Annotated in this window: 222 protein-coding genes, 2 tRNA genes, 1 other RNA gene and 2 pseudogenes (2 of these 227 only partly in view); 117 read left to right on the forward strand and 110 right to left on the reverse strand. The window is 60.3% G+C overall.

Annotated elements, in window-relative coordinates; all coding sequences use genetic code 11:
- The 10 genes from lpdA to mdh all read right to left on the reverse strand — a co-directional run.
- Window positions 1-1,319, reverse strand: the 5' portion of a protein-coding gene (gene lpdA / locus IF204_RS00540) for a dihydrolipoyl dehydrogenase (protein WP_194093830.1). The gene continues 70 nt to the left of window position 1, outside the view; the window shows 1,319 of its 1,389 coding nt (coding positions 1-1,319); the start codon lies at window positions 1,317-1,319; its stop codon lies off the left edge, out of view.
- A gap of 51 nt (window positions 1,320-1,370) precedes the next feature.
- Window positions 1,371-1,784 (reverse strand): MAPEG family protein, encoded by a 414-nt coding sequence (locus tag IF204_RS00545; protein ID WP_194098100.1) that lies wholly within the window; start codon window positions 1,782-1,784, stop codon window positions 1,371-1,373.
- A gap of 113 nt (window positions 1,785-1,897) precedes the next feature.
- A complete protein-coding gene (odhB, locus tag IF204_RS00550; protein WP_194093832.1) occupies window positions 1,898-3,106 on the reverse strand; it encodes a 2-oxoglutarate dehydrogenase complex dihydrolipoyllysine-residue succinyltransferase in 1,209 nt (402 codons plus the stop codon).
- Between the two features lie 3 nt (window positions 3,107-3,109).
- On the reverse strand, window positions 3,110-6,067 hold the full coding sequence (locus IF204_RS00555; protein ID WP_194093834.1) for a 2-oxoglutarate dehydrogenase E1 component: 2,958 nt from the start codon (window positions 6,065-6,067) through the stop codon (window positions 3,110-3,112).
- A 33-nt stretch (window positions 6,068-6,100) separates the two neighbouring features.
- A complete protein-coding gene (locus IF204_RS00560) occupies window positions 6,101-6,811 on the reverse strand; it encodes a hypothetical protein (protein WP_194093836.1) in 711 nt (236 codons plus the stop codon).
- A 125-nt stretch (window positions 6,812-6,936) separates the two neighbouring features.
- A complete protein-coding gene (gene sucD / locus IF204_RS00565) occupies window positions 6,937-7,824 on the reverse strand; it encodes a succinate--CoA ligase subunit alpha (RefSeq protein ID WP_194093838.1) in 888 nt (295 codons plus the stop codon).
- Between the two features lie 5 nt (window positions 7,825-7,829).
- A complete protein-coding gene (gene sucC / locus IF204_RS00570; RefSeq protein WP_167637485.1) occupies window positions 7,830-9,023 on the reverse strand; it encodes an ADP-forming succinate--CoA ligase subunit beta in 1,194 nt (397 codons plus the stop codon).
- 170 nt (window positions 9,024-9,193) lie between these two features.
- Window positions 9,194-9,859, reverse strand: coding sequence for a class I SAM-dependent methyltransferase (locus IF204_RS00575; protein WP_194093839.1), 666 nt, complete (start codon window positions 9,857-9,859; stop codon window positions 9,194-9,196).
- Window positions 9,860-9,864: 5 nt separating this feature from the next.
- Complete coding sequence (gene pepT, locus IF204_RS00580) at window positions 9,865-11,100, reverse strand: peptidase T (protein ID WP_194093841.1); 1,236 nt, start codon at window positions 11,098-11,100, stop codon at window positions 9,865-9,867.
- A 130-nt stretch (window positions 11,101-11,230) separates the two neighbouring features.
- Window positions 11,231-12,193 (reverse strand): malate dehydrogenase, encoded by a 963-nt coding sequence (gene mdh / locus IF204_RS00585; RefSeq protein WP_167637488.1) that lies wholly within the window; start codon window positions 12,191-12,193, stop codon window positions 11,231-11,233.
- Between the two features lie 200 nt (window positions 12,194-12,393).
- Here mdh and IF204_RS00590 point away from each other — a divergent pair, with 200 nt between their 5' ends.
- On the forward strand, window positions 12,394-13,143 hold the full coding sequence (locus IF204_RS00590) for a sulfite exporter TauE/SafE family protein (protein ID WP_194093843.1): 750 nt from the start codon (window positions 12,394-12,396) through the stop codon (window positions 13,141-13,143).
- Between the two features lie 54 nt (window positions 13,144-13,197).
- Here IF204_RS00590 and IF204_RS00595 read toward each other — a convergent pair whose 3' ends face one another.
- On the reverse strand, window positions 13,198-13,926 hold the full coding sequence (locus IF204_RS00595) for a PRC-barrel domain-containing protein (protein ID WP_194093845.1): 729 nt from the start codon (window positions 13,924-13,926) through the stop codon (window positions 13,198-13,200).
- Window positions 13,927-14,173: 247 nt separating this feature from the next.
- On the opposite strand from IF204_RS00595, the gene IF204_RS00600 reads away from it, so the two are divergent.
- The 11 genes from IF204_RS00600 to IF204_RS00650 all read left to right on the forward strand — a co-directional run bounded on the left by IF204_RS00600 (window position 14,174) and on the right by IF204_RS00650 (window position 21,460).
- Window positions 14,174-15,022, forward strand: a complete 849-nt coding sequence (locus tag IF204_RS00600; RefSeq protein WP_194093847.1) for an HpcH/HpaI aldolase/citrate lyase family protein — start codon at window positions 14,174-14,176, stop codon at window positions 15,020-15,022.
- 33 nt (window positions 15,023-15,055) lie between these two features.
- Window positions 15,056-15,601 (forward strand): NnrU family protein, encoded by a 546-nt coding sequence (locus IF204_RS00605; protein WP_194093849.1) that lies wholly within the window; start codon window positions 15,056-15,058, stop codon window positions 15,599-15,601.
- A gap of 43 nt (window positions 15,602-15,644) precedes the next feature.
- Window positions 15,645-15,848 carry a DUF1737 domain-containing protein gene (locus IF204_RS00610; protein WP_167637493.1) on the forward strand — a complete coding sequence of 68 codons (204 nt, stop codon included), beginning with the start codon at window positions 15,645-15,647 and terminating at the stop codon, window positions 15,846-15,848.
- Entirely contained in the window at window positions 15,845-16,873 is a 1,029-nt protein-coding gene (locus IF204_RS00615; RefSeq protein ID WP_194093851.1) for a MaoC family dehydratase, read from the forward strand. The genes IF204_RS00610 and IF204_RS00615 overlap by 4 nt, the downstream gene beginning before the upstream one ends.
- Window positions 16,874-17,129: 256 nt before the next feature.
- Entirely contained in the window at window positions 17,130-17,516 is a 387-nt protein-coding gene (gene sdhC, locus IF204_RS00620) for a succinate dehydrogenase, cytochrome b556 subunit (RefSeq protein WP_167637495.1), read from the forward strand.
- A gap of 10 nt (window positions 17,517-17,526) precedes the next feature.
- Window positions 17,527-17,898 carry a succinate dehydrogenase, hydrophobic membrane anchor protein gene (gene sdhD, locus IF204_RS00625; RefSeq protein ID WP_194093853.1) on the forward strand — a complete coding sequence of 124 codons (372 nt, stop codon included), beginning with the start codon at window positions 17,527-17,529 and terminating at the stop codon, window positions 17,896-17,898.
- Between the two features lie 12 nt (window positions 17,899-17,910).
- Complete coding sequence (gene sdhA / locus IF204_RS00630; protein WP_167637497.1) at window positions 17,911-19,719, forward strand: succinate dehydrogenase flavoprotein subunit; 1,809 nt, start codon at window positions 17,911-17,913, stop codon at window positions 19,717-19,719.
- The gene (locus IF204_RS00635; RefSeq protein WP_194093855.1) at window positions 19,719-20,000 is read left to right on the forward strand and encodes a hypothetical protein; all 282 of its coding nucleotides are present in this window, start codon (window positions 19,719-19,721) and stop codon (window positions 19,998-20,000) included. Before sdhA ends, IF204_RS00635 begins: the two co-directional genes overlap by 1 nt.
- 12 nt (window positions 20,001-20,012) lie before the next feature.
- On the forward strand, window positions 20,013-20,354 hold the full coding sequence (locus IF204_RS00640; RefSeq protein ID WP_194093857.1) for a hypothetical protein: 342 nt from the start codon (window positions 20,013-20,015) through the stop codon (window positions 20,352-20,354).
- Between the two features lie 22 nt (window positions 20,355-20,376).
- Window positions 20,377-21,156: a succinate dehydrogenase iron-sulfur subunit gene (locus IF204_RS00645; RefSeq protein ID WP_194093858.1), complete on the forward strand. Its 780-nt coding sequence runs from the start codon at window positions 20,377-20,379 to the stop codon at window positions 21,154-21,156.
- A 151-nt stretch (window positions 21,157-21,307) separates the two neighbouring features.
- Entirely contained in the window at window positions 21,308-21,460 is a 153-nt protein-coding gene (locus tag IF204_RS00650) for a hypothetical protein (protein ID WP_167637501.1), read from the forward strand.
- A gap of 53 nt (window positions 21,461-21,513) precedes the next feature.
- Here IF204_RS00650 and deoD read toward each other — a convergent pair whose 3' ends face one another.
- The 3 genes from deoD to IF204_RS00665 form a co-directional block, all read right to left on the reverse strand.
- Window positions 21,514-22,218 (reverse strand): purine-nucleoside phosphorylase, encoded by a 705-nt coding sequence (gene deoD, locus IF204_RS00655; RefSeq protein WP_194098101.1) that lies wholly within the window; start codon window positions 22,216-22,218, stop codon window positions 21,514-21,516.
- 81 nt (window positions 22,219-22,299) lie between these two features.
- Window positions 22,300-22,611 (reverse strand): H-NS histone family protein, encoded by a 312-nt coding sequence (locus IF204_RS00660; RefSeq protein ID WP_194093860.1) that lies wholly within the window; start codon window positions 22,609-22,611, stop codon window positions 22,300-22,302.
- A gap of 92 nt (window positions 22,612-22,703) precedes the next feature.
- A complete protein-coding gene (locus IF204_RS00665; protein ID WP_194093863.1) occupies window positions 22,704-24,671 on the reverse strand; it encodes a protein meaA in 1,968 nt (655 codons plus the stop codon).
- A 144-nt stretch (window positions 24,672-24,815) separates the two neighbouring features.
- Here IF204_RS00665 and IF204_RS00670 point away from each other — a divergent pair, with 144 nt between their 5' ends.
- The 7 genes from IF204_RS00670 (at window position 24,816) to IF204_RS00700 (ending at window position 31,809) form a co-directional block, all read left to right on the forward strand.
- Window positions 24,816-26,168: a 1-acyl-sn-glycerol-3-phosphate acyltransferase gene (locus IF204_RS00670; protein WP_322743243.1), complete on the forward strand. Its 1,353-nt coding sequence runs from the start codon at window positions 24,816-24,818 to the stop codon at window positions 26,166-26,168.
- A gap of 244 nt (window positions 26,169-26,412) precedes the next feature.
- On the forward strand, window positions 26,413-27,687 hold the full coding sequence (ccrA, locus tag IF204_RS00675; protein WP_228068993.1) for a crotonyl-CoA carboxylase/reductase: 1,275 nt from the start codon (window positions 26,413-26,415) through the stop codon (window positions 27,685-27,687).
- A gap of 185 nt (window positions 27,688-27,872) precedes the next feature.
- A complete protein-coding gene (locus IF204_RS00680) occupies window positions 27,873-28,088 on the forward strand; it encodes a hypothetical protein (RefSeq protein ID WP_194093865.1) in 216 nt (71 codons plus the stop codon).
- Window positions 28,033-28,803, forward strand: coding sequence for a helix-turn-helix transcriptional regulator (locus IF204_RS00685; protein WP_194093866.1), 771 nt, complete (start codon window positions 28,033-28,035; stop codon window positions 28,801-28,803). The genes IF204_RS00680 and IF204_RS00685 overlap by 56 nt, the downstream gene beginning before the upstream one ends.
- A 74-nt stretch (window positions 28,804-28,877) precedes the next feature.
- A complete protein-coding gene (locus IF204_RS00690; protein ID WP_194093867.1) occupies window positions 28,878-29,510 on the forward strand; it encodes an acyl-homoserine-lactone synthase in 633 nt (210 codons plus the stop codon).
- A 41-nt stretch (window positions 29,511-29,551) separates the two neighbouring features.
- Window positions 29,552-31,084, forward strand: a complete 1,533-nt coding sequence (locus IF204_RS00695) for an ATP-dependent DNA helicase (RefSeq protein WP_194093868.1) — start codon at window positions 29,552-29,554, stop codon at window positions 31,082-31,084.
- On the forward strand, window positions 31,081-31,809 hold the full coding sequence (locus IF204_RS00700) for an SDR family oxidoreductase (protein WP_194093869.1): 729 nt from the start codon (window positions 31,081-31,083) through the stop codon (window positions 31,807-31,809). Before IF204_RS00695 ends, IF204_RS00700 begins: the two co-directional genes overlap by 4 nt.
- Here IF204_RS00700 and IF204_RS00705 read toward each other — a convergent pair.
- From IF204_RS00705 to IF204_RS00715, 3 genes are all read right to left on the reverse strand, one after another.
- Entirely contained in the window at window positions 31,806-32,564 is a 759-nt protein-coding gene (locus tag IF204_RS00705) for a TIGR02186 family protein (RefSeq protein ID WP_194093870.1), read from the reverse strand. The two genes, IF204_RS00700 and IF204_RS00705, sit on opposite strands and share 4 nt — an antisense overlap.
- Window positions 32,561-33,469 (reverse strand): sulfite exporter TauE/SafE family protein, encoded by a 909-nt coding sequence (locus IF204_RS00710; RefSeq protein ID WP_194093872.1) that lies wholly within the window; start codon window positions 33,467-33,469, stop codon window positions 32,561-32,563. The genes IF204_RS00705 and IF204_RS00710 overlap by 4 nt, the downstream gene beginning before the upstream one ends.
- 110 nt (window positions 33,470-33,579) lie before the next feature.
- Window positions 33,580-34,800, reverse strand: coding sequence for an aminotransferase-like domain-containing protein (locus IF204_RS00715; protein WP_194093874.1), 1,221 nt, complete (start codon window positions 34,798-34,800; stop codon window positions 33,580-33,582).
- Window positions 34,801-35,139: 339 nt separating this feature from the next.
- On the opposite strand from IF204_RS00715, the gene IF204_RS00720 reads away from it, so the two are divergent.
- Complete coding sequence (locus tag IF204_RS00720; RefSeq protein WP_194093876.1) at window positions 35,140-36,810, forward strand: cytochrome c oxidase subunit I; 1,671 nt, start codon at window positions 35,140-35,142, stop codon at window positions 36,808-36,810.
- 82 nt (window positions 36,811-36,892) lie between these two features.
- Entirely contained in the window at window positions 36,893-37,390 is a 498-nt protein-coding gene (locus tag IF204_RS00725) for a DUF2244 domain-containing protein (protein WP_194093878.1), read from the forward strand.
- Between the two features lie 4 nt (window positions 37,391-37,394).
- Here the strand turns inward: IF204_RS00725 and IF204_RS00730 are convergent, their stop codons facing one another.
- Together IF204_RS00730 and IF204_RS00735 are read right to left on the reverse strand one after the other, a co-directional pair.
- Window positions 37,395-37,577, reverse strand: coding sequence for a DUF3008 family protein (locus IF204_RS00730; protein WP_194093879.1), 183 nt, complete (start codon window positions 37,575-37,577; stop codon window positions 37,395-37,397).
- Window positions 37,578-37,761: 184 nt separating this feature from the next.
- The gene (locus tag IF204_RS00735; RefSeq protein ID WP_194093880.1) at window positions 37,762-38,220 is read right to left on the reverse strand and encodes a GatB/YqeY domain-containing protein; all 459 of its coding nucleotides are present in this window, start codon (window positions 38,218-38,220) and stop codon (window positions 37,762-37,764) included.
- A 151-nt stretch (window positions 38,221-38,371) separates the two neighbouring features.
- On the opposite strand from IF204_RS00735, the gene carA reads away from it, so the two are divergent.
- Window positions 38,372-39,529: a glutamine-hydrolyzing carbamoyl-phosphate synthase small subunit gene (gene carA, locus IF204_RS00740; protein WP_194093882.1), complete on the forward strand. Its 1,158-nt coding sequence runs from the start codon at window positions 38,372-38,374 to the stop codon at window positions 39,527-39,529.
- A 69-nt stretch (window positions 39,530-39,598) separates the two neighbouring features.
- Window positions 39,599-41,221, forward strand: a complete 1,623-nt coding sequence (locus tag IF204_RS00745; protein ID WP_194093884.1) for a glycosyltransferase — start codon at window positions 39,599-39,601, stop codon at window positions 41,219-41,221.
- On the opposite strand, the gene IF204_RS00750 is transcribed toward IF204_RS00745, so the two are convergent.
- Entirely contained in the window at window positions 41,218-41,874 is a 657-nt protein-coding gene (locus IF204_RS00750; protein ID WP_167637519.1) for a GntR family transcriptional regulator, read from the reverse strand. The genes IF204_RS00745 and IF204_RS00750 overlap by 4 nt on opposite strands.
- 100 nt (window positions 41,875-41,974) lie before the next feature.
- Between IF204_RS00750 and IF204_RS00755 the strand changes: the two genes are divergently transcribed.
- Window positions 41,975-42,619, forward strand: a complete 645-nt coding sequence (locus IF204_RS00755) for a pyrimidine 5'-nucleotidase (RefSeq protein WP_194093886.1) — start codon at window positions 41,975-41,977, stop codon at window positions 42,617-42,619.
- A 42-nt stretch (window positions 42,620-42,661) separates the two neighbouring features.
- Window positions 42,662-43,861, forward strand: a complete 1,200-nt coding sequence (locus tag IF204_RS00760) for a UbiH/UbiF family hydroxylase (RefSeq protein WP_194093888.1) — start codon at window positions 42,662-42,664, stop codon at window positions 43,859-43,861.
- Here IF204_RS00760 and lipB read toward each other — a convergent pair.
- Together lipB and IF204_RS20245 are read right to left on the reverse strand one after the other, a co-directional pair.
- On the reverse strand, window positions 43,858-44,517 hold the full coding sequence (lipB, locus tag IF204_RS00765) for a lipoyl(octanoyl) transferase LipB (RefSeq protein WP_194093890.1): 660 nt from the start codon (window positions 44,515-44,517) through the stop codon (window positions 43,858-43,860). The two genes, IF204_RS00760 and lipB, sit on opposite strands and share 4 nt — an antisense overlap.
- Window positions 44,518-44,520: 3 nt before the next feature.
- Entirely contained in the window at window positions 44,521-45,294 is a 774-nt protein-coding gene (locus IF204_RS20245) for a LytTR family DNA-binding domain-containing protein (RefSeq protein WP_194093892.1), read from the reverse strand.
- Between the two features lie 98 nt (window positions 45,295-45,392).
- Here IF204_RS20245 and IF204_RS00775 point away from each other — a divergent pair, with 98 nt between their 5' ends.
- The 7 genes from IF204_RS00775 to IF204_RS00805 all read left to right on the forward strand — a co-directional run bounded on the left by IF204_RS00775 (window position 45,393) and on the right by IF204_RS00805 (window position 53,812).
- Window positions 45,393-45,884, forward strand: a complete 492-nt coding sequence (locus IF204_RS00775) for a DUF2306 domain-containing protein (protein WP_194093894.1) — start codon at window positions 45,393-45,395, stop codon at window positions 45,882-45,884.
- Window positions 45,885-45,951: 67 nt separating this feature from the next.
- A tRNA-Leu gene (locus tag IF204_RS00780) sits at window positions 45,952-46,038 on the forward strand.
- Between the two features lie 114 nt (window positions 46,039-46,152).
- Window positions 46,153-48,771, forward strand: coding sequence for a Hint domain-containing protein (locus IF204_RS00785; RefSeq protein WP_194093896.1), 2,619 nt, complete (start codon window positions 46,153-46,155; stop codon window positions 48,769-48,771).
- A gap of 225 nt (window positions 48,772-48,996) precedes the next feature.
- On the forward strand, window positions 48,997-50,097 hold the full coding sequence (locus tag IF204_RS00790; RefSeq protein WP_194093897.1) for an ABC transporter ATP-binding protein: 1,101 nt from the start codon (window positions 48,997-48,999) through the stop codon (window positions 50,095-50,097).
- A gap of 82 nt (window positions 50,098-50,179) precedes the next feature.
- Window positions 50,180-51,286, forward strand: coding sequence for an extracellular solute-binding protein (locus IF204_RS00795; RefSeq protein WP_194093899.1), 1,107 nt, complete (start codon window positions 50,180-50,182; stop codon window positions 51,284-51,286).
- Between the two features lie 89 nt (window positions 51,287-51,375).
- The gene (locus IF204_RS00800; RefSeq protein WP_194093901.1) at window positions 51,376-52,914 is read left to right on the forward strand and encodes an ABC transporter permease; all 1,539 of its coding nucleotides are present in this window, start codon (window positions 51,376-51,378) and stop codon (window positions 52,912-52,914) included.
- 4 nt (window positions 52,915-52,918) lie between these two features.
- Window positions 52,919-53,812 carry an ABC transporter permease gene (locus IF204_RS00805; RefSeq protein ID WP_194093903.1) on the forward strand — a complete coding sequence of 298 codons (894 nt, stop codon included), beginning with the start codon at window positions 52,919-52,921 and terminating at the stop codon, window positions 53,810-53,812.
- Between the two features lie 36 nt (window positions 53,813-53,848).
- On the opposite strand, the gene IF204_RS00810 is transcribed toward IF204_RS00805, so the two are convergent.
- From IF204_RS00810 to IF204_RS00840, 7 genes are read right to left on the reverse strand one after another with little or no spacing between them, the layout of a single operon-like run.
- The gene (locus IF204_RS00810; protein ID WP_194093905.1) at window positions 53,849-54,778 is read right to left on the reverse strand and encodes an AEC family transporter; all 930 of its coding nucleotides are present in this window, start codon (window positions 54,776-54,778) and stop codon (window positions 53,849-53,851) included.
- A 32-nt stretch (window positions 54,779-54,810) separates the two neighbouring features.
- Window positions 54,811-55,611, reverse strand: a complete 801-nt coding sequence (locus IF204_RS00815; RefSeq protein WP_194093907.1) for an MBL fold metallo-hydrolase — start codon at window positions 55,609-55,611, stop codon at window positions 54,811-54,813.
- Window positions 55,608-56,396, reverse strand: a complete 789-nt coding sequence (locus tag IF204_RS00820; RefSeq protein ID WP_194093909.1) for a TatD family hydrolase — start codon at window positions 56,394-56,396, stop codon at window positions 55,608-55,610. Before IF204_RS00820 ends, IF204_RS00815 begins: the two co-directional genes overlap by 4 nt.
- A 6-nt stretch (window positions 56,397-56,402) precedes the next feature.
- Entirely contained in the window at window positions 56,403-57,512 is a 1,110-nt protein-coding gene (locus tag IF204_RS00825) for a DNA polymerase III subunit delta' (protein WP_194093910.1), read from the reverse strand.
- Entirely contained in the window at window positions 57,509-58,138 is a 630-nt protein-coding gene (tmk, locus tag IF204_RS00830; RefSeq protein WP_167637533.1) for a dTMP kinase, read from the reverse strand. Before tmk ends, IF204_RS00825 begins: the two co-directional genes overlap by 4 nt.
- Window positions 58,135-59,322, reverse strand: a complete 1,188-nt coding sequence (locus IF204_RS00835) for a D-alanyl-D-alanine carboxypeptidase family protein (protein ID WP_194093912.1) — start codon at window positions 59,320-59,322, stop codon at window positions 58,135-58,137. The genes tmk and IF204_RS00835 overlap by 4 nt, the downstream gene beginning before the upstream one ends.
- A gap of 11 nt (window positions 59,323-59,333) precedes the next feature.
- Window positions 59,334-60,224 (reverse strand): SPOR domain-containing protein, encoded by an 891-nt coding sequence (locus IF204_RS00840; protein ID WP_194093914.1) that lies wholly within the window; start codon window positions 60,222-60,224, stop codon window positions 59,334-59,336.
- 238 nt (window positions 60,225-60,462) lie between these two features.
- Between IF204_RS00840 and IF204_RS00845 the strand changes: the two genes are divergently transcribed.
- A tRNA-Ser gene (locus IF204_RS00845) sits at window positions 60,463-60,552 on the forward strand.
- A 248-nt stretch (window positions 60,553-60,800) separates the two neighbouring features.
- Window positions 60,801-61,513 (forward strand): annotated as a pseudogene (locus IF204_RS00850) (IS5 family transposase); the annotation flags it as partial.
- A gap of 381 nt (window positions 61,514-61,894) precedes the next feature.
- On the opposite strand, the gene IF204_RS20300 reads toward IF204_RS00850, so the two are convergent.
- The 4 genes from IF204_RS20300 to IF204_RS20315 all read right to left on the reverse strand — a co-directional run bounded on the left by IF204_RS20300 (window position 61,895) and on the right by IF204_RS20315 (window position 63,009).
- Complete coding sequence (locus IF204_RS20300) at window positions 61,895-62,053, reverse strand: integrase core domain-containing protein (RefSeq protein ID WP_407658869.1); 159 nt, start codon at window positions 62,051-62,053, stop codon at window positions 61,895-61,897.
- A gap of 65 nt (window positions 62,054-62,118) precedes the next feature.
- Window positions 62,119-62,439 (reverse strand): DDE-type integrase/transposase/recombinase, encoded by a 321-nt coding sequence (locus IF204_RS20305; RefSeq protein ID WP_407658870.1) that lies wholly within the window; start codon window positions 62,437-62,439, stop codon window positions 62,119-62,121.
- On the reverse strand, window positions 62,355-62,816 hold the full coding sequence (locus IF204_RS20310; protein WP_407658871.1) for a helix-turn-helix domain-containing protein: 462 nt from the start codon (window positions 62,814-62,816) through the stop codon (window positions 62,355-62,357). The genes IF204_RS20305 and IF204_RS20310 overlap by 85 nt, the downstream gene beginning before the upstream one ends.
- Window positions 62,797-63,009, reverse strand: a complete 213-nt coding sequence (locus IF204_RS20315) for a hypothetical protein (RefSeq protein WP_407658872.1) — start codon at window positions 63,007-63,009, stop codon at window positions 62,797-62,799. The genes IF204_RS20310 and IF204_RS20315 overlap by 20 nt, the downstream gene beginning before the upstream one ends.
- 628 nt (window positions 63,010-63,637) lie before the next feature.
- Between IF204_RS20315 and IF204_RS00860 the strand changes: the two genes are divergently transcribed.
- The gene (locus tag IF204_RS00860) at window positions 63,638-65,041 is read left to right on the forward strand and encodes a hypothetical protein (protein ID WP_194093916.1); all 1,404 of its coding nucleotides are present in this window, start codon (window positions 63,638-63,640) and stop codon (window positions 65,039-65,041) included.
- A gap of 5 nt (window positions 65,042-65,046) precedes the next feature.
- Here the strand turns inward: IF204_RS00860 and murJ are convergent, their stop codons facing one another.
- From murJ to IF204_RS00900, 8 genes and pseudogenes are all read right to left on the reverse strand, one after another.
- On the reverse strand, window positions 65,047-66,561 hold the full coding sequence (gene murJ / locus IF204_RS00865) for a murein biosynthesis integral membrane protein MurJ (protein ID WP_194093918.1): 1,515 nt from the start codon (window positions 66,559-66,561) through the stop codon (window positions 65,047-65,049).
- A 21-nt stretch (window positions 66,562-66,582) separates the two neighbouring features.
- A complete protein-coding gene (locus IF204_RS00870) occupies window positions 66,583-67,677 on the reverse strand; it encodes a hypothetical protein (protein ID WP_194093919.1) in 1,095 nt (364 codons plus the stop codon).
- Window positions 67,674-69,578: a glycosyltransferase gene (locus IF204_RS00875; RefSeq protein WP_194093921.1), complete on the reverse strand. Its 1,905-nt coding sequence runs from the start codon at window positions 69,576-69,578 to the stop codon at window positions 67,674-67,676. Before IF204_RS00875 ends, IF204_RS00870 begins: the two co-directional genes overlap by 4 nt.
- Complete coding sequence (locus tag IF204_RS00880) at window positions 69,575-70,549, reverse strand: glycosyltransferase family 4 protein (protein WP_194093923.1); 975 nt, start codon at window positions 70,547-70,549, stop codon at window positions 69,575-69,577. The genes IF204_RS00875 and IF204_RS00880 overlap by 4 nt, the downstream gene beginning before the upstream one ends.
- 7 nt (window positions 70,550-70,556) lie before the next feature.
- Window positions 70,557-71,498, reverse strand: a complete 942-nt coding sequence (locus IF204_RS00885; protein ID WP_194093925.1) for an HAD family hydrolase — start codon at window positions 71,496-71,498, stop codon at window positions 70,557-70,559.
- Complete coding sequence (locus IF204_RS00890) at window positions 71,495-72,109, reverse strand: phosphoribosyltransferase family protein (RefSeq protein WP_194093927.1); 615 nt, start codon at window positions 72,107-72,109, stop codon at window positions 71,495-71,497. The genes IF204_RS00885 and IF204_RS00890 overlap by 4 nt, the downstream gene beginning before the upstream one ends.
- Before the next feature lie 78 nt (window positions 72,110-72,187).
- A protein-coding gene (locus IF204_RS00895) for an IS3 family transposase (protein WP_194093722.1) occupies window positions 72,188-73,347 on the reverse strand; the annotation gives its coding sequence in 2 pieces (ribosomal slippage) (window positions 72,188-73,095 and window positions 73,095-73,347; 1,161 coding nt in all).
- Window positions 73,348-73,431: 84 nt separating this feature from the next.
- Window positions 73,432-73,712 (reverse strand): annotated as a pseudogene (locus IF204_RS00900) (sugar phosphate nucleotidyltransferase); the annotation flags it as partial.
- Window positions 73,713-74,076: 364 nt separating this feature from the next.
- Between IF204_RS00900 and IF204_RS00905 the strand changes: the two are divergent.
- On the forward strand, window positions 74,077-75,054 hold the full coding sequence (locus IF204_RS00905; RefSeq protein WP_194093929.1) for a hypothetical protein: 978 nt from the start codon (window positions 74,077-74,079) through the stop codon (window positions 75,052-75,054).
- Between the two features lie 3 nt (window positions 75,055-75,057).
- Entirely contained in the window at window positions 75,058-76,068 is a 1,011-nt protein-coding gene (locus tag IF204_RS00910) for a carbohydrate kinase family protein (RefSeq protein ID WP_194093930.1), read from the forward strand.
- A gap of 147 nt (window positions 76,069-76,215) precedes the next feature.
- Here the strand turns inward: IF204_RS00910 and IF204_RS00915 are convergent, their stop codons facing one another.
- The 15 genes from IF204_RS00915 to IF204_RS00985 form a co-directional block, all read right to left on the reverse strand.
- Window positions 76,216-76,962 carry a DeoR/GlpR family DNA-binding transcription regulator gene (locus tag IF204_RS00915; protein WP_194093932.1) on the reverse strand — a complete coding sequence of 249 codons (747 nt, stop codon included), beginning with the start codon at window positions 76,960-76,962 and terminating at the stop codon, window positions 76,216-76,218.
- Complete coding sequence (locus IF204_RS00920) at window positions 76,959-78,674, reverse strand: glycerol-3-phosphate dehydrogenase/oxidase (protein WP_194093934.1); 1,716 nt, start codon at window positions 78,672-78,674, stop codon at window positions 76,959-76,961. Before IF204_RS00920 ends, IF204_RS00915 begins: the two co-directional genes overlap by 4 nt.
- Window position 78,675: 1 nt before the next feature.
- The gene (locus IF204_RS00925; protein WP_194093936.1) at window positions 78,676-80,163 is read right to left on the reverse strand and encodes an FGGY-family carbohydrate kinase; all 1,488 of its coding nucleotides are present in this window, start codon (window positions 80,161-80,163) and stop codon (window positions 78,676-78,678) included.
- Between the two features lie 218 nt (window positions 80,164-80,381).
- Window positions 80,382-80,933, reverse strand: coding sequence for a 2OG-Fe(II) oxygenase (locus tag IF204_RS00930; protein WP_194093938.1), 552 nt, complete (start codon window positions 80,931-80,933; stop codon window positions 80,382-80,384).
- Window positions 80,934-81,061: 128 nt separating this feature from the next.
- Window positions 81,062-81,673: a LysE family translocator gene (locus IF204_RS00935; RefSeq protein ID WP_194093940.1), complete on the reverse strand. Its 612-nt coding sequence runs from the start codon at window positions 81,671-81,673 to the stop codon at window positions 81,062-81,064.
- 90 nt (window positions 81,674-81,763) lie between these two features.
- On the reverse strand, window positions 81,764-82,531 hold the full coding sequence (locus IF204_RS00940) for an SDR family NAD(P)-dependent oxidoreductase (protein WP_194093942.1): 768 nt from the start codon (window positions 82,529-82,531) through the stop codon (window positions 81,764-81,766).
- An 8-nt stretch (window positions 82,532-82,539) separates the two neighbouring features.
- On the reverse strand, window positions 82,540-83,526 hold the full coding sequence (locus tag IF204_RS00945) for an ABC transporter permease (RefSeq protein WP_194093944.1): 987 nt from the start codon (window positions 83,524-83,526) through the stop codon (window positions 82,540-82,542).
- A 14-nt stretch (window positions 83,527-83,540) separates the two neighbouring features.
- Window positions 83,541-85,034: a sugar ABC transporter ATP-binding protein gene (locus IF204_RS00950; protein WP_194093946.1), complete on the reverse strand. Its 1,494-nt coding sequence runs from the start codon at window positions 85,032-85,034 to the stop codon at window positions 83,541-83,543.
- Window positions 85,035-85,103: 69 nt separating this feature from the next.
- On the reverse strand, window positions 85,104-86,069 hold the full coding sequence (locus tag IF204_RS00955) for a substrate-binding domain-containing protein (RefSeq protein WP_322743244.1): 966 nt from the start codon (window positions 86,067-86,069) through the stop codon (window positions 85,104-85,106).
- A gap of 207 nt (window positions 86,070-86,276) precedes the next feature.
- Window positions 86,277-87,149, reverse strand: coding sequence for a MurR/RpiR family transcriptional regulator (locus IF204_RS00960; protein ID WP_194093948.1), 873 nt, complete (start codon window positions 87,147-87,149; stop codon window positions 86,277-86,279).
- Window positions 87,110-87,988: an MBL fold metallo-hydrolase gene (locus IF204_RS00965; RefSeq protein WP_194093950.1), complete on the reverse strand. Its 879-nt coding sequence runs from the start codon at window positions 87,986-87,988 to the stop codon at window positions 87,110-87,112. The genes IF204_RS00960 and IF204_RS00965 overlap by 40 nt, the downstream gene beginning before the upstream one ends.
- On the reverse strand, window positions 87,978-88,913 hold the full coding sequence (locus IF204_RS00970) for an NAD(P)-dependent oxidoreductase (protein WP_194093952.1): 936 nt from the start codon (window positions 88,911-88,913) through the stop codon (window positions 87,978-87,980). The genes IF204_RS00965 and IF204_RS00970 overlap by 11 nt, the downstream gene beginning before the upstream one ends.
- Window positions 88,913-89,866, reverse strand: coding sequence for a shikimate dehydrogenase family protein (locus IF204_RS00975; protein ID WP_228068995.1), 954 nt, complete (start codon window positions 89,864-89,866; stop codon window positions 88,913-88,915). Before IF204_RS00975 ends, IF204_RS00970 begins: the two co-directional genes overlap by 1 nt.
- A complete protein-coding gene (eda, locus tag IF204_RS00980) occupies window positions 89,866-90,510 on the reverse strand; it encodes a bifunctional 4-hydroxy-2-oxoglutarate aldolase/2-dehydro-3-deoxy-phosphogluconate aldolase (RefSeq protein ID WP_194093956.1) in 645 nt (214 codons plus the stop codon). The genes IF204_RS00975 and eda overlap by 1 nt, the downstream gene beginning before the upstream one ends.
- Window positions 90,511-90,522: 12 nt before the next feature.
- On the reverse strand, window positions 90,523-91,143 hold the full coding sequence (locus tag IF204_RS00985; protein ID WP_194093958.1) for a glucose-6-phosphate isomerase family protein: 621 nt from the start codon (window positions 91,141-91,143) through the stop codon (window positions 90,523-90,525).
- A gap of 338 nt (window positions 91,144-91,481) precedes the next feature.
- On the opposite strand from IF204_RS00985, the gene IF204_RS00990 reads away from it, so the two are divergent.
- Window positions 91,482-92,972: a xylulokinase gene (locus tag IF204_RS00990; RefSeq protein ID WP_194093959.1), complete on the forward strand. Its 1,491-nt coding sequence runs from the start codon at window positions 91,482-91,484 to the stop codon at window positions 92,970-92,972.
- On the opposite strand, the gene IF204_RS00995 is transcribed toward IF204_RS00990, so the two are convergent.
- Both IF204_RS00995 and IF204_RS01000 read right to left on the reverse strand, forming a co-directional pair.
- Window positions 92,969-94,303 (reverse strand): ATP-binding protein, encoded by a 1,335-nt coding sequence (locus IF204_RS00995; protein WP_194093961.1) that lies wholly within the window; start codon window positions 94,301-94,303, stop codon window positions 92,969-92,971. The genes IF204_RS00990 and IF204_RS00995 overlap by 4 nt on opposite strands.
- Complete coding sequence (locus tag IF204_RS01000) at window positions 94,300-94,959, reverse strand: response regulator (RefSeq protein ID WP_194093963.1); 660 nt, start codon at window positions 94,957-94,959, stop codon at window positions 94,300-94,302. Before IF204_RS01000 ends, IF204_RS00995 begins: the two co-directional genes overlap by 4 nt.
- 153 nt (window positions 94,960-95,112) lie before the next feature.
- On the opposite strand from IF204_RS01000, the gene IF204_RS01005 reads away from it, so the two are divergent.
- Genes IF204_RS01005 through IF204_RS01015 form a run of 3 tightly spaced genes read left to right on the forward strand, consistent with a single transcriptional unit; the run spans window position 95,113 to window position 98,671 of the window.
- Window positions 95,113-95,580 (forward strand): DUF2271 domain-containing protein, encoded by a 468-nt coding sequence (locus IF204_RS01005; RefSeq protein ID WP_194093965.1) that lies wholly within the window; start codon window positions 95,113-95,115, stop codon window positions 95,578-95,580.
- A 12-nt stretch (window positions 95,581-95,592) separates the two neighbouring features.
- Window positions 95,593-97,785 carry a PepSY domain-containing protein gene (locus IF204_RS01010; protein WP_194093967.1) on the forward strand — a complete coding sequence of 731 codons (2,193 nt, stop codon included), beginning with the start codon at window positions 95,593-95,595 and terminating at the stop codon, window positions 97,783-97,785.
- Entirely contained in the window at window positions 97,766-98,671 is a 906-nt protein-coding gene (locus IF204_RS01015) for an FAD:protein FMN transferase (protein WP_228068997.1), read from the forward strand. The genes IF204_RS01010 and IF204_RS01015 overlap by 20 nt, the downstream gene beginning before the upstream one ends.
- Here the strand turns inward: IF204_RS01015 and IF204_RS01020 are convergent.
- On the reverse strand, window positions 98,668-99,816 hold the full coding sequence (locus tag IF204_RS01020; RefSeq protein ID WP_194093969.1) for an amidohydrolase: 1,149 nt from the start codon (window positions 99,814-99,816) through the stop codon (window positions 98,668-98,670). The two genes, IF204_RS01015 and IF204_RS01020, sit on opposite strands and share 4 nt — an antisense overlap.
- A 57-nt stretch (window positions 99,817-99,873) precedes the next feature.
- Here IF204_RS01020 and IF204_RS01025 point away from each other — a divergent pair, with 57 nt between their 5' ends.
- Window positions 99,874-100,827: a LysR family transcriptional regulator gene (locus tag IF204_RS01025; RefSeq protein ID WP_194093970.1), complete on the forward strand. Its 954-nt coding sequence runs from the start codon at window positions 99,874-99,876 to the stop codon at window positions 100,825-100,827.
- Between the two features lie 106 nt (window positions 100,828-100,933).
- Window positions 100,934-101,998: an ornithine cyclodeaminase gene (locus tag IF204_RS01030; RefSeq protein ID WP_194093972.1), complete on the forward strand. Its 1,065-nt coding sequence runs from the start codon at window positions 100,934-100,936 to the stop codon at window positions 101,996-101,998.
- Here the strand turns inward: IF204_RS01030 and IF204_RS01035 are convergent.
- The 4 genes from IF204_RS01035 to IF204_RS01050 form a co-directional block, all read right to left on the reverse strand.
- The gene (locus IF204_RS01035; RefSeq protein WP_194093974.1) at window positions 101,995-103,173 is read right to left on the reverse strand and encodes a GAK system CofD-like protein; all 1,179 of its coding nucleotides are present in this window, start codon (window positions 103,171-103,173) and stop codon (window positions 101,995-101,997) included. The genes IF204_RS01030 and IF204_RS01035 overlap by 4 nt on opposite strands.
- Window positions 103,174-103,290: 117 nt before the next feature.
- Complete coding sequence (locus tag IF204_RS01040; protein ID WP_194093976.1) at window positions 103,291-104,394, reverse strand: M24 family metallopeptidase; 1,104 nt, start codon at window positions 104,392-104,394, stop codon at window positions 103,291-103,293.
- A gap of 50 nt (window positions 104,395-104,444) precedes the next feature.
- Window positions 104,445-106,034 (reverse strand): ABC transporter substrate-binding protein, encoded by a 1,590-nt coding sequence (locus tag IF204_RS01045; RefSeq protein WP_194093977.1) that lies wholly within the window; start codon window positions 106,032-106,034, stop codon window positions 104,445-104,447.
- A 65-nt stretch (window positions 106,035-106,099) separates the two neighbouring features.
- Window positions 106,100-106,684, reverse strand: coding sequence for a helix-turn-helix domain-containing protein (locus IF204_RS01050; RefSeq protein WP_194093979.1), 585 nt, complete (start codon window positions 106,682-106,684; stop codon window positions 106,100-106,102).
- A 235-nt stretch (window positions 106,685-106,919) separates the two neighbouring features.
- Between IF204_RS01050 and IF204_RS01055 the strand changes: the two genes are divergently transcribed.
- Genes IF204_RS01055 through IF204_RS01075 form a run of 5 tightly spaced genes read left to right on the forward strand, consistent with a single transcriptional unit; the run spans window position 106,920 to window position 110,885 of the window.
- On the forward strand, window positions 106,920-107,912 hold the full coding sequence (locus IF204_RS01055; RefSeq protein ID WP_194098105.1) for an ABC transporter permease: 993 nt from the start codon (window positions 106,920-106,922) through the stop codon (window positions 107,910-107,912).
- Window positions 107,913-107,924: 12 nt separating this feature from the next.
- Entirely contained in the window at window positions 107,925-108,827 is a 903-nt protein-coding gene (locus IF204_RS01060; protein WP_194093981.1) for an ABC transporter permease, read from the forward strand.
- A complete protein-coding gene (locus tag IF204_RS01065; protein ID WP_194093983.1) occupies window positions 108,824-109,654 on the forward strand; it encodes an ABC transporter ATP-binding protein in 831 nt (276 codons plus the stop codon). Before IF204_RS01060 ends, IF204_RS01065 begins: the two co-directional genes overlap by 4 nt.
- Complete coding sequence (locus tag IF204_RS01070) at window positions 109,651-110,406, forward strand: ABC transporter ATP-binding protein (protein ID WP_194093985.1); 756 nt, start codon at window positions 109,651-109,653, stop codon at window positions 110,404-110,406. Before IF204_RS01065 ends, IF204_RS01070 begins: the two co-directional genes overlap by 4 nt.
- A complete protein-coding gene (locus IF204_RS01075; protein ID WP_194093987.1) occupies window positions 110,403-110,885 on the forward strand; it encodes a GAF domain-containing protein in 483 nt (160 codons plus the stop codon). Before IF204_RS01070 ends, IF204_RS01075 begins: the two co-directional genes overlap by 4 nt.
- A gap of 278 nt (window positions 110,886-111,163) precedes the next feature.
- Here the strand turns inward: IF204_RS01075 and arsJ are convergent, their stop codons facing one another.
- The 3 genes from arsJ to IF204_RS01090 all read right to left on the reverse strand — a co-directional run bounded on the left by arsJ (window position 111,164) and on the right by IF204_RS01090 (window position 115,577).
- Window positions 111,164-112,411 (reverse strand): organoarsenical effux MFS transporter ArsJ, encoded by a 1,248-nt coding sequence (gene arsJ, locus IF204_RS01080; RefSeq protein WP_194093989.1) that lies wholly within the window; start codon window positions 112,409-112,411, stop codon window positions 111,164-111,166.
- The gene (locus IF204_RS01085) at window positions 112,411-113,421 is read right to left on the reverse strand and encodes an ArsJ-associated glyceraldehyde-3-phosphate dehydrogenase (protein WP_194093990.1); all 1,011 of its coding nucleotides are present in this window, start codon (window positions 113,419-113,421) and stop codon (window positions 112,411-112,413) included. The genes arsJ and IF204_RS01085 overlap by 1 nt, the downstream gene beginning before the upstream one ends.
- Before the next feature lie 77 nt (window positions 113,422-113,498).
- Complete coding sequence (locus tag IF204_RS01090) at window positions 113,499-115,577, reverse strand: heavy metal translocating P-type ATPase (protein ID WP_194093992.1); 2,079 nt, start codon at window positions 115,575-115,577, stop codon at window positions 113,499-113,501.
- A gap of 120 nt (window positions 115,578-115,697) precedes the next feature.
- Between IF204_RS01090 and IF204_RS01095 the strand changes: the two genes are divergently transcribed.
- Window positions 115,698-116,126 (forward strand): MerR family transcriptional regulator, encoded by a 429-nt coding sequence (locus IF204_RS01095; protein WP_194093994.1) that lies wholly within the window; start codon window positions 115,698-115,700, stop codon window positions 116,124-116,126.
- Here the strand turns inward: IF204_RS01095 and glgX are convergent.
- The 9 genes from glgX to IF204_RS01140 all read right to left on the reverse strand — a co-directional run bounded on the left by glgX (window position 116,123) and on the right by IF204_RS01140 (window position 129,149).
- On the reverse strand, window positions 116,123-118,198 hold the full coding sequence (gene glgX / locus IF204_RS01100; RefSeq protein WP_194093996.1) for a glycogen debranching protein GlgX: 2,076 nt from the start codon (window positions 118,196-118,198) through the stop codon (window positions 116,123-116,125). The genes IF204_RS01095 and glgX overlap by 4 nt on opposite strands.
- A 13-nt stretch (window positions 118,199-118,211) precedes the next feature.
- Window positions 118,212-119,390: a sugar phosphate nucleotidyltransferase gene (locus IF204_RS01105; protein ID WP_194093997.1), complete on the reverse strand. Its 1,179-nt coding sequence runs from the start codon at window positions 119,388-119,390 to the stop codon at window positions 118,212-118,214.
- A 137-nt stretch (window positions 119,391-119,527) separates the two neighbouring features.
- Complete coding sequence (gene treY, locus IF204_RS01110; RefSeq protein ID WP_194093998.1) at window positions 119,528-121,858, reverse strand: malto-oligosyltrehalose synthase; 2,331 nt, start codon at window positions 121,856-121,858, stop codon at window positions 119,528-119,530.
- Window positions 121,855-123,615 carry a malto-oligosyltrehalose trehalohydrolase gene (treZ, locus tag IF204_RS01115; RefSeq protein ID WP_194093999.1) on the reverse strand — a complete coding sequence of 587 codons (1,761 nt, stop codon included), beginning with the start codon at window positions 123,613-123,615 and terminating at the stop codon, window positions 121,855-121,857. Before treZ ends, treY begins: the two co-directional genes overlap by 4 nt.
- Window positions 123,616-123,703: 88 nt before the next feature.
- A complete protein-coding gene (locus tag IF204_RS01120) occupies window positions 123,704-124,249 on the reverse strand; it encodes a hypothetical protein (RefSeq protein ID WP_194094001.1) in 546 nt (181 codons plus the stop codon).
- 90 nt (window positions 124,250-124,339) lie between these two features.
- Window positions 124,340-126,895 carry an HWE histidine kinase domain-containing protein gene (locus IF204_RS01125; protein ID WP_194094002.1) on the reverse strand — a complete coding sequence of 852 codons (2,556 nt, stop codon included), beginning with the start codon at window positions 126,893-126,895 and terminating at the stop codon, window positions 124,340-124,342.
- Complete coding sequence (locus tag IF204_RS01130; RefSeq protein WP_194094003.1) at window positions 126,892-127,509, reverse strand: heme oxygenase-like domain-containing protein; 618 nt, start codon at window positions 127,507-127,509, stop codon at window positions 126,892-126,894. The genes IF204_RS01125 and IF204_RS01130 overlap by 4 nt, the downstream gene beginning before the upstream one ends.
- 151 nt (window positions 127,510-127,660) lie before the next feature.
- Complete coding sequence (locus tag IF204_RS01135; RefSeq protein ID WP_194094005.1) at window positions 127,661-128,047, reverse strand: response regulator; 387 nt, start codon at window positions 128,045-128,047, stop codon at window positions 127,661-127,663.
- Window positions 128,048-128,702: 655 nt separating this feature from the next.
- Complete coding sequence (locus tag IF204_RS01140; protein WP_194094007.1) at window positions 128,703-129,149, reverse strand: NUDIX domain-containing protein; 447 nt, start codon at window positions 129,147-129,149, stop codon at window positions 128,703-128,705.
- 79 nt (window positions 129,150-129,228) lie between these two features.
- Here IF204_RS01140 and IF204_RS01145 point away from each other — a divergent pair, with 79 nt between their 5' ends.
- Window positions 129,229-129,972: an esterase/lipase family protein gene (locus tag IF204_RS01145; protein WP_194094008.1), complete on the forward strand. Its 744-nt coding sequence runs from the start codon at window positions 129,229-129,231 to the stop codon at window positions 129,970-129,972.
- Here IF204_RS01145 and IF204_RS01150 read toward each other — a convergent pair.
- From IF204_RS01150 to IF204_RS01160, 3 genes are all read right to left on the reverse strand, one after another.
- Window positions 129,969-131,042: a 5-(carboxyamino)imidazole ribonucleotide synthase gene (locus IF204_RS01150; protein WP_194094010.1), complete on the reverse strand. Its 1,074-nt coding sequence runs from the start codon at window positions 131,040-131,042 to the stop codon at window positions 129,969-129,971. The two genes, IF204_RS01145 and IF204_RS01150, sit on opposite strands and share 4 nt — an antisense overlap.
- Window positions 131,035-131,523, reverse strand: coding sequence for a 5-(carboxyamino)imidazole ribonucleotide mutase (gene purE / locus IF204_RS01155; RefSeq protein ID WP_194094011.1), 489 nt, complete (start codon window positions 131,521-131,523; stop codon window positions 131,035-131,037). The genes IF204_RS01150 and purE overlap by 8 nt, the downstream gene beginning before the upstream one ends.
- Window positions 131,524-131,587: 64 nt before the next feature.
- On the reverse strand, window positions 131,588-131,806 hold the full coding sequence (locus IF204_RS01160; protein WP_167639294.1) for a YdcH family protein: 219 nt from the start codon (window positions 131,804-131,806) through the stop codon (window positions 131,588-131,590).
- 160 nt (window positions 131,807-131,966) lie between these two features.
- Between IF204_RS01160 and IF204_RS01165 the strand changes: the two genes are divergently transcribed.
- The 3 genes from IF204_RS01165 to IF204_RS01175 all read left to right on the forward strand — a co-directional run bounded on the left by IF204_RS01165 (window position 131,967) and on the right by IF204_RS01175 (window position 133,200).
- Window positions 131,967-132,389, forward strand: coding sequence for an Hsp20 family protein (locus IF204_RS01165; protein WP_194094013.1), 423 nt, complete (start codon window positions 131,967-131,969; stop codon window positions 132,387-132,389).
- Entirely contained in the window at window positions 132,386-132,610 is a 225-nt protein-coding gene (locus IF204_RS01170; protein ID WP_167639292.1) for a DUF1150 family protein, read from the forward strand. The genes IF204_RS01165 and IF204_RS01170 overlap by 4 nt, the downstream gene beginning before the upstream one ends.
- 116 nt (window positions 132,611-132,726) lie before the next feature.
- On the forward strand, window positions 132,727-133,200 hold the full coding sequence (locus IF204_RS01175; RefSeq protein ID WP_194094015.1) for a cytochrome b: 474 nt from the start codon (window positions 132,727-132,729) through the stop codon (window positions 133,198-133,200).
- A 71-nt stretch (window positions 133,201-133,271) separates the two neighbouring features.
- Here the strand turns inward: IF204_RS01175 and IF204_RS01180 are convergent, their stop codons facing one another.
- Window positions 133,272-134,978, reverse strand: a complete 1,707-nt coding sequence (locus IF204_RS01180) for a bifunctional sulfate adenylyltransferase/adenylylsulfate kinase (RefSeq protein WP_194094016.1) — start codon at window positions 134,976-134,978, stop codon at window positions 133,272-133,274.
- Window positions 134,979-135,268: 290 nt separating this feature from the next.
- On the reverse strand, window positions 135,269-136,234 hold the full coding sequence (trxB, locus tag IF204_RS01185; protein ID WP_194094018.1) for a thioredoxin-disulfide reductase: 966 nt from the start codon (window positions 136,232-136,234) through the stop codon (window positions 135,269-135,271).
- A gap of 193 nt (window positions 136,235-136,427) precedes the next feature.
- Between trxB and IF204_RS01190 the strand changes: the two genes are divergently transcribed.
- Window positions 136,428-136,928: an Lrp/AsnC family transcriptional regulator gene (locus IF204_RS01190; protein ID WP_167637552.1), complete on the forward strand. Its 501-nt coding sequence runs from the start codon at window positions 136,428-136,430 to the stop codon at window positions 136,926-136,928.
- 341 nt (window positions 136,929-137,269) lie between these two features.
- Here IF204_RS01190 and IF204_RS01195 read toward each other — a convergent pair whose 3' ends face one another.
- The 4 genes from IF204_RS01195 to lgt all read right to left on the reverse strand — a co-directional run bounded on the left by IF204_RS01195 (window position 137,270) and on the right by lgt (window position 140,348).
- A complete protein-coding gene (locus IF204_RS01195; RefSeq protein ID WP_194094020.1) occupies window positions 137,270-137,419 on the reverse strand; it encodes a hypothetical protein in 150 nt (49 codons plus the stop codon).
- 246 nt (window positions 137,420-137,665) lie between these two features.
- A complete protein-coding gene (pgeF, locus tag IF204_RS01200) occupies window positions 137,666-138,421 on the reverse strand; it encodes a peptidoglycan editing factor PgeF (protein ID WP_194094022.1) in 756 nt (251 codons plus the stop codon).
- Window positions 138,418-139,473 carry a class I SAM-dependent methyltransferase gene (locus tag IF204_RS01205; RefSeq protein WP_194094024.1) on the reverse strand — a complete coding sequence of 352 codons (1,056 nt, stop codon included), beginning with the start codon at window positions 139,471-139,473 and terminating at the stop codon, window positions 138,418-138,420. The genes pgeF and IF204_RS01205 overlap by 4 nt, the downstream gene beginning before the upstream one ends.
- Window positions 139,470-140,348, reverse strand: coding sequence for a prolipoprotein diacylglyceryl transferase (gene lgt / locus IF204_RS01210; protein ID WP_194098106.1), 879 nt, complete (start codon window positions 140,346-140,348; stop codon window positions 139,470-139,472). Before lgt ends, IF204_RS01205 begins: the two co-directional genes overlap by 4 nt.
- Window positions 140,349-140,450: 102 nt before the next feature.
- Between lgt and IF204_RS01215 the strand changes: the two genes are divergently transcribed.
- The 3 genes from IF204_RS01215 to IF204_RS01225 all read left to right on the forward strand — a co-directional run bounded on the left by IF204_RS01215 (window position 140,451) and on the right by IF204_RS01225 (window position 142,118).
- The gene (locus tag IF204_RS01215) at window positions 140,451-140,690 is read left to right on the forward strand and encodes an accessory factor UbiK family protein (protein WP_167637556.1); all 240 of its coding nucleotides are present in this window, start codon (window positions 140,451-140,453) and stop codon (window positions 140,688-140,690) included.
- Window positions 140,691-140,851: 161 nt separating this feature from the next.
- Window positions 140,852-141,901, forward strand: a complete 1,050-nt coding sequence (locus tag IF204_RS01220) for a DUF475 domain-containing protein (RefSeq protein ID WP_228069000.1) — start codon at window positions 140,852-140,854, stop codon at window positions 141,899-141,901.
- Window positions 141,891-142,118: a sulfurtransferase TusA family protein gene (locus IF204_RS01225; protein WP_194094028.1), complete on the forward strand. Its 228-nt coding sequence runs from the start codon at window positions 141,891-141,893 to the stop codon at window positions 142,116-142,118. Before IF204_RS01220 ends, IF204_RS01225 begins: the two co-directional genes overlap by 11 nt.
- On the opposite strand, the gene mobA is transcribed toward IF204_RS01225, so the two are convergent.
- The gene (mobA, locus tag IF204_RS01230; protein ID WP_194094029.1) at window positions 142,115-142,657 is read right to left on the reverse strand and encodes a molybdenum cofactor guanylyltransferase MobA; all 543 of its coding nucleotides are present in this window, start codon (window positions 142,655-142,657) and stop codon (window positions 142,115-142,117) included. The genes IF204_RS01225 and mobA overlap by 4 nt on opposite strands.
- Before the next feature lie 62 nt (window positions 142,658-142,719).
- Here mobA and IF204_RS01235 point away from each other — a divergent pair, with 62 nt between their 5' ends.
- The gene (locus tag IF204_RS01235; protein ID WP_194094031.1) at window positions 142,720-143,229 is read left to right on the forward strand and encodes a DUF2478 domain-containing protein; all 510 of its coding nucleotides are present in this window, start codon (window positions 142,720-142,722) and stop codon (window positions 143,227-143,229) included.
- 22 nt (window positions 143,230-143,251) lie between these two features.
- On the opposite strand, the gene IF204_RS01240 is transcribed toward IF204_RS01235, so the two are convergent.
- The 4 genes from IF204_RS01240 to IF204_RS01255 form a co-directional block, all read right to left on the reverse strand.
- The gene (locus IF204_RS01240) at window positions 143,252-144,061 is read right to left on the reverse strand and encodes an ABC transporter permease (RefSeq protein WP_194094033.1); all 810 of its coding nucleotides are present in this window, start codon (window positions 144,059-144,061) and stop codon (window positions 143,252-143,254) included.
- The gene (locus IF204_RS01245; protein WP_194094035.1) at window positions 144,058-145,122 is read right to left on the reverse strand and encodes an ABC transporter permease subunit; all 1,065 of its coding nucleotides are present in this window, start codon (window positions 145,120-145,122) and stop codon (window positions 144,058-144,060) included. Before IF204_RS01245 ends, IF204_RS01240 begins: the two co-directional genes overlap by 4 nt.
- 9 nt (window positions 145,123-145,131) lie before the next feature.
- Window positions 145,132-146,271, reverse strand: a complete 1,140-nt coding sequence (locus IF204_RS01250) for an ABC transporter ATP-binding protein (protein ID WP_194094037.1) — start codon at window positions 146,269-146,271, stop codon at window positions 145,132-145,134.
- A 71-nt stretch (window positions 146,272-146,342) separates the two neighbouring features.
- Complete coding sequence (locus IF204_RS01255; protein WP_228069001.1) at window positions 146,343-147,425, reverse strand: polyamine ABC transporter substrate-binding protein; 1,083 nt, start codon at window positions 147,423-147,425, stop codon at window positions 146,343-146,345.
- Between the two features lie 432 nt (window positions 147,426-147,857).
- On the opposite strand from IF204_RS01255, the gene IF204_RS01260 reads away from it, so the two are divergent.
- The 3 genes from IF204_RS01260 to IF204_RS01270 are packed head-to-tail and all read left to right on the forward strand — an operon-like array spanning window position 147,858 to window position 150,984.
- Window positions 147,858-149,255, forward strand: a complete 1,398-nt coding sequence (locus IF204_RS01260; protein ID WP_194094039.1) for an aspartate aminotransferase family protein — start codon at window positions 147,858-147,860, stop codon at window positions 149,253-149,255.
- Window positions 149,255-150,550 (forward strand): NAD(P)/FAD-dependent oxidoreductase, encoded by a 1,296-nt coding sequence (locus IF204_RS01265; protein WP_194094041.1) that lies wholly within the window; start codon window positions 149,255-149,257, stop codon window positions 150,548-150,550. Before IF204_RS01260 ends, IF204_RS01265 begins: the two co-directional genes overlap by 1 nt.
- Complete coding sequence (locus IF204_RS01270) at window positions 150,547-150,984, forward strand: GNAT family N-acetyltransferase (RefSeq protein ID WP_194094043.1); 438 nt, start codon at window positions 150,547-150,549, stop codon at window positions 150,982-150,984. Before IF204_RS01265 ends, IF204_RS01270 begins: the two co-directional genes overlap by 4 nt.
- Here the strand turns inward: IF204_RS01270 and IF204_RS01275 are convergent.
- The 4 genes from IF204_RS01275 to IF204_RS01290 all read right to left on the reverse strand — a co-directional run bounded on the left by IF204_RS01275 (window position 150,981) and on the right by IF204_RS01290 (window position 157,788).
- Window positions 150,981-151,631 (reverse strand): GntR family transcriptional regulator, encoded by a 651-nt coding sequence (locus tag IF204_RS01275; RefSeq protein ID WP_228069002.1) that lies wholly within the window; start codon window positions 151,629-151,631, stop codon window positions 150,981-150,983. The two genes, IF204_RS01270 and IF204_RS01275, sit on opposite strands and share 4 nt — an antisense overlap.
- 69 nt (window positions 151,632-151,700) lie before the next feature.
- Entirely contained in the window at window positions 151,701-152,264 is a 564-nt protein-coding gene (locus IF204_RS01280; RefSeq protein WP_194094045.1) for a hemerythrin domain-containing protein, read from the reverse strand.
- Window positions 152,264-156,013, reverse strand: coding sequence for a translocation/assembly module TamB domain-containing protein (locus IF204_RS01285; RefSeq protein ID WP_194094047.1), 3,750 nt, complete (start codon window positions 156,011-156,013; stop codon window positions 152,264-152,266). The genes IF204_RS01280 and IF204_RS01285 overlap by 1 nt, the downstream gene beginning before the upstream one ends.
- On the reverse strand, window positions 156,013-157,788 hold the full coding sequence (locus IF204_RS01290) for an autotransporter assembly complex protein TamA (RefSeq protein WP_322743246.1): 1,776 nt from the start codon (window positions 157,786-157,788) through the stop codon (window positions 156,013-156,015). The genes IF204_RS01285 and IF204_RS01290 overlap by 1 nt, the downstream gene beginning before the upstream one ends.
- 205 nt (window positions 157,789-157,993) lie before the next feature.
- Here IF204_RS01290 and IF204_RS01295 point away from each other — a divergent pair, with 205 nt between their 5' ends.
- Window positions 157,994-158,599, forward strand: coding sequence for a TetR/AcrR family transcriptional regulator (locus IF204_RS01295; RefSeq protein ID WP_194094050.1), 606 nt, complete (start codon window positions 157,994-157,996; stop codon window positions 158,597-158,599).
- Here IF204_RS01295 and truA read toward each other — a convergent pair.
- Window positions 158,575-159,342 (reverse strand): tRNA pseudouridine(38-40) synthase TruA, encoded by a 768-nt coding sequence (truA, locus tag IF204_RS01300; protein ID WP_194094052.1) that lies wholly within the window; start codon window positions 159,340-159,342, stop codon window positions 158,575-158,577. The genes IF204_RS01295 and truA overlap by 25 nt on opposite strands.
- Window positions 159,343-159,447: 105 nt before the next feature.
- Between truA and IF204_RS01305 the strand changes: the two genes are divergently transcribed.
- Both IF204_RS01305 and IF204_RS01310 read left to right on the forward strand, forming a co-directional pair.
- Window positions 159,448-160,860, forward strand: coding sequence for a YcjX family GTP-binding protein (locus tag IF204_RS01305; protein ID WP_194094054.1), 1,413 nt, complete (start codon window positions 159,448-159,450; stop codon window positions 160,858-160,860).
- The gene (locus IF204_RS01310; protein WP_194094056.1) at window positions 160,857-161,858 is read left to right on the forward strand and encodes a YcjF family protein; all 1,002 of its coding nucleotides are present in this window, start codon (window positions 160,857-160,859) and stop codon (window positions 161,856-161,858) included. The genes IF204_RS01305 and IF204_RS01310 overlap by 4 nt, the downstream gene beginning before the upstream one ends.
- A 41-nt stretch (window positions 161,859-161,899) precedes the next feature.
- On the opposite strand, the gene IF204_RS01315 is transcribed toward IF204_RS01310, so the two are convergent.
- On the reverse strand, window positions 161,900-164,086 hold the full coding sequence (locus IF204_RS01315; RefSeq protein WP_194094058.1) for a primosomal protein N': 2,187 nt from the start codon (window positions 164,084-164,086) through the stop codon (window positions 161,900-161,902).
- 79 nt (window positions 164,087-164,165) lie between these two features.
- Entirely contained in the window at window positions 164,166-164,639 is a 474-nt protein-coding gene (locus IF204_RS01320) for an MgtC/SapB family protein (protein WP_194094060.1), read from the reverse strand.
- A gap of 185 nt (window positions 164,640-164,824) precedes the next feature.
- On the opposite strand from IF204_RS01320, the gene IF204_RS01325 reads away from it, so the two are divergent.
- The 3 genes from IF204_RS01325 to IF204_RS01335 are packed head-to-tail and all read left to right on the forward strand — an operon-like array spanning window position 164,825 to window position 167,199.
- Entirely contained in the window at window positions 164,825-165,532 is a 708-nt protein-coding gene (locus IF204_RS01325; protein ID WP_194094062.1) for a DUF484 family protein, read from the forward strand.
- Complete coding sequence (locus tag IF204_RS01330) at window positions 165,529-166,461, forward strand: tyrosine recombinase XerC (protein ID WP_194094064.1); 933 nt, start codon at window positions 165,529-165,531, stop codon at window positions 166,459-166,461. The genes IF204_RS01325 and IF204_RS01330 overlap by 4 nt, the downstream gene beginning before the upstream one ends.
- A 39-nt stretch (window positions 166,462-166,500) precedes the next feature.
- Complete coding sequence (locus tag IF204_RS01335; RefSeq protein WP_194094066.1) at window positions 166,501-167,199, forward strand: CDP-alcohol phosphatidyltransferase family protein; 699 nt, start codon at window positions 166,501-166,503, stop codon at window positions 167,197-167,199.
- Here IF204_RS01335 and IF204_RS01340 read toward each other — a convergent pair.
- Window positions 167,196-167,615 (reverse strand): GNAT family N-acetyltransferase, encoded by a 420-nt coding sequence (locus tag IF204_RS01340; protein WP_167637579.1) that lies wholly within the window; start codon window positions 167,613-167,615, stop codon window positions 167,196-167,198. The two genes, IF204_RS01335 and IF204_RS01340, sit on opposite strands and share 4 nt — an antisense overlap.
- A 123-nt stretch (window positions 167,616-167,738) precedes the next feature.
- Window positions 167,739-170,642, reverse strand: a complete 2,904-nt coding sequence (ileS, locus tag IF204_RS01345) for an isoleucine--tRNA ligase (RefSeq protein ID WP_194094068.1) — start codon at window positions 170,640-170,642, stop codon at window positions 167,739-167,741.
- Window positions 170,643-170,985: 343 nt separating this feature from the next.
- On the opposite strand from ileS, the gene IF204_RS01350 reads away from it, so the two are divergent.
- Entirely contained in the window at window positions 170,986-172,218 is a 1,233-nt protein-coding gene (locus IF204_RS01350; RefSeq protein ID WP_194094070.1) for an MFS transporter, read from the forward strand.
- 10 nt (window positions 172,219-172,228) lie between these two features.
- Window positions 172,229-173,110: a 50S ribosomal protein L11 methyltransferase gene (locus tag IF204_RS01355; protein WP_228069004.1), complete on the forward strand. Its 882-nt coding sequence runs from the start codon at window positions 172,229-172,231 to the stop codon at window positions 173,108-173,110.
- A gap of 78 nt (window positions 173,111-173,188) precedes the next feature.
- Here IF204_RS01355 and IF204_RS01360 read toward each other — a convergent pair whose 3' ends face one another.
- Window positions 173,189-173,398 carry a DUF1127 domain-containing protein gene (locus IF204_RS01360; protein ID WP_167637582.1) on the reverse strand — a complete coding sequence of 70 codons (210 nt, stop codon included), beginning with the start codon at window positions 173,396-173,398 and terminating at the stop codon, window positions 173,189-173,191.
- A gap of 335 nt (window positions 173,399-173,733) precedes the next feature.
- Here IF204_RS01360 and ruvC point away from each other — a divergent pair, with 335 nt between their 5' ends.
- The 18 genes from ruvC to IF204_RS01450 all read left to right on the forward strand — a co-directional run bounded on the left by ruvC (window position 173,734) and on the right by IF204_RS01450 (window position 189,423).
- The gene (ruvC, locus tag IF204_RS01365; RefSeq protein ID WP_167637583.1) at window positions 173,734-174,243 is read left to right on the forward strand and encodes a crossover junction endodeoxyribonuclease RuvC; all 510 of its coding nucleotides are present in this window, start codon (window positions 173,734-173,736) and stop codon (window positions 174,241-174,243) included.
- Window positions 174,240-174,899 (forward strand): Holliday junction branch migration protein RuvA, encoded by a 660-nt coding sequence (ruvA, locus tag IF204_RS01370; protein WP_194094072.1) that lies wholly within the window; start codon window positions 174,240-174,242, stop codon window positions 174,897-174,899. Before ruvC ends, ruvA begins: the two co-directional genes overlap by 4 nt.
- 3 nt (window positions 174,900-174,902) lie before the next feature.
- The gene (gene ruvB / locus IF204_RS01375; RefSeq protein WP_194094074.1) at window positions 174,903-175,919 is read left to right on the forward strand and encodes a Holliday junction branch migration DNA helicase RuvB; all 1,017 of its coding nucleotides are present in this window, start codon (window positions 174,903-174,905) and stop codon (window positions 175,917-175,919) included.
- A gap of 109 nt (window positions 175,920-176,028) precedes the next feature.
- Window positions 176,029-176,646, forward strand: a complete 618-nt coding sequence (locus IF204_RS01380; protein ID WP_194094075.1) for a hypothetical protein — start codon at window positions 176,029-176,031, stop codon at window positions 176,644-176,646.
- A 54-nt stretch (window positions 176,647-176,700) separates the two neighbouring features.
- Entirely contained in the window at window positions 176,701-177,090 is a 390-nt protein-coding gene (gene ybgC / locus IF204_RS01385; RefSeq protein WP_194094077.1) for a tol-pal system-associated acyl-CoA thioesterase, read from the forward strand.
- 171 nt (window positions 177,091-177,261) lie between these two features.
- On the forward strand, window positions 177,262-177,936 hold the full coding sequence (gene tolQ, locus IF204_RS01390; RefSeq protein WP_175580992.1) for a protein TolQ: 675 nt from the start codon (window positions 177,262-177,264) through the stop codon (window positions 177,934-177,936).
- 2 nt (window positions 177,937-177,938) lie between these two features.
- The gene (locus tag IF204_RS01395; protein WP_167637588.1) at window positions 177,939-178,415 is read left to right on the forward strand and encodes an ExbD/TolR family protein; all 477 of its coding nucleotides are present in this window, start codon (window positions 177,939-177,941) and stop codon (window positions 178,413-178,415) included.
- Between the two features lie 3 nt (window positions 178,416-178,418).
- Window positions 178,419-179,558 carry a hypothetical protein gene (locus IF204_RS01400; RefSeq protein WP_194094078.1) on the forward strand — a complete coding sequence of 380 codons (1,140 nt, stop codon included), beginning with the start codon at window positions 178,419-178,421 and terminating at the stop codon, window positions 179,556-179,558.
- Window positions 179,558-179,809, forward strand: coding sequence for a hypothetical protein (locus IF204_RS01405; protein WP_194094080.1), 252 nt, complete (start codon window positions 179,558-179,560; stop codon window positions 179,807-179,809). The genes IF204_RS01400 and IF204_RS01405 overlap by 1 nt, the downstream gene beginning before the upstream one ends.
- A 114-nt stretch (window positions 179,810-179,923) precedes the next feature.
- Window positions 179,924-181,249 (forward strand): Tol-Pal system beta propeller repeat protein TolB, encoded by a 1,326-nt coding sequence (gene tolB, locus IF204_RS01410; RefSeq protein WP_194094082.1) that lies wholly within the window; start codon window positions 179,924-179,926, stop codon window positions 181,247-181,249.
- An 85-nt stretch (window positions 181,250-181,334) separates the two neighbouring features.
- Window positions 181,335-181,859: a peptidoglycan-associated lipoprotein Pal gene (gene pal, locus IF204_RS01415; RefSeq protein WP_194094084.1), complete on the forward strand. Its 525-nt coding sequence runs from the start codon at window positions 181,335-181,337 to the stop codon at window positions 181,857-181,859.
- A gap of 23 nt (window positions 181,860-181,882) precedes the next feature.
- Window positions 181,883-182,707 carry a tol-pal system protein YbgF gene (gene ybgF, locus IF204_RS01420; protein WP_194094085.1) on the forward strand — a complete coding sequence of 275 codons (825 nt, stop codon included), beginning with the start codon at window positions 181,883-181,885 and terminating at the stop codon, window positions 182,705-182,707.
- Between the two features lie 74 nt (window positions 182,708-182,781).
- Window positions 182,782-183,936 (forward strand): tRNA lysidine(34) synthetase TilS, encoded by a 1,155-nt coding sequence (tilS, locus tag IF204_RS01425; protein WP_322743301.1) that lies wholly within the window; start codon window positions 182,782-182,784, stop codon window positions 183,934-183,936.
- A 77-nt stretch (window positions 183,937-184,013) separates the two neighbouring features.
- A complete protein-coding gene (gene ftsH, locus IF204_RS01430; protein WP_194094089.1) occupies window positions 184,014-185,924 on the forward strand; it encodes an ATP-dependent zinc metalloprotease FtsH in 1,911 nt (636 codons plus the stop codon).
- On the forward strand, window positions 185,921-186,709 hold the full coding sequence (locus IF204_RS01435) for a methyltransferase domain-containing protein (RefSeq protein WP_228069006.1): 789 nt from the start codon (window positions 185,921-185,923) through the stop codon (window positions 186,707-186,709). Before ftsH ends, IF204_RS01435 begins: the two co-directional genes overlap by 4 nt.
- Window positions 186,709-187,293, forward strand: a complete 585-nt coding sequence (locus tag IF204_RS01440; protein WP_194094091.1) for an MOSC domain-containing protein — start codon at window positions 186,709-186,711, stop codon at window positions 187,291-187,293. Before IF204_RS01435 ends, IF204_RS01440 begins: the two co-directional genes overlap by 1 nt.
- 178 nt (window positions 187,294-187,471) lie before the next feature.
- Window positions 187,472-188,362, forward strand: a complete 891-nt coding sequence (gene folD, locus IF204_RS01445; protein ID WP_194094093.1) for a bifunctional methylenetetrahydrofolate dehydrogenase/methenyltetrahydrofolate cyclohydrolase FolD — start codon at window positions 187,472-187,474, stop codon at window positions 188,360-188,362.
- 230 nt (window positions 188,363-188,592) lie between these two features.
- A complete protein-coding gene (locus IF204_RS01450) occupies window positions 188,593-189,423 on the forward strand; it encodes a LytTR family DNA-binding domain-containing protein (RefSeq protein ID WP_194094095.1) in 831 nt (276 codons plus the stop codon).
- Here IF204_RS01450 and pdeM read toward each other — a convergent pair.
- Window positions 189,371-190,033 carry a ligase-associated DNA damage response endonuclease PdeM gene (gene pdeM / locus IF204_RS01455; RefSeq protein ID WP_194094097.1) on the reverse strand — a complete coding sequence of 221 codons (663 nt, stop codon included), beginning with the start codon at window positions 190,031-190,033 and terminating at the stop codon, window positions 189,371-189,373. The genes IF204_RS01450 and pdeM overlap by 53 nt on opposite strands.
- Window positions 190,034-190,081: 48 nt before the next feature.
- Window positions 190,082-191,128, reverse strand: a complete 1,047-nt coding sequence (locus IF204_RS01460) for a LacI family DNA-binding transcriptional regulator (RefSeq protein ID WP_194098111.1) — start codon at window positions 191,126-191,128, stop codon at window positions 190,082-190,084.
- Between the two features lie 220 nt (window positions 191,129-191,348).
- On the opposite strand from IF204_RS01460, the gene IF204_RS01465 reads away from it, so the two are divergent.
- The 6 genes from IF204_RS01465 (at window position 191,349) to IF204_RS01490 (ending at window position 197,406) form a co-directional block, all read left to right on the forward strand.
- On the forward strand, window positions 191,349-192,389 hold the full coding sequence (locus tag IF204_RS01465) for an ABC transporter substrate-binding protein (protein ID WP_194094098.1): 1,041 nt from the start codon (window positions 191,349-191,351) through the stop codon (window positions 192,387-192,389).
- A gap of 59 nt (window positions 192,390-192,448) precedes the next feature.
- Window positions 192,449-193,231, forward strand: coding sequence for an ATP-binding cassette domain-containing protein (locus IF204_RS01470; protein ID WP_194094100.1), 783 nt, complete (start codon window positions 192,449-192,451; stop codon window positions 193,229-193,231).
- A complete protein-coding gene (locus IF204_RS01475; protein WP_194094101.1) occupies window positions 193,228-194,466 on the forward strand; it encodes a sugar ABC transporter permease in 1,239 nt (412 codons plus the stop codon). Before IF204_RS01470 ends, IF204_RS01475 begins: the two co-directional genes overlap by 4 nt.
- A 15-nt stretch (window positions 194,467-194,481) precedes the next feature.
- Window positions 194,482-195,204: an SDR family oxidoreductase gene (locus tag IF204_RS01480; RefSeq protein ID WP_228069008.1), complete on the forward strand. Its 723-nt coding sequence runs from the start codon at window positions 194,482-194,484 to the stop codon at window positions 195,202-195,204.
- A gap of 20 nt (window positions 195,205-195,224) precedes the next feature.
- Window positions 195,225-196,844: an FGGY-family carbohydrate kinase gene (locus tag IF204_RS01485; protein ID WP_194094103.1), complete on the forward strand. Its 1,620-nt coding sequence runs from the start codon at window positions 195,225-195,227 to the stop codon at window positions 196,842-196,844.
- A 112-nt stretch (window positions 196,845-196,956) separates the two neighbouring features.
- A complete protein-coding gene (locus tag IF204_RS01490; RefSeq protein WP_194094104.1) occupies window positions 196,957-197,406 on the forward strand; it encodes a nucleoside deaminase in 450 nt (149 codons plus the stop codon).
- Here the strand turns inward: IF204_RS01490 and IF204_RS01495 are convergent.
- Window positions 197,403-198,095, reverse strand: a complete 693-nt coding sequence (locus tag IF204_RS01495) for a metal-dependent hydrolase (protein WP_194094106.1) — start codon at window positions 198,093-198,095, stop codon at window positions 197,403-197,405. The genes IF204_RS01490 and IF204_RS01495 overlap by 4 nt on opposite strands.
- 202 nt (window positions 198,096-198,297) lie before the next feature.
- Here IF204_RS01495 and IF204_RS01500 point away from each other — a divergent pair, with 202 nt between their 5' ends.
- From IF204_RS01500 to rpmG, 8 genes are all read left to right on the forward strand, one after another.
- On the forward strand, window positions 198,298-198,546 hold the full coding sequence (locus tag IF204_RS01500) for a peptidase (RefSeq protein WP_167637608.1): 249 nt from the start codon (window positions 198,298-198,300) through the stop codon (window positions 198,544-198,546).
- A 72-nt stretch (window positions 198,547-198,618) separates the two neighbouring features.
- The gene (gene gatC, locus IF204_RS01505; RefSeq protein WP_167637609.1) at window positions 198,619-198,906 is read left to right on the forward strand and encodes an Asp-tRNA(Asn)/Glu-tRNA(Gln) amidotransferase subunit GatC; all 288 of its coding nucleotides are present in this window, start codon (window positions 198,619-198,621) and stop codon (window positions 198,904-198,906) included.
- Window positions 198,906-200,384 (forward strand): Asp-tRNA(Asn)/Glu-tRNA(Gln) amidotransferase subunit GatA, encoded by a 1,479-nt coding sequence (gatA, locus tag IF204_RS01510; protein ID WP_194094107.1) that lies wholly within the window; start codon window positions 198,906-198,908, stop codon window positions 200,382-200,384. The genes gatC and gatA overlap by 1 nt, the downstream gene beginning before the upstream one ends.
- Before the next feature lie 33 nt (window positions 200,385-200,417).
- A complete protein-coding gene (locus IF204_RS01515; RefSeq protein ID WP_194094108.1) occupies window positions 200,418-201,155 on the forward strand; it encodes a hypothetical protein in 738 nt (245 codons plus the stop codon).
- 11 nt (window positions 201,156-201,166) lie between these two features.
- Window positions 201,167-201,823, forward strand: a complete 657-nt coding sequence (locus IF204_RS01520) for an N-acetylmuramoyl-L-alanine amidase (protein WP_322743247.1) — start codon at window positions 201,167-201,169, stop codon at window positions 201,821-201,823.
- A 48-nt stretch (window positions 201,824-201,871) separates the two neighbouring features.
- Window positions 201,872-202,256: RNase P RNA component class A (rnpB, locus tag IF204_RS01525), an RNA gene on the forward strand.
- A gap of 106 nt (window positions 202,257-202,362) precedes the next feature.
- Entirely contained in the window at window positions 202,363-203,451 is a 1,089-nt protein-coding gene (locus IF204_RS01530; RefSeq protein ID WP_194094110.1) for a sensor histidine kinase, read from the forward strand.
- Between the two features lie 116 nt (window positions 203,452-203,567).
- Window positions 203,568-203,735, forward strand: a complete 168-nt coding sequence (rpmG, locus tag IF204_RS01535; protein ID WP_007814563.1) for a 50S ribosomal protein L33 — start codon at window positions 203,568-203,570, stop codon at window positions 203,733-203,735.
- 66 nt (window positions 203,736-203,801) lie between these two features.
- Here the strand turns inward: rpmG and IF204_RS01540 are convergent, their stop codons facing one another.
- Together IF204_RS01540 and IF204_RS01545 are read right to left on the reverse strand one after the other, a co-directional pair.
- Window positions 203,802-204,617, reverse strand: a complete 816-nt coding sequence (locus IF204_RS01540) for an inositol monophosphatase family protein (RefSeq protein WP_407658874.1) — start codon at window positions 204,615-204,617, stop codon at window positions 203,802-203,804.
- 61 nt (window positions 204,618-204,678) lie between these two features.
- Window positions 204,679-205,047, reverse strand: a complete 369-nt coding sequence (locus IF204_RS01545; protein WP_194094113.1) for a helix-turn-helix domain-containing protein — start codon at window positions 205,045-205,047, stop codon at window positions 204,679-204,681.
- 247 nt (window positions 205,048-205,294) lie between these two features.
- Between IF204_RS01545 and IF204_RS01550 the strand changes: the two genes are divergently transcribed.
- Window positions 205,295-206,251, forward strand: a complete 957-nt coding sequence (locus IF204_RS01550) for an NADPH:quinone oxidoreductase family protein (protein WP_194094115.1) — start codon at window positions 205,295-205,297, stop codon at window positions 206,249-206,251.
- Here IF204_RS01550 and IF204_RS01555 read toward each other — a convergent pair.
- Window positions 206,241-207,098 (reverse strand): LysR family transcriptional regulator, encoded by an 858-nt coding sequence (locus IF204_RS01555; RefSeq protein WP_194098114.1) that lies wholly within the window; start codon window positions 207,096-207,098, stop codon window positions 206,241-206,243. The genes IF204_RS01550 and IF204_RS01555 overlap by 11 nt on opposite strands.
- 108 nt (window positions 207,099-207,206) lie before the next feature.
- On the opposite strand from IF204_RS01555, the gene IF204_RS01560 reads away from it, so the two are divergent.
- The 4 genes from IF204_RS01560 to IF204_RS01575 all read left to right on the forward strand — a co-directional run bounded on the left by IF204_RS01560 (window position 207,207) and on the right by IF204_RS01575 (window position 210,240).
- On the forward strand, window positions 207,207-207,428 hold the full coding sequence (locus IF204_RS01560) for a DUF1127 domain-containing protein (RefSeq protein WP_194094116.1): 222 nt from the start codon (window positions 207,207-207,209) through the stop codon (window positions 207,426-207,428).
- A 93-nt stretch (window positions 207,429-207,521) separates the two neighbouring features.
- Window positions 207,522-208,259 carry a Bax inhibitor-1/YccA family protein gene (locus IF204_RS01565; protein WP_194094117.1) on the forward strand — a complete coding sequence of 246 codons (738 nt, stop codon included), beginning with the start codon at window positions 207,522-207,524 and terminating at the stop codon, window positions 208,257-208,259.
- A 141-nt stretch (window positions 208,260-208,400) separates the two neighbouring features.
- Entirely contained in the window at window positions 208,401-209,735 is a 1,335-nt protein-coding gene (locus tag IF204_RS01570) for an 8-oxoguanine deaminase (protein ID WP_194094118.1), read from the forward strand.
- A 22-nt stretch (window positions 209,736-209,757) separates the two neighbouring features.
- Window positions 209,758-210,240: a CAP domain-containing protein gene (locus tag IF204_RS01575; protein ID WP_194094119.1), complete on the forward strand. Its 483-nt coding sequence runs from the start codon at window positions 209,758-209,760 to the stop codon at window positions 210,238-210,240.
- On the opposite strand, the gene guaD is transcribed toward IF204_RS01575, so the two are convergent.
- Window positions 210,237-211,523 carry a guanine deaminase gene (gene guaD, locus IF204_RS01580; RefSeq protein ID WP_194094120.1) on the reverse strand — a complete coding sequence of 429 codons (1,287 nt, stop codon included), beginning with the start codon at window positions 211,521-211,523 and terminating at the stop codon, window positions 210,237-210,239. The genes IF204_RS01575 and guaD overlap by 4 nt on opposite strands.
- A 111-nt stretch (window positions 211,524-211,634) precedes the next feature.
- Between guaD and mgtE the strand changes: the two genes are divergently transcribed.
- The 5 genes from mgtE to IF204_RS01605 all read left to right on the forward strand — a co-directional run bounded on the left by mgtE (window position 211,635) and on the right by IF204_RS01605 (window position 217,166).
- Window positions 211,635-213,008, forward strand: coding sequence for a magnesium transporter (gene mgtE / locus IF204_RS01585; RefSeq protein WP_194094121.1), 1,374 nt, complete (start codon window positions 211,635-211,637; stop codon window positions 213,006-213,008).
- The gene (locus IF204_RS01590; RefSeq protein ID WP_194094123.1) at window positions 213,005-213,562 is read left to right on the forward strand and encodes a 5-formyltetrahydrofolate cyclo-ligase; all 558 of its coding nucleotides are present in this window, start codon (window positions 213,005-213,007) and stop codon (window positions 213,560-213,562) included. Before mgtE ends, IF204_RS01590 begins: the two co-directional genes overlap by 4 nt.
- 110 nt (window positions 213,563-213,672) lie before the next feature.
- Window positions 213,673-214,494: a TIGR00282 family metallophosphoesterase gene (locus IF204_RS01595; RefSeq protein WP_194094125.1), complete on the forward strand. Its 822-nt coding sequence runs from the start codon at window positions 213,673-213,675 to the stop codon at window positions 214,492-214,494.
- 67 nt (window positions 214,495-214,561) lie between these two features.
- Window positions 214,562-216,346, forward strand: a complete 1,785-nt coding sequence (locus IF204_RS01600; protein WP_194094127.1) for an SLC13 family permease — start codon at window positions 214,562-214,564, stop codon at window positions 216,344-216,346.
- Between the two features lie 76 nt (window positions 216,347-216,422).
- Complete coding sequence (locus IF204_RS01605; protein WP_194094129.1) at window positions 216,423-217,166, forward strand: YebC/PmpR family DNA-binding transcriptional regulator; 744 nt, start codon at window positions 216,423-216,425, stop codon at window positions 217,164-217,166.
- Window positions 217,167-217,267: 101 nt separating this feature from the next.
- On the opposite strand, the gene IF204_RS01610 is transcribed toward IF204_RS01605, so the two are convergent.
- Window positions 217,268-218,143, reverse strand: coding sequence for a LysR family transcriptional regulator ArgP (locus IF204_RS01610; RefSeq protein WP_194094131.1), 876 nt, complete (start codon window positions 218,141-218,143; stop codon window positions 217,268-217,270).
- Between the two features lie 69 nt (window positions 218,144-218,212).
- On the opposite strand from IF204_RS01610, the gene IF204_RS01615 reads away from it, so the two are divergent.
- Window positions 218,213-218,812 carry a LysE/ArgO family amino acid transporter gene (locus IF204_RS01615; protein WP_194094133.1) on the forward strand — a complete coding sequence of 200 codons (600 nt, stop codon included), beginning with the start codon at window positions 218,213-218,215 and terminating at the stop codon, window positions 218,810-218,812.
- Window positions 218,813-218,850: 38 nt separating this feature from the next.
- The gene (locus tag IF204_RS01620) at window positions 218,851-219,753 is read left to right on the forward strand and encodes a DMT family transporter (protein ID WP_228069015.1); all 903 of its coding nucleotides are present in this window, start codon (window positions 218,851-218,853) and stop codon (window positions 219,751-219,753) included.
- A 74-nt stretch (window positions 219,754-219,827) separates the two neighbouring features.
- Here IF204_RS01620 and choV read toward each other — a convergent pair whose 3' ends face one another.
- From choV to choX, 3 genes are all read right to left on the reverse strand, one after another.
- A complete protein-coding gene (gene choV / locus IF204_RS01625; protein WP_194094135.1) occupies window positions 219,828-220,841 on the reverse strand; it encodes a choline ABC transporter ATP-binding protein in 1,014 nt (337 codons plus the stop codon).
- Window positions 220,841-221,701: a choline ABC transporter permease subunit gene (choW, locus tag IF204_RS01630; protein WP_322743248.1), complete on the reverse strand. Its 861-nt coding sequence runs from the start codon at window positions 221,699-221,701 to the stop codon at window positions 220,841-220,843. The genes choV and choW overlap by 1 nt, the downstream gene beginning before the upstream one ends.
- A 97-nt stretch (window positions 221,702-221,798) precedes the next feature.
- A complete protein-coding gene (choX, locus tag IF204_RS01635; protein WP_194094137.1) occupies window positions 221,799-222,713 on the reverse strand; it encodes a choline ABC transporter substrate-binding protein in 915 nt (304 codons plus the stop codon).
- 90 nt (window positions 222,714-222,803) lie between these two features.
- On the opposite strand from choX, the gene betI reads away from it, so the two are divergent.
- The 4 genes from betI to betA all read left to right on the forward strand — a co-directional run.
- Complete coding sequence (gene betI, locus IF204_RS01640) at window positions 222,804-223,385, forward strand: choline-binding transcriptional repressor BetI (protein WP_228069016.1); 582 nt, start codon at window positions 222,804-222,806, stop codon at window positions 223,383-223,385.
- Window positions 223,382-224,890, forward strand: a complete 1,509-nt coding sequence (betC, locus tag IF204_RS01645) for a choline-sulfatase (protein WP_194094138.1) — start codon at window positions 223,382-223,384, stop codon at window positions 224,888-224,890. The genes betI and betC overlap by 4 nt, the downstream gene beginning before the upstream one ends.
- Before the next feature lie 42 nt (window positions 224,891-224,932).
- A complete protein-coding gene (gene betB, locus IF204_RS01650) occupies window positions 224,933-226,393 on the forward strand; it encodes a betaine-aldehyde dehydrogenase (RefSeq protein ID WP_194094140.1) in 1,461 nt (486 codons plus the stop codon).
- An 80-nt stretch (window positions 226,394-226,473) separates the two neighbouring features.
- Window positions 226,474-226,538 carry the 5' portion of a choline dehydrogenase gene (betA, locus tag IF204_RS01655; protein WP_194094142.1) on the forward strand. Its footprint extends 1,594 nt past the window's final position, so the window shows 65 of its 1,659 coding nt (coding positions 1-65); its start codon is at window positions 226,474-226,476; its stop codon lies off the right edge, out of view.

The raw sequence follows: 226,538 nt of genomic DNA on the forward strand, positions 1-226,538 counted from the left end.
GCGTGGCAGGTGCGTGCGAGGTCTTCGGCAGCGGCGCCGAATTCCATGGCGACGCAAACCTCGTGGATCAGGTCGCCAGCTGCCGGGCCGATGATGTGGCAGCCGAGGATGCGGTCGGTTTCTTTGTCCGCGAGGATTTTGACGAAGCCGTCGCCCATGAAGACAGCCTTGGCGCGGCCGTTGCCCATAAAGGAGAATTTGCCGACCTTGTAGGCGCGGCCTTCTTCCTTGAGCTGCTCTTCGGTCTTGCCGACCGAGGCAACCTCGGGAGCGGTGTAGATGACGCCCGGGATGACTTCGTAGTTCACGTGACCGGCCTGACCGGCGATGATCTCGGCGACGGCCATGCCTTCGTCTTCGGCTTTGTGGGCCAGCATCGGGCCAGCGATCGCGTCACCGATGGCGTAGACGCCTTTGACGTTGGTGGCGTAGTGGCTGTCGGTCTTGATCTGGCCACGCTCGGTCAGTTCGACGCCGATGGTGTCGAGGCCGAGACCGGTGGTGTAGGGGCGGCGGCCGGTGGCGACCAGAACGACTTCGGCGTCGATCGAGGCTTCGCTGTCGTCCTTGCGCAGTTTGTAAGTGACGGTGTTTTTGCCGTCGCCTTTGGTCACGCCCTGAACGGCGGCGCCCATAACGAAGTCGAGGCCCTGCTTTTTCAGCATCTTCTGGAAGGTCTTCTGGACCTCTCCGTCCATGCCAGGGGTGATGACGTCGAGGAATTCGACGACGGTGACTTTGGTGCCGAGGCGTTTGTAGACCGAGCCGAGTTCAAGGCCGATGACGCCAGCGCCGATGACGACCATCGACTCCGGCACTTTGTTAAGGGCCAGAGCGCCGGTCGAGGTGACGACGGTTTCTTCGTCGATTTCGATGCCGGGCAGAGCGGAAGGCTCGGAGCCCGACGCGATGATGATGTTCTTGGCCTCGTGGACGTCGTCGCCGACCTTAACCTTGCCAGCTTCGGGGATGGAGGCCCAGCCTTTGATCCAGTCGATCTTGTTCTTCTTGAAGAGGAACTCAATGCCCTTGGTGTTGCCGTCGATGACGCCCTGTTTGTAGTCGAGCATCTTGGCCCAATCGACGTCGGGCTTGGCGACGTTGAGGCCCATTTTGGCGAAGTTTTCTTCGGCTTCGTGCAGCGAATGCGAGGCGTGGAGGAGGGCCTTGGACGGGATACAGCCGACGTTGAGGCAGGTGCCGCCGAGCGCGTCACGGCCTTCGACGACTGCGGTTTTGAGACCAAGCTGGGCGCAGCGGATGGCGCAGACATAGCCGCCGGGGCCGGCACCGATTACGATCACGTCATAGGACGACATATGTACACTCCTTTGTCAGGGTCGGAGGCGCGCGGCCCCCGTAGAATTTGATCAGGCGACGAAGCTCGACGCAATCATCACCATTGTCGCAAGAAAGCCGACCATCCAGATGTAGGAACGCCACGGGCGCCATCCGAAATAGTAGGCAGGAATATAGAGCACGCGGGCAGCAAGGTAGGTCCATGCGCAGGCCGCGGAGAGACCGGTGGATTTGTCGCCGAGCGTGACGACGACCACGGCGATCGTGAAGAGGATGAGCGCTTCGAAGTGGTTGTTCAGAGCGCGGAAGAGGCGGCCCGTCTTGACGCTGACCATCTGTTCGAGCGGCTGGCCGAGGCGCTGCGGGTCGCGCGGGCTTGTGGTGACCTTGGGGCCGAGCTCGATATTCGCGGGGACCGACATCAGGACGAACTGAATGCCCTGAAGAAGTCCGGCGAGTGCAAGGACGGTTAGTTCTGGCGTCATCATTTGACAGGGTCCGTCTGGGTGGAAAGAGGGCGGGGGGCTGTCTGCCCCCCGCACCCCCCGAAGGTATTTTCGTCAGAATGAAGAGTGCGGGGGCTCTTCACACCAATGGATTACAGATCCATCAGCAGGCGGCGCGGATCCTCGAGGGCTTCCTTGACGCGGACGAGGAAGGTCACGGCGCCTTTGCCGTCGACGATGCGGTGGTCATACGACAGGGCGAGGTACATCATCGGGCGGATGACAACCTGACCGTTGATGGCCATCGGACGGTCCTGAATCTTGTGCATGCCGAGGATACCCGACTGCGGAGGGTTCAGGATGGGCGAGGACATCAGCGAGCCGTAGACGCCGCCGTTCGAGATGGTGAACGAACCACCCTGCATTTCGGCCATCGAGAGCTTGCCGTCACGGGCGCGGGCGCCTTTTTCGGCGATCGCCTTTTCGATCTCGGCAAAGGACATCTGGTCGGCATCCATGATAACCGGAACAACGAGGCCGGTCGGGGTGCCTGCGGCGATGCCCATGTTGACATAGTTCTTGTAGACGATGTCGGTGCCGTCGATTTCGGCGTTTACTTCCGGCACTTCCTTGAGCGCGTGGATACATGCCTTGGTGAAGAAGGACATGAAGCCGAGCTTTACGCCGTGCTTTTTCAGGAAGAGGTCTTTGTATTCGTTACGCAGAGCCATCACTTCGGTCATGTCCACCTCGTTGTAGGTGGTGAGCATGGCGGCGGTGTTCTGGCTGTCCTTCAGACGCTTGGCGATGGTCTGGCGCAGGCGGGTCATCTTCACGCGCTCTTCGCGCGATGCCTGATCCGCAGCGACCGGTGCACGCGGGGCAGCAGCCGGAGCCGGCGCAGCGGCTTTGGGTGCGTTGATCGCGTTCAGCACGTCTTCTTTCATGATGCGGCCGTCTTTGCCGGAGCCCTTAACATCATCGGAAGAGATGTTGTTTTCGGCCATCAGCTTTTTGGCAGACGGTGCGTCTTCAGTATCTTTACCGCTCGACGACTGCGGAGCGGCGGCCGGAGCAGCCGGAGCCGGAGCGGCTTCGGACGCGGGAGCGGCAGCAGCGCCTTCGCCTTCGGTCAGGGTTGCCAGAAGGGCGTCGACACCAACGGTGTCGCCTTCGGCGGCGACGATTTCACCCAAAGTACCGGCGGCGGGCGACGGGACTTCGACGGTGACTTTGTCGGTTTCGAGTTCACACAGCATTTCGTCGACAGCGACTTTATCGCCCGGCTTCTTGAACCAGGTTGCGACGGTGGCCTCGGTGACGCTCTCACCCAGGGTGGGCACGCGGACTTCGATGCTCATGGTTTATTTCCCTTCGATGGTCAGGGCCTCGTTCACGAGGGCTTCCTGTTGAGCTTTGTGTTGCGAGGCCAGGCCCGTTGCGGGCGAAGCCGATGCGGCGCGGCCGACGTAGACCGGACGCTTGTGAGTGGCGTTGATGCGGGTCAGCACCCATTCGATGTTCGGTTCGATGAACGACCAAGCACCCTGGTTGCGCGGCTCTTCCTGACACCAGACCATTTCGGCGCCTTTGAAGCGCTCAAGCTCGGCGATCAGCGACTGGGCCGGGAACGGGTAGAACTGTTCCAGACGCATCAGGTAGACATCGGTGATGCCGCGGGCGTCACGCTCTTCGAGGAGATCGTAGTAGACCTTGCCCGAGCACATGACGACGCGCTTGATCTTGTCGTCGGCGACCAGCTTGGTGTCCGAGTGACCGCGTTCCGCGTCATCCCACAGGATACGGTGGAAGGACGAACCGGTGGTGAAGTCCTCGGCGTCCGAGATGCAGAGCTTGTGGCGGAGCAACGACTTCGGCGTCATCAGCACCAGCGGCTTGCGGTAGTTGCGGTGCATCTGGCGGCGCAGGATGTGGAAGTAGTTGGCCGGAGTCGAGCAGTTCGCAACGATCCAGTTGTCACCACCGCACATCTGCAGGAAGCGCTCGAGACGGGCGGAGGAGTGCTCCGGCCCCTGACCTTCGAAGCCGTGCGGCAGAAGGCAGACGAGGCCCGACATACGCAGCCACTTGCTTTCGCCCGACGAGATGAACTGGTCGAACATGATCTGGGCACCGTTGGCAAAGTCGCCGAACTGGGCTTCCCACATGACGAGCGCATTCGGTTCGGCCAGCGAGTAGCCGTATTCGAAGCCAAGTACCGCGTATTCCGACAGCATCGAGTCGATGACTTCGTAATGTGCCTGACCCTCGCGGATGTTGTTCAGCGGGTAGTAACGGTCTTCGGTCTTCTGGTCGATCAGGCCCGAGTGACGCTGCGAGAACGTACCGCGGGTGGCATCCTGACCCGAAAGACGGACGGGGTAGCCTTCGAGCTGGAGCGAACCGAAGGCCATCGCCTCGGCGGTTGCCCAGTCGTAGCCCTGACCGGTTTCGAACATCTTCGCTTTGTTTTCCAGCTGGCGGGCAACAGTGCGGTGGATGTTGAAGTCTTCGGGGTAGGAGGACAGCGCCTTACCGATTTCCTGAAGGGTCTTCTCTTCGATTGCAGTTTTGCCGCGCTGGTATTTGCCCTCTTTTTCGCGGTCCATATGGGACCAGCGACCGTCGAGCCAGTCAGCCTTGTTCGGCTTGTATTCCTTGGCCGCCTCGAACTCGTCGTTCAGGTTGGCTTGGAACTGGGCCTTCATGTCTTCGATCTCGCCCTCGGGGATGAGACCGTCGGCAACCAGACGTTCGGTGTACAGCTGGAGCGTCGTCTTGTGACGCTTGATGTTGTTGTACATCGCCGGGTTGGTGAACATCGGCTCGTCGCCTTCGTTGTGACCGAAGCGGCGGTAGCAGAAGATGTCGATGACAACGTCTTTGTGGAACTTCTGACGGAATTCGGTCGCGACCTTGGCGGCGTGGACAACAGCCTCCGGATCGTCACCGTTCACGTGGAAGATCGGTGCTTCGACCATCAGCGCGATGTCGGTCGGGTAGGGCGACGAACGCGAGAAGTGCGGCGCGGTGGTGAAGCCGATCTGGTTGTTGACGACGATGTGGATCGTGCCGCCGGTGCGGTGACCTTTGAGGCCCGACAGACCGAAGCATTCCGCAACAACGCCCTGACCTGCGAAGGCGGCGTCGCCGTGCAGCAGGATCGGCAGAACGGTTTCGCGGGTCATGTCGTTGCGCTGGTCGGTCTTGGCGCGGGCCTTGCCGAGCACAACGGGGTTCACTGCTTCGAGGTGCGAGGGGTTCGCGGTCAGCGACAGGTGAACCTTGTTGCCGTCGAATTCGCGGTCGGATGAGGCACCGAGGTGGTACTTCACGTCGCCCGAACCATCGACGTCCTCGGGCTTGAACGAGCCGCCCTGGAATTCGTTGAAGATCGCGCGGTAGGGCTTGTTCATCACGTTGGCCAGAACCGACAGGCGGCCGCGGTGCGGCATACCGATGACGATGTCCTGAACGCCCAGAGCGCCGCCGCGTTTGATGATCTGTTCCATCGCGGGGATGAGAGCCTCACCACCGTCCAGACCGAAACGCTTCGTACCCATGAACTTGACGTGGCAGAACTTCTCGAAGCCTTCGGCCTCGACCAGTTTGTTCAGGATCGCCTTACGGCCGTTCTGGGTGAAGGTGATTTCCTTGCCGAAACCTTCGATGCGTTCCTTCAGCCAGCCAGCTTCCTCGGGGTTCGAGATGTGCATGTACTGGAGCGCGAAGGTGCCGCAGTAGGTGCGGCGGACGATGGCCATGATCTCGTTCATCGTCGCGACTTCGAGGCCGAGTACGTTGTCGATGAAGATCGGGCGATCCATGTCGGCATCGGTGAAGCCGTAAGTCTTCGGGTCGAGCTCCGGATGCACGGTCTGGTCACGCATGTTCAGCGGATCGAGGTCGGCGATCAGGTGACCTCGAATACGGTAGGCGCGGATGATCATCAGCGCGCGCAGGGAGTCGGTCACAGCAGCGCGGACCTGCTCTTCCGAAATCTCGACGCCTTTGTCGGCGGCCTTTTTCTTGATCTTGTCGCCGGCGGCTTTGCCGTCGTCGGGCCACTGGCCGTCAAGAGCGGCAACGAGGTCTCCACCCGGAACGGGCGGCCAGTCGTTGCGGGCCCACGACGGACCGGCTGCTTCGGCTTTGGCGTCCGAAGCGCTGTCACCGAGAGCGGCGAAGAATTCGCGCCAGGTCTTGTCTACAGCGTTCGGGTTGTCGGAATATCGCGCGTAGAGCTGCTCGATATACTCGGCGTTATGCCCCTGCAGGAAGCTCGAAGCATGGAACTGGTCGTTAGGGCTTTGGTCGTTCATTTTGTGGCCTTTCCCTCAGGGCGGAATGGGCGGTTAGTTTGAAGGGTCACGGTGTTCCGTGAAGCGGATATCGATGCTCTGGGCCGGAAGGCCCAGGCCGAGGTCGGGCGTATAAGCGATGATCGTGGCGCCGAAGTCGGCGATCTGGGAGCCGTCGACGGGGCTGACCTGCGCCAGCGGCGCGTCACGTTCGCCGCGGAAACCGATGATCTGACCGAGGTCTTTCATCTTTGTTTCTGGCGTTTCGGTGATGGCCATCAGGCCGGTGTCGCCCGAATAGTCGTCCGGCCACATGATGAGGCACGAACGATGAACTATATCGATGGAACCTTTGACGAACGGGCCTGGTTCGCGTTCTTGCGTCACAGCAGCGCCGGTCGGGTGCGTCCAGTGGATCGTCTCGCGGGTATGGTCGGGGAAGGGCTCGAACGCCTCGGCATAATCACCGGCTTCGATGAATTCGATGATGTTGTCCGTGGACCACGTGTTGTTCACCACGCGGTGCGCTTCGGCCACTTTGGCCATCTCAGCCGTCGGCTCATTTACCTCCGAGAAACCTGCGGCTTCCATCGCGGCGATCTGGTCTTTGAAAGGCTGGGAGATGTCCGAGCAGATGTCGAACGCGGTCACGATCTGGGCGTGAGAGGTGAGGGGAAGAACCACCATAGCCGACGCGAAAAACGCAGCTACCGATTGACGGTATTGCGCAAGGTGCGGACCTGCCTGTTTTCGCGTGCTCTTCATCCGAGCGGACCTTTTTTAGCTCTGACAATCGGCCCCTGAACGGGCAATCCGATCTAACTATAGGGTTGCGGCCATCATTATCGACGCCCGCAACCTGATTTCTTACGACAATGGCGTGAAGCCTATTAGCCGTTCTGGATCGCTTTCATTACGGCTTCGCCGAGAGTAGCGGGGCTGTCTGCGACAACGATACCGGCCGACTTCATGGCTTCGATCTTGTCTTCAGCGCCGCCTTTGCCGCCTGCAACGATCGCACCGGCGTGGCCCATGCGGCGTCCCGGAGGAGCGGTGCGGCCAGCGATGAAGCCAGCGGTCGGCTTCCAACGGCCCTTTTTCTTCTGCTCGGCGAGAAACTCGGCTGCGTCTTCTTCAGCCGAACCACCGATTTCACCGATCATGATGATTGCTTCGGTTTCCGGATCGTCGAGGAACATGTCGAGGACGTCGATGTGCTCGGTGCCCTTGATCGGGTCGCCGCCGATGCCGACAGCAGTCGACTGGCCGAGGCCCATGTCGGTGGTCTGCTTCACAGCCTCATAGGTCAGGGTGCCCGAACGGGACACAACGCCGACCTTGCCGCGCTTGTGGATGTGACCCGGCATGATGCCGATCTTGCAAGCGTCAGGGGTGATGACGCCCGGGCAGTTCGGGCCGATCAGGCGCGACTTGGAGTCGATCAGAGCGCGCTTCACCTTCATCATGTCGAGCACCGGAATGCCCTCGGTGATGCAGATGATCAGTTCCATTTCCGCGTCGATGGCTTCGAGGATAGAGTCAGCCGCGAAGGGCGGCGGAACGTAGATCACCGATGCGTTGGCTTCGGTCTTTGCCTTGGCTTCGTGAACCGAGTTGAAGACCGGCAGGCCGAGGTGATCCTGACCGCCCTTGCCGGGGGTCACACCGCCAACCATCTTGGTGCCGTATGCGATTGCCTGTTCCGAGTGGAACGTACCCTGCGAGCCGGTGAAGCCCTGACAGATGACTTTGGTATTTTCGTCTACGAGGATTGCCATAATTCTTAGCCCTTCACCGCTTTAACGATTTTCTCTGCGCCGTCCGACAGGTTGTCGGCTGCGATGACGTTAAGGCCGGAGGTGTTGATGATCTCTTTGCCCTTCTCGACGTTGGTGCCTTCGAGGCGAACGACGAGCGGAACCTGGAGACCGACTTCCTTGACCGCAGCGACAACGCCTTCAGCGATGACGTCACAACGCATGATGCCGCCGAAGATGTTGACGAGGATGCCTTTGACGTTCGGGTCAGAGGTGATGATCTTGAACGCTTCGGTCACTTTCTCTTTGGTGGCGCCGCCACCTACGTCGAGGAAGTTTGCCGGCTCTGCGCCGTAGAGTTTGATGATGTCCATGGTGGCCATCGCGAGGCCAGCACCGTTCACCATGCAGCCGATTTCACCGTCGAGAGCGATGTAGTTCAGGTCGTACTTGGACGCCTGAAGTTCCTTCGGGTCTTCTTCGGTTTCGTCGCGGAGTTCCGCGATGTCGGGCTGGCGGTAGATCGCGTTGCCGTCGAAGCCGAGCTTGGCGTCGAGAACCTTGAGCGAACCGTTGGTCATGACGATCAGCGGGTTGATCTCCAGCATCTCCATGTCTTTTTCCATGAAGGCTTTGTAGAGAATGCCCATCAGCTTGACGCATTCCTTGACCTGCGAACCTTCGAGGCCGAGGGCAAATGCGATGCGGCGGCCGTGGTAGGCTTGGTAGCCGGTGGCCGGATCGACGGAGAACGAAAGGATCTTCTCGGGGGTCGACGCTGCGACTTCTTCGATGTCCATGCCGCCTTCAGTCGAGCAGACGAAGGAGACGCGCGACGATACGCGGTCGACCAGCAGGGCGAGGTACAGTTCGCGTTCGATGTCCGAACCGTCTTCGATGTAGATGCGGTTCACCTGCTTACCAGCCGGACCGGTCTGGTGGGTGACGAGGGTCTTGCCCAGCATCTTCTTGGCTTCTTCGGCGGCCTCTTCGACCGACTTTGCCAGGCGCACGCCGCCCTTTTCGCCAGCTTCGGCTTCCTTGAAGGAGCCCTTGCCGCGTCCACCTGCGTGGATCTGGGCTTTGACGACCCAGAGCGGACCGTCAAGTTCGCCTGCTGCCGCTTTGGCATTTTCGGCCTTCAGTACGGCACGGCCTTCCGAGACCGGAGCGCCGTAGCTGCGCAGGAGCGCCTTGGCCTGATATTCGTGAATGTTCATCGAGTAGTCCTCGCTGTGCTTCGCTTTGCACCCCACTAAGCACACTAAAACGGACCTTAGAACGACAAACTTAGCTGTTTGCGGTAAAACCCGACATTTGTGATCACAGTTTTTCGGGGTGTGATCACAAATTGCGAGCCCCTTAGTTCTTTAGGATATAAAGAATCAAATCAGCGGTTCGGGCGGGCGATGAAAAGCACCTGACCTCGGGGCAACATCACGGGCTGTTTGGCAATAGTCCAGTCGGTTACGGACGCCAGATGGTCGATATCGGATTCCAGAACGTGATACGGCGCACGGATGTCGTGCGTGACCACTCCGTCAGGTTGCCGATACGGGCGCGTCGATGCGACGGCGTCGGGTGCCAGAAAGACAGTGAAGAGGAACTGTTCGAGCGCGGGAAAGCGCGAAAGGTTCACGAGCGCGCGCCGGAGAAATGCGATCGGCAGGTGGGGGAAGACGGCAAAGGCGATGGCGTGGGTGATCTCTGCGGGAATGCGCGGGAAATCGAAGGTCGCGTCCTGGATCAGGTGGCTCTTGCGGAGTGCGCTCGGGTCTTCGAGTTCTTTCGCGTGACCTGCCAGCATGATGTCGCGGGAAAAGTCGGTCGCCCAGTAGTGACCGCTTTCCAGATAAGGGACCGCCTTACAGCCCAGCCGCAGCGATCCTGCGCCAATATCGAGGAGATGGTGGTGAGGCAGCAGACCCGCCTCACGCAGGATGCCCATCTGGGCACGTCCGGTTTCATCCCACCGCCCGCCGACGATGTCGCGGTGCTTTCCGTCGGCGATGGCCCGATCATAGAAACCGGGCGTCTCGTAGGGCGAAACCGGCATTTTCGTCAGCCTTTGACAGCGCGTTGCGCGATGGTGAGGCAAAGCTCGGTCGCGCGGGCCATGTCCTGAACCGAAACCCATTCGAGCGGGCCGTGGATGTTCTGCATTCCCGTGAACAGGTTGGGGCAGGGGACGCCCATCTCGGTCAGGCGCGAGCCATCGGTGCCGCCGCGGATCGGAACGGATTTGGGATTGAGGCCCAGTTCCTTCGCCGCTTCGGTCGCGAGGTTGACGGGCGTCATGTCCTTTTCCAGCCAGTAGCGCATGTTGCGGTACTGCGGGCTGATCTCGCAAGTAATCTTGGCGCGGGGTTCGGTCGCGGCGACGGCGTTACACACGTCGCGGATCATCTGGCCCTTGGCGTCCAGTCCGTCGAGTTCGAAGTCGCGGATGATGACGCGGACGGTCATTTCCGAGCTGCCGCCGTTCATATCGACCACATGGACGAAACCTTCGCGGCCCGAGGTTGTCTCGGGTGTCATCGCCCACTGAGGCAGGGTCTGCACGATCTTCGACGCGAAGTGCGTGGCGTTGACCAGCTTGTCCTTGGAGAAACCGGGATGGATGGAGACGCCCGTGACTTTGATCTCGGCACCGTCGGCAGAGAACGTCTCGAATTCGATCTCGCCGAGGCGGCCGCCGTCGAAGGTGTAGGCCCAATCGACGCCCAACTCGTCGGGCAGGCGGGGATCGACGCCGCGACCGACTTCTTCGTCAGGGGTGAAGGCCACGCGGATTTTGCCGTGCGGGATGTCCTTGTTTTCCAGCATGTGACGGGCAGCGGCCATGATGATCGCAACACCGGCCTTATCGTCAGCGCCGAGCAGCGTGAGGCCCGATGCGGTGATCAGATCGTCGCCGACTTTTTCGGCCAGATAGGGGAACTGGTCGGGCGACATCGACAGGTCGGGATTGTCGGGGAAAGTGATCGTGCCGCCGTTGTAGCCCTTGATCACGCGAGGCTTTACGTTGGTCGCGTTGAACTGCGGCGCGGTGTCGACGTGCGCGAGGAAACCAATGGTCGGGCCTTCGGCTGTGGCGGGGATGGTCGCCAGCACGACGCCGTATTCGGTGATCGTCACGTCTTCGGCGCCGATTTCAGTCAGCTCGTCGCGCAGCAGGTTCAGCATCCCGAATTGGATGTCGGTGGACGGCTGGGACATGCTGTCGATGTCAGACTGGCTGTCGATCGCAGCGTAGCGGCAAAGGCGGGTTTCGAGTTCGTCTGTAAAGTTCGTCATGGAAATCTCCTATTGCCCGAAGATCTGCGCCCGAGAGGCGCGTGTGTCAACGCGGGGCCTGCACATGCCCGTCTGCAAAAGCAAAAGGGCGACCCGTGGGCCGCCCTTCGTATTCGGTGCTGCGTGGCGATTAGGCCAGCGAGCTGTCGATCTGCTTACAAGCGTCGACGAGGCCCTTAACGGCGTCGACCGACTTGTCGAACATGACCTGCTCTTCTTTGTTGAGCTTGATGTCGATGACTTTCTCAACGCCGTTGGCGCCGATGACGGTCGGAACGCCGACGTACATGCCTTTGACGCCGATTTCGCCGTCACAGTAGGCCGCACACGGCAGAACGCGCTTCTGGTCGCGGAGGTAAGCTTCGGCCATTTCGATAGCCGAGGTCGCGGGAGCGTAGAAGGCCGAACCGGTCTTCAGCAGGCCAACGATTTCTGCGCCGCCGTCACGGGTGCGCTGAACGATGGCGTCCAGTTTTTCCTGCGAGGTCCAGCCCATGTCGACGAGGTCCGGGAGCGGGATGCCGCCAACGGTCGAGTAACGAACCGACGGTACCATGGTGTCGCCGTGGCCGCCCAGAACAAAGGCGGTGACGTCGCGCATCGACACGTTGAATTCGACCGAGAGGAAGTGACGGAAGCGAGCCGAGTCCAGAACGCCAGCCATGCCAACGACCTTGTTGGTCGGCAGACCCGAGAACTTCTGCAGAGCCCAGACCATCGCGTCGAGCGGGTTGGTGATGCAGATGACGAATGCGTCCGGAGCGTGGGCTTTGATGCCTTCGCCGACCGACTTCATGACTTTGAGGTTGATGCCCAGAAGGTCATCGCGCGACATGCCCGGCTTGCGCGGAACGCCAGCGGTTACGATGCAGACGTCAGCGCCAGCGATATCAGCGTAGTCCGCGGTGCCTTTGAAGGAACCATCAAAACCTTCGGAAGGGCCCGATTCTGCGAGGTCGAGGGCTTTGCCCTGAGCCATGCCGTCGTTGAGGTCGAAGAGAACAACGTCACCGAGTTCTTTGATTGCGGCGAGGTGGGCGAGGGTGCCACCGATCTGACCGGCGCCGATGAGGGCAATCTTGGGTCGAGCCATGAATTCCGTCCTTAATTAAGGTTGAGGTCGGGGCATGGCGTAGCCCTTTCGTTGCGTGCAATCAAGTACACGAAGGGGTAAGGCGACATTGTTCCTATATCGCTTGGGGTGTTTGCGCTAAACTTGTGCATACAATTGCACACAATGGCGTTCCGCATGAGGTGTATCAGCGGTTCGGTGATTCTTTTTAAAGGTATATTATGGACGGTACGGCATTTTGGATCGTCTCGGTCATCGCTGCGATCAGCGTCGGACTGAGCAAAGGGGGACTTGCCGCGCTGGGCACAATTGCCGTGCCTGTCATGGCTTTGGCGATCGATCCGATCGTCGCCGCGGGCCTGCTGCTCCCGGTGTTCGTGGTGTCGGATATCTTCGGCGTGTGGACCTACCGTAAGCATTTCGACAAGCAGTTGCTCATCATCTCTATCATCGGTGGAACGGTCGGTGTGGTGATCGGCGGGTTGCTGGCGTCCGTCGTGTCGGAGCATGTGGTTACGCTGTTCGTGGGCCTGATCGGGGTGCTCTTCACGCTGAACTTCATCCTTAAACGCGGGGCAGAGGTCGAGGCGGAGCCGCTGAACAAACCCAAGGGTTATTTCTGGACCGCGATTGCGGGCTTCACCAGCTTCGTCAGCCATTCGGGCGGACCGCCGTATCAGATGTTTGTGCTGCCGCTGAAATTGCCGAAAATGGTATTTGCGGGGACGATCACGCTGGCCTTTGCGTACATCAACGCGATCAAGCTGATCCCCTATGCGATGCTCGGGCAGATCAACCTGCACAGCCTTGGCGTCAGTGCGATCCTGATGGTGCCTGCGGTGATTTCTGTGTTTGTCGGGGTGCGTCTGGTGAAAATCCTGCCGGATAAGATCTTCTACAACTTCGTCATCATCGCGCTGGGGATCGTGTCGCTCAAGCTCGTCTTTGATGCCATCACAGCGATGATCTAAACGAAAAAGGGCCACCCCGAAGGGCGGCCCGAACTCTTTAAAAGAGCAAGAAGATTACATTGCGTCTTCTTCGTATTCCGGCATGGAATTCAGCGCGTCTTCAGTGGTGTTCATGTACACCTTGATGTCTTCGCCGTCTTCCTGCTTGAGGATGGTCAGTTCGTCGTACGAAACTTCAACCGACTTTTCGCCAATGCCGAGGAAGCCACCTACGTCCATGATAACAGCCTGGATCGAACCGTCTTCGTTCAGGATCAGGTCATCGATCGACGAAACAGTTTCGTTTTCAGCGTTTACAACGTCAGCGTCGATAAGCTCTTCAGCCGAGAAGTCGCCGCCAGCCATCGAGATTTCGACCCAGCCGTCCATGTAGGCGTCGCCGGTCATCTCGGTGTCAGCTGCCATACCTACGGTGGCATCTTCTTCCGACATTTCTTCAGCCATGCCGTCCGGCATTGCGTCTTCTTCGGTGTCAGCCGTCAGGTCGGTGCCTGCTTCAGCGTCCATTTCGGTGTCCGACGACATTTCTTCGTCAGCACCCATTTCTTCGCCCATGCCTTCTTCTTCGGTCGACATCTCGGTGTCGGTCTCAGCGTCGGCTTCCATGTCGGTCGAAGCGCCAGCTTCTGCGTCCATGTTTTCAGTATCGGCCGAAGTGTCCATGTCAGTCGACATTTCGGTCGATGCTGCGGTGTCGTTGGTCACGGCGGTGGTGTCGTCTTGTGCAATCGCCGGTACTGCGAGAACAAGTGCAGCGGCGGTGGTCATAAGAAGATTTTTCATAGTGACATTCCTTTAAACTCAAGGGGCGGCGCTGTGCCGCTTTGTACCGAGAAAAGCGATGGCGGAATGCTTTGGTTGCATATCAAATTTGTTTTTATGCACGGAACTTTCAACCTCAGATAGCGTTCACGCGCGCTTCCTTAGTATACGTCTTTCGCTCGCGGTGCTGCGCTGCAGCAAATTTTGCGTTGAAGTATTTGTGCGCATTTGTTCTTTTGCGAGCAACAAAGTTGCGAGGTAGAATCAAATGACCGATCGTCCGTTCCGTTCCGCCCTCTATATCCCCGGCTCGAAAGAACGTGCGCTGGAAAAAGCGCGCAACCTTCCCGTCGATGCGATCCTGTTCGACCTCGAAGATGCGGTTTCGCCGGATGAGAAAGTCGCCGCGCGCCATACGCTGAAGGAAGCACTCTATCAGGGTGGCTACGGCAATCGCTATTGCGTGGTGCGGATCAACGGCCTTGATACGGAGTGGGGCAAAGACGATGCGGCCGAAGTGGTGGAGATGGACTGTGATGCCGTCCTGCTGCCCAAGGTCAACAGCCCCGCCGACCTCGATGCGCTGGCGGCGATTACGGGCGATCTGCCGATTTGGGCGATGATCGAAACCCCGCTGGGCATCATCAACGCCGTCGCTATCGCAGCGCATCCGAAGCTCGAGGGCTTCGTGATGGGTACCAACGACCTCGCCAAGGATCTGAATACGCGCAAAGGCCAGAACCGCGAGCCGCTGCTTTATGCACTCGAAGCTGCACTTCTGGCTGCGCGTGCGTACGGCAAGGTGATCGTCGACGGCGTCTACAACGCGTTCAAGGACGACGAGGGGCTGAAGGCCGAGTGCGAGCAGGGCCGCGACATGGGGTTCGACGGCAAAACGCTGATCCATCCCGCGCAGGTCGAGATCGCGAATGCTGCGTTTGCACCCAGCGAAGCCGAGGTCGACCTTGCCAACCGTCAGATCGCTGCATTCGAGGAAGCGGCAGCAAACGGCCAAGGCGTTGCTGTTGTTGACGGAAAGATCGTTGAAAACTTGCATATCGTCACGGCTCGGGCAACACTGGCCAAGGTTGCTGCAATCGCAGCACTGGACCATTGATCGGGTCCGTGATTCCCAATTTCAGGGGGCGGCATGTTGTTACTCATTCTCGGGCTTCTTTTGTGGAGCCTGTCGCACATGCTGCGCCGTATTGCGCCAACCTATCACGCGGAACTGGGCAAGCGGGGATACCGCATGGTCGCGATCGCTTCGGGCGTCGGGATCGTACTGATGATCTTCGGCTACCGCGCGTGGGATTCCGGCCAGCTCTGGTATCCGCCTGCGGGGATGCGTCACGTCAACAACCTGCTAATGCTGATTGCGATCTATCTGTTTGCCGCTTCGGGCATGAAAACATGGGTCGCGCGCCGTTTCCGTCACCCGATGTTGACGGGCGTGATCGTCTGGGCGGTCGCGCACCTTCTGGTCAACGGGGACTGGGCGTCGGTCGTGCTGTTTGGCGGAATGCTGGTTTGGGCGCTGCTGGAAATGGCGCTGATCAACCGCGACGAACCGCAGTGGGTGCCTCCGTCGGGCGGTTCTGCTGGCAAGGAAATCGGTGCCCTCGTGGGGGCCGTGGTTGTCCTCGGCGTAATCGGCTATATCCACGGTATGCTGGGCTACTGGCCCTTCGGCTGATGCGTCCCGTGGTGGGGCGCGGCCCTACCAAGGATGTATCGCGATGAAAGCCTACCGCTTCCTTTCCGAGGACGACACTTCTCAATTCTGCCACAAGGTTTCCGAAGCTCTCGCGAAGGGCTGGGAGCTGTATGGCGAGCCTACCTACGCTTTCGATGCGAGCCGCGGCGTGATGCGCTGCGGGCAAGCCGTCGTGAAAGTGGTGGAGGGCGAGTATTCACCTGACATCAAACTGGGACAGCTATGACAAAAACCAATCCGGGACGTTTTTTCGAAGACTATCAGGTCGGGCAGGTCATCCGCCACGCGGTGCCGCGCACCATCGCAGAAGGGGAGCGGGCGCTGTACCACGCGCTCTATCCGGCGCGTCATGCGCTCTATTCCTCGGATGTGTTTGCGGGAGATTGTGGGCTTGAAGGATCGCCGGTCGATGATCTGCTGGCATTCCATGTCGTCTTTGGCAAAACCGTTCCGGATGTGTCGCTGAACGCGGTCGCGAACCTTGGCTATGCCGAGGGTCGCTGGCTGATGCCGGTCTATCCGGGCGACACGCTCCGTTCGGAGAGCGAGGTCATCGGCCTCAAGCAGAATTCCAACGGTAAAACCGGCGTCGTTTACGTCCGCACGCGCGGTTTCAACCAGACCGATGACGTGGTGATGGAATACGTGCGCTGGGTGATGGTGCGTAAACGGGACGCCGAAGCGCCCGCGCCCGAAACCGTGCTGCCAGATTTGAAAAGTGCTCTTTCGGTGGATGATCTGGTCATTCCAGAAGGCCTGACGTTCGAAAATTACGATTTCGATTTGGCGGGCGAGCCGCACCGTTGGGGCGACTACGCCGTCGGAGAGGTGATCGACCACGTCGATGGCGTCACGGTGGAGGAGGCGGAGCATATGCTCGCCACCCGTTTGTGGCAGAATACCGCGAAGGTTCACTTCGACCTGACCTTCCGCCCCGAAGGTCGCCTGATCTACGGTGGTCATGTCATCTCGATGGCGCGCGCGCTGTCGTTCAATGGCCTCGCCAATGCGCAAATGATCGTCGGCCTGAACGGCGGCGCTCACGCGAACCCGTGTTTCTCGGGAGATACCATCAAGGCGTGGTCGGAAGTGCTCGATAAAGCCGAAACCGACGTCCCCGGAGTGGGTGCGATCCGTCTGCGCCTCGTCGCGACCAAAGGCGGTTCGGCGGGCGAGTTGAAGGGCGAGGACGGCAAGTACCTTCCTCACGTCCTGCTCGACCTCGATTACTGGGCGCTCATGCCGATTTAAGGTCGGAAAAGCGACGACTTTGACGACAGATACGGCGCGAGTCGTTTTGTTATTTCGACTATTTTTGTCAGGAACTATTTTGTGATCACACATGCAAAACGTGTGATCACAAACGGAGGTGTTACCGCTAAAGGGCGCGTTTTTTGTCGCATATCACTGTTAGGATAGCGTGACAGTGCCGTTAAATGCGCTAGAAGAATACCGATGGCCCGCACCCGACTGCGGTGCAATGGCCGAACCGAAAAAGGGGATCGTCATGGCTGGAGAAACCAAGGGCGTCGAACGTCCGCTTTCGCCGCACCTGCAAATCTATCGCTGGCAAGTCCCGATGCTGACGTCGATCCTGACGCGCGTCACGGGTAACGCCCTGATCGTTACGTCCGTTCTCGTTATCTGGTGGCTCGGCGCCGCTGCGACTGGCGAAGAATACTTCAACACCGTCAACGGCATCATGACCTCGTTCATTGGTGACATCGTCATGACGCTGTCGGTACTGGGCGTCTGGTATCACTTCCTCGCTGGTCTGCGTCACCTTTACTATGACGCGGGCAAGGGCCTCGACATTCCGACCGCTGAAAAGCTGGGTTGGGCATGTCTGATCGGCTCGGTCGTTCTGACCATTCTTACCGTCATTATCGTCTGAGGGGCTGAACATGCGTTATATCACTGATCGCAAGCGCGCCGTCGGCAAAGGCGCTGCTGGTTCGGGCACCGCTCACCACTGGTACATGCAGGTCAGCGCCGCCGGCCTCGCGTTCATCGTGCCGACCTTCATCTATATCTTCGGCAATGCGCTGGGCAGCGACTATGCGACCGTCCTCGAGACGTTCTCGCATCCGATCCCCGCAATCGTGACCGGCCTGATGATCATCTTCGGTCTGCACCACTTCAACCGCGGCTTTGAGACCCTTATGCAGGACTACGCCCGCGGCCACACTCTGAAAATCTCCATCATCCTGATGACCGTATTTACCTACGGCCTGATGGCAACGGGCCTGTTCTCGCTCGCGAAACTGGCTCTGTAAGGAATAGGACCGATGGCAGCAGCTTACGAATACGAAGTTCACGAATACGACGTGGTCGTTGTCGGCGCCGGTGGCGCTGGCCTCCGCGCGACCCTCGGCATGGCCGAGCAGGGTCTGCGTACCGCGTGTATCTCCAAGGTTTTCCCGACCCGCTCGCACACCGTTGCGGCGCAGGGCGGCATTGCGGCATCGCTGGGCAATATGGGCCCCGATAGCTGGCAGTGGCACATGTACGACACCGTAAAAGGTTCGGACTGGCTCGGTGATACCGATGCGATGGAATACCTCGCTCGCGAGGCCCCCAAGGCCGTCTACGAACTGGAGCACTACGGCGTTCCGTTCTCGCGTACCGAGGAAGGCAAGATCTACCAGCGTCCGTTCGGTGGCCACACCACCGAGTTCGGTGAAGGCCCGCCCGTACAGCGTACCTGCGCAGCCGCCGACCGTACCGGCCACGCGATCCTGCACACGCTCTACGGCCAGTCGCTGAAGCAGCAGGCAGAATTCTACATCGAATACTTCGCGATCGACCTCATCATGAGCGACGATGGCGTCTGTACCGGTGTTGTCTGCTGGAAGCTCGACGACGGCACTATGCACGTCTTCAACGCCAAGATGGTCGTTCTGGCCACCGGCGGCTATGGCCGTGCGTACTTCTCGGCGACTTCGGCCCACACCTGCACCGGTGACGGTGGCGGTATGGTCGCTCGTGCCGGCCTCGCGCTTCAGGACATGGAATTCGTTCAGTTCCACCCGACCGGCATCTACGGTTCGGGCTGTCTGATCACCGAAGGCGCACGCGGCGAGGGTGGTTATCTGACCAACTCCGAAGGCGAGCGCTTCATGGAGCGTTATGCACCGCACTATAAAGACCTCGCGCCGCGCGACTACGTGTCCCGCTGTATGACGATGGAAATCCGCGAAGGTCGCGGCGTGGGCAAGGATGGCGATCACATCCACCTACACCTCAACCACCTTCCGGCGGAAGCTCTGGCAGAACGCCTGCCGGGCATTTCGGAATCGGCGAAGATCTTTGCTGGCGTCGACGTCACCAAAGAGCCGATCCCGGTTCTGCCGACCGTTCACTACAACATGGGCGGCATTCCGACCAACTACTGGGGCGAAGTGCTGAACCCGACCGCCGACAACCCGACCGCTACGGTTCCGGGCCTGATGGCAGTCGGCGAAGCTGGCTGTGCGTCGGTCCACGGTGCGAACCGTCTGGGTTCGAACTCGCTGATCGACCTCGTGGTCTTTGGCCGAGCCGCTGCAATCCGCGCCGGTCAGGTTGTCGATCCGACCAAAGCCAATCCGACGCTCAACAAGGCCGCTGTCCAGAAGGCGTTCGACCGTTTCGACGGCCTGCGCTACGCACAGGGCGGCACGCCGACCGCAGAACTGCGTCTCGAAATGCAGAAGACCATGCAGCGTGACGCTGCCGTCTTCCGTACCGCAGAGACCATGAAGGACGGCGTCGAGGCGATGACTGCCATCGCGGGCAAGCTGAACGATCTGCACGTCACCGATACCTCGCTGGTCTGGAACTCCGACCTGATGGAGACGCTGGAACTGACGAACCTCATGCCGAACGCTCTGGCCACCATCGTTGGTGCCGAAGCCCGTCACGAGTCGCGCGGTGCCCACGCTCACGAGGATCACCCGACCCGCGACGACGAAAACTGGCGCGTCCACTCGGTCATGCGTGTCGATGGCAACAACGTCGATCTGACTTATCGTCCGGTCATCGTTGATCCGCTCACCACCGAAGGTGAGGGCGGTATCAGCCTCGAAACCATCGCACCGAAGGCACGTACCTTCTGATGAAGTATGCGGCGCTTGCACTTCTGCTGGCGCTTGCCGCCTGCGGGCCTGTCTCTCCGGAGCGGGCCGCGCAGGTTTGCGAAGAAAAAGCCCGCCTTGCGCAGGGACCTACCGGCACGATCACCATCGGTAGCAACTCGCGCTCCGGCAGCTATGTCAGTGGAGAGGTCGGCATTTCGCTCGACTCCTTCTCCGGCAAGGATCCGATGGTTGTGTACGAACGCTGTGTCGTCGACATGACCGGTCAGGGGCCGATCCGGATGCCAGCATTGCGGAGCTAAAGGAACGTTATGATGAAGAAACTCGCAGCACTCAGCCTTGCCCTTCTGGCCGCCGCCGGATGCGATATGCGCCAGATCGAAAAGGCCGCCGGAAACGCCACCGTGCAGTCCGCCGAAGCTGTCGTTGTTCCGATCGTCATGCAGACCACCCTTCCGACGGGTCAGACGATCCCGTCCACCATTGCGACCGCTGTTGCCGGTTGCATCGTTACCTCCGCCAGCGACACCGAACTGGCCGCGCTTGCAGGCGCTGCTGTCACGGGGCCGACGGCCGACACGCGTTACATCGTGTCCAATATCCTTAACCGTCCAGAGACGACCGGATGCGCGGCTGCCGCGCTTTCCGGCAACTGAACAAGTGGCAGGAGCCTGAACCATGGTCCAATTCTCCCTTCCCAAGAACAGCCGCATGACGGTGGGCAAGACCTGGCCCAAGCCTGAAGGCGCGACCAACGTCCGCAAGTTCCAGATTTACCGCTGGAACCCCGATGACGGGAAGAACCCCGCGATCGACACCTACTTCGTCGACATGGACGATTGCGGTCCGATGGTTCTTGACGCTCTCATCTACATCAAGAACAAGGTCGACCCGACCCTGACGTTCCGCCGTTCCTGCCGTGAAGGCATCTGCGGTTCGTGCGCGATGAACATCGACGGCCGCAACACGCTGGCCTGTATCTACGGTCTCGACGAGATCAAGGGCGACGTGAAGATCTATCCGCTGCCGCACATGCCGGTGGTCAAAGACCTTATCCCCGACCTCACCCACTTCTACGCGCAGCACGCCTCGATCATGCCGTGGCTGGAGACCAAGACGAACCGTCCTGAAAAGGAATGGCGTCAGTCCATTGAAGACCGCAAGAAGCTCGACGGCCTGTATGAGTGCGTCATGTGCGCGTCGTGCTCGACCTCGTGCCCGAGCTACTGGTGGAACAGCGACAAGTACCTCGGCCCGGCCGCGCTGCTGCACGCCTACCGCTGGATCATCGACAGCCGCGACGAAGCCACCGGCGAGCGTCTGGACGAGCTGGAAGATCCGTTCAAGCTGTACCGCTGCCACACCATCATGAACTGCGCCAAGACCTGCCCGAAGGGTCTGAACCCCGCAGAGGCCATCGCAAACATCAAGAAGATGATGGTCGAGCGTCAGGTCTGATCCGGCACTGGAATTCAACGAAAAGCCCCGCGATTGCGGGGCTTTTTGTTTTGACGGGGGTGCATGGCGACTATGCCCGAATGGTCGTTTCACACTGCGGGGGAGGGGACTATCTGAACCGCCATGGGAGGGGACAATAGGAGACCCCGAAATGACCGCCGCTGTCGCAAAGAAAGAAGAAACCAAAGACGTCGCAAACGCTGCCGATCTGTTTGCCTATTACGAGCCGGAAACTCCGGTCCAAGCAAACACCAATGATCGCCCGCTCTCCGCTCTGGAGCAGATGTACGCGTATTACGACTGAATTCAGGTATCTGTCTGATGCAAGCCCCGCCGATTGAGCGGGGCTTTGTCGTTTCAGGCGAATGCGGCGTTTAGAGCCACTTCGACCATGTCGCCGAAGCTTTGTTCGCGTTGTTCGCTCGGGAGGGCTTCACCGGTTTTCAGGTGATCGCTGACGGTCAGCACAGAAAGAGCGCGTACACCATAGCGAGCGGCGAGGATATAGAGCTCTGCCGTTTCCATTTCGACGGCGAGAATGCCGTGACGCTCCATCTGTTCGTTCAGATCAGGGCGTTCGTCGTAGAACGTGTCCGACGAATAGATGCCGCCGATGTGGGTTTTCGCGTCCAGTTTTTCGGCTTCTTTGGCGGCAGCAGAAAGCAGCGACCAATCGGCCGTCGGCGCGAAATTCAGTTCACGAAAAATGGTGGAGGAGGGGGTTGCAACAGTGCTCGCCGTCATTGCGATAATTACGTCGCGAATGCCGACATGGTCCTGCATCCCGCCGCATGAGCCGATACGGATCAGAGTTTTGGCACCGAAATCGCGGATCAATTCATTCACATAAATTGAAAGCGAGGGCATCCCCATTCCGGAGCCTTGCATTGTGACGCGATTGCCGTTCCAGTTACCGGTGAAACCGAGCATTCCCCGTGTCCGGTTCACTTCCTTAACATCTGTAAGAAAATTTTCGGCAGCCCATTTAGCGCGGAGCGGGTCGCCCGGCAGCAAAACAGTTTCGGCGATATCACCGATTTCTGCACCAATATGTACAGTCATTTGTAGTCCTGTGCGATTTTGCAGAGAAAGTCCCTGCGTGCGTTTGAAATAAAAAAGGGCGGCACCGCCACCCTTTTTCAATCAGATCGCGAAAGTTGCGATGTCGACGCCTTTATCTTCTGCGTCTTTGACCCACTGGGGTTTGCGACCCCGGCCTGACCAGGTTTGGTCAGCATCATCGGGGTTGCGGTATTTCGCAGCTGCTTTGGCTTTCGTCTTCGGCGAAGCGTTAGCCAGTTCAATCAGCGAGAAACCATGTTCACGCGCGGCTTTCTCGGCAGCTTCCCTTGCTGCCTGAAATTCACGAGCGCCAACACGATCAAGTGCTTTTTCCACGTCGGCCTTCAGCTTGGTCAGCTCGGCACGCGACATGGAGTCCAGATCGATATCCATTTCCATCTCCTTTGGATTGGCCAAAATTGCCAATTGGATTTGAAAATGCACAGATTGAATTTGATTGGCAATGCCGAATTAGAACTTTTGTCTTATTCGGCTGCTATTTCCTTCGGCTCAACCAATAGAGCAATGTCTTTCATGATCCGGTTCAGTTCGAAATCCTTCGGCGTGTAAACTTGAGCCACACCCATTTCGCGCAGTTTCCGAGCATCGTCTTCGGGAATAATTCCGCCGGCAATAACCTGAATGTGGGTCAGATTTTCATCTTTGAGTTTTTGAAGAACTTCAGCAATCAACGGCAGGTGGGATCCGGAGAGAATTGAGAGGCCAATAACGTGTGCATTATCACGTTGTGCGGCCTCGACAATTTCGTCGGGCGTAAGACGAATGCCTTCGTAAGTGATATCCATTCCGCAATCGCGCGCGCGGGCCGCGATTTGTTCAGCGCCATTTGAATGGCCATCAAGACCGGGCTTGCCGACAATGAATTTCAGCGGGCGGCCGAGTTTGGCAGAAACATTTGCTACGAGGTCACGAATATCTTCCAAACCTTCCGTCTGGTTCGACGGGTTTTTCGAAACGCCGGTCGGCGCGCGGTATTGTCCGAAGGTCTGGCGGATCGCCTCGGCCCATTCGCCCGTCGTCACGCCAGCCTTTGCGGCAGCAATTGACGGGACCATAATGTTCGAGCCGTTACGCGCGGCGGCGGACAGATCGGCGAGTGCTTTGGTAACTGCCTCGGCGTCGCGGCCAGCTTTCCATTCGTTCAGACGGGCGATCTGTTCCTGCTCGACGGCGGGATCGACGGTCATGATGCTGTCTTCGCCGGAGGTCAGCGGCGAGGGCTCGCCCTGCTGCCATTTGTTCACGCCGACCACGGTGGTCTCGCCGCCTTCGATATTGCCGATGCGGCGGGCGTTGGATTCGACCAGTCGGCCCTTCATGTATTCGATGGCCTGAACCGCGCCGCCCATGCCATCGATGGTGGCGAGTTCTTCGCGGGCACCGGCCTTCAGTTCGGCAACCTTGCGGTCAACGGCGGGGTTATTGTCAAAGAGGTCGTCGTATTCTAGCAGGTCGGTCTCATAGGCCATGATCTGCTGCATCCGGAGCGACCACTGCTGGTCCCACGGGCGGGGCAGGCCGAGCGCTTCGTTCCACGCGGGCAGCTGCACGGCGCGGGCGCGGGCGTTCTTTGACAGAGTGACGGCCAGCATCTCGATCAGAATGCGGTAGACGTTGTTTTCGGGCTGTTGCTCGGTCAGGCCGAGGCTGTTGACCTGCACGCCGTAGCGGAACCGGCGCGTCTTGGGGTCTTCGACGCCATAGCGTTCCTGACAGATTTCGTCCCAAAGCTCCACGAACGCGCGCATCTTGCACATCTCGGTCACGAAGCGGATGCCGGCGTTCACGAAGAACGAAATGCGGCCGACCATGGCGGGGAAATGCTCTGCGGGGACTTTATTTTTGAGGTCGTCCAGTACGGCGGTTGCGGTGGCCAGTGCAAAGGCCAGTTCTTCCTCGGGCGTCGCGCCAGCCTCTTGCAGGTGGTACGAACAGACGTTCATCGGGTTCCACTTGGGAAGGTGCTCGCGCGTGTAGGCGGCGACATCCGTGATCATGCGCAGCGACGGCTTGGGCGGGCAGATGTAGGTGCCGCGCGACAGGTATTCCTTAATAATGTCGTTCTGCACGGTGCCTTGCAGTTGGGAAACGTCCGCGCCCTGTTCTTCGGCGACAGCGATGTAGAGCGAAAGCAGCCAAGGCGCGGTCGCGTTGATCGTCATCGAGGTGTTCATCTGCTCAAGCGGGATCTCGTCAAACAGCGCGCGCATGTCGCCGAGGTGGCAAACTGGCACGCCGACCTTACCGACCTCACCACGCGCAAGGCGATGATCCGAGTCGTAGCCCGTCTGAGTGGGCAGGTCGAAAGCCACGGAAAGGCCGGTCTGACCCTTGGCGAGGTTCGCACGGTAGAGTGCGTTCGATGCCTTGGCGGTGGAGTGGCCCGCATAGGTGCGGAACAGCCACGGGCGGTCTTTCTGCGATTGCGACATTATCGGCCTCCGGAGAATCTACTCGGTAATTTTATTGCGCTGATGATCTGATAGCGGAAATAAAGATGCCCTGTCAATTCGCTGCGGCGCGGCGTGACCATCTTGTCCTGCTTCGCGGTTCAGTCCAATGTCCCGCCCATGCAAATGCCTGTCACACTGCCGCTCTGGTTACTGGTTCTTATTCTGCTTTTCGCGGCGGTCACTTTCGCGTCGCACTTCCTGTTTCCGTCGGTGCGGTGGTTCTTCCGAAAACGAATGGAGCGGGCGGTTTCCAAGCTGAATACGCGCCTGCGTAAACCGATCGAGCCGTTCAAGCTCGCGCGGCGGCACGATACGATCCAGCGGTTGATCTACGATCCGAAGGTGAGCGAGGCCGTCGTCCGCACGGCCAACGTGGAAAAGGTGCCCGAGGCGGTAGCTTTCGAACGCGCCCGTAAATACGCCCGCGAGATCGTGCCGTCGTTTTCGGCCTCGGTCTATTTTGGCTTCGGAACGCGGGTGGCGCGGTGGCTGTCGAATGCGCTTTATGACATCCGGCTTGGCGAAGTAGACGACTCGGCGCTCAAGGTGATTGATGGCGAGGCGACGGTTGTGTTCGTTATCAATCACCGCTCCAACATGGACTACGTGCTGATTACCCATCTGGTCAGTCGCGCCAGCACCGTGGCCTATGCAGTGGGGGAGTGGGCGCGGGTTTGGCCGCTGTCGTGGCTGATCCGTGCGATGGGTGCGTACTTCATTCGGCGTGGGTCCAAGGGGCAGCTCTACCGCGCTGTGCTGTCGCGGTATGTGCAGATGGCTTCGCAGGCGGGTGTGACGCAGGCCTTTTTCCCCGAGGGTGGGCTGAGCCTTACCGGTAAGCCGCAAAAGCCGAAGCTGGGGATTATCAGCTACATCGTGCAGGGTTGGGAGCCTGGGAAGCGGGATGTCGTGTTCGTGCCTGTCGGTCTGAACTACGACCGTGTGCCCGAAGACAAAGTGCTCGTGCGGGCCGCCACGACAGGCGAGCGCAAGTTCCGTCCATCAGTCTGGTCGGTCATCACTTCAACGCCCGTGGTCATCTGGCGCGCGATCCGTCTGAAGTTCACGCCCTTCGGCACCGTGGCGGTTGGCTTCGGCGACCCGCTCGTGCTGTCGCGCTATCTGGATGAGGGCGGCGACGAGACGATTGACGGGATCGGCAACGAGCTCATGGGCCGCATCGCAGAGGTCATCCCGTTGGTGCCGGTGCCGCTGGTGTCCCGCGCGATCCTGTCGGGGGCGGAGACGCGGGCCGACATCTTGGCGTTCGTCAAAAATGACCTCGTGGTGGCCAAAAGCCGCAATGTCACCACGCCGCGCCGGTCGGCAGAGCAGGTGGTCGAGGATGGGCTGAAGCTGCTCGCCGCCCGAAAGCTGATCGCGAGCACGACGTCTCCTGTACCGTCGGACAGCACGCGTCCGGTCATCGAATATTACGCGGCGACTGTCGAACATCACTTCGCATCCGGCGCGTAATTTTCTTTCCAACTTTAGTCTTGGTCGGGGCAATATTTTGCGCCCGCAGCACGCTTTGCGCGTGGTTGAGTACCAATTTCCCTTTGGCTGTAAGCGTTTAGGGCCTGTATCCTCCGTTAAGCAATAAAGTTACAAATGCTGCGTTGCTATTGTTGAATTCTTGCGCGCAAGATTATATCAATTGGATAGGGCGTTGATTCTGCAACGCGGCGAAAACGAGTAACGCGAGCCGATGGAGAGACCGATGGCACTCGACTACGAGGCACCGAAAAAAGACCTGTATGAAGTTGGTGAAATCCCGCCGCTCGGCCATGTGCCCGAGCAGATGTACGCATGGGCGATCCGCCGCGAGCGTCATGGCGAGCCGGATAAATCGTTCCAGGTCGAAGTTGTCGAAACCCCGAAACTGGACAATCACGAAGTGCTCGTCCTCGTTATGGCGGCTGGCGTGAACTACAACGGCGTCTGGGCTGGTCTGGGCGTTCCGATCTCGCCTTTTGACGGCCACGGTGCCGACTACCACATCGCGGGTTCGGACGCGTCGGGCATCGTTTGGGCCGTCGGCGACAAGGTTAAGAACTGGAAAGTGGGCGATGAAGTCGTCATCCACTGCAACCAAGACGACGGCGACGACGAAGAATGCAACGGCGGCGACCCGATGTTTTCACCGTCGCAGCGCATCTGGGGCTATGAGACCCCCGATGGCTCTTTCGCGCAGTTCACCCGCGTTCAGGCCCAGCAGCTTCTGCCGCGTCCCAAGCACCTGACTTGGGAACAGTCGGCTTGCTACACGCTGACCCTTGCGACTGCCTACCGTATGCTGTTCGGCCACGCTCCGCATGACATCAAGCCGGGCCAGCACGTCTTGGTTTGGGGCGCGTCGGGCGGTCTTGGATCGTTCGCGGTTCAACTGGCCAAAGCCGCAGGTGCACACGCGATCGGCGTCATCTCGGACGAATCCAAGCGTGACTTCGTCATGTCGATGGGTGCGAAGGGCGTCATCAACCGCCGCGACTTTGATTGCTGGGGCCAGCTGCCGACGGTGAACACGCCTGAATATAACGCGTGGTTCAAGGAAGCCCGCCGCTTCGGCAAGGCGATCTGGGAATTCACCGGCAAGGGTAACAACGTCGACATCGTTTTCGAACACCCCGGCGAGTCCACGTTCCCCGTGTCGAACCTCGTCTGTAAAAAGGGCGGCATGGTCGTCATCTGCGCCGGCACCTCGGGCTTCAACTGCACGTTCGACGTTCGCTACACTTGGATGCACCAGAAGCGCCTTCAGGGTTCGCACTTCGCGCACCTCAAGCAGGCTGCCGCTGCCAACCGTCTGGTTTGCGAAGAAAAGATCGACCCGTGCATGTCCGAAGTGTTCTCGTGGGACAAAATCCCCGATGCGCACACCAAGATGCTGAAGAACCAGCACCTGCCGGGCAACATGGCCGTTCTGGTCCAAGCGCAGAAGCCGGGCCTGAAGACTTTCGACGAGGTTCTGGCGAATTCCGCTGCCAACCGTTGATTCGAGCGAACATCTCTAGCGAAGCGTCGTTCCATAAGGAGCGGCGCTTTGTTTTTGCGCCAAACACTTAGCTGGCGGCCTCATCGCTATTTCTGGGGAGGGTATAAAGGCGAATTAGTCGTGGATAACTCGCCTGATACTATGGTTGTTAATACTTCGTTAACCATTCGTGGATGAGTCTGACCATGGGAAATACATGGATTATTGGCGTTCTCGGCGACCTTCGGGCCTTTGCGGCCCTTAACGGGATGGAGCGGCTGTCGAGCGAACTGGAAAAGGTCGCGGATATCGCCCAAGCCGAAATCGCCGCAGCGGATGGGGCGGCACAGGCAGTGCCGGTATTGAATGGCAAAAGCGCTGGAACAGTTTCTTGGACGGCTGGAGCAAGCCAGCAACCTTGATGATTTGCAGGACCTGATCCTTGATCTGAGGGGCATGGTCGACGTCGATCACACTGTTTATCATTGGGTCAGTTCGGACGGCGAACAGTACGGCTGCGGCACGTATCCGCCCGAGTGGGTCCAGCACTACGTCGAAAACGACTATATCCGCATCGATCCGGTGGTGCAGGGATGTTACCAGCGCTTCCACCCCGTGGATTGGAAGCGGCTCGATTGGTCGAGCAAGAGCGCACGGGCTTTCCTTCAGAACGCATTAAAGCACGGTGTCGGCAATCAGGGGCTTTCGGTCCCGATCCGCGGCCCGAACGGTCAATTCGCGATGTTCACTGTTTCCCATCACTGTTCTGACGAAGAGTGGACGGCGTTTATCGAAGAATGGCAGCGCGACCTCATAGTAATTGCGCACTATTTTAATCAAAAGGCGCTGGAAATTGCCGGTGACCGCGCGCCCGAACGGACGAAGGCTCTGTCACCTCGCGAAACCGATGCGCTCACGTTCCTTGCGATGGGATACGGGCGGGGGCAAGTCTCTGAAATGCTGGCGATTTCCGAACACACACTGCGGGTCTACATCGAGAGCGCACGTTTCAAACTGGGCGCCGCGAACACCACTCACGCGGTCGCCAAAGCGCTCGCCGAGGGGCTCATTTTGATCGGCGGCGCGGCGCGTGGATCGGCCGGAGACTGGCCCGGACGCAAGCAAGCGGCCGAGTAACGCACGGTACATAAGAAGAACATTAAGACTTTTGAGGCACCATCGGGGCAGGGATCAGCCACCGAGGAACGAATATGCTACGTTATGTTTATGCCGACCAACTCGATCAATTTCCGCGCCTTCGCGACACCATGTTCCGTGACCGTGCCGACCAGTTTCGCACCCGCCTTGGATGGGAAGTGGAGGTCGACGAAAATGGTTTCGAGCGCGATCAATACGACGACCTGAACCCGCTCTATGTGATCTGGGAGCGTGCCGACGGCACCCACGGTGGCTCGATGCGGTTTCTGCCGACGACGGGCCGCACGATGGTCAACGAGCACTTTCTTGAATTGATGGACGGCGTGCACATCAACAGCCCGCTGATCTGGGAGTGCACGCGGTTCTGTCTGAATCGGAACAGCGAAAGCCGCGTAGCCGCCGCGCTGATGCTGGGCGGCGGCGAGTTGATGCGGGCTTTCGGGGTGAAGCACTTTGTCGGCGTGTTTGATGCGCGCATGGTCCGGATCTACCGCATGATCGGCTCTTCGCCGACTGTTCTAGGGGCGAGCGGTGAGGGCCGCACCCAGATTAGTGTCGGTCTTTGGGATTACACAGCGGATGACCGCGCCAAGGTGATCGAACGGGCAGGGGTGCTGTCGGCGCTCTCCGAAGCGTGGTTCGAAAGCAGCTTTGGCTACCTGCCAGAAATGCGCATGACCGCTTGACGGCTCTGGTCCCCGAAGTCGGCTGGGGGTAGTGTCGCGCTATGACATTGCCCACCCTTAAATTTTCCGAAGATCAGGCCGCCGCTTGGGATGCTATTTCCGATAATCTGGCCGAGGCCGGCGTCGATCTCGTCGACTCGCTGATGCAAAAGCCCCAAGGGCCGAGCAGCAGCGTCATGGCCGTCATCGGGAAGGCGGGCTCGGGTAAAACCCTGCTGCTGGCCGAGCTGACCAAGGCGCTGCGCGACGCGGGCGTGTCGATCATTTCGGGCGATTGGGAAGGGAAGAAGTCTCGCGACCGCAGGACGTTAGCCGTCCTCGCGCCGACGAACAAAGCCGCCGCTGTTCTGCGAAACCGCGGCGTGCCTGCAACGACGATCCACCGCATCCTTTATACGCCGGTTTACGATCCGCACTACGAACAGATCGCGGAATGGCTGGCGGGGGAGGCCGAGCGCCCGACCGTTGAGGGGCTGACCGACACCGCGCTGGACCGTGCCTACGCGTCCTACCAGATCAACGCCTCTATTCCTGCGGCCTTGGCTGCTGCGGGTCTGCGCGGCTCCGACTTCATCACCGGCTGGAAACGCCGCGAAGAGCCGCTGGATATCGGGTTCATCGACGAAAGTTCGATGCTGGACCAGAAGGCGCTCGATGACCTGAAGGAGATTTTCCCGACGTTGGTGCTGTTCGGCGATCCCGCGCAGCTGCCGCCAGTTCAGGGCACGGGCGGCATGGTGTTCGAGGCGCTGCCGGAAAAGCAGAAGCTGATCCTCAATCGCATTCACCGTCAGGAGGTGGGCAACCCGATCCTCGATCTCGCCCACGCGCTAGCCGATCCGTGGGTCGATTTCTATAAGTTCGAGCAGCTCGTCGAAGAGGCGTCGAAGAAAGACCCGCGTGTGGTCTGGGCCCAACGTGTCGAGTCCGACCTAATGGCGCGCTCGCCCGTGCTGGTCTGGCGCAACGCAACGCGCATTCGCTTGATCCACGCGTTCCGCAATGCATTCGACGCGCCTCAGGACATGCTGCTCCCGGGTGAGCCGCTGATCTGCGACGGCATCGAATTGCCTGCGAAACACCGTAAGAAACGCCTCGATCTGGAAGCGCGCGGCCTCATCAAGGGCGCGCAGGTGATCTACCGCGGTCCGGGCAGCAAGCCGGGCTTTTCGCGGCTCTGGGTGATGGGCGCCGAGGAGCCTCAGCTCTCAGCCGCCAGCATCGTAAAGATCGAGATGGAGGGCGAGGAAGAGCCGTTCATTCCGTATGCTGCCCGTATGGGGGCGACCTTCCTGCATGGCGCGGCGGTGACGATCCACAAAGCGCAGGGCTCGCAGTGGGATACCGTTCAGGTCTTCGGACCCGATATTTACGCAGCCGCCCAAATGGGGCGGTCGGAGGCGGGGCAGCCGCTGTGGAAGCGCCTCGCTTACGTCGCGATCACGCGGGCGGAGCGGGAGCTTCGCTGGGTGACGCGCCGCAGCCTCGCGCGCCCGACGTCACCGCTATCGATTGACGACCTGTCGGCTCCGGCGGCAGAGTTGCGCCTGACAACGCAGGAGGCTCCGGAATGAAAACTGCGATTATCACAGGCGCGAGCAGCGGCATCGGACGCGCGGTGGCGGAAAAGCTGGCCCATGCAGGCTGGTCGGTCGGGCTGATCGCGCGGCGCGCGGACGTTCTAGAGGAAATGGCCGCCAGCCTGCCTGACGCATTGGCGCTGCCCTGTGATGTCAGCGATGCGGCTGCGGTCGAGGAGGCCTTTGCGAGTTTCGTCGCAGAGTATGGCCACCTTGATCTGCTGTTCAACAATGCGGGCGTTTTCACGCCGCAGGCCGACATTGATGACACGCCGCTGGAGGACTGGGATCGCGCGCTGTCGGTGAACCTTACTGGCATGTTTCTTTGCGCCCGTCAGGCGTTCGGCCAGATGAAACGGCAGAAGCCTCGCGGCGGTAGGATCGTTAACAACGGTTCGGTTTCGGCGCATGTGCCGCGCCCGCAGGCGGTGACTTATACGGTGACCAAGCACGCGATCACGGGGCTGACCAAGCAGTTGGCGCTCGACGGTCGGGAGTTGGATATCTGCTGCGGTCAGATCGACATCGGTAACACCTACACCGAAATGTTGGCCGATATCAGTGACGCCGCGATCGCCAAGGGCGAGACGCCGCCGCCGTCGTTTGACGTTAGCCATGTGGCCGATAGCGTGCTGGCGATGGCCGAGCTGCCGCTCAACGCCAACGTGCTCTTCCAGACGATCATGGCGCGGGGCATGCCCTACGTGGGCCGCGGTTAACGGCGGAGCCTGCCGAAGATCGCCGAAGCGGCCCAGCCGGAAACGGCTGCGATGAACAGCGACAGCAGGCCGTAGATCGCGCCTTGCTCGGTCGCGAGGTTGTAGAGCCAGCGCTCGATGCCGACTTTGAACACCGGAATGATCACGCGGATCTGGTCGACGACCTGACCATTGCGCGTGATGAAGATGCGCGTGCGATAATTGCCCTCGACCAGTTTGGAGGGCAGGGCGATCGACGTGTGGAACAGCGTGTCCTCGTCGAGTGAAACCTCGCCTTCGAGGACTTGGAAAAGATCTTCGCGTTCTTTGAGGCGGGCATAGGCGTCGGTGTAATCGTTGGTGCTGAAGGCGTCCTGACCGACGGCGCGGATCACGCGATCGCCGGTGATCGCCTGTTGTAAATCTTCGAGCGGGTTCAGCACGTCGTCAATCGGACCGGAGGTGGCGACAGCGTAGAACGACGGCGCGATCTCGATCTCGACAGAGCGGGTGTTCACCCAGATACCGGCGATGCGTTCTTTCTTGCGAACGGTCGTCGGGACGTTCGGGCCAGCGACGGCGATGATGACGCCGAGGTCGGAAAACTCGGGCGGCGGCGACTCGCGGCGGATTGCGCCGAAGATCAGAATCTCGGAGCCGGTGAAGGTTGCGGAAATCGCGACCTCGTCCTGCGACAGGCCGAGCACGATTTCTTCCTGCGCGCGCGCTGACAGGGCCGTCAGGCAGAGGGTGAGTATCGCGAGGAGCCGGATCATTCGCCTGTCCCCAGCGAGTAGACATCAAGCGGCGTGATCACGAGGTCGAGGCCGAGCTTGATGCACACCAGCAGAACCAGCGCGGCGAGCAGGATGCGGAGCTGTTCGGCTTTCAGTTTGGCGCCGATGCGGGTGCCGAACTGTGCGCCGATCACGCCGCCGATCAGCAGCAGAAGCGCCAGCACGATATCGACGGTGTGGTTGGTGATCGCGTGCATCATCGTCGTGTAGGCGGACACGAAGATGATCTGGAACAGCGAGGTGCCGATCACAACCTTGGTCGGCATGCCCAGCAGGTAGATCATCGCGGGCACCATGATAAAGCCGCCACCAACGCCCATGATTGCGGAGAGGATACCGACGAAAACGCCGACCATCAGCGGCGGGATCACCGAAATATAGAGACCGGAGATGCGGAACTTCACCTTGAAGGGCAGGTTGTGGACCCAGTTGTGACGGCGGCGCTTTTTGGCTCCCTTGCGCCCACTTTTGCGCAAGGCGTTGAGGCTCTCGACGAACATCAGGCCGCCGACGATGCCGAGGAACACAACGTAGCAAAGGTTCACGAGCAGATCGACTTGGCCCGCTGCCTTGAGCAGGTTGAAGATCTGCACCCCGATCGTGGAGCCGATCAGGCCCCCGATCAGCAGGACCGTCCCCATCCAGTAATCGACGCCCTTGCGTTTGATATGCCCGAAGAGGGCGGAAACGGAGGACGCGACGATCTGGTTGGCAGAGGTGGCAACCGCAACAGCGGGCGGAATGCCGACAAAGAACAGCAGCGGAGTAATAAGGAAGCCGCCGCCCACGCCGAACATGCCGGAGAGCACACCAACAAGGCCACCAATCCCGAGCAGGAGGTAGATGTTGACTGAGATTTCGGCAATCGGGAGGTAGATTTGCATGTCCCGTCCGGTCTTTGAGCTTGTTTCGAACAAGACTCGTTATCCGGCGAGTGTCAAACCCATTGCCCCCGAAAAATGCAGAAATCTGTAATTGAAGATATAAGTGATCGTTATGTCTTGGTTGTAGCCTGACGGATCAGGCGTCCGAGCCGTCCGATGCCTTCGTCAATCTGGTCGGGCAGGGCGCAGGAGAAAGACAACCTTATTCCATTGCCGTTCGCGCTATCCGCGTAGAATGCCCGTCCCGGTACGAAAGCGAATTTTTCGGTCTTTAACGACTCGGCAAGAAGGTCCGCTCCGTCAATATCTTGGGGCAGGGTCACCCAGATGAACATTCCGCCTTCGGGGCGGGTCCACGATACATTATCGGGCATTTCCCGTTCGAGCGCCGCCAGCATGTGATCGCGGCGCGATTTGTATGTTTTCCGGATCAGTTCGACCTGTTTGCCGAACGTGGCGCGGGCCACGCGGTTGATGGCGATCTGGTTGAGCGAGGCGGAGTGCAGGTCGGCGGCCTGCTTGATAAGGACCAGACGCTGGATGACTTCCTTGGCGGCGACGACCCAGCCGACGCGCAAACCGGGGGCGAGGGTTTTGGAGAAGCTGCCGCAATATATAGTGCGGCAATCCTCGATCGTGCCGCGCTTTTCGATCTCCATCGCGAGGACGGACGGCTGCGGTTCGCCGTCATAACGGAGGCTCTGATAGGCGGCGTCCTCAATGAACGGGATGTCGAGCGCCTCGCTGAGGTCAAGCAACCCCTGACGCTCACGGCGGTTCATTGTCATGCCGGTCGGGTTCGCGAAATCGACGGAGGCGTAGGCGAATTTGACCGCGCCGCCGTTTGCCGCGGCTGTGTCGCGATAGTCATCCGCCGTGCGGTTCGACGCCGGATCGAGGCGGTCGTAGTGTGGCTCGTAGGCGTTGAAGGCACCAAGCGCGCCCATGTAGGTCGGCCACGTGACCAGCGCGGTGTCATTGGGCGACAGGAAGAGCTTGCCCAGATAGTCCAGAGCCTGCTGCGAGCCAGAGGTGATGAGGATGTTGTCGATATCGCAGGGAATCCCGATCTCGCCCATCTGCCCAGCCAGCCATTCGCGGAGCGGCTTAAAACCTTCGGACACACTATACTGTAGCGCCTGTTGTCCCTCGGCGGTGGAGAACACATCAGCGAAGGCATCCGAGAACGCTTCGGTGGGGAAAAGGGCAGGGTCGGGAATGCCGCCGGCAAAGGAAATGATGTTGGGCTGGTCGAGCAGTTTGAGCAGCTCCCTGATTTCCGACGCCTTCATTCGCGATTGCCTGCTGGCAAAGACCTGTGCCCAGTCCATTGATTCCTCCTGCGGATTGAGCGCAGAGGACACCTTGGAGAATTTTAAGTCAATAGTTATGACCTACCTGCCACGCCGAAATGTCGCACTCGCCTTGCACATCGACGCCCCGATGATTTGATCTAACTCAAAGTAGACGCGCAAAACATGTGGCTTATGGGTTTTACGGCGCCCCTGGATACAACCTCCCCTGTGTTCGGGGTGCGCCATTTTACCTCGGCTTAATAGCCCTTTCGAATATTGCCGTATTTGTCGGAAACGACTAGAACCGCTCCCAAAGTCGGTGGGCGGAGTGTGACTCGGCCTGCCTGTTGGAATTTACCAATTCGGGAGAGCCACATGGCAGATGCAGCCATTCATGGCCATGAACACCACGACGAGAGAGGCTTCTTCACTCGTTGGTTCATGTCCACCAACCACAAGGACATCGGGATCCTTTACCTGTTCGTAGCAGGTATCGTAGGTTTCATCTCGGTTCTGTTCACCGTTTATATGCGTCTCGAACTGATGCATCCGGGCGTTCAGTACATGTGCCTTGAGGGCGCACGTTTCATCGCCAGCGAGGCGACCTGTACGCCGAACGGCCACCTCTGGAACGTGATGATCACCTATCACGGCGTCCTGATGATGTTCTTCGTCGTCATTCCGGCTCTGTTCGGCGGCTTCGGCAACTACCTGATGCCGCTGCAGATCGGCGCTCCGGACATGGCTTTCCCGCGCATGAACAACCTGTCGTTCTGGATGTACGTTGCAGGTGTCGGACTCGGCGTTGCCTCGATGTTCGCACCGGGCGGCGACGGCCAGTCCGGTTCGGGTATCGGCTGGGTTCTCTACCCGCCGCTCTCGACCCAGGAAGCAGGCTACTCGACCGACCTCGCGATCTTCGCAGTCCACGTTTCGGGTGCTTCGTCGATCCTCGGCGCCATCAACATCATCACCACCTTCCTGAACATGCGCGCACCGGGCATGACCCTGCACAAGGTTCCGCTGTTCGCTTGGTCGGTCTTCGTGACCGCATGGCTGATCCTTCTGTCGCTGCCGGTTCTGGCTGGCGCGATCACCATGCTGCTGATGGACCGTAACTTCGGTACTTCGTTCTTCCAGCCTGCTGGCGGCGGTGACCCGATCCTCTACCAGCATATCCTGTGGTTCTTCGGCCACCCGGAAGTCTACATCATCATCATCCCGGGCTTCGGCATCATCAGCCACGTCATTGCCACCTTCTCGCGCAAGCCGATCTTCGGCTACCTGCCGATGGTTTACGCAATGGTCGCGATCGGTGTTCTTGGCTTCGTCGTGTGGGCGCACCACATGTACACCGTCGGTATGTCGCTGACCCAGCAGTCGTACTTCATGATGGCCACCATGGTTATCGCGGTTCCGACCGGCGTGAAGATCTTCTCGTGGATCGCCACCATGTGGGGCGGTTCGGTAGAGTTCCGCTCGCCGATGCTCTGGGCCTTCGGCTTCCTGTTCCTGTTCACCGTCGGCGGTGTAACCGGTATCGTTCTGTCGCAGGCTCCGATCGACCGCGCTTACCACGACACCTACTACGTGGTTGCTCACTTCCACTACGTGATGTCGCTGGGTGCTGTCTTCGCGATCTTCGCCGGTATCTACTTCTACCTGCCGAAGTTCTCGGGCCGCGCTGCGCCGGAATGGGCTGCCAAGCTGCACTTCTGGATGATGTTCATCGGTGCAAACCTGACCTTCTTCCCGCAGCACTTCCTTGGCCGTCAGGGTATGCCGCGTCGTTACATCGAGTATCCGGAAGCCTTCGCGACCTGGAACCTCGTGTCCTCGATCGGTGCATTCATCGCCTTCGCTTCGTTCTGCTTCTTCATCGGCGTTCTGGCCTACACCCTGCTGGCTGGCCGTCGTGAGACCCGTCCGAACCCGTACAACGAGTTCGCTGACACCCTCGAATGGACGCTGCCGTCGCCGCCGCCGGAGCACACTTTCGAGATCCTTCCGAAGCAGGAAGACTGGGACAAAGGCCACTCGCACTAATCAAGCGGCCTTCTGAAATCGGAAAACCCCGGCCGCTGCGCCGGGGTTTTTTGTTAGGCCATCTGCCTTGAGGACCCTCCCCATGCCCTACGAATGGATCGCCAAACCCGAAGGCGACAACGCGCCCGTCGCTGAACTCCACCTGTGGCCCTACCGCAGCCTGCCCAAGTCCGGCTTCGTCTGGTTTGTCGGCGGTACGATCGCGTTCCTGTCCGTCCCGCTGATCGCGATGATCGGAACGCAAGTGCTCTGGGGGCTGCTGCCGTTTATCGTGCTGGTGATGTGGGCGCTCTGGTCGGCGCTCCAGCGCAGTTACAAGGACGGCGAAATTCTCGAAGAGCTGAAAATCTGGCCCGACCGGATGACGCTGGATCGGCATAATCCGCGCAGTGACCAGCAATCGTGGGAAGCCAATCCGTACTGGGTGCAAATCAGCCGCCATGAAAAGAACGGACCAGTCGAAGAATACCTCACGATGAAAGGCAGCAATCGCGAGGTTGAAATCGGCTCGTTCCTGTCTGTCGAAGAGCGCCGCGCTCTCTATCCCGAACTCCTCGGCGCCCTGTCGAAAGTGCGCTAAACGCTCAGTGAGACTGCTTCGGCAGATCCTTGCGCGGCACCGACGCCATCTCTTCGAGCTCGGCCTCGGTCATATTCTCGTACATATTCTGCGATGCGCCTTGCAGGTCGTCAGGGTCACTATCACCCCGCTTCGCCGAAAGGGCGGCCCCTGCGGCCTTCTGCTGCTGTTGCGACTGGGCTCTCATGTCTCGTCTCCTATTGATGTCGGTCAGAAAACGAAAATTTAGGCGCACCGTTCCCGCAGGCAAAACGGCTCGGCCAAACCATGCCGAACGCAAAAGAAAAGGGCGACCGAAGCCGCCCTGCCTTTGTGCCGAAAATATCCCGGGGTGAATGCCCGCAGGGCAGAGGGGCAGAGCCCCTTTATCCTTAACCCAGACGCTCTTTCACTTTCGGGCCGACAGCGCCGAAATCCATCTGGCCGGTATACTTGGCCTTCAGCGCGCCCATGACCTTGCCCATATCACGAATCGACTCTGCGCCGACTTCGGTGACGGCAGCGTCGATGGCCGCTGCGACTTCGTCGTCGTCCAGCTGACGCGGCAGGAACTCTTCGATCACCTTGATTTCCGAGCGTTCCTTTTCGGCCAGCTCAAGACGGCCCGCCTCTTCGTACTGGCGCGCGCTTTCTTGGCGCTGCTTGACCATTTTGCCAAGGATCGCGAGGATTTCCTCGTTGCCGACGGTCTGCTCCTCGCCGTCAACACGGGACGCAATCTCGCGGTCCTTGATCGCGGCATTGATCAGACGCAGGGTCGACAGACGCTCTGCATCTTTGGCCTTCATGGCTTCTTTCAGAGCCGTGTTCAGTCTTTCGCGCATTTCCATCCCAATCTTTGGTAAGTGCGATAACGTCCGCCCCGTTTATTCCTTCCTCGCGAATGGTACAACCGTTCGTGCAACAAGGCCGATACGTCCTTGACCCTAGGTGCGACGCTGCTTAGTTACGCAGCAATTTGGCCTTAGGGGAGTCGCTGTCATGTCGCTTGGAACCACAGATAAACCGACCGCCTGCCTTGCGCTCGCGGATGGAACGCTTTTCTACGGTATCGGTTTCGGCGCGACTGGCGTCACCACCGCAGAGCTTTGCTTCAACACCGCGATGACGGGTTATCAGGAAATCATGACCGACCCGTCCTACGCAGGTCAGGTCGTCACCTTCACCTTCCCGCATATCGGTAACACCGGCGTCACCCCCGAAGACGACGAAACCGCCGATCCGGTCGCTGCCGGTATGGTCGTCAAGTGGGATCCGACCGAGCCGTCGAACTGGCGCTCGACCGAAGAGCTTGGCGTCTGGCTTGAAAAGAAGGGCCGCATCGGCATGGGCGGCGTCGACACCCGCCGTTTGACCCGCGCCATTCGCCAGCAGGGTGCGCCGCACGTCGCCATCGCGCACGATCCCGAAGGCAATTTCGATGTTGAGGCTCTGGTCGCTGCAGCTCGCGGCTTCAAAGGTCTTGTCGGTCTCGATCTAGCGAAGGACGTTACCTGTGCCCAATCGTACACTTGGAACGAAATGCGTTGGGCTTGGCCGGAAGGCTACCAGCCACAGAATGCGCCGGCGCACAAAGTTGTCGCCATCGACTACGGTGCGAAGCGCAACATCCTCCGCTGCCTCGCCTCGGCTGGTTGCGAAGTGATCGTTCTGCCCGCCACCGCGACTGCCGAAGAAGTGCTCGCCCACAACCCCGACGGCGTGTTCCTCTCGAACGGTCCGGGCGATCCGGCTGCAACCGGCGAATACGCTGTACCGATGATCAAGGACGTTCTGGCCAAGGACCTGCCGGTCTTCGGTATCTGCCTCGGTCACCAGATGCTGGCCCTCGCGCTCGGCGCCAAGACGGTCAAGATGAACCACGGCCACCACGGTGCGAACCACCCCGTGAAGGACAACACCACCGGCAAGGTCGAAATCACCTCGATGAATCACGGCTTCACCGTTGATAGCCAGACCCTTCCGGAAGGCGTCGTCGAAAGCCACGTTTCGCTCTTTGACGGCTCGAACTGCGGTATCGAGGTTTCGGGCAAGCCGATCTTCTCGGTCCAGCACCACCCCGAAGCCAGCCCCGGTCCGCAGGACAGCTTCTACCTGTTCGAGCGCTTTGCCGACGCAATGGCTGCGCGCAAGGCCTGAGCGTTTACTGCGAATTAACAGACCTATGATGAACTCCCGGCCAGAGGTCGGGAGTTTTCATTTATGCAGATGCCACGTCAGAATGACTGGCCGGTTGAGGAGTTGTGCGCAGGGCGGGATGAGGCGCTCGTAAGAGCGTTTGGCGAACGTGACTGCGTGCGCGATCAGGTTTTGCCTGTCAGGCGAGTCTGTGGCGAAACTCTTGTTCTGGCTGCAAACGATGTGGTTTTGCCGAAATTGGAGGCGCAGCTTGGGCGGGTGCGGTTGGCTATCGTCGATCCTGACGCACTGCGACGGGAAATCGAGCAGGCGACCTCGAGAGCGTTGGTAAAAGGCGCGGAAATGGCAGTGGCCGACGAGGAAAGCTGCCGTTCGTGGAATGCGCCGCTCTTCGCTGTTTTCTGCGCAGTAATGTGCGCCGCGTTGGTTTTTGTTGCGGTCCTGTCGCCTCGCACTTTGGGACTGACACTAGCCGGCTTTGCAGTGTTGGTATCCGTCCTGAACTCCAGCCTCAAAGCCATCGCGACAATCGCCGGCACTCGCTCTACGGTCGACATCCGCCCGCCAGTGCCGCTGCGTTTGCCTGTCGTGACCGTTTTCGTGCCGTTGTTCAAAGAGAGCAAGATCGCCAGCCACCTGATCCGCCGCCTGTCGGCCATCGACTATCCTGACGACAAGCTGGACGTTTGCCTGCTGCTGGAGGCCGATGACAAAGTGACCCGCGATGCGGTCGCGCAGACCGAGCTGCCGAGTTGGATGCGGGCGATCGTGGTGCCCGAAGGCAGTATCAAAACCAAACCGCGCGCGCTAAATTACGGGCTGAACCACGCGAAGGGCAGCATCATAGGGGTCTACGATGCTGAGGACTCGCCGTCCCCCGACCAGATCCACAAGGTCGTCGCGCGTTTTGCCATGTCAGGGCCGGAGGTCGTCTGCCTGCAAGGCGTGCTCGATTTTTACAACGCGCGGACCAATTGGCTGTCGCGGTGTTTCGCGCTGGAATATGCGACGTGGTTTCAGGTGATCTTGCCCGGTCTGGCACGGCTGGGGCTGGTGATTCCGCTCGGCGGTACGACGCTGTTCTTCAGGCGCCGTATACTTGAGGAGATCGGTGCTTGGGACGCCCATAACGTGACCGAGGATGCCGACCTTGGCATCCGCCTCGCACGGCGCGGCTATCGGACCGAGTTGTTCCACAGCATCACCGGCGAGGAGGCGAATTGCCGTTGGTGGCCGTGGATCAAACAGCGGTCGCGGTGGCTCAAAGGGTACGCCGTGACCTACGTCGTCCACATGCGCAGCCCCAGAAGGCTCTGGCGTGACCTCGGCGCGAAGCGGTTCTGCGCGCTGCAGATCCAGTTCCTCGGGACGCTACTGCAATTCGTGCTGGCGCCGGTGCTTTGGAGCCTCTGGCTCGCACCGCTTGGCCTCTGGCACTGGCCCGTAACTGATCTACCGATCTGGGCCATCGCCGCCGTCATCTCGGCGTTCTCGTTCGGAGAATTCGTCACGCTGACAGCAGGCTTCATCGCAGCGCACACATCAAAGCGTATGTGGCTCGCGAAATGGGTGCCGACGCTGCACTTCTATTTCCCGCTCGCGACATTTGCCGTCTACAAAGGGCTGTGGGAACTGCTCCACAATCCGTTCTACTGGGACAAGACCGAGCACGGCATTTACGACGGCGGTTAGCCGTTCTTTTCCACCTCGGCGGCGTCGAGCTTCAGGCGGGTCACGAACGCCTTGGAGATATGTTCGCGCAGTGCCTTGTCGGCAGCGTCACCATCGCTGTTCTCAATGGCGCGCACGATGGCTTCGTGTTCGGCCAGGGCGTCTTCTCCCCGCCCTTCGGCCGCGAGAGACGTTGTGGCCAGCAGCGCCATAGAGCGGTGAACGAGGTCCAGCTGCTGCACGAGGAAGCGGTTGTGCGACGCCAAGTGGATCTGCTTGTGGAACCGTTTGTTCGCACGGCTCATCGCACCAGGATCGCCGAGCAGATTGCGGTCGGCAGTCACCATATCGCGCAAAACGCGGATTTCTTCGGGCGTGGCGTGACGCGCCGCCAGGCGCGCGGCCAGACCTTCCAGTTCGCCGCGCACGACGTAAAGCTCGGCCATTTGCGTGTGGTCGAGCGACGCCACAATCAGCGAGCGGCCATCGCGGGTCAGCAGGCTCTGGGTTTCCAGACGCTGCAACGCTTCGCGGATGGGGGTGCGCGATACCCCGAAGCGTTCGGCAAGGTCGCTTTCCACAAGGCGGTCACCCGGCTTGTAGATATGGCTGTCGATGGCATCGAGGATCAGCTGGTAGGCGTCCTTGTTCTGCGAAGGCGAGGTATCTGACATGGTGCTTTCAGGGTTGTGACGCATCACGTTACCCGTCATCGCATCGGGCGATCAAGCCAAAGACGTTGCGACTCTTTCGGCGGGGGGCTAGCAAGCCACTATGGTAGCTGCATCTTTCGCTCACGTCGGTGTCTGGGTCTTCGATCTCGACAACACGCTGTACCCGCCCGAAGCCCGTCTTTTCGACCAGATCGAGGACAAGATGGAGGCCTATGTCCAGCGCGAACTGGGCGTGTCGCGGGAAGAGGCGGACCGTCTGCGGTCGGTCTATTGGAAGACCTACGGCACTACGATGTCGGGGCTGATGAACGAACACGGCATCGACCCCGATCCGTTTCTTGACGAAGTGCACGACATCGACTTTAGCGTGCTGGACGCCGATCCGGTGTTGGCGGAGCGCATCGGAAAGCTGCCGGGTCGCAAGATCGTCTACACCAACGGCGCACGGCCTTATGCATACAACGTCCTGAAGGCGCGGGGCCTCGATGGGGTGTTCGACGCGGTCTACGGGGTCGAACACGCGGGCTATATGCCCAAACCGGAGCAGGCGGCTTTCGAAGCGGTATTTGCCCTTGATGGTGTCGACCCGACCAAGGGTGCGATGTTCGAAGACGACGTCCGCAACCTTGCTGTCCCGCATATGCTGGGGATGCGGACGGTGCATGTGGGGCCGGAGCCTTTGCCTGCCGATCACATCCACCATCACACTGCGGACCTTTCGGCATTTCTGTCGCAGCTGGTATGACGCCTCTTTCCGAAGGCACGTGAGCGGCCTATGTCATAGAGCATGGAACGGATTTCGTGCGATATTCTCGTAGCGGGCGGCGGCGTTGCCGGACTGTCTTGTGCCGCAGCTTTTGCGACCGCCGGTTTTTCGGTGGTCTGTGTCGATCCCGCGCCGCCGGTGACCGATAACCAGAGCGTTGGCAGCGATCACCGCACGACCGCGTTTTTCCAAGGATCGCGCAATTTCCTCGCCGATGCGGGGATCTGGGAGCGCCTTGATCCGCAAGCTGCGCCACTTCAGGTGATGCGGATCGTGGACGCGGGTGGCGAGTTGCCCGAGCCGCGCGTCATCAAGGATTTCAACGCCGCTGACATTTCCGAGCTGCCGTTCGGCTGGAATCTCCCCAACTGGTTGCTGCGCCGCGAGATGGTTGCGCGGCTCGAGGCCCTGCCAAATTGCGATTTCCGTGCGGGGACTGGCTTCAAGTCGATGGTCACGCGCGAAACCGAGGCGTTGGTGAGCCTGACCGACGGCACTCAGGTGCGCTGCAAACTGGTGATCGGCGCGGACGGTCGTAATAGCGCGGTGCGTCAGGCCGCAGGCATCGGTGCGAAGACCACGCGTTATGGCCAAAAGGCCGTCGTGTTCGCTGTCACGCACCCCGAGCCGCATAATAACGTGTCGACCGAAGTTCACCGCAGCGGCGGCCCGTTCACTCTGGTGCCGCTGCCCGATTTGGACGGCAAACCGCGTTCGGCCGTTGTCTGGATGGAAAGCGGGTCAGAGGCGCTGCGTCTGCGCGATCTGCCGGAAGACGAATTCAACGCCGCTGCGACCGAGCGGTCGGCGGGTATCTACGGCCCGCTCACGTTGGTCGGTCAACGTCAGGCTTGGCCGATCATCGCGCAAGTCGCGAACCGGATGTCGGCGCAGCGCGTCGCTCTGGTCGCCGAGGCCGCGCACGTCGTGCCGCCGATCGGTGCGCAGGGGCTGAACATGAGCCTCGGCGATATGATCACGCTGCTCGCTCTGGCCAAGGCGCGTCCCGAAGGGCTGGGCGATGCCAAGATGCTCGATGCCTACGAACGCCGCCGTCACCCCGAGGTGCAGCTACGCGTGCGCGGTGTCGATGCGCTGAACCGTGCGTCGATTGCGGGCGGGCAGGGGCTGCGCGACATGCGGGCAAAGGGTATCGAGGCGCTCTACGCCGTGACGCCCGTTCGCAAGGCACTCATGGAACTCGGCCTCGGGGCGCGTTAATCGCAGCGGGGCGTGACCACGCGGTCGAAGGTCTTTTTCAGCGCGACGTCCACATCATCCATTGTCACAGGCAATCCTAGGTCCACGAGCGACGTGACGCCGTGGCCGGTGATGCCGCAGGGAACGATGCCGCCAAAATGGCTGAGGTCCGGTTCGACGTTGATCGACAGGCCGTGGAAGCTCACCCACTTGCGCAGACGGATGCCGAGCGCTGCGATCTTGTCCTCGCGCTGCGAGCCATCGGGCAACAGCGGTTTGTCGGGGCGCGGCACCCAGACACCCACGCGGCCATCGCGAATTTCGCCTTCGACGTTGAATTCCTTCAGCGCGGCGATGATCCATTGCTCCATATCGCGCACAAAGCAACGCACATCGCGGCCACGCTCACCGACATTCAGCATGACGTATGCCACGCGCTGACCCGGACCGTGGTAGGTGTACTGGCCGCCGCGCTTGGACGGGTAGACGGGGAAACGGTCAGGTTCGAGCAGGTCTTCGGATTTCGCGGAGGTGCCGGCGGTGTAGAGCGGCGGGTGCTCGACCAGCCAGATCAGCTCTTCGGCCTCACCCTTGGCAATCGCCTCGGCGCGGGCCTCCATGAAAGCGACGGCCTCGTCGTAATCGGTCAGGTCAGTCGAGGTGATCCATTCCACCATGCTCTACCCGGGTAGAAACCCGGCCTCTTTGATCGCGGGGACGTAGCGGCGGCTGACGGGGATATCTTCCCCATGGCTGACCGTCAGGATCGCCCTGTCGCCTTCGCGCCGAGCGGCGGTGACGGCATCGCGGGCAACCCAGTGTGATCTATGCACCTGAAGGCCATCCGTTTGGCCCACTTCGCGCATCGCGTCGGTCAGACGCATCAGAATCACCGCTTCCCCATTGTGTGTCCGAACACGGACATAGTGGTCCTCGACCGAAATCGCTACTAGCGGTGCGCGTTTGTCATACGGAAGGCGATCGAGGATAGGCGGAAGAGCTTCCTTGGTTTCGGGCTGAGGCGGGTGAGCCATGTGGTCGGACGCGACCTGAACCATCAGCGAAATGATGACCGCGATGCCGAAAACCGTGGGGATCAAAACCATCGCATCGGCCATGTCGGGCCAATAGCCGAGGAGCGCGAGGTTCACCAAAAGGACCGTGGCCGTGATGGCGAGCGCGCTGCTGACTGCGATCAGCGCATATCGGGCATAGAGGGTGACGCGTGCCAATCTCTCCACCGACACCGAAACGATCAGACCGACCGAGTAGGTCGCGAACACCATCACCAGCCAGTAGCCCAGACGGGGCAGGGGGCGCATCAAGCGGTCGGATTCGAATGGCGCGACCAAGGTGAGGACCACAGCGGTGCCGCAAAGCATGACCAGCGTAATCGGCTTGGAAATATAGCGTCGCCATTCGCGTATCGCGGAATGCGATGGGGTGTCAGTCACGTATCACTCCGGTCTTTCGTTCATCCTGAGTTGAGCCGTTTGTTCGGCCCATGCTTTTCCATCGGAAGTTTAGTCAAATCTGCTTTGAGGAGAAGAAAATGTCGCTTGAGCCGTTTCTCGACGCCCCGACCCATATCCAGATCCACGCTGCCTGCGCCACGCTGGCCATCGCGCTGGGCCCCCTCGCGATTTACCGCCGCCGCCGTGATATGATTCACAAAGTTTCGGGCTATGTATGGGTCGTCGCCATGCTGACGACCGCGATCACCTCCTTCTGGATCCACAGCTTTGCGGTGATTGGCCCGTTCAGCCCGATTCACTTGCTGGCGATCCTCGCGATCTGGTCGATCTTTCAGGGTATGCGCGCGATTTTCCGCGGCAATATCACTCTGCACCGCGCTGTTTTCCGGAAACTCTACTGGAACGGTCTCATGATCGCCGGACTTCTCAATTTCCTGCCCGGACGCACGACAGCCCGTAGTTTTCTTGGAGCGGATAGTGCGTTGAATTGGGCCGTTATTGCGGTCGGTGGAGCGTTTCTGGCCTACCGGATGCTGCGCGGGAAAATGAATTTGCAGGTCGCGGCATAATTTTTCATTTTTGCTCTTGTGGCCGTCTGAGGGAAAGTTTAGAGACCCCACACCAAGCCTAGACAGTGCGGTCGTGGCGGAATTGGTAGACGCGCAGCGTTGAGGTCGCTGTGGGGTAACTCCCGTGGAAGTTCGAGTCTTCTCGACCGCACCATCACTCTCCCTGACAGAGTTGATCGACAGAAAACCGACAGGTGGACTGCGTCTAAAATTCCCCCGTTTCAAGCCGTTAAACCGTTCGACTGATTTTGTGTGAACAGGTTTATCGATGGCGACCTACAATCTGACGGGTATCAATCCGGGGCACTTTGTTGGCTGGGACGGCAGCAGCCTTCTTGCGGCGGGATCCACGATCACGCTGAAGCCCGATTGGGACGTCACGGCCGAAGTTCTGCACTACCAAGTCACTGACGGCGATACGAATTTCAACGGTGACTTGTCACAAAATGAAATCGGCGACGACGGCGATCAGAACGTCACGATCTACGACGCAAACTGGAGTAACCTCGGCAGTGGTCGGGTCTACGTCGAGGACCACTTCGAACTGCGCGCACCCGATGGGTCGACCATCCACCTCTACACGATGGAAATTTCGGGTTACCCCATCGGTGTCGTCGCGACGGCTCCGTTGCAACCGGGTGTGCAGTACGAAGTCATCTCTTCCTACAACTCTGGCGCGGTGTCCTATTCCTCGATCGCCGACCAGAACTACGACATCAGCGCGGACAATACCCTCACGGGTATGAATACGCAGAGCGAAACACTGCGCGGGGAGGACGGCAACGATACGATCAGCGGGCAGGGTGGGGATGACCGCCTTTCCGGCGATAAGGGCATGGACACGGTCTATGGCGGCGCGGGCAACGATACCGTTGTCGGCGGCCTGAGCAATGACGTGCTCTACGGCGGCACCGGCGATGATATGGTGCTAGGCGACGGCGAGCTCTATTCGCTCGAAACCACGCCTTCGGGGCCTGATACGACGGCAACCACGCTGACGATCGTCAATAACTCTACCGGTCCGATCATCGTCAGCCATATCGACCAGTCCGGCACATCGACCGACTATGCGACGATTGGCGAAGGCCAGTCGCTAACGATCAACACGTTCGAGGAAACCAACTGGGTCATCCGCGACGAGAACCGCTACTTCATCGACTTTATCGAAGGTGCGGCGAACCAGACCTATACGCTCGACAACACGCAGCATGACACCGTCTACGGCGGCGACGGCAACGACATGGTCATGGGCCAGATCGGCCACGATACCGTCTATGGCGATGCGGGCGCGGATACCGTCTGGGGTGGCTCGGGCAACGACAGCGTTTATGGCGGTACTGGCAACGATACGCTCTACGGCGGCGATGACCGCGATACGATCTATATTGATGGCGACGACGTTGTTTACGGCGGCGAGGGCGGTGACGACTACGACTACGCCGTTCTTTCCAACATTGGCACAACCGTCACATTCACCGACAACGAGTCCGGTACGTTTACGACAAATGGCGGCGCGACGAGCGGTTCGTTCTCGGAAATCGAACTTGTTGCGGGCGGCACTGGCGACGACGTGATCGACGCGTCCGCCACCAGTTTCCAGACGATCTGGGGCGGTGAGGGTAACAACATTCTCTATGGCGGTTCCAGCACCGATACGCTGGCAGCGGGCAGCGGCTCTGACACGATGTACGGTAATGCAGGTGACGACACGATCCTGTTCGGTGCAGGTGGCGGTGTCGTTTATGGCGGCGCGGGCAACGACTACATCGACGACAATTATGGTACGCAGGACACCGGCACCGATACGATCTACGGCGGTGATGGCGACGACACGATCTTCGCTGGTCTGGACAATGACGTCATATATGGCGGCACTGGCAGCGATTGGATGAGCGGCGAGGGTGGCGATGACACCCTCTACGGCGGCGATGGCGGTGACGTCATGTCTGGCGGTGACGGCAACGACCGCCTCGACGGCGGGTCCGGCAATGACGCTATCTCGGGCGGTGCGGGCAACGACACCTTTGTCGTCAGCAGCGGAACCGGCACGGATACGATCACTGACTTCGACATTGGCGACGATGACCTCGACGGCTTCACCAACGACCAGATCGATGTATCGGGACTGGTCAACGGTGACGGTAATCCTGTCACGGGGTGGGATGTCACGGTCGTTGACGACGGCGCAGGCAATGCGAAGCTGATTTTCCCGTCGGGAGAGGCGATCATCCTGCAAGGCGTTGCGCCGGCCTCCATCGACAGCGCGCCCGAGATGTATAAATCGGGCATTCCGTGCTTCACTGTGGGTACGATGATCCTGACGCCGACGGGCGAAAAGCCTGTGGAAATGCTCCGCCCCGGTGATTTGGTGGTCACGCGGGACAATGGTCCGCAGCCGATCATCTGGGCAGGCGCAAAGCTTGTGACGCGCGAGGAACTGGCTGCCAAGCCGGATCTGCTGCCCGTCAAAATCGAAGCTGGCGGCTGGGCGGGCGATCGCGGTCTGCTGGTTTCCCCGCAGCACGCCATCAGCGTCTATTCCGGAGAGGCGGGCGGCACCCATTCACTGGTCCGCGCAAGGCACCTCGCGAAGCTGCGCGGAGGCAAGGTTCGCATTGCCAAAGGCGTGCGTTCGGTGACCTACGTACACCTTATGTTTGAAAAGCATCAGGTTGTTTATTCAAACGGAATCGCGAGCGAGAGCTTCTATCCGGGACCGTGGGGAATGTCGGCGCTGAACTTCGAATCAATCCGCGAAGTGGTCTCTCTGTTCCCCGATTTGGGCCGACTCAAAGTCGAAGATGCCTACGGCCCAAGTGTGCGACCGGTGGCGCGATTCAGCGACCTTCCTGATGTCATTCGCGACCTAGAGCTAGATCGCCGTTAAAGGAAAACAGCCGAACGTTGAAGCGCTAAACGGTGTCATTGATCCTTCATATTTCGCGGGACGCAGGACAAAAAACTGCTTAGCTTAAATTTTGCGGAGAATTTGCTGGAAATAGGGGTGGGTGCGAAAGTCATCTGCCTATTTTGTTGCAATATTCTCGTGCGGTTGTTTTAGTTGGGACAGAACAGGCAGAGCAAACTGCCGACCACGTCAGGGAGAGCCGTTTTGGCGCCAACAGCAGCCGATAATGCGTTCGTAGAATTCGATCGCGTGCAAAAAAGCTATGATGGCGAGACACTCGTCGTCAAAGACCTCAACCTCAGTATGCCGCGCGGCGAGTTTCTTACGATGCTCGGGCCGTCGGGTTCGGGGAAAACCACCTGCCTCATGATGCTCGCAGGTTTCGAGACCGCGACCCACGGTGATATCCGGATCGGCGGAACCTCGATCAACCACATCCCTCCGCACAAGCGCGGGATCGGGATGGTTTTCCAGAACTACGCATTGTTCCCCCACATGACAGTGGCCGAGAACCTCGCCTTCCCGCTGGAAGTCCGCAAACTGGGCAAGTCCGAGCGCGAAGCCAAAGTGCAGCGCGCACTCGACATGGTTCAGATGGGCAAGTTCGGCGGTCGCCGTCCGGCCCAGCTTTCGGGCGGTCAGCAGCAGCGTATCGCACTGGCCCGCGCGCTGGTGTTCGAGCCTGAACTGGTTCTCATGGACGAACCGCTCGGCGCGCTCGACAAGCAGTTGCGCGAACACATGCAGTTCGAGATTACCCGCATCGCGCATAACCTCGGCATTACGACGGTTTACGTGACGCACGACCAGACTGAAGCGCTGACCATGTCCGACCGCGTCGCAGTGTTCGACGATGGCCGCATCCAGCAGCTTGCCCCGCCGGATGAGCTGTACGAGGCTCCGCAAAACAGCTTCGTTGCGCAGTTCATCGGCGAGAACAACACTCTGACCGGCGTCGTCAAATCGATCGACGGCGGGCGCTGTGCGGTCCAGCTCGACAGCGGCGAGGTCATCGACGCGATGCCCGTCAACGTCAGCAAGCCGGGCGAGCGCACCAAGGTATCCATCCGCCCCGAACGTGTAGAGATCAACAAGTCCCGACTTTCGCCCGATGCGCACACGCTCAAGGCCGAAGTGCTTGAATTCATCTACATGGGCGACATCTTCCGTACTCGTCTGCGGGTTGCAGGCCGCGAGGACTTTATCGTCAAAACGCGAAATGCACCCGACCAGGTACGACTGCAGCCCGGCACGACCATCGAGATCGGCTGGCTGCCTGAGGATTGCCGCGCGCTCGACGCCTGAGCGCACGGCTAATGAATGCGACCGCTCCACCCGGAAAGCGGTCGCAATACTAAATCAACCGGGAAACACGGGAGTATAAAGTATGAAACTCACTAAAGTTCTTATGGCGACCTCGGCTCTGACCGTTGCTGCTGGTGCTGCGGTTGCCGACGATCACATGGCCTCTGACATGACCATTGTCAGCTGGGGCGGTGCTTACCAGAACAGCCAGCTGAAGGCCTACGTCGAGCCCTACCTCGAAGCCAACCCGGACGTGAACATCGTTTGGGACGAAAGCTCGGCCGAAGCCGTTGCCAAGCTCCGCGCTATGTCGGAAACCGGCAACATCACTTGGGACCTCGTCGACGTAGAAGCCGCTGACTCGATGCGTCTGTGCGACGAAGGTCTGGCCATGGAAGTCGACTACGACGAACTGGCCGAAGGCAACGACGGCTCGTCGGCTGAAGACGACTTCGGCGACTCGATCGTTTCGGACTGCTTCATCCCGCAGATCGTGTTCTCGACCACCGTTGGCTACCGCAACGACATGGTCGGCGACACCCCGCCGGAAAGCATCTGCGCGATCTTCGACACCGAAATGTACCCGGGCAAGCGCGCGCTCAACAAGCGTCCGCTGGCGAACATGGAATGGGCACTGCTCTGTGACGGCGTAGCCAAGGACGACATCTATGACGTTCTGGCGACCGAAGAAGGTCAGGAGCAGGCATTCGCCAAGCTCGACACCATCAAGGACGACGTGATCTGGTGGACTGCTGCTGCCGAAACTCCGCAGCTGCTGGCTGACGGCGAAATCGTCATGGGTTCGACCTACAACGGTCGTCTGTTCTCGGCTATCGCCGAGCAGGACCAGCCGATCGGTATGCTCTGGGACGCTCAGATGCTCGACTTCGACGGTTGGGTCATCCCCGAAGACCTGCCGGAAGACCGCCTCGCTCGCGTGATGGACTTCCTGTACTTCGCAACCGACACCCAGCGTCTGGCTGATCAGGCTGCTTACATCTCCTACGGTCCGGCTCGTGCATCGTCCGCTCCGCTCGTAGGTAAGCACGCTGAGCTCGGCATCGAAATGGCGCCGCACATGCCGACCGATCCGGCCAACTCCAAGAACGTCTTCGTCACCCAGTACGACTTCTGGGCTGACTACCGCGACGATCTGGACGCCAAGTTCCAAGCCTGGCTCGCCAACTAATCGGACTTAGGCCCGACGTTCTGTCGGGCCTGACCTGAAAAGCTGCGGTCCCGATCCTGGGGCCGCGGCGCATCGGGACTGGACAGACGATGACCGACACGACTTCGCAATCCGGGCCGATGCTGGCCGCGGATGGTACCCCCCTCAAAAAGAGCCTGCATCGCGCGCAGCGCCGCCAAAAAGTGCGGGCGCTCATGCTTATCGCGCCGCTGCTGTTCTTTATTCTTGTTACTTTTATCGCGCCTATCTTCGACATGCTGCTGCGCTCGGTCGAGAACGATATCGTTCCCGATACGCTGCCCCGCACAGTCGTTGCCCTTCAGGAATGGGACAACGCAAGCGGCGAAGCACCCGACGAAGAGACGTTCCGCGCGTTCTACACCGACTTTGCTCTGGCCGAAGAACAGAAGGCCCACACACGTCTGGGCTCGCGCCTGAACTTTGAAATGTCGGGCATTTCTTCGGTCTTCCGTTCGACCGGCCGCGATGTCGGCAAGTTCGACACCGATTACTACACCGACCAGTTCGTCGACGCTGACGAAGTGTATGAAGATCCGGTCCAGTGGTCCGAGTGGATGGCAGACGATGGCGTCGCATCTGCACTGCCGCAGACCGCCGATGCTTACGCTGGTTGGGTGAAGGTCCTGAACGAAGAGGGCGACGACCCGCTTGATGAGGACATCCCCGATTTCGTCTACACCGCGCTTTATCATGACCTCGCTGCTGGCGCGAATCCGCCCGTGCTGCCGTCCGTGGACGTGTCGGGTTGGGATGACATCTCGCTCAAGGAGCAGTTCATCGAGTCCAACGAAGACTGGGCCAATCCGGACATCTGGGCGACGATCAAAGCCTTCGCGGGTCCATACACCGCCGGTTACTTCGCGAACTCCATCGACCTTCAGTCCACGCCCGAGGGTTTTGCCCAGCGTGACGAGGACGAGCGCATCTACATCAAGCTCTTCATCCGCACGATGGTGATGTCGCTGGCGATTACCGGCATGTGTATCCTGTTGGGTTATCCGATCGCCTACCTGCTGTCGCACCTGCCGGCACGCAAGGCTAACCTGCTGATGATCCTCGTACTTCTACCGTTCTGGACCTCGCTTCTAGTCCGTACTTCGGCATGGAAAGTGCTGCTGCAGAACCAAGGCGTGATCAACGATATTCTCGTGTGGATCGGCATTGTCAGTGACGACAACCGCCTTGCGCTAATCAACAACGCGAACGGTACGATCATCGCGATGACGCACATTCTGCTGCCGTTCATGATCCTGCCGCTGTTTTCGGTGATGAAGACGATCAACCCGTCCTACGTCCGCGCCGCCAAATCGATGGGCGCGAATGACTGGACTGCCTTCTGGCGTGTCTATTTCCCGAACTCGGTTCCGGGTATCGGCGCGGGCTCGATCCTCGTGTTCATCCTGTCGATCGGCTACTACATCACCCCCGAACTCGTCGGCGGCGTGGATGGCGTGTTCATCTCGAACCGTATCGCCTACCACATCTCGTCCTCGCTGAACTGGGGTCTGGCGGCTGCGCTGGGTTCGATCCTTCTCGTCCTCGTGCTCGGTCTCTACTACGTCTACGACCGCGTCGTCGGCATCGATAACGTCAAACTCGGAGGTTGATGACATGGCACTTCCTATTTACGCCAGCACCACCCAACGGGTTTGGCACTACAGCTACCTCACGATTTGCGGCCTGATCTTCTTCTTCCTGATCGCGCCGATCCTCGTGATCATCCCGCTGTCGTTCAATGCGCAGAACTTCTTCACCTTCACGCCGGAGATGCTGCGCCTTGATCCCGAAGGGTATTCGCTGAAGCACTACACGGACTTCTTCACGAACTCCGACTGGCAGCTTGCCATGACGAACTCGCTGAAGATCGCTCCGGTGGCGACGCTGATTTCGGTGTCGCTGGGCACTCTGGCAGCCATCGGTCTGTCGCAGAGCCACGTTCCCGGACGCCGTGCGATCATGGCCACGCTCATCTCGCCGATGATCGTGCCGCTGATCATCTCGGCCACGGGCATGTATTTCTTCTACTCGAACCCGTACATTCCGGTGCCTTTCTACGGAAAGATCTACCTGCCGTTCACCCTCACGGGCGAATACTGGGGCGTTGTTCTGGCGCACGCTGCGTTGGGCATTCCGTTCGTCATCATCACCGTGACGGCCACGCTCGTCGGCTTTGACAAGTCGCTGACCCGCGCGTCGGCTATGATGGGCGCAGGTCCGGTTCGCACATTCTTCCGCGTGCAGATGCCGCTGATCATGCCGGGCGTGATCTCGGGTGCGCTGTTCGCGTTCATCACCTCGTTCGACGAAGTCGTTGTGGTGCTGTTCGTCGGCTCGGCCCAGAACAAGACGCTGCCGTGGCAGATGTTCATCGGTTTGCGCGAACAGATCAGTCCGACGATCCTCGCAGCCGCGACGATCCTGATCACGGTCTCGGTCATTCTGCTGCTGGTGGTCGAGCTCCTGCGGCGGAGGTCGGAACGACTTCGCGGTATGTCGCCAAGCTAAAACGAAGGGGCCGAGAGGCCCCTTTTTCTTTGGCTGTTAGGGCAGGATCATCAGCCAGAACGCTGCGGTCAGCACCGTCAGACCCGTGCCAATCAGCACTGCCGAGGCCGCGACCCGTTTCGCGTGGCCGTACATATTGGCAAAGAGGTAGGCGTTGATCCCAGGTGCCATAGCGGCAGTCACAACGGCGGAGCGGAAGCCCTCGGTCGACAGGTTCAGCGATGTGCCCAGCAGCCAAGTGACAGTGGGGTGCAGCACGAGCGACACCGACACGATAAAGCCGATGGTGCGCAGGTCGCCCTGCGGTTTGTAGCGCACCAGAACACCGCCCAGAGCGAACAGCGCGGCGGGTAGCGCGGCGCGGGCCATGAGGTCAATCGCGCTTTGCAGGGTATTGTGGAGCGGGATGCCCGTCAGGTTCACGATCAGACCCGCCGAAATACCGAGGATCAGTGCGTTGCGGAACATGGACCGCAGGACCTTAGCAGGGAGGGCACTGAGTTTACCGCCGCGGTTCTTCACGATCTCCATCGTGGTGATGCCGATGGCGTAGCAAATGGGCGAATGGATCGCGATGATCGCATAGTTGGACGCCAGCGCGTCCGATCCATAGGCGCGTTCGGTAATCGGCAGACCAAGCAGGAGCGAGTTCGAGAACAGCCCGATAAAGCCGATGGCGATGGAGTCTTCCCAGCTGCGCTTGAACAGCAGCCGCGCGCCGGTGATCCCGACGATGAAGCCCGAGATCGCACCGGCGTAGAAGCTGAACAGTAGACGGACGTCGAAATGCGCGCCGAGGTCGAGGGAGGAGATGCCTTTGAACAGCAGGCACGGCACAGCGAAGTTCTGCGCGAACTTCATCAACTCATCGACCGAGGTTTCCTTGAACCAGCCTTTCCAGACGGCGAAATAGCCGAAGCCAAGCACGAGGAAGACGGGAAGGATGATGTCGATCAGGGCGATCATAGGTGCCTCTAGGGGCCTCGCCCCGCGTTAGATCAAAGCGGGAAGCTCAGCGTCATGCCGTCGAAGGCAGGGACCACACCGTTGGGCACTTCTGCCGCAACCGTCTCGTAATCCAGATCGACGTGCATGTTGGTCAGGACGGCCTGTTTCGGCGCGACCCGAGCAATCCACTCTAATGTCTGTTCCAAATGGGAATGGGTCGGGTGAGGGGCGCGGCGCAGTGCGTCCACGATCCAGCAATCCAGCCCTTCGACCACCTGCCACGCGTTGTCATTCATATGGGCAACGTCGGGGAGGTAGGCGATATCGTTAAATCGGAACCCCAGCGCGTCAATCGAGCCGTGGTTTACTGAAAATGGCGTAAAGGTAATGTCGCCGCCCGCGCCGGTGATGGTCACATCGCCATCAATCCCGTTGAGCTCGCAGATGGGCGGGTAGGGGGACCCTTTGGGCTGCACAAACGCGTAGCCGAAACGGCCAAGCAGGCTTTCGGAGGTGTCTCCATCGGCCCAGACCTGAAGGCGCTCGCCGGTGTTGAACACGATCTGGCGCAGGTCATCGAGGCCGTGGGTGTGGTCGGCGTGTGCGTGGGTGTAGATCACCGCATCCAGCACTCCGACGCCCGCATCGACCAGTTGATCCTTCATGTCGGGGCTGGTGTCGATCAGAACGCGCGTGGTGCCTGCCTCGGTGATGCGCTGAACCAGCAGCGAACAGCGGCGGCGGCGGTTCTTCGGGTTGGCCGGATCACAGTCGCCCCAGATGCCACCGATGCGGGGCACCCCGCCGGACGAGCCGCAGCCCAGAATGGTGACGTCTAGGCGCGCGATCATAGCTTTGCCTTGGAGAACAGACGGTCGAAGTTCGCGGTCGTGGCAGCGGCGAAGTCGTCGTAGCTCATGCCGAAGACCTCTGCGCCGACGGCAGCGGTGTGGACGCTGTAGGCGGGCTCGTTGCGCTTGCCGCGATAGGGCTTGGGCGCGAGGTACGGGCTGTCGGTTTCCACCAGGATACGGTCGATCGGAGCGGCGGCGAAGATATCGCGCACGTCCTGCGATTTCGGGAAGGTCGCGATGCCGGACATCGACAGGTAAAAGCCCATCTCCAGCGCGGCTTTCGCCAGTTCCGGACCAGACGAGAAGCAGTGCATGACGCAGGAATAGGGCGCCTTGTCATAGCCTTCGCGCAGGATGGCGGCCATATCGTCGTCCGCATCGCGCGAATGGATGATGAGCGGCAGGCCGGTTTTCTGCGCGGCTTCGATGTGGATGCGCAGCGAGGATTTCTGCACCTCGGCGCTGTCGGGCGTGTAGTGGTAATCGAGGCCCGTTTCGCCGATGCCGACCATTTTCGGGTGCGCTGCCTCGGCGACCAGATCCTCGACCGTGACGGGCTCGTGGCTCGCCGCGCTCATCGGGTGGATGCCGTAGGCGTAGAACACCTCGGGGTAGGTGGCGGCGATGGCTTTGACGTTATCGAGGCCCGCCTTCTTCGTGCAGATCGACACCATACGTTCGACGCCCGCGTCCAGAGCGTTCTGGACGATGGTATCGAGCTGGCCTTCGAAATCGGGGAAGTCCAGATGGCAGTGGCTATCGACGATGGTGGGGCGGGACATGCGACCTCAGGCGTTGGTGACGGCGCGGGCCGTCTCTTCGATCCTGAAAAGCATATCTAGGATCAATGCGGTAGGGTCAAGGTTGACAGCCCTGCCTCTGCGCACACGAAGCGACAACTCCTGTTGAAGTTCTGCCCATTTGCGAGCGGCACGGGCGTCGGGGGACAGGCGGGCGAGCAGGAGGGCTTCACCGGATGCGCCTTGCGACGTGGGTTTGCCGGTCAGGCCAGCGCGCGCGGTGCGGGCAAGGAACAGGTCGATCAGGTCGAGCATCAGCGGATAGCGCTGCTCGCCCGCTTTGCCTGCGCAGCTTTCGGCAAGGCGGATCGCGGCGGGGCGGGACATGTTCGGCATCTCGGAAAAGAGCTTCACCAATTCCGCGTAGAGCGGCAGACCGTCGAGGTTTACGAGGCGGATCGCTTCACCGACAGAGCCAGCCGAGAGGGCGGCAAGTGCATCCGGCGCATCGGTTCGCACACCCGCCTGTTCGAGGGCGGAGGCCATGTCGGCTGTGCCAAGCGGCGAACAGCGTAGTTCGCGGCAACGGGAGCGGATGGTGGGCAATAGGCGCGAGGGCTGGTGCGACAGGAGCAGCAGCGTCGTGCGGGCAGGGGGCTCTTCGAGCTCCTTCAGGATCGAGTTTGCGGCGGTCACGTTCATCTCGTCGGCAGAGTCGACGATGACCACGCGGCGGCCGCCGTCTGTCGACGACATCTGGAAGAACCGTTTGAGGTCACGCACAGGCTCTGCAGTGATCTCTGCCCTCAGCTTGCCCGTGTCTTGATTAAGCGGACGGCGAATGACGGCGAGGCGCGGATGGCTGCTGGCTTGGATCAGCGCAAGTTCGGGGTGGTTCGGATCGACGGTGAGCGAGGTCGCAGGGCCGCCGAACATACCGCCGCCGTCATCGGTCAATAGGAACGCGGCGATCCGGTAGGCGAGGGTGGCTTTGCCGATCCCTTGCGGACCGGTGATCATCCAGCCTGAATGCAGACGGCCCGAATTGAAGGCCTCAAGGAATGTCTCCTCTGCCTTTTGCTGACCGAAAAGGCGCAGGGTTTCGCGGGGATGCGGTGCGCCTTCGATCCGGTCGGGTTCGGGGATGTCCGCGCTCATGCGCGCTCCTCGTAGATGGCGAGCACTTCAGCGCCGACCTGTTCGAGCGGGCGGTTGCCATCCACCACGATGCAGCGTTCGGGGTTTTGGTGCGCGATCGACAGAAAGCCGTGGCGCAGCGTTTCCTGAAAACCGAGGCCGAAGTCTTCGAAACGGTCCTCGCCGGAGTTGCGGGCGAGGCCACGTTCCAGTGCGACCTTCGGGTCCATGTCGATGATAAAGGTAAGGTCCGGTTCCTGACCGATCATGATCTGGTGCAGACTGTCGACGGTGCCCCGCAGGTCGCCCCGCGTGGCGCCCTGATAGACGCGGGTGCTGTCGGCGAAGCGGTCGCAGATCACGGTCTTACCTGCGGCCAGCGCAGGGCGGATCGTCTTTTCAAGGTGATCGCGGCGCGCAGCGGTAAAGAGCAGGATCTCGGTCTCTGCCGACCAGCGGTTCGTATCGCCAGTCAGCAAAAGGGCGCGGATTTCCTCCGCGCCTTCGCTGCCACCGGGTTCGCGGGTCAGAACGACCTCGTGCCCTTTGGCTTGCAGTCTCTCGGCCAGTCGCCGTGCTTGCGTCGATTTGCCGGAGCCGTCGATACCTTCGAACGTTACCAGCAGGCCGGTATCCTGTGTCGTCACGTGTTGCTTTCCGCCATGTCGTCAGTTGCCGGTTCTTCGGCAACCTTGTCGAGAAGCACGTTTACAGCAGTTTTCAGCCGAACGCCAAAGCCTCCGGTCGCGACATTTGCATCCGCGATCAACGGAACGCGCACGTCAGGCAGGTTCTCGTCGAGCTTGATGACCAGTTCGCCAAGCTGCTGGCCCTGCGTGACCGGCGCTTGGATCGGGGCGTCATAGACAACTTCGGCGTCCACGGTGCCTTGGTTCATGATGGGAACCAGCATGTTGAGGTCTTCTGCAACGGTCAGGCCGACCGAGCCAGCTTCGCCCATCCAGACGTCTGCGGAGGCAATACGGGTGCCCGCCTCTACGATCTGCTTTTCGGCAAAGTGGCGAAAGGCCCAGTTCAGAATGCGCTCGCCTTCTTCGGCACGCGCGGCGGCAGTATCGAGACCGGCGATAACGAACACAACGCGGCGGTCACCTTGGCGAGCCGAACCGACGAGGCCGTAACCAGCTTCTGCCGTGTGACCGGTTTTCAGACCGTCCGCGCCAAGGCCAAGGCCGAGGATCGGGTTACGGTTCTGGCTGTTCGACGGAACGCGGCCATCGAACTCGAAGCTCTCTTCGGCGAAGATCGGATAGAAGGTCGGGAAATCTTCGATGATGCGCGTCGCGAGGATGCCGAGATCATGCACCGACATACGCTGGATCGGGTCCGGCCAGCCGTTGGAGTTGGCGAAGGCCGAATTGTTCATGCCCAGCTGCTTGGCGCGCTCGGTCATCATGCGGGCAAAGCCTGCCTCGGTGCCATCGGGGGACAGCGCTTCGGCCAGAACGGCGCTCGCATCATTGCCGGACAGGACGATCACGCCGCGGATCAGGTCTTCGACCTTCACGCGCTCGCCCGACCGCAGGAACATCGAGGAGCCCTCGTAGTTCATGGCGTGCTGCGAGACGAGCAGTTCGTCCTCGGGCTGCAGGCGACCGTCGGCGATGGCCTCGAAGGTCATGTAGAGCGTCATCAGCTTCGACATGGACGCGGGCGGCAGCGGCACATCCGCGTTCTTTTCCAGCAGCGTCACGCCGGTGGTGATGTCATAGACGTAGGCCGCGCGGGCTTGCGTCTCGAAGCTCTGTGCGCCTGCGGTGGTCGCGACGGCGATGGTGAAAACTGCGATCAGTCGGGTGAGGAGTTTCATGGTGAGGTCCCTCAGTTTGTTACGAAGTAAGCATCAGTGAAGCCTTGCGCCTTGATGCGTGTCAGCAGGTCGGCACGTTCCGCCTCGGTCGCGGCAGGGCCAACGATGACACGCCAGAAGGTACGGCCTTGGCTCGATTGTTCCAGCACGGTCGGCACGATACCGGTCGTACGCAGGCGATCTGCGGTGCGTGTCGCGTTCTCCTCAATGGAGAAGATGCCGATCTGAATGAACGGCTTTGCAAGATCAGACGACGCTGGCGCGGCGGGCGCGGGCGTCTCGGGTGCTGGCGCAGCCTCCGGCATCGGGGTAGGGGCTGCTGCGGTGGCCTCGGCAGCTTCCGCCGCTGCGATGGCCGCTTCGGCACCAGCAATCGGATCGAGCGTCATAGTCTCGATCTCTTCGCCCTCGTCAAAGGTCGCCGTTGCTTCAGCCATTTGCGCAGGCGCTTCCTCGCGGCGAAGGGCGGTCACTTGCAGCTCAGCAGGCGCACCGGCGAGCATTCCCAGCGCAGCCGCTGCGTCCGAGGACGCTTGCAGGGCAGGGCCGGGGTTCTCACGCTCGCGGCGGAACAGGGCGCCGATCACGAACTTTCCGTTGTCGAGGTTGCGCACAATCACGCGCTCGGGGTCCTGCACGTCGGGATGAGCCACCCAGACACCGCCCAGCGACGGACGACCGTCCCAGAGACCGTTTTCGGTGACCTGAAACACCTGCGGCGCTTCGACATCGCGTTCGATCAGTTCAACCGAGCGGTTCTCTTCGACAACCACCGCCTCGTCCGAGCCGTTGTTTTTGCTGAAGAAAGACATGCCGCCGTCTTTGGAGCACCCCGCCACAAAAGCGAGAGCCGCAACCGACAGAACCGTCGTGCGGAAGTGTGCCATAACCTTGCCAGACATGAGTGCCCCTTTACCTGTTGCGGCGAACCGCGCGCCTTTTTCGGCGTTTTTTCTGCCCGTGACCCAGCAAAGCAAGGCCATTTGCAATCACCTTAGCGCTGCGCCTCATATATTTGAAGTCTCTTGCACATCATCCGGCCCGTTTCCGCCACCGCGAAACGGCACATCTGACGGGGTTGTGAAGGCTCAAGCAACCCGCTATCTACCGCTCACCAAGCGCACCAGCGGTGCGCCGAGCGGAAGTGTGGCCGAGTGGTTTAAGGCTCTGGTCTTGAAAACCAGCGTAGGGGAAACTCTACCGTGGGTTCGAATCCCACCGCTTCCGCCAAACTTCAGGGCTCCTATTTCGTGCCCGAATGTAAACATAACCGAGCTTTCCGCGGCCGTTTGCGTGTAGCGCTAGACTCGAGTTGCAGCTATCTAGCTGCGACAGTCGTTGTCATTTTGTCGGAGCCAGGATATGTCGATTTCTGTTGCGTCGCGTGATTTACGGCTCCGAAAAATGAGCGGCGGAGTAGGCGATCTTTTCTGGCCCGCCATCAGGTAGAAAGCCAAGGCTTCCCCTTTTGTTTATAGACGCATGGTAAGATACCAGTCCATGACAGGCGGATGCTAAGCTAAATTCGTATTTTTATCAAGCGCAATGGCTTGTTTTGGCGCGATATTCCTGTCGCCTATGGTCCAAATAAGATGCTCAACAGCGAGTGAAAACGCTGAAACGAGAAAGGCACCTTCACAGAAATAACGGTCGGTTAGCCTATCGAACACGGTGAGAAAAAAGGCTGTGATGATCAACGCGACCTACTTATAAGGCAAACCGCATCTCGAATAGCGTGGCCGCGAGGATGGGGGCGGCCGCTTGATCAATGAAACAAGAGCGGTATGAATACAGTCTTGCGTTTCGTTTGTGAAATCCGAAGGCGACGGCTCAGCCTGTTTGTCACTGCTGGGCAGTTCTGCGACTAGATCAGATCGGTGTGCGGTCGATACTAAGCGTTCGCCTAAGGTCGCGTGGCTGCTCGGGGACCGCGGCTATGACGCCAATTGGGTCCGAGAAGCGTTGTATGACAGGGGGATGCAGGCCTGATGCAACACAATACGTCCCTTAAATATGATAGAGCTGTTACAAATGCTGCAACCGGATCGAGCTAACGTTCGGCAGGCACAAAGACGATAGACGTGCTGCGACCCGCTATGGCCGATCTCCGAAAGTATGGCTCTCGGCCATCGCCTTGGCGGCTCTTATCATTTATTGGTCATATATTCTCCGAGTTAGACAAGAAAGGTGATCAGATATCTGAATATCTGGCGGAGCAATGCAGGGCGGTCGATCTTTCAATTTTTCTTTCGACAAGTGCCTTTGAAGTGCCTTTGCGCAGATTGGTGCCTCTATTATTAGGGTGACTGTCACTGTTTCGGTAGAGTTTGTTTTTCTATGACGGGTTGGGGGATCACTTTATTGTGGGTGATTGACCAAATTTCGGAGCAAGTGCAGTGGCGATGGGTAGTACTAAATTTCGCGATGTGTCCGTCGTCAGGATTTTGGGGACCAGGATCGGCCTAATCTGAGAGAGAGTTTGGCTCATCTGGTCGGCCTAATTATGTTGCGTGCTTTCTATGATGCAAGTGTCGCGTTTCGAGGGTCTTTCTTTTGATCCTTTCACCTTGTTTTAGAATGGCTTTTCCCAGCCGAAGTAGACGTCGGCCGGTGTGACGTTGTTGGTGCTCTCGTGATAGCGCTGGTGATTGTAGTGATCGACAAAGGCCGTGATCTGCGCTTGGAGATTGCTAGGCAGGAAGTAGTTTTCCAGCCGGATGCGGTTCTTCAAAGTTCAATGCCAGCGTTCGATCTTGCCTTGGGTTTGCGGATGATAAGGCGCACCACGAGAGTGCTTCATGCCTTTGTTTTGCAACCATTCTGCCAGATCGCACGAGACATAACTGGATCCGTTGTCGCTGAGCAGACGTGGCTTGTGAACATCAGAACTTGATCGCAGCCAGATGCCTGCAACGCCAAGTCCAGCGTGTTGGTCACGCCTTCAGCCCGCATGGTCGTGCAAAGTTTCCAAGAGACGATGTAGCGGCTGTATTCGCCAAGATCAGTGCTGAGGTAAAACCAGCCCCATCCCATCAGGTTGATATAGGTGAAGTCAGTTTGCCAAAGCTGATTGATGGCCGTCGTCCTGTGCTGGAACTCATTTGCCGCCTTGAGCACAATGATGCAGGACTGGTGATCAAATCATGGGCCCTCAGTACGCGATATACAATAGATTCCGAGACAAAATACCGTTCTTGATCCGTAAACGTCGTTGCCAATTCGCGCGGCGACAGCTCTGCCTCTTTCAAGGCGAGGTCGACAACCTTGCGCTTCATCTCGTCAGGAACACGGTTCCAGACGTGCTTCGGCTTGGGAGATTGATCCTGCAATCCAGCCTCACCGCGTTGCAAATAACGATCATACCAACGGTAGATGTCGTCTGTGGGGTTCCCAGTTTGGCCAAAGTCTGACGCGCTGGCAGTTGACTTTCTTCGACCAGCCGGATGACCTCCAACTTCTCTGATGCAGGGTATCTCATTCGTGGTCGCCCCCATCCCCGCGCATGTTTTCTTTGAGAAGACGCAGTTCAAGCGTCTGCTTCGCAATCACCTCTTTGAGATCCTTTGCCTCGCGGCGCAATTCCTTGACCTCATCAGTGTTTGCAGCGCGCGCCGTATCCCCAGCAAGCCGCTTCTCACCTGCTTCCATGAAGTCCTTTGACCACATGTAATAGATACCTTGGGACATCCCTTCGCGACGGCACAGTTTGGCAATGCTGCCAGCTCATCCAAAACAATCCGGATCTTCTCTTCAAATGAATAATGCTTGCGCGTTGCACGCTTGATGTCTTTGACGATCTTCTCGCCGAGGCTCTTAGCTGTCTTTCTCATCTCCCACTCCTCGGTGGCCACGATGAGTGACAAACCCTCTCTTAGAAAATGACTCTATTTGGAACCTTGGGGGCTGACGTCAGACAAGGAATGTGTCCGTATCGACATGACCGATCCGCTTCTCATGAGAGATCAGCAGACTGTATTCTATAGCTCATTCAAGTCTCTTAAATTCGGTGAGGGGTAGCTCAGTTTTTTTCCCAAGTCGATCGCCGTCGCTTCGAAAATAACCAACACGCGGCGCGCGCCAACCGCGACTGGATTAATTTCTATAGCCGTCGCCTTCATCAAGCGTATTATCCATTCCAACGCCTGCAGAATCACTCGGATTAGTGGCAAAACCTTAGCAAATTTGGCGTGTCATCACAGACCGCCGGTCTCATGGTCGATCTGCTTCGAGCGCTTGCCCCTTGACCATTTCACTGTCTTGAACATAGTCAAGAGGTCTAGCACTGCCATAGTGCAGTCATTTCAGGAACTAGCTTTTGTTATATCGATTTTCATTCACGACTTTGTTGGTTGCAGCGATCGCTTGTATCCTCGTTTTTCAGACTATGTTGCTTTTTGCGGCTCCTAGCCTCGAAAAAGACCAGCTTTCCCTGATCCTGTCGGCGCTGATCTGCGTTCTGGTCGTCATCATCCCGTCTTCCAACGGCGATCTGCTCGCACCGCCGCAATTGATGGCCTCATTGGCTTTGCTGTTCTTCCCGGTTTTTTCGCTATTTTACCTGCAGGTTTCTGAACTGGGAAAATGGTACCAGCAATTCTTTTCGGTCTCGGATTTCTCGCACAGCCTCGCGGTCACGACATATTTCTCGGTTTTACCGGTCCCCCTTTTCCAACTTGGCTTTCTGATGGGGCAGTTGCGTGAGGACACCGTACCGAGGGTCGCCCAGTCGCGCCAGTTTGTCCCCACGGGCGTTGGCATCATCATGCTAGTGGCGGCCATTTGCCTCGGCTTTCTCGGTATGTTGGCATATGCGCTTAGTATCGGTGGGATCGACGCGGTGCTGAACCAGATGTCGAGCATTGCTTCTCGGCGAGAGTGGCGCGAGAGCTCTAGCCCCTTCTACTATGTCGGCATGGCGCTAATGACCGCCCCAAGCGTGTTGGCATTGACGATGATTTATAACCGGAAAGGGATAACCAAGATCGCGTGTGCCATCGTCCTGATGCTACTAGCGGCGGCGTTTCTTATTGTTACGCAAGCTTCGCGCGAAAAGGCTGTGCTTCCGTTGATCCTCTTCATCCTGTCGCTTTGGCTGCAGGCACGCGGAGAGGAGATGAAACGCTTTGGCTTGCTCTTAAGGGTTGTCGTTGTGAGCGTTGTGGTGGCTCTCGTTCTTGGGTTCACGGTAATGGCGGTATTTCGCGCTGGCGGTTCGGGTTCGCTCGACTTTTGGCGTTTTTTGCGCGATTTTAACCGCATGGACGTTTCGATGGTAATGTTTACAGAGTATTTCGCGGATCAGTCTGGCAACGATCTGCTTTGGGGTATGCCGTTTTTGGCATATCCAAGCCGCATACTGGGTCGGTTCTTTGGCTTTTCGCCCATCCAGAATGCCTCCGAAATCCTGCAGGGTATAATTTTTTCTGGCAGCATGGATGCAGGGAACCCCGGTGCGCCACTTGCTGGCGAGCTTTATATCAACTTCGGATACCTGGGGTTTCTCGCTTTCATTCCTCTCGGGGCTTGGTTCGGGGTTGCCTACACCCGCATGATCCGGCGCGGATACCCTTTCTGGCAGACCTTGTTCTTCAGCGCCTTTCTTTATTTCTTCGTGTTCAAATTTTATATTTATACGGGATTCACCGAAAGCGAACTGGTCTTTGCTCTGGTTATAGTACCCCTAGCAATTTGGCGGCTCCTGCTGCGTGTTCGGATCTAGCTATATCAGCGGCCGAGGTTGCTCAGATAGCCCACCTCTTTCCGCAACAAGCCTAAGGCAGCAACCGCAAACAGGGCTGTCCCTGTCAAGCTGATCCCGAAAAAGACGACGATGTCGGGGATCTCGGACAGCCACTCACCTGTCATGTAGCGCAACCCTGACAGCAGTGCTCCGATGACGACACTCGCCGCCATGACCTTCGCCGCACTTGCCCAGAAATTGGCATTAAACGGCCGCGCGACCCGGTGATTAATGAACAGCATAAGTAGGACAGCATTGAAGTTGACCGATACCACCGTCGAAAGTGCGATGGCGTCGATCCCGAACCGACCCAGCAGTGCATAGGCCGAGACGACCTTGACCACGAAGGCGATCAAGACTGCGACAAGTGGTGTCATCCAGTCGCGCGCGGCATAAAGCACCCGCAGCAGGGTCACGTTGAGTGCTAATGCTGGCAATGCGAGGGCCAGAACCGCGAGGATATCTGAAGTCATTGCGGCGGCCTGAGGGGGAAAGGTCCCGTGACCGAATACGACGGAAACGATAAGATCAGATTGGACAAGTATGAGCACCGCCGCAACAGTTGAAAAGAGCACGATGATCACGGCCAGCTTGCGCGTCAGCACAGCCGCCGCACCTTGATTTCCGGCCTCGACCAGTCGCGCTACTAGGGGGTAGGCCGCTGTGGTCAGTCCCATAGCGAGAATGCCCTGCGGCAACTGGATAAGCTTCGAAGCAATGTTGACTCCGGTCACGGTGCCCTCGCCGATCCGCACGCCCACCGAAATGTCCACGAAGGCATAGGCATAAGAAACGAGCGCTACCGCGATCACCGGCCAGGCCGAAGCAAGGAATTCGCGCGTGGCGGACCCTCGCAGAGCTAGCCGCCAAATATGTCGATATCCGGTCCGGTAGAAGACTGGGGTTTGTACGGCGAGAAACAGAACTGCGCCAAGAAATGTACCGAATACCGCCGCCTCGAGACCGAATTGTCGCCCAAACAGCACCACGTTAAGCACAACGGAAAGGTTGAGCAGCACTGGGGCAAACGCTACTGGTAAGAATACCCGGTTGTAGTTCAGTAAACCCGAAAACATCCCCGCGGTGCCAAGCAGGGCAATCGTGGGCATCAGCACCGCGATATAGTCGGCGGTTTGCGCGATCATGGCTTCGCTAGCCTCCGAGGCAAGAATCCTGGCGATCCTGTCCGCATTGCTGACGCCAAGCGCCGCCAAGCCCGCCAGAACCAGAAAGACAAGGTTCACAAGCCCGCCGTAGAAATAGTTGTCCGCCTTCACGTCAGGGTCGGCACGGCGTGTCAGAAGCGGGATCGTGACGCTCGTAAGCGAGGCTGCGATCACCACATAGGCCGCGTTTGCGATGCTAGAAGCGATGTAGAACGCGTCGGTCTCGGCATTGGCGCCGAAGACCCACGCGACAGTCAGATCACGTCCCAAACCCAAGATCCGTGACAGGAGCGCAAGGAGCGTCAACGCAACGGAGGTGCGCAGGATGCTCACCGGTGTAACTCCACCATTCGGTTAGTTCTGTTCATAGACGCCGCCCTTGACTGTTCTTCGCCAGACGATCCGGACCACATCGGCGAAGAACACTGGGTTTAGCATGTGGACGAACTGGTTGAGCGTGGAAAGAAACGAGGTCCGGTCGCGTTGTTTTGAAGCAAAGGCTCGCCAGAAGACGGAGGCGGGGAACTCGTAGGGAAAAGCCCCTGTTGGGTCGAAGCCCTTGATCTTCAGGTCACTAAAGCCAAGCTGGTCAAGGATCCTGTTTATGCGCGGGTCGGTGATTGCGAATTGTGCCGCGTCAATGTCACGCGCGAGAGCAAGGTTCACCGCCGCGGCGTATTCGACCTTTTGTTCACGGCACACATCGACAAAGGAGTCGATGGTTCCCCGCTCCTCCATCAGGTCAAGGTACCGCTTGACGAGATAGTAGCTCTCGATGTTGAAGCTTTTTTCAGGAAAGACATTGTGGAAAAGGATCGATGTAAGTTCGGCGTGGGGTTGCAGGATCGGTACGGAATAGCCTGCAATTTCTAGAATCTCGGTGTAGCCACGCATCCGGCGCGGATCTAGATAAATGAAATAATCAGTCGACGGCGCGACATAGCAGTCGATGTAATATATTCCGCCCTTCTTGGTGGTATCTGTCACACCGTCGCCACCTTCTTCGATTAGGGTGGTCTGGCGCGGTGCGGTCTCCATCCATTTGAAACCCCCACCGGGCGCGCAGAGATGATCGATCAGCGCCTTGTGACGCTTGGCGTCGAAGGGAAACCAGTCGGTGTCGTTTGGGGTTGACGCGAAAGGCTTGATCGACTTGAACAAGGTCCATTCGCCCTTTGCAACCTCATCGAGGCGACGGGCAAGCTTGGCCACGACCCTGTCGGTTTCGCGCCGGCGGGCCATAAGCGAGCCATGAAGCTCCAGTGCCTTCGGTCCAAGGGCAACGCCGCGATTGACGCATTCGTCGAGGAATAATAGACCGACACGGCTCTTGAAGGCAAATTCGGTAATCTCTTCGAGCTCTTCAGGTTTCGGTGTGACCGTCCCAGTGCCGATCGGCCAGCCGATGGTTTGGTAGATCAATCTCGATTTCTCTGCTTTCGTGCTCATTCGTCATCCTTTTCTGATCTGGCAGGCAAGGCCTTGGCCAGCTTGGGCTGGGCAAGGCGGTCATAGACCTTTTCAATTGCGGCATCGACTACCCGTGCGTTGACCAGACCGAGGGCGCGGGCGCGGGCAGTGGCACCGAACCGCGCCCGTGGACGCGCATCGGCGGTCAAAAAGTCTTCGAGTGCGGCCGAAAGGGCGGCGGCATCGCCCGGCGGTGTCAGCCGCCCGTGAACACCGTCGTCGATCATCTCTACTGCACCCCCAGCGCCGGCAGCAATGGTCGCGGCTCCGGCAAGCAAGCTTTCGATCACTACGCCCGGGAAAGGGTCGGGCTTGGTCGATGCGTGGACCGACACATCCGCCGCACACATTAGCACGGGTACGTCATCCCTACTTCCCAGCATAATGATTTCTTCCTTGGCGGCGGAGCTTCTGATCTCGGCTAGATAGTTTTCCTTTGCCTCGACGCCTCCACCGGCAAGAGCAAAGACATTGCCTTCGCGCAAGGATGCCGGCAAACGCCGCACCGCCTCAATAAAGACATCCTGGCCCTTCCAAGGCTCGATCCGGCCGACCATCAGAACGAGTAGGCCGTGCTCGGGCAAACCTTCGGGGCGCGACGCTGTCACCGATGGGTTGTGATCGTTGGCAATCAACATCGCATTGCCAAGGTCATGTATCACCAGCGCTTCATGTCCAGCTACTGGGGTCGGGAAATAGTGATCGCGCACGGCGCGTGACACCGAGACCGAGACCGGTGCCAACTTGGCCACCACCCGCGCGAAAGCAGCGCGCATCCGGTCATGCGTGATGATCATTCGGATGTGCCAGACGACAGGAACCCCCCGCAGACGCGCGGCCAAGGCGGGGAGAAAGTCGTAAAGGTCATTGATGTGTACGATGTCGGGTCTTTCACGCCCAAACAGCCGCCAGAAAAAAACGAGTGTGAGGGGCGAGGCAAGCGCAAGCCGTATCAGCCCGCCGATTCCCCGCGACACCTGCGGGCGCTCGAAAGGATGATGAATCACTGGAATTCCGACCTCGGCATACCGGTCAACGATGGCGGTCTGGAGCCGGACGCAAACCGCAACCCGGTTGCCATTTTCGGGCCGGCCATGATCACGCATGTGTTCGGCCATTAGAGCCAATACCTTGTCGGCCCCGCCGATATCTGTGTTATTTGCATGGACATAGAGTACGTACGGCCGGGCCCGTTCGGCGGCCAGCTCGCCCAGCAACCAATCACGGTTGTCGGCAATCGGCAGAGTGCCGTCCAGCTCGACAAAGCCGAAAGCGCGCGCGATTGCCTCGTAATAGCTAAAACGCAAGTGTAGGTAGTCGATGTCGAAAATGTCGTCTTTGCGCTGGAGCGAGACCTCGGGGGAAACCCGCAAAAACACCCGCATCTCAGGAAGAGCGAGCCTGCCTAGGCGGGTGCGGACAAATGAGACCACTTCGTCTGGGGACCAGCCAACGGTGAGGCCGATGTTGATCGCGACATCGAAAAGATACCTATCGGCAACTATCGTATCCGCCGCGCGATGGCGCCAGCGTTTCAGCGCGAGCTGGAGCCGGTAGTCGGCCCAGACGAGAGCGATGTAGAACCTTGTAGCCCATCCGTATTTGCGTGCCAGCGCGTTTTTCCGTGCGATCTCGGCCGCATAGTCAGTACGCTGCGAGCCGTCGCCTTGCTTTGGTGCGGAGGCCGGTTTCTTGCCGCGCCGTTTACCCCAAGCAAGACGCAGCAGCCCTCGAACCGGCTTCATAAGGAAGCTCTCTGCTCCAAGCCAAACACGCTCAGCACTTTCGCCACGGGTCTGCAAGACTTCGACTACGGCATCGCTTAGCGTGGTTTTGCCACTACCGTCGGTGCCGATTATGCAAATTAGGTGTCGGGTCATAGGGCCTTCAGTATTTCAAGGACGCGTTCGGCGAGCCGATGGGCGTCAAGATGTTGGGGCAGGCCTGCAGGGATCTCCCTGGGCTCGGCGGAGAGGGTCTTGGCGACGGTGTCGGCAAAGTTCGTCGACTTTGTAAAATGCACCCCTGTGACGGCTTCGAGGGCGCGTGGCAGGGCACCAAAGGGGGTCGAAACTATAGGTAGACCGCAAGCAATTGCCTCGATCACGCTTAGTGGTAGCTCAATTGCGCCCTCTGCTTCGGGTGGGGCCGGGAATAGGTAAAGGTCGGCGGAACGATAGACATCCGCGATTGCCGGAATAAAGCCACGCTCGACCCAAACGCCTGCCCTTTCGAGGCGCTCCTGAACATCTGGGTCGGGCTCAAAATAGGGACTCGCGACGACCACTATTTCGATTTGGTTACCCAGCAATGCCTTGGTCTCGATCAGCCGATCAAGCCCTCGCGTGGCGCGCAGGTGCCCGACGTGAACCGCGATTGGGACATTGCGCGTGGCCAATTCTGGCCACATACGTACTCCAGTGCCTGTCAGTCGGTCCGGCGCGATGCCGATGGGCTGTACAATGACCTCGGCGTCCGGCGCGGCCTCGGCGAGGTCAGCGCGGGGCTGATTGCAAATCACCGCATGAGCCGTGCGCTTGCCCTTGAGTCTGCCAGGCAGGCGAGCGAGGTCGGGTCGGGTCGCAACCCAGACAAGACGGGTAGGAGACATGAGGCGAAGTAAACGGGTCGCCAGAACCGTGCGTGGTCCCGGACCATGGGTGAAGACCGTAAGTGCAGCACGATCTAAGATGAGCTGGGGCAGGCTGCGCAAGAGCCGCCAAGGTGAGACGACCGACACATCGTGACCGGCGGCTCGCAAGTCGTCAATTAGTGTCTTCGATACAACGTTGATCCCCTCTGCGGGGGCATCGTGGTATTCGGCAACGACGGTGATACGATCAGATTTCATGTGTCCCTCAATGATAGATGCCGAACGCGTCGCGCAATATTTTGCGCCTTATCGCTGTTGTGAGGCGAGCCCGAGACCCAGGCGGACGCGGGCAGTCGCGTCGCAAGGTTGTGGGGACTAGAGGCTTGCCCGGCCCGATCCGCCGCCATTGACCATTGCCGGCATAAAGCAGAGCGTGACGATGCTTGCTCAATACCGTCCGGACTTCCCAATCGTCGTGGGGGCCCCAGGGCCGGTCGTCGATCCAGAGCCAATGACCGCCGCCATCTTGGGGTTCCAAGGGGTCGATGTGGAATAGGAGGGGGCGTGCGCCGGTCGCGGTAAGCTCCGCCGCCATGGCTGCGAAGCTCTGCGTTGGCGCTTGGATCACAGCCTCGTCGGCAAGACGCAACAACGGTAAGTCATCAGAATGATCGGTCAGAACCACGACCCGCACCCCGGCAGGGTCTTCGTCGGCTTCAATCAGCCGAGCCGCAGCTTCGGCCTTGCGCGTGCCCAGCAGTTCGTGCCAGTCGGGACCGACGGAGGACCGGGTTGCAAGGCAACTCGCACCCAGACTTGCAGCAAGCGGTGCGGCGTAAAGGTCGGGGGCAGCGGTTGCGAGGATAATCTGCGCTCCGTCGTCGCGGAGCCTAGCAAGCCCAGTCAGCACTGGCGCTGAAGTTGTCCGCTCAAGCCGGCTGAGGGTCTCGTCGATGACTGCTCTACGTCGGGCATCGGGCCAAGCCGCGAACCAGCTAAGAGTCCGCCGCTTCATCGCTTCATGACCACCACCGAATTGGCCAAGAATACGTGGCGCGAGCAGCAACAGAAACCTGAAGCGTTCCCAAGCACCTGCATTCTTCCAAATAACTGACAAGAATTGATGGAAAGAATTGTCAAGTACAAGGGTTCCGTCCAGATCACAAAACACAATTGTCCGCACGTCAGGTCGCAAAACGTCGATCATACCTTTGATGTTCCGCGAAAATCATAGGACCAAGGAAACCGGCAAAGCGTCTCTCTGTAGAGTGCAATATCGGGTTCGTAGCATGAATTTGCACGTGTGTGTGTCACCACTGCCGTTATAATCTCGATGTTATGCGGCAGGTTGGCGCGGATTGACTCAACTACAAGTTTGAGGGTTCGTCCGCTGTCGACTGCATCGTCGATCACAAGAATTCTACTGCCACCTCGATTTTGGAGATGTGCGCTTACCACAGCTGCGTCATCAAGCAACTTTTGAGTTGCTTGATGATCAACTATATTTCTTTGCCTGCTGTCCTGGCGCTCAAGCAAGATGTCCTCAAGCTGGCGCAGCTTGTTGGACAGAACATAAGGCAGCTTGTTCAAGCTCCATTTCGAAACGCCACGGGATTTTGCTGAAGTGCTCGCCCTTCGCATCGCACAAGCGAGGATTGGCACATCAGCTACGTTTTCCAACAACCGCGCGCAAATCTCGCCTCCTGTCGCAACTCCTACTATGAGGTCAGGGGGGCCGAAGCGTTCAACTACAGAGGCCCACATTCGGTTCATTTCACTCGCGAGCGAGTCATGATTCAACGTAATAACCGGTTTCATAGCAAACTCCTAAAGCCATGACCTGCCCCTTTTCTCAGGGCCACTTGTGAGAAGAGCCTGTTCCCCTTTTGTGTGCCATCATTCGGCTGCGTGAGCAATGGGCGCAGGCGCGGAGCCATCAGGTAGCTCAAGCGTCGGTGCCCATTGCGTTTTGTCGAAGGGCCGCGCTGCGGCGAACTCCTCCGGCGTCTGATACTTCAAGCTGCTGTGCGGGCGTTCCGTATTGTAATCGGCCCTCCATTCTTCGATAATCTCTCGGGCTTCACCGATGCTCGTGAACCAGTGCTGGTTCAGGCATTCCTCGCGGAACCGCCCGTTGAAGCTCTCGATGTAAGCATTCTGCGTAGGTTTCCCCGGGTCGATGAAATACAGCTGCACGCCGTGATCATCGGCCCATCTGTCCATGGCCCGACCACGAAGTTCCGGGCCGTTATCAACGACCAGGATATCGGGGTATCCTCGCTCCCGGGCAACCCGCTCCAGCATTTCCACAACCCGCTCACCAGGCAGAGAAAAGTCCACCTCGATCACCGGGCATTCGCGGGTGCAATCGTCCTTGAGATTGGCGGTGCGGAACTTCCGGCCATTGGCCAACGCATCGCTGGTGAAGTCGAGCGACCAACGCTGGTTGGCAGCGATCGGGCACCAACTGCCCTCACGCGCCTCGCGCGGGATCTTCTTGCGCTTCGTCCGGCGCAGCCATAGGCGCTCCTCCCGATAGAGGCGCTCGACGACCTTCACGTTCACCTTGAAGTCCTCGCGGACAAGCTTGGCATGCAGCATGCGATAACCATACCTCCTGTGTTTGCCTGAAAGAGTGATCAGGCGTTCTCGAAGTCGCACATGGCGGTCTGGCCGTGCCCGATAGGCCAGGCTCGACCGCGAAATCCCGACCAGCCTGCACGCCCGCCGCTCCGTGAACTGATGATCCGCCATCAGCGTCTTCACGGCATCCCGGCGGTGTGCAGGCGTCAGGAGTTTTTTGCCAGCAGCCCTTTCAGACCCGAATTGTCGAGCATGGCATCCGCCAGAAGCCGCTTGAGTTCAGCGTTCTCGGCTTCCAGATCTTTCAGGCGGCGCAGTTCGGAAACCTGCATGCCCCCATACCGGCTCTTCCACTTGTAGAGCGTCGCATCCGACATGCCATGCTTGCGACACAGCTCCGCGACCTTCGCCCCGGCCGTATATTCCTGCAAAATCCGGACAATCTGTTCTTCCGTGAAACGTGATTTACGCATTCTTTGTTCTCCTCGTTGCTTCGAACGTTACGAGAACAAACTCTCCTTTTGAATGGCCCAGTTTCTTGGGGGCAGGTCACTGATCGCGGCAAGAACAGCAGGGGCCGTATTGCGCCTTCGGGCTCAATGAGGATAGCGCCCGGATCAATTCCGACTTCCTGCAGTTGCTCGGTCACGATGAAACGGAAGTCGCTGTTCGTAATGACAACGGGCTTCGCGAACGCGTCGCTGGCCATCCGCAATGCAGACCCTTGGAAAAGCGTCTTGTCTCCGACCAAGGGGACGAACTGCTTCGGATAGGATTTGCGAGAGAGGGGCCAGAGGCGAGTCCCGGAGCCGCCGCACAGGATGACGGGAGTAATCATGGGATATCCAAACGTAACTAAAATATACTGATCGGATAGTCGGCAAGCATGTCGAATACAAGACAATCAACTTTCGGTGTGCCTAGAAATTCGCCAGTTGTGCTGTTTTGCGCGTTTTCTGCGCATGATTGCCACCAAGAGTTGCTGCATGTGCAGCATTGCAACGCGTGCGTGGGTTGTCGGTTATACGTCTGAAGCGCGGATTTTGTTGCATGACTCTTAAGGGAATCGTTCGCACGACGGCGTGGCCATACCGTTTTGGATGGCTGCGCCGTGATGGCTACGCTTCCTACTTTCGTCGTAGGTCTTCCTCCTAGCATTCCCGTTTGACTGGTATAACCTCTCGCTAACGGAGGAGTTTTTCATGCGTAAGAGTCTTGATCGGAAATTGGCTGCCATTCGTGCGGGGAAATATACCCCGACGGACTTTATCATTGCGGATGCCAAGGATGGCGACATGGCGTTTGGCTGTGCCACGCCAGGCAAGGGGCCGGACGGCAAGATGAAGCCGCTGCGCGCTTATCGTGACGACATGATGAAGGTGACGAAGTCCGGTCTGGTCGACATCATGCTGATGTCGCTCTCCTCGGCCGAAGTGATGCAGTCGGAGGGGCTGTTCCATAAATCGGACGTTACGCCTGCGGTGCGCCTCAATGATACGACAGACATCTGGCATGTGCGCGGGGGCTCGTACCCCAAGCATCAGATGAAGAACTTCCGCTCTGCGCGGTTGGATCGTGTGAAGCCCGTCGCGCCGCTCGGCCTTTATTCAGTGACGTTCTACAACGATCTGGAGCGCGATCATCAGACGCTCGAAGAGTTTGTGAAATTCCGCAATGAGGCGTCGGCCGAGGGCGTGAATTACTTCCTTGAAGTGTTCAATCCGCAAATTCCTGTCGAGACCAATGGCGATTTCGCGACCTACAACAACGACATGATCGTGCGCTGCCTTGCCGGTGTGTCGCGTCATGAGCGTCCGGCGTTCCTCAAGGCGGTCTATAACGGTCCCGCCGCGACCGAAGAAATTGCGGGCTACGATCCCGAGAACCTGATCTTCGGTATCCTTGGCGGTGGAGCGGGCACGACCCGCGATTGCCTCGAACTGATCCGTCAGGCCGAGAAATACGGCGCGCGCGTCGCGCTGTTCGGGCGCAAGATCTACTATTCCGAGGACTCCGTGCTGATGGTCAAAGCCATGCGCCGTGTGCTCGAAGAGGGCATCACCAGCGAAGAAGGCGTGAAGGCGTTCCACGGCGATCTGCAAACGGCAGGCATCTCGCCGATGCGTTCGCTGGAGGACGATCTCGTGATTTCGGAAAGCATCCTCAAGCCAAACGTGTGACCCATGCGCAAAGGCTTTGTGACCGCCGGAACATGGTGCGTCGACCGCAATATCACGGTCGATAGCTGGCCCAAGGAAGACATGGCCGCAGTGGTGCGGAATGTCGAACTCGCGGGCGGCGGGTGCGGTTGTAATTTCGCGGTCGATATCCGCAAACTCGATCCCACGATGCCGGTTGCGACCCAAGGTCTGATCGGCGCGGGAGAGATGGGCGATTTCCTGATAGGTATTGCCGACGAGTATGGCATCGACAGAAAAGGGCTGCACCGGACGGCCGACGCGCAAACGCAAATGACCGACGCCTACGTTTCGACCCAGACGGGGCGGCGGACGCACATCCTGTTCTTCGCTGCGGCGGATCTGCTGACGCCGGACCATTTCGACTTCAGCGATTGCAGCGCGAAGGTCCTGCACCTCGGCCTGCCGGGCATCCATAAACGGATGGATGCGCCGTGGGGTGACGACGCCAACGGTTGGGTGGCTGTTCTGCGCAAGGCCAAGGCGGCGGGGCTCAAGACCAACTTCGAATTCGTCGCAAGCCCCGAGGAGAAAATCCGCGAGGTCGGTCTGCCGTGTCTGCAGTACCTCGACACGCTCGTCGTCAATGATTTCGAAATCGGAGCGCTCGCCAGGCGCCAGACCGTCGATGATGGCGTTACAGATGTGGCCGCGGTTTTCGAGGCTGCGCGCGATGTGCTGGCCAAAGGCGCGATGGACCTCGTCGCCGTCCATTTCACGAGTGGAGCCGTCCTCGTCACCCGCGACGGCACCGAGGTTTTCCAGCCTTCGGTCAAAGTCCGCGATGAAGACCGCAAAGGCGCGAACGGAGCGGGCGACGCGTTCGCCGCCGGTTTCCAGTATGGCATCCATGAAGGCTGGTCAGGGCAGGACGCCCTGAAGCTCGGCCACGCGACCGCTGCGGCGTGCCTGCGCTCGGTTGGCACCTACACAACGGTCGGTACGGTGGCTGAATGCCTCGATCTTGCGCAGCAGTGGGGGTGGCGGGAGGCATAGCGCGGTCCGCCATTGCCTCGCCCCTCTGCGGATGGTGTTACCGTTGAGATGCACAGGCCGGATAAGCTGATGACTTAACCTCGTGAGAGGCAACGCACTCACAACTCTCAAATTCCCCATCACGATGAGCGTTTTTGATCGGATGTGTTAGGCGACAATAATTTGCGTATCTCCGGTGGGCGCCTGATCGGACAGCGGAGCATCGGTAATCAGAGTATCGATCTCGTCCAAGCCGCAGAGTCGATGTAGCGCGCGGCCGTTTAGCTTACTGTGGCCCATCATCAGGACGCTCTTGTTGGCGGCCTTCAGCAAGCCGCGTTTCGCAGCAACGACCTGTTCGTCGGGGTGAAACACATCCGGCAGTGTCGCGGCGGCGGAGGACAGGATGCAGAGATCCAGCAAGAGCGTTTTGTAGGCATCTTCGGCAGATGGACCGAAGAGCCCCGCGAAGCGCCGGATCAGCGTTCCGCCGACGACCACGAGGTTGATCTGTGGGATCTGCGCGACGGCCTCAATGATGGGCAAAGAACCCGTCACCACCGTCACTCCGCTGCGCTGGGCGAGGTGCGGGACGACCGTCGCGACCGTCGATCCATAGCCGAGGCCAACCGTCATCCCGTCCTTCACCAGCGCTGCCGCTGCCTTTGCCATGCGGGCCTTTTCAGGCAGCGATTGCATGGCGCGGAAGCGGTAATCGCTTTCGAAAGACGGATCGCCCGACACCGTGATACCGCCGCGTACCCGTGCCGCCCAACCCTCGGCTACGAGCGCGTCGAGGTCGCGGTGAACCGTCATGCGGCTCACTTTGTGGCGGCGCTCGATATCCGCCGACTGGACGGTGCCATGCGCCAGCAATTGTTCGAGGATATCGCGGCGGCGGTCGTCAGAGCTCATGCGAATTCCGGCTGGCCGTTGTCTGCGAACACGATGCGATGGTGGCGGCGATAGCGTTCGACCAGCGCGGCTTCTTCCTTAGCGATGCGCACCGTGTCCCAACCGCAGATGGTGGCGAGGGTTTGCACAAGTTCAGTCAATGCGCCGCGCGGCTGCGGGCCTTCGAGGAACAGGGCGCTGCGCCCGAACAGAACGTCCTCGGCGGTAGCTGCGACCTCGTGATTGACGATGAACGCCAGCTCCTCGCGGGACACTTGCGGCAGGGTGGCGAGGAAGGTTTCCGGCCCGTCAAAGGTGGCGGCAATGTCTTTTGCGCGCGAGCCGTAGCAGGCGACCAGACGCGCAGCGCGGGCGTGGGTTGCGCCCATTGCGGCGACTTCGCTGATCAGTTCTTCGGTCGGGGCAGCTTTGCGCGACAGGCCGCGACCGCCGCCGATCGGCAGGTAATCGGTGTGGGTCTTGCGCGATTTGCCGAGCTTGCCAAGCACCGCGTCGGTCGCCTCTGCTGCGAAGGCGCGGAAAGTCGTCCACTTGCCGCCGACCAGCGCGATCACGGGGAACGGGCGGTCTGCGGTCGGCGCAACTTCGGGCATCGAGTGGTCGCGGCTGACCTTGCCGGGATCGGTCGCATCGCTGGCGGGTAGGGGGCGCACGCCGGCGTAGCTGAAGAAGATGTCGTCGCGGGTGGCCTTCACCTCGGGGAACACGGTGCGGAGCGCGCCGAGCAGGTAATCGGTTTCCTCGTCATCGCAAACTACGGAGTCAGGGTCGGTCACGGGAATGTCGGTGGAGCCGAGCAGAACGTGGCCCATGAAGTTCGAGATCAGGCAGAGTCGCCCTTCGGCAACCTCGAAGTAGACCATGCGGCCATGAAGGCGCTCGGCCAGCACAGGCAGATCAAGCAGCAAGTGGCTGCCCTTGTTGCCGCCGATCATCTTTTTCGCGCCGCCAGCGGCATCGTTCACGCCGTCGATCCACGCGCCAGCGGCGTTCACCATGATATCGCAGCCGATGCGGAAGACCTCACCGCTGAGGGCGTCACGCAGAACCGCTTTGCCGTCTTCGACACCATCGAACGACAGGTGGTTCAGGGCCACGCTGCCGTCGCACGCATCCATGCCGTCCAGCGCCAGTTCGACAGTCAGGCGCTCGGGCGAGGTGATCCACGCATCATAATAGGACGCGGCGGCGACGATCTTCGGGTCGAGGTCGGGGATTTCGTGCAGGGCATCCCCGCGCGAGATCATCCGGTGGCGGGGCATGACGCGATCATTCGCGCCGTAGATATCGTAGACCGTCAGGCCCGCTTTGATCACAGCCGCGCCGCGCTGGGTGACTTTCGCGGGCATTTTGAAAAAGCGCTTGATCGCGGGAATGATGCCGGCGGTCCACGAATGGATCGGCAGGACCATCTCCAATGGGTGCACGTAGTGCGCCGCGTTGGAGAGAAGGCGGTTCCGTTCGTGGGCGCTTTCCTTCACGAGGCGGAACTCGCCGTTCTCCAGATACTTAATGCCGCCGTGGATCATACGAGACGGGGCGCGGCTGGCGCCCGAGCAGAAGTCGCCGCGCTCGACCAGCAGGCTCGGAACGCCTTGTAGGGCGAGATCGCGGAAAGTACCCATGCCGTTGATGCCGCCGCCCACGATGAGGACGGGTGTGTGGGTCATGGTGCGGAGCTTCGCGAGCAAATCATCGCGTGTGCGGGTCATTTCAAATCCTTTCGTGGAGCGCCGCAATGGTCCGTGCGGCCTCCTGATATCTGGCCCACTGCGCAGAAAGGCGCTGGGCGTCGGGTTCGTAAGTGAGGGTGGTGCTGGACGTGCGCGCTGCCGCGTCCGCCCAGTCGGAATAGGTGCCGATTGCAAGTCCCGCGCAGATCGCAGCGCCAAGCGCGCCGGTCTCCATCGTTTCAGGGACTTCGATCTTGCGGTTCATCGCGTCCGCGAAAATCTGGGCGAAGTACGGATTGCGGCTGCTCCCGCCAGTGAGGCGCAGGTGTTCGGTGGTGCGTTCGGGGTCGAGGATGTCAACGTGGTGCCGATGATTGAACGCGATGCCTTCGCCCACCGCGCGGAGCAGGTGCCCGCGATTGTGCCATCCGCGCATTCCGATGAACGATCCAGGCACGTCGTTGCGATGGGGCGAGCCGTAGAGGTAGGGCAGGTAGATCACCTCGGACGGGTCGACAGCCACAGCGTCGAGTTCCGCTTGCAGCAGTCCGAACGGATCGTCAGTCGCCAGCGCGTCCTTGGCGGTCTGTCCAAGGAACCAGTCGAGCGTCGCGCTTGAGGCGGGCGAAATCGACATATTGTACCACTGACCTGGGTAAAGGCCGTTGCGGCAAAGCCAATCGGGGTGGGTTTCCGGTTTGTCGCGGAACTGTTCGTTGATCGAATAGGTGCCTGCGATGACCGCGAGCGTGCCCGAGCCCGTGACGCCCGCGCCAACCGCGCAAGCGATGACGTCATGAAGGCCGGTGGCGACCGGAATGCCTTCGTCGAGGCCGGTGAGTGCCGCGGCCTCGACCGTCACGTAGCCTGCGACTTCATTGGGCAGCAGTACCTCGGGCAGGGCGTGGCGCATCTCGGTCAGGTCGTAGAGCGCAAGCGCCTCGTCCGAATATTTCTGCGTTTTCACATCGACGAAGCTGACGCTGCTTTCGGTGAAATCCGTCGCGGCCTTTCCGGTCAACGCGAACCGCATCCAGTCTTTGCAAGACAGAATCGATCCGATCGCCGCATAACGCTCTGGCTCGTTACGTTTCCAGTAGGCGAGCAGCGAAGACGGCGCGGCGGGGAAGGGACGCTGCCCCGTCAACGAGAGCGCTTTGTCAGACGTGCCGTCGGCGTCCCATTCCTCGACAATCTTTTGCGCGCGGCTGTCGAGCGAGGTTGCCGCAAGGCCGAGCGGTTGGCCCTCACGGTCGATCAGGTAGACGCCGTCTCCGTGGCCCGACACCGACACAGCGGATGGCATGACGCGCTGTCCCTCGGCCTCGGCTGCGAGGGTCAGCGCCTCGCGGATGGCTTGGGCGACGGCGTGCCAATGGGCCTCCATATCGCGCTCGACGAAATGCGGGCGGTCCTTGATCTGCGGGACGCCGCATTTGCCGGTGGCCACGACCGATCCGTCCTCCCGAAAGATGACGGCTTTGGTGACTGTCAGCCCGCTATCGAGCCCCATCAGATACGTGGTCATGGCCTGTCCTCCTCAGCCTTTCGGGGTGGAAGATGGAGTATGTGACCAAATGTAACAAGAAAAATGTTACAAATTTATGTTGCAAAAATTACACGTTGGATGTTCTCAGGTGCTTTGTGTCGGCTAACGTTCTGTTTCGCTGGATACATTTCAGTTCCAAACAAAAAGGCCGCCGGCGATTTCTCGCGGCGGCCTGTCAGTTTTGTTTAGCCAAGCGCTCAGCGGAACGCCGGACCATGCACCCAAGTGGTTAGCGAGTAGCGAATCCCGTCGGTCACGTTGGTCACGCGGTGAGGGACGAAGCTGGGGAATAGAGTCGCGCCGCCACGTTCGGTCGCGGCGGTTTCGACCTGACCCGTGCCGTTCAGTTCCAACAGGCCGCCCTGATAGTCGGCCGCATCGCTGAGTTGCGCGACGAGCGTCAGTTTGCGTTTCTCCGCGAAGGTCCCCGCGCCGATGTCCGAATGCCAGTCGAAGTGGCTGTCGTTGTCGGCCTCGTAGATTGCGACCTGCGAGCGCTCTGCAAATTCGGTCAGATCAAAGCCGAAGTGCTCGCGGTTGGCGCTGGCAACGGTCGACATTACGCGATCGAAAACCCATGCTGCATCGCCTGTCTCGTCCAGCCACGAAATACGCGCTGTGCGGATGTTTTCGTTCTGGCGACCGCGTACGAGGCCTGCCTCGCGCGGACCTTCGGCCATGGCGAGACGGATGATCTCGTCGCATTCGGTGTCGGAAAACATGGCGCTGATGGTGAGCGGGCTAAGCATGGCGTTACTCGGCAATGGAAGAATCGTAGACGCGTTTGCTACTCACTCTGGCGTTGCAAATCTTCGTGGATTGCGACCACTTGAATGGTCGCAATTGAAGCGCCAGTTTGCGACATTGTATGACGCAATCAGGCGTTTGATGTGCTTTCAAGCGCGAGCTTGAGGCCGAGTGCGGCAAACGATGCCGCAAAGGCGCGGCGCAGCCAGTTCATCGCGCGCTCGCTTTGCAAAAGGCGCTGGCGGCCCGTTGCGGCGAGCAACGAATAGCCCATGAAAACCACAAAGGTCATAGTGGTGAATCCGAAGCCTAGCTCTACTAGCAGTCCGAACGAGCTGCCTGCCGGAACGAATTGCGGAATGAACGCAACGAAGAACAGCGGGATCTTGGGGTTCAAAATGTTCAGCAGAATGCCGCGCGAGACGAGGCGGGCGGCGGGTTCGGGCTCTGCTGGTTTCACCGACAGTCCGCCACGATCATTGATGACCGCCCACGCCATCCAGAGCAGGTAGGCCACGCCCGCAAACTTGATCGTCTGGAATAGAACCGCGCTGGTGTGAAGGATCGCTGCAAGGCCCGCGAGAGCAATGGCCAAATGGAACACCGTAGCCAGCGTGCAGCCGACCGACGCCCAGAACCCTGCGCGCAGACCGCTACCGAGCGTAGACGACAGGGTGTAGATCACGCCGATGCCCGGTGCGAGGCACATGATGAAGGCGGTCACGAGGTATTCGATGGTCATAAAAAATGCTCCCGCAAACTGGTTACGGGAGCACGCTAGGTGACGGTCTGCTTTTGGTAAACGCTTAAGTCGAGGGGAGGGGCTTTCGCGTTACCAGCAAGTGTAGCCGCCGTCGGCCTGTACGATAGAGCCTGTCATGAGGCTCGCCGCTTCGGAGGCGAGAAAGAGAACGACCGATGCGACCTCTTCGGGCTTGCCCATGCGGGCCATCGGAGTGCCGCCGATCCAGTGGCGGTACATCTCTTCGTTCTCATAGACGTACGTGTTCATCTCGGTCTCGATGTAGGTCGGCGCAACCGCGTTGACGCGGACCCCGCGCGACGCCCATTCCGCCGCAAGCGAGCGGGTCAGGTGGTGGACGGCGGCCTTGGACGAGTTGTAGTTCGCCTGTTCCTGCGGGCGGTTCACGATGTCTGCGGACATGGAGCCGATGTTGACGATCGAACCGCTTCCGCGCTTGAGCATCACGCGCCCGAAGGCGCGGCAGCACCAGAAAACACCGTTGAGGTTCACGTCGATGACCTTGTTCCAGACCTCGTCCGACATGTTCTCTGCCGGATGGTTGGAGATCGCGATGCCAGCGTTGTTCACGAGGATATCGAGCCCGCCTTCAGCTTCGACCTTGGCGGCCAGCGCATCCACCGCCTCACGGTTGGTGACGTCGAGCGTGGCGGCCTCGGCCGAATAGCCCTTGTCACGCAGAGCCTGCGCGGCGGTTTCGGCCGCGTCGCCCATGTCGGTTAAAATGACGTGGGCACCGCCTTCGGCGAGCGCTTCGGAGATGGCCGCGCCGATGCCGCGTGCTGCGCCGGTGACAAGTGCGCGTTTGCCGGTGATCGAGAATTTTTCGAGATACATGTCAGGTCTCAGCGTTTGAGGGCGGAGGTGCCGTATTGCAGAAGCATGGCGCCGATGATGATGACTCCCATGAATACCTGCTGGTGATATCCGGGAACGTTGGCGAGGTTCATAAGGTTGGCGATTACGCCCAGAATGACAACGCCGATAAACGTGTTAATCGCGCCGCCGCGTCCACCCAGAAGGCTCGCGCCGCCGATGACGACCGCCGCGATGGCGTCCAGCTCCGCGCCGACAGAGATCGTAGCCGAGCCGATGCCAGTGCGCGAGGTCGAGATCACACCAGCCAACGCCGCGAGGCCGCCGGATATGGCGTAGACCGACACTTCATACTTGCTAATGGAAATGCCCGAGAGGCGCACGGCTTCGGAGTTGGAGCCGACGGCTTTGACCATGCGACCAAAGCGGGTGAAGCGTAGGGTCAGGCCGGCGATGACGAAAACGGCGATCATCAGGATAACGGGGTAGGGTACGCCCGCGAAGCGGCCAACACCGAATTCGGTGATCAGTTCACCCGCGCTCCCCATGCGGATCGGCTGGCCGCTCGATGCGATCAGGGCGAAGCCGCGTGCGATGGTCATGACGGCGAGGGTGGTGACGAACGGCGGCAACTTGAGAAACGCGACGAGCGCGCCCGACAGCAGACCGCAAGCGATGCCGGTGCCGACAGCGGCGGCCAGTGCGATGCCGGTGCCGTATTCCTGGATCAGGACAGCCGCGATGACGGAGCCGAGCGCAGCAACAGAGCCGACCGAAAGGTCGATGCCGCGCGTCAGGATCACGAAAAGCATACCGACCGACATCAGGCCGATGCCTGCGACTTGGCGCAGCACGTTGAACAGGTTGCGTTGGGACAGGAATACATCCGACATCCACGTCGCGAAGATGAGCAGTGCCAGCAGAATAATCGCCGGACCGACCGAGTGGATCAGGTCGGGCAGGCGGGCGGACAGCTTGCGCTGCGATTTCTGCGGTTCGAGTTCGATAGTGGTCATGGTCGCTCCTCCTCTCAGGCTGCGTCGCCGACGCCGGGCATCGCGAGCTTGAGTAGATTTTCCTCGGAATATTGGTCTTTGGTCAGTTCGCCAGTCAGTTCGCCTTCGCGCATGACGATCACGCGGTCACACAGGCCGAACAGTTCGTGGTGCTCGGACGACACAACGAGAACGGCGCGTCCCTCTGCGGCAAACTGTTTAATCAGGGCGTAGATTTCCGACTTTGCGCCGACATCGACACCGCGTGTGGGCTCGTCGAAGATCAGCAGGTCGACGTCCGCGTGGAACCACTTGGCCAGAACGACTTTTTGCTGGTTGCCGCCCGACAGGGAGGACACCGGATCGTCGATGCTGCCAGCCTTGAGGCGCAGTGCCTTCGCCAGCTTTTCGGCGGTCTCGTGTTCTTTGCGGCCACGGATGATGCCGAGTGGGCCGGTCAGCGGTTTCAAGCGCGCCATTGTCGAGTTGATGCGGATCGCCGTTTCGAGGATCACGCCGTGTTCCTTGCGGCTCTCGGGCGCGAGGCCGATGCCTGCTTTCACCGCGTCCTTGGGCTGGCGGAGTTTCAGCTTCTTGCCGTGGAGGTAAACGCTGCCGGTGTCTGCTTTGTCAGCGCCGAAGATCAAACGCATCAGCTCAGTCCGTCCCGCGCCGACAAGTCCGCCGATGCCGACGATTTCGCCTGCATGGACGGTGAGCGATGCGTTGCGGACAGCCGTCCCGCGACCCAAGTTTTCCAGTCGCAGAACTTCCGCGCCAACGGGGCGGTCCACGTCTTCGCCGAATAGGTCAGACAGCGGACGCCCGACCATCAGGCGGATCATGTCATCAATTGACAGTCGCTCGCGGTCCAGCGTTTCAACCGAACTGCCGTCCTTGAGAACAGTCACGCGGTCGGAAATCTGCATGATCTCGTCGAGGCGGTGGGAAATATAGATGACCGCGACGCCCTTGGCGCGCAGTCCTTCGATGATCGCCAGCAGGCGCTGGGCGTCCTGAACCGACAAAACAGCGGTCGGTTCGTCAAAAACCATCACGCGGGCATTTTTCGAAAGCGCTTTCGCGATTTCGACAATCTGTTGGTGGGCAACGGAGAGGGAACCGGCAAGCGCATCAGGAGAAATGTCGAAGCCGAGGCTCTGGATCAGCGTACGTGCGCGGCGGCGCAGGTCGGGCCAGTTGATGAAACCCGGAAGCTCGCCGAGGAAAATGTTCTCGGCCACCGTCAGATCACCGGCCAAAGCCATCTCTTGGTGAATGACGACGATGCCTTCGTCGATCGCTGCCTGCGGGTTGGCGAAGCGGATCTCTTTCCCGTCGATCGAAACGGTTCCATGGGTGGGTGTGTGCTCCCCGCCCAGAACGCGCATCAGGGTCGACTTTCCGGCCCCGTTTTCGCCGACGAGAGCGTGAACTTCGCCCTCCCTCAAATCAAAATCGACGCCCTGAAGCGCCTTAACTCCACCGAAATATTTGTGGATGCCGCGTAGTCTTACGATCTCGGCCATAATGTCACCCTCCGTTTGGTTGTCGCGGATGGTCCGGGCGAAGTGCTGCCCGCCCGGACCGGAGTGCGATTAGAAAACGGCTTCGGGGTCGTAGTAATCGCCCACGTTGTCTTGGGTGATGACAGCCGGTTCGGTGTAGGTGATCGACGGCACGTCGGTCAGTTGGCCGTCGATGACGCCCTTCGCGATGTCTACTGCGGTCGCTGCAACAACTGCGGGGTTATTGAGGCCGGTCGCGCCGTATTCGCCGGTTTCGATCAACTCGAGAGCTTCTTTCTGTCCGTCAGCAGCGGCGACCAGCATGACCTGATCTTCCAGACCTTCGGCGCGCAGTGCGTTGCGGGCACCCAGAAGCATGGAGTCGTTCTCGCCGAGGACGATGTTCACGTCCGGATGTGCGGTGAGGATGTCTTCCATAGCGGTCAGGCCGCCTTCGTTGCCCCAGCCACCCCAGCCTTGAGCGACAACTTCGAAGCTCGCGTGGCCTTGGTTCTGAAGCTGACCTTCGAGGAGGCCCGCGAGAACGCCGAGGCGACGCTCACGGCCGACTTCGTTGCCCTGATCGCCCGAGAGAAGCGCGATTTTCAGGTCCTGACCTGCGGTCTCGTCTGCGAGCCACTGGCCGACGAGCATACCGTTCTGGGTGTTCGACGACTGGACGAGGGTGACGATGTTCGCCGACGCATCGACCGAGCTGTCGATGGCGATGACGGGGATGCCAGCAGCGGCGGCAGCGTTGATCGCGGGGACGAGGCCCTGGCTGTCACGTACGTTGATGATCAGCGCGTCGACGCCCTGAGCGACGAGGTCTTCAACGTCCGAAACCTGCTTGTTCAGGTCGTTGCCTGCGTCAGCCGAGATCGGGGTGCAGCCGATTTCTTCGGCGCGCTTGCGAGCGGCAACGTCCTGCGCTGCGAAATACGGAGCGTCGAGGGTCTTCATCGAAATACCGATGGTGCAATCATCCGCAGAAGCTGCGCCAGCCATCAGAATTGCAGCGACGGACGAAGCGGTAGTGAGTTTCAGAAATTTCACGGATTTCCTCCCAGTTTTTGCGGGGAAGCTCCTCTGCCTCCCTCTAATTTGGTAGTTTTAATACTAAACAGTATACCGGTCAACAAATATGACGGAATTTACTACACAAAAATATAGCAAAACTACATAAATCGTGTGAGGCACAGTTGTTTCGGGTAATTTTACTACCGAAATTACTGGTTAATGAACGCAAGAGGTGACGCGGTTTCAGGCGTTTCCACGCAGGCGGGTCAGGCCTTCTTTCATCTCGCCGATGCGGGCGTGATGATTTGTGCCGCGCTGGAGACTCACTGCCGTCGACAGGATGTCGATCACTACAAGATGCGACAGGCGCGAAACGGTCGGGGTGTAGAGGTCGGTGTTTTCCAGCGTCTCGACCACCAGATGCGTGTCGCAGTTGGCGAGCAGGGGGCTACCGTCTTCGCCGGTGATTCCGATGGTGTGCGCACCGCGCTCGCGGGCGACGCGCATGGTCTCGACAATGTCCTTGGTCTGGCCGGTGTTGGAGATCGCGACCGCAACGTCTCCCTCGCCAAGCATGTCCGCCGTCATGAACATCTGGTGCGAGTCCGACGGCGCGCCGCAAGGCACACCGAACAGCGGGAACTTCTGCTGGGCATCGCGGGCCACAATGCCCGATGCGCCGAAGCCGAAGAACTCGATCCGCTTTGCCTTCGACAGTGCCGCAACGGCCTTTTCGAGGTGGCTGTGGTTCAGCTTGCTCTGCGCCCAGTTCAGGTTCGACAGGTTGTAGTCGAACACCTTGGTGATGATCGTGTCGAGGCTGTCCTCGTCCGTGATCGCCGTGTGGGACGTCGTGCGTGCAAAGGCGAGCGAACGCGCGAGTTTGACCCGCATATCGCGGAAGCCGTCGCAGCCGATAGCCGTGCAGAAGCGGATCACGGTCGGTTCGCTGACGCCCGCCGTTTTGGCGAGCGTTGCGAGGGTCATGGCGACGACGCCTTCGGGATTGCTGAGAACCACTTCGGCCACGCGGCGATCGGACTTCCGCAGATCGTCCTGTAGGCGGACGATATCTTCTAGGAGGTTGTCGTCGGAGCTGCGGTTGATCTGGTCCATGTCTCTTCGCTCGCCTTCTCGGTCAGAATGGACAGGCATTCTCCCGGCGTTGGGCGGATCACTCGAAGAGAGGTCTGTTCCGCGGCGGCCTTGTCGATGACGTCCGGTTCAATCGTGTTGAACGCGAACATACCGAAGTGATGCGGAACGAGAAAGGGATAGTCGGCAGCTAGCGCGATAGCTTCGTGCAAGTGGAAGTTGCCGGGGATGCCCTCGGACGCGCGCCGTTCATCGCGGCCGTTGACGGGCAGCAGGCAGATATCGGGCGCAAACGCTTTGACGCGCTCGGACAGGCCGTCGAAGGGAATGCTGTCGCCCGAGTGATAGATGCGCAGGTCGCCGGTCGCGATCCCGTATCCGAGGAACAGGTGCTGGCCGGTGTCATTGCGAGCGAGCGTTTCGTGCGCGGCGGGGAGGGCGGTGATTTCCAGACCACTGAGCGGTTCGATGGTTTCGTCGGCGTCAATCAGGATCAGCTTGGCGTCCTCGCCAACCCGTTCTCTAGCGAGTGCCTCGCAAGCGGCAGGAACGACGAATGGCAGGTCAGGGAACCGTTCATGCAGCGGCCCGAGCGTCTCTGGGTCCAGATGGTCGGTGTGCCCGTGCGTGACGAGCACAAGATCGGGCCTTGGCAAATCCGCGACCGTGATCGGCGGTGCCATCATCCGCACGTGGTCGTTCTTTTTGCCCACGTATTTCTTGGCAAGGCTATCCGACAGGTAGGGGTCGATCAGGATGCGGTGCTTGCCTGTCTCGATCCAGAAACCGGCTTGGCCGAGCCAATAAAGGCTCGGCTTTCCGGCTTTCGGAAGCTCCGCTGCGCCGCGCTCAATGCGCATGGCTGACCAAAGCGTCGAGCAGATTGTCTACTGCTCGCTGGGTGGAGCGATCGACCGAAGCAGTTGTGAAGCCGCCGATGTGGGTCGTTGTCAGTACTCGGGGGTGTTGGAGCAGGGCGCTCGGCGCTGGCGGCTCCGAATGGAAGACGTCCGTGGCGTAAGCGCCGATCTGGCCGCTCTCGATGGCTGCCAGCATCGCGTCGTCGTCAACGAGGCCCGCGCGGGCAGTGTTCACGACGATGGCTCCTTTGGCCATGCGGTTTAGGGCCGAAGCGTCCATCAGGGCGCTGCCGTCTTTGGGCATCGGGGCGTGCAGACTCACCACTTCGGCTCCTTCCAGCGCGGCATCGAAATCGCAGCGCGTGAACGAAGGATGGACGATCTGATCCTGCGGCGCAAACGGGTCGAAGCCGCGTACTTTGGCTCCCAAAGCGAGGCACATATTGGCGTAGGTCGCGCCAATCGCGCCAAGGCCGATCACGGCGATCTTCGTATCAGAGATTTCCTTGCCGATCCGGCGGGGCCACTCGCCACTACGCATTCCTGTGTGTGTCGGGACGACGTCGCGCAGGCTAGACAGCGTGAGGGTCAGTGCCAGTTCGGCCACGCCCTTCGCATTTGTGCCCTCGGCGCGGCACACCTTGATCCCGCGCTTGGTCAGGAGGTCGATCGGCAGGTTGTCGATGCCGGTGCCGTTGCGCGAAATGACCCGCAGGTCGTTCGCGGCCTCGATTACCTTGTCAGTCACCGGTTCCACCCCTGCGAGCCAGCCGACGCAGCCGTCAATGGCTTCGATCAACTGGTCCTCGCGAGGAGTGGCGCCCGGAGAGGGCATGGAGAGCTCGAAGCCTGCTTCTTCGAGCTTGTGCAAAATCGGGTGGCCGCCTTTGGAGAGCGAGCGGGGCGTGATCAGGATCTTGGCCATCATGCGCGTCCCGTCGCTTCGGCAGCGATGTGCGAAATTTCGTCGAACACGGGGCCGCTGGTCGGAATTTCGACGTCGAACACCTCTGCGATGACCTGCGTCCAGCCATAGATGAAGTAGGTCCAGCCGTCCTCGACTTGCAGCGACTTTGCGTCTTTCTGCTCTTCGGCCTGCTCAAGGAAAACGAGGTCGCCGCGGTAGTTGAGTTCCCAGACGATGCCGTTTTGCGGGAAGGTGCCGTCAAAGGTCAGCGGCGAGCCGGGGGCGTCTTTGCCGAGGCCGGTCGCGTTGATCACGACAGAGCCGGGCTTGAGCGATGCCATGGCTGCGTCGTTGTCCGCTGCGGTCGCGGCAACCACGTAGTCGCACGGAATGCCGCTATCGAGCTGCTCGTGGATTTCGCGGATGTGGTCGAGTCGCGGGGCGCTGCGGTTGGTCACAACGATGCGGCTCGGACGGTTCGCGCCGCGCGACTTCTGCATTAGGTGCCACGTCAGCGCGATGGTCGATCCGCCAGCGCCCATCGAAAACACCTCTGCGCCGGTGTCGGCGAAGTGGTTGTCCGGCAGGAAGCCATCCAGCGCGAGGCCGGAGGAGATCGGGTCTTTCGCGTGGCAGATGAGCTTGCCGTCACGCTTGGACAGGCAGGACGTCTCTGTCATCAGTTCGGCGTGCGGATCGATCACATCGAACATATCGCGGCAGGCTTGGAACAGATCGAGCTTGTGGGTTGTCACCAATGCGCCAAGCGAAAGCGGGTCGTTCTTCAGGAACTCGACCGTCGCGCGGTAGTTTTCGGCAGTGTCGTGCGGGACAAGGTCGATGCCCTTGATCTCTACATCGCCGAGTACGAGGTATTCCGCCCATTTCGGGAACACCTTTATGATCGACGATTTTCCGGTGGTCACACCGATGAAGTAGAAGGTCGGTTTGGTGGCTGGCGTGAATTGCATCATGCGCTCCGGATGTCTTTGACGCGGGCCACGGCCTCGCGGGCGTTCTTGGTGATCTGGGCCCAGTTGCCAGCGGCGATGTCATCGCGCTTGGCGATCCATGTGCCGCCGACTGCGCGGACTTGCGGAGTGGCGAGCCAGTCGGACAGGTTATCGAGCGTCACGCCGCCGGTCGGGTTAAATCCGATGCCAGTGTGCGCATAGGGCGCGGCGATGTTCTTGAGCATGTTCGGGCCGCCAGCAGGCATCGCGGGGAAGAACTTGACCATGCCGCACTTGTGGCGCAGCGCGATTTGCAGGTCCGACGGAGTCATGATGCCGGGCGCGAAGGGTAGACCGATCTTGGCCGCGTGCTCCAGCACTGCTGCGTCGATTCCAGGGGCGAGGGCGAAGCAGGCGCCTGCGGCTTTGGCGGCGTCTGCCTGCGCTTCATCAAGGATCGTACCCGCGCCGACGATCAGCTCGGGGCGCTCGGCTGCGATCTTGGCAATTACGTCGGCGGCGGCTGCGGTGCGGAATGTGATCTCTGCGACAGGCAGGCCGCCTTCGAGCAGCGCGTCGGCGAGTGGAAGGGCGTCCTTTGCGTCGTCGATCGCGATGACCGGCACGACGCCGTAGGTTCCGAGTTCTTCAAATACAGTCATAGTGTCCTCCGCTCAGTCGACAGTCGCCATCACGGCGGCGATTTCTTCTTTGGTGCGCGGGCGGTAGTTCGCGTTGTCGACAGCCTTCCAGCCGTCGCCGTCCGCCATAATGCGCGTCGCCATGCCGCCGGAGCGGGCGATGATCTCGTAGTCCTGACCGCTGTCGCTGGGGTAGCAGAAGCTCATCACCAGAGGGGTGGAGCCGGTGTTGACCGAGCGGTGGATCCACATCGGCGGCACGTAGACCAGTTCCTTGGCACGGATTTCGAGAATGCGGGTCTCGCCCTCGGGGCTTTCCATCAGCATCAGGCCCTCGCCGCTTTCACCGTAATAGGTCTCGGGTCGATTGGCCTGCGCGTGAATATGGCCGCGCGTCATGTAGTATTCGTCGCCGATTTTGCCGGGCTCCATCCAAGTGGTGCCAAAAATCAGATCGCCCTTCGCCTGCTGGGGGCGGGTTTCGTGGACATAGTAGACAACGTGATCGGGGTCCTCGGAAGCCTTGGCGGCAAATGCGGCCTCATCGGCATAAACACCTGCGAGATCGCTGATGCGCTTTTCATATCGGCCCGTAGCGCCGGACATTTCGCCGGTATTCGGATTGATCAAATGGGCGGTCGGGGTCTGATACATAGCTTCCTCCCAGAAAATGTAGTTAAACTACCAAATGAGTTAGCGAGAACTACCGATTTAGGCAAGCCGGTAGTTGAGAAAAATTTGTCGGGTGAGGGTGTTTGAGGTGCGTTTGCGCGATGTGTTCCTGCCATTTTGCTAATAAATATTGCCTAAATGGCTTGGCGGGTCGACATTCGGGCGGTGCGCGCAAATCTAGTGACAAACTGCGAAATCAGTAGAAAAGCTACATTGCGTACTTGTACTGTTTTGTAGTTTCTGTAAACAAACTCGGAGGGGGAGGCTCGGGCGGCCATCGCTACGAGACTCAAGGGAACTACCAAAGTCTGGATGAGCACATGCGTGATCTGTTTCTGGCAATCGACGTCGGCACCGGCAGTCTTCGGTCTGCACTTGTGGACCGGAATGGGCGTATCCTCGCCTTTGCGCATAAGGAACACGAACAGATCGTGCCCCAGTTCGGCTGGTCCGAGCAGCGTCCCGCCGAATGGTGGGCCGGCACGGTGGAGACGATCCGCAAGGTGCTCGAAAAGGTCGACAACGCCGCTGCCCGAGTCGCGGCGATCTGTGCGTGTGGCCAGATGCACGGGACGGTACTAATCGATGATGACGGGCGACTGACCCGCGATGCCGCGCCGCTTTGGAACGACAAAAGGACTGCACCGCAGGTGGTTGCGTTCGGCGAGAGCCACGATCTGCGCGGCGGATTGGAGATCACCGCCAACGTTCCTGCGACCGCTTGGCCCGCGTTCAAGCTGCAATGGGTTGCGCAGAACGAACCCGAGGTGCTGGCGCGCGCCGCGACCGTCCTCATGCCGAAGGATTGGATCAATTTCTGTCTGACAGGTGAGCGTGCGCAGGACGTGACCGAGGCTTCGCTGAGCTATCTCATGGATTGGCAGCGTCGGGAATGGTCGGACGAGATGTGCGCTTTGACCGGCGTGCGTCGCAGCCTGCTACCGCCGCTGCGCCAGCCTGAGGAAATCCTTGGGACATTGCTGCCCGAGGTCGCGCAAATGCTTGGTCTGTCGCGGGATATTCCGGTGCTCGTTGGTGCTGGCGATTATCCGATGGCGCTGACCGGTTCGGGAGTGGTCGAGGCGGGGATGGGCTCGGACGTGACTGGCACGTCGACCATCATCACGCTGTTGCACGACAGCGCCGTAGTCGATCCGCAGATCTCCAACGTTCTGTCCGCCAACGGCGTCTGGGGCGCGATGACGTTGCTCGACGCGGGCGGGGACGCTGTGCGCTGGGCCCGCCGTGCGTTTCACGAAAACCAGCGCAGCTATGCCGAAGTGACGGAGGATGCCGAGAAGGCCGCTGTCGGTTCCAAGTCGCTGTTCTTCCTGCCGTATCTGTCGGGTGAGAGGTTCCAGCCCAAGAGCCGCGCGCAGTTTTTCGGCCTGAGCGCCGCGCACGGACTGCCCGAATTGCACCGCGCCGTTCTTGAAGGCGTCGCGTTCTCGGTCCGCCAGACGCTCGACCGCCTTCAGGGTAGCAACGGGCGTCCCGACCGGATCGTTGCGGCGAGTGGCGGGGCGAAGAATGCGCTCTGGCTGCGGATCAAGGCGAGCATGTACAACGTGCCCTACCTCGTGCCCGAGGAACTCGAATGCGGCGTCGTTGGCGCGGCCATGCTGATGTCCAGCGCAACGGGCGTGACCTCCAGCGTGAACGCAGCGGCCAAGCAAATGGTTCGCTTCACCGAAGAAATCCTGCCCGATCCGGAATGGGTCGAAAAATACGACCGCATGATGCCCGTCTACTCGCGCCTCTATGACGGCGCGAAAGCGTTCTACGACGATCTAGAAGCGCTCGAAGCCTAGAAACTGAACCAACCCACCGTGCCGCTCGCCCCATCGGGGCGGGGGGAGAGCAGTTCGAATGTGGCGTTGCTGCGCTCTGCGATGATGTGGATGATCGACAGGCCGAGGCCCGTGCCGTCGCCCGCTCCATCACCGCGCATGAAACGTTGACCGAGGCGTTCGAGCGTCGCTGCGGGGATGGTTTCACCGTCGTTCGACACCGTCAGCACGCAGTCGGCCGTCAGTTCGATCTGCACCGGTTTGCCTGCCTCACCGTGGGTCAGCGCGTTTTCCACCAAATTGCGCAGCACGATCCCGAGCGCATCTGGGTCGAGGTCGCTCATCACGGGGTCATCAGGCAGCTGCATTTCGAAGTGGTCGTTGCGTTGGCTGCGGATGAAATCCTCCAGCACGATGCGGACGACGGGGCGCAGATCGGTCTGCTCCTCCTGCCGCAAACGGGCACCTTCGGCACGGGCGAGCTGCATCAATTTTTCGCCGTAGCGGCTGAGGCGTTTGAGGGATGCTTCGATTTCTCCTGCGCGTTCCACCGCGATCGGGTCGCTGCTTTGCGCCTTCAGGCGTTGGGCTTGCGCGATGGCTCCGGCGAGCGGCGTGCGCATTTCGTGGGCAGCGTTGGAGGCAAAGCTCCGCTCGGCCTCGAACCCTTCGGCCACGCGCTCCAGAAGACGGTTGCCACTATCTACAACGGGCACCAGCTCGCGCGGCATGTCGGTCGCGCTGATCGGAGAGAGGTTACTCGGGCCGCGCTTGCCCATCTCGTCCTCAAGCGTTTTGATCGGGCGGAGTCCGCGACCGACGAGGATGAAAATGCCAAGCAAAGTCAGCGGGATAACAATCAGCAGCGGCATCGACAGTGCGCCCATAACAGCCAAGGCCAACTGCTCGCGCGCGTCGAGCGGGCGGGCGACGGCAATCGTCACATCACCGCGCTGGACGACATCTACAAAGTAGCGGTATTTGTCATCGGAGTGGTAACCCGGCTCGGTGGGAAAGGTGATCGCCGACGCCTCACGCGACTGCATCAGCAGGCCGTGGCGTTCGGAGGTCACCACGAACTCCACATCGTCGTCATCACGGCGACCGCCGTGTTCTTCCTCTTCGTGCTCATCGCGAGGCGGTCTGTAGACATCATCGCGGTGCTTTTGCAGGACGATTGGCAGGATGCGCTCGGCATTGGCGCGCAGGTCGCGGTCGAAATTCTCGCTGACTTCGGCAAACAGGTGCGAAACGGTGAGCGCCGCAGCGATCAGCCAGAACACCGTGACCATTAGCCCGACGAACAACGCAATCCGGATGCGGAGGGAATTCAAACGTCCGCCGAGGGTCATGGCTGGCCCAATCGGTAGCCGAGGCCGCGAGAGGTCACGATGATCTCTTTACCGAGCTTTTTGCGAAGGTGGCTGACGTGCACTTCGATCGTGTTCGAACCGATACTGTCGTCGAAGCTGTAAAGCGCTTCTTCCAACTGCGTTTTGGTGACGATCTGGTTGGGACGCTGGAGAAGAACCTCGAAAATCGCCCATTCACGAGAGGTCAGGACCACCGGTTTGCCCGCTTTGGTGATCTGCTTCGCCGCGATGTCGACCTCGATATCTCCAAGCGAAATCAGCGGATTGGGGTTGCCCGCATAACGCCGCGAGACCGAGCCGATGCGGGCCGACAGCTCATCAAGGTCGAAGGGCTTGGCAAGATAATCGTCAGCGCCTGCGGTCAGTCCGGCAATGCGGTCGGACACCTGATCGAGCGCCGTGAGGATGATGACAGGGGTCACATCGCCCTTGGCGCGGATGTCTTTGAGGAAAGGCACGCCGCGCCCGTCGGGTAGCATGAGATCGAGCAACATCAGATCGAACGGACTGGATTTCAGTGCAGTGCCCGCATCGTCAAGCCGCGTTACATGGTCGACGCTATGCCCATCGGAGCGGATCTGGTCGGCCACCGCCGCGCCAAGAATGGCGTCATCTTCGACGAGCAGAATGCGCATGGTCCGGTCCTCAATCCATTGTGTGGGATTACAATCGCTTATGAACCTGAAGGCAACCTGAAGAAAGAAAATGCACGGCTTCAGCTATGCTTCAGGTTCGCGCGCAAGAAGAGGTCATCACAAACGGAATCTCAATCCTCCGGAGACCTTGCTATGAAACTTCTCTTCCCTGCTCTTGCCGCAACGACCGCCCTGTCGCCCTTCGCCGCTAATGCGACCGAGATTACGCTCGATACCACGATGGCCAACTACGGCGGCGAGGATGCGTACCTTGCGTATTACGTCACCGACGCCGACGGCAACTATGTGCGCCACCTCTGGGTCGCGTCGGGCAAATCGCGTTGGTGGGACCACCTGCGCAACTGGTACTCGGCCACGGGTGGTTCGTCGTCGGAAATCGCTGGTCTGTCGGGTGCATCGGTCGGCTCGGGCCGCTCGCTCGAAGTCACCGTGGATGTCGAGGACGCCCTGATCAACGCGGGCTACCAGATCCGTGTCGATAGCTCGGTCGAGCATATGGCCGATCTGCCGGCCGAGATCGTCGTGCCGCTCGAAGATGCCAGTGCCGGCCAGGCGACCTCGGGCCGCGGTCTGATCGCTTCGTTCACCTTCGATATGTAAGGGAGCGCCGCCATGTTCCGTGTCTTGCACCGATGGGCAGGTGTGGTTGCTGCCATTCTGCTCGTGATCGTATCGCTGACGGGTTTTATCCTGTCGATTTTTCCGCTGATCACGGCAGACAGGACTGCCGACCGGCTTGATGCTGGAAGCCTGATCGTCGCGGTGCAAGACACGTTGCCGGGCGTCCAGCAGATCAACGTCAATGACAATGGCGTCGTCACGGCGACGGCCTTCGGAGCCGATGGCCTGCAGCAGATCGTTGTGGACGCGGCCACAGGCGCGAGCCTTGGGCCTGTCACGACCAGCGGTCTTGAGCTGTGGTTCGAAAACCTCCACCGCAATCTGTTCCTGTCGGATACGGGGCAGCTGGCGGTTCTGATCGCGTCCGTGGCGATGGTCGCGCTGACGATTTCCGGTCTTGCGCTGGCTGCGCGCCGTCTCGGTGGGTGGCGCAAGCTGCTGTCGCGCGATCACGGCAACGGGGCAGGCGGGCTGCACCTCAAGGTCGCCCGTATCGCCGCCGTTGGTCTGATCATTTCATCGCTCACGGGCGTCTGGATGGGGCTCGCCACGCTGGGCGTCGTGCCCGACCCGAGCCCGCTTGCCGATATGCCGACCGTCAGTGTCGAAGCCGCACTGCCTGCGAATGAACTCGCCGCGCTGACGTCTATCGACGGTGCGGAACTGCGCTCGATCACCCTGCCGGTCGAGGGTCTGTTGGGACAAGCTTACGAGGTCGAAACCGACGCGGGTGCAGGTTTTGTCGATCCGGCCACGGGCGAGATGCTGACGTGGGCTGACCGCTCCGGCTGGTCGCAGGTGATGGACGTTGTGCACCTGCTACACACGGGGCAGGGCGCGTCGCTGCTCGGCCTGATCCTTGGCCTGATGTCGTTGGCTGTGCCGGTGCTTTCGGGTTCCGGTTTGCTGGTCTGGCTTGCGGGGCGCGGCAAGACTATCAAAGTTGCGAACGCTGCGGCCGCATCGGCTGACGTGATCGTGCTGGTCGGTTCCGAAGGCGGCTCAACTTGGCGCTTCGCCAACGCATTTGCGCGGAGTGTGCAGAACGCCGGACTGACCGCGCGCCTCGCTCCGATGAACGATTTCGCGCCCACGACCTATCACGCCGCCAAGTCGATCGTGGTTTTCGCCGCGACATATGGTGACGGCGATGCACCTGAAAGCGCGAAGGATTTCATCGCGAAACTGGCGGCAGCGGAAGCGCTGAAAGTGCCGCTCAGTGTCCTTGGCTTCGGCGATAGCTCGTACCCAGAGTTCTGCGGTTTCGCCGACGAGGTCGCTCGCGAAGCGCAGGCCAAAGGGTGGTCGCTGCTGATCGAAACGGGCAAAATCGACCGCCAGTCCACTGGTGAGTTCTCCAACTGGGGCTTTGCTTACGCAGCGGCGTCGGGCATCGACCTCGGCGATGTGGCCACCGCACTCGAACGTCCCGAAATGGCCGAGCTGACGCTTGTCAGCAAATCGATCTACGGCGAGGGCGCGCAGGCACCAACGGCAGTGCTGCGGTTCGCGATGCCCAAAGTCAGCCTGATGGACCGTCTGCTGGGCCGCAACTTCGCGAAGTTTCAAGCGGGCGATTTGCTCAACATCATCCCCGATGGCAGCGACAGCCCTCGGTCCTATTCGCTGGCGTCCGGTACCAAGGATGGCTTTGTCGAGATTTGTGTCCGCAAGGTGCCCGGCGGTCTGGCCTCCGCCCAGCTTTGCAGCATGGAGCGGGGCGATAAGCTGCTCGCTTACGTCACCCCGAACGCGCACTTCCACGCGCCGAAGGACGCATCGTCCCTCGTTTTGATCGGCGCAGGCGCAGGCATCGGATCGCTCGCGGGGGTTGTCCGTGGCAACCGCCGCAAGCGCCCCGCGCATCTGTTTTTCGGGATGCGCAGCCGTTCCGGCGGGTTGCCCTATGAGGCCGAATTCGAGGAATGGCAGGGCGACGGACGTCTGTCCGAGTTGACCATCGCGCTCTCCCGCTCCGAAACGCCTCGCTATGTGCAGCAAGCGCTGATGGAGGAGGCCGCCAAGCTGCGGAAACTCGTCCAGCAAGGCGCGCACTTCATGATCTGCGGCGGCCGCGACATGGGCGACGGCGTGCGTGCGGCGCTCGAAGAAATCATCGCCCCGCTCGGCATGTCCGTGAACCAGCTCGAAAAGGAGGGTCGTTATGCTGTCGACGTTTTCTGACAATCGTGTCGATCTGAACGGCGAGACGATGGGCACCCGCTGGCACGCGCAATTTTGGGCAAATGCGGACACCGATGTCGAAGCGATTAAGGCCGCGATGCAAGCGGCGGTGGACCGCGTCGATGCGCAGATGTCGCTGTGGAAACCCGAAAGTGATCTGTGCCGCCTGAACCGCGCGCCGGTTGGTGAATGGGTCGATATCGGTCCGGAGATGATGCGCGTCCTGTGCGCGGCGGCAGAAGTTACCCGCATGTCAGATGGCGCCTTCGACATCTCGGTCGGCGACGCGGTTCGGGCTTGGGGCTTTGGTCCCGAAGATGCCGATACCACAAAGATTACCGCATTGCTGTCGAAGAGCAGTGGCAGAGCAAACCCGCTAGAGCTCCGCGATAGCCAAGCGCGCCGGCTGGCGGATGTGTCGTTTGACCTGAACGGGATCGCCAAGGGCTTTGGCACCGATCGCCTTGTCGAGGTTGCCGCAGAGCATGGCATCACTGCCCTCACGGCTGGTATCGACGGTGATCTGCGGACGGTCGGCACGCGTCCCGATGGTTCGTTTTGGCCCATCGCGATCGAGCGGCCAGACTACGGTCTGCGTGCGGTCCATTCGATGATGGAGCTCTCGGACTGCGCCATCGCCACCTCCGGCGACTATCGCCACTGGCTGACCGTCGGTGACCAACGCCTGTCCCACACGATGAACCCGCGTTTGCAAGCGCCACTCGTAAACTCGCCGGCGTCCGTCACGGTCCTCGCGCCGGATTGTATGACTGCCGATGCTTGGGCGACGGCGCTCATGGTGCTGGGCCGCGAAGCGGGCACCGCTGTCGCGCGGCGCTACGGCATTCAGGCGATGTTCCTCGAGCGCGAAGCGCTCGCAAGCTAATTGGTCCCGAGGATACGGTCGACAATCCCGCAGAACACGTCGATCACGGTAGGCAGCAAAGCATCGGGGAAATCGTAGTCGGCATTGTGGAGCTGCGGGCAGTTCTCGCCGGAACCGATGTAAAGCATCGCGGCCTTTGCGCCGTCGTCACCGAAGCGGCCGAAATCTTCGGACCACCGCATCGGAAGCTGCATTTCGTTCAGGACGTGGCCGCGTTCGTGAGCGACCTCTGCCGCAATCGCTGTGGCTTCCTCGTCATTGACGACTGCGCGGAAAATGTCGTGCCAATGGACCTCGGTTCGAAGTCCTGTGCAGTGCTGATCAACGAGCGCCAACGCGTCCGCAATCAGCTTCTCCATCCGCTCGTTGGTCATGCAGCGGAGCGTCACGCGCAGCTCGCCATCGGCGGGGGCGATGCCGAATGTCGGCTCGCCTAAATTGGCGTGCGTCAACGTGCTCAGCGCGAAATCCGTGTCGCCGATCACGCCGTGGCTCAGCGCGGGGAGAGCGTTCATCAATGCCGCCATTGCGGGACCGGGGGACAGCCCGTCCTCTGGCGCGGCGGCATGGGAGCTTTTGCCTTCGAGCAGGATCTGCATCCCCCGAGATGCGCAATTTCCTGATCCGGCGCGCACGCCGATTTCTCCCAGTGGACGGGCCGGAACGTTGTGGTAGGCGAAGGCGTAGTCGGGCTTGATCTCGGGCCAGCGCGGATCGTCGATCACGGCTTGCGCGCCCGCGCCGGTTTCCTCGGCGGGTTGGAACAGCAGAATGACGCGGCCCGTTGCGGGACGCTGGCCAAGATGCATCGCAACACCGAGCATCGACACCATGTGGCCGTCGTGACCGCAGAGGTGACCTTTGCCTTCGACCTCGGACTTGTAAAGCACTTCCGAAATCTCGCGGATCGGCAGACCGTCCAGTTCGCAGCGGAGCAGCACGGTCGGGCCGTCCGCTGCCCCCGCAAACTCGGCCGCGACGCCGTGCCCACCAAGGTCTGTCCAGATGCGGTCAGGCCCCAGCTTTTCCAGTTCCTCCAAGATGCTCGCGGCGGTTTTCTCTTCCTCGCCCGATATTTCAGGCTGACGATGCAGCGCCTGCCGCAGGTCGGTGAGGTAGGAAATCTGGTCGGGCAATAGGGTCATGTGCGGCTTCCGATTGAATGTCGCCAACAAACCCGTTTGTGGGCTAGAAGACAATCAATGAAGCGTATTCAAGACATCGACCTCAAGCTGCTCCGCACGTTCAAAGCGATTGTGGAGGCGGGCGGGGTTTCGGCGGCGCAAGTCGCGTTGAATACCTCGCAGTCCACGCTCTCGACGCAATTGGTCGAGTTGGAAGCGCGTCTCGGCTTCACGCTTTGCCGGCGTGGTCGGGGTGGGTTTGCTTTGACGCCCGAGGGTGAGAAACTACTGGATGCGCTGGACGATCTGATCGCTGCGACAGAGCGTTTCCAAAACGCGGTTGCGGATATCTCGGGCGAGATGCGAGGTATTCTGCGGATCGGCGTGATGGATGCCATGCTCAGCAACACCGCTTGGCCATTGCATGAAGTGATTGAAAAATTCTCCAATGCCGCGCGGGAGACGGTGGTGGACCTGACACTCGTCGCCCCCGCAACAATGGAGGCCGCTTTGGTCGAGGGGCGGCGTGATGTCGTCATCGGGCCGTTCAGCCAAAAGAACGCGAGCCTCGGGTACATCCCGCTTTATCAGGAGCGCCATTCGCTCTACGCCAGCCAGCATCACCCGCTGGCACAGTTGGCAGAGGTGACCTTCGACGACCTGCGCAAACATGGCCTCGTCGCAACGCCCAACGAGCTTCAGCGGTTGCCTTACATTCGCAAGCAATCGGGGCGCGGTGGTCGCCAATTGGCCGTTGCGGCGACCGTCGACCAGATGGAGAGCCACGCGATCCTCATCAAATCGGGGCGTTACGTGGGGTTCATGCCCGAACATGTTGTGCAGGCGTCGGACGGGTTTGTGAAGCTGCGGACGGGGGCGGAGTTGCAATACTATTCGCCCATCTACCTTGCCCACCGCAAAGACGCGGAGCTGAACCTCATGCTTCGGTCATTCCTTAATCGGGTGAGAGAGCAGAGACTGGTGGCAGGGCCGTTGACGGACATGGGCGCGGTGACGGAGCTCGCGGAATAGATTGCATCGGAAATTTCGATGTGACGGCTGTAAACCTCTAATGTTTCGGCGGGATAATCTGCGGCAGGGTTGTTGAATGCTCTCCTCCCAAGCCCAGATTATTCCCATGACCGATACACAGTTTGCTCCCGCTCCGTCCTCGCTGGCCTATGTGCCGTTCCTGTCCGTCGAGAACATGATGAAGATGGTCCACGCTATCGGTGTGGAGACCTTTCTGACTGAGCTCGCGGGCTACATTGAAGACGACTTCAAGCGCTGGCCCGAATTTGACAAGACGCCGCGCGTCGCCTCGCATTCGCGCGAAGGTGTGATCGAGCTGATGCCGACCGCCGACAGCGACAACTACGGCTTCAAATATGTAAACGGACATCCGAAGAACACGAAAGAGGGTTACCAGACCGTTACCGCGTTCGGCGTTCTGTCGTCGGTAGCTAACGGCTATCCGATCCTACTGACCGAGATGACCGTGCTGACCGCGCTGCGGACGGCAGCGACCTCTGCGCTGGTGGCGAAATACCTCGCGCCCGAAGGCTCGCAGACGATGGCGATGATCGGCAATGGTGCGCAGTGCGAATTCCAGGCGATGGCGTTCCGCGCACTACTCGGCATCGAAACGCTGCGTCTCTATGACATCGACGCTGGCGCGACCGATAAGGCAGTGCGCAACCTGACCGCTCAGGGCTTCAACGTGACCGCATGCAAAAGCGCTGAGGAAGCTGTCGAGGGTGCCGAGATCATCACCACCTGCACCGCTGACAAACAATACGCGACGATCCTGACCGATAACATGGTCGGGCCGGGTGTGCACATTAACGCCATCGGCGGCGATTGCCCCGGTAAGACGGAGCTGCACAAGGACATCCTGCTGCGTTCGTCGATCTTTGTCGAATATCCCGAGCAGACCCGTATCGAGGGCGAAATCCAGCAGCTGGACGAGGACTACCCCGTGACCGAGCTTTGGCAGGTGATGCTGGGACAGGCGCAGGGGCGCACCGATGCGCAGCAGATCACGCTGTTCGATAGCGTCGGTTTCGCGATCGAAGATTTCTCCGCTCTGCGCTACGTCCACGCCAAGGCGACCGATGGCGGGTTTGCGGAAAAGCTGGACCTGCTCGCGGACCCTGACGATCCGCGCGATCTGTTTGGAATGCTCCAGCGCGCGAACGCCTAACCGAACGACACCAGCATTTCGCAAATAGCCTTCGGATCATAGCGGTCGGGTTCTATGCCCGCCGCATCGAGGCTGATGCACTGGATACCGAAACGGCTGCGGAGAGTTTCGCAGTCGTTTTTGTTTGCGTCCGGCCCGCAGAGAACGTGGGTGATAAACGCGCTGGGCTTGGCCTCGGGTTCATCGGCCATCAGCGGGGCGAGGATCGCCTCGACCTGCTCGACCAGCGAATAGCCCTGCGCTTCGGGGTCGTGGCCCATGCTCGGGATGTAGATTTTCGGCACATGACGGGCGGCAACGGCTTGGCCAACGCCTGCGGGCAGAAGGTTGGCGATGACGCTGCTGTAGAGGCTCCCCGGCGGGTAGCAGATGACGTCGGCTTCTTCGATCAGGTTGCTGTTGCGCTTGGGCAGCGGGAAATCAGCGGGCACCAACTCGCGGTCTCCCTCGCACACGAACAGACGGCTGATTTTCTGCGCGAGAGGCGGAGCCTCTTTGCCGCTGATATTGCGCTGGCTGAAGACTTTCGTCCCATCCACCAGTTCAACGCCAAGGTCCAGATTGCGGTCGACAATTGCGCGGACGGTGCCTTGCACGTCAACCATCTTGGACATGAGAAACAAGACGGGCTCCAGCTCGCGGTGATTGCTGAGGTAGCCGCCCGCGATGATCAGGTTGCCGATGCTGGCGTTGCGGTAGTCGAAATCGCCGCTGACGTGGGCCGAGAAAGCGGCCAGCGAGTTTCTGATCAGGCTGCGCATCGGCTGCGAGATTGCCTTCACCAGCGGATGCGAGCCATCCACCATCTGCGCGACCTCTGCGGCCAGCGCGTCGTTTTCACCATCCTTCGGCAGGCGTTTGGAAAACAGCGCATAGACGTCTGGCTGACCAAGCACCGTTTCATCCGCCAGCGCCATCAGGCGGCTGCGCAGGTCTCCGATCGCGGGCATGTCAAACGCCTCGCGCAGCACCTGAGAGCTGCCGCCGCTATCGAAGGGCGTGATCAGGTGGACCGAGTTGAAGGTGTATTTCTTCAGCGTGCGCGAAATGTCGTTGAGTGCACTGCCGCCACTGAAAAACAGGATGCGCGGGCCAAGGTGCGGAACACTGAGCGCACGAGAGACACGCAAGGTGTCGGGCAGCGCCAGCTGTTTTTCGACGGTAACCTTGACCATATGGGCCCTTCATTGCGCTTGCGCGGTTCGTTCTGCTTACTTTGGCAAACGTAGCGCGGCCCGTGAAGGTTCAAATTTCTTGGGGTGATCGGTGCCGACAGGGCCGGCACCAATCTTTTACTTGCGGATCATAGTGCGCGGCATGTCCGAAAAGATCTCTGCGCCGTCTTCGCGAAGGATGACGATCTCTTCGAGGCGGATGCCGAATTCGCCTGCCAGATAGACGCCGGGTTCGATGGAGAACACGTTGCCCTTGGCCAGTTCGACGTCGGAGGTTGCGGTGATATAGGGCGGCTCGTGAATGTCGATGCCGAGGCCGTGGCCGGTGCGGTGCAGGAACTTGTCGCCGTAGCCAGCCTCGGTGATGACATCACGAGCAGCCTTGTCGACGTCACGCGACAGGGCACCCGGTTTCGCGGCGGCGAGGGCGGCCTGAACAGCGCAGTCAACAATGTCGAATACCTTGGTGTATTCCTCGCTTGGCTCGCCGAAGAAACCGCAGCGGGTCATGTCGGACGGATAACCGCCCAGACGGCAGCCGGTGTCGATCAGGACAGCGGTGTTCGGCTCCAGCTTCTTGTCGCTCGAATAATGGTGCGGGAACGCGCCGTTTTCGCCAAAGCAGATTGAACAGAACTCCAGCGACGCGCCGTTTGCTTTGTAGTGGTCGTTGATGATCGCTTGGATTTCGCGCTCGGTGATGCCCTCGCGCAGGCTGTCGAAGGCCTTGGTGACGGCTTCATCGTTCAGCTTGTGCGCGGCTTTGACTAGCGCGAATTCGGCCTCGTCCTTCATCGCGCGGAGGGCACCGACGGTGTCCTCGGTAAAACGGCGGACGGGTTGGTCGAGGGCGTCGATCACGCGCAGCGCAAAGTCGGCGCGCATGGTCTCGTCAAGCACAACGGAAACACCCGAACGGGTCGCGCCGGATTTTTCCAGCAGCTCGCTCAGCGCGGCTTCGGGGCCGGCATCGTCGGTCCATTTGTGCAGCGGAAGATCGGTGTCCTTCGACGCCGCGTTGGCGTTGAGGTTGGGCATCAAAAAACCCGCGTAATCCTGACTGACGACGAGCAGGACAGGGCGTTCGTCGCCATGCGGGTGGACGCCCGACAGCCAAGCCATATGGCTCGACGGGCCGAGGACGACCAGATCGGTGTTGGTGGCGGCCATGCGGTCGCGCAGGGCGGTAAGGCGGGCGGCGGTTTGCGGGAACGCGGTCATGATGGCTCCGGAATGGGGTGGGGGCCGCCAATGAAGCGGCCCCGTGTCTGTTATTGCTTGTCTACGAGGCGGTAGTAAACGAAGTCCGACGTCGCACCGTTCACATAACCTTCGACGTTATCGGCCATGGCGACCTGATACGCGGCTTGGAACATGATGACGATGGGCGAGCTTTCCTGAACCTTCTGCTGAAGGTCCTGATACATCTCGAGACGGGTGTCGGCATCAGCTTCGGCCAGCGCGGCCATCGTATCTTCGTTCATCTCGTCCGGCACGGCCCAAGCGTTGCGCCATGTGGTGGTCGCTGCATATGCGTCGTCCGAGTTGTCGGAGTTATATGCAAACGCCTTGGCGTTCGAGTGCGGGTCCATGAAGTCGGGGCCCCAGTACAGCAGCATGGCTTGGTGAGTACGCTCGCGGTACTTCGTAATGACCTGTGCACCGGTGCCGGGCAGGATTTCGAAGTTGATGCCCGCATCGGCAAAGCTTGCCTGAAGCGACTGCGCCATATCGGTGAACGGCGCCGCGTTGATCACGTCGAGCGAAACGGTGATCGGGGTTTCGATACCGGCCTCGTCGAGAATTTCCTTTGCCTTTTCAGGATCGTAGCTGAACGGCGTTTCGTCGTACGAACCGGGGAAGCCCTTGGGCCAGAACGCTTGGTGCACTTCCATCTGACCGTTGATGATAGTGTCGGTCATGCCAGTGTAGTCAACCAGATAGCGCGCGGCTTCCCAGACAGCCGGATCGGTCAGGCTCTCGGTTTTCTGGTTGAACGACAGGAAGTGGACGGCGGCCTGCGGGAAGGTCTCGACCTTGATCTCTTCGCTGTCGAGCGATGCGATCTGGTCGGGCGTCAGGTTGCGCGCAAGGTCGATGTCGCCCTGTTCGAGCAGAAGCTGCTGGGTCGCGGCCTCGGCAACGTGACGGATGATGACCGAACCGATTTCCGGCGCGCCGTTGAAGTAGCTCTCATTGGCGCTCATGCGGACCATCTGGGCGGGCGAATAGCTGTCGAGCTTGAACGGGCCGGAGCCTGCAGCGTTCTCGTTCAGCCACGCGTTGCCCATATCGCCGTCAACTTCGTGCTCCATGACGAGCTTGCTGTCGACGATGGATGCGGGGCGCGAGGCGAGGACGTTCAGTACGAAGTTCGACGAGAAATCGCCTTCGTATTTGACGGTCACGGTGTTGCCGTCAGCAGTCACCATGTCGTCCACGTTGTCCGCGGTCCAGCCAAGCTGGGCGAGGATGAAGGCGGGCGTCAGGTTCAGTTTGATGACGCGGCCGAAGGAATAGACGACGTCTTCTGCGGTGACCTCATTGCCCGACGCGAAGGTCGCGCCGTCACGAAGGGTGAAGGTGATGGTCTTCGCTTCGTCATCGGCAGTCCAGTCGGATGCAAGGCCGGCGGCGAGGGTCGTCGTGTCCTCTGCATCGTACTGCACAAGGCGGTCATAGAGATTGGTGACCAGCTCGCCCGAGGTGAACTCATAGGCCTGAGCGGGGTCGATGGCGACGATGTCGTCGATGTTCTGAGCGACGACCAAAACGTCGTCAGGGGTTTCGGCAAACGCTGCCGGTGCCGCGAGGGGCAGGATCAGCGTTGATGCCAGTAGAATGGAACGGAATTGCTTCACGTCGGTCTCCTTGTTGGAACGGTTTAACGAATGCGGGCGGTTTGGCGCCTCTTGGTTTTGTAATTTCAGGTTAGCTCGATGCCCTTGGGGTGCAGCACGCTGAGCGTGCCGGTCCACAGGACGCGGGCAGGGGTGTCGGTGGGGTTCTTCCAGCGGTGCGGAGTGCTGCCGTTGAAATGCAGGCTATCGCCGCTCGTCATCGCGATGACTTCACCGTCTAGCGTCTGCTCGATCCGGCCTTCGAGGATGAACAGGACCTCTTCGCCCTCATGACTGACGGTTTCGGAGGTGTAATGCGCGGGGATATTGAGGATGTAGCTCGACATCGCAGCGCCGGGATATTCGGCGGCGATGGTCTCGTAGGTGACGGGCGATCCGGCGACGGAGAACCGATCACGGCGGTCAGCGCGGGTCAAACCATCGGACGGTTTCGATGAAGTGATGAAATATTCGAGGCCGGTGTCCAGCGCGCTCGCGATCTGCGCCAAGGTGCCCAGAGAGGGAGTCGCATTATCGCGCTCGACCTGACTGAGATAGCCCACAGAAACGCCTGCTTTTTCACCAAGCGCCTGCAAAGTAAGGCCAAGCTGCTTGCGCCGCGACCTGATCGCGAAGCCGAGTTGCGGTTCGTTTTTGCGGAGCTTTGACATCGGACCTCATACTCGAATTGGCCGTTTTCGGGTGAAACGAGTCACCTTGCGGACAGCGGGAACAACCCAAGGGTTGCAAAAAAAAATTGATCTGGCAAAATTTTTTTACTGATACAAAAATTTTTTTGTGCATCATGAGGGCGAGCGCTGATTTGTCAGCACCCCGAAAAACGAAGGATGATCCGTGCCAGCAGACGCCCCAGTTTCCAAAAGGCTTCAACGAAGCGCAGGTTCCATCGGCGGATTCGTCGTTGTGACTTTGCTGACGTTTATCGGCCTCTTGGCGATCACGTTCTTCATCGGACGTGTGGTGCCGATCGACCCCGTGCTCTCCGTCGTGGGCGACCGCGCCACGCAGGAACAGTACGACGCGGCCAAGATCGCGTTGGGCCTCGACCGACCACTGATCATGCAGTTCTTCAGCTACGTGAGCGATGTTTTCCAAGGCGATCTGGGACGCTCGATTTCGACCAACCGCGAAGTGGCCTCCGATCTGGCGCGGGTGTTCCCCGCTACATTGGAGATGGCAACGCTCGGCATCATCATTGGCGTCGGCCTTGGTGTTCCGCTGGGCGTATACGCGGCTGCGCGTCAGGGCTCGTGGGTCGACCAGATCATCCGCGTCTTCGCGCTGCTGGGCTATTCGGTGCCTGCGTTCTGGCTCGGTCTTGTGGGGCTCGCGGTGTTTTATGCCGGTCTCGGCTGGGTCTCCGGACCGGGGCGGGTGGACATTTTCTATGAGGGCCTCGTTCCCGCTCGTACGGGTTTGATGCTGGTGGATGCCGCACTTGCCGGCGATTGGGACGTGTTCTGGAACGCCCTCGACCATCTTGTCCTGCCCGCCGCGATCCTCGGGTTCTTTTCGCTGGCTTATATCGCGCGGATGACCCGCAGCTTTATGCTCGACCAACTGGGGCAGGAGTATGTGACTACCGCCCGCGTCAAAGGCGTGCCGGAATGGAGAGTGATCTGGGGGCATGCGTTCCGCCCGATCCGCGTGCCGCTGATTACCGTGATCGGCCTGTCTTACGCGGCGCTGCTCGAAGGCTCGGTGATGATCGAGACCGTGTTCAGCTGGCCTGGCATCGGTAACTACCTGACGGTTGCGCTGCTGAACGCCGACATGAATGCGGTGCTCGGCGCGACGCTGGTGATTGGCGCTGTGTTCATTCTCATCAATAAGCTGTCGGACGTGCTCTACCGCGTTCTCGACCCGCGTAGCCGGTAAGGGAAGGCGATTATGACGACCAGACAATGGCTCCTCGCCGACTCGCCAAGTTCCAAACTGCAAGCCAACCTTGGCCGCGGTTACCGGATGATGCACGCCCTGCTGCGTAACCCGCTGGCCGTCGTCGGGATGGTGATCCTGCTGGTGCTGATCTTTGCGGCGGCCTTCGCACCGTGGATCGCGCCCTATAGCCCCATCGGCCAGAACCTTGGCGAACGTTTGCTTCCGCCCTCGTTGGAGCACTGGATGGGCACGGACGAACTGGGCCGCGATATCTTTTCCCGCGTGGTTTACGGCGCGCGGATCACGCTGATGATCGTGGCACTGGTCGCTGTGATCTCCGCCCCGATGGGGCTGCTGATCGGAGCCATTGCGGGCTATTTCGGCGGCTGGACCGACCGCATCCTGATGGGCGTAACGGACGTGTTCCTGTCGATGCCCAAGCTGATCCTCGCGCTGGCCTTCGTCGCCGCGCTTGGGCCGGGGATCGAAAACGCCATCATCGCCATCGCGATCACCGCTTGGCCCGCTTACGCCCGTATCGCGCGGGCGGAGACGATGACGTTCCGCAATTCCGAATTCATTTCGGCCATGCGTCTCCTTGGCGCGTCGCACGCGCGGATCATCACTGGCCATGTGCTGCCACTCTGTACCTCGTCGATGATCGTGCGGGTCACGCTCGACATGGCGGGGATCATTCTGACCGCTGCGGGCCTCGGTTTCCTTGGCCTCGGTGCGCAGCCGCCGCTGCCTGAATGGGGCGCGATGATTTCGCGGGGGCGGACGTTCATTCTCGACCAATGGTGGGTCGCGACGATGCCGGGCTTTGCGATTATCCTTGTCTCGTTGGGCTTCTGCTTCCTCGGTGACGGTCTGCGCGATGTGCTGGACCCCAAACAGGGAGGCAAATCATGACCCTTCTGAGCGTTGAAAACCTACGCGTGAGTTTCCCCACGCCCTCCGGCCCTGTCGAGGTCGTCAAAGGGCTGTCGTTCGACCTTGGTCGCGAGCGGCTGGGCATCGTGGGCGAAAGCGGGTCGGGCAAATCCATGACGGGCCGCGCGATCCTGCGTCTGATCCGCTCGCCCGGCCACCAGATCGCCGACAGGATGGAGTTCGACGGCATTGACCTGCAAAACCGCAGCGAACGGCAGATGCGGCAGCTTCGCGGTGCGCGGATTTCGATGGTGATGCAGGATCCGAAGTTCTCGCTGAACCCCGTGATGACCATCGGTGCCCAGATCGCCGAGGCGCTGCGTGTCCACGAAAAACTCCCTCGCCGCGCTGTGCGTGCCCGCGTGCTGGAGATGCTGGAGGCCGTGCGGATCAACGATCCCGAACGCGTCATCAAACTCTATCCGCATGAGGTTTCGGGTGGCATGGGGCAGCGGGTGATGATCGCTATGATGCTCATTCCGCAGCCCGATCTGCTGATTGCTGACGAGCCGACCTCGGCGCTTGATGTGTCCGTGCAGGCGCAGGTGCTTGACCTGATTGACGAGTTGGTGCGGGAAAAAGGCATGGGGCTGATCCTGATCTCTCACGACCTCAACCTTGTTGCGCGGTATTGCGACCGGATCATGGTGATGAACGCGGGCCGCGTGGTCGAAACCTGCGCTGCCGCCGATCTGCACAAGGCGCAGCATCCGTATACGCAAGGGCTTCTCGCAGCCGTGCCGCGCATGGAAGAAACCCGCGACGAACTGCCGGTTCTAGATCGTAGCCAATGGAGCGGCACATGACGGCCATCTCACTCCGCAACGTCGATATTTCCTATGGCGACACGAAAATCGTGCACGGCGCGACCTTTGACGTGGCCGAGGGCGAGAGTTTTGCGCTGGTGGGCGAAAGCGGCTCTGGCAAATCGACGATCCTCAAGGCGATCGCGGGCCTCGCGCCCGAGTGGACCGGAGAGATCGACGTGCTCGGCCAGTCGCGCGGGCACGGCGTGGACTACCGTTTTGCCAGCCGCTGCCAGATGGTGTTCCAAGATCCCTATGGCTCGCTGCATCCGCGCAAAACCGTGGACAGTGTCCTGACCGAGCCGCTGAAAATCCACGGCATCGGCAACCGCGATACCCGCGTGAGAGATATCTTGAACGCCGTCGGCCTCGACCAGCGGTTCCGGTTCCGCTTTCCGCACCAGCTATCTGGCGGCCAGCGTCAGCGCGTCGCGATTGCTCGCGCGCTGATCCTTGAGCCGCGCGTGATGCTGTTGGACGAGCCGACCTCGGCGCTCGACGTATCTGTGCAGGCAGAAATCCTGAACCTGCTGAAACGACTGAGGGCAGAGCAGGGGCTGACCTACCTCATGGTCACGCACAACCTGCCCGTCGTCGGTTTCATGTGTGAACGCATGGCGATCATGAACAAGGGGCGGATTGTGGAAATCGCGCCCTCGACCGCGCTCCACGATGGCAGCTTCGCCGATCGCTACAGCCAATCACTTTACGCCGCGTCTGGCGGCAGTCCCGATTTGAAGGAAACAGTATGACGCCGACCGAGACATTCACGCAGGCGCTGTCGAACGCGCAGACCGAAGACGCCGTGTACGAGGCGCTCTGCACGCTGGGCAAGGAACTGGTCGGGGCCAAGCTGTTCACTGTGATGACTGCCGATATGGATGCCATGCTCGCGCGCCGTGTCTTTACCGATGATCCGGCGAACTATCCGACTTCGGGTACAAAGCCGGTCGAGCTGAACAGCTGGTTCGATGTGGTGCATGGCCGCCGTGAAAGCTTTGTCGCCAATACGCTGGACGACATCTCCAAGGTTTTTGGCGATTGGGAACTGATCGGTCAGCTTGGCTGCGGGTCGGTCGTCAATCTGCCGGTCGTCATCGGCGGCAAGATGGTCGCGACCGTGAATATGCTCCACGAGGCCGGCTACTACACTCCGGAACGTGTCGCAGCGATTGAGGAGCATCTGACCCTCCCTGCGACCGCGGCGGTTTCGATCGCTTCCAACTTTTGACATCCCACTCTTCCCGGGATCTCTCCCTGGCCCCGCTTCGGCGGGGCTTTTTTTATGCAAAAAGCCGCGGCACAAAAGGCCGCGGCTATCCGTCTCGGGAATGCAATACGAGAGCGTCAAGGCCGAGGGAGGAGGTTAGCGTTCCGAGAAACGGCGCATCCTGCACGGGCGCAAAACTGTGCAGCAGCGAAGCTCGTTTTTCTCGTTCGGCTATCGGCCTTATGCGTTTGGTATACTGACGCGCACGTCAGCGAGCTAGGCCCGTGACTTCAACGCTGTCATGCCGCCAGCGCGGGATTTGCTGCCAGACGGCGAGCGGACAGCCAGCTTAGCAACGCAAGGGCTCCTGCCGTGGCGAGGCAGAGCGGCAAACCGCCTGCTTGATAGCTCAGACCTGACAGCAAAGTGCCGAGCAAACGGCCCGCCGCGTTGGCCATGTAGTAGAATCCGACGTCCAGCGTGACCCGTTCCGCATCCGCGAAAGCGAGGATCAGGTAGGAGTGGACGGAGGAGTTGATCGCGAAGATGAAGCCGAACAGCAGCAGGCCGATGACCAGCGTCGGCGTCAGAATTTCAGGCGGCAGAACCATCGCGGCGAGGGCCAGAACGAACGGCAGCGGGGTCAGGTAGCCGACCCAGTGCATCGCTTTCTGGGTGATCTCGCTTTGCGGGCGGCCCTTGGCTTTTAGGATTTGCGGGGCGAGGCCTTGCACGAACCCGTAGCCGATGATCCACGCTGCCATAAACCCGCCGACGAGGAAGAACGCCATGCGGTTTCCGTCCGGCGTGCCGTCCGACAGGATGGTTTTGAAATAGATCGGAACGCCGACCACGAACCACACGTCTCGCGCGCCGAACAGGAAGACACGGGCGAGGGACAGCTGGTTCACGCGGCTGTCCTTGGACATGACGGCAGAGAACTTTGTGCCCTTTTTGCCCTGCGGCAGACCTGGCGGCAGAAAGGCGATGATCGCGATTAGGATGACGCCGAGCACGACCGCCATCGTGATGACTGATGCCGTGAACCCCCAGATGCCGAGGATCGCAGCGCCGAGGAAGAAGCCGAGCCCCTTGATCGCGTTCTTCGATCCGGTGAGCCACGCGACCCACTTGAACAGGCCATCGTCGCCGGATGGGGCCAGCAGTTTGACGGCGGACTTGGAGGACATCTTGGACAGATCCTTGGCCACCCCGCTCGCGCCTTGGACGACCATCACATAGACGACCGAAAGCGCGATGCTCCACGACGGATCAAGGCCCGCCAGCGCGATCAGCGCCGCGATCTGGATCGATAGACCCGCATAGAGCGTCGACGCGAGACCGAACCGCGCGGCAATCCAGCCAGCGGCAAGGTTGGTCACGATGCCCGCGATTTCATAGAGCAGGAACAGGTATGCGAGCTGGATCGGCGTGAAGCCAAGTTCATTGAACCGCAGCAGAACCAGCATCCGCAGCGCGCCGTCGGACAGCATGAACGCCCAATAGGCAGCCGTGACGGCGGCGTAGGCCCGCAGACCGTTCTGCATCAGATGCTTCCGCCGACCATGCGGGCGATATCGGCGAGGCGGCACGCATAGCCCCACTCGTTATCGTACCACGCGTAGACCTTCAGCTGGGTGCCGTTGATGACCATGGTCGACGGCGCGTCGATGATGGACGAGCGCTTGTCGTTGACGTAGTCGCAGGACACCAGCGGGCGGGTTTCATAGCCGAGGATGCCGTTCAGTTCGCCTTCGGAGGCGGCCTTGAACATGGCGTTGACCTCTTCGGCAGTGGTTTCACGCTCCAGCTCGAACACGCAGTCGGTGATCGAAGCGTTCAGCAGCGGGACGCGTACGGCGTGACCATTCAGGCGGCCTTTGAGTTCGGGATAGATCAGCGTGATGGCGGTGGCGGAGCCCGTCGTGGTCGGGATCAGGTTCATCAGGGCCGACCGCGCGCGGCGCATGTCCTTGGCGGGTCGGTCGACGATGGTCTGCGTGTTGGTCACGTCGTGGATCGTGGTGATCGAGCCGTGCTTGATGCCGAAGTTTTCGTGCACGACCTTTACGACAGGGGCGAGGCAGTTGGTAGTGCAGCTCGCAGCGGTCACGAGGTTATGCGCCGCCGCGTCGTAGTCGCCGTGGTTGATGCCATATACGATGTTCAGCGCGCCGCCGTCCTTGACCGGAGCGGAGACGACCACCTTTTTGATGCCAGCCGCAAAATAGGGGGCGATCTTGGCTTCGGTTTTGAAGACGCCGGTGCAGTCGATCACCATGTCGATGCCCATTTCGGCGAGTGGCAGGTCCTCGATTTTCTTCTCGGCGGTGACGCGGACTTTTTGACCGTTCATCGTCAGGCTGTCGTCATCGAACGACACATCGGCATTCCAGCGACCGTGGACGCTGTCAAACTCCATCAGCAGCGCGTGCTGTTCAGGCGTGCCGACGGGGTCGTTGATCAGGACAAGCTCGCCGCCGCAGCCGTTGTCGATCAGATCGCGAAGCGCGAGTTTGCCGATGCGTCCAAGACCGTTGAGGGCGATGCGAGTCATATCCGTCTCCTTTGATGGGTACGCGCGGGATTACCGCACCTGTACCCTCGTTCAAATGAAACTTTTGTAACAGTTCACTAGGGCTTGGCGCGAAGAAGCCTCATCGCGTTGATCGTGACCAGCACCGTCGCGCCCGTATCGGCAAGAATAGCGATCCAGAGGCCGGTGATGCCGAGGATCGAGGTCACCAGAAAGACGGCCTTCAGACCGAGCGCGATGCCGATGTTCTGGCGGATATTGCCCATGGTCATGCGAGCGAGGCGGATCATGCGGGGCACGTCAGCAACGCGGCTCCGCAGGATGGCAGCGTCCGCCGTTTCCAGCGCGACATCAGTGCCCGAGCCCATCGCGACGCCGACGTCCGCCTGTTTGAGGGCAGGGGCGTCGTTGATTCCGTCGCCAATCATCATAACAGGACCGTCCATGCCGCGAATGGCGCTGAGCTTGTCTTCGGGCATAAGTTTGGCTTTGAAGTCGACGCCGAGTTCGCTCGCGATGGCAGCCGCGGTGCGTTCGTTGTCGCCTGTCAGAATAGTCGCGCCGATACCCATTTCGCGAAGCTCGGCCAGCGCGGCTTTCGCATCGTCTCGCGGTTCGTCGCGGAGGGCGATGTAGCCGATGGGGGTGTCATCGCGGCTGACGACCACAACGGTCTGACCTTCTGCCTCCAGACTGGCGATCCGATCGTCGGAGACATTCGCTGCCGAGGGGCTGAGGACGCTGATCGCCTGCCCGTCCAGCGTGGCGGTCACACCTTTGCCAGCGATGGCCCTCGCGTTTTCGGCCTTGGGCGGCGTGGCATCAAACCTTTCCAGAATAGCGACCGCGAGGGGGTGGCTGGACCCGTTCTCGACCGCAGCGGCGATGCGCAGCACCTCGGCCTCGTCGCCCTGCAGCGCGATGACTCTGGTCACCTGCGGCGTGCCGCGCGTCAGGGTGCCTGTTTTGTCAAAGGCGATCTGCTTGATCGCGGCGGTGGTCTCGATCACCGCGCCGCCCTTCATCAACAGACCTTGGCGCGCGCCCGTCGACAGGGCCGAGGCGATGGCGGCTGGGACCGAAATCACCAATGCGCATGGGCAGCCGATCAGCAACAGCGCGAGGCCACGATAGATCCACGTCTCCCACGGTTGCCCCATCAGGAGCGTCGGAACCAGCACCGTCAGCAGCGCGATCCCGACGACGGTGGGCATGTACCAACGGCTGAACCGGTCGATGAAACGCTCGGTCGGGGCGCGGGCGCTTTCGGCCTCCTCGACCAGTTCGACGATGCGGGCGATGGTGTTGTCGTGAGCTTCTTTGGTGACGCGGACGCGCAGGACGGCTTCGGTGTTGATCGCGCCAGCATAGACCGGATCGCCTTCGGATTTGGTCAGCGGAACGCTTTCACCGGTGATTGGGCTTTCGTCGATGCCGGAGGTGCCTTCGGTAATCACACCGTCTGCGGGAATACGGTCACCAGGGCGGACGACGACGATCTGGTCGATCCTGAGGTCGGCAGCGGGGACTTCGCGAGTCGCGCCGTTTTCCTCCAGCCAGGCGGATTTCGGGATGAGGTCGGAGAGGCCGCGAATGCTCGCGCGGGCCTTGGTGGCGGCAACGCCCTCAAGCACTTCACCGACAGCGAAGAGGAACACCACCAGTGCGGCTTCCTGCGCTTCGCCGATAATCAGCGCGCCGATGGCGGCAATGGTCATCAGGCTTTCGATGGTGAACGGCTGGCCGGTCAGGAGCAGGGCAAAGGCTTTGCGGGCGACAGGCAGCAGGCCGATGACCGTGGCTGCGACGAAAGCCCAAACACTGAGGGTGGGAGCAATCAGCGCCAGCACCCATGCGACGGCGAGGACAACGCCGGCCAATAGGACATGACGGCCCTTTGTCGTCTCGTACCAATGCTTGTCGGGGTCGATTTCATGGACGTGGGCATGATCGCCGTGGTCGTGATCGTCGATCTCGTAGCCGACGTTGCTCACGGCTTTCTTGATCGCCGCACGGTCGGTCTTTGACCCGTCGAGTTTCAGCGTGAGCTTTTCAGCGATGTGCGAGACCTCGACGTCCTCAACGCCGTCGATCCGCTCGACGGCCCCACGGACCTTGCCCGCACAGGACCCGCAGTCCATGCCTTTAACGGTAAATTCACATACTTCACTGGTCATCGCTCGCCTCACATATTGCTTGCGATACAAGAGATAGGACCTCCAGCGACTGTAGCTTCAAGTGAAATGTTGAAGAAATCCGAAATAAATCTACAGTGACTGGAGATTTTGGAGTGTAACATGCTGACAATTGGCGCATTGGCGAAGCGGACAGGGACAAAGGTCAACACCATCCGGTATTACGAAGAGATCGGCATGATGCCCGAGGCGGAGCGGACCGAGGGCGGGCAGCGGCGCTATAGCCATGACGACCTCGACCGATTGGCGTTCATCCGACATGCGCGGCAGTTGGGGTTTCCGCTTGATGACATCCGCGGGTTGCTTGATTTGTCGGAACATCCTGAAAAGCCCTGTGCCGAGGCCGACGTTATCGCGACCCGCCAGCTCAAACTGATTGAGCAGCGTATCGCGCGTCTTGAGGCGCTTCGGACCGAACTGTCGCGAATGGTTGAGCAATGTCATGGCGGTCCGGCGGGGGAGTGCCGTGTGATCGAGGTGCTCCGCGATCACAGCGAATGCCTGACCGACCATGACATGCCGGATGTTTAAGCGGACCTGAACAGGTTGGTCGTCTGGTAGCCGATGGTGATGGTGCCTTCACATTCCTGCTCGACCCGCACCGGATCAGCGCCACTATCAAGGATGCGGATCCATCTACCCTCGGGCAGGGTAAAGTCGGTATCGTCGCCCGCGTTATAAATCGTCAGCAGTGCCGGAGCCGCCGGATCGCCGCCTTTGGTGAGCTTCAGCGCGACGATTTCGGACTCGTTGTCATTCCAGTCCTCGTCAGTCATCACGCGGCCCTCGGCGTGACGCCATTCGGTGCCGACGCTCAGCGCTTCGGCATATTCGGGAGCGCGGCTGAATTTGACCGGAGCCAGCCAGTCGGCATATTCGCGGCGGATTTCGCTGAATGCGGCAAAGGCTTGCGCAATCTCGTGGTCGGGGTTCGACCAATCAATCCAGCTCAGTTCGCTGTCCTGACAGTAGGCATTGTTGTTGCCGTCCTGCGAATTGCCGAACTCGTCACCTGCCAGCACCATGGGCACGCCATGCGACATCATCAGCGAACCCAGCATAGCCTTCACGCGGCGGACGCGGTGATCCTCGATCGCTTTGTTGGCCGTATCACCTTCGGCACCCATGTTGTCCGAGATGTTGTGATCGTGGCCGTCCTGATTGCCTTCGCCATTCTCTTCGTTGTGCTTCTCGTTGTAGGAAACGGTGTCCCACAGCGTGAAACCGTCGTGAGCGGCAAGGAAGTTGATCGAACTGGTGGCAGGGCGCGACGAGTGATCGAACTGCACCGGCGAGCCAAGGACACGCTGCGAGAGCTTGGGGCTTTGCGAGGTGTCGCGGCGCCAGAAGGCACGTGTGTCATCGCGGAATTTGTCGTTCCATTCGCGGAAGGGCCACGGGAAGCCGCCAACCTGATAGCCGTTTTCGCCAACGTCCCAAGGCTCTGCGATCAGCTTGACGCGCGATAGCACGGGGTCCTGACGCATGGCGTTAAAGAATGCGCCCTCGCGTTCGAAACCGTCGGGCTCGCGGCCCAGCGTTGACGCCAGATCAAAACGGAAGCCGTCGACGTGCATCGCTTCGACCCAGTAGCGCAGCGAGTCCATGACCATGCGCAGCACCATCGGATGCGCCACGTTCAAGGTGTTACCGGTGCCCGTGACGTCGTAGCCGTAGCGCGGGTTTTCGGGGCTCAGCGCGTAATAGCTGGCGTTGTCGATGCCGCGGAAGCTGAAGGTCGGACCCATGTGATTGCCCTCGGCGGTGTGGTTATAAACCACGTCAAGGATGACCTCGATGCCTGCCTTGTGCAGCTTCTTGATGGTCTCTTTGACTTCGCTGACTTTCTCGCCCGACAGATACATGCGGTTGGGGGCAAAGAAGCCGATGGTGTTGTAACCCCAATAGTTCGACAGGCCCTTTTCAATAAGGTGGCGGTCCTGCACCATTGCGTGGAGCGGTAGCAGTTCCAGCGTGGTGATGCCCATTTTCAACAGGTGTTCGATCACCGGATCGGTGCCGAGGCCGGCAAAGGTGCCGCGCAGTTCTTCGGGCACGCCGGGGTGTTGCTGGGTCAGACCCTTTACGTGGGCCTCATAGATCACCGTGTCAGGCCAGTCGTGCTGGAGGATGCGGTCCGCGTCCCAGTCGAAATTCGGATCCGCCACGACGGCGCGGGGCATAAACGGCGCGCTGTCGCGGGTGTCCATTTCCAGATCAGAGCCGCCGATTGGGTAGGAAAACAGCGCGTCGTCCCAGTTCAGATAACCGCGCATCTCCATCGCGTAGGGGTCGAGCAGCAGTTTGTGCGGGTTGAAGCGGTGACCTTCCTCGGGCTTCCAAGGGCCGTGGACACGGTAGCCGTACGCCTGTCCGGGTTTGACGCCGGGCAGATAGCCGAACCAGATGCCGCCTTCCATGCGCGGAAGTTCAAGCTGCTGGACCTCATTGCCTTCGTCGTCAAAAAGGCAAAGGTCGACACGTTCGGCGTTGTCGGAGAACAGCGCAAAGTTAGTGCCTTCGCCGTCAAAACGCGCCCCGAGTACGTTGGGGCGCGAATTGGAAAGATCAAATGTTGTCGAAAAAGACGTATCTCTGGGCATCTATGTGTACCAATTATTGCGAAGCAAAGTGGCTGTGGGGGCGCTGGCTACTCATGGGGTGCATGAGCGTGCGTTGATCCGCGCGGCGGGCCAGCATTTCGGAAGTGACGAGGGTCGTGCCGCCATCGGTGCGGCGGAACCACCGAGCATCCTCGTCGTGGTCTTCACCGATCACGAGGCCCGAAGGAACTTCAGTTCCTGCGCCGACGATGGTTTTGGACAGGCGGCAGTTGCTACCGACCGAAGCGCCCGGAAGCACGACGCTTTCTTCGATAGTCGACGAAGCGGACGTCATGTCCGCAGGTTTGAAGTAGGCTTGGCCGGGTGCTTTGGGCAGACGGATCGGCGAGCCGTTTTCGAAGTCGAGCAGGGCAAGGCGGTAGGCATCCAGCGTGCCCACATCGCGCCAGTAACCTGGGTTGCCGTCGTCGCTATCGGGCAGGGCGTAAACGTTCAGTGTATCCTGTGCCAGTGCCATCGGCATGATATCGTGACCGAAGTCGTGGCTGGTGTCCTCGCGCTTGAAGGCCTCCATCATGGCATCGCGCAGCCATTCCCAGTCAAAGACGTAGATGCCCATCGACGCGAGCGCCATATCAGAACGGCCCGACATTGCGGCGGGATCTTTGGGCTTTTCGGCAAATTCGACGCAGCGGTTCGAGCCGTTGATGGCCAGCACGCCGAAACCGGTTGCTTCCATGCGGGGGACGGGCGTCGCTGCCAAGGTTGCCATCGCGCCCGATGCGCGGTGCGCCTCAAGCATGGCCGTGAAATCCATGTCGTAAACGTGGTCGGCGGCAAGGATCAGGACTTCCTTCGGGTTAATGCGGTCAACCTCGGCAAGGTTCGCCATGACTGCGTCCGCAGTGCCGCGATAACCTTGCTGGTTCGCGATCTTGGCACCATCACGCAGATGCAGGCCCTTGGCGAAACCACCAGCCCAAGCAGTCTTCATATGGCGGGTGAGGGTATTCGGCTTGTACTGGGTCGCCACGAGCATCTCGTCGAAGCCCGCGCGATGGACGCCCGACATCACGAAATCCACGATGCGTCCTGCGTCAGCAAAATGGACGGCCGGTTTGCATTCATGAGCAGTCAATTCGTGGAGCCGCGAACCCTGTCCTCCGGCGAGAAGGAAAGGCAGGCATCCTTTGGTCAGATTATCAGAGAGAGTGGCGGGGACGTCGAACATGGTTACCTCGGTTCGTGCGGCGCCGGCGCGTCTTCTCGCGCCGGAACCCTGTGGAAGGGACTGAACTGTTCGCTTGGCCTAGCAATGAGTAAACGTTGCAGTGCAGCGTAGGTTCCAAGGTCCCTTCACCTTCGGCCTCAAGCTGCCGACATATCGGCGGCAAGTTGCCTGACGAGGTAGATCGCGAAGGGCAAATCAGTGGTTTCGACCAAGTTTTCAGCACCTTGCGGAATGTCAGTATCGGCAGATTGTAGCGGGTTGAAATCAAAGCAGACTTCGATGCCGTCAATTGAGCGCTTCAGCTGCAATCCGGTGTCTGTCGCGGTCAGATCGACCGAAGCAGCGCTGAAAAATTCGGCGTGTTCGTGACGCAGGCGGGTAAGGGCGGTAATCAGCTGTGCTTTCTTACCTGCAAAGCCGTCGAGGGTGATGGAATGCTGCATTGCGGCAAAGTCCACGACCTCGCGGTTGTCAGGGTCGGTGAGGTGATAGTTGCCCTTTTCGCTGCCCTGATAGATGTCGGGAATGCCCGGCATCAGCATTTTGAGAGCTACCTGAATAAGCGAGAGCGTTTCTGCCTTCGCGATCAAGCGCTGGGCCTGCTCGGGCAGCTCGTCATGCCAGCGGGCGATGATGCCGCGTGCGGCGTCGAAGACAGGTTTTTCTGCCTCGTCATTGGGGTAGGGCCAGTTGGTGATGACCTTCGCCTCGCGCAGGGCCTTACGCATGTGCTCTTCAAGGCGGTCAGCGAGGTCTTCACGGTCGGTTTCCCAGATGGCGAGGGCATATTGCACCACATACCACGCGTCATTGGCCGAAACGCCATCGGGCATCTGGGCCATTTCGTGATCGACGAGCGCGAGGAATTCATCCGGAAGGTGGCTGCACGCCACGAGGCGCATCCGCGCATCCTCGGCGCGTTTGGTATCGTGGGTCGAGGTGAGCGTGATCGCTTTGGGCCAGTTCGTTTGGCGATCCATGAGCCAGTCGTTCAGCGTTTCGACGTCGATGGTGGTGTGATCCGGCTCCGACCCGACCTCGTTCGCGGCAAGGTAACGGTTGTAGCGGAAAAACGCGGTATCTTCCTGTGATTTGGCCAACAGCGCACCTGTCACCTGCTCGAAACGCTGGCTGAACGCGGTTTCATCCGCGGTGGATGGATTGGTGAGCATCTGGCCCATCTGGCGCGCGATATCGTCAGTGCGGAGGCCATCGGAGGCTTCCTCGATCACGGCCGTCCAAAGGCGCTTTTCTCCCGTCACTGAACCCGTTCCCGCACGGTAAGTGCGATAGCGCGGGAAGGCGGAGAGCAGGGCAAGGACGGCTTCGCGCAGGGTTTCATACCCCGGCTCGCTCGGCAGGGAACTACAGGCGGCGGCGGCCAGTTCAATCAGCTGGCCCAGCTCGGCAGCGAGGTCCTGCGTGATGACTTCCATTTTGCAGCCTGCCAGCATCGCATCGAAATCGTCGGTGATGCCGGTCGCCTCGCGCCAAGCGAAGTCGAGCTTCGCCAGACCTTCGGGAGGGGTCAGGAGGCGCACGATCTGGCGCGCGGCCTCATAGCCCGTGGTGCCCTGAACCGGCCAATCGGTCGGCAGGGGCTCGTCGCCGGTGAGGATCTTTTCAATCCAGATCGGGCAGGTATCGCCAGCTGCAGCGCGCAGGTCGTTCAGATAGCCGATCGGATCAGCGAGGCCGTCGATGTGGTCGACGCGCAGGCCGTGTACAATGCCATCTTTCACCAAGCGCAGCGGCAGCTCGTGCATCGCGTGAAACACCTCGGGGTCTTCGACGCGCATTCCGATCAGCGACGTCACGTTGAAGAAACGGCGGTGCGTGACCATGTCGCGCTCGCGTTCCCATAGACGGAGTTGCCACATCTGCTGGTCATGCACGGCGCGGATTTCATCTGGCGATAGGCCGAGATTATCAGGCGCGGTACCTTCGGCAATCGGTACGCACATCGGGTCGAGTCCTCCGACGTCGACTGCCATGACGACCTCATCGCCGTCTTTCTTCAGCGACACCTTGCCATCATCCACCATCGTGTCGAACGGGGCGGGCAGGAACGGGATCACCAGCCGCTGATCGCGGGCGATGTCAAAGTGCATGTAGTATTCGGATTGCTCACCACGCTTCAGCACGTCCCAGAGCCACTTGTTTTCCAGCGTGAACGCCGTGTGGTTCGGCACGATGTCGAGAATGATCGACATCCCATTTTCCTGAGCGGCTTTCGACAGCTCAACCAGACCCTCTTCGCCGCCAATTGTCGGGTCGATTTGTGCCGGATCGGTGACGTCATAGCCGTGGGTCGAGCCTCCATGCGCGGTGAAAACGGGCGATAGATAGAGGTGCGAGATGCCCAGATCCGCAAAGTAATCGAGCGACTGCCGGATCATATCAAACGTCACTCCGTTGCGAAGCTGGATGCGATAGGTCGCCGAAAGCGGGCGGAGAGGGGCGTTCATGAAATCACCTTTACTGCAATGGCATAGGGGTCGGTCGTCAGGTCGCCGACCGAGAAATCGGGGGAGTGGAGCATGTGGTCAGGGAAGGGGCCTGCCTTGCCGCGAAGCTCGGGGTTTTGGGGCTGGAGGCGAAGCGCGATGCAAATCTGCCCGCCCTTGAACGGCCACGCGACGTAGATGCCTTCCTCGCCGAGTAGGTCGGCATCAGTCAGGCCCTTTTCGCCAGACTTGAGGATGGGCACGATCTTCTCTTTGCGAAACGCCAGCAGGTCCTTAGTCAGCTGCTCCCAGTCTGCGCGATGCGGCGTGTCTTCTGGCCGGAACGGATAGGATGCGGCAGCGGTTTCAGGATCGGTCGGATCGCTCATCTTGCTGGCGTCGTGTCCGATGCTGGCCAGTTCGCGCGCGCGCCCTTCGCGGCAGCCTTTGGCAAGGTCACCTTCGAAATCGACGAAGAAGTTGAACGGCGCGGTTGAGCCGACTTCCTCGCCCATGAAAAGCATCGGCGTGAAGGGCGAGCAGAGCAGCAGCGTGTGTAGAACGCGCGCGGCGGTGTCGTTGCTCAGCGCAATCAGGCGTTCACCGCCCGCGCGGTTGCCGATCTGGTCGTGGGTCTGGTTGGAGTTGACGAAGGCGCTCCATGGCAGGTGACCGGCGGACGCGCCCATCGGTTCGCCAGCAGGGCGTTTTTGGCCCTCGTTGACCTGACCGCGTTCAAGCGCCAGTTTCAGATCACCGATAGGATCATGGGCGAATGGTTCATAATAGGCGAAATCCTCGCCCGTCAGCGTGCAGTGTACGGTGTGGTGGTAGTCGTCGTTCCACTCCGCATCATAGCCTGCATCGCGCAGATGCGGCAGGTTGCGCTCGTCCTCGGTGATCATGTGGATCGGGCGGCCCCAATCCTTGGCGCGGATCGCGTCGATCAGCGAGATCAGGAACGGGCGGTGGCCTTCCTCGCTGATCTGGTGGACGGCATCGAGGCGAAGGCCGTCGAAGCCGTAATCTTCCAGCCAGCGGATCGCGATGTCACCAAAATAGTGGCGCACTTCATCGCGGGAAAAGTCGATGCCAGCGCCCCAGGGCGTGTCGGTCTGGTGGAAGAACTCGGGGCAATATTCGCCGATGTAGTTTCCCGAGGGGCCGAAGTGGTTCATCACAAGGTCGAGGATGACAGAAATGCCAAGTTCATGCGCCTTGCTGACGAGCGCGACGAGGTCATCAGGCGTGCCATAGGCGTTGTGCGGCGCGCCGATAAGTACGCCGTCATAACCCCAGCCGCGATGACCTTCGAATTGCGACAGCGGCATGAGTTCGATTGCCGTGAAACCCAGTGCGGCGAGGCGTTCTAGTTCTGCGGTTGCGGCTTTGAACGTACCTTCCTTTGTGAAGGTGCCGACGTGAAGCTCGTAAATGACGAGGTCTTCCATCGACATGCCATCCCACGCAGGTGGCGGCGTTACTTCGGTCACAACCGACGAATCGTGCACATCACCGGACTGGAACCGTGCGGCGGGGTCGGGGCGGTCGTTGCCGTTGATGCGGAATGTGTAGGTGTCGCCGACTTCGGCAGGGATTTCGGCCCAGTACCAACCGTTCGAGGACGTGGTCGGGTGGGCGCTGCCGTTCAGAACCAATTCGACTGTTTGTGCAGCGGGCGCCCAGATGGCGAACCGCCAACGGCCGTCGCTGACCTTGGTCGCTCCCCATTGGAATTGAAGATCACTCGGCTCGAACGGGCGATCGATGCGCGTCATAGAAAGCTGCCCCATAAAGTATGTCCGTAAAGACAACCTTCTTGCAGGGCGCCAGTTCCCGGTTTTGTGAGATTCCGGTGCTTAAGTGTTAGCTGCGGTCGTAACGTGCCGCATATTCGAGCAACCGGTCGATGATCTTGCGACTTTGGACCGATGCGCCATCCAGACCGTCGGCGAGAGCATCTTTCAACGCTTCGACCTGCCCGCGCCGGATCAAACGCGCAGAGCTTTCGGCGACACTGGCGATATTGCCGAGCGAGTGGCGCAATTCCGAGATGCTTTGGCCCAGATCAGGATCGTAGGGCAGCATCTCGATGGCGGAGATGACGACGTAGGCGGCACCATCCTGCGGATAGCACTCAACTTCGTAATCCGTTCCGCCAAGTTGGACGTGCATGGAAGCGACATTGCCGCTTTGGGCATTTCGCACAGCTTCGGACACGCCAGAACTAGCTGCAAGAGCGGTCACCAGATCGGCGGGAGTGTCTGTAGAAGAGAGCGCCTTGAGGGACGCCAAGGACAAGTCGTCAGACGGCACAACCATACCGCCCAGCACGGGACGCCGGTCGCCCAGTACATAGGGCGCGACCTGGCCGTTAGGCAGGGTCAGATGTTGATGACGTGTCCCGTTCATGTCGTATCCCGAAGTTTAGGATCGGTATACGCAAGGATATTTTTCAGCGCTTGTCCACAGGTCAGCGCTGAAAAATGGGAAATTCGTTAATTATTTATTATGCGCCGCTTTGAAGGCCGCCATTAGCGAGTCACTGCTGAACGGTTTCTGCACGATTTTGCAGGGCGGATAGCTCGCCTGGATTTCCTCGGTTTCGCCGTAACCCGTTGCAACCACGAAAGGAGTTCCACGCTCGTAGAGCAGTTCGGCGACCGGAACGGACTGTTCGCTGCCGAGGTTCACGTCCAGTAGCGCGAAGTCGATCTGGTGACGCTCGATCTCTTCGAGCGCTTGCTGAACCGACGAAGCGATGACAACTTTGCTTGCACCGGCGCTTTCCAGAATGGCCGCAGCATCCATTGCGATGATCAGAGCGTCTTCGAGAACCAGAGCGGTGCCGCCGAGGTTGAAGCCGGACTTGTCGGCGCTTGCAACGTCTGTGGTGCTCACTTCGTTTTCGACCTCGATGATGCTGTTGATGTACGACGGCGGGACGCGGAAATTGGCGACGACGCCCGTGACGCGGTAGTGTATTTCGGCATCGCCACGCAGTTCGTGCGGGATGGATCGTTCGATGATAGTCGAACCGAAACCACGACGTGTCGGCGGGGCGACAGGCGGGCCGTTCTTTTCTTTCCAATCGATCAGAAGACCGCCGCTGCGGTCAATCGACAGGTCGATTTCGATGCGTCCGCTCTGGTCACACAGTGCGCCGTATTTCAGCGAATTGGTAGCCATTTCGTGCAGGACGAGCGCCATAGTGGTGTAGGCGGTCGGCGCCAGCATCACATCCGGGCCTTCGATCTTTACGCGGACGTTTTTGTCCATCGCGTAAGCTTCGAATTCCATACGGATCAAGGATTTGAGCGACGACGGCTCCCACTTTTCCTTGGTCAGCTGGTCGTGCGCGCGGGCGAGAGACTGGATGCGACCATCGAGGCTCGCAGTAAATTCGGTCAGCGTGTTCGCACCGTTCTTCGAGGTCGAAACAAGGCCGCGGATCAGGTTAAGGATGTTCCGGACGCGGTGGTTGAGTTCAGAGATCAGAAGCTGCTGGTGCTCTTGCGCGCGGCGCCGCTCTTCGTTGGCGGCGTCGGTCATCTTGAGGAAGATCTCGAGCAGCACAGTGCGCAGCAGTTCTGCCGCATGGAGCGAACCAAGGTCCCACGGCGCGCTTCGTCCGGCGACGTTTTCTTTCCAGACGTCGAAGCTCTTGCGCGGGGTGAGGCGCACGCCATTCGGGCCGGTCTCGACGGGCTTATTCGGGTCGCCCGCCCATTGGACGGTCTGTTCGATCGGACGACGGCAGAGGATGATGTAGTCGCGCGGACGCTTGGAAATCGGGATCGCGAGGATGCCGGCGCAGCGCTGAACGAAATCCTCGGCGTCGGGGTGCATCTTTACCAGATGATCGGTCGCGTAGACCGCAGTGCCGATACGGGTGTCGAGCATGCGTGCCAGACTGTAGAACTCTTCCTCGGTCGGGGTCGCTCCGGCGCGGAAGAATTTGCCGTCGGTATAGAGGATGATGCCGTCGTGCGGGATGACGCGCTCGATATCCTCGGACACGTTCAGCAAGCTGTCAGCGAGCGTACGACCGTCGGCCATATGCGCGATGAGCATGGTCTGCAGACGACCGGAATCAATTTCGACCTGAGCGCGGGCGTGCTCTTCCTGACGGCTGAGTTCGTAGGAGAACAGATGGGCGAACATCTCGATCGCGGTGCGGCGTTCGTAGTCGATATAAAGCGGCGAGTGGTTGTGGCAGGCAAAGAGGCCCCACAGCTCGCCATTTTTCATGATCGACACCGACATCGACGCCTCAACGCCCATGTTCTTGAGATATTCGATGTGGATCGGCGACACCGAGCGGGTCACAGCAAGTGACAGGTCCAGCGGCTGGCCAGCAAAGGTCTGCGGCGGCACGATGAGCGAGCCTTCGTCGTTCACGTCTGCGATCAGACGGAGCAGTGAACGTTTGTAGAGCGCGCGGGCCTGGACCGGAATGTCCGACGCGGGGAAGTTCAGACCGAGGTAGCGGCGCTCACCATCGGCGCGGTCTTCCGCCAGCACACGGCCAGAGGCATCGGGTTGGAATTGGTAGACCATCACGCTGTCAAAACCCGACAAGCGGCGCATACAGCGAGCCGCTTCACGGGCGAGGTCGGTCATATCCACCTTATGCTGAAGGCGGTTGATCAACGGATAAACCTCGGAGGTCACGTCCAGATCGCGCGGGCCGCTCTTGGGTTCGAATTCGATCACCATGTGCTTGCCGCTCTGGTGAAGCGAAATGTCATAAAGTCTATGTGCACCGCGTACGATCACGCCGAACATACGTACCACGCCAGACGGGTTGGCGAGGATGCTCAGGTTCTGGCGGATCCGGTCGAACGTGTCCGAAACGATAAGTTCGGTCAGCGGTTTGCCAAGCAGGTCGTTCGGCTCGATATCAAAGATGTCTTTGACGTTCGAGGACGTGTGCTGAACGATCCAATCCGACGACACAGCAACCAGCGCACCATAGGATTGAACGCGACCCAATTGGTGGATCGGCTCGCGGTCGCAGTTGGTGAGGTCGACTTGGAAGTCCGCGTTGTTGTTCATGCTTGGGCCTTTAGAAGTTCGGTCGCCTGTCCCGCAGCCGCCTGAAAGATGGCAAATCCGGCACCGACATCGTCGATGAGTTTGTCGGCCAATCTCGAGTTGCGGTCAACCATCTCTAGGCGAGCGCAGCAAGCAGCCCAGCCCCCTTGATCGGCCATTTCGAAATAGGCGGGCAGGGGGGTGATACCTGCCTCTGTCAGTTGGCGCGCTAGGACTTTGGTGCCGAGGCGCGAGCCGTAAAAAATGTAGTCAACGGCAAGCGGGTGCAGCTTGCGCGGCGCAATGGGGAGGGGGCGGTTCAGCGGCCGATCTTTGCAGTCCTGCATCAGGGCGTCGATCGCTTGGTCCATCGCTTCGCATGCCTCTCCGGCACGCTGCTCGCGAAGGGAACAAAAGCCAAGCAACTGGGCAGTCAGGAACCAATCGAGGTTTTCTGCCGGGGCATCACGAAATGGCTGGAACGTCGCTTCGGCCTGATCGTGGTGGGCACGCGAAGCGGTACGCAGGGTGAAGCGGAAGGACTGGTCCTTCGACGCGGAGTTAACCGGTGATGCAGGTGAGTTCACGCCACTGGCAAGCACTTGCTGCGCGGACTCGTGCAGCGGGGAGTTCATTGTCGTCTTCAATTGTCCCTCGGCCAGTTAAAGGCTTATTCAACCGTTAACGTGCGTACGGGCGTAAAGTTCCCGTGGATCACAAAAAAAATGCGCCGAACCGACGAAATTGTGGTCCGCGCATTTGAAGCGAGCAGAAAATGGATTGTAATCAGGCAGCTAGGACCGAAACGATCGAGTCCTCGATTTGATAGGGTACAGTCGGTTTCGGGCAGAAAATCATGCCCGGATAACGGCTGGAAAGTTCGTCCTCAGTGGCGTGAGCCGAGTGGAAGATGATCGGCACGTTCGCTTTTTGCAGTACATCGGCCAGCGCGAATACTTCGCCGCCGCGTACATTCACATCGAGGATCGCCAGCGTCGGCAGGCTTTCGGCCATGGCGCTGAGACCGCCGTCTACGCTCGGTGCAGGGCCCATCACGTCCAGGCCCATGTCTTCGACTATGAATTTCAGATCGAGAGCGATGATCGCCTCGTCTTCTACGATAAGAACCCGACCTGCATCGGACTCTAGTAAACCTGCTATTCTCGCATCCATGACTGCTCCTCGCTTTTATTCGTTCGGACGGTCTATGCGGATTCAAGGACTCTCGGACGGAGTTTGTTCCACGAATTATTCGTCGGCGATGCTCACGTATGCAGAAAGGTAACAAGACCTACCCGAATGCAACACTTTGATATGTGCAAATTTGCAATGAAGTGCGTCGCAGCTGTTGAAAAATCAGCAGAAAACGGTCCGGACCTCACCGGGGTTCAGTGCGGGTTTTGCAGTGCGGCGATCACGTGATGTGACCGCATTCGTGAGGGCTTCTGACAGTTTCTTGAAGACGTTTGATCGCTTGCGAGTGGACTGAAACACGTGTGGTCCGATCGCAGATTTGTCATTCTAAATATTTGATATAAGGACGCTTTCTGTCCCATAGGGCTGTAACACCTACCGAGACCGTGAATTTCCGGCGAACTTAGCCGAGCGACGCCCATGGCGCGATCTCACTGCAAAAAAAAAACACCAGATGAGGCGTCAAATTCCGCAGCTGCGAGTAGCCAAATCGGCCTCCTCAGCAAATTGCACAATAAATTCTACTTAACCCGCTAACCAAGGATGATTACACAATCAGAGGTGACAAAATGTGCAAAAATTTTTCTGCAGCAAATATTTTTTAACTGCGATTCGTAGCGCTTCGGGTGACCGTTCAGCGTAAAATAGGCTCCAGCGCGTCGTACGCCGGCGCATCGGGATCCCGCCATGCGACGGCTGCAAGGCTATCGGGCTTGAGCCGGTATTCCGAGAGTTCTGACCGCGACACCCAGCGCCGGTGGGACACCACGCCTTCGGGATCCGTCCACTCACCATAGAGGTCTCCGGACACGATTTCGCAGCGGAAATAGATGTCGACCTGATGGAAGTCGCCGTCCGGATCATGGAATTCGTTGACCAGACACGGCTCGCCAACCTTCACGGTGATCCCCGTTTCTTCGAATACCTCGCGGGAAAGGTTGGCAGGCAAGCTCTGGTGCGGCTCTGCACCGCCACCAGGAGCGCACCACAGATGCGTCCGCCCGCGCCATGCATTGACGATCAGGAGTTTGTTTTCGTTCATGATGATGGCGCGCGTGGCCAGCCGGATCGGTCGTTTCATAGGTTAACTGTGTACAATGACGTCCGGTCAGACAAGATACCCACTGCCGCACATCCTATTGCGCACTATAACCCAAGTCATGAAAAACATTCTCGCTTCACTGCTGCTATTGACGGGCACCATCGCCCAAGCTGACCACGAGGACGAATGCGTCGTTCTGCTGCACGGACTGGCGCGCACAGGGCTCTCGCTGATCGTCATGGAAACCGTGCTGGAGGCCGAGGGCTATCAGGTGGTGAACTCGGGCTATCCGTCGACCGAAGATCCGATCGAGGTGCTTGTGGCAGAAAATGTGGGGCAGGACGTGGCGCAGTGCGGGGACAAGACGACCCATTTTGTCACGCATTCCATGGGCGGCATTCTGGCGCGTGCATGGCTGTCGAACAACCGGCCCGAGAAGATGGGCCGCGTTGTGATGCTGTCACCACCCAACCAAGGCTCGGAACTCGTTGACGAATTTGGGGATTGGGCGCCGTTCGAGTGGATCAACGGACCTGCCGGCGAGCAGCTCGGCACCGATGACGGAAGCGTTCCGTTGGAACTCGGGCTGCCTGACTACGAACTGGGGATTATCGCGGGGAACCAATCGCTGAACCCGATCTACTCGGCGATTATCGACGGTGAGGACGACGGCAAGGTCTCTGTCGCCTCGACCCGTCTGGAGGGCATGACCGACCACATCGTGCTGCCCGTCACGCACACTTATATGATGAACAATATCGCAGTGATTTCAGAGGTCATGGCGTTTCTGGCGGATGGCCATTTTGACCACGACCTCGAAGTGCTTGGCGATGATCTGGTGCAGAGCGAGCCGGCGAATTAATTCGCCGGACCCGTGATGCGGTTGATGTGGCCCATTTTGCGGCCCGGCTTGGCTTCGGCCTTACCGTAGAGGTGGATCGCGACGCCCTCTTTTGCGTAGTCCGGAATGCGGTCCACGTCGTCGCCAATCAGGTTTTCCATCACGACGTTGGAATGGCGGGTGCCATCACCGAGCGGCCAGCCGACGACAGCGCGGATGTGCTGTTCGAACTGGTCGACGACGCAGCCGTTCTGGGTCCAGTGACCGGAGTTGTGAACGCGCGGAGCGATTTCGTTCACGATGAGACCTTCGCGAGTGACGAAGAGCTCAACGCCCATGACGCCAACATAATCCAGCTTGTTCAGGATCTTAGCGGCCAGCAGCACCGCATCGGTGCGCTGTGCGGGCGTCAGGCGGGCAGGGACGGTGGTCGTGTCGAGGATACCGTTCTTATGCACGTTCTCGCCCGGATCGAAGCAGGACACAGCACCATCCAGACCGCGAGCGCCGATGACGGACACTTCGTGGCTAAAGTCGACAAAACCTTCGAGGATCGACGGTGCGCCTGCCATGTCGGCCAGCGCCTGTGCGGCGTCTTCGGGAGCCTTCAGGCGGGCCTGACCCTTGCCGTCGTAGCCGAAGCGGCGGGTTTTCAGGATCGCGGGCAAGCCGATTTCGTCGATGGCTTCGGCCAGATCGACCTCATCGTCGACAGCGGCGAACGGAGCGGTCTTGAGGCCGAGGTCGTTCAGAAACGCCTTCTCGACAAGGCGGTCCTGCGACACGGCAAGCGCTTTGCGGTTCGGACGGATTGGACGCACGGACTCGAGCATGTCGAGCGCGGAGGTTGGCACGTTCTCGAATTCGTAGGTGATCACATCGACCGAAGCTGCGAAATCGGCGAGCGCGTCGACGTCCTCGTAAGGGGCAGTCGTCACACGGTCGGCGACATGACCAGCAGGCGGGTTGGCCGAAGGTTCGAAAATGTGGGTTTTGAAGCCGAGGCGAGAGGCCGCGACAGAGAGCATCCGGCCCAGCTGACCGCCGCCCAGAATGCCGATTGTCGCGCCGGGCTCTAGGATATCAGTCATCGGAAGGCTCGTCGGGAATGGATGCGGAAAGGGCGTCGCGCCATGCGTCCAGTTTTTCAGCGAGGGCAGGGTCCTGCAGCGCGAGGATGCCAGCGGCCATCAGGCCCGCGTTGGCAGCACCTGCGGCGCCGATTGCCATGGTGGCAACAGGGAACCCCTTGGGCATCTGCACGATGGAATAGAGCGAGTCGACACCCGACAGCGCCTTGGTCTGAACCGGAACGCCGACAACGGGAACGCGCGTTTTCGACGCCATCATACCGGGAAGGTGGGCCGCGCCGCCTGCGCCTGCGATGATGACCTGAAGGCCACGCTCGGCAGCGGTTTTGCCGTAGCTCCAAAGGCGGTCGGGGGTCCGGTGGGCCGAAACGATTTTGGCCTCGTAAGAGATGCCCAGTTCGTCGAGAATATCGGCGGCAAGTTTCATTGTCGGCCAGTCGGACTGGCTACCCATGATGATGCCGACTTGGGGTGTAGTCATCGCGTAAAATCCCCGCTGCTGTCAGGAAGCGGCACTATACAAAGCGTAGGGGAAGGTGCAATCGTCAGGCGATGATATCGGGGAGAATTCGGTCTTCGATCTGGCTGATCTTGTCCTTGAGGACAAGTTTCTGCTTTTTCAGGCGTCGGATCGTAAGCATGTCAGCCGAGCCTTGGTCTTCAAGTGCGCGGATCGCTTCGTCCAGATCGCGGTGTTCGGTTTTCAGGACACTGAGTTTGACCCGAAGGACCTCGACCTGTTCCATCCTTGCGGATTTGTTCATACTTCACCCGAGCAATGGTCTTGCATCATACTGACAACCTACGCCTTTTTTGGCGTTCCGCCTAGCCCTTGCGAAGTCGGTGGCATCATCCCATATTTGAAAGCAAGAGGTCGCCGCTTTTCGGGGCCTTTTGACGGTCGCTTGAGCAAGGACATGTCGAATGACAAAACTGACTTTGGGAACCCATCCCTTCTTACTGGGGTTCGAGCAGCTTGAACGGCTGGTCGAGCGCACTGCCAAAACGGGCAATGACGGGTATCCTCCGTACAATATCGAACAGACGTCGGAACGGTCCTACCGGATCACTCTCGCCGTTGCAGGCTTCCGCGAGGAAGACCTTGCCATCACGGTAGAGGACAGCAGTCTCGTGATACGCGGGCGCCAGGCCGATGACAGTGACGAACGCATCTTCCTGCATCGCGGCATCGCTGCCCGCCAGTTCCAGCGCACCTTCGTTCTGGCCGACGGAGTCGACGTAGGGGAAGCGGTCCTTGAAAACGGCCTGCTGCATGTCGATCTTAATAGGAAGGTCCCCGACAGCGTGGTGCAAACCATCAAGATCAAAAGGAGTGCGGAGGCATGAACCAGAATTTCGAGCTCGATAAGAACGACGATCGCATCGTGTATGTGAAAGAAGTTGCCGTGGCCGACCTCCCCGACGAGGTGCAGGAAAAGGCCGGTGATCTGGAAACGCTCTTCTCGGTCCACAAATCCAACGGCGAGCAACTAGCGCTTGTCGCGGGACGCGAGCTTGCGTTTTCGCTGGCCCGTGAACACGACATGGATCCCGTGACCGTTCACTGATCGGAACGCACATCGCAAAAGACAACGAAGCGCCCCGAGGGGCGCTTTTTTATTTTGCCAAGCGACAGAAACGGGCGCCTTCTACGTAGCAAGGAGAAGCAATTTCGGAGCCCGTTATGTCCACCCCATTGAAATACACCCGCACCCAGATCGCATTACACTGGTCGGTCTTTGTGTTGCTGTTCGTCAGCTTCGTCAGCCACGATGGTATCAAGGACGCCTACCGCAGCTTTATGCGCAACGGCGCGGCCGAGATGTCGGTCGGTGCCTATGTCCACATTATCGTCGGCATCGTCATTCTGGCGCTTGTCGTCTGGCGCATTGCGTTGCGCTTCACCAATACTGCTCCGCCCGAACCGAAGGGTGGGCTGCTGGGTCTCGCTGCCAAAGCGGTTCAGTTCATTCTTTATGCCGTGTTGGTCATCCTGCCCGTGTCTGGCCTGATTGCATGGTTCGGCGGCCTGCATGACGCGGGCGACGTTCATGAGACGATGTTCACGCTAGGTCTGGCGCTTGTTGCGCTGCACATCATCGCAGCGCTGGTTCACCAGTTCTATTGGAAGGACAACCTGCTGGCCCGCATGAAGTAACAGCGCCTCTTTAAAGCAAAAACGCCCCGCTTTTTTGAGCGGGGCGTTTTCGTTTGTCGCAGGTCTCTGGCTTACTTGCCGGAGATAAGGCCCATGCTTTCGAGCTTGAGCAGTACCTGGTGTGCGCAGTTGTCGACGTCGACGTTCTCGGTCTCGACGACGATCTCGGCGTTGACCGGAGTTTCGTACGGATCCGAGATGCCGGTGAACTCCTTGATCTTGCCTTCGCGCGCCAGCTTGTAGAGGCCCTTGCGGTCGCGGCGTTCGCATTCCTCGATCGAGGTTGCGACGTGCACTTCGATGAACGCGCCGTAGGCTTCGATCATCTCGCGGACGGCGCGGCGGGTCGCGGTGTAAGGCGCGATCGGCGCACAGATGGCGATACCGCCGTTCTTGGTGATCTCCGACGCGACGTAGCCAATGCGCTTGATGTTGATGTCGCGGTGCTCTTTCGAGAAGCCCAGCTCCGACGACAGGTGCTTACGCACGACATCGCCATCAAGAAGCGTGACCGGACGGCCGCCCATTTCCATCAGCTTGACCATGAGCGCGTTCGCGATGGTCGACTTGCCCGAGCCCGACAGGCCGGTGAAGAACACGGTGAAGCCCTGCTTCGAACGCGGCGGCGAGGTGCGGCGCAGTTCGGTGACGACCTCGGGGAACGAGAACCATTCCGGAATTTCCAGACCTTCGCGCAGACGGCGACGCAGTTCGGTGCCCGAGATGTTCAGGATGGTGACGTTGTCGCGATCCTCGATCTCGTCGTTCGGCTCGTACTGGGCACGTTCCTGCACGTAGACCATGTGCTTGAAGTCGACCATTTCGATGCCGATTTCTTCCTGGTGTTCGCGGAACAGATCCTGCGCATCGTACGGGCCGTAGAAGTCCTCGCCTGCCGAGTTCTTGCCCGGACCGGCGTGGTCGCGGCCGACGATGAAGTGGGTGCAGCCGTGGTTGCGGCGAATGAGACCGTGCCAGACGGCCTCACGCGGACCGGCCATACGCATCGCAAGGTTCAGCAGCGACATGGTGGTGGTCGACTGCGGGTACTTGTCGAGGACAGCCTCGTAGCAGCGCACGCGGGTGAAGTGGTCGACGTCGCCCGGTTTGGTCATGCCGACAACCGGATGGATCAGCAGGTTGGCCTGTGCTTCGCGCGCGGCGCGGAAGGTCAGTTCCTGGTGCGCACGGTGCAGCGGGTTACGGGTCTGGAAGGCCACGACCTTGCGCCAGCCGAGCTTGCGGAAGTAGGCGCGCAGCTCGTTCGGGGTGTCGCGGCGGGCTTTGAAGTCATAGTGCACAGGCTGCTGTATGCCGGTGACCGGACCGCCGAGGTAGACTTTGCCGGCGGTGTTGTGCAGATAGTTGACGGCAGGGTGGGCCAGATCGTCGGCACCAAAGACCTTCTCGGCTTCGCGCGACTTGTTCGGCACCCATTTGTCGGTGACGGTCATGGTGGCGAGGATGACGCCTTCCTGATCGCGCAGCGCGATGTCCTGACCGATCTCGACGGTCTCAGCGAAAGCTTCGCTGACATCGAGATTGATCGGCATCGGCCACAGCGCGCCGTCGGCCAGACGCATGTTTTCGACAACACCGTCATAATCGGCTTCGGTCAGGAAGCCCTTCAGCGGATTGAAACCGCCGTTCATCAGCAGCTCGAGATCGCAAATCTGACGCGGGGTCAGATCGTGCGACGTCAACGAAGCAGCTTCCAATTTCAGTTTCTGGGAAGACTCGTGCGAGACATAAAGCTCGGGGATAGGGGCCATATCCATGGACGTACTCTCAATTTGATTTCGGCAATGCCGGACTTGGACGCTGCCTAGACCCGCAAGGGGCAAGTATTCAAGCGTTTCGGCAGGATTGCGGCGAAAAAGGATGCATTCGGGGGAGTCTTGCGGTCGGGCAGACACAAACATGTCGGCTTGCGCCAGTTCTGGACCGTCATCCGCGCAAATTCCGGTTTGGTGGAACAGGCGTTTCGTTCGCAGCGCTACCGCGCCTGTGGATAAGAAAAAAACTCCGGCGTTTGTAGCGCCGGAGCATCGTAGTTGGTTCAGGTCGATCAGACCTTAACGATGTCGCCTTCGGGCTGGAGCTCGCCGAGGTAACGCTCTGCATCGAGCGCGGCCATACAGCCCATACCGGCCGAGGTGACGGCCTGACGGTAGGTGTGGTCGGTCAGGTCACCGGCAGCAAATACGCCCGGAATTGCGGTGCGGGTCGAGCCGGGCTCAACTTTAACGTAACCGCCGTTGTGCAGTTCCAGCTGGTCTTTGACCAGTTCGCTGGCAGGGGCGTGGCCGATAGCGATGAAGACACCTGCGGCTTCGATATCGGTGATCTCGCCGGTCTGGACGTTTTTCGCTTTGACGCCGGTCACACCCTTCGGCTCGTGATCGCCAACCACTTCGTGAATTTCGTGGTTCCAGAGAACCTCGACCTTCGGGTGTTTGAACAGGCGATCCTGCAGGATCTTTTCGGCGCGCAGGCTGTCGCGGCGGTGGATCAGGGTCACCTTGGTCGCGAAGTTGGTGAGGTAGAGCGCCTCTTCCACAGCAGTGTTGCCGCCGCCTACAACGACGATTTCCTTGCCGCGATAGAAGAAGCCGTCACAGGTCGCACATGCCGAAACGCCGAAGCCCTTGAACGCGTCTTCGGTTTCCATGCCGAGCCACTTGGCGCGGGCGCCCGTCGCGAGGATGACGGTGTCTGCAGTGTAGACAGTGCCGCTATCGCCCTTAGCGACGAACGGGCGCTGCTGGAGGTCGAGATCGACGATCAGGTCGGTGATGATTTCGGTGCCCATGGCGCGCGCGTGCTCTTCCATGTTCATCATCAGTTGCGGGCCTTGGATTTCTTTCTCGCCCGGCCAGTTTTCGACCTCGGTCGTGGTGGTCAGCTGACCGCCCGGTTCCATACCCTGCACGAGGATCGGGTTGAGCATCGCGCGGCTTGCATACACAGCGGCGGTGTAGCCGGCAGGGCCGGAGCCGATGATGAGCAGCTTGGTGTGGCGGGTGTCGGACATGTCAGCCTCTTTCCATTGCGGTTCCCACCCGATATAGACCCGCGGCCTGCGTTCGAAAAGGGCGTCTGGCAAGCAATACATCCTGAAAAACAAATATATACTCTTGCGTAAGGATGTTGCGCAAGTTTGAAATATTGTTGCGCATTGATGCTGTACTGAGTAATCTCTGCGCAATAACCGAATGAGGAATAAAATGCCGGGCAGCAAACTCGACGAAATCGATCGTATGATTCTGGCAGAACTGCAGGCGGACGGTCGTATGACCAACGTCGAACTGGCCAAACGCGTCGGTATTTCCGCCCCTCCGTGCCTGCGCCGTGTGCGCACTCTGGAAGAGCAGGGCTACATTCGTGGTTACCACGCAGACGTCGATAGCCGCGAGCTGGGCTTTGAAGTCCAAGTCTTCGCGATGGTCGGTCTTTATAAGCAGGCCGAAGCTGATCTGTCCGCGTTCGAAGCACTCTGCCGCGGCTGGCCGCTCGTACGTGAGTGCCACATGCTTAATGGTGAAGTAGACTTCATCCTCAAGTGCGTTGCGCCCGATCTGCGCACGTTCCAGAGCTTCCTGACCAATGACCTTCTGACTGCAGACAACGTCTCGCAGGTCAAAACCTCGCTCGTCATTCGCGGTGCCAAAGACGAGCCCGGTGTTCCGTTTGAAGTTCTCGAAGAACGTCTCGCACGCGAAGCCTGATTTTTCGGAAGATTTACAGAAAAGACGACCCCGATGTAGTTGCGCGAGAGGCTTGTGCGCTGCGGGGTCGTCTTTCTGTTGAGTGATCCGACCTCTGGCCGGACAAGCGGGCGCGCAATACGCCCTGAACTTGAGCCAGCGTTTGCCAGAATGTGGCAGAGGTTGTCAAACTTTTTGCATCATTGTGCTGCAATCGGGAACGCTCACCGACGGCAGTACCCTGATTGTTGACCGAGAACATTCAATCTCCGCTGCGGCCGGATTTCCGTAACCCCGAATCGAAAAATGGCGGCCCATCGGACCGCCAGTACTCTCGAGAATAACAGGGGAGGAGAGTAGTCTTACGCCGCTGTCTTTGCCTTGACCGGAGCCGAGGCAGCCTTGCGGCGGATAATCAGGTCATCGCGACGGGCGCCACGCTCCCACGGGAGCGAAACTTCTTCGGTTTCAGCAGCAGCAATGATGGTCTTGAGCCAGCGCAGTTTGGTCATGTCCGTTATCCCTTCTGTTCCATGCCCGTCGGGGCGTTGAAGTCAGTTATCAGGGTTAACAGGGGCAGCACTAAGGCAGGTCTGTGCCGCAATTTTGGAATTTGCGTAGGGCAGAAAATTGATCGTCTGCGCGTAGCTACGTCCTTGTTTTATTGGGGAAATCTCAGCGCTCAGAAACAATAGCGCACAACCTATTGGGATTGTTTCGCTGCAATTGTGGCGGGTTTCTGGCGGATGCGTTCTATTTCAGAGCCGGATAGCAGCGATCAGACGTCCGTAGTCCGCTTCTTTGCGATGCGTTGTCCGGCGGTAGCTATAGAAGCGGTTCACGTCGGAATAGGTGCAATGCCCTGTCCACTCCGCATCACCGATGCCGGCTTCGCGCAGCTTGTGGAGGCCGAACATCGGCAGGTTGAACAGGTAACGGTCGCCTTCGCCGTTCGCAAAGAAACGCGCGTATTCATCGTCTTCGACAAGAAACGCATCAAGGAATTCGGGTCCGACTTCGTAGACGCGCTGGCTTATGGTTGGCCCAATGATCGCGACGGTGTTCTTGCGATCCGCGCCGATGGCTTCCATTGCGGCGAGGGTGTTTTCCAGCACGCCCCCGAGCGCACCTTTCCACCCAGCATGGGCCGCACCGACGACGCCTGCGTTGTGGTCGGCGAAAAGCACGGGCTGGCAGTCGGCGGTCAGGATCGACAGCGCGAGGCCGGGTACGTTGGTGACCATCGCATCCGCAGCGGGGCGAGGCTCCGACGCGTCGGTGATTGTGAGAACATCGGCCGAGTGGACCTGATGCACACCGACCAGCGCGTTTTCATCGACATCCATCGCTTCGGCGACGCGATTGCGGTTCATTGTGACCGCTTCACGCATGTCGGACGAGCCGTACCCGCAGTTCAGCCCTTCGAAGATGCCCGAAGACGCACCACCTTTGCGGCCGAAAAAGCCATGCTTCAACGTGCCAAGCGAACGGTGAGTAATGATGTCCAGAGTCATGCTTCCAAGCCTGCAGGAGGTGTGCTGTTTGCGGGGTAAAGCCCGATTACTTTAAACAGGTCGCCCATTTCTGCGGGGTGGGTCAAGCGGCGATGGGCCGCGATGTGCGATTCCAGTGCGTTACCGCTCAGTCTGGAGGCAAGTGCCCGCGCGCGGTCCGTAATGCCGAGCCGTTCGAGGAACACGCCCTGCGGCGTGACGCGTGTGAACTTGGCGGGGGCTGCGTTCAACGCGATCGCTTCGAAATCAACGTGGCACGTCAGGTCGGCACTGCCGGGCTCGGCTAGCGGATCGGTGCGTTCGTGGCCTTTGAGCGCCTGAAGCGTATCGCCGAGCGAGCGCCAGTCACCGTAATCGATGAACAGCGCCAAGCCGCCGTGGTTGTCGATGCGCTCTCCGATCTGGGACGTGATGGCGGGCAGGGCGGAGCAGACCTCGACCAAATCGCCGTCGTTTGTGTCCTCCAGCCGGTGCTTCAGCATCTCGAGCGGCGCTGCGGTCGAAAGGCCGAAGGTCAGCGCGTCGTCCTCGACCCCTATCACCCGCTCGCGCCAAGCATCACCATCGCGAACAAACTGACGGACGGGGAGGGCGTCGAAAAACTCGTTCGCGGCGAGAAACAGCGGACCCTCGGGCAGGTCGGCAATCTGGTCGTGGAACGCTTTGACAGGGACCCGCTCGGCTTGCGCTTTGCGGAGCACAGGTGACGCTTCGACCAGATGGACATCCAGCGCTTCATGAAAACCGGGAACGCCCTTTGTCGCGCGCAGGATGTCCGCCATCAGCGTCCCGCGACCGGGGCCGAGTTCGGCAAGGATGCCCTTAGGCTGTCCCTGATCTATCCAAGCCTGCGCGATGCAGAGGCCGATGACCTCACCGAACATCTGCGAAATCTCGGGCGCGGTGATAAAGTCGCCCTGCTGTCCGAACGGATCGCGGGTGGCGTAGTAGCCGTGCTCGGGGTGCAACAGAGCTTCTCGCATGTAGTCGGCGAGCGTCAGCGGGCCCGTGCGAGCAATGCGGGCCTTCAGGATATCCGTCAGCGCCGTCATGCGCGCTTCCGTGCCCAGATGACGAGGCCGATGCCGATGATGATCATTGGCAGCGAAAGGAACTGTCCCATCGTCAGGCCGTAACCGCCGATATGGTAGGCAAGGCCCAGCGGGTTGCCTGGCGTCTGGAACTGCGCGTCCGGCTGGCGGAAGAATTCGACGATAAAACGGGAGATGCCGTAGCCCGCGAAGAACACGCCTGTGATGAGCCAAGGGGTCTTCAGCGCGCCGCGGCGGAACGCGAGGTAAAGCAGCACGCCGCCAAGGATCAGACCCTCCATCGCGGCTTCATAGAGCTGCGAGGGGTGGCGGGCGCAGACGGGCAGAAGGCACGACTGTGCCGCTTCGCCCGGGAAAATCACAGCCCACGGCACATCGGTGACGCGGCCCCAAAGCTCTGCGTTCACAAAATTCGCGATGCGGCCCAGCAACAGCCCGAATGGCGTACCGAGCGCCATGCTGTCTGCCACTGATCCGAGGCGCAAACCCTTCACCCGCGAATAGATTAACACTGCGAGGATCACGCCGAGGAAGCCGCCGTGGAACGACATGCCGCCCTGCCAGACCATCATGATCTCTGCGGGGTTGGAGAGGTAATAATCGAGCCGATAGAACAGGATGTACCCGAAACGACCACCCAAAATGACGCCGACGATGATCCACGTCATCAGGTCTTCGAGCGTCCGCTTGTCCATCGGCGGAGTGTCGTTATGCCAGAGCGCAGGCCTTGACAGCGCGCGGCGCACGGTCAGCCAGCCAAGGCCGATCCCGACAATATAGGCCAGAGCATACCAGCGCAGGGCAAACTCGTTGCCGAAGAGGTTGATCGAGAAAACCTCGGGTGAAAGATCGGGAAAGGGGATCGCTGCAATCATGACCGAGTGATGATGCGCCGCGCGCAAGGTGTCAACGGCTGACGGGGTTGTCACGCACGCCTTGGCAGCCCATATAAAGCTCGAGCAATGCCGGAGTGACACATGCAGACGCGTAACAAGATCCTTGATGATTTTTCCCAGCTGATGACCAATGCCATGGGCGTGGCCCAGGGTGCCAAGGACGAAGCGAACAACGCTATGAAGTCCATGCTGGACCGCTGGCTGGCCGAACGCGACTTCGTGACCCGCGAAGAGTTCGACGCTGTCCGCCTGATGGCCCAGAAGGCCCGCGAAGAGAACGAAGCGCTCAAGGCGCGGCTCGACGCACTGGAAAACAAGTAAGACATCGGGGCGCCATCGGGCGCCCTTTTGTTTTCCGCAAAGGGATGGTGCGGATGACACAAACAGGGCTGCGTCGCTTGACGTGGGGATGCCATTGAGCGTTACCGCCCTATAGTCCATCCAAGTTCGGCATGTTACGGACGAATTGATTGGGGATGGCAATGCCAGCGACTACAGCGCACAAATCTGTGCTGCGCTATTTTTATCTTGCTTTTATAGTCACTGCTATCGGTCTGGTGCTGAGCACCTTTGTCGGCTGGAGCATGCACGGCACCGTCAAGGGCCTCGTGAATGTTCTGTTCATCACGGCGGTCCTGTCCGTGCTGGAAATCTCGCTTTCCTTCGACAACGCCATCGTCAACGCCAATAAACTGCGGGAAATGACGCCTGTCTGGCAGCACCGTTTCCTGACGTGGGGTATCCTGATCGCGGTCTTTGGCATGCGGATCGTGTTCCCCGTTCTGGTCGTCGCGATTGCCGCCAAGGTAGGGCCGCTTCAGGCGGTCAATCTGGCTCTGTCGCATCCACACGAATATGCCGAGATCATGGAAGGCGCCCGCGTGCCGATCAGCGCATTCGGCGGCACATTCCTTTTGATGGTCGCGCTTTCCTATTTCTTCGACCCCGACAAAGAGGTCCACTGGCTCCCCGGTGTGGAGCGTCTGATGGCGAAGGTCGGCGGCGCGAAGTTCCTCGTCGTGACCATCGTTCTGGGCACGATTACCTTTGTCTCCAGCCTGTTCGATCCGCTGATGAGTTCGCTGTTCCTCCGCTCCGCGATCTGGGGACTGCTGACGTTCCTGCTGGTCGAGGTGCTGAGCGATTATCTTGATACGGGCAACACGGGCGTTGCCGCGTCGGGCGGTCTGGGCGCGTTCCTCTACCTCGAAGTACTGGACGCGTCGTTCAGTTTCGACGGCGTAATCGGCGCGTTTGCCTTGACGCAGAACCTTTTCATCATCGCGATCGGCCTCGGCATCGGTGCGATGTATGTGCGATCAATGACGGTGATGCTGGTCGAGAAGGGGACCTTGAACGAATATCGCTACCTCGAGAACGGAGCCTTCTGGTCGATCCTCGTGCTTGCGATTATCATGTTCGTGCAAGTCACCCACCACGTACCCGAAGCTCTCACCGGCCTCATCGGGGGCGTCTTGATCGGAGCCTCGTTCTTTGCATCCGTCCGGCACAACCGCATCCATGGAAGCTGATCGCGAAGTCGACGCGATCGGCCTGCTGTGCCCGCTGCCTGTGCTGAAGGCCCGCAAGGTGCTCGAAGCGATGGAGCCGGGGCAGGTGCTGCGCCTGCTGGCATCGGACAAGATGGCGGCGGTGGACCTGCCGCTTTTCTGCCGCGAGGCGGGACATGAGTTTCTGGGCGCAACGGATGTCGATGGCGGCACGGCCTATCTGATCCGCAGGAGCTAGCTTTCCAGATCTTTGGGCGTGTTGAAGTTGCGGAAGATGTCGCCGTCGAACCGGACTTCCTTCGCGCCGACCTGCTTGGCCCAGCCCATCACACGTCGCTCGCCACTTTCTAAATATGCGCGCAGATGTGGTGCAAGGCTGGTCTGCCAAAGACCCAACGTGGGATGCGCCCGCCATTCGCCGTCCACCAGCGAGGCGGCATAGGAGGGGGCCGTCAGCCGCTGTACCAGATCGTGCGGCAGGCAAACCGTATCACCGGCGACGACAAGCACTTCGTTGCCCTCGGCCCATTCCAGCGCAGTCAACAGTCCCGACAGCGGTCCGCAGTCGGGCAGGCCGTCCGCGACGACTTCGCCATATCCCGCATACCGCGCTGGATCGCCGCCCGCGTTGATCGCGATATCTCCCACCTGACCTGCTAGGCCTTCCAGCACATGCTCGATCAGCGGACGCCCGCGCCAGTGCATCAACGGTTTGTCGCCGCCGCCCATGCGCGTGGCCTTGCCGCCTGCGAGGATGACTGCCGGTGGTTTGTGCATAGCTCGCCTTTCCTTTTCCCGCGCATCCTGCAATCCTGCGCGTACCGTCACAAGAGGAAGCCATGCTCGGCTATATCATCGCGACCAAAACGCAGACCGCCAATACCACTCTGACCGAGGTGTCTCGCCGCTTGCTGGCGGAAGGCGTCACGCTGGTCGGTGCCTGCCAGATCAACGACGATCCGCAGGACGGCACGCCCTATCACATGGACCTGCACCTGATCCCCGATGGCGATATCATCCGCATCAGCCAGAACCTCGGCCCGCTGGCGTCGGGTTGCCGACTGGATGGGGCCGCGTTGGAGCAAGCTGCTGGCAAGGTTCAAACAAAGCTGTCAGGTGCGCCGCAGATGTTGCTCGCCAACAAATTCGGCAAGCAAGAGGCTGAGGGACGCGGGTTCCGTCCCGTGGTGGGCGAAGCGCTCGCCGCCGGAATTCCCTGTCTGCTCGCCGTGCGTGACGAAACCGTACCTGCGTTCATCGAATTCACCGATGGCATGGGGGAAGAGCTTCCCAACGATGTCGATGCGGTGATGGCGTGGGCCAAGCAGACGTTGCTGGAGACAGCATAAAGGGGCCCGAAGGCCCCTTTTTTCAGTTCGCTTTCTGCTCGTCCGCCATCCGCTTGAGGGTTCGGCGTTTCGACGAGAACGAGAAGATCAGCACACCCACCGTCACAATCGCGATCATGATCGTCGAAAGCGCGTTGATCTGCGGTTTCACACCGCGCCGCACTTCCGAGAAAATCTCGATCGGCAGGGTGGTGGCGCCGGGGCCTGTGGTGAAGGACGCAATCACGAGGTCATCGAGCGACAGCGTGAACGCGAGCAACCAGCCGGAGATGACCGCAGGCGCAATGTTCGGCAGCGTCACATTGATGAACGTGTCGAATGCCGACGCGCCAAGGTCCGACGCGGCTTCTTCCAGCGACTGGTCGAAGGTCAGCAGGCGGGACGATACGACCACCGACACGTAGCACATCGCGAAGGTCGTGTGTGCCAGCACGATGGTCAGCATGCCCATCTGGTTGAACATCGCCTTAAACAGCAACAGCAGCGACAGACCGAGGATCACGTCCGGCATCACGAGCGGCGCGTAGGTCATGCCCGAGAAAAGCGTGCGGCCGTAGAACTTGCCTCCGCGCACCAAGACATAGGCCGTGATGGTGCCGAGGATCGTGGACAGCGTTGCCGTGGCGAAGGCCACCCGCAATGTCACCCAAGCGGCGTCGAGGAACTTCTCGTCGTGGAACAGTTCGCCGTACCACTTGGTCGAAAAGCCGCCCCAGATCGCGACGTTGCGGCCACCGTTGAACGAGAAAATCACGAGGATGATCATCGGGATGTAGAGGAACGCGAAACCCAGCGTCAGCGACGTGAGGTTGAACCAGCTCATTTTCTTCATTGGTCAGCCTCCGCCTGTTTTTGCTGGTTGCGCTGGAACAGCACGATCGGGACCACGAGGATCAGCAGCAGGATCACCGCTACCGCAGAGGCCACCGGCCAGTCGCGGTTGGAGAAGAACTCTTCATACAGGATCTTACCGATCATCAGCGTGTCTGATCCGCCAAGCAGCGACGGGATTACGAATTCGCCGAGCACGGGGATGAACACGAGGAAACAGCCCGCGATGATACCCGGCATCGAAAGGGGCAGGGTGACGAGCCAGAAGCCTTGCGTACGGGTGCAGCCAAGGTCTTCGGCCGCTTCGAGCAGCGAGACGTCCAGCTTTTCCAGCGTCGCATAAATCGGCAGGATCATGAACGGCAGGTAGGTGTAGACGATGCCGACATAGACCGCGAAATTCGTGTTCAGCATGGTCAGCGGCTCGTCGATGATCCCGAGCCACAGCAGGAAGCTGTTCAGGAACCCTTCGCGACCCAGAATGCCCATCCATGCATAAACGCGGATCAGGAACGAGGTCCAGAACGGCAAAATAACAAGCATCATCAAGGTCGGGCGCCATTCCTCGGAGGCTTTCGCCATGCCGTATGCAATCGGGAAGGCGACAAGCAATGTGATCGCGGTCGAGATGATCGCGATTTTGGCCGAGGACAAATAGGCGGTGTAGTAAAGCGGGTCGCTGGCGAGGAATTCGAAATTCTCGAAGTCCAGATTGCCGAAGAACGACTTAAGGCCGGTCCATCCCTCCGACATCTCAAGCGTCGGGGTATAGGGCGGGATCGCGATGGCGGGGTCCGACAGTGAAATCTTCACCACGATGATGAAGGGCACGAGGAAGAACACCAGCAGCCACAGGTAGGGTACCGCGATCACGGCAAGACGGCGGTTGATACGGTAGGCCGCGACGAAAACCGCGAAGGCAATCAGCAAGCCGCCGGTAAAGTGGCTGCCATCCGCTTGGTTCAGCCAGATCAATGCGACGCCTGCCACTGCGAGCAGGGCGGCAAGGACCAGATCGGCCTTACTGGCGTATGCCGACTCCAGAGTTTGGGAAAAGCGCATACCGCCCCCTTACTCGGTCAGCACAACGCCGGCGGTGTCGGTCCACGACAGCCAGACATTGTCTTCCCAAGTGAAGTCGCGGCGCGACAGGCGGCGGCTGTTGGTCATCGAGGCCTCGACCTTCTGACCGTTGCCCAACGTGACGAAGTAGCTCGACAGGTGACCAAGGTAGCCGATGTCGAGAATGGTGCCGTGCGCGTGGTTTGCGCGGTCGGTCATCGGTTCAGAAGTCACAGCGATTTTCTCGGGGCGGATGGCGTAGGACACGCGCTGGCCGTCGGTGATGTGTTTGTCCGTCTTGGCATGGATCGGCGCGGCACCTTCGGCGTAGTGGATTTCGATCCCGCCTTCGACGACCTTTGCGTTGCCTTCGATGATGTTCACATCACCAATAAAGTCGGCCACATAGACGCTGTTGGGCTCTTCGTAGATGCCGGAGGGCGTGTCGACCTGAATGAGCTTGCCGTTGTCCATGACCGCGATGCGGCTGGCGACGGTCATCGCTTCTTCTTGGTCGTGGGTCACGATGACGAAGGTCGTGCCCGTCTTCTCCTGAATGTCCATCAGTTCGAACTGCGTGTCGTTGCGCAGCTTTTTATCAAGCGCGCCAAGCGGCTCGTCGAGCAGCAGGAGCTTGGGTGCCTTGGCGAGCGAGCGGGCGAGGGCGACGCGCTGGCGCTGGCCACCGGATATCTGGTGGGGTTTGCGCTTGGCAAACTTCTCAAGTCGCGTGAGACGGAGCATCTCTGCAACGCGGTCCTTGATCTGGTCTTTGGGCATGTCGGAGCGGCGCAGACCGAAAGCGATGTTGTCGAACACGCTCAGGTGCGGGAACAGCGCGTAGCTTTGGAACATCATGTTAACGGGGCGCTTGTTTGGGGGAACTTTCACGATGTCCTGTCCGCCAAGAAGGATCTGGCCTTCGCTCGGCATCTCGAAACCTGCGAGCATCCGCATTAGCGTGGTCTTGCCGCAGCCCGACGGGCCGAGGAGAGCAAAGAATTCCTTGGCGTAGATGTCGAGGGTCAGGTTGTCGATTGCGGTGAAATCACCAAACCGCTTGGTCACGTTCTTGAACTGGATCAGCGGCTTTTCGTTGGGGTCATTCCACGGGGCAAAGACTACCGGCGTTTTGGAAAGTTCGGCCATAATTCCGAAATGCTCCTTGTAAAATAGGACCCCGCGCCCGTGTTTCAGGGCGCGGGGCAACAGGCATCAAATTAGATGCCCGATTTGATCTTGGTCCACAGACGGGTCAGCGTACGCTGCGAACGCGCATCCCACGGGGTTGTGGTGTAGAGGCTTTCGAGCGTGGCTTCGTCCGGATAGATCGCGGTGTCGCCGATGACGTCTTCGATCAGGTACTCTTGCGAAGCGAGGTTGCCGTTCGCGTAGTAAACGTAGTTCGAAGCCGCAGCCATGTTCTCTGCGTCCATGATGAAGTTCAGGAACGCGTGGGCACCTTCGGGGTTCGGCGCGTCAGCCGGAATGGCCATCATGTCGAACCACATCATCGCGCCTTCGGCCGGAGCGTTGTAGGCAATCTCTACGCCGTTGTCGGCTTCCCAAGCACGGTCACGCGCCTGAAGGATGTCGCCCGACCAACCCAGAGCAACGCAAATTTCGCCGTTGGCGAGGGCGTTGATGTATTCCGAGCTGTTGAACTTCTGGATGTAGGGACGAACAGCCATGATGACTTCTTCGGCCTTTGCCAGCGACTCTTCGTCGTGGCCATCGGGGTCCATGCCTGCGTAGGCGAGGGCAGCCGGAATGACTTCGACCGGAGCGTCGAGCAGTTGGATGCCGCATTCGGACAGTTTTTCAGCGTTTGCCGGATCGAAGATCAGCGACAGGCTGTCGAGCGGAGCGTCCTCGCCGAGGATTTCCTGAACCTTGTCGACGTTCACGCCAATACCGGTGGTGCCCCACATGTAGTTGATGGCGTATTCGTTGCCGGGGTCATACTCGGCGGTGCGGTCCTTGATCAGGTCCCACAGGTTTTCCGCGTTCGGCAGCTTCGAGTAGTCGAGCGGCTGAAACGCGCCCGCAGCGATCTGGCGCTGAAGGAAAGTGCCGGTCGGAACAACGACGTCGTAGCCCGAACCGCCCGAAAGCATCTTGGTTTCCAGAACTTCGTTCGAGTCGAACACGTCATAGACCAGTTCATAGCCGGTTTCGGCTTCGAATTTGTCCAGCAGTTCTTCGTCGATGTAGTCGGACCAGTTGTAGACGTGGACTTCTTCGGCAGCGGCAACCGAGCCGAAGGCCATCAGTGCCGCGATCGGCAGCATCGTCTTTTTCATGTTTGATCTCCCATGTTGTACTGTCGGTCACGTTACCGACTTTCGAATTTGATCAAAGTACAGTGCGTCGTGACCGTAGTTATTGGCAGTGCCACTTTGCATCCCGCCACGGTAGCGACGAAAAAACAAGCATTGTTGTAGGTCAGTTTTGCATTATCGACAGCAGATGGCGCGAATTTGGGCGTAATGTTAAGCTTGTTCCCGACAAGCGGGTGCCGCAAACCACCTAAATCGGTGTGATCGAAAATCCATCGTCGTGTCCGTTGAAAGGTGCAATCCGGCATCGCGATTCCCGTCCGGATGCGCTGACCTCCGGTGGCAATTTGATCAAAATACTTGACAGTAGACCTGCTTAAAATATCCTCGCCACAAAGGACACCGGCCCGAGGGCCGCCGACTGTCCGCTCTATTCCGCCCTTTGCAGGAGCAGCTATGAACCTCATCAGCACCCAGACCCCGACCGCCGAACTTCAGGCGCTCGATTCCGCGCACCACATGCACCCGTTCACCGACGCCGAGGGCCTTGCTGCCAAAGGTGCCCGCGTCATTACCCGCGCGGAAGGCGTTTGGCTGCAGGATAGCGAAGGGCACCGCATCCTCGACGGTATGGCCGGTCTGTGGTGCATGAACATCGGCTACGGCCGCGACTCGCTGGCCGAAGTCGCCGCGCGCCAGATGAAAGAACTGCCGTACTACAACACCTTTTTCCAGACGACCCACGTCCCCGTCATTGCGCTGTCCGCAAAGCTGGCCGAACTGGCGCCGGGCGATCTGAATAACGTCTTCTTCGCTTCGTCGGGTTCGGAAGCCAACGATACCAACCTGCGCCTCGTGCGCCGCTACTGGCAGTGCAAGGGCCAGCCCCAGCGCCGCATCGTGATCGGCCGCAAGAATGGCTACCACGGTTCGACCATGGCCGGTGCGAGCCTTGGCGGCATGGGCGGGATGCAGGACCACGGCGGCGGCATTATCGACGGCATCGAACACATCAACCAGCCGAACTGGTGGTCCGAAGGTGGTGATATGTCGCCCGAGGACTTCGGTCTCGCCCGCGCGAAAGAGCTGGAAGACAAAATCCTCGAAGTCGGCCCCGAAAACGTCGCTGCCTTCATTGGTGAACCGGTGCAGGGTGCTGGCGGCGTGATCGTTGCTCCCGATACCTACTGGCCAGAAATCCAGCGCATCGTCGACAAGTACGGCATCCTTCTGATCGCTGACGAAGTCATCTGCGGCTTCGGTCGTACCGGTGAATGGTTCGGCTCGACCACTGTCGGCATCAAGCCCGACATCATGACCATCGCGAAGGGTCTGTCTTCGGGCTACATCCCGATCGGCGGTTCGATCGTGTCGGACGAAATCGCGCAAACCGTCGGCGCGCAGGGCGACTTCAATCACGGTTACACCTACTCGGGTCACCCCGTTGCGGCAGCCGTTGCGCTGGAAAACCTGCGTATCCTAGAGGAGGAAAACCTCGTCAGCTACGTGAAGAACGACATCGGGCCGTACCTTGCAGAAAAGTGGCACAGCCTTGCGGATCACCCGATGGTGGGCGAGACCAAGATCGTCGGCCTGATGGCCAGCCTCGCGCTGACCCCGAACAAGGACGCCCGCGCCAAATTCGCCAGCGACGAAGGCACCATCGGCTTCATGACCCGTGAGCGTTGCTTTGCCAACGACCTGATCATGCGCCACGTTGGCGACCGCATGATTATCGCTCCGCCGCTCGTCATCACCCGCGAAGAGGTCGACGAACTGATCGTGCGCGCCCGCAAGTCGCTGGATGAAGCCTACGAGCAGGTGAAAGAGCAGGGTCTCTTCGTGGCGAAGTGATGGATTTCCTGACAGCAAACGACAAGCTCGGCGAATATCCGTCGAGCTGGTACGCCGCCACGGCAAAGCCTCTGCCCCCTCAGCCCGCGCTGCGGGGGCATGTGCATTGCGACGTCTGCGTTGTGGGCGGCGGTTTCACGGGCCTCTCGACTGCGCTGCATCTGGCTGAGCGCGGCTACAAGGTGACCTTGGTCGAAGCACAGCGCGTGGGTTTCGGTGCTTCGGGCCGCAACGGTGGTCAGGTCGCGCAAGACCAGCGGCTCGATCAGGAAGAGCTGGAAAAGATGATGGGCAAGGATATCGCCCGCCAGCTTTGGGCCTTGGGGCAGGAGAGTGCGCAGCTTGTCCGTGACCTTGATGCCAAGTGGGATTGCGGTGCCGGTTGGGTGCCGGGGATCATCCACGCGGACCACAAAGAGCGGTTCGTCGGGCATTCCCATGCCTACGCCGAGAAGCTGAACCGCGAATACGATTACGATCTGATCCGCCCGCTGGACCGCGACGAAATCCGCGAACTGGTGGCATCTGAGGCCTACCACGGCGGCACGCTCGATATGGGCGGCGGGCACATCCACCCCCTCCGTTTCGCGCTGGGCCTCGCCCGCGCCTGCCAGCAAGGCGGGGTGACCATCTACGAACAGACCCGCGTGGTCGACATCGTGGACGACAGCCCTGCGCAGGTCATCTGCGAGCATGGCACGGTCGAGGCCGACTATGTCGTGATGGGGTGCAACGGCTATCTTGGCAAGATGAACGGCCACGTCGCGGCCCGCGTCATGCCGATCAACAACTTCATCGTGGCGACCGAGCCGCTGGACGACCCCGATGCGGTGCTCAAAAACAATCACGCCGTTGCCGACAGCAAGTTCGTCATCAACTATTTCCGCCTGTCCGAGGACAACAGGATGCTGTTCGGTGGGGCAGAGAGCTATGGCTACAAGTTTCCGTCTGACATTGCCTCGCTTGTCCGCAAACCGATGTCAGAGATTTTCCCGCAGCTTGCTGACGCCCGTATCGACTACGCTTGGGGCGGCACGCTCGGTATCACAATGAACCGGATGCCGCATTTCGAGCGACTCTCGGGCAATGTTCTGAGCCTTTCAGGCTATTCGGGCCACGGTGTCGCGATGGCGACGCTTGCGGGCAAACTCGCTGCCGAAGCTATTGCGGGGCAGGCCGAACGGTTCGACCTCATGGCTTCCGTTCCCACGCCGCGCTTCCCTGGTGGTGCTGCGCTGCGCTGGCCGCTGCTGGTGCTCGCAATGGTCTGGTACAGTATGCGGGACAAACTTTGATCCGTCTCGCCGTGCCGTCGGACGTCGCCGCGATCACCGCCATCGCGTCGGCATCCTTCGCGCACTACGTCCCTCGTATCGGCCAGCCGCCTGCACCAATGGTTGCGGACTATGCAGAGCTGGTGAGTTCGGGCGGCGCCTATGTATTCGAGGACGAATTGATCCTCGGCTATCTCGTTCTGGAAGTGTTGGACGACGCCATGCTGCTCGACATCGTCGCGGTGTCACCTGAAGCGCAGGGTCGCGGGGTAGGGAAGGCGCTAATGGTCTTTGCCGAAAATCAAACGTGCGCCGCAGGTTCGAGCGCGATCCGCCTCTACACCAACGCGCTGATGCACGAGAATGTCGGGCTCTATGGCAAGATTGGCTACGTCGAAACGGGGCGGAAAACCGAGAACGGCTTTGACCGCATCTATATGGAAAAGCAGCTTTAGCTCATCGACGAGCGAATCTGATCAAAGCCCTGCGCGATGTCGGCGTAGATCGCAGCGCCGACACCCGTCGCGTCCTTACGGCGAAGCGCTGCAATCGCGTCCGCGTGTTTGTCGTCCAGCGTCGCGGTGCCGAACCGCCCACCCATGACCCGCAGGCTTGGACCCATCCGCAGCCACAGCGTATCGGCCAGTGCGACCGTCGTGCGCGCTTCGGATGCCGCGTAGAGCGTGGCGTGGAAACGGTAGTTCTGAATGAGGTAGCTGCGCACATCACCACGGTCGATGGCGCGGTTGACCTCTTGGTCGATGGCCTCAAGCTCCAGAATTGCCTCCGGAGTGATCTTTTCCGCAGCCCAGATGGCCAGTTGCGGCTCTAGCGCCAGACGTGCGAACGCGAGTTCTTCGATGTCGTCAGCCCGAAGAACGGGCACGCAAACGCGGCGGTTGCCAAGAAATTCCAGCGCGTTTTCGGCAGTCAAACGGCGGATCGCTTCACGCACAGGCGTCATGCCCGCGTCAAGCTCCTGCACCAGTCCTTGGATCGTCACCGCTTGCCCCGGTTCCAATTCGCCGCACAGGATCATCTCGCGCAGGCGGCGATAGACCAATTCGTGGGCGGGAACCTTCGGGCTTTGGGCGTCGTCCAATCTACGATCCTTTCGGCGGTGTTTCTCGCGATAGTGGCGCACCGGAACGAAATGATCAAATTCGTTTTGTCAGGCGAGGGAGCCTTCACCGAATTTCAGGATAATAGGGACGATCAGATCCTCTTCGTCGTCGAGGTGCCGCTGGATCAGACGGTCGAGACGGCCAAGGTCGGTGTGGAACGTGCCCGCTGCATCGCGCAGAGCAATCGGGTCGTCCAGTTTCTGCAACGTGTTGTTCGCGGAGTCGACAAAACCCGCCAGCAGACCGTCGAGCGATTTGTGATCGCCGTCCAGCAGTTCGAACCCGTACTCCAGCCGCTCGTCCATCTGCGAGAGGCGGGGGAAATAGTGCATGTCCTCGATCTGGTGGTGGCCGTGCAGGTTGTTGACGAACATCGAGCCATAGCGCGAAATCCGGCCCGCAAATGTCTGCGCAGACCCGCCATCAAGCAGGCTCTCTGTCTCGCCATTCATCGCAGTAAGCAGGCGGCGGAACTCCATATGCTTTGACAGCCAGAATTCGACGAGACCACGGAAGTTCGGGTCCTGCTCCCACGCTTCACGCGGAAAATCGGCCAGCAGGACGCGGAGCGCCTCCGGCAGGCCGTCTCTGTTTTCAAGCGAAAGGTCCATTAGTAGTCCCGTTCATAGTAAATACCGATCGAGGTTTCGCCGTCCGATCCGAAGGAGCCCTTGGCCGTGATGTCGTTAGTCACATCGAGGTTCAGGTTGATTTCGGAGGTACCGTCGGCGCTGACCGTGACGTCGGTATAAACATTCTCGCTCAGGTATTTACCAGCCCGAACCGCGGCGTTGCCCGCGTCGTCGGTCGTGATGTCGAGGTCATCAAGGCCCGCATTCATACGGAAATCATTGATGAAACCGCCATCGCCGCGACCTGCGAGCGTACCGACGGCAGCGGCAAGCTGGACGGCTTGCAGCGGGCTGATCGACGACAGGTCACGCCCGAAGATGAGCTGCGATAGTACTTCGTCCTGCGGCAGTTCCGGCGAGCTTTCGAAGGTGACCGAGGGATCGCTGACGGGGCCAGCGATAATGATGCTCACGTCGGTACCCGTTTCCGCCTCGGTCTGTGCGACCAGTCGGATGTAGGGGTCGAAATCGCCTTGCAGGGTGATAATACCCTCGGACAGATCGAACCGCTGCTGGAGGATGTCGAGGCGCCCACGGATCAGGCTGAATTGGCCCGACGGGATGACCTGATTGGTCGTGCCGCTGATCTGAACGCTACCGCCAAGCTCGGCATCTAGGCCGCGACCACGGATGAATACGCGAGACGGCGCATTGATCGTCAGGTTCAGCGGATAGGCCACGCGGGTGCCGCCGCTCGTGGTGCCGCTGCTGGATGCATTGGCAGCGCCGGCACGGCTGAGCGTCGCGCTCACATCGGCAGGAGTGTTCAGGTGGATTACCTCCGGCAAGGAGCCGAGGCTACCCACGGTGGAGGAGGGCACGCGCACCTCGGTCCGGCCGAGGTTGACGACACCGCCGATGACAGCACCGCCCGTGAGGCCACCGTTCAGTGTGACTTGGCCCGACGCGGTGGTTTCATAGAGCAGCGGGTCACGAAGAACGATCTCTTGCAGTCCGATGTTGAGGTTGGCGGGGTAGTTGCCCGACAGACCGACACGGCCACCCACGCTGATCTGTCCACCCTGACCGGATTGGCCATTCAGTGTGATATCAGCCGAGCCGCCGCCCAGCGTGACGCGGGCGTTGATGCTGTTGAGCGATTGGCCCAGCGTCGGCGCCGATAGAGCGGCGTTCGTCGTGGTGATGGTCCCGCTGACCGAATTCAGCGTGGCAGGGCCGTTGATGCGCAGGTTGAAGTTCGCCAGACCACTCAGACGGCGAGGTTCGAGCAGGCCATTGATCAGACCGAGCGGCGCGCTGCCATCAACATCGAGGTTCAGATTGCCGCTGGTCGAGGCAGTGCCTGCGATATCGGCTTGCGTACCGCCAGGGCCGGTCGCCGAAACGTCAATGTTCCAGTTGTCGCCTTGCTGGCGGGCGGTGCCGTTGGCGGTAAGTGGGCCACGAAATTCTGACGTGAACATGCCGATGTCGGCCAGACGCAGTTCGAAGTCTGCTGCCGATTGACCGTCGGTGTTGTCCAGATCGCCCGTCAGCGAAATGTTCGGGAAGCTCAGATCGAGGCCGCGCACGCCGAACTGGTTGCCTTCGCGGGTGATCTGGCCCGACAGGCGACCAGTGCCAGCAAGTAGTTGGTCTACCTGAGTATTCCCGATGCCGAGGCTGTTTGCGGTCGATGTCAGGTCGATCACGAACTCCGACGCATCGCGGGTCGCCTGACCGTTGATACGCGCATCAAGTGCGCCGCGCAGCGACTGGCCGGTGAGGCCCGCAAATTGGCTGAGATCGGTGAGGTGCAGGTCGCCATTGATGGTGCCAAGACCCTCTTGCGGCAGGGACAGGGTCACGGTGATCAGGTCTTCAGCACGCGCGATCGACGCGTCACCGCTCACGCGGCCTTCGGCATCGAGGCTACCGCGCGCGTTAATTGCGAGGCGGTCGCTTGCACCGGGGAAGACGTTTTCGGCATCCGTCTCAACATCGACAGCCGCCGTCAGGATCGCGTCGGTATAGCTCAGGTCGCCAGTGAGCAAGGTTTCGGGTGTCTCGATCCGCAGGTCTTCGACACGAGTGCCTTCCTCGTCGCGGATCAGGTGCACGTCGACGGTGCCGTCACCGGCGATGAGGTTGTCGACTTGCTCGATTCCCACGGTAAGGTCGGTTGTCGCCGCATCAACCGTGAGGTCGGCTGCGCTCGACAGGATGTCGATGGTGCCGGACACCTGCATATCCGCCGAGCCGCCAAGGCCGGGCAAATTGGCGAGCGTTGCAAAGCGTCCCAGACCTTGCACGGAAAGGGTCAGATCGGGCGTCACGCGAACTTCGTTTTCCAGCGTCTCGATCGTCGCGGTCAGGTCGCCGTCGATGCCAGAGCCGTTGAGGGTGAATTTGCGCACGTTGATCGGCTGCCCTTCGGCATAGTCGATGCCAAGCTCACCACTGAGGCGGGAGCCGAGTGCCTGCGCCGTGCCGATATCGTCAAGTTCGATACCATTGGCGGCATAGTTCAGATCGACGGTGACAGAGCCGTCCTCGCGGCTGATCGTGCCGCCGCCGGAAAGTTCCAGTTCGGGCAGCGACAGTCCGGGACGGCGGAAGCCGTTGGCGCGGATGTTGGCCGTCCACGCTTCGCCCGCGTTCTGGTCGAAGCTGATGTCGAGGATCGCATTGTCGATTTCGGTCTGCGGGCCGGAAATCGGCAGGATGACCGGCGAGCCGTCGGGGCTCTGCATCGTGCCGCTCAGACGGAAACGCTCGGGCCACCCGTCAGCGCCAATAGCAAGGTCGCCGGTCAGGTCGAGCGATTGCGCGTCGAGGTTCAGGTCGGACAGGATCACGCGGCCATCGGGGTCTTTGCGGCCTTCGGCGATCAGTTCGATGTTCTCGCCAAAGAAGTCGCGATATTGCGGCATGAACAGCGCGGTGACGTCACCGCCGACATCAAGACGGAAGGTCTGCGTCGCGGCCTCGGTGCTGCCTTCAGCGGGCTGTTCAGTTGCCAGAACGACGTCGCCCGAGAGGCGTTCGACGCCGTCGGTCGCGATGGTCAGGTTCGCAGCGTAGTCCGAAATCGGGCCGGAGCCTTGGAGTTCAAGCAGGACCGCGGGCTCACCGGGCAGGCCGATGGTGGTCGCAGCCAGACCTTCGGGGCCTTCTTCAAGGCGCATGGTCAGGTCAAGCTCGCGGGTCGCGTTCGAATACGCGGCGTCGATCAGGAATTCACCCTGCTTGTCATCGGTCCGGCTGGCCGCGAAATTGGCGGAGCCTTCACCGCCCGAGAGGCTGGCCTGACCCGAGATGTTCATCTGCACTGGCTCGCCCAGCAGCGTCTCGCCCAGATCCAGCTCTCCGATTTCGAATTGGTCGACTTTGATCGAAACGGGGAGTTCCGGTAGCGCGAAGGGCTGCGCGGTCGGTTCGGGCGGGGCAGCCTCGGTCTGGGGCGCGCGGATGATCTCGATCCGTCCTGCGGTCAGTTCGGAAATGTCGATCTCTCCCCCCAAGAGGGCAGAGCGGTCCCAGTCCAGAACCAGATCCTGCGCGTCGAGCCAGATGCCTTCGTCATCGCCGATGGTGAGGCGGTCAATGGTAGCGCGGGAGCTCAGCGCACCTTCGAAGCCGTAAATCTGGACAGAGCGACCCGCGCTCGAAAGCTGGTCCTGAATGAAACCTGCGATCAATCCACGGTCTGCGGTTTGTTGTTCTTCGTCCTGCGCCCATGCGGTGACGGGCATGCAGGCGACTGCTGTGATGAGTAGTTTACGCATTAGAATGCCTGCCCGATACCAATGTAGACGTCCACGTTTTTGCCTGCGTTCTCGCCCGAGGCGGAGGTCGCAACGTCGAGCCTGATCGGGCCGATGCCTGTGTTGTAACGAAGGCCGAGACCCGCACCCGCGTGGTCGTCGCCGTCTTGAAGAGGGATTTCGCTGCCACCGACGTAGCCGTAGTCATAGAAACCCACGACGCCGATGCTGTCGGTCACATCAAAGCGCGCCTCGACCGAGGCAACGGCTAGGCTGAGACCGCCCGAGTAGACGCCGGGGGAGTATTCATAGCCGAGCGACTGGTAGCTCTGGCCGCGCACGGTACCGCCGCCGCCCGAATAGAACAGGTAGTCGGCAGGGGCCTCATCGGCGTCCACACCGAGCACGCTCCCGACTTGGCCGCGCGCTGCGAGGGTGAAGCGGTTATCTTCACCAAAGCTGCGGTACACGCGACCGTCGAAGTAGACGCGGCCGCCGGTGCCAGCGTTGTCGATGCCGATGAATGGCGTCAGCTCAAGATTACCGTACCACCCGTCTTTCGGGTTCAGCGCATTGTCGCGGTGATCGACCTCTCCGGTGAGCGGGATCGTGGCCAGTACGTACTCGCGGTAGCCGAAGTCATCGTCGGTTTTCGCCGCGATGAAGCCCAAACCGCCGGTGATGTAGGTATATTCGCCGATCTGGCGGTCGACGGTGATCGAGCCGGTCAGCTGGTCGAGGAAATAAGTCGGCTCGTCCTTGCGTTCGAGGCCGAGTTTCACGGTCGCGGTGGTGTCGATCGCAAACGGGCGGGGGTATTTGAACAGCAGGTTCAGCGCATAATCGACGCCGCCCGTATCACCCGCAATGCCCGAAATCTCGCCGTCGAGGCGGAGGCTTTCCGCGCCGCCGAACACATTGCGGTTCAGCCAGTAGGCGGTCAGCGACAGACCGTCGGTCGAGGACACCTCGGCACCCGCTCCAACGCGGTAGCGGGGCATCTCGGCGACTTCCATTGTGATTGGCAGAGTGTTGTTCGGGCCGATGGTGTCGCTTTCGACCATGGCCACAGACGAAAACGCGCCGGTTTTGCGGAGACGCTCGGCAACTTGGTCCAGCTTCTCGGGCGAATAGATTTCGCCGGTCGGCATCCCCGCGATACGCAGGATTTTCTGCGTCTGGACCATTTCGTTGCCTTCGACCGCCAAGGGGCCAAAGGTCAGTTGCGGGCCGGAGCCGATGACGACAACCGCGTCCAGTTCTTCGTCCTGATGGCGTGCGGTAATGCGCTGGCTTTCAACCTCGGCCTTGGCGTAGCCTTCTTCGCGCCACGCGTTCACGCCGGTGCTGACAGCAGAGCGGATTGCGTCGACGCGGGCGACCTCGCCGCTGCGGAATTCTTCGGGCAGTTCTGTGCCTTGGGGGACAGGCGCAACCTCGGCGCGGCCAAAGTCGAAACGCGGGCCTGCGGTAACCGTCATGATGACGTCGCTGATCTCGGTGGGGCCACCGAGCGGCGCGATGGTGGAGGCTTCGCGTCCGTCAATCTGAATGGAAATCGTCGGGCCGTAGTAGCCTTCGGAATAAAGTCCGGTCAGCAGACGTTCATAGTCCGCACGGGCCGCCGCGACGACGTCCTGCGCGGTCGCCCCGCCTTCGTCGAGAATGCTTTTGACCAGCGACGCGCTGTCAAGCTTCTGCTGCAGACTGTCTTCATCGACACGGATTTCGAGGTTTTGCGCGACACCCGCAGTGCCAACGCCGACTGCAAGCAGCCCGACTACCAGTTTCTTCACAATGCCCCCGTCACCACATCTTGCGTCATAAAATAAATTTCGAGTCACCATAGCCTATGCACTATCCGGATGACATGACCACTACATACCACGCGGGTTCCCGCCTATCCCATCACATGTAACTGATCCGCGAGCGGGCCGCTTCAAGATAGAGCGCATTGATACGGGCAGCGGGGATTGGTATCCAATGCGTCCGGAGGCCGATATGACCCAATCCCCCCGCCGAAAATCCATCGGCTCCCAGCGAAATCCTGAAACAATCGCGGCGGTGCGTGCAGCTGCCGAAGCTGTCCTTGAGCAAAAAGGGCTGGCGGGTTTCACCATCGAGGCCGTTGCCAAAGAGGCACGGGCTGGCAAGCCCACGATATACCGTGGATGGGGCGGAAGGGCAGGATTGTTGCTCGACATATACCAATCCCGGAAACCTGCGGACCTGCATCCCGACACGGGGTCCGTCCGTTCGGATATCGCTGCGTTTCTCGTCAATCTGATGGACAGTTGGGAAGGCACCAGCGCGGGACCGATCTTCCGCTCCATTGTGGTTGAGGCGCAACAAACCGCAGCATCGCGCAACGCGTTGGACGGCTATTTCGTCGAGGTGATCGCGGAAACCGAAGCGATGCTGTCTCGTGGCGCAGCGAACGGCGAAATTTCCAAAGACGCCAACCTTCCGCAAGCGGCAGAGATGCTGCTGTCGATCACTGTGCAGCGTTTGCTGTCAGGGCGGAGCCTTGGGGTTAAGGACGCGGGCTTGATGGCCGACATGATCCTGAGCGGCATCGCGCCTCAGACGAACGGATCGTCCTCGTAACCCACGCCTGCGAGGTAGAGTCCCTCGGGCGGACAAACGGGGCCGCAAGCCGAGCGCTCCTTGGCCTCGAGCGCTTCAGTCACGTCATCGGGCGTCCAGCTGCCTGCGCCGACACGCTCCAATGTGCCGACGAACGAGCGCACCTGATTGTGCAGGAACGAGCGCGCGCGGACGTGGAAACGGAATTCCTGCGCGTCGGGGCGTTCGATTTCCTCGACGCGCAGTTCATCGAGTGTCCGCACGGGGCTGTCGGCCTGACATATCGATGAGCGGAACGTCGTAAAGTCGTGCCGACCGAGCAGTCTGTTCGCACCTTCCTGCATTGCCGCACCGTCGAGCGGGTTTTTCACCTGCCAGACAAGTCCGCCCTCATGCACGAGCGGCGCACGGCGCACGACCAGACGGAACAGATACCGCCGCTCGTTGGCCGAAAAACGCGCGTGCCAGTCATCGGCGACGCGTGCGGCTTTAACGATGGCGATAGGCTGCGGCTTGAGGTGGTAATTGAGCGCTTCGGACAGACGAAACGGATCCCACTCACGCTCCATGTCGCAATGCGCAACCTGATGCGTCGCGTGAACGCCCGCGTCGGTACGGCCAGCGGCAGCGATGGTGTGGGCGCGAGGCTCCAGTTTCGCCAGCGCAGCCTCTATCGCGCCCTGAACGGACGGCTGGTCGGCCTGCCTCTGCCATCCGGCAAAAGGCGCACCATGGTATTCGACCTGAAGAGCATAACGGGGCATGTCAGCCCGATAAGCCGATGCGGCATGGATTTCAATGCTGCGCGCACCCTACCAATGGCAGGCATTCCGACCTATCTATCTGGCAGGGCCGAAACGGAGAGACCATTGCCGCTCAATAGCATTGTGAACGGGATCACCCGCACGATTGAAACCGCGACCGATGTGGTGACCTCGCCGTTTTCCGAACCCGTGATCCGTCTGGGCGTCACCGGCCTCAGCCGTGCGGGTAAAACCGTGTTCATCACCTCGCTCGTCGCCAATCTGATGGACCGCGGACGGATGCCGCAGTTCGTGCCCGCCGCGAATGGCGCGATCCTTTCCGCCTATTTGCAGCCGCAGCCCGACGACACCGTTCCGCGCTTTCCGTTCGAGGATCACCTGTCCAAAATTACGTCGAAGACCCCGTCGTGGCCCGAAGGCACCCGCCGCACGTCGGAGCTGCGCCTATCGCTGCGGGTTCGCTCGTCGGGTCTGCTGTCGGGTGTCTCGGGGCCGCGCACGGTTCACCTCGATATCGTTGACTATCCGGGCGAATGGCTGCTCGATCTCGCGCTCTTGGAAAAGACCTACGAGCAGTGGAGCGCAGAGACGCTCGACCGTATGAATTATCGCAAATCCGCTGACGGTTTCCGCAACACGCTCGACCAGTTCGATGCGACGGCAGAGTTTCAAGAGACCGCGCTGGGCGCGCTATCCGCCGCCTTCGCCGATTATCTGGAGGCTGCGCGGCAGGAGGGCTATTCCGACCTCACCCCCGGTCGTTTCCTGCTGCCCGGCGACCTTGAAGGCTCGCCTGTGCTGACCTTCGCGCCGCTGCCCGATGATGCACCGCAAGGGCGGGGGACCTACTGGCGCGAGTGCGAGCGCCGTTTCGAGGCGTATAAGAAACAGGTCGTTAAGCCGTTCTTCCAAGAGCATTTCGCCCGCATTGACCGCCAAATCGTTCTCGTCGATGTGCTGGGGGCGATCCATAACGGACCGCGCGCGGTCGAGGATTTGCGGACCGCGATGGCCGATATCCTGTCGGCGTTCCGTCCGGGCCGGAACGCGTGGCTGTCGCGTATCCTCGGGGGCAAAAGGGTCGAGAAGATCCTGTTTGCCGCGACAAAGGCCGATCACCTGCATCATTCCCAACACGCCAAGTTGACGGCGATCACTGCTGCGCTGCTGCGTGACGCCAAGGATCGCGCCGACTTTGCTGGCGCTGAAACCCAAGCCATGTCGATTGCTGCCTTGCGCGCCACCACCGAAGACACCGTCGTTCACGACGGCACCGAATTGAATGTCGTCAGAGGCACGCTCGAAAACGGTCGGCAGGCGGCATTCTATCCGGGCGCTCTGCCGGATGATCCCGCGCATCTGCTCGGGCCGGCCCGCGACCGCGCCGAGCAATGGCTCGATGAGGACTACGGCATCATGAATTTCTCGCCCGCGCCGCTGACACTTAAGGCCGGAGACGGTCCGCCGCATATCCGCCTCGACCGCGCTGCCCAATTCCTGTTCGGAGACCGCCTGTGACCCGCAAAGGCCCGATCCTTATCGACCTCGAACCCAACGACGCGCCGAACCCCGCCGAGGCGCCGCCGATCCTTGATGACGACGTGCCGCCGCAGGGCGCAGCGATGCAGCAACTCGCGGCGCTTTCGGTGCGTCGGCGTTCACCGCTGCTCAAGTGGTTCTTTGGTCTGCTAGCATCGCTGATCGGCTTTATCATTTCGCTCGCGGCTTGGGACTATGTGACGAGCCTGCTGAACCGCTCGCCAGTTCTGGGCCTCATCGCGACGGTGCTGATCGGGGCGGTGCTGCTGTTGCTCGCACTTTTGGCGCTCAAGGAAATCTGGGCGCTTTCGCGGATGAAGCGGCTCGACCGTGTGCATCAGGCAGCGATGGACGCGGCGGCCTCGCGTGATTTGAAGGCGGCAAAGGACGTGGTCGCGCAGGTCGAGGCGCTTTATGCGCACCGCGCGGACATGAAGTGGGGGCTGCAAACCCTGAAAGAGCGCAAAGACGAAGTGCTCGACGCCGATGGCCTTCTGGGTTTGGCGGAGACTTCGCTGCTGCTGCCGCTTGACCAGCGCGCGCGGGCCGAGGTTGAGGCGGCCTCGCGTCAGGTGGCAACTGTCACGGCCATCGTGCCGCTCGCATTGGCGGACGTGTTCACGGCGCTTAGCGCGAACCTGCGGATGATCCGCCGGATTGCAGAGATTTACGGGGGGCGTTCGGGCACGCTGGGGTCGTGGAGGCTGACTCGTTCTGTGTTGTCGCACTTGGTCGCAACTGGCGCTGTGGCGGTGGGTGATGACCTGATCGGTACCGTTGCTGGAGGTGGCGCGCTGACCAAAGTGTCCCGCCGTTTCGGCGAGGGTGTTGTGAACGGAGCGCTGACGGCACGCGTTGGCCTCGCCGCATTGGAGGTCTGCCGCCCGCTGCCCTATGTCGTGGCGCAGAAGCCGACGGTTTCTGGTTTGGTCGGTCGTTCGCTCACCGGCCTCTTCGGGCGGAATTCGGCATCATAGATGCCGATGCCTCCGGCGGAGGTATTTTTATCAGAATGAAGTCAGTAGAAGCTCTGCGGATCGATGTCGATCGCAAGCCGGACGTTGTTCGGGAGCTTCAGGTGCGAGGTCCACTGGGTGAGTGCCTGCTGGAGCGGCGCTGCCTTTTCTGCCTTCACCAATAGCCTGATCCGGTTGCGGCCGCGGATGCGGGCGATGGGCGCTGGGGCGGGGCCGAAAACCTGCGCGCCGATGCGGTGCAGGGGTTCGGCATTGCGGGCGAGGTGATTGCCGAGGTCGAAAATCTCGGCCAGTTCGGGGCCGGAGATGACGATACCAGCCATGCGGCCATAGGGCGGCACGCCAGCGGCGCGGCGTTCGGCTGCTTCGGCTTCCCAGAATTGCTCTTCGTCGCCGGAGAGGATCGCGCGGATGACATGGTGTTCAGGTTGGTAGGTCTGGAGGAGGGCAGTGCCTGCTTTGGCGGCGCGGCCAGCACGGCCTGCGACCTGACGCATGAGTTGGAAGGTCCGCTCGGCGGCGCGGAGGTCGGAGCCTTGCAGGCCGAGGTCTGCGTCAATGACGCCGACGAGTGTCAGCAGTGGGAAGTTGTGGCCCTTCGCGACGAGTTGGGTGCCGATAATGATGTCGGCTTCGCCATTGGCAATCTCTTCGATCTTTTCCTTCAGCGCACGAGCAGAGCCGAAGAGGTCCGACGACAGAACGGCGACGCGGGCATCAGGAAAGAGTTCGGTCACTTCTTCGGCCATACGTTCGACACCAGGGCCGACGGGGTTCAGCTTGCCCTCGACGTGGCAGGAGGGGCAGGCGTCCGGCATCGGTTTGGTTTCGCCGCACTGGTGGCACATGAGCCGCTTGAGAAAGCGGTGTTCGACCATCCGTGCGTCGCAGTGGTCACAGGCGATCTGGTGGCCGCAGGCTCGGCAAATCGTCAGTGGAGCGTAACCGCGGCGATTGAGGAAGACGAGAGATTGCTCACCCTTTTCAATGCGCTCGGTGATCGCGGTACGCAGCGAATTGGAAATCCAGCGGCCCGAGGGAACCTGTTCGTTCCGCATGTCGATGGCGTTCATCTCGGGCATGACGGACTCGCCGAAGCGGGAGGTCAGAGTGATCCGCTTGTACTTGCCAAGGTCCGCATTGGCCCAGCTTTCGAGGCTCGGCGTGGCCGAGGCGAGGATGATCTGCGCGTCGTTGAGGCTTGCGCGAAGCACAGCCATATCGCGGGCATTATAAAGGACGCCGTCATCCTGTTTGTAGGATGTGTCGTGTTCCTCATCCACGACGATCAGGCCAAGATCGCGGTAGGGCAGGAACAGCGCAGACCGCGCGCCAACAACGAGTTGCGCATCACCTTGGCCAACCATTTTCCAGCAGCGGCGGCGTTCGGTCATCGTCACGCCGGAGTGCCACTCGGCGGGCTTCATGCCGAAGCGGGCCTCGACGCGGGTGATGAATTCGGAGGTCAGCGCGATTTCCGGCAGCAGGACAAGTGCTTGGCGGCCTTGGCGCAGACATTCGGCCACGGCTTCAAGGTAGACCTCGGTCTTGCCCGAGCCGGTCACGCCTTTCAGGAGTGTGCAGCCATAGCGCTGAGTTCTGACGCCTTCGCGCAGTTCGGCTGCGGCAGTCGCTTGGTCTTCGCTCAGGTCTTTGCCGCCGAAATCGGGGTCGAGCGGTGGGTAGGCGGTGTCGCGGGGCGCGTCTTCTTCGCTCACCGCGCCAAGCTTCACGAGGCCCTTGACCACGGAGGTGCCGCAGCCCGCCATCTCGGCCAGTTCTTTGAGCGTGAATGATGCGCCGCCGTAGTCGCGCAGCACGTCGATGACGCGGGAGCGGGCTTCGGTCAGCTTGTTCGGGATCGAGCCGCCCATCCTGTAGACTTTGCGCATGGACGGCGCATCACCAAGTCCGGGCGCGCGGGTGCCCAAGCGCAGCATCGCGTTCATCGGAGTGAGGGTGTAGCTGCCCACGCGGATCAGGAATTCGCGCAGCTCGTCGCGCATCGGGGCAACATCCAAAACGCGGTTGATGGGGCGACATTTGTTGATGTCGAAGTCACCGCGGCCACGTCCCCACACAACGCCGAGGATTTTGCGGGGGCCGAGTGGCACGTCGACGAATGCACCGGTCCAGCAGCCTCCGGCGGGGGCCTTGTAGTCCAGCATCCGGTCCAACTGCGTCGTCAGAACCGAAACCAATTCGCCTTCTTCGAAGTAATCCGCCACGCTTTCCACGTTCTCCGCTCGCCTGCGACATGAGTAATCACTGACGGCGAAAAGGAAAAGGCGGACTCGCGGGTTCGTGTCAGTTCACGCGTTTTTCGAGGTGACCGATCACGAAGAGGACCACCACCACAATGAACGTTGCCATCGCGGCGAGGGGGATCTGACCCGTACCGCACGCAAGGCCGATCGCGCCCGACAGCCACAGCGACGCGCCTGTGGTGATGTTCTGCACCTTGCCGCCGGAGGTGAAGATGATGCCCGCCGCGAGGAAAGCGACGCCCGAGGTCACGGCCTCGATCAGGCGGAGCGGGTCAAGCTGGACGTTGGCGTTGGAAAAGCTCATCGTCGCGAGCTCTTGCGACACGAGGATGAAAAGGCAGGCTGCCAGCGCCACCAGCATGTTCGTGCGCAATCCCGCAGGTTTGCCTTTGCGTTCACGCTCAAGGCCGATGATTGAACCCAAGGTGAGAGCGGCGATAAGCCTGACGGCGGCGATCTGGGCGGGGACTTCGGGGAAGGTATTGCTGAGTTCGTCGATGATGGCCTGAAACATGTCCGTCCCGCTGTTTTGTTCGTGATTTCAACGTGAACGAGAGGGTCAGAGTTCCGTGTCATCTGCGTTGCACTATTGCAGCGCGGGGTTTGCGCTCGGACCTTGCCCTTGCGCCAATTGGTGGAATTAACCATACATAAAGTAGTGGTTGTGTAATATCGGGTATGAATATGGAAGAGGCTCAGATGAGCGGCAGGCCGCAAATCGACTCTCGTACGCGCGAAATGATCCTGTCGGATCCCGGCGTTGTGCTGGATGACAAGGATCTCATGCAGGCGCTGGTTGCCGGCAACGAGCGTGCGATGGGGAACAACATCGTGGATCTGCGCGGCATCGCTATGTCGCGTCTTGAGACACGTCTGGACCGCCTCGAAGAAACCCACCGCAATGTCATTGCTGCGGCTTACGACAATCTTGCAGGCACCAACCAGATCCACCGCGCGACGTTACGCGTGCTGGAAGTGAATACTTTCGAAGAATTTATTGCTGAACTCAGCGGTGAAATCCCCGAAATTCTGCGACTTTGCGCTATGCGCCTTGTGCTTGAAAGTGGTGCGGAGGAAAGCGATCCAGCAGTGCAGCGCCTCGACAGTACGCTGCGTATCGTTCCCGCCGGTTTCGTCGATGACTATCTGACCCGCGGTCGCCAGTCCCCGATCCGCTATGTCACGCTCCGTCAGGTCGTGCCGCAGGCGGAAGGCATCTATGGCGACAAGGCTGCGGACATCCGTTCGGAGGCGTGTCTGCGCCTTGATCTGGGGCAGGGGCGTTTGCCCGCGATGCTTGCAATGGGCGCAGAAGATCCTCACCAGTTCACCCCGCAGCAAGGCACCGATCTGCTTGCCTTCTTCGGCGGTGTTTTCGAACGCGCCATGCGGCGCTGGCTGGATTGATCTCCCCCGCGCTGACAGACGCTTTGGGCCGCTGGCTCGACCACACCAGAGCAATTGACGGCGCGGCGGACAACACTGTCAAAGCCTACCAGACAGATGTTCTGGCTTTTCTGGCATTCATTTCTGAACATCATGGCGGGGCAGAGGGGCTTGGACCTCTCTCGAAATTGACAATTTCCGATATGCGAGCGTGGATGGCACATGAGCGGTCCCGCGGCGTCGCGGCCCGTTCGCTCGCACGGATGCTTTCGGCGGTGAAGTCATTTTACAAATGGCTGGCGGCCCGCGAAGGGTTCGATGCGAGCGCCGTACTCATGGCCCGTGCACCGAAATTCCAGAAAAAGCTCCCGAGGCCGCTGGCCGAGGACGCGGCGGCGAAGTTGCTTGATACGGTCGAGCTCCAGCACGAAACGCCGTGGGTCTCGGCCCGCGATGTGGCGGTAATCACGCTGCTCTACGGCTGCGGTTTGCGGATATCGGAAGCGCTGGGTCTCGCCGGTGATGACGCGCCGTTGCCCGAAGTTTTGCGGATCATCGGTAAGGGCGGGAAAGAGCGGATCGTGCCGGTGATCGACAGGGCGCGGGATGCTGTCAAACTGTATACCGACCTTTGCCCTTACGAACTGGAGGCGGGCAAGCCGCTGTTTCGCGGTGTTCGTGGCGGCGCGCTACAACCTGCAATCGTGCAGAAGGTCATGGCCCAGACCCGCATGCAGCTTGGTCTGCCCGCAACGGCCACACCGCACGCGCTGCGCCATTCCTTCGCCACGCATCTGCTGAATGCCGGAGGAGACCTTCGCGCCATTCAGGAACTGCTGGGCCACGCCTCGCTCAATACGACGCAGGTTTATACAGCCGTCGATACCGCGCGCCTGATGGAAGTATACCAACGCGCGCATCCTCGCGCGAACGAGAGCCAGAATAATTGAAACCTTGTGTCGTTAGACCGTTTCGTCCATGAGGGCCGGATGACACTGACACACAAAGCTCTTGGCGTTCACCTTCTGACCGCAACCGGATCGGTTTTCGCAATGCTGTCGATGCTGGCGGCGGTGGAAAACCAATGGAGCCTGATGTTCCTCTGGCTCGTCGTGGCGTTCTTCGTGGACGGGATCGATGGTCCGCTCGCCCGCAAGTACGACGTGAAAAAGAACGCGCCGATCTACGACGGCGTGCTGCTCGATCTCATCATCGACTACCTGACTTATGTGTTTGTGCCGGCCTACGCACTGTTCAAACATCCCGAGCTTCTGCCGGGTTGGGCGGGCTGGTTCGCCATCCTCGTCATCACCTTCACTTCGGCCCTTTATTTCGCGGATACGCGAATGAAAACAAAGGACTATTCGTTCAGCGGCTTCCCTGGCTGCTGGAACATGTTTGTCCTCGTCGTATTCGCGGTGAAGCCCGATTACTGGGTGATCCTCGCGCTCGTCGCACTGCTGTCGGTGTCGATGTTCCTGCCGATCAAGTTCGTTCACCCGACCCGCACGGCGCGCTGGCGCAAGGTCACGCTGCCGATGGCGATCCTTTGGACGGCGTTTGCAGGCTGGGCCGCTTGGGTGGACTTTCACCCGCAGAGCTGGGCGCACTACGGGCTGGTTGTGACGTCGATCTACCTAGTCGCGGCTGGCGCTTTTCAGCAGATCATCTACGGCAAAGAAGGTTAAAGCTTCTTTCGCATGAGGCGATGCGGGATGCCCGCGTCGTCGAATTCCGGCCCTTCGGCCTTGAACCCCAGCTTTTCGTAGAACGGAATCGCGTAGACCTGTGCGTCGAGGCGCGCTTCGCTTTTGCCCAGTTCCATGGCGCGGTCGAGCATCGCTTGTACCAACGCACGGCCTAGGCCGGTGCCGCGTGCATCCTTCGACACTGCGATGCGTTGTAGCTTGGCATATCCTTTGTCCATCAGCCGCGCAGTGCCCATCGGCTGCCCGTCGATCCGCGCAATAAAGTGGACGCACTCGTCCTCATGCTCGTCGATCTCCAGATCGAGCGGGACGTTCTGTTCATCGACAAAAACCTGCGTGCGGATGTCATAGCAGAGCTGGCGTTCGTCGGCGGTGGCGATGCGGATATCGGTCATAACGGAGGTCCTTCTTAACTTGCCCAGACCCTGATCCTGCGCGCCCACGATGACAAGGTGCCCGAATGCAAAAAGGCCCCTGCGCTATAGCAGGGGCCTTTCTTTGGGTTGTGCCGCGGGCAGTTAGCCCAGAGCGGCGTCACAGCGGGCGCAGACGCCCTCGTGCTTGTGCGTGCCGACGTCGGGCAGGATCTTCCAGCAGCGCTGGCACTTCTCGCCTTCGGCCTTTTCGAACACGACGGCCACGCCTTCGACTTCGCCCATACGGTAGGCTTCGGCCGGAGCGGCGTCGTTGGTCAGCTCGATGCCCGAAGTGATGCACAGATCGTCGAAGGTGACGGTCTTGAGCGCGGCGAGTGTGTCTGCATCGTCAACGTGAACGACCGGCGCGGCCTCAAGCGAGGCGCCGATGACCTTGTCGCGGCGCTGTACTTCGAGTGCGGCGGTCACGACACGGCGGACCTTGCGGATCGCGGCCCACTTGGCGGCCAGTTCGGGATCGAGCCATTCCGAAGGGGTCTCGAAGAAGTCCACGAGGTGAACCGAAGCGCCTTCTTCCTTGTGGCGCTCGAGCCAGACCTCTTCCATGGTGAAGGCGAGGATCGGGGCGAGCCACGTCGTCAGGCGCTTGAACAGGATGTCCAGAACGGTGCGCGAGGCACGACGCTGGAGCGTATCGCCATCGCAGTACAGGGCATCCTTGCGGATGTCGAAGTAGAACGCGGACAGATCGACAGTCGCGAAGTTGAACAGCGCTTGGAACACGCCTTGGAAGTCGTAGGCGTTGTAGCCTTCGCGTACGACCTTATCGAGCTCGGCCAAACGGTGCAGGACCCAACGTTCCAGTTCCGGCATGTCAGCAGGCTCGACGCGGTCGGCTTCGGTGAAGTCGTTCAGCGAACCGAGCATGAAGCGCATGGTGTTGCGCAGACGGCGGTAGCTGTCGGCAACGCCCTTGATGATCTTATCACCGATGCGCTGGTCGGCAGTATAGTCGGTCTGGGCGACCCACAGACGCAGGATGTCGGCACCGAATTGGTCGATGACTTCTTGCGGAACGATGGTGTTGCCGAGCGACTTGGACATCTTCATGCCCTTTTCGTCGAGCGTGAAGCCGTGGGTCAGTACGCCCTTATACGGCGCACGGCCCTTGGTGCCGCAAGCCTGAAGCATCGACGAGTGGAACCAACCGCGATGCTGGTCGGTGCCTTCGAGGTAAAGATCGGCGATGCCGTCAGCGGCACCATCGGGACGGTCGCGCAGAACGAAGGAGTGGGTCGAGCCGGAGTCGAACCACACGTCCAGAACGTCGAACACCTGATTGTAATCGTCGGGGTTCGCGTCGCTGCCAAAGACCTTTTCCTTGAAGCCTTCTGTATACCAGACGTCAGCGCCTTCGGCTTCGAACGCTTCGCAGATGCGGGCGTTGATGGCTTCGTTGCGCAGCAGAAAGTCCGGATCGGTCGGCAGGGTGTCTTTCTTGACGAAGCAGGTGAGCGGGACGCCCCACGCACGCTGGCGCGAGAGAACCCAGTCAGGGCGTGCTTCGATCATAGAATAGATACGGTTGCGGCCGGTCTGCGGCGTCCACTTGACCAGTTGGTCGATAGAGGTCAGCGCGCGTTCGCGGATGGTCTTGCCGTAGGTGTCCTGACCGTCGCCGACTTCCTTGTCGATGGCGGCAAACCACTGCGGGGTGTTGCGATAGATGACCGGAGCCTTCGAACGCCACGAGTGCGGGTACGAGTGCTTGAGCTTCGCCTTGCCGAACAGCGCCTTGGTGTAGGCCATCTGCTTGATGTTGGCGACGTTTGCCGGACCTTCCTTGCCATCGGGCAGGATGATGTGCATTCCGGCGAAGATCGGCAGATCCTTGCGGTAGCTCGAATCCTCGGTGACGTTGTAGGTCATCGGCAGGCCGAACTTCAGGCCAAGCTGGTAGTCGTCGTCACCGTGCGACGGCGCGGTGTGGACAAAGCCCGTACCCGCTTCTTCGGTGACGTGATCGCCCGGCAGCATCGGAACGTCGTAGTCCCATTCGCCATTGGCTTCTTCTGCGCCACGGTAGGGGTGCGCGAGGACCATGCCTTCGAGGGCTTCGGCAGTCACATCGGCAACCTTTTCGAACGCAGTGACGCGAACGCCCTGCATCACGCTTTCGGCCAGCGAGTTGGCGAGCAGAACGACTTCACCAACGGTCGCTGCTGAGTGCTCGTGCACTTCGGTCACTTTGTAGAGGCCGTATTCGATGGTCGGACCGAACGCGACGGCGCGGTTCTGCGGGATGGTCCACGGGGTGGTGGTCCAGATTACGACACTGAAGTCTTCGCCCGATACCTTCTCGCCGCCCGAAACCGGCTTGAAGCGCACCCAGACCTGATGGCTGGTGTGGTCGTGGTATTCGACCTCGGCTTCGGCCAGAGCGGTTTTCTCGACAGGCGACCACATGACCGGCTTCGAGCCCTGATAGAGCGTGCCGTTCATGAGGAACTTCATGAATTCTTCAGCGATCACGCGCTCGGCGTGGAAATCCATCGTGAGGTACGGCTGCGGCCAGTTGCCGGTGATGCCGATACGCTTGAACTCTTCGCGCTGGATGTCGACCCAGCCCTCGGCGAACTTGCGGCATTCCTGACGGAAGTCGACGACGTTCACTTCGTCCTTGTTCTTTCCCTCGGCGCGGTACTTTTCTTCGATCTTCCATTCGATCGGAAGGCCGTGGCAGTCCCAACCCGGAACGTAGCGCGCGTCTTTGCCCATCATCTGCTGCGAGCGGACGATGAAGTCCTTGAGAACCTTGTTCAGCGCGTGCCCGATGTGTAGGTGGCCGTTCGCATACGGAGGGCCATCGTGCAGGATAAACGGCGTGCGGCCTTCTTTTTCACGCAGGCGATCGTAGATGCCGATCTCGGCCCAGCGGGCCAGCCATTCGGGTTCGCGCTGCGGGAGACCTGCGCGCATCGGGAAATCGGTTTCCGGCAGGTTCAGGGTGTCTTTGTAGTCGACTGCTGTGGTGTCAGCACACATGTCAGGGGGATCCTTGGATAGGCTGTGTCACTTCAAATACGGTGGGGCGGCGCGGTAGGCATACGCCATTGGCCCGGCGGCTCAATCTCAGAGCGCCGGGTTAATAATTCGAATAATGAAGTGCGCCACGTAGAACATGCCCGCGTATATAGGCGGCAATAAACCAAGGGTAAACCCGCATCAGAGGGCAACTTTCAAAAAGCCGTCGGGGTATCTTGGAGCGTGCCGAACGGCGCGCGATACCTGCTTGGGTCACACTTTGCGCAAATGAGCAGATATGAGGCGCACTGCGAGCCCGCGCAAAATTCTAGGCAGAACGCCGGAAAAGGCTTATCCGCGAGGCATGGCACGCATTGTTCCGCTTTCCGAAGCACATCACCTTCCTCTCTGGCGCCAACCCCGTTCGCTGCTGTTTCTCATGGCTATGGCCATGCCTGTTGCGTTCAACGTGTGGTCCGCGCTGCTTAATAACTTTGTCATCGAAGCCGCCGATTTTCACGGCGAGGATATCGGCCTGCTGCACACGGTCCGAGAAATCCCCGGCTTCCTTGCGATAGGTGTAATCCTCGTTCTGTGGGTCGTGCGCGAACAGAAGTTGGCACTGTTTTCGCTGATGCTGCTGGGCATCGCGACCGGCGTGACAGCTTGGTTTCCTACCTTGGGCGGCATCCTGATCATCACGCTGCTGTCCTCTATCGGCTTCCACTATTACGAGACCGTCAACCAGTCGCTCCAGCTTCAGTGGATCGAAAAGGAGAGGGCTCCCCAAACCATCGGCTGGCTGCTCGCGGCGGGGTCGGGGGCGACGCTGGTCGCCTATGGCCTGCTGGTCCTGACGTGGAAGACCTTCGATCTGTCCTACAACTTCGTCTATATGATCGGCGGCGGCTTCACGTTCATCGTGGCCGTGATCGCGCTCTTCGCCTATCCGCAGTTCGAAGCACCGCATCCGCAGAACAAATCCTTCGTCCTGCGCCGCCGTTATGGCCTCTATTATGCGCTGCAATTCATGGCCGGTGCGCGCCGTCAGATTTTTGTCGTTTTTGCTGGCTTCATGATGGTCGAACGGTTCGGCTTCGAAGTGCACGAAGTGACAGGTCTGTTCCTCATCAACCTCGTCGCCAACATGATCATTGCGCCGCAGATCGGCCGATTGGTCCACCATTGGGGCGAGCGCCGTGCGCTGCTAATCGAGTACGCGGGCCTCGTCATTGTCTTCTCGCTCTACGGCGGGGTCTACTGGTTCGGCTGGGGCGTTGTGCTGGCATCCGCGCTCTATGTCGTCGACCATATGTTCTTTGCGATGTCGCTGGCGCTCAAAACCTACTTCCAGAAAATCGCCGATCCCAAGGACATCGCGCCCACCGCAGCGGTCGCATTCACGATCAACCACATCGCAGCCGTGTTCCTCCCTGTGTTGCTCGGCCTGTTGTGGATGTCTTCGCCGATGTGGGTGTTCCTGCTGGCGGCGGGGATGGCTGGCACTTCCTTCTGTCTGGCGCTTCTGATACCCCGCCATCCAGAACCGGGGCGTGAAACCGTGTTTACCCGACCGATTGCCGCCCCCGCTGAATAAAGAGCCTGCAATGTCCGACGAAATGACCTATTCCGCCATCGCAGTCTGTTCCTCGCTGGATCAGGCCGAAGCCCTTGCCGCTGCTTGCGATAATCTGTTCCCCGAACCGACAGGCGTCGGCTCGTTCGAGATCGAGGACGGATCGGGTCTGTTCGAGGTCGCTTGCTACTTTACCGAAGAACCCGACCGCGCTGGCCTCTCGCTGCTGGCGACGATGCACGGCGCCAAGGATTTCGTCGTGTCCGAAGTTCCGCAAATCGACTGGGTCGCCCATGTCCGCCGCGAACTTGCGCCGGTCGAGGCTGGCCGCTTCTTTGTCTACGGCAGCCACGACGCCGACAAGCTGCCCGAGGGCCGCATTGGTCTGCTGATCGAAGCTGCAATGGCATTCGGCACCGGTCACCACGGCACCACGCTGGGCTGTCTGCGCGCACTCAACCGTCTGGTCGAAGAGGGCGTAAAGCCCGCACGTGTCATTGACGTAGGCTGCGGCACCGCCGTTCTGGCCATGGGCGCTGCACGCGTCTGGCCCGAGGCCGCGACGCTCGCGTCCGATATCGATCAAGTTGCCGTAGACGTGGCCGAGGCGAACCTCGCCGCCAACGGTATGTCGGGCGCTGTCTTCTGCCTCGAAGCGGCAGGCTTCAACGCCAAGGAAATCGAACAGGCCGCGCCGTTCGATCTGATCTTCGCGAATATTCTGAAGGGGCCGCTGGTCGCTCTGTCCCCCGACATGGCCAAGCACATCGCCTCGGGCGGTCATGCTATCCTGTCGGGCATCCTGAACGAGCAGGCCGATGCGGTTCTCGCGACATATCAGGACAACGGTTTTGTCCTGAAAGAACGCGAAGTGATCGGCGATTGGACCACGCTCACTCTGACGCACGGCTAAGTCGTCAGACCCGAGCCCTAGAAATCAAAAAGGCCGCCTCATCGAGGCGGCCTGTGTGTTTCCAGAGGTCCTCGGAGATCAGAAGCGAGCGCGTGCTTCGAGCTTGGCGATATCTGCACGAACCAGGCCAATATCGTCCAGCTCGCGATCGGTCAGCTTACGCAGCTGCTTGGCGGTCGTTTTCGCATTATAAGCGAACTCGATACGGTCGAGCAGGTCGTAGAAGAAGCCGGTGACCAGGTAGGTCAGGCGCGGGCTGACGGCGCGGGTGTTGTCGATAGTAACCATGAGGCACTCCAAGAGGTTTGCTGCATCGCAGCGCTATGTGTTGTTCATGTCGCCCAATTAGTCAGCAGTTTTGAAACGCGAAAGAGTGCGTTTTGCATGACTGATATGCGACTTGTGCATGGCGGAAAATCGACACTTCGCCCTTTAAAAACGGCCGATGTGGCGACGAACGGTCAAAAGCCGACAAATGTCGTTTTCGGATTTCGGACAGTCGTCGGCAAATCCGATTTTGCCATTTCTGCAGTGCAGCATCACGGCGATTTCAAAACGAACTTGGTTTATGTTCGCGTTTTGTGCTAGTGAGGCTCAACAACAATAATTTTCAGAGGCAGACCATGCGCGTCATCGGTATCGACCCCGGTTTGCGGAATATGGGCTGGGGCATCATCGAATCGGTCGGTTCGCGACTCACCCATGTGGCGAACGGCACCTGCAAATCGGATGGCAAAGCGGACCTGTCGGAACGTCTCTTGTCGCTCTACGACCAGCTCAATGACGTTTTCCAGACCTACCAGCCCGACGCTGCCGCCGTCGAACAGACCTTCGTCAACAAAGACGCCGTGGCGACCCTGAAACTGGGGCAGGCGAGGGGCATCGCGCTGCTCGTCCCCGCGCAAGCCGGACTGCGGGTGGGGGAGTATCTGCCCAACGCAGTCAAGAAAGCGGTCGTCGGGGTCGGTCATGCTGACAAGAAACAGATCGGCCACATGGTCGGTGTTTACTTGCCAGGCGTCAAAGTCCATGGACCCGACGCTGCCGACGCGCTCGCCATCGCGATCTGCCACGCCCACCACTGTCAATCCGCGAACCATCTGTCGCGCGCAGTCATGAAGGCAGGCGCATGATCGGGAAAATCTCTGGTATCGTCGACTATAAGGGCCTCGACCACGTTCTCATCGACGTGCGCGGTGTCGGATATGTCGTCTACTGTTCTGACCGCGTCATGGCGGCCCTGCCTCCAGTCGGTGAGGCGACGGCCCTCTATACTGACATGCTCGTGCGCGAGGATCTGCTGCAACTCTTTGGTTTCACGACCCTCGTGGAGAAAGAATGGCACCGCTTGCTGACCGGCGTGCAAGGCATCGGCCCGAAGGCGTCACTTGCGATCCTTGGTACGCTCGGCCCCGAAGGTGTCAGCCGCGCCATCGCGCTGGGCGACTGGTCCGCGATTGCCAAGGCCAAAGGCGTCGGCCCCAAAACCGCGCAGCGTGTGACGATGGAGCTGAAAAACAAAGCGCCATCCGTCATGTCGATGACCGGCGCAGAGGCGACCGTAAATGACGACGTGATCGAAACCGAAGCGCCCGCCAAGCCGCGCAAGCGTGCCGCTCCGCCCAAACAGTCCGCTGCCCAGCCCGAAGCGCTGTCTGCGCTGGCGAACCTTGGCTATCAACCGTCCGAGGCGGCCGGCGCCGTCGCTCAGGCCTTGGCCGATGATCCAGACCTTGATACCGGTGCCCTCATCAAGACAGCGCTCAAGCTGCTCGCACCGAAAGGCTAACGGATGGAACGGCAGGAAGAACTCAATCCCGAGCGCAAGCCCGAGGACCGCGACCGCGCTTTGCGACCGCAAGGTCTCGAAGAGTTCATCGGTCAGGCAGAAGCCCGCGCCAACCTCCGCGTCTTCATTGAATCCGCCAAACGCCGCGGCGAGGCGATGGACCACACGCTGTTCCACGGCCCGCCAGGTTTGGGCAAAACGACCCTTGCACAGATCATGGCCCGCGAACTGGGCGTGAATTTCCGCATGACCTCCGGCCCCGTGCTGGCCAAAGCGGGCGACCTCGCTGCGATCCTGACGAACCTCGAAGCCAGAGATGTCCTGTTCATCGACGAAATCCACCGCATGAACCCTGCGGTGGAAGAGGTGCTCTACCCCGCGATGGAGGACTACGAGCTCGACCTCGTCATCGGCGAAGGCCCCGCTGCGCGCACCGTCCGTATCGAACTGCAACCCTTCACGCTGGTCGGCGCAACGACGCGGCTCGGCCTGCTGACCACGCCGCTGCGTGACCGCTTCGGCATTCCGACCCGCCTTCAGTTCTATAACGTCGAAGAACTCCACCAGATTGTGCAGCGCGGTGCCCGTCTGATGGGCGCACCTGCCGACGACGACGGTGCGCGCGAGATTGCAACCCGCGCACGCGGCACGCCCCGTATTGCAGGCCGCCTGCTGCGCCGCGTCGTGGACTTCGCCATCGTCGAAGGCGATGGCCGCGTCACTCAAGCCCTTGCAGATCGCGCCCTGACGCGCCTCGATGTCGACCACCTCGGCCTCGATGGCGCCGACCGCCGCTATCTCAAGCTCATCGCCGAAAGCTATGGCGGCGGCCCAGTTGGCATCGAAACCCTCTCTGCCGCGCTGAGCGAAAGCCGCGACGCGCTCGAAGAAGTTATAGAACCCTACCTCCTCCAGCAGGGCCTCATCCAGCGTACCCCGCGGGGACGTATGCTCACTCGCGCCAGCTGGCGGCACCTCGGCCTCGAGGCTCCGAAATCCGAAAGCGATCTCTTCGGCTGACCTGCCTTTGTGCCTCAAATATCCCGGGGGTGAATTGGCGAAGCCAAGAGGGAGCAGCGCCCCCGCCGCGCCATTGAACTGAAACCAACTTCGGGTTAATTGCGATCCAATGACGCCAGAAGATATTACCGCACTGTTCACCCGCAAAGACGGCTCCTACCTCTGCGCCCGCTGGGGCAGGCCAATTGTGCCTGTCGTTTTCGGGGTCGAGGATGAAACGCTCCAGACCGTGAAAGGCGCGATTGAAGCCATCGTCGCGCTGGCCGGTCACAACATGGACGAGACCGACACGGAACTTGGCGCCAACCTCATGGTATTTTTCTGCCGTGAGTGGAGCGAGCTCGAGGGCGTGCCGAACCTCGGTCAGCTCATCGACGGACTGCCGGATCTGGTGCAGCGCCTCGATGCGGCCGGCGCCAATCAGTACCGCACCTTCCGTTTCGACCAGCAGGGCGCGATCAAACTCTGCATCGTATTCGTCCGCATGGACGCGGAACTGGCCAAACAGCCAGCCGAGACCATCGCTCTCGCGCAGGCCGCTCAACTCATGCTCACATGGTCGGATCAGGCATTCGCTGACCGCTCTCCGCTGGCACTGGCCAATGGCAACGCGGTTCTGCGGCCTGAAATCGGCGCGGTCATTCAGGCGGCTTACGATCAAGTGATGCCGGTCAGCGCGCAGAACAGCAGCCACGCCCTGCGGCTATACGCCCGAACGCTGGGCTGAGTGCTAGACGCAGCGCGGAGGGCACCCTAACGTGCCCTCAATTCTGGAGGCCCGATGATCCACTCGTTCAACTGCCGCGTTTATTACGAAGACACCGACCTCGCCGGTATCGTCTATTATGCGAACTACCTGCGGTTCATCGAACGTGCCCGCTCAGAATGGGTGCGTGCGCGGGGTGTGAATCAACGGGCTTTGAAAGAGACCGAGGGCGTGGTTTTCGCCGTCCGCCGCGTGGAGGCCGACTACCTTCAGCCTGCCAAGTTTGATGACGAACTCACCGTACTGACCGAGATTGAAAACATCGGCGGTGCGAGCATGACGCTGAAGCAATCTGTAACACGGGATGGTGTGATCCTGTTTACTGCGGTGGTGACACTTGTCGCAATAGGCGCAAACGGGGCACCGGTCCGACTACCTGCTATTCTGCGCAAGCCTTTGCACTGATTGAATAAACGGCGTGTCGGGGTGCCTGTCGCGCTCACCGCAGTATACCCCTGATTGGCCGCTTTTTGCTCACGCGGAACCGTGATGCAGGATATCTAGCCTTGGTTCTGCAAATCCTGTATTTGTTGGTAAAAATGCGGCCAAAGTGAGCCGCCCGAAACGAGCAGGCAGATGGAAGCAGCAACCGATTATACGATGTGGGCACTTTTTGCCCGCGCGACCCTTCTTGTAAAACTCGTGATGATCCTTTTGGTCATGGCATCCATCTGGTGCTGGGCCGTCATCGTCGACAAGATCCGCCAGTACCGCAAAGCCCGCGCAGAAGCCGCCGAGTTCGATCGTGCGTTCTGGTCGGGTGAACCTCTCAACGAACTCTACGACCAGATCGGCAACAATCCCGAAGGTCCGGCGCAGCGCATCTTCGTGGCAGGTATGCTCGAATGGCAGCGCAGCATCCGTGACGACGGACGGTTCATTGCCAACGCGCAGGCCCGCATTGACCGCTCGATGGATGTCGCCATCGCGAAGGAGGCCGCGAACCTCCAGAAAGGTCTGCCGGTTCTGGCAACCGTTGGTTCGACCGCGCCGTTCGTTGGCCTGTTTGGTACCGTCTGGGGCATCATGAACTCGTTCATCGAGATCGCCGAAGCCCAGAACACCAACCTCGCCGTCGTTGCGCCCGGTATCTCCGAGGCGCTGCTGGCCACCGGTCTGGGTCTTCTGGCCGCTATCCCTGCGGTTATTTTCTACAACAAACTCTCGAATGACAGCGATCATATCATCGCGGGCTACGAGGCGTTTGCTGACGAATTCTCGACCATCCTCGGTCGTCAGCTGGATAGCTGATCATGGGTGCTGGTGTCATGAACAAGGGCGGAGGAGGCGGAAGCCGCCGTCGCCGTCGCCGCACGTCAGGTGGCAGCAAAGCCATGGCCGAAATCAACATCACGCCGTTCGTGGACGTGATGCTGGTTCTGCTCATCATCTTCATGGTCGCTGCGCCGCTCATGACGGTGGGCGTGCCTGTCGAACTGCCGAAAACCCAAGCCAGCGCGCTGCCGACCGATGAGGAAGAGCCGTTGACTGTCACCATTACCGCCGAAGGTGTGCTGCTCATCCAGAACACCGAAACGGAAGAGGGTGAACTGGTTGCCAAACTGCAAGCCATCGCGGCAGAGCGTTCTTCGGACCGCATCTATCTGCGAGCGGACGGCAGCAACGCTTGGAATAACGTGGCCGAGGTTATGGGCCTTCTGAACGCTGGTGGTTTCTCCAACATCGGTCTTGTGACCGATGTCGCATCCCCCGCGGGGACGGACGGGTAAGCCGTGGACTTCCGTCGTTACAGCGCCGGTACTTACGTTTCAGCAGCAGGGCACACCGCTTTGCTGTTCTGGCTCCTATTCGGCTGGGGCTTGAACAACGAGCCGATGGATTTTGACATCACCGAAGTGTCGGTCGTGTCGGGTGCGGAGTATGACGCGATCGTCGCTGCGTCCACGCCTCAAGCTACCACCGAAGAGCCTGCGCCGATGGCTCCGCCCGTTGTCGATGACACGCTGCCCGAGCCGACACCCGCCGAGGAAGCGCCTCAGCAGTCGCAGCCCGACGTGCCTGCCGCGCCGGTAGAAGAAACTCCGCCGCCTGAACCGCCGAGCCGCCCCGAACCGCCTGCCCAGATCGCCGAGGACGTGCCGGTTCTGCCCGCACCGCCCGCGCCGCCTGCTGCTGCGCCCGATCTGCCGCCGTCGGACCGTCCGGTTCCGCGTCCTGCAGACCGTGTCGCGAGCGAGGCCACGCCGCCTCCGCCGCCCGAGGCAGAGATTGCGCCTGACGCTCAGCAGGAAGTCGCGGAGGATGCCGAGGTCGTTCTGCCCGAGCCGGTTGAGGAAGAGCAGAGCGCCGCTGCGCCCGAAGAGTCGACGACCGAGATCGTAACCGAAGCGGAAACGCCTGCGGGTGCCGTCCAAAGCTCGCCGCGTCCGCCGTCGCGTCCGAACCGTCCGACGCCTCAGCCGGTCCAGACCGCAGAGACGGAACCGGAAGAAGAACCCGAACCCGCGCCGCAGCAGACCGAAGACGAAGCTGCCGCCCTGGCCGCTGCGCTTGCTGCTGCCAGCACGCCGACCGAAACGACGGCTCCCGCTGGTCCGCCGCTCACGGGCGGCGAGCAGGAAGCGTTCCGTCTGTCGGTCCAGAGCTGCTGGAACGTGGACACGGGTGCCGAGTGGGCCAATGTGGTTGTTACAGTTGGTTTCAGTCTGTCACGCGAAGGGCAAGTCATCGGCGAGATCAAAATGCTGAACTCGTCGGGCGGCACGTCCGCGCAAGCCAACACCGCATTCCAGGCTGCACGCCGCGCCGTGCTGCGTTGCCAGTCGAGCGGCTACAACCTTCCGGCTGAAAAATACGATAGCTGGAAAGAGGTTGAGATCACCTTCGACCCCTCGCAGATGGTGTACCGCTGATGCGTGGGGTTGTCGTTGCAGTGCTTGTGGTTCTGGCAGCGGCGGTCACCGCCGCTCCGCAAAGCCGCCTGCGGCCCACGCCGAACGAGAAAATGCTTTGCCTGAATACGCACCGCTATGACGATAGCGTTATTCACAAAGATACCGCCTTGCGCTGTCAGGCCGTGGATGCGGTTCTATCTACAGAGCAAAAGAAAATTAAGACGGAGGGATGGATGAAGATCGACGCAGCGAAAGACGGGGCCAACTGATGCCCGAGTTTTGCTGCACGAGAGCTACGCAAACGATGCCGGCATTTGTGCTAGGCGCGTCAGCGAATTCCCGTTCGACATCCATTCGTTTCGTTCATTTAAACGAGGAAGCCCATGTTTAAACGACTGTTGGCCCTGCTCTGCGCGATTGTGCTGGCCGGTCCTGTGATGGCCCAGACGCCGCTGCGCCTGACGATTACCGATGGTGTGATCGAGCCGCTGCCGTTCGCCGCCCCGACCTTTACCGCCGAGGTTGGCGGGTCGGAGCAGATGGCCGCCGACATCACACGCGTCATGTCCGAGGATCTGGTCAACACCGGTTTGTTCCGCCAGATCCCGTCGACCGCCTTCATCAGCCAACACACCTTTGGCGTTGCGCCGTCCTTCTCTGACTGGCGCGCTGTGAACGCGCAGGCGCTGGTTTCGGGCGCCGTGTCGGTTCAAGGCGATCAAGTTGTCGTCAAATTCCGCCTCTATGACGTGTTCTCGGGCAACGAGCTTGGCGAAGGTCAGCAGCTTGTCGCATCGACAAACGGCTGGCGCCGCCTTGCGCACAAGGTTGCCGATCAGGTTTACAGCCGCATCACGGGTGAGGCCGGCTACTTTGACAGCCGCATCATCTATGTCGCTGAGAGCGGTCCGAAGGACAACCGCCGCAAGGTCATCTCGATTATGGACTACGACGGCAACCCGAGCAGCGTCACCCAGCTGACCACCGGCAGCTCGCTGGTGCTTGCGCCGCGTTTCTCGCCCACTGGCGACCGCGTACTGTACACCGACTACGCGTCGGGCAGCCCGCGGATCAACATGATCAACGTGGCCAACCCCGCGCCGATCCAGATCCAGACGGCTCCGGGCAACATGGCGTTCACGCCGCGTTTCTCGCGCGATGGTTCCAAGGTGATTTACTCGCTGGAAACCGGCGGTAACACCGACATCTGGATTACCGATATCGCCAGCGGCCAGCACACCCGTCTGACCAACGCAACGTCCATCGAGACCGCACCGTCGCTTTCGCCGGATGGCTCGCGTATCGTGTTCGAAAGCGACCGCTCGGGCTCACAGCAGTTGTACGTCATGCCGATCACCGGTGGTGAGCCGCAGCGTATTTCGTTCGGCGAAGGCCGTTATGGCACCCCTGTCTGGTCGCCGCGCGGTGACCTGATCGCTTTCACCAAGCAGAACGCGGGCGCGTTCCACATCGGCCGTATGCGCACCGATGGCAGCGACGAACGCCTTCTGTCGTCCGCGTCGGGTAGCTTCCTTGACGAAGGTCCGACTTGGGCGCCGAACGGCCGCGTGATCATGTTCTTCCGCGAACGCCTCGGCACTGACGGTGGTCCGTCGCTCTACACGGTTGACGTGTCGGGCCGGAACCTGCGTCAGATCCCGACCAACGGCTTTGCTTCGGACCCGTCGTGGGGCCCGCTCCGCAATTAACCCCTTCGGTATGGGAGATTCCCAAGTGGCGTCTCCCATGCTACCTTGAAATAAAACGAGCATTCGAATTTACAGGAACCCCACCATGCGTAGCACCCTGACCAAAGCGGCTCTCGCCGTCCTCGTCCTTGGCACCGCCGCTTGTACGAACCCCAACCGCTTCGGCGGCAACAGCAACAGCGTCGATCTGAACGCGAACGGCGCTTACGGCGCTGGCGCGAATGGTATGGCTGCCGATCCGTCGAGCCCTGCCTACTTCCAGCAGACGATCGGCGACCGCGTTCTGTTCAACGTCGACCAGTCGACCCTGACGCCCGCTGCGATGCAGACCCTCGACGGTCAGGTCCAGTGGCTGATGACCAACCTCGACTACACCGCCGTGATCGAAGGCCACGCCGACGAACAGGGTACTCGCGAGTACAACCTTGCTCTGGGCGCACGCCGTGCGAATGCCGTCTACGAATACCTTGTCAGCAAGGGCATCCCCGCATCGCGTATCCGCACTGTGTCCTACGGCAAAGAGCGTCCGGCAGCGACCTGCGCGAACGAAAGCTGCTACACGCAGAACCGCCGTGCCGTCACCGTGATCAACATCGCGGCACTGAGCTAAGCTGAAACGAAGGGGAGAGAGCTATGATCCGCAAGTCTATCGTTGCGCTCGCGCTATCTGTCGCTCTGCCTTGTGCCGCTCTGGCGCAGGACGGAACACTCGCTGACGTGCGTCAGGAGCTCACGACCCTTTACGTCGACGTGCAGTCGCTCAAAGCGGAGATGACATCGACCGGTGAACTGACCATGGGCACCGTCGGGAACACTCCGCTTGAGCGTCTGGACTCGATTTCCGCGCAGCTTCAGGTTCTAACGTCGAAGACCGAAGAGCTGGAATTCCGCATCAACCGCATTGTGCAGGATGGCACCAACCGCATCGGAGACCTCGAATTCCGCCTGTGTGAGCTGGAAGAGTCTTGCGATATCGCGACCCTCGGCGACACCCCGTCGCTGGGTGGCAACATCGGTGCAGGCAACCAGCCGGTCGCACAAGAGCCGATCGATATCTCGCCGCAGCCTGAAATGGCGATGAGCGAGCAGTCCGATTTCGACAACGCTGTCGCGGCGATGGAAGAGGGCGATTTCGAAGGCGCGGCCCAGATGTTCGAAAGCTTCGCGAACACCTATCCTGGCAGCACGCTGTCGCAACAGGCGCATTACTTCCGCGGCGAAAGCTACGAGTCCCTTGGGCGTATGACCGACGCGGCGCGCGCCTACCTCGACGCGTATTCGACCGACCAGAACGGTGTAATGGCGGCTGATGCGATGTTCAAACTCGGCATGTCGCTGGGTGCAATCGGCCAGACGCAGGACGCTTGCGTGACGCTCCAGCAGGTCGGACTGAAGTTCCCCGACAGCGAGGCGGTTTTGGACGCCGAAGCCGCTATGCAGAACCTGTCGTGCCAGTAACGCCTCAGAGCGAGTTGGACCACGTTTTACATAAGATCGAACAGCGGGCCGGAGACGGCCCGTTTGCTATTGCGGTGTCCGGTGGCGGGGACTCGATGGCTTTACTCGATATGGCTATTCGCGTTGCGCCTGATCGTGTGAGGGCTGTGACGGTTGATCACGGCCTGCGTGCAGAAGCCGCAGCAGAGGCGGAAGCCGTTGCTGCGTTTTGTACTGAACGCGGCGTGCCGCATACGGTGCTTCACTGGAATGGCGATGAAGCCGAGGGCAACCTGATGGAAGCCGCACGTCAGGCCCGCTACGGCTTGATTGCAGACTGGGCCGAGGGGCAGGGGATCGGTAAGGTCCTTCTTGGTCAAACCAAGGATGATCAGTCCGAGACGTTCCTCATGCAGCTGACCCGTGGCGCTGGAGTTGACGGTCTCTCGGCGATGGCGGACGCGTTCGATGTGGGCGGTGTATCGTTCATCCGCCCGATGCTTGATGTCACGCGTGAGGACTTGCGGGATTATCTGACCGACCGAAACATCGCTTGGGCCGACGATCCGACCAATGACAATCCGAAATACGCCCGCGTGCGTTTCCGACAGGCGATGCCGCAACTCTCCGACCTTGGACTAACCCATGACGCTCTGGCAAAGACGGTGGCGGCCATGCAGTCGGGCAAAGACGCGCTGGACCACTATGCGGCAATCGAGGCCGCGCGGCTTGTCACCATTGTTGATGGCGACGCCGTCATCCCGCAGCACATCCAGCCCGCGATCCCTGCGGACATCGAACGGCGCATCTGGCTCGCGATCCTGATGTGGATCGGTGGGGGCACCCATACGCCGCGCCAAAGCGCGCTCGACGAACTGACTGCTGCAGTTGCCGATGGCCGCGGGCACACAGTCAACGGCTGCCAGATTACCATCAAATATGGCGCCGTCAGGATCACGCGCGAACTGAGCGCGATCAGCGGAAAAAGAATCGCTTCTACCGAAATCTGGGATCGTAGGTGGCGCCTGAATGGTCCCCACAAGGCCGGATTGAAGATCGCGCCGCTCGGTGAACAGGGTCTGCGCGATTGCCCCGATTGGCGAGAAACCCGTCAACCGAGGCACACTCTGATCGCTTCGCCTGCGGTTTGGCAGCAAGAACGGCTTGTTTCCGCGCCTTTGGCAGGATTTTCGAACGATTGGGAAGCGCAGATTGTCACGCCTTTCACTGTGGGGAAGAAGGTCCATTGAACCTCCCCGCGCGATCCCTATTTTAAGACGGAAGCATGCCGTGCGTATAAGCGGCACGAAGTCAAAGGAGTTCCCCCTTGGGTAACGCAAGAAACATCGTCTTCTGGCTCGTCCTCTTTGTGTTGGTCGTGTCACTGTTCAACGTCATCTCTTCGCCGCCGTCGTCGCTTCAGTCGACCTCGCGCAGCTACTCGGAATTCATCGAGGCTGTTGAGAATGACCAAGTGGCCAGCGTCGAGCTGGACGGTGAGCGTGTCACCTATGTCGGAACCGACGACCGCACCTATTCGACGGTCAAACCCGAAGACGCATCGGTCACCGATATCCTGATTGCGAACGACGTTCCGGTTTCGGCCGATCCGCAAGAGCAGTCGATCTTCCAAGCGATCCTCGTGAGCCTGCTGCCGTTCCTGCTGCTGATCGGTGTCTGGATCTACTTCATGAACCGCATGCAAGGCGGCGGTCGTGGCGGCGCGATGGGCTTTGGCAAATCGAAGGCCAAGATGCTGACCGAAAAGCATGGCCGCGTCACCTTTGACGACGTTGCCGGTATCGACGAAGCCAAGGAAGAACTCGAAGAGATCGTTGAATTCCTGCGCAACCCGCAGAAATTCTCGCGCCTCGGCGGCAAGATCCCCAAGGGTGCGCTGCTTGTAGGCCCTCCGGGTACTGGTAAAACCCTGCTTGCCCGCGCAATCGCTGGCGAAGCCGGTGTTCCGTTCTTCACCATTTCCGGCTCGGACTTCGTTGAAATGTTTGTCGGTGTGGGTGCGTCCCGCGTCCGCGACATGTTCGAACAGGCCAAGAAAAACGCGCCGTGTATCGTCTTCATTGACGAAATCGACGCAGTCGGTCGTCACCGTGGTGCCGGTTATGGCGGCGGTAACGACGAGCGCGAACAGACCCTCAACCAGCTGCTGGTCGAGATGGACGGTTTCGAAGCCAATGAAGGTGTGATCATCGTTGCTGCGACCAACCGCCGTGACGTGCTCGACCCCGCGCTTCTGCGTCCGGGCCGTTTCGACCGTCAGGTCACCGTTCCGAACCCTGACATCAAAGGCCGCGAGAAGATCCTCGCTGTTCATGCTCGCAAAACTCCGCTGGGCAAAGACGTCGACCTGCGCATCATCGCACGCGGTACGCCGGGCTTCTCGGGTGCTGACCTGATGAACCTTGTCAATGAGGCTGCCCTGATGGCTGCCCGCGTTGGCCGCAGCTTTGTCACCATGGTCGATTTCGAGAACGCAAAAGACAAGGTCATGATGGGTGCGGAGCGTCGCTCGATGGTTCTGACGCAGGACCAGAAGGAAAAGACCGCTTACCACGAAGCTGGTCACGCCGTTGTCGGTCTGACTCTGCCGAAGTGTGACCCTGTCTACAAGGCGACCATCATTCCGCGCGGTGGCGCGCTGGGTATGGTTGTCTCGCTACCGGAAATGGACCGCCTGAACTGGCACAAGTCCGAATGTCACCAGAAGCTTGCGATGACGATGGCGGGTAAGGCCGCCGAAATCATTAAGTACGGTGAGGACGAGGTCTCCAACGGTCCGGCTGGCGATATCCAGCAGGCATCGCAACTGGCGCGCGCCATGGTGCTGCGTTGGGGCATGTCGGACAAGGTCGGCAACCTCGACTATTCGGAAGCTCACGAAGGTTACTCGGGTAATACTGCCGGCTTCTCTGTTTCGGCTCGGACCAAAGAGCTGATCGAAGAAGAGGTCCGCGACTTCATCCAGCATGGCTACGAAGAAGCTTACCGCATCCTGACCGAAAAGAAGGATGAGTGGGAGCGTCTGGCCCAAGGTCTGCTCGAATACGAGACCCTGACTGGCGAAGAGATCAAGCGCGTCATGAAAGGCGAGCCGCCGCAAGGTAACGGCGACGATCAGGACAAGGACGAGAGCGGTTCCGTCCACGCGATGCCGAAGACACGCAAGGCCAAGAAGCCGAGCGATGACAGCGGCCTCGAACCGGAGCCGACGGCTTGACCCCGACGATGAAAAACGACTGGCGCCCCGAAACCTACGCAAGGTTTCGGGGCGTTCGTTTGCGGCCTGCCCTCGATCTGCTGGCGCAGATCGGTGAATTGCCCGAAGGCGACGTGATCGACCTTGGTTGTGGTGACGGCGCGGTGGCTGAAGCACTTGCCCTGCGCTTTGCCGATAAGGCGATCAAGGGCGTCGACAGCAGCCCCGCGATGCTCGCCAAAGCATCTGCGACGCGCTGCTACGATGACCTTGTCCACGCGGACATCGTGCATTGGGAGCCTGCGGATACGCCTGCGGTGATCTTCTCCAACGCTGCGCTGAACTGGGTGTCCGACCACAAACAGATGATGCCACGCATCGCCGCGTTCCTGCCACAGGGCGGGGTGCTCGCCGTGCAGATGCCCGGCCAGCACGACGCACCGTCGCACGCGCTCGCCCGCAAGGTCGCCAAGCGCATGTTCCCCGACCGTTATCCGTGGCCCGATCCGGTTGCGCACGTGCTCAATCCTGCCGAATACCTCGACCTGCTAGCGCCGATTGGTAATGTCGAGGCGTGGGAGACAACGTACATCCAGACGCTTTCTGCCGATGACGGCAGCCATCCGGTTCGACGTTTTACCGAGGCGACCTACCTCCGTCCCATCCTTGACGTGCTGAACGACGAGGAGACCGACAGCTATATTTCCGAGTACGAGGCAGAACTTGGCAAGGCATATCCCGTCAGCTACCAAGGCGTGTGCCAGATGCCATTCCGGCGCGTATTCTTTGTATTGACGAAAGACTAATGCCCGCACTCGTTCCGACCGACTATTACGGTAAAATCACTTGGCTGGGCTTCATGCCCGTTTTGTCCGACCGCACCATCACCTCTGAAGGGGTGACGGAGATGCCGCTGGACCTCAATGGTTTCGAAAAGGACGCCCACTATGGCCGCACGCGCCCGTCGTGCAGCCGCGTGACGCTCCAGCATCCCAAGAACACCGAGATCGCGAACGTGCGCCAGCTGTCGATCCTGTCGGCAGAAGAGATGGCTGCCATTGCGATGAAGCTGGATCTGGAGGAGCTCGATCCTCTCTGGCTCGGCGCGACCGTCGTGGTGTCCGGCATCCCCGATTTCACCCATATTCCCCCGTCGAGTCGCCTTCAGGCACCGAACGGGACGACGCTCATCGTCGATATGGTAAACCAGCCCTGCAACATCGTTTCGATGACGATCGAGCAGGACAAACCGGGGCACGGCAAAAAATTCCGCCAAGCTGCTCAAGGTCGCCGCGGCGTCACCGCATGGGTCGAACGCGAAGGCGGATTGAAGATCGGCGACCTCCTGAGGCTCCACGTTCCCCAGCAACGGGCATGGTCGCCGGACTAAAACGCGAGTTTCCTATACGAAAATAACGGACCTGCCTTGGCCGATTCCACGCCTGAAAACGTCGGAAATCGCGCGCGTTCCTTATTTCGTTGAAGCTAGGAGTGTGGCAACTCAACGCCGCAGCGGCAGAGTGTGCGCCTGTCCGTTGCTACCAACTGACCAGAACGAAGAGGACCCGATGAGCGCGAAAGTAATCGACGGCAAAGCGTTTGCGGCAAACGTCCGCGAAAAGGTTGCGGGCCATGTGACCCGCCTCAAGGAAGAGAACGGCATCACGCCCGGTCTCGCTGTGGTTCTGGTCGGTGAAGACCCCGCGTCGCAGGTCTACGTCCGTATGAAGGGCAAGCAGACCGTCGAAGTCGGCATGAACTCCTACGAGCACAAGCTGGACGCCGACACCTCGGAAGAGGCGCTGCTCGCGCTGATCGACCAGCTGAATAACGATCCGGCAGTTCACGGCATCCTCGTCCAGCTTCCGCTGCCGTCGCATCTGAACTCCGACCTCGTCATCAACTCGATTTCGCCTGCGAAGGACGTCGATGGTTTCCATACCTCGAACGTTGGTCTGCTCGGTACCGGTCAGAAGTCGATGGTACCCTGCACGCCGCTCGGCTGCCTGATGATGCTGCGTGACCACCACGGCTCGCTCTCGGGTATGAACGCCGTCGTCATTGGTCGCTCGAACATCGTGGGCAAGCCGATGGCCCAGCTGCTGCTGAATGACAGCTGCACCGTAACGATCGCTCACAGCCGCACCAAGAACATTCAGGACGTCGTCAAGCAGGCAGACATCGTCGTCGCCGCTGTCGGTCGTCCCGAGATGGTCACCGGCGAATGGATCAAGGATGGCGCGACCGTCATCGACGTGGGCATTAACCGGATCGAGCGCGACGGCAAAACCAAGCTGGTCGGTGACTGCGAGTATGATTCCTGCGCCGAAGTGGCTGGCGCCATCACGCCCGTGCCGGGCGGCGTCGGTCCGATGACTATCGCCTGTCTGCTGGCGAACACCGTGACGGCCTGCTGCCGCGCGAACAATCTGGCAGAGCCCGAAGGCCTCACCGCCTGATCTGGTAGGATAATCTGACTAAAAGCGGGCCTTCGGGCCCGTTTTTCATTTTGCCGCCACGTATTCCTTGCCGCGACCCGTTTTCATGTGTGCAAAGTGAATCACATTTTGCGTAAAAAATTTGCATAGTTCCAAAGTGCGTCTGGCAACCTGTCTTTTTGTGCAATATTGCCGACTTTATCCAGTGAATCGCAGTTTTCGTGCATTTGAGCAAAGCATCGGGGGATACCTTGCCCAGTTATCGCGAGGCGCCATTGCCATCTTTTCGTCCGCGCGTGCGGATCGCAGCAATTATGAGTGTGATTGCCGGCTGGACCGCGCCGTTTAACACCATTTGGATTCAGCCTGTCGCTCTGCGTATGTTGTTCTGGGCGAGTATTTGCTTCGGCACGATTTTCGTCGTCCAAGGCATTCGCTTGGTGATCGTTCGCATTGTTCCGGACTGGATGCGGTATCAGGTCGACATTCTTTCGATGTTCCTGATGACCTTCATCGCCGCGCCTGTCATCTACTTCGCATTGAGGTTCGGCGGCGCGCCGGAAGCGCTGCGGCCTGAGTTACTGGTGCTATGGCTCGATATCTTCGTGGTTTGCGTAGCCATTGCGTTGATCCGCACCGTCGTTCTTCGCCAGCGCTGGCAGCCTGTCCCCGTGGTCACAATTGCAGCGAATGTGGCGCATGAATTCACCGCGCCGGTGAAGGTGCAGATGCTCGAACGGTTGGAAGGCGTCGACGATGCCAGCAAGATCATCCGCCTCAGCAGTGACAACCATTATGTCGTCGTGACGATCGTCGGACAGGAGCAGCAGCGCGTGCTCATGCGCCTTGGCGATGCGGTTAAGGAGATGACTGGCGTCGATGGCATTCAGGTCCACCGTTCACATTGGGTCGCCCGCGCCGCAATCGAGCGTATCGGCCGCGTGGACTCCCGCGACTACGTCTGGCTGACGGACGGCTCCCAGGTGCCTGTCTCCAAGAGCGGCAAGGAAAGCCTGCGTGAGGCGGGGATTATCTTCGACGCGCAGCCTTCAACGGCACAGCAAGACATCGCGGCCCAGTAAGCACGGCAATCGCCGCCGCGCTGAACATCTGCACAAGCGGGGCGCGGTTTGCGTACATGCCGCCTGTGTAGGTCCCGAAAGCGGGCATGATCAGGCGGTTTTCGTCATAGACAAATGCGGGCCGCGACTGGCCGGAAATGCTGTGCTTGGGGTGATAATGGCCCGAAACCTCGGCCACCGCGCCGTCCTCGGCGATATGGCGGAACACCAGCGGTCCGACCTTGTACTCGGCAAGGTAATCGCCTCCGAGCTCGACCGGCCCTGCATCATGGTTGCCCGCGATCCAGATCCACTCGCGACCGGCCTGCATGCGCGTGAGCCAGAGGCGTTCGTTGTCGGGCATGGCTTCAATGGCTTCGACGTCATCGAAACTGTCGCCGAGGCAAACCACGCAAGCCGGATCATAAAGCTGGATGTCCTCGTCAAGCCGAGCGAGCGTATCGCGTGTCTCGTAGGGCGGGAGCATTCCACGACCTTTACGCGCAAACCGTTCCGCTTTGCACAGGTGCAGGTCCGAAACGACAAGCGTCCGCGTCTCCGCAAGCCAAAGCGCGCCAGAGGGCAGGGCGGTCAGTGGGACACCGGCAAGAGTGAAGGCATGAGTGGTCATGCCGGTTTTCTTGAGCCTTTCCCGCGAATGGTCAAGTGCACGGAAGCGTTAGAACGGGCGAAGGTGGCAGGGGATGCGGATAGGATCGACCTGCTTGGGCTTTTTACCGATGAGGCCGAAAAGGGCCTCCAGCATCGCCGGCACGTCCTGTTCGACCATCCCGACGTTGCCAGGAAGGTAGGACCCGAAGGGATCCCAGTCGAAACAGCCGTAGCGAACTTGGGCAGCCGCCTCGCCAAGGCCGCTGTGCCAGCGCACGACACCTTCGAGCGATATGGTGGAGTTCACGAAAATGCCCATCGGACCGTCAGGGCGCAGATCGGCAAGCCGTCCGGCGGCGCTGTTGGCCGAGTAACCTGCGGCCATGATGTGATCGTCGGGGACGTCGATGCCGCGCTCGTTGTGGGCACGGAAAAAGCCGTCGAGACGGGCGGCGGTGTTGTTATCCGACAAGCGACCACCGACGAAGCGCAGCGGGCCCTCCCAGCCGAGATCAGCCTTGCAGCGGTCGAGGATAAGGTTCGTCAGCGCATAGGCGGCGTTGCCGTTGTCCGAAATAACCGAAGGCGCATCGTGGCCGGGCAGGTCGAGGTTCAGCGATTGCACACCATTCGCGGCACAAAGCGCGGTGATGCGGTCGGGATCGGTCGCACCGGTCGAGATCAGGCAGTCCACTTGATAGGATAGCAACTCGCGCGCGGCCTCGACTTCGAGCTCGGGATCACGCTGCGTGCAGGTGATGACTGGAAACATGTTGTTGGCGCGGGCGAGGGCTTCGAACTGTTCGGCAATCGCTCCGAAAAAACGGTTGTCGTACTTGGGCATAATCATCCCGACGATGTTCGAGCGGTCCTTGCGTAGGGCGCTCGCCTGCATGTTCACAGCGTAGCCTTGCTCCTCCGCCACCTTGAGGATTCGTTGCGCAAGTTTCTCGCTGATTCGACGCTTCTTCCACGAGCCGTTAATCACCGAACTGACCGCCGTGGGCGACGTTTCGGCGATTTTCGCAAGATCGTAGATCGTTGGCCTCTTTGAAGAATTTGTCTCGTTCAACGCCTTACACGCCCTGTCGAATGTAACTTTTTGCAACCCCATGTTGACAGGATGCGTAAGCGGTGGCAATCATGCTCCATCGGTTGAGCAAATGTTTGAGCAAATGCACAATCGGTGTAGCAGCCCGAGGAGGGGCGAGGGAGGACATCGCTGATACCGGAAGTCGTGTGCGCGGCTTTCCTGTAGCGCGGCCCACAGTTGTGGCGCCGGTCCCCCTTCGTTTGGCCGCAAAAACGGGCATAAAAAACCGGAGGAGATTGGAATGAAATTCCGTAAGACATCGCTGGCCGCAGCTTCGACCGTCGTCGCTGCACTTTTCACCACCGCCGCTACGGCTGAGACCGTTGCGTTCCTGATGCCCGACCAGGCATCGACCCGCTATGAACAGCACGACTATCCGGGCTTCCAGGCCGCTATGGACGAGCTCTGTGCTGACTGCACCGTGATCTACCAGAACGCAAACGGCGACGTTGCTCTCCAGCAGCAGCAGTTCAACTCGGTCATCGCGCAGGGCGCGAGCGTCATCGTTCTCGACCCCGTCGACTCGTCGGCTGCTGCGGCTCTGGTTCAGATCGCACACTCGCAGGACGTCAAAGTCGTCGCCTATGACCGCCCGATCCCGGACGTTCCGGCTGACTTCTACGTCTCGTTCGACAACGAAGGCATCGGCCGCGCTATCGCCCAGTCGCTCGTTGACCACCTCGAAGAGATGGGCGTCGAAGAAGGCGCTGGCGTTCTCCAGATCAACGGCTCGCCGACCGACGCTGCTGCCGGCCTGATCCGTGACGGTATCGACTCGGCTCTGGACAACTCGATCTACGTGACCCTGTCCGAGTTCGACACTCCGGATTGGGCTCCGCCGAAGGCGCAGGAATGGGCTGCAGGTCAGATCACCCGCTTCGGTTCGGACATCAAAGGCATCGTGGCTGCGAACGACGGCACCGGTGGCGGCGCGATCGCTGCTCTGAAAGCTGCCGGTGTTGACCCGCTTCCGCCGGTCACCGGTAACGACGCAACCATCGCTGCTCTCCAGCTGATCATCGCTGGCGACCAGTACAACACCATCTCGAAGCCGTCGGAAATCGTTGCCGAAGCTGCCGCACACGTTGCCATGCAGTTGATCAACGGTGTGACCCCTGAAGCGACCTCGACCCTGTACGACACGCCTTCGCAGCTGTTCGTTCCGGCCGTTGTCACTCAGGAAAACATCAAGGCCGAAATCTTCGACAAGGGCATCCAGACTGCTGAAGAAGTCTGCACCGGCGAATACGCTGACGCCTGCGCCGAACTGGGTATCGAGTAATCCAACGGCGGGGGCGGCATCCAGCCGCCCCCAACGCCATTTTAAGGGGAGGGGAGCCAATGACGGCTGATAAAGGCGAGCTTATTCTCAAGCTTCGTGGAGTTTCCAAACAGTTCGGAGCGGTGACTGCGCTCAAGGACATCGAACTGGACGTACATGCCGGAGAGGTTGTCGCGCTGGTCGGTGACAACGGCGCAGGCAAATCGACGCTGATCAAGGTTCTGGCAGGTGTTCACCAGCCGACCGAAGGTACGATCGAATGGTGCGGCAAGCCCGTGTCGCTCGACAGTCCGGGTACGGCGCTGGAGCTTGGCATCGCGACCGTATTCCAGGATCTCGCGCTCTGCGAAAACCTCGACGTTGTGTCGAACCTCTTCCTCGGTCACGAAATCAATCCGTGGCAGCTTGATGAAGTGCAGATGGAGGTCCGTGCATGGACGCTTCTGCGCGAGCTGGCCGCCCGTATTCCGTCGGTCCGCGAACCCATCGCTTCGCTCTCGGGCGGTCAGCGCCAGACGGTTGCGATTGCGCGTTCGCTGCTGCTCGACCCCAAGATCATCATGCTCGACGAACCGACCGCTGCGCTGGGTGTCGCCCAGACCGCCGAGGTTCTGAACCTGATCGAGCGCGTCCGTGATCGTGGTCACGGCGTGATCCTGATTTCGCACAACATGGAAGATGTGCGTGCTGTTGCCGACCGTATCGTCGTGCTGCGTCTGGGTCAGAACAACGGTGTCTTCACCAACGAGACCTCCCATCAGGAACTGGTCGCCGCCATCACCGGCGCGTCCGAAAATGCCGTGTCGCGCCGTATGGCCCGCAAACAGGAGGAAGCGGTATGACCAATATTTCCGACCAACTCGACCGCGAAGACAGCCGCGTCCGTCATGACGAAGGCATCGGCGGCGCCATCCGTGCGTTTTTCGACCGCGTGAAATCCGGCGACCTCGGCATGCTGCCGGTCTTCATCGGCCTCCTGCTGATTTCGGTCGTGTTCAGCTCCCTGAACCCCGTCTTCCTTGCCCCGAATAACCTTGTGAACCTGCTGTTCGATGCGGCCGCTATCGGTCTGATTTCGCTCGGTGTTGTCTGCGTTCTGCTACTGGGCGAGATTGACCTGTCCATCGGTTCGATGAGCGGTCTGGCCTCCGCGCTGATCGGTGTGCTCTGGGTGAATGCTGGCCTTCCGTGGCCGTTCGCCGTTGTGCTTGCCGTGCTCGCCGGTGCGGCTGTCGGTCTGCTCTACGGCTTCCTGCGCAATAAGTTCGAGATGCCCTCGTTCGTTGCGACCCTCGCCGGTCTGCTCGCGCTGCTCGGCCTTCAGCTTTACCTGCTGGGTTCGACCGGTTCGATCAACCTGCCGTATACCTCGACCCTCGTGAAGTTCGGTCAGATCATGATCATGCCCGCTTGGTTGAGCTACATCTGCGCGCTTCTGCCGGGTGCCGTCATTGTCTACACCGGCATGAACACCAACAAACGCCGCCGCGCCGCCAATCTGTCGAGCCCGGGTATGTCGGTGGTCTTTGCCAAGGCAATCATCATCACCGTCGCGCTGGTCTTCTGCGTCTACTACCTCGAACTTGGTCGCGGTGTGCCGTGGATGTTCGCTGTCTTCACAGTCTTCGTGATCGCTCTCGAATACGCTCTGCGCCGCACCAAATGGGGCCGCTCGATGTTCGCTGTCGGTGGTAACGCCGAAGCTGCCCGCCGCTCGGGTATCAATGTCCGCGGCATCCGTATGTCGGCCTTTATGATCTGTTCGGCCTTCGCCTCGCTCGGCGGTGTGTTTGCGGCCTCGCGTCTTGCCTCCGCCAGCCAGCAGGCCGGTACGGGCGACGTGAACCTCAACGCGATTGCCGCGGCTGTGATCGGTGGCACCTCGCTCTTTGGTGGCCGTGGTTCGGCTTGGTCCGCGCTGCTCGGTGTGATCGTGATCCAGGCGATTTCGAACGGTCTGACCCTTCTGAACCTCAGCTCTTCGCTGCGCTACATGATCACAGGTGCCGTTCTGGCCATCGCCGTGATCGTCGACTCTCTTGCTCGTCGCTCCCGCGCCAGCCACGGTCGTGCGTGATCGAAAGGACCAATCATGCTCATGAAAGATAAAACCGCCGCCATTACCGGAGCCGCCTCTGGCATCGGTCTGGCCTGTGCCAAGAAGCTGCTCGAAGAAGGTGCCAAGGTCGTTCTGATCGACCGCGATGCCGAAAAGCTCGAAAAGCTCTGCGGCGAGCTGGGCGAGAATGCCAAGCCGATGGTCCTCAATCTGTTCGACGGTGCTGCGGTGTCCGGCATGATGCCGAAGATCGAAGAACTGGTCGGTCCGCTTGATATCTTCCACGCCAACGCCGGTGCTTACATCGGCGGGGCGGCGGCAGAGGGTGATCCCGACGCTTGGGACCGTATGCTGAACCTCAATATCAACGCGGCTTTCCGCTGTGTGAATGCGGTTCTGCCCAAGATGATCGAACGCAAAACTGGCGACGTGATTTTCACGTCGTCGGTGGCGGGCGTCGTCCCCGTCGTATGGGAGCCGATCTACACCGCGTCCAAGTTCGCGGTTCAGGCGTTCATGCACACCACCCGCCGACAGGTTTCCGAACACGGCATCCGTATGGGTGCCGTCCTCCCAGGGCCGGTCGTCACAGCACTGCTGGATGACTGGCCCAAAGCGAAAATGGACGAAGCTCTGGCCAACGGCTCGCTGATGCAGCCTGTCGAAGTGGCCGAAGCCGTTCTGTTCATGCTCAGCCGTCCGCGCAATGTGGTGATCCGTGACCTCGTGATCCTGCCCAACAGCGTGGACCTCTAAGGCCCGCGAAGGAGAAACTCATGACTGGAGGAGAGGGCGGCTACGTCGTCGGTGTCGATGTCGGCACCGGTAGCGCACGGGCCGGTATCTTTACGCTCGCGGGGGAAATGGTCGGCACCGACAAGTGCGCCATCACGCTCTACCGCGATCCGGGTTCGATCGTCGAACAGTCGAGCGACGAAATCTGGCAAGCCGTCGTCAAATCGGTGCGCGGCGCTGTCGCTGCCGCCAAGGTCGATCCGGCGGACATCAAGGGCATCGGTTTCGACGCCACCTGTTCGCTAGTCGTGCTGGGCGAGAACGGTCAATCGATGCCTGTCGGTGATCCGGCCAAGCCCGAGCGCAACATCATCGTGTGGATGGACCACCGCGCGCTTGAGCAGGCCGAGCGTATCAACGCCAAGGGACACCGCGTTCTCGACTATGTCGGGGGGCGCATCTCGCCCGAGATGGAAACGCCCAAGCTGCTGTGGCTCAAGGAAAACCGACCTGAGATTTTCGCAAACGCCTGGCAGTTCATGGACCTGACGGACTTCCTGACGTGGCGGGCCACGGGTGACGTGTCGCGGTCGGTTTGTACGGTGACGTGCAAGTGGACCTATATGGCGCACGAGAATGCGTGGGACGCGAGCTACTTCAACTCTGTCGGTCTCGAAGAACTGACCGAGGACGGGTTCAAGCGCATCGGGGACATCGTTGTGCCTGCGGGTCAGGCGCTGGGGCAGGGGCTTGATGCCCGCGCTGCCGAAGAGTTGGGCTTGCTGGCGGGAACGCCTGTGGGCGCAGGTCTGATCGACGCCCATGCGGGCGGGATCGGTACTGTCGGCGCGGCCGGTGGTGGCGGGGCAGAGGCGAACCTCGCCTATGTGTTCGGCACCTCGTCCTGCACGATGACGTCGACCGCAGAGCCTGTCTTTGTGCCCGGCGTTTGGGGGCCTTATTATTCGGCGATGGTGCCGGGTCTGTGGCTCAACGAAGGCGGCCAGTCCGCTGCGGGCGCTGCCATCGATCACCTGCTGGAGCATCATCCCGCGACCGCTGAAGCGCGGGAACTGGCGGCGGCCGACGGCAAGTCCTTGCCCGAGTGGTTGGCGGATCGCGCTGCGGCTTCGCTAAAATCGGGTGGTCATGCTGCCGACCTGGCAAGCGGCCTGCACGTGGTGCCAGAGTTCCTCGGTAACCGTGCACCCTACGCTGATCCGCATACCCGTGCGGTGATTGCGGGCCTCGGGATGGAGCGAGACGTGGACAGCCTCGTGTCGCTTTACATCGCGGGACTTTGCGGCATCGGCTACGGCCTTCGCCAGATCGTCGAAGCGCAGGATCGCGCGGGCGCGAGCATCGACAGCATCGTCATCAGCGGCGGTGCAGGTCGGAACGAAATGATCCGCCAACTCCTCGCCGATGCGACGGGCAAGGAAATCGCGGTGCCTGCGGTGGACGAACCTGTTCTCCTCGGTTCGGCTATTCTTGGCGCTGTGGCGGCAGGCATCCACGCAGACATCCCTGCTGCGATGATGGAGATGTCGCAGTTTGCCAATCGCTATGCCCCCGAGGCAGAGGCGCGCGAAGTGCACGAGAGCCGTTTCCGCACGTTCGAGCAGTTGCAAGCTGTTGCCCGCGCGGCGGCTATTCGCTGAAACCTTGGCTGGAGGGGCGCTGCCCCTCTGGCCTGCGGCCATTCACCCCGAGGTATTTGGGTCAGAATGAAGAGCCGCTTGCGCGAGCGGAAATGCTATCGCACAAGGGCTCATGGTCTTTCGCAGTTACATGTCAGAAGCGCTGGAAGAAGCGCGGCTTGCCGGAGAGCGCGGCGAGGTGCCGGTTGGCGCTGTTGTCGTATCGCCTGACGGCGAGGTCGTGGCGCGAGCAGGGAACCGGACACGGGAGTTGTCTGACCCCACGGCCCATGCCGAGACTTTGGCGATCAGAGCGGCTTGTGCTGCGGCGGGGTCGGAGCGGCTAACGGGCTATGATCTGTACGTGACGCTCGAGCCGTGTCCGATGTGCGCGGCGGTCATTTCGTTTGCGCGGATCGGGCGGCTTTATTACGGGGCATCCGATCCGAAGTCGGGCGGTGTGGCGCAAGGGCCGCGCGTTTATTCCCATCCGCAATGCCACCACGCGCCCGAGGTGTACGACGGGATCGCAGCACCCGAGGCGGAACGGATGCTGCGGGAGTTCTTTGCCAGCCGCCGTTAGAGCGTGATCGTTTCCATCACTTCGGGCGAGAGGACATCGACGTTCGGCAATGCCTCGATCAGTTCGGTCGGTTCCTGAGCCAGCAGCGGGAACGTGCGGTAGTGGCAGGGGATCACGGTTTTGAAATCGAAGAACCGTTTCGCCGCATAGGCGGCGCCTTCCATATCCATCGTGAAGTGCCCACCGCAGCACAGAATGCCGATGTCGGGTTTGTAGCGGTCTGCGATCAGCTCCATGTCCATCATGACATCGGTATCGCCGGTGAAGTAGATCGAGTGGCCTTCGGCGCGGATCACGAAGCCTGCCTCGCCGCCAGCGTAGACGGGCATTCCGCCTTTGTAGTCGATGCTGGAAGAGTGGACGGCATTCACCATCGTCACGCGCACGTCGCCCAGAGTGATCGTGCCGCCCTTGCCGAAGCCGTTGGTTTTGGCGCCGTCTTCGGTGAGGATGTCGGACAGCTCGTGCATACACAGGATCGGGATGTCGAGGTCCTTGGAGATGCTGACGCAATTGCTCGCGTGGTCGCCGTGTCCGTGGGACAGCAGGATGGCGGTTGCGCCTTTAATGGCGTCGTCGCGGCGGTCTTCGGGGAAGGCGGGGTTGCCCGAGAGCCAAGGGTCGATCAGCAGGATCTGGTCTGCGATTTCGAGGCGGAAGCTGGAATGGCCAAGCCAGGTGAGTTTCATCGAAAGCTCCATTTGTTTGCACCAATGGTAACGCAAGGAGAACATTCGGCAATTATTGGACGGGTTTCTAACCTCAGGGTTGCAATCGCGTCCAAGTTATCGCAAGGGAATGTAACGGTAGGCCGATTTGCGGCTGCCGACTCCTGACATAACCGCAAGTAACCACCGAAAGGGTGTGTGACTCTTATTCCAAGGGACGCATATGGCCGTACTCCGTCGTAATGCCTTTGAAGAAACGCTGAAGAACCTCGCGCTGGGGTTGGGAATCCTCTCAACCGTCGCCATCGTTCAGGACTGGTATCCGCTGAACATGTTTCTGTCGCTGCCGTTCTGCGTGATATGGTGGTATCTGGCGTGGCTACGGACGGAACCGCAGCTCAAGTGGGTCAACATCCTCTTCACCGGCTTCTATCTCTACGGAATCGGCAGATATGTGGTTCTAGGCGTCTGATTTTCAGCGCTGGCCTTGCGAGGTGCGCGTCAGAGCGGTAAACGCCATTCGACCCATAATACGGAGAGGCCCATGTCGATCGACACGGAAACCGCCCGCCGCGTGGCCAAGCTGGCCCGTATCAAGGTGGAAGACGACGCGCTGCCCGAACTGGCGCAGGAATTTAACGCTATTCTCGGCTTCATCGAGCAACTCGAAGAAGTGGACGTCGATGGTGTGGAGCCGATGACCTCGGTCACGCCGCAGCGCCTCAAGCGCCGCGAAGACGTCGTGACCGATGGCGACCAGCAGGAAGCAGTCCTGAAGAACGCGCCCGACGCGCGCGAGGGTTTCTTTGCCGTGCCGAAGGTGGTGGAATAATGACCGATCTGAACAAGCTCACGATCGCCGAAGCACGCGACGCTCTGAAGAAGGGCGAGACTACTTCGGTTGCGATCACCGAGGCATGTCTGGCCGAAATCGAAGCGCAGGGCGTCCTGAACGCCTTCGTGCACAAGACACCGGAAATCGCGCTCGATATGGCAAAGGCCGCTGACGCGCGTGGTTATGCGGACGGCGCTGCGCTGAACGGTATCCCGCTCGGCATCAAGGATCTGTTCTGCACCAAGGGCGTCGACTCGCAGGCCGCTTCCGGCATCCTCAATGGCTTCAAACCTGAGTACGAGTCGACCGTGACAACCAAGCTCTTCGCGAGCGGTGCGGTCATGCTCGGCAAGCTGAACATGGACGAATTCGCGATGGGTTCGTCAAACGAAAGCTCGGTTTACGGCCCGTCCGTGAACCCGTGGAAGGTCGATGACCGCAACCTGATCCCCGGCGGTTCGTCGGGTGGTTCGGCGTCGGCTGTTGCTGCTGACCTCTGCATCGGTGCAACCGGCACGGACACCGGTGGCTCGATCCGCCAGCCTGCCGCGCTGACCGGTACCGTCGGTATCAAGCCGACTTACGGCCGCGTGTCGCGTTGGGGCATCATCGCTTACGCGTCCTCGCTCGATCAAGCCGGTCCGATGACCAAGACCGTGCGCGACAGCGCCATCATGCTGTCGGCGATGGCCGGTCACGACATGAAGGACTCGACCAGCGCCGACCTCGCCGTTCCGGACTTCGAAGCCGCGCTGACCGGTGACATCAAAGGCAAGACCATCGGTATTCCGCGCGAATACCGCCTCGACGGTCTGAACGCCGATGTGGCCAAGCTCTGGGATCAGGGCGCGGAAATGCTGCGTGACGCAGGTGCCAAGGTTGTCGACATCAGCCTGCCGCACACCAAATACGCGCTGCCGACCTACTACGTCATCGCATCGGCTGAAGCGTCTTCGAACCTCGCCCGCTATGACGGTGTCCGCTTTGGCGAACGCGCCAAGCTGGGTGCTGGCGACGGCATCACCGAGATGTACGAAAAGACCCGCGCCGCAGGCTTCGGTCCCGAAGTGCAGCGCCGCATCATGGTCGGCACCTACGTACTTTCGGCTGGCTTCTACGACGCCTACTACAACCGCGCCCGCAAGGTCCGTACGCTCATCAAGCGCGACTTCGAGAACGCGTTTGCCGAAGGTGTCGATGCGATCCTCGCTCCGGCAACCCCGTCGCCCGCGTTCGGTATCGGCGAAGTGTCGGACCACGATCCGGTGCAGATGTACCTGAACGACGTGTTCACCGTGACGCTGAACCTCGCCGGTCTTCCGGGTGTTTCGGTGCCTGCGGGCCTCGCGTCGAACGGTCTGCCGCTGGGTCTCCAGCTGATCGGTCGCGCTTGGGAAGAGGCCGACCTGCTGAATATCGCCTACACGCTGGAACAGAAGACCGGCTTTGTGGCGAAGCCCGAAAAGTGGTGGTAACGTCGTTTTAACGACATCAGAGGCAGCTTCGACGTGCAGAAGTTTTGGATTATCGGGACAGCGCTTGTTGCGCTGTCCGCTTGTAATGCTAACCCGCCGGTGAGCAATTCCGGTCCGGGGTTCACCAACTATTCTTCGGTGCAGATGACCGAAGCGGAACGCCAGCAAGCGCTGAGCGGACCGTCGGTGCAGGCGACCTCCCTTTCGGGCGGTGGCAACATCAGCAGCGAAGAATTGCAGGCGGCAGGCATTACGACGCCGACCAACTGGACGCCTTCGGGCAACGCGACGCAGCAGACCTCCTATGGCCGCGCGTCGGGTATCGAAGCTTCGCCAACCAACGCCGCGCCGACCGTTGTGGCCAGCCACTCGGGCATCTCAGACGAACAATCGTTCGAAGCCGTATCCGAGCGTGAGACCATCGCCTCCGACGCGGCCCGCCGCGCAGAGCAGGCCGCGCAGTACACCGTGATCCAGCCGACCGCATTGCCGGGCCGTCAGGAAACCGGTCCGAACATTGTCGCCTATGCGCTGAGCGCGCCGAACGTCAAAGGGCAGGAATGGTACAGCCGATTCATGCTGTCCGGCCAGTCGCGCTACCGCCGCAACTGCGCCAAGTACAACAACCCCGACGAAGCGCAGCGCGACTTCCTGTCCCGTGGCGGCCCCGAGAGCGACCGCCTCGGCATCGACCCTGATGGAGACGGTTTCGCCTGTGGTTGGGATCCTGCGCCGTTCATCGTTGCCGCGCGTTCGGCAGCAGGGAACTGATCCTGCGACAGGTGACTTCACCGAATTTCGGGCCGCGACGTGAAAACGCGCGGCCCGATCTCGTTGTGATCCACTACACAGCGATGGCCGACTGCGCTGCGGCGGAGCGGACACTTTGCAATCCCGACCTTGAGGTCTCCGCGCACTACCTGATTTCCGAGGCCGGAGAAGTCACCCAACTGGTGCCCGAGGAAGAGCGCGCGTGGCACGCAGGGGCAGGGCAGTGGGGGAGTGTCACAGACGTGAACTCCCGCTCCATCGGGATCGAGTTGTCGAACATCGGGACGGCTCCGTTCGCGGCCAAGCAGATGGATGCGCTTGAGGACTTGCTCCGCGGGATCATGAGCCGCTGGGACATTCCCCCCGAGCGGATCATCGGCCATTCCGACCTCGCACCGCATCGGAAGATCGATCCCGGTGCGCGGTTTGACTGGAATCGTCTGGCAAAGCAGGGGCTCGCTATTCGCGCTGCTCAAACTGATGTCGAAACCACCGATCTGGAAGGTGATTTGCTCACCGCGCTGCGAACGATTGGTTATGCGGACCATCCGCTCGGCGCTTTATTGCCGGCTTTTCGTTTGCGCCACCGCCAGCGCTTTGACGGGCCTGCTGATATCACGGACTTGCGGCTCGCGGCCTATCTGGCCGAAACCTATCCCGCGCGCTGACCGCAACCGCGCTTGACGCTCCATATGCAAATGAATACGAGGCAGTGCGCGGATGGCTGGATGACCGCAGGTTTACCTGAGGAAAGTCCGGACACCAAAAGGCACGGTGCCGGGTAACGCCCGGCGGGGGTAACCCCAGGGATAGCGCCACAGAGAACAGACTACCCTGCATGCAGGGAAAAGGTGAAACGGTGGAGTAAGAGACCACCGCGGGACTGGCAACAGGACCGGCATGGCAAGCCCCACCGGGTGCAATGCCAAATAGGGACCACGCGCGGGATTGATAGGTTCGCCTATATCGCCGCAGGGACGCCTAACCCCGAGTGGTCCGGGTTGGCAGCTAGAGGCTCGTTGGTAACAGCGGGCCAAGATGAATGGTCATCCAGAGGGCTTGTCTCTCGGACAAAATCCGGCTTATAGGCCATCCGCGCATATTTAAGTTGCAAGAAACTCGCATCTAACAACGTATTGAGTTGCAAACTGCGAAAAAACGCGTCTCTGATCTGTTAACTAAACCATTCTGCTCATGGTGGTCCAAGATGACACTGCCGCACGTCGGTACTCCGGAAGCCCGCGCAACTGACGCGGGAATTTTCGCTCTTTTTGATGGCTCGCAAGAGATCGTCATGGCGATGCTTGCAGCGTCGCAGGACTGCATCAAAGTCCTGTCGCTCGAAGGCGTGCTCGAATTCATGAGCTATGGCGGCATGTGCGCAATGGAAATCCCCGACTACGGAATGGTCGCCGGTAAATTCTGGTGGGATCTGTGGCCTGTTGAAACCCGCGATGTGCTCAAAGCTGCCGTCGCCAGTGCAGCCAAAGGCACACCTGTGCGCCTGACCGCGTTCTGCCCGACCGCAGGCGGCACCGACCGCTGGTGGGAAGTCACCGTGGCGCCGGTCCCCGACAAACACGGCGATGTGACGCGCGTGCTCTCCATCTCTCGCGATGTGACCGAGATCGTGAAGCACACGAAGGAACTGGAAGAGCAAAAGTCCGAACTGGAAGAGGCGCTAGAGACATCCAAGCTTCTTCGCCGCGAGGTCGATCACCGCGTGAAGAACAGCCTTGGCCTTGTGTCCTCGCTGCTACGCCTGCAATCACGTCGCGCGCCTGCCGATGCAAAGGCTGCGCTTGAGGTTGCTGCGGGCCGTGTGAATACCATCGGCCGTGTGCACGACATGCTGCACCGTCTTGAGAACGTCCGCATGGTGGATGTGGGCCAGTACCTCAACGACCTTTGCGTCGAGGTATGCCGTTCGCTGCGTGCGGCAGGGCAGGCGGAGACCGAGATCAAAACGATCCCGCTCAAAGTCGATCCGAGCACCGCGATCTCGATCGGTCTGGCCGTCACAGAGATCGTGACCAACTCCATTCGCCACGGACAGATGCCGACCGACGGGCGTATCTCGCTGAACCTCGAAGACGATGGTGACACGATTCACCTGACAGTCGCCGACAACGGCAAGGGTCTTCCCGAGGGATTCGATCTCGAGGCAGGTGGCGGCGTTGGCATGCAGGTTGTCCGTTCGATGGTGAGCCAAATGGAAGGAAAAATCACTGCAATGCGCTCTGATAACGGCGGCGCCCGCTTTGATATCAGTTTTCCGCGTCCAAGCGCGGCTTAACACCGAAAAAACAGCCCAGAGCGGTTGACTCGGATGGGAAGCCGAGTAAAAGGCAGCTTCCAGAACGAATTCAGATGCCGCACCCCTTGGGGACCAGCGGGCAGGAGAATAGAACAATGGCGAAGCCGACCACTATCAAAATCCGCCTGAACTCCACCGCGGGTACCGGGCACTTCTACGTGACTAAGAAAAACGCACGCACCATGACCGAAAAGATGGTTGTACGTAAGTACGACCCGGTTGTGCGCAAGCACGTTGAATACAAAGAAGGCAAGATCAAGTAATCTTGCTGCTCTTTGCAGAGTTAGAAGCCGCGTGATGAACTCACGCGGCTTTTGCTTTTTCAGGGATTACTTCAGGCGCGACTGGATGAGCGCGAGCGCCTCGGTGTGCACTTCCTTGCTCGCCGCCGCGATGACGCGGCCCCCGTTGGGGCAGGGGTTGCCGTCCCAGTCGGTGACGATGCCGCCAGCGGCTTGGATGACCGCCAGCGGGCCTTGAATGTCGTAGGACTGAAGACCAGCCTCCACCACCAGATCAATCTGACCCGTAGCGAGCAGCGCGTAGGCGTAGCAGTCGGTGCCGTAGCGCACGAGCCGCGCTGCGTCGCGCACAGCCTCGAAACAGAGGCGTTCTTCATCCGTGCCTACCTCGGGGAAGGTCGTGAACAGGATCGCCTCTGACAGTGGGCGTGCGGCGCGTGTGGCAAGCGGACGCGTGCCTAGCGGGCCGGTGGTTTCCGCAACGCCAGGGGCGCCGATAAAGCGCTCGCCAATGTACGGCTGGTCGATAATGCCGACGATGGGGCCCTCGGCGGGGCCGACGGCGATCAGGACGCCCCAAGTGGGGGTGCCGGACAGAAAACCGCGCGTGCCGTCAATCGGATCGAGCACCCAAGTGAAGCCGCTGGTACCATCGGATTTGCCGTACTCTTCGCCAAAGATCGCGTCATCGGGACGCTCGGCTGCCAGCACGTCGCGCATGGCGCGTTCCGCAGCGCGGTCGCCCTCGGTGACGGGATCGAAATCGGCGGGACGTTTGTTGTCGGCGGTGAGGCCAGCGGAACGGAAATGCTCCAGCGTGGCAGGACGGGCCGCATCGGCAAGCAAATGGGCGACCCTTACGAGATCGCCCACTGTTTCTTTATCAATTTCATTCAGCATCATCGGATCCGCTTACAAATACTTGTATTTGCGGTAACGCGGGTTTTGCCGAATGGTCAAGCTCTTAGGCTGCGTCGCTCAGCGCGCGAGCGAGGTCGAACAGGCGACGACGCTGGGCTTCCGGGATCGCGTAGTAGCTGCGCAGCAGCTCCAGAGCTTCCTTGTCCGAGAGGATATCACCCGGCATATCGGTCTGCGATTGTGCTTCACCGTTGCCTTCGAGGCCTTCGAAGAAGAACGAAACGTCCACACCCAGAGCGTGGGCGATATCCCAAAGACGAGAAGCGGAAACGCGGTTCATGCCGGTTTCGTATTTCTGGATCTGTTGGAATTTGATGCCTACTTTTTCAGCGAGCTGCTGCTGCGTAGTGCCGTTCATCCAGCGGCGGTGGCGGATGCGCTTACCGACGTGTACATCGACCGGATGGCTCATGTTTTATGTCCTTTTTAAACCCTTCACCCCGACTATGACCGCTGCCCCATCCAGCAGGCATACATCGTATGGGCGAATTCACTTGCTGTAATTAAGCACGTCATGGTTGCGCCCGCTACCTGACCTTTAGGACAGGTTGAGTGCTTTTTTGGTCCGCCAGCGTGACATTTGCGATGTTTGGACACGTATTCGCAGTGTTACTCCTGCGATATAGGATAGGTTGCAAGAGTGAAGGAAAGGATCAGCCATGCGTGCGTTTCGGGTCACCTCGTTCGATCAACCTCCGCAGGTAGAGGAAATTCCTGTACCGCAACCGCAAGCGGGCCAGATTCGACTCAAAATCGAGTCGTGCGGCGTCAATTTCGCCGACACGCTGATGACGACCGGAAAATATCAGGACACGCCAGAACTCCCGTTCACCATGGGCATGGAAGTGTGCGGGATTGTCGACGAATTAGGCGCAGGCGTGACGTCTCCCGCCGTGGGGTCTCGCGTGGTGGTTTACTGCGGCAGTGGCGGCATGGCGGACTACGGCGTGTTCGCCGCTGATCGCTGTCTGCCTGTACCGGACGGCATGCCGCCGGAAACCGCTGCGGGCTTCATGATTGCCTACGGCACCTCGCACCTCGCGTTAAAGCGCCGCGCCCGTTTGCAGGCGGGTGAAACGCTCGTCGTCACCGGCGCAGGGGGCGGCGTCGGCCAAACCGCCATCGAGATCGGCAAACTGATGGGCGCCCGTGTCATCGCGATTGCCCGCGGTGAGCGCAAACTGGCAGCCGCGAAAGCGGCAGGCGCTGACGTTCTGATCGACGCGAGTGAAGACCTGACCGCCCGTCTGCGGGCTGAGGGCGGTGTCGATGTGCTCTATGACGCTGTCGGGGGCGATGCTTTCGGCAAGATCCTCCGCGCGATGAATCGAGAGGGGCGGATGCTGGTCATCGGTTTTGCCAGCGGCACGGTGCCGCCGATCCCTGCCAACCATCTGCTTGTGAAGAATGTCGACGTAATGGGTTTCTACTGGGGCGGCTACGTCAAATTCAATCCCGAGGCGATGGACGAGAGCCTCAAGGAGCTAATGCAGTATTTCGCCGAAGGCCGCCTGCATCCGCACATCAACCACGTCGTGCCGCTGTACGATGCGCCCGAGGCGCTGGACCTGCTCACAAGCCGCCGCTCGACTGGGAAGGTTGTCGTCAATCCATAACGCCGTAGCCGCCTGTCAGCATCTCTGCCAGTGCGGCGATGACTGCGGGCATACGGCTTTCGGACCAGTAAAGGTTCACGTTCGACACGCCGAGGTCGGGAAGGGTGCCGCCGTGGTCGATCGGTTCGAGCTGCTGGGGCCAAGTGCCGTCGAGCATAGAATGTACAGCAAGGTCGGCGGAAACCGTCGCTTCGGAGGAACGCGCGGAGTCGGTTTCCAGCGCCATTTCCCACGGAATGTCCTCACGGTCGAGGATGCGCTGTGTCACGGACCTAAAGATACACGACCCTTCATGGGCAAGTCGCAGCGGGCGCTGCTTCCACGCCTGTCCATCGGGCGCACCCACCCAGACCAGCGGGATTGAGCAGAGGCACCGCGCATCGGACGGGGTGTCGTACTCGGTGGTCAGCAGAACGTCGATCTCTCCACGAGAGAACTGCGCTTTCATCCGGCTGGTGAAGGACGAGATCAGCTTCACCTGCACGCGCGGAAAATCCGTCGCGAACTGGCGCAGAATCGGCGGCAGAACGGGGTAGACGATGTCATGCGGCACGCCGAGCACGATCTCGCCCTCGTATTCGTTCGCCGTCAAACGGCCTAGCGCCTCGTCATTCAGTTCCAGCATCCGCTGCGCATAGCCCAACAATTGCTCGCCCGAAGGGGTCAACGCGATGCCACGTCCGCTACGATCCAGCAGGCTGAGGTTCAGCGCTTCTTCCAGCCTTTTCAACTGCATGGAGACCGCAGATTGTGTCAGGTTGAGCAGGCCCGCAGCCCGCGTGACGCCGCCCGTTTCGGCAACGGTCAAAAAGGCGCGCAGGGCGGTGAGGTCCATGTTTCGCGGCACATCACAATCCTTGATGATTGGGTTGATGAACATTCATTTTCGTTAATCATGGAGCTGCTCTAGATAGATGTCAAACACCTAGTCCACATCTGTTGCGAGAGTACCGCCATGACCTTCATCTCTATCCCCATGTCGCGCCGCCAGCCTATCATGCAGCGCCTTGTTTCCTTTGTTTCGCGTGCCCGCGCCGTCGCCCGTTCGCGTCGCCAGCTTGCCGGTCTGACCGACGACCAGCTCTGCGATATCGGCCTGAGCCGTGCCGAAGCGGTGCAGGAAGCGAACCGTTCCGTTTGGGACGCCGAGGACGCATGGTATCGCGCGCGCGGATAATGCGTGCGCAAGTACTTGAAAGCTAAGTCCGGATTGCCAATATTGGTAGGGATACCCATTATCGGGTAAACCTATTAACCTTTGGAGGGAACAATGGCTGATTTCCGCACGATGCGCGGCACTGCAGGTGTCCGCACCGCGGCAATTGACGAAGGGCTGCGCGCTCACATGAACAAGGTATACGCGACGATGTCTGTTGGCACGTTGCTGACCTTCCTCGTTGCATGGGCAGTGGGCACTAACCCGCAATTGCTCTCCGTGCTGCGCGACCCGATGACTCTGCAGCCGAACATCCTTGGTTGGATCGTCATGTTCGCGCCGCTCGGCATGATCTTCATGTTTGGCGCTGCGGTTAACCGCCTCTCCGCCGCCGGTGCGCAGCTGTTCTTCTACGTCTTCGCGTCCGTAATGGGCCTGTCGATGGCTTGGATCTTCGTCGCTTTCACCGGCACATCGATCGCGCAGGTATTCCTCGTTACGTCGATCGCATTCGCGGGTCTGTCGCTCTATGGCTACGTCACCAAGCGTGACCTGTCGGCAATGGGTTCGTTCCTCGTCATGGGCCTGATCGGTATTCTGGTCGCCATGATCGTGAACATCTTCCTTGCGTCGTCGGCTCTGCAGTTCGCGATCACCATCCTCGGTGTTCTGATCTTTGCTGGCCTGACCGCTTATGACACCCAGAAGATCAAGACCGACTACATCCAGCACGCACATGCGATGGATCAGGAATGGCTCGGCAAGGCTGCCATCATGGGCGCGCTGAACCTGTACCTCGACTTCATCAACATGTTCATGTTCCTGCTGCAACTGTTCGGCAACCGCGAATAACTTTCGCCACATGACCAGGTTCAAGGCCGCCTTCGGGCGGCCTTTTCTTTTGCGCGGGTTGGTTTAAAACAGCCCCATACCGCGTCCTTGCCCTTTCTGGCGGTATTCTTGCACAGGCCGAAGGGGTTCAAAGGAGGCAACATGACACCCAGCATAGTCATTAAGAACGCAACCATCCTGACCATGGACGACGACGGGCGCGAACTCGTCGGCGATATCCTGATTGAAGGGGGAGTCATCACGCGCATCGAAAAGGGCATCTTTGCCCCAAACGCGCGGATCGTGCAGGCGGATGGTTGTCTGGTGACGCCGGGCCTCGTGAACACCCACCACCACCTCTACCAGACGCTGACCCGCGCTGTGCCGGGCGGTCAGGATGCGCTGCTGTTCGGGTGGCTCAAGACGCTCTATCCGATCTGGTCGCGTTTCGGGCCCGAGGAGATGTACGTCTCCGCCTCGATCGGCTTGGCGGAGCTGGCGTTGTCTGGCTGCACGCTGACGTCCGATCATCTTTACCTCTACCCCAACGGTTCGCGGCTAGATGACACCATCGCCGCGGCCCAGGACATCGGGATGCGCTTCCACCCGACACGCGGAGCGATGAGTATAGGCGAAAGCAAAGGCGGCCTCCCGCCCGACAGTCTGGTCGAGGACGAAGTTGCCATCCTCGAAGACTGCATCCGTGTCGTCGACGAATTCCATGACCCGAGCGAGGGCTCCATGGTGCGTGTCGGCATCGCGCCCTGTTCGCCGTTCTCGGTCAGCCGCGACCTGATGAAGGACGCCGCTCTGCTTGCGCGCGATAAGGGCGTGATGCTGCACACCCACCTTGCCGAAAACGACGAGGACATCGCCTATTCGCTCGAAACCTTCGGTTGCAGACCGGGGCAATACGCCGAAGACCTCGGCTGGACGGGGCCGGACGTCTGGCACGCGCACTGCGTAAAGCTCGATGGTTCGGAAATTGAAATGTTTGCCCACTCGCGGACAGGTGTTGCCCACTGCCCATGTTCGAATTGTCGCCTTGGCTCCGGCATCGCGCCGCTGCGCGAAATGCGGGATGCGGGCGTTCCGGTGGGCCTTGGGGTTGATGGATCGGCCAGCAACGACGCGGGCAACCTGATCGCCGAGGCGCGTCAGGCCATGCTGCTTCAGCGGGTGGCCAAGGGCGCCGACGCGATGAGCGCGCGCGAGGCGATGTGGATCGCAACGCGCGGCGGGGCAGAGGTTCTGGGCCGTCACGACTGCGGTTGGCTGGGTGTCGGGCAACGTGCTGACATCGCGATCTGGGACATGAACGGCGTTGAAGCCGCAGGAAGCTGGGACATGGCTGCTATTCTGCTCGCCGGTCCGATGCAGGCCAAACACGTTTTCGTCGAAGGACGTCAGGTTGTGGCGGACGGAATTGTGACAACCATAGACCTGCCCGATATGATATCACGCCAGAACCAACTGGCGCTGGCACTGATGGACTAGCGCCCAAGCTATTGGGGGCACTATGAAAAAGCTACTCGCCGCGGCGGGCCTGAGCCTGCTCGCGGGCTGTCAGATCGTCACCATCGGCCCGGACGGCAACGTCGTGGCCGAAGCGCAGGAACCTGTCACGATTACGCCCGCAACCTCCGGCATCGGCGCGCTGCTGGTCGCCGAGCGCAAGGCACAGGGCCTCGGCCCGATGGAGGAAAGCCCGCTACTGTCCCGCGTCGCCGAAGCGCACGCGAAGGACATGCTCGCGCGCGGCTATTTCGGTCATGAGAATCCCGAAGGGCAGAGCGCATGGCAGCGCGGCACGGCAGCGGGCTATTGTTCGTTCGTGATTTCCGAAAACCTCGGGGCAGGGGATATCACCCAAGCGGGCATGGTGGCCGAGTGGATGGCATCAAGCGGTCACCGCAAGAACATCCTCGACCCGCGCTTCGCCCGTTATGGCTTTGCCCGTGTCGAGGATTACTGGGTGCTGATGCTGGCTGCTGCCTGCTAGACCTTTTTGCCCGCGACCCAGACGTCGCGAATGGCGCGGTCGTCGCCCATCATGATTGTGGTGAAGATCGCGTCCCAGATATGCTCGGCGCGGTTCGTGCGCTGGGCAATCGCGGGAGTGGAGGCAAGGTCTAGCACCGTGATATCCGCCGCCGCTCCGACATTGAGTGAGCCGATCTGGCCGCTCATGTGAAGCGCACTCGCCGAGCCTTCGGTCGCCAGCCACATCAGTTGCGCAGGGTGGATCGCCTCGCCGCGCAGCTGGCCGACCTCATAGGCCGCGCCCATCGTCCGAAGCATCGAGAAATTCGATCCGCCGCCCGTATCTGTGGCAAGGCCGATGCGGATTTTCGTCTGCGACAGGCCCATCATGTCGAACAGGCCCGAGCCGATGAACGTGTTGGAGGTCGGGCAATGAACGACCGACGCTCCGACTTCGGACAGTCGGGACTTCTCGCGGTCCGTCAGGTGGATCGCGTGACCATAGAGGCCGCGCTCGCCCAGCAGTCCGAAGCGTTCGTAAGTGTCCAGATAATCGCGGCAATCGGGGAAGAGCGAGGCAACCCACTCAAGCTCCGGCAACTGCTCTGACAGGTGGGTTTGCATCGGCACTTCGGGATGTTCGGCCCAGAGCGCGCCGAGCGCTTCCAATTGCTCAGGCGTCGAGGTCGGCGAAAAGCGCGGCGTGATACAGTAGGTCGCGCGGCCCTTGCCGTGCCATTTCTCCAGCAGCGCCTTGCTGTCATCATAAGCCGAGTGCGCGGTGTCGCGCAGCGTGTCAGGCGCGTTACGGTCCATGCAGGTTTTGCCCGCGATCACCGCCATATTGCGGTCGGCGGCTGCGCCGAAGAACGCGTCCACGGATTCGGGGTGGATCGTGCAGAAGCTGGTCAGCGTCGTCGTGCCATGCGCCAGTGCCAGATCGAGCGTGCGTCCTGCAACGTCTTGGGCATAGGCGGCATCGGCAAAACGGCTCTCTTCGGGGAACGTATAGGTGTTCAGCCAGTCGATCAGCTGCTTGCCCCACGACGCGATAATGCCTGTCTGGGGGTAGTGCATATGCGCGTCGACAAAGCCCGCCGAAATCAGCCCGTCGCCGTAATCGGTGATGGCGGCATCGGGGTGGTCACGGCGCAGGTCATCACCTTCGCCAACGGCAGTGATCTTGCCATTTTCGACCAGCACACCACCCCTGCGGGAATGGTGGGTCACGGTGTTCCAATCGGCGGTAAATGGATTGCCTGAAAAGCGGAGCGTCTGCCCCAAAAGGAGTTGTTTTGTCATGCCGCTAGATTAGGTGCTCGGACCTGGAAGGTAAATCTGGCAAAAGCCGTAAGTCGCTGTTGTGACGGGACGACGTTTCGCTATGTTAAGCCCAAATTGAAGGGGGTGCGCATGACCGAACACCTTGATGAAAACGAAGACGAGGCATTCGGCGTGACCGAAACGCTCGTGGACGAGGTCCTTGAAGCTGTCGAAGCCGGTGATGCGGCGCAACTCGACCAGCTGCTTGATCCGTTGCACCCAGCCGACATCGCGCACCTGATTGAACAGGTGGACGCCAGCGAGCGCCGCGACCTGCTCAATGTCTGGAACGGCATCGACGGTGACATCCTCTCGGAACTGGATGACGGTATCCGTGAAGAGATCATCGAGAACCTCGCACCGAGCCAGCTGGCCGACGCGGTTCGCGATCTGGAATCGGACGACGTCGTCGATCTTGTCGAATACCTCGACGAAGAACAGCAGGAAGCCGTTCTGGGCGCCCTCGAAGGTGCCGACCGTGTGGTCGTCGAAAAGGCGCTGGCATACCCAGAAGAATCCGCTGGTCGTCACATGCAGGTGGAGGTCGTTCAGGCCCCCGAGCATTGGACCGTCGGCCAGATGATCGACTATTTGCGTTCCGAAGACGTGGAACTGCCCGACCAGTTCTACCACGTCATCCTCGTCAATCCGCGGATCAAGCCTGTGGCCTACGTGACGCTCGGACGTGTTCTATCGGCCCGCCGCGACACACCGCTGCGCGATATCGCCGAAGAAAGCTTCCGCACGTTCAATATCGAAGACCCAGTCGGTGATGTGGCCCATGCGTTCAACCACTACCACCTGATTTCTGCGCCCGTTGTGGACAATGATGACCGTCTGGTTGGTGTCATCACCATCGATGACGCGATGATCCTGCTCGACGAGGAACACGAGGAAGACATCCTCCGCCTCGCCGGTGTGGGTGAAGGCAGCCTGACCGACACCGTCATCGAAACGACGAAGCAGCGTATGCCATGGCTTGCCGTGAACCTGATTACGGCTGTGCTGGCGTCGGGCGTCATCGGCCTGTTCGAGGACGCGATCTCCGCCATCGTGGCGCTCGCGGTGCTAATGCCCATTGTTGCATCAATGGGTGGGAACGCTGGTACGCAGTCGCTGACTGTTGCCGTGCGCGCGATTGCCACCCGTGACCTTACGGGCTCGAACGTCTGGCGTGTTATCCGCCGCGAATTGCTGGTGGGGGCGGTAAACGGCGTTCTATTCGCTGTCGTGCTCGGCATCTTTGGCTTTGCGTGGTTCGGAAGTCCGATGCTCGGCGTGGTGCTCGCTGCCGCAATGATTATCAACCTAGTCGTTGCGGGCCTCGCAGGGACGGGCATTCCTGTCATTCTGGAGAAGCTGGGGATCGACCCCGCGCTGGCTTCGGGAGCATTCGTGACCACCATGACTGACGTTGTAGGGTTCTTCGCCTTCCTTGGCCTCGCGAGCGTGGTTCTGCTGTGACGTCGCTGGACGACCAGAAAGCCGCTGCCCGTAAGGCGGCTTTTGCCCGCCGCAAGGTCGCGCATCAGGCCGGGCTTGGCACGTCGGCGCATCTGTCCGAGATCCTTGCGGGATATCGCGGTGTGCCGTTGGCAGGCTACATGCCGATCCGCACCGAAATCGACCCGATCCCCGCGATGGAAGAGGCCGCCGCCCACGGGCCGGTTGGCGTTCCGGTCATCATGGGCGAAGCGCAGCCGCTGAAGTTCCGCCAGTGGGAGCCCGGGTGCAAGCTTGTCTCCGGTCCGTTCGGCGCGATGATCCCCGAAGAAGGTGACTGGATCGAGCCGGAAATCCTCATCGTGCCGCTGGTCGCGTTTTCCCGCAGCGGCGGTCGATTGGGGTACGGCGGCGGTTTCTATGATCGCACGCTTGAACTGCTGAGATCGAAGCGCGCGACGATGGCGATCGGGTTCGCCTATGCGGCGCAGGAAGACGCGGATATCCCGCTGGAACCTGTGGATCAACCGCTCGACATGATCGTGACCGAGGCCGGAATTATCGACATCCCGTAGGGAAGGGGCGCTGCCCCTCTGGCCCTTCGGGCCATTCACCCCGGGATATTTGTGGCACAAAGGCGGAGCAGCCGCTTGCGCATTTTGTGCGCCGGGCCTAGGGAGAGCGCATGAAAATCCTGTTTCTTGGCGATGTCGTGGGCCGTGCCGGCCGAACTGCGGTAGTGGAAAGACTTCCGAAGCTGCGCGAGGCGTGGAAGCTCGACTTTGTTGTCGTGAATGGCGAGAATTCGACGCGCGGCATGGGGCTTTCCGGCGAGCACGCCAAGGAAATTCTGGATGCTGGCGCGGATGTCATCACGCTGGGCGACCATGCGTTCGACCAGAAGGATATGATGACGTTCTGCGAGAACGAGCCGCGGATTATCCGCCCGCTGAACATCTCCAAGGTCGCGCCGGGACGCGGTGCGCGGGTGTTCCAGGCCAAGCGCGGGCAGAAGGTTCTGGTTACGCAGGTTCTGGGCCGTGTGTTCATGAAGCAGCCCTACGACGATCCATTCTCGGCGCTGGACCAGACGTTGAAGCAGTTTCCGCTGGGCGGGTTAGTGCAGGCGTCGCTGGTGGATATTCACTGCGAAGCGACGAGTGAGAAGATGGGCGTCGGGCATTTCTGCGACGGCCGCGCGTCGGTCGTTGTCGGTACGCACACTCATGTTCCCACTGGCGATGCGCAGATCCTGCCGTCGGGCACGGCGTTCCAGTCCGATGCAGGGATGTGCGGTGACTACGACAGCGTGATCGGCATGAACAAGGCCGAGCCCATGCGCCGTTTCATCACCGGTATGAACAAAGGCCGCTTCGAGCCCGCGATGGGTGACGTCACGCTTTGCGGTCTGTATGTCGAAACCGATGACAGAACAGGCAAAGCGACCCGTGTCGAGATGGTGCGCAACGGTGGACGCCTTGCAGCATCGGGTCCGTCGCCGGTCTGAGAGCGGAAACACTTGTCAGGTGAGTGCCGCACCCCTTAGAAGGGCGTTTGACTAGTCCGGTGCTCCAATGATTTCACTGTTCGATTTGCCCGAAGTGGCAAACGCTTACATCGCCCTCGCCGTGGTTGTGGGCATGTTCATCATGTTCCTGCGCGAAGCCTATCCGACCGAGGTTGTGGCCATCGGCGGTGTCGCCGTTCTGCTGCTGACAGGTGTGCTGCCATATCAGATGGCAGTGGACTCGCTGGCCAACCCGGCGCCGTGGACCATCGCTGCGATGTTCATCGTGATGGGAGCCTTGGTGCGGACGGGCGCGCTGAATGTGATGACCGGCTTTGCGCAAGGTTATGCGGAGAGCCATCCGAGGCTCGCGATTGTCGGGCTGATGCTGTTCGTGGTTGTGTCCTCGGCTTTTGTAAACAACACACCTGTGGTTGTTGTGATGCTACCGGTCTTCGTTCACATCGCGCGGACGCTGAACGTATCGGCGTCAAAGCTGCTCATTCCATTGTCCTACGGCGCGATTATTGGCGGCACCACGACGCTGATCGGTACATCGACGAACCTTCTTGTTGATGGTGTCGCGCGCAAGCAAGGGCTGGAGCCGTTCGGCATTTTCGAAATCGCGCCGCTGGGTCTGATCCTGACCGCGTTTGTGATGGTTTACCTCGTGACTATCGGGCGCAAGCTGCTGCCGGATCGTACGAGCATGGCGACGCTGCTCTCTGACCGTTCCAAGATGCGGTTCTTTACCGAAGCCGTGATCCCGCCGGACTCGAACCTGATTGGCCGCGAAGTCACCGGCGTTCAGCTTTTCAAACGCGATGGCGTGCGTCTGATCGACGTTGTGCGCGGCGATGCCTCGCTGCGCCGTGACCTTGAGGGCGTCGAGCTTCAGGTCGGCGACCGCGTCGTTCTGCGAACCCAGATGACCGAGTTGCTGAGCCTTCAGCGCAATCGCGAACTGCGCCGCGTGGATCAGGTCTCTGCCGTTGAGACGACCACGGTCGAGGTGCTGATCGCGCCGGATTCACGCATGGTCGGTCGCCGTCTGGGCGATATGCGTTTGCGCCGCCGTTTCGGTGTCTATGTGCTCGCCGTTCATCGCCGTGACAAGAACATCGGTCGCCAGATGGACGACCTGATCGTGCGGGTGGGGGACACGCTGCTGCTCGAAGGCTCGCCCGAAGATATCCAGCGTCTTGCCTCCGAAATGCGTCTTGGTGACGTGTCCAAGCCGTCTGCCCGCGAATTCCGCCGCAGCCATGCGCCGATTGCGATTGCTGCCATGGTTGGGATTGTGGCTCTGGCCGCGCTCGAAATCGCGCCGATCCTGCTGCTCGCGATGATCGCGGTGGCGGTTGTGCTGCTGACACGGTGTATCGATGCCGACGAGGCGTTCGAACATGTGGACGGCGCGCTGCTCGCGCTGATCTTTGCCATGCTTGCCGTGGGTGCCGCGCTTGATGCGTCCGGCGCGGTGGAGCTGATCGGCAACGCGCTGGCACCCTATATGATGGACCTGCCGCCGTACCTTGTGATCTTTGCGCTCTATTCGCTGTCGATGGTCCTGACCGAGCTTGTGTCGAACAACGCGGTTGGTGTCGTGATGACCCCAATCGCCATAGGCCTAGCCAATGCGCTGGGCTACGATCCGCGCCCCTTCGTGGTGGCGGTGATGTTCGCGGCCTCTGCCAGTTTCTCGACCCCCATCGGCTACCAGACCAACACGCTGGTCTACGGTCCGGGTGGGTACAAGTTCAGCGACTTCCTCAAGGTTGGTGTGCCGCTCAACATCTCGCTCGCGGTCATATCTTCGCTACTGATCCCGCTGATCTGGCCGCTTTCATAGGGCCAAGGCTTGCAGCACCCCATGGCGCTGACATATAGAGGCGCGAACCCGAGAATAAGCACAGAAGAGGTCCCCGATGGCCGGCCATAGTAAATGGGCTAACATTCAGCACCGCAAAGGGCGTCAGGACGCCGCGCGCTCCAAGCTGTTTTCCAAGCTGTCCAAAGAGATCACCGTCGCCGCCAAGATGGGCGACCCCGATCCCGAAAAGAACCCGCGTCTCCGTCTGGCGGTGAAGGCTGCGAAATCGCAGTCGATGCCGAAGGACGTGATCGACCGCGCCATCAAGAAGTCGATGGCTGGCGATGCGGCGGACTACACCGAGATCCGTTACGAAGGTTACGGCGCAGGCGGTATCGCGATCATCGTCGAAGCGATGACCGACAACATCAACCGCACCGCGTCGAACGTCCGCTCGACCTTCACCAAGCACGGCGGCAACCTCGGCACCACCGGTTCGGTGTCGTTCAGCTTCGACCGCGTTGGCGAAATTACCTACGACAAGTCGGTTGGTGATGAAGACACCGTCATGATGGCCGCTCTCGAAGCTGGTGCTGACGATGTCGAGACCGACGACGAAGCGCACTACGTTTACTGCGCTATGGAAAGCTTCTCGGACGTTTCGGACGCGCTGGAAGCCGAACTGGGCGAAGCCAAGGACACCAAGCTGATCTGGAAGCCGCAGTCGCGCACCATGGTCGATCTGGAAACCGCGCAGAAGCTGATGAAGCTGATTGATACCCTCGAAGATGACGACGACGTGCAGAACGTCACCGCGAACTTCGACGTTCCGGACGATGTTGCAGCCGAACTCGGCTGATCTGTCGTCAGGTTTGAATAATGCGGCGCCTTCGGGCGCCGTTTTTATTTGTGGGGTGGGGCTCTGCCCCCTTGGCCTGCGGCCAATTCCCCCGAGGTATTTCAGTCAGAATGAAGAGGCAGCAGCTCTGCCTTCGCCTGTGTGCGGATGGCAGCGGTGACGGTGGAGAGCGGGCGGGCGACGAGGCGGCTGATCTGCCAATGGAGCGGTGTCAGGAGCGGGTCGCCCAAGTCGATGAGTTTGCCCGTTTTGATGAGGTCGTCGACGAGGTGGGACGGGTTCATGCCCCAGCCGAGGCCAAGCAGGCAGGCATCGACAAAGGCGTGGGACGACGCGATGTGATGGGCGTTTAGAGAGACGGGTTTTCCCGCGTGGTGTGACAGCCAGCGCGATTGCAGTGCGTCTTTTTTATTGAAGACGAGTGCGGGCGCAGTGGTGAGGGCTTCGGGCGTGATGCCGTTTGGGAAGTGGCGCTGCGCAAAGGCGGGCGAGGCCGTTGCGCGGTATTCGAGCGCACCGAGGGGGAAGCTGTCGCACCCTTGGACCGGACCCGCGTCTGATGTGATGGCTGCGGATACCTCGCCGTTTCGCAGCCAGTCGGCGGAGTGGTCTTGATCGTCGATCAGCAGGTCGTAGAGCAAGTCATGGCCCGCGAGCGCAGGCAGGAACCATGTGGCGAGACTGTCGGCATTGACCGCGATGCGCAGGTGGGTGGGCGCAGTGACTTCACCCAGCTCCTCTGCCAGCGCTTTGTCGAGGAGCGAGATGTCTTGGAAATGGCGGGCGAGGCGGGCGCCGGTATCGGTTGCGGTACAAGGCGTTGCGCGGCGAACGAGAGTTGTGCCGGTGCGTTCTTCGAGTGCTTTGATCCGTTGGGAGATCGCGGAGGGTGTGACCGACAGAGCCGCAGCGGCCGCGTCGAACGAGCCGAGGCGGATGACAGCAGAAAGGGCGGCGAGTTGGGCTTTGTCAAACATTAGCAGCGCTAATCCCAGGGTAGTTTAATTTATTTGGCTAATGTTTGTCGGAGCGGTAGGTCAAGCGGTATGGAACTTTGGATCGGATTTCGGACAGGCTTTGCCCTGATCCTCGCTATCGGTGCGCAGAATGCCTTTGTCTTGCGGCAGGGTATTAGGCGCGAACATGTCTGGGCTGTTGTGCTGGTCTGCGCAGTGTCGGACGCATTGCTGATCTCGCTAGGGGTCAGCGGGCTGGGTAAACTGGTCGAGGCGATGCCTTGGCTGTTCCCCGTGATGCGATGGGGCGGGGCGGCATTCCTGATCTTGTATGGCGCCAAAGCCATGATCGCCGCGTGGAAGGGCGGGGCGGCGATGGAGGCCGATGCACAGGGCGCCGTGCCGCTTGGCAAGGTCATCGCGACCTGCCTGATGTTCACGTGGCTCAATCCGCACGTCTATCTGGACACGGTGCTGCTGGTCGGCTCGATCTCCACCCAGTTTCCGGGACATGAGTGGGAATTTGGCGCGGGCGCTATGCTGGCATCCTTCGTGTTCTTCGGAATGCTGGGGTTCGGCGCGCGCTTGGTCGCGCCGCTGTTTGCTAATCAGGCCGCGTGGCGGGTGCTGGACGTGATCGTGGGGCTGATGATGTGGTCGGTTGCCGCAAACCTGATTGTGCGGGGATAGTCATTGTCAGGGCCCGCGATCAGGCGCAAAGGTGGCGCATGAATACGCCATCTCAGGACCGCCCGCTGCAGGGCATTTTGTGGATGCTGGTGACGGTCGGCTGTTTCGTCGTCGTCAACGGCATCGTTCGTTACCTTGGAACATCGCTGCCCGCGCCGCAGTCGGCATTCATCCGCTTTGCGTGGGGCGTCCTGTTCCTGCTGCCGTTTGTGAAGAAAGTCTTCGAACTGGATATCGGCGTGCGGGGCTGGAGCATGTTCGGCCTGCGGACCGTCCTGCACATCGCGGCGGTTTGCCTGTGGTTCTATGCGATGGCGCGTTTGACCATGGCCGAGGTGACGGCGATTGGCTACCTCAACCCGATCGTGGTGACGCTGGGCGCTGCGCTGCTGCTCGGCGAGGGTTTCGCGTGGCGACGGATGGCGGCAATTGTCGTGGCCGTGATCGGCGCGCTGATCGTGCTGCGTCCGGGTGTGCGAGAGATCACGTCGGGCCACTTCGCGCAGCTTGGCGCGGCGCTATGTTTCGGCTCGTCCTATCTGGTGGCCAAGCAGCTAACCAAGCTGGCACCGCCCTCTGTGGTGGTTGCGATCCTGACGGGGAGCGTGACGCTTGGCCTTGCGCCGTTGGCCTATGCTGTGTGGGAGCCGGTGACGCTGGAGCAGGTGCTTTGGCTCGGCGGTGTGGCCGTGTTCGCGACCTGTGGGCACTACACCATGACGCGGGCGTTTGCGGCGGCGCCGATGACCGTGACCCAGCCTGTGACGTTCCTTCAGCTTGTCTGGGCAACGCTGCTCGGTGCGCTGATCTTCCACGAGCCGGTCGATCCTTATGTGCTGCTGGGCGGTGCGCTAATCGTCGGCGGTATCAGCTACATGACGTGGCGCGAGGCAGTGTTGCGGCGGCGGATCACGCCGGTGCAGCCGCTGACCAAAGTCTAGGTTATCAAAACGAACGCCGGACCCTATGGGCCCGGCGTAAGTCTTTGAGCTGGTGCCGCTTGCGCGGCAGGCGCTTATTTCGCGAGGCGTGCCAGAAGCGAAGTCTCGGTCACGACACCGATCGGAGCGCCGTTTTCGACGACCATCAGCTCTTTGGACTTCTGGAGCTCCAGCATCACCTTTTTGACCGGCATTTCGGCGTCGACGGGCAGGCCGCCGCCGGTGCCTTCGCCCATGACGTCGCGGGCCGTGAGAACGCCGAGCGGGTTCATGTGGGCGACGAATTCCTGCACGTAGTCATCGACCGGATTGGCGATGATTTCGCGCGCGGTGCCGACCTGAACGATGCGGCCGCCTTCCATCAGAGCGATGCGGTTGCCGATCTTGAACGCTTCATCAAGGTCGTGGGACACGAAGATGATGGTGCGCTTCAGCTTGTCCTGAAGGTCGAGCAGTTCGTCCTGAAGCTTGGCGCGGATGAGCGGGTCGAGCGCGGAGAACGGCTCGTCCATCAGCAGGATCGGCGCATCGGTCGCGAACGCACGGGCGAGGCCCACACGCTGCTGCATACCGCCCGAAAGCTCGCCCACGCGGCGCTCTGCCCAATCGGAAAGACCGACGAGTTCGAGCTGGCGATCAACGGCATCCTTGCGTTCGGCTACCGACTGACCCGCAAGTTCGAGGCCGAGGCCCACGTTCTCGCGAACGGTCCGCCACGGCAGAAGGCCGAACTGCTGGAACACCATCGCAACATGGTTCTGGCGGATCTTGCGCAGCTCTGCCGGTTTGGCGTGAGTGACGTCGACCAGTTCCTTGCCGTTGCTGACGCGAACGGTGCCGCGGACGACAGGGTTCAGCGCGTTGACAGCGCGGAGCAGGGTCGACTTGCCCGAGCCGGACAGGCCCATGAGGACGAGGATCTCGCCTTCGGCCACGCTGAGGTTACAGTTGTGCACGCCCAGAACCTGACCGGTTGCGGCCTGAATATCCGCGCGCGATTGGCCATCGTCCATCAGCGGCAACGCCTTGTCGGGCGTTTCACCGAAGACGATGGAAACGTTATCGAATTCTACTGCATTATTGGTCATTACTTACGCTCCACCCGCAGCATACGGTCGAGAATGATAGCCACGACGACGATCACGAGGCCCGATTCAAAGCCGAGGTCGGTACGGACCTGACCAAGCGCGCGAAGCACCGGAACGCCAAGGCCGTTCGCGCCCACGAGCGAGGCGACAACAACCATCGACAGCGACAGCATGATGGTCTGGTTCAGACCGGCCATGATTTGCGGGAATGCGGACGGCAGTTCGACTTTCCAAAGAACCTGACGGTTGGTCGCGCCGAAAGCACGAGCGGCTTCCAGAAGCGGGGTAGGGGTGGTCGAAATACCGAGGTGGGTCATGCGGATCGAAGCCGGCAGAACAAAGATAACCGTAGCCAGAAGGCCGGGGACCATACCGATGCCGAAGAAGACGATCGCGGGAATGAGGTAAACGAAAGCCGGCAGCGTCTGCATCAGATCGAGTACCGGAGTCATGTACTTGTAAAACTTGGGTTTATGGGCGGCGAAAATACCGAGCGGTACGCCGACGGCCATACAGACTACGCAAGCCGACAGCACGAGCGTCAGGCTTTCCAGGGTGGGTTCCCAGTAGTCCTGGTTGAGGATGAATAGAAATCCGACCAGCACCAGAAGGGCGGTCTTGATGCTCTTTTGAAGGTAGTAGGTCAGGCCGACGAACAGCAGGATAATCACCATCGGGTGCGCCCATTCGAGCACCGACAGAATGCCGTCGATCAGGAATTCCATTACGACTGAAATCCAGTCGAACACGAATTCGAAATTGTCTTGTAGCCAGTCAAAACCTTGTTTCGCGGTCTTGCCGACCGGAATCTTGCTGCCAAATTCACCGTCCGACAGCGCACTAAAAAAATCAGTCGCCACGCGTCTCTCCTTGTTGTTCCCGGATCCGGCCTTCTAACACCGGCTTTGGAGAATGAAAAATGGCCCCGCCGAAGCGGGGCCATTTCAGTGGGTCGGATTAGTAGCCGAAGGCTTCCGAAACCGCAGCAGCACCGTCGCCGCCGTCAACGGTCGATACGCCGTCAACCCAAGCCATAACGGTGTCCTGGTTTTCCTGCAGCCAAGCCATGGTTGCTTCGTCCGGATCAGCGCCGTCGTCGAGGATCTGGCCCATGATCAGGTTTTCCATCTCGAGCGAGAATTTGACGTTCGAAAGCAGGGTGCCGACGTTCGGGCACTCTTCTGCGTAGCCCTTACGGGTCAGGGTCTTCACAACACCTTCGCCGCCAAAGAACTCTTCACCACCCGGCAGGTAGGACAGTTCGAAGTTGGCGTTCATCGGGTGCGGAGCCCAGCCGAGGAAGACAACGTCTTCGCCCTTGTCGTAAGCGCGCTCGACCTGAGCCAGCATGCCCTGCTCAGAGGACTCGATGACTTCCATGTCGGTGAGGCCGGTGCCGTCTTTTTCGGTCAGCGAAACGAGGTACTGGTTGCCTTCGTTGCCCGGCTCGATGCCGTAGATCTTGCCGTCGAGGCTGTCAGCGAACGAGTTGATATCGCCGAAGGTCTGGAGACCTTTTTCGTAGGTGTAGGTCGGAACTGCGAGGGTGTAGATGGTGCCCTCGAGGTTGGTAGCCAGTTCGTCGATCTCACCGTTGTCGAGGTACGGCTGGAGAACGCCCTGCTGTGCCGGAATCCATGCGCCGAGGAAGGCGTCGATGTCGTCCGACTCGAGCGATGCGTACGTCACCGGAACCGAGAGGATTTTCACGTCGACGTCATAGCCCAGAGCTTCGAGAACGTGCTTGGTGGTCGAGGTGGTGGTGGTGATGTCGGTCCAGCCAACATCCGAGAAAGTGACGGTGTCGCAGTCAGCGAATGCCGGAGCGGCGGCGACGAGTGCGAGCACGGAAAGTGCACTTTTCATTTTCATTTTGTTTTCCCTGTGTGTAGTTGGTTTTGTTGATTGACGAGTCAATTAACGACCAACATGTTACGAATGGCAAGTAAATTTAGGCGGAAAATGCCCAAACTCGGAATGGAACCTATACGTCGTGCTGCTCTTGTCAAAGCGACTATCGATGAGATCGGTGCCGCAGGCAGCTTGGACGTGACCGTCAGTCAGATCGCGAAGCGGGCTGGCATGTCTTCCGCGCTTGCTCATCACTACTTCGGGGGCAAAGAGCAGATTTTTCTTGCTGCTATGCGACATACTCTAGCCGTTTACGCCGCGGAAGTTCGTGGTGCATTGGCTATGGCGTCTGATCCGTTCGAGAGGATCGAAGCCATCGTGAGGGCGGGATTCGGTTCTTCGAATTTCCGTCGTGAAGTCATCGCCGCGTGGCTCAACTTTTACGTTCTGGCCCAGCAGTCGACCGAGGCGCGCCGTCTGCTCAATGTCTACCAGAACCGCCTACATAGTAATCTTGTCTACAATCTTCGCCCTCTGATTGGGGGCAGAGCCGACTCGGTCGCTGAACGAATCGGGGGGCTCATCGACGGTCTCTATCTGCGCGAAGTGCTCGGAGATCGCACCGCAAACGGAAACGCCGCTGCTGCACATGTCTTGGCGGTAATTGAATTGGAAATCGGACAGGGACAATGACGAAGCCAAATATTCTCATCATCATGGTGGACCAGCTGACGGGTACTCTGTTTCAGGACGGTCCGGCCGACTGGCTGCACACACCGAACCTGAAAAAGCTGGCTGAGCGTTCGACGCGCTTCCAGAACGCGTACTGCGCGTCGCCGCTTTGTGCTCCGGCCCGTGCCGCCTACATGGCCGGCCAGCTGCCGTCGAGCACCAAGGTCTACGACAACGCCGCCGAGTTCGCCTCTTCGATCCCGACATACGCGCACCACCTGCGCCGCGCGGGCTACCAGACCTGCCTGTCGGGCAAGATGCACTTTGTCGGCGCCGACCAGCTTCACGGTTTCGAAGAGCGCCTGACCACCGACATCTACCCCGCCGACTTCGGCTGGACCCCCGATTACCGCAAACCGGGTGAGCGTATCGACTGGTGGTATCACAACATGGGTTCGGTCACGGGCGCTGGCGTGGCAGAGATCACCAACCAGATGGAGTACGACGACGAGGTTGCCTACAACGCCTGCCGCAAGCTCTACGATCTCGCGCGTGGACATGATGAGCGTCCGTGGTGCCTCACCGTGTCGTTCACCCACCCGCATGATCCCTATGTGGCCCGCAAGAAATACTGGGATCTCTACGAGGACTGCGAGCATCTGGAACCCGAGGTCGGCCCGATCCCCTACGAGGAACAGGACCAGCACTCGCAGCGTCTGATGGACAGCACCGACTACAAGAACTTCGACCTGTCCGAAGAAAACACCCGCCGTTCGCGCCGCGCGTACTTCGCGAACATCAGCTACATCGACGACAAGGTCGGCGAGCTACTCGACGTGCTCGAACGCACCCGCCAGGACGCAAGCATTGTGTTCCTCTCGGATCACGGCGACATGCTGGGTGAGCACGGTCTGTGGTTCAAGATGTCCTTCTACGAAGGCTCCTCGCGCATTCCGCTGATGATCTGCGACAAGAGCATGGAGCCGGGCCTTGTGACCGATCCGGTTTCGGCCATCGACGTCACGCCGACGCTCTGCGATCTGGCGGGCATCGACATGGGCGAAGTAACCCCGTGGGTCGACGGCGAAAGCATTGCGCCGCTGGGTCGCGGCGAAAAACGTACCTCGCCAGTCAAGATGGAATACGCGGCAGAGGGCTCATACGCCCCGCTGATCTCGCTCGTGTCCGGTCGGTACAAGTTCAACCAGTGCCAGCTTGACCCCGATCAGCTCTTCGATCTGGAGAAAGATCCGCAAGAGCTGAACAACGTCGCCGGTGATCCCGCTTATGCGACGGTTCTGGCCGATATGAAGGCCAAAGCCGCTGAGCGTTGGGACATGGCCCGCTTCGACAACGAAGTACGCCAGAGCCAAGCGCGTCGCTGGATCGCCTACGAGGCGCTGACCAACGGTAAGTTCACCGCGTGGGACCACCAGCCGATGATGGATGCGACCAACCGCTACATGCGTAACCACATGGACCTCAACGTCGTTGAAGAGAACCAGCGTTTCCCTCGCGGGGAATGAGCCTAGTTCCTTCGCCTGAAATTCCTCCCGACGGAGACACCTATGCCTTATGATACCCAACCCGTAGCCAGCCACTTTATCGACGGCGAGTATGTCGAAGATACCGCTGGTGAACTCATCGAAGTGATCTACCCCGCCACCGGCGAGGTGATCGCCAAGGTTCACGCCGCAACCCCCGCCATCGTCGACAAGGCGCTGGCATCGGCAGAGCGCGCCCAGAAAGAATGGGCCGCGATGTCCGGCACCGAACGTGGCCGCGTGCTGCGCCGTGCTGCCGACATCATGCGTGAACGCAACCACGACCTGTCGGTCCTCGAAACCTACGACACCGGCAAGCCGATGTCCGAAACCACCATCGCCGATGCGACCTCGGGCGCGGATGCTCTCGAATACTTCGGCGGTCTGGCCGCTTCGCTGACGGGCGAGCACATCCCGCTCGCTGGCGGCGATTTCGTCTACACCCGCCGCGAGGCGCTGGGCGTTTGCGTCGGTATCGGCGCATGGAACTATCCGACCCAGATCGCGTGCTGGAAGGGTGCACCGGCGCTGGCTTGCGGCAACACGATGGTCTTCAAACCGTCCGAAGTGACCCCGCTCTGCGCGCTGAAGGTCGCCGAAATCCTCGTCGAGGCAGGCGCACCGAAGGGCGTTTACAACGTCGTTCAGGGCATGGGCGCTGTCGGCGCATCGCTCGTCACCGATCCGCGCGTGGCCAAGGTCTCGCTCACCGGCTCGGTCCCGACCGGCAAGAAGGTCTACGCTGCCGCTGCCGCAGAGATGAAGCACGTCACGATGGAACTCGGCGGTAAATCCCCGCTGATCGTCTTTGATGACGCCGACATCGAGAGCGCGATCTCGGGCGCGATCAACGGCAACTTCTACTCGACCGGTCAGGTCTGCTCCAACGGCACCCGCGTGTTCGTTCAGAAGGGCATCAAGGAGAACTTCATTGCCCGTCTCGCCGAGCGTATGGGCGACGCCGTCATTGGCGATCCGATGGAGATGGAAACCACCATCGGTCCGATGTCCTCCGAACGTCAGCTGAACATTGTCGAAGGCTACATCGCTAAGGGCAAGGAAGAGGGCGCGCGTCTGGTCAAAGGCGGTAACCGCATCGAAAAGGACGGCTACTGGATCGAACCGACCCTGTTTGCGGATGTCACCGATGACATGACCATCGCCCGCGAAGAAATCTTTGGCCCCGTTCTGTCGGTCCTCGATTTCGACACCGAGGAAGAGGTCATGGAACGCGCCAACGCCACCGATTTCGGTCTGGCCGCTGGTGTGTTCACTCAGGACCTCACCCGCGCGCACCGCGTGGTTGCCGGTTTCGAGGCGGGCACTTGCTACATCAACACCTACAACCTTGCTCCGGTCGAAGCTCCCTTCGGCGGCGTGAAGGCGTCTGGCGTTGGCCGCGAGAACTCCAAAGAGGCGATCAACCACTATTCCGAAGTGAAGACCGTCTACGTCTCGATGAACCCCTGCGAAGCGCCGTTCTAAGGCGCTCCGTTCACCGTTGAAATTGCATACGGCGCGGGGTCTGCCTGCGCCGCTCAAACCACTCATTTCCGGAGGTCTGCATGCAGGCTGAATATGTCATCGTCGGTGCCGGTAGCGCGGGTTGCGCCATGGCTTACCGCCTGTC

This window comes from Marivivens aquimaris, from assembly GCF_015220045.1.
Classification (GTDB): domain Bacteria; phylum Pseudomonadota; class Alphaproteobacteria; order Rhodobacterales; family Rhodobacteraceae; genus Marivivens; species Marivivens aquimaris.

Bases quoted from the DNA above. Each gene is read 5' to 3' on its own strand.
- IF204_RS00750 (WP_167637519.1), bottom strand. From the start codon at position 41,874: ATGTCAGATACCTCGCCTTCGCAGAACAAGGACGCCTACCAGCTGATC.
- IF204_RS00660 (WP_194093860.1), bottom strand. From the start codon at position 22,611: ATGGATATCGATCTGGACTCCATGTCGCGTGCCGAGCTGACCAAGCTG.
- odhB (WP_194093832.1), bottom strand. From the start codon at position 3,106: ATGAGCATCGAAGTCCGCGTGCCCACCCTGGGTGAGAGCGTCACCGAG.
- IF204_RS01350 (WP_194094070.1), top strand. From the start codon at position 170,986: ATGGCACGCATTGTTCCGCTTTCCGAAGCACATCACCTTCCTCTCTGG.
- betC (WP_194094138.1), top strand. From the start codon at position 223,382: ATGACGAAGCCAAATATTCTCATCATCATGGTGGACCAGCTGACGGGT.
- lgt (WP_194098106.1), bottom strand. From the start codon at position 140,348: ATGATTGCAGCGATCCCCTTTCCCGATCTTTCACCCGAGGTTTTCTCG.
- gatA (WP_194094107.1), top strand. From the start codon at position 198,906: ATGACCGATCTGAACAAGCTCACGATCGCCGAAGCACGCGACGCTCTG.
- IF204_RS00760 (WP_194093888.1), top strand. From the start codon at position 42,662: ATGGAACGGATTTCGTGCGATATTCTCGTAGCGGGCGGCGGCGTTGCC.
- IF204_RS00715 (WP_194093874.1), bottom strand. From the start codon at position 34,800: ATGGACTGGGCACAGGTCTTTGCCAGCAGGCAATCGCGAATGAAGGCG.
- IF204_RS01325 (WP_194094062.1), top strand. From the start codon at position 164,825: ATGAGCGGCAGGCCGCAAATCGACTCTCGTACGCGCGAAATGATCCTG.
- IF204_RS01245 (WP_194094035.1), bottom strand. From the start codon at position 145,122: ATGCGCTTTTCCCAAACTCTGGAGTCGGCATACGCCAGTAAGGCCGAT.
- IF204_RS00610 (WP_167637493.1), top strand. From the start codon at position 15,645: ATGAAAGCCTACCGCTTCCTTTCCGAGGACGACACTTCTCAATTCTGC.
- IF204_RS01010 (WP_194093967.1), top strand. From the start codon at position 95,593: ATGTTCCGTGTCTTGCACCGATGGGCAGGTGTGGTTGCTGCCATTCTG.
- IF204_RS01150 (WP_194094010.1), bottom strand. From the start codon at position 131,042: ATGACTGATATCCTAGAGCCCGGCGCGACAATCGGCATTCTGGGCGGC.
- IF204_RS01280 (WP_194094045.1), bottom strand. From the start codon at position 152,264: ATGGACCTTTCGCTTGAAAACAGAGACGGCCTGCCGGAGGCGCTCCGC.
- gatC (WP_167637609.1), top strand. From the start codon at position 198,619: ATGTCGATCGACACGGAAACCGCCCGCCGCGTGGCCAAGCTGGCCCGT.
- IF204_RS00605 (WP_194093849.1), top strand. From the start codon at position 15,056: ATGTTGTTACTCATTCTCGGGCTTCTTTTGTGGAGCCTGTCGCACATG.
- IF204_RS01380 (WP_194094075.1), top strand. From the start codon at position 176,029: ATGACGCCAGAAGATATTACCGCACTGTTCACCCGCAAAGACGGCTCC.
- IF204_RS01405 (WP_194094080.1), top strand. From the start codon at position 179,558: ATGCGTGGGGTTGTCGTTGCAGTGCTTGTGGTTCTGGCAGCGGCGGTC.
- IF204_RS01285 (WP_194094047.1), bottom strand. From the start codon at position 156,013: ATGCGTAAACTACTCATCACAGCAGTCGCCTGCATGCCCGTCACCGCA.
- IF204_RS00670 (WP_322743243.1), top strand. From the start codon at position 24,816: ATGCCTGTCACACTGCCGCTCTGGTTACTGGTTCTTATTCTGCTTTTC.
- IF204_RS01050 (WP_194093979.1), bottom strand. From the start codon at position 106,684: ATGTCAAAGCTCCGCAAAAACGAACCGCAACTCGGCTTCGCGATCAGG.
- ruvA (WP_194094072.1), top strand. From the start codon at position 174,240: ATGATCGGGAAAATCTCTGGTATCGTCGACTATAAGGGCCTCGACCAC.
- IF204_RS01490 (WP_194094104.1), top strand. From the start codon at position 196,957: ATGGTCTTTCGCAGTTACATGTCAGAAGCGCTGGAAGAAGCGCGGCTT.
- IF204_RS01320 (WP_194094060.1), bottom strand. From the start codon at position 164,639: ATGTTTCAGGCCATCATCGACGAACTCAGCAATACCTTCCCCGAAGTC.
- choV (WP_194094135.1), bottom strand. From the start codon at position 220,841: ATGACCAATAATGCAGTAGAATTCGATAACGTTTCCATCGTCTTCGGT.
- IF204_RS01120 (WP_194094001.1), bottom strand. From the start codon at position 124,249: ATGAACGGGACACGTCATCAACATCTGACCCTGCCTAACGGCCAGGTC.
- IF204_RS01020 (WP_194093969.1), bottom strand. From the start codon at position 99,816: ATGACCCTATTGCCCGACCAGATTTCCTACCTCACCGACCTGCGGCAG.
- betI (WP_228069016.1), top strand. From the start codon at position 222,804: ATGCCCAAACTCGGAATGGAACCTATACGTCGTGCTGCTCTTGTCAAA.
- IF204_RS00795 (WP_194093899.1), top strand. From the start codon at position 50,180: ATGAAACTCACTAAAGTTCTTATGGCGACCTCGGCTCTGACCGTTGCT.
- IF204_RS01610 (WP_194094131.1), bottom strand. From the start codon at position 218,143: ATGTTTGACAAAGCCCAACTCGCCGCCCTTTCTGCTGTCATCCGCCTC.
- IF204_RS00730 (WP_194093879.1), bottom strand. From the start codon at position 37,577: ATGAGAGCCCAGTCGCAACAGCAGCAGAAGGCCGCAGGGGCCGCCCTT.
- IF204_RS01090 (WP_194093992.1), bottom strand. From the start codon at position 115,577: ATGACCAGTGAAGTATGTGAATTTACCGTTAAAGGCATGGACTGCGGG.
- IF204_RS01005 (WP_194093965.1), top strand. From the start codon at position 95,113: ATGAAACTTCTCTTCCCTGCTCTTGCCGCAACGACCGCCCTGTCGCCC.
- IF204_RS01475 (WP_194094101.1), top strand. From the start codon at position 193,228: ATGACCAATATTTCCGACCAACTCGACCGCGAAGACAGCCGCGTCCGT.
- IF204_RS01225 (WP_194094028.1), top strand. From the start codon at position 141,891: ATGGAAGCTGATCGCGAAGTCGACGCGATCGGCCTGCTGTGCCCGCTG.
- arsJ (WP_194093989.1), bottom strand. From the start codon at position 112,411: ATGCAGAACGGTCTGCGGGCCTACGCCGCCGTCACGGCTGCCTATTGG.
- IF204_RS01190 (WP_167637552.1), top strand. From the start codon at position 136,428: ATGCCGGGCAGCAAACTCGACGAAATCGATCGTATGATTCTGGCAGAA.
- IF204_RS01215 (WP_167637556.1), top strand. From the start codon at position 140,451: ATGCAGACGCGTAACAAGATCCTTGATGATTTTTCCCAGCTGATGACC.
- pdeM (WP_194094097.1), bottom strand. From the start codon at position 190,033: ATGACCACTCATGCCTTCACTCTTGCCGGTGTCCCACTGACCGCCCTG.
- IF204_RS00880 (WP_194093923.1), bottom strand. From the start codon at position 70,549: ATGAAATCTGATCGTATCACCGTCGTTGCCGAATACCACGATGCCCCC.
- IF204_RS00840 (WP_194093914.1), bottom strand. From the start codon at position 60,224: ATGTCTGGCAAGGTTATGGCACACTTCCGCACGACGGTTCTGTCGGTT.
- IF204_RS00575 (WP_194093839.1), bottom strand. From the start codon at position 9,859: ATGCCGGTTTCGCCCTACGAGACGCCCGGTTTCTATGATCGGGCCATC.
- IF204_RS00940 (WP_194093942.1), bottom strand. From the start codon at position 82,531: ATGTATCTCGAAAAATTCTCGATCACCGGCAAACGCGCACTTGTCACC.
- IF204_RS00695 (WP_194093868.1), top strand. From the start codon at position 29,552: ATGACATTGCCCACCCTTAAATTTTCCGAAGATCAGGCCGCCGCTTGG.
- IF204_RS01605 (WP_194094129.1), top strand. From the start codon at position 216,423: ATGGCCGGCCATAGTAAATGGGCTAACATTCAGCACCGCAAAGGGCGT.
- IF204_RS01480 (WP_228069008.1), top strand. From the start codon at position 194,482: ATGCTCATGAAAGATAAAACCGCCGCCATTACCGGAGCCGCCTCTGGC.
- IF204_RS00705 (WP_194093870.1), bottom strand. From the start codon at position 32,564: ATGATCCGGCTCCTCGCGATACTCACCCTCTGCCTGACGGCCCTGTCA.
- IF204_RS00820 (WP_194093909.1), bottom strand. From the start codon at position 56,396: ATGTCCCGCCCCACCATCGTCGATAGCCACTGCCATCTGGACTTCCCC.
- IF204_RS01465 (WP_194094098.1), top strand. From the start codon at position 191,349: ATGAAATTCCGTAAGACATCGCTGGCCGCAGCTTCGACCGTCGTCGCT.
- IF204_RS00745 (WP_194093884.1), top strand. From the start codon at position 39,599: ATGCCACGTCAGAATGACTGGCCGGTTGAGGAGTTGTGCGCAGGGCGG.
- IF204_RS01265 (WP_194094041.1), top strand. From the start codon at position 149,255: ATGGATTTCCTGACAGCAAACGACAAGCTCGGCGAATATCCGTCGAGC.
- IF204_RS01595 (WP_194094125.1), top strand. From the start codon at position 213,673: ATGAAAATCCTGTTTCTTGGCGATGTCGTGGGCCGTGCCGGCCGAACT.
- IF204_RS01040 (WP_194093976.1), bottom strand. From the start codon at position 104,394: ATGACCGCGTTCCCGCAAACCGCCGCCCGCCTTACCGCCCTGCGCGAC.
- IF204_RS00685 (WP_194093866.1), top strand. From the start codon at position 28,033: ATGGCAAAAGCGCTGGAACAGTTTCTTGGACGGCTGGAGCAAGCCAGC.
- IF204_RS00965 (WP_194093950.1), bottom strand. From the start codon at position 87,988: ATGCGCATTGAGCGCGGCGCAGCGGAGCTTCCGAAAGCCGGAAAGCCG.
- deoD (WP_194098101.1), bottom strand. From the start codon at position 22,218: ATGACTGTACATATTGGTGCAGAAATCGGTGATATCGCCGAAACTGTT.
- IF204_RS01545 (WP_194094113.1), bottom strand. From the start codon at position 205,047: ATGAGCCATCCGGTCGATGTACACGTCGGTAAGCGCATCCGCCACCGC.
- IF204_RS00930 (WP_194093938.1), bottom strand. From the start codon at position 80,933: ATGCTTAGCCCGCTCACCATCAGCGCCATGTTTTCCGACACCGAATGC.
- mgtE (WP_194094121.1), top strand. From the start codon at position 211,635: ATGACCGAACACCTTGATGAAAACGAAGACGAGGCATTCGGCGTGACC.
- IF204_RS01160 (WP_167639294.1), bottom strand. From the start codon at position 131,806: ATGAACAAATCCGCAAGGATGGAACAGGTCGAGGTCCTTCGGGTCAAA.
- IF204_RS01205 (WP_194094024.1), bottom strand. From the start codon at position 139,473: ATGACGGCGCTGACGGATATCCTGAAGGCCCGCATTGCTCGCACGGGC.
- IF204_RS01500 (WP_167637608.1), top strand. From the start codon at position 198,298: ATGGCCGTACTCCGTCGTAATGCCTTTGAAGAAACGCTGAAGAACCTC.
- IF204_RS01130 (WP_194094003.1), bottom strand. From the start codon at position 127,509: ATGAACTCCCCGCTGCACGAGTCCGCGCAGCAAGTGCTTGCCAGTGGC.
- IF204_RS01360 (WP_167637582.1), bottom strand. From the start codon at position 173,398: ATGGTTACTATCGACAACACCCGCGCCGTCAGCCCGCGCCTGACCTAC.
- IF204_RS00640 (WP_194093857.1), top strand. From the start codon at position 20,013: ATGAAGAAACTCGCAGCACTCAGCCTTGCCCTTCTGGCCGCCGCCGGA.
- IF204_RS01095 (WP_194093994.1), top strand. From the start codon at position 115,698: ATGCTGACAATTGGCGCATTGGCGAAGCGGACAGGGACAAAGGTCAAC.
- IF204_RS00635 (WP_194093855.1), top strand. From the start codon at position 19,719: ATGAAGTATGCGGCGCTTGCACTTCTGCTGGCGCTTGCCGCCTGCGGG.
- IF204_RS00915 (WP_194093932.1), bottom strand. From the start codon at position 76,962: ATGAGCTCTGACGACCGCCGCCGCGATATCCTCGAACAATTGCTGGCG.
- glgX (WP_194093996.1), bottom strand. From the start codon at position 118,198: ATGCCCAGAGATACGTCTTTTTCGACAACATTTGATCTTTCCAATTCG.
- IF204_RS00600 (WP_194093847.1), top strand. From the start codon at position 14,174: ATGACCGATCGTCCGTTCCGTTCCGCCCTCTATATCCCCGGCTCGAAA.
- IF204_RS01485 (WP_194094103.1), top strand. From the start codon at position 195,225: ATGACTGGAGGAGAGGGCGGCTACGTCGTCGGTGTCGATGTCGGCACC.
- IF204_RS01145 (WP_194094008.1), top strand. From the start codon at position 129,229: ATGAAAAACATTCTCGCTTCACTGCTGCTATTGACGGGCACCATCGCC.
- IF204_RS00875 (WP_194093921.1), bottom strand. From the start codon at position 69,578: ATGACCCGACACCTAATTTGCATAATCGGCACCGACGGTAGTGGCAAA.
- IF204_RS00690 (WP_194093867.1), top strand. From the start codon at position 28,878: ATGCTACGTTATGTTTATGCCGACCAACTCGATCAATTTCCGCGCCTT.
- IF204_RS00735 (WP_194093880.1), bottom strand. From the start codon at position 38,220: ATGGAAATGCGCGAAAGACTGAACACGGCTCTGAAAGAAGCCATGAAG.
- treZ (WP_194093999.1), bottom strand. From the start codon at position 123,615: ATGACGCGCATCGATCGCCCGTTCGAGCCGAGTGATCTTCAATTCCAA.
- IF204_RS01460 (WP_194098111.1), bottom strand. From the start codon at position 191,128: ATGGGGTTGCAAAAAGTTACATTCGACAGGGCGTGTAAGGCGTTGAAC.
- sucD (WP_194093838.1), bottom strand. From the start codon at position 7,824: ATGGCAATCCTCGTAGACGAAAATACCAAAGTCATCTGTCAGGGCTTC.
- IF204_RS00710 (WP_194093872.1), bottom strand. From the start codon at position 33,469: ATGCAAATCTACCTCCCGATTGCCGAAATCTCAGTCAACATCTACCTC.
- betB (WP_194094140.1), top strand. From the start codon at position 224,933: ATGCCTTATGATACCCAACCCGTAGCCAGCCACTTTATCGACGGCGAG.
- IF204_RS01620 (WP_228069015.1), top strand. From the start codon at position 218,851: ATGAATACGCCATCTCAGGACCGCCCGCTGCAGGGCATTTTGTGGATG.
- IF204_RS00890 (WP_194093927.1), bottom strand. From the start codon at position 72,109: ATGAAACCGGTTATTACGTTGAATCATGACTCGCTCGCGAGTGAAATG.
- IF204_RS00810 (WP_194093905.1), bottom strand. From the start codon at position 54,778: ATGATCGCCCTGATCGACATCATCCTTCCCGTCTTCCTCGTGCTTGGC.
- carA (WP_194093882.1), top strand. From the start codon at position 38,372: ATGTCGCTTGGAACCACAGATAAACCGACCGCCTGCCTTGCGCTCGCG.
- IF204_RS20310 (WP_407658871.1), bottom strand. From the start codon at position 62,816: ATGGGGGCGACCACGAATGAGATACCCTGCATCAGAGAAGTTGGAGGT.
- IF204_RS01560 (WP_194094116.1), top strand. From the start codon at position 207,207: ATGACCTTCATCTCTATCCCCATGTCGCGCCGCCAGCCTATCATGCAG.
- IF204_RS01615 (WP_194094133.1), top strand. From the start codon at position 218,213: ATGGAACTTTGGATCGGATTTCGGACAGGCTTTGCCCTGATCCTCGCT.
- IF204_RS00815 (WP_194093907.1), bottom strand. From the start codon at position 55,611: ATGATCGCGCGCCTAGACGTCACCATTCTGGGCTGCGGCTCGTCCGGC.
- IF204_RS01335 (WP_194094066.1), top strand. From the start codon at position 166,501: ATGACACTGACACACAAAGCTCTTGGCGTTCACCTTCTGACCGCAACC.
- IF204_RS00755 (WP_194093886.1), top strand. From the start codon at position 41,975: ATGGTAGCTGCATCTTTCGCTCACGTCGGTGTCTGGGTCTTCGATCTC.
- IF204_RS01140 (WP_194094007.1), bottom strand. From the start codon at position 129,149: ATGAAACGACCGATCCGGCTGGCCACGCGCGCCATCATCATGAACGAA.
- IF204_RS00775 (WP_194093894.1), top strand. From the start codon at position 45,393: ATGTCGCTTGAGCCGTTTCTCGACGCCCCGACCCATATCCAGATCCAC.
- IF204_RS00590 (WP_194093843.1), top strand. From the start codon at position 12,394: ATGGACGGTACGGCATTTTGGATCGTCTCGGTCATCGCTGCGATCAGC.
- IF204_RS01085 (WP_194093990.1), bottom strand. From the start codon at position 113,421: ATGACTCGCATCGCCCTCAACGGTCTTGGACGCATCGGCAAACTCGCG.
- IF204_RS00945 (WP_194093944.1), bottom strand. From the start codon at position 83,526: ATGACCACTATCGAACTCGAACCGCAGAAATCGCAGCGCAAGCTGTCC.
- IF204_RS01395 (WP_167637588.1), top strand. From the start codon at position 177,939: ATGGGTGCTGGTGTCATGAACAAGGGCGGAGGAGGCGGAAGCCGCCGT.
- IF204_RS01355 (WP_228069004.1), top strand. From the start codon at position 172,229: ATGTCCGACGAAATGACCTATTCCGCCATCGCAGTCTGTTCCTCGCTG.
- ruvC (WP_167637583.1), top strand. From the start codon at position 173,734: ATGCGCGTCATCGGTATCGACCCCGGTTTGCGGAATATGGGCTGGGGC.
- pepT (WP_194093841.1), bottom strand. From the start codon at position 11,100: ATGACGAACTTTACAGACGAACTCGAAACCCGCCTTTGCCGCTACGCT.
- tolQ (WP_175580992.1), top strand. From the start codon at position 177,262: ATGGAAGCAGCAACCGATTATACGATGTGGGCACTTTTTGCCCGCGCG.
- IF204_RS00615 (WP_194093851.1), top strand. From the start codon at position 15,845: ATGACAAAAACCAATCCGGGACGTTTTTTCGAAGACTATCAGGTCGGG.
- truA (WP_194094052.1), bottom strand. From the start codon at position 159,342: ATGCCCCGTTATGCTCTTCAGGTCGAATACCATGGTGCGCCTTTTGCC.
- IF204_RS00650 (WP_167637501.1), top strand. From the start codon at position 21,308: ATGACCGCCGCTGTCGCAAAGAAAGAAGAAACCAAAGACGTCGCAAAC.
- lipB (WP_194093890.1), bottom strand. From the start codon at position 44,517: ATGGTGGAATGGATCACCTCGACTGACCTGACCGATTACGACGAGGCC.
- IF204_RS00800 (WP_194093901.1), top strand. From the start codon at position 51,376: ATGACCGACACGACTTCGCAATCCGGGCCGATGCTGGCCGCGGATGGT.
- IF204_RS01530 (WP_194094110.1), top strand. From the start codon at position 202,363: ATGACACTGCCGCACGTCGGTACTCCGGAAGCCCGCGCAACTGACGCG.
- mdh (WP_167637488.1), bottom strand. From the start codon at position 12,193: ATGGCTCGACCCAAGATTGCCCTCATCGGCGCCGGTCAGATCGGTGGC.
- sucC (WP_167637485.1), bottom strand. From the start codon at position 9,023: ATGAACATTCACGAATATCAGGCCAAGGCGCTCCTGCGCAGCTACGGC.
- IF204_RS00545 (WP_194098100.1), bottom strand. From the start codon at position 1,784: ATGACGCCAGAACTAACCGTCCTTGCACTCGCCGGACTTCTTCAGGGC.
- IF204_RS01035 (WP_194093974.1), bottom strand. From the start codon at position 103,173: ATGGTCAAGGTTACCGTCGAAAAACAGCTGGCGCTGCCCGACACCTTG.
- IF204_RS01255 (WP_228069001.1), bottom strand. From the start codon at position 147,425: ATGAAAAAGACGATGCTGCCGATCGCGGCACTGATGGCCTTCGGCTCG.
- pgeF (WP_194094022.1), bottom strand. From the start codon at position 138,421: ATGACTCTGGACATCATTACTCACCGTTCGCTTGGCACGTTGAAGCAT.
- guaD (WP_194094120.1), bottom strand. From the start codon at position 211,523: ATGACAAAACAACTCCTTTTGGGGCAGACGCTCCGCTTTTCAGGCAAT.
- IF204_RS00995 (WP_194093961.1), bottom strand. From the start codon at position 94,303: ATGACCCTCGGCGGACGTTTGAATTCCCTCCGCATCCGGATTGCGTTG.
- IF204_RS01250 (WP_194094037.1), bottom strand. From the start codon at position 146,271: ATGGCCGAACTTTCCAAAACGCCGGTAGTCTTTGCCCCGTGGAATGAC.
- IF204_RS01070 (WP_194093985.1), top strand. From the start codon at position 109,651: ATGACGGCCATCTCACTCCGCAACGTCGATATTTCCTATGGCGACACG.
- pal (WP_194094084.1), top strand. From the start codon at position 181,335: ATGCGTAGCACCCTGACCAAAGCGGCTCTCGCCGTCCTCGTCCTTGGC.
- IF204_RS01060 (WP_194093981.1), top strand. From the start codon at position 107,925: ATGACGACCAGACAATGGCTCCTCGCCGACTCGCCAAGTTCCAAACTG.
- IF204_RS00805 (WP_194093903.1), top strand. From the start codon at position 52,919: ATGGCACTTCCTATTTACGCCAGCACCACCCAACGGGTTTGGCACTAC.
- rpmG (WP_007814563.1), top strand. From the start codon at position 203,568: ATGGCGAAGCCGACCACTATCAAAATCCGCCTGAACTCCACCGCGGGT.
- IF204_RS00920 (WP_194093934.1), bottom strand. From the start codon at position 78,674: ATGACCCGCACACGCGATGATTTGCTCGCGAAGCTCCGCACCATGACC.
- IF204_RS00665 (WP_194093863.1), bottom strand. From the start codon at position 24,671: ATGTCGCAATCGCAGAAAGACCGCCCGTGGCTGTTCCGCACCTATGCG.
- IF204_RS00990 (WP_194093959.1), top strand. From the start codon at position 91,482: ATGCGTGATCTGTTTCTGGCAATCGACGTCGGCACCGGCAGTCTTCGG.
- IF204_RS00970 (WP_194093952.1), bottom strand. From the start codon at position 88,913: ATGGCCAAGATCCTGATCACGCCCCGCTCGCTCTCCAAAGGCGGCCAC.
- IF204_RS01575 (WP_194094119.1), top strand. From the start codon at position 209,758: ATGAAAAAGCTACTCGCCGCGGCGGGCCTGAGCCTGCTCGCGGGCTGT.
- IF204_RS00950 (WP_194093946.1), bottom strand. From the start codon at position 85,034: ATGGCCGAGATCGTAAGACTACGCGGCATCCACAAATATTTCGGTGGA.
- IF204_RS01030 (WP_194093972.1), top strand. From the start codon at position 100,934: ATGACCGATACACAGTTTGCTCCCGCTCCGTCCTCGCTGGCCTATGTG.
- sdhD (WP_194093853.1), top strand. From the start codon at position 17,527: ATGCGTTATATCACTGATCGCAAGCGCGCCGTCGGCAAAGGCGCTGCT.
- IF204_RS00905 (WP_194093929.1), top strand. From the start codon at position 74,077: ATGCGTAAGAGTCTTGATCGGAAATTGGCTGCCATTCGTGCGGGGAAA.
- IF204_RS00645 (WP_194093858.1), top strand. From the start codon at position 20,377: ATGGTCCAATTCTCCCTTCCCAAGAACAGCCGCATGACGGTGGGCAAG.
- ruvB (WP_194094074.1), top strand. From the start codon at position 174,903: ATGGAACGGCAGGAAGAACTCAATCCCGAGCGCAAGCCCGAGGACCGC.
- IF204_RS01550 (WP_194094115.1), top strand. From the start codon at position 205,295: ATGCGTGCGTTTCGGGTCACCTCGTTCGATCAACCTCCGCAGGTAGAG.
- trxB (WP_194094018.1), bottom strand. From the start codon at position 136,234: ATGTCCGACACCCGCCACACCAAGCTGCTCATCATCGGCTCCGGCCCT.
- IF204_RS01170 (WP_167639292.1), top strand. From the start codon at position 132,386: ATGAACCAGAATTTCGAGCTCGATAAGAACGACGATCGCATCGTGTAT.
- IF204_RS01175 (WP_194094015.1), top strand. From the start codon at position 132,727: ATGTCCACCCCATTGAAATACACCCGCACCCAGATCGCATTACACTGG.
- IF204_RS00960 (WP_194093948.1), bottom strand. From the start codon at position 87,149: ATGGACCAGATCAACCGCAGCTCCGACGACAACCTCCTAGAAGATATC.
- IF204_RS01025 (WP_194093970.1), top strand. From the start codon at position 99,874: ATGAAGCGTATTCAAGACATCGACCTCAAGCTGCTCCGCACGTTCAAA.
- IF204_RS01570 (WP_194094118.1), top strand. From the start codon at position 208,401: ATGACACCCAGCATAGTCATTAAGAACGCAACCATCCTGACCATGGAC.
- IF204_RS00925 (WP_194093936.1), bottom strand. From the start codon at position 80,163: ATGACCACGTATCTGATGGGGCTCGATAGCGGGCTGACAGTCACCAAA.
- sdhA (WP_167637497.1), top strand. From the start codon at position 17,911: ATGGCAGCAGCTTACGAATACGAAGTTCACGAATACGACGTGGTCGTT.
- IF204_RS01260 (WP_194094039.1), top strand. From the start codon at position 147,858: ATGAACCTCATCAGCACCCAGACCCCGACCGCCGAACTTCAGGCGCTC.
- IF204_RS20315 (WP_407658872.1), bottom strand. From the start codon at position 63,009: ATGTCCCAAGGTATCTATTACATGTGGTCAAAGGACTTCATGGAAGCA.
- treY (WP_194093998.1), bottom strand. From the start codon at position 121,858: ATGAACGCCCCTCTCCGCCCGCTTTCGGCGACCTATCGCATCCAGCTT.
- IF204_RS01165 (WP_194094013.1), top strand. From the start codon at position 131,967: ATGACAAAACTGACTTTGGGAACCCATCCCTTCTTACTGGGGTTCGAG.
- tolB (WP_194094082.1), top strand. From the start codon at position 179,924: ATGTTTAAACGACTGTTGGCCCTGCTCTGCGCGATTGTGCTGGCCGGT.
- IF204_RS00835 (WP_194093912.1), bottom strand. From the start codon at position 59,322: ATGAAACTCCTCACCCGACTGATCGCAGTTTTCACCATCGCCGTCGCG.
- IF204_RS01065 (WP_194093983.1), top strand. From the start codon at position 108,824: ATGACCCTTCTGAGCGTTGAAAACCTACGCGTGAGTTTCCCCACGCCC.
- IF204_RS00555 (WP_194093834.1), bottom strand. From the start codon at position 6,067: ATGAACGACCAAAGCCCTAACGACCAGTTCCATGCTTCGAGCTTCCTG.
- IF204_RS01135 (WP_194094005.1), bottom strand. From the start codon at position 128,047: ATGGATGCGAGAATAGCAGGTTTACTAGAGTCCGATGCAGGTCGGGTT.
- IF204_RS00680 (WP_194093865.1), top strand. From the start codon at position 27,873: ATGGGAAATACATGGATTATTGGCGTTCTCGGCGACCTTCGGGCCTTT.
- IF204_RS00595 (WP_194093845.1), bottom strand. From the start codon at position 13,926: ATGAAAAATCTTCTTATGACCACCGCCGCTGCACTTGTTCTCGCAGTA.
- IF204_RS00870 (WP_194093919.1), bottom strand. From the start codon at position 67,677: ATGAGCACGAAAGCAGAGAAATCGAGATTGATCTACCAAACCATCGGC.
- IF204_RS01105 (WP_194093997.1), bottom strand. From the start codon at position 119,390: ATGTTCGACGTCCCCGCCACTCTCTCTGATAATCTGACCAAAGGATGC.
- IF204_RS01565 (WP_194094117.1), top strand. From the start codon at position 207,522: ATGGCTGATTTCCGCACGATGCGCGGCACTGCAGGTGTCCGCACCGCG.
- IF204_RS01440 (WP_194094091.1), top strand. From the start codon at position 186,709: ATGCCCGCACTCGTTCCGACCGACTATTACGGTAAAATCACTTGGCTG.
- IF204_RS00560 (WP_194093836.1), bottom strand. From the start codon at position 6,811: ATGAAGAGCACGCGAAAACAGGCAGGTCCGCACCTTGCGCAATACCGT.
- IF204_RS00725 (WP_194093878.1), top strand. From the start codon at position 36,893: ATGCCCTACGAATGGATCGCCAAACCCGAAGGCGACAACGCGCCCGTC.
- IF204_RS01235 (WP_194094031.1), top strand. From the start codon at position 142,720: ATGCTCGGCTATATCATCGCGACCAAAACGCAGACCGCCAATACCACT.
- IF204_RS01240 (WP_194094033.1), bottom strand. From the start codon at position 144,061: ATGAAGAAAATGAGCTGGTTCAACCTCACGTCGCTGACGCTGGGTTTC.
- IF204_RS01340 (WP_167637579.1), bottom strand. From the start codon at position 167,615: ATGACCGATATCCGCATCGCCACCGCCGACGAACGCCAGCTCTGCTAT.
- IF204_RS00885 (WP_194093925.1), bottom strand. From the start codon at position 71,498: ATGATCGACGTTTTGCGACCTGACGTGCGGACAATTGTGTTTTGTGAT.
- IF204_RS01295 (WP_194094050.1), top strand. From the start codon at position 157,994: ATGACCCAATCCCCCCGCCGAAAATCCATCGGCTCCCAGCGAAATCCT.
- IF204_RS00975 (WP_228068995.1), bottom strand. From the start codon at position 89,866: ATGCAATTCACGCCAGCCACCAAACCGACCTTCTACTTCATCGGTGTG.
- eda (WP_194093956.1), bottom strand. From the start codon at position 90,510: ATGACTGTATTTGAAGAACTCGGAACCTACGGCGTCGTGCCGGTCATC.
- ybgC (WP_194094077.1), top strand. From the start codon at position 176,701: ATGATCCACTCGTTCAACTGCCGCGTTTATTACGAAGACACCGACCTC.
- IF204_RS01600 (WP_194094127.1), top strand. From the start codon at position 214,562: ATGATTTCACTGTTCGATTTGCCCGAAGTGGCAAACGCTTACATCGCC.
- IF204_RS01470 (WP_194094100.1), top strand. From the start codon at position 192,449: ATGACGGCTGATAAAGGCGAGCTTATTCTCAAGCTTCGTGGAGTTTCC.
- IF204_RS00825 (WP_194093910.1), bottom strand. From the start codon at position 57,512: ATGAGCGCGGACATCCCCGAACCCGACCGGATCGAAGGCGCACCGCAT.
- IF204_RS01180 (WP_194094016.1), bottom strand. From the start codon at position 134,978: ATGGATATGGCCCCTATCCCCGAGCTTTATGTCTCGCACGAGTCTTCC.
- ybgF (WP_194094085.1), top strand. From the start codon at position 181,883: ATGATCCGCAAGTCTATCGTTGCGCTCGCGCTATCTGTCGCTCTGCCT.
- IF204_RS01220 (WP_228069000.1), top strand. From the start codon at position 140,852: ATGCCAGCGACTACAGCGCACAAATCTGTGCTGCGCTATTTTTATCTT.
- folD (WP_194094093.1), top strand. From the start codon at position 187,472: ATGAGCGCGAAAGTAATCGACGGCAAAGCGTTTGCGGCAAACGTCCGC.
- ccrA (WP_228068993.1), top strand. From the start codon at position 26,413: ATGGCACTCGACTACGAGGCACCGAAAAAAGACCTGTATGAAGTTGGT.
- IF204_RS00935 (WP_194093940.1), bottom strand. From the start codon at position 81,673: ATGACCATCGAATACCTCGTGACCGCCTTCATCATGTGCCTCGCACCG.
- IF204_RS01540 (WP_407658874.1), bottom strand. From the start codon at position 204,617: ATGATGCTGAATGAAATTGATAAAGAAACAGTGGGCGATCTCGTAAGG.
- IF204_RS01015 (WP_228068997.1), top strand. From the start codon at position 97,766: ATGCTGTCGACGTTTTCTGACAATCGTGTCGATCTGAACGGCGAGACG.
- choX (WP_194094137.1), bottom strand. From the start codon at position 222,713: ATGAAAATGAAAAGTGCACTTTCCGTGCTCGCACTCGTCGCCGCCGCT.
- IF204_RS01075 (WP_194093987.1), top strand. From the start codon at position 110,403: ATGACGCCGACCGAGACATTCACGCAGGCGCTGTCGAACGCGCAGACC.
- purE (WP_194094011.1), bottom strand. From the start codon at position 131,523: ATGACTACACCCCAAGTCGGCATCATCATGGGTAGCCAGTCCGACTGG.
- IF204_RS00910 (WP_194093930.1), top strand. From the start codon at position 75,058: ATGCGCAAAGGCTTTGTGACCGCCGGAACATGGTGCGTCGACCGCAAT.
- IF204_RS00785 (WP_194093896.1), top strand. From the start codon at position 46,153: ATGGCGACCTACAATCTGACGGGTATCAATCCGGGGCACTTTGTTGGC.
- mobA (WP_194094029.1), bottom strand. From the start codon at position 142,657: ATGCACAAACCACCGGCAGTCATCCTCGCAGGCGGCAAGGCCACGCGC.
- IF204_RS01125 (WP_194094002.1), bottom strand. From the start codon at position 126,895: ATGAACAACAACGCGGACTTCCAAGTCGACCTCACCAACTGCGACCGC.
- ileS (WP_194094068.1), bottom strand. From the start codon at position 170,642: ATGTGTGCTGACACCACAGCAGTCGACTACAAAGACACCCTGAACCTG.
- IF204_RS00720 (WP_194093876.1), top strand. From the start codon at position 35,140: ATGGCAGATGCAGCCATTCATGGCCATGAACACCACGACGAGAGAGGC.
- IF204_RS01000 (WP_194093963.1), bottom strand. From the start codon at position 94,959: ATGCGCATTCTGCTCGTCGAAGATGACGCCATTCTTGGCGCGGCGGTG.
- IF204_RS00985 (WP_194093958.1), bottom strand. From the start codon at position 91,143: ATGTATCAGACCCCGACCGCCCATTTGATCAATCCGAATACCGGCGAA.
- IF204_RS01195 (WP_194094020.1), bottom strand. From the start codon at position 137,419: ATGACCAAACTGCGCTGGCTCAAGACCATCATTGCTGCTGCTGAAACC.
- IF204_RS00700 (WP_194093869.1), top strand. From the start codon at position 31,081: ATGAAAACTGCGATTATCACAGGCGCGAGCAGCGGCATCGGACGCGCG.
- sdhC (WP_167637495.1), top strand. From the start codon at position 17,130: ATGGCTGGAGAAACCAAGGGCGTCGAACGTCCGCTTTCGCCGCACCTG.
- IF204_RS01495 (WP_194094106.1), bottom strand. From the start codon at position 198,095: ATGAAACTCACCTGGCTTGGCCATTCCAGCTTCCGCCTCGAAATCGCA.